This window comes from Janthinobacterium sp. GW823-FHT06H09 (assembly GCF_058794735.1).
This window is the reverse complement of record NZ_JBXAHC010000004.1, coordinates 1-226,225: the sequence shown is the minus strand read 5'-3', so window position 1 is coordinate 226,225 and position 226,225 is coordinate 1. Positions and strand designations below refer to the sequence as shown.

Annotated in this window: 202 protein-coding genes, 1 tRNA gene, 1 other RNA gene and 2 pseudogenes (1 of these 206 cut by a window edge); 140 read left to right on the top strand and 66 right to left on the bottom strand. The window is 62.7% G+C overall.

The genetic code is table 11. From position 1 onward, the window contains the following. A protein-coding gene (locus tag AC1Q6X_RS08095) for a hypothetical protein (RefSeq protein ID WP_070221796.1) crosses the window boundary here: on the bottom strand, positions 1-940 show its 5' portion. Its footprint begins 140 nt before the window's first position; only the first 940 of its 1,080 coding nucleotides appear in the window; it begins with the start codon at positions 938-940; the stop codon falls past the left edge of the window. A 69-nt stretch (positions 941-1,009) separates the two neighbouring features. Continuing rightward, on the bottom strand, positions 1,010-2,041 hold the full coding sequence (locus AC1Q6X_RS08090; protein WP_492496536.1) for a MerR family transcriptional regulator: 1,032 nt from the start codon (positions 2,039-2,041) through the stop codon (positions 1,010-1,012). 339 nt (positions 2,042-2,380) lie between these two features. On the opposite strand from AC1Q6X_RS08090, the gene AC1Q6X_RS08085 reads away from it, so the two are divergent. The 13 genes from AC1Q6X_RS08085 (at position 2,381) to AC1Q6X_RS08025 (ending at position 14,793) form a co-directional block, all read left to right on the top strand. Further along, positions 2,381-3,391 (top strand): zinc-binding alcohol dehydrogenase family protein, encoded by a 1,011-nt coding sequence (locus tag AC1Q6X_RS08085; RefSeq protein ID WP_492496534.1) that lies wholly within the window; start codon positions 2,381-2,383, stop codon positions 3,389-3,391. 1 nt (position 3,392) lies between these two features. Beyond that, the gene (locus AC1Q6X_RS08080) at positions 3,393-4,529 is read left to right on the top strand and encodes a mannitol dehydrogenase family protein (protein WP_492496310.1); all 1,137 of its coding nucleotides are present in this window, start codon (positions 3,393-3,395) and stop codon (positions 4,527-4,529) included. 114 nt (positions 4,530-4,643) lie between these two features. Continuing rightward, positions 4,644-5,561: a GntR family transcriptional regulator gene (locus tag AC1Q6X_RS08075; RefSeq protein WP_070292091.1), complete on the top strand. Its 918-nt coding sequence runs from the start codon at positions 4,644-4,646 to the stop codon at positions 5,559-5,561. A gap of 25 nt (positions 5,562-5,586) precedes the next feature. After that, entirely contained in the window at positions 5,587-5,922 is a 336-nt protein-coding gene (locus AC1Q6X_RS08070; RefSeq protein ID WP_492496308.1) for a UxaA family hydrolase, read from the top strand. Next, positions 5,919-7,142 carry a UxaA family hydrolase gene (locus tag AC1Q6X_RS08065; RefSeq protein ID WP_492496306.1) on the top strand — a complete coding sequence of 408 codons (1,224 nt, stop codon included), beginning with the start codon at positions 5,919-5,921 and terminating at the stop codon, positions 7,140-7,142. Before AC1Q6X_RS08070 ends, AC1Q6X_RS08065 begins: the two co-directional genes overlap by 4 nt. 11 nt (positions 7,143-7,153) lie before the next feature. Then, complete coding sequence (locus tag AC1Q6X_RS08060; RefSeq protein WP_492496304.1) at positions 7,154-8,170, top strand: aldo/keto reductase; 1,017 nt, start codon at positions 7,154-7,156, stop codon at positions 8,168-8,170. Continuing rightward, positions 8,167-8,997 carry an amidohydrolase family protein gene (locus tag AC1Q6X_RS08055; protein WP_492496302.1) on the top strand — a complete coding sequence of 277 codons (831 nt, stop codon included), beginning with the start codon at positions 8,167-8,169 and terminating at the stop codon, positions 8,995-8,997. Before AC1Q6X_RS08060 ends, AC1Q6X_RS08055 begins: the two co-directional genes overlap by 4 nt. Positions 8,998-9,111: 114 nt before the next feature. Continuing rightward, a complete protein-coding gene (locus AC1Q6X_RS08050; RefSeq protein WP_492496300.1) occupies positions 9,112-9,441 on the top strand; it encodes an L-rhamnose mutarotase in 330 nt (109 codons plus the stop codon). Between the two features lie 77 nt (positions 9,442-9,518). Continuing rightward, on the top strand, positions 9,519-10,274 hold the full coding sequence (locus AC1Q6X_RS08045) for an SDR family oxidoreductase (protein ID WP_492496299.1): 756 nt from the start codon (positions 9,519-9,521) through the stop codon (positions 10,272-10,274). Between the two features lie 21 nt (positions 10,275-10,295). Then, entirely contained in the window at positions 10,296-11,162 is an 867-nt protein-coding gene (locus AC1Q6X_RS08040) for a fumarylacetoacetate hydrolase family protein (protein WP_492496297.1), read from the top strand. 81 nt (positions 11,163-11,243) lie between these two features. Beyond that, positions 11,244-12,776: a sugar ABC transporter ATP-binding protein gene (locus tag AC1Q6X_RS08035; RefSeq protein ID WP_492496295.1), complete on the top strand. Its 1,533-nt coding sequence runs from the start codon at positions 11,244-11,246 to the stop codon at positions 12,774-12,776. Between the two features lie 19 nt (positions 12,777-12,795). Next, positions 12,796-13,770, top strand: a complete 975-nt coding sequence (locus AC1Q6X_RS08030) for an ABC transporter permease (protein ID WP_092714916.1) — start codon at positions 12,796-12,798, stop codon at positions 13,768-13,770. A gap of 60 nt (positions 13,771-13,830) precedes the next feature. After that, entirely contained in the window at positions 13,831-14,793 is a 963-nt protein-coding gene (locus tag AC1Q6X_RS08025; RefSeq protein ID WP_070292077.1) for an ABC transporter substrate-binding protein, read from the top strand. A 212-nt stretch (positions 14,794-15,005) separates the two neighbouring features. On the opposite strand, the gene AC1Q6X_RS08020 is transcribed toward AC1Q6X_RS08025, so the two are convergent. Together AC1Q6X_RS08020 and AC1Q6X_RS08015 are read right to left on the bottom strand one after the other, a co-directional pair. Beyond that, entirely contained in the window at positions 15,006-15,953 is a 948-nt protein-coding gene (locus AC1Q6X_RS08020; protein WP_492496292.1) for an SMP-30/gluconolactonase/LRE family protein, read from the bottom strand. A 71-nt stretch (positions 15,954-16,024) separates the two neighbouring features. Beyond that, on the bottom strand, positions 16,025-16,267 hold the full coding sequence (locus AC1Q6X_RS08015) for an Imm32 family immunity protein (protein ID WP_492496290.1): 243 nt from the start codon (positions 16,265-16,267) through the stop codon (positions 16,025-16,027). Between the two features lie 335 nt (positions 16,268-16,602). Here AC1Q6X_RS08015 and AC1Q6X_RS08010 point away from each other — a divergent pair, with 335 nt between their 5' ends. Then, a complete protein-coding gene (locus AC1Q6X_RS08010) occupies positions 16,603-16,845 on the top strand; it encodes a hypothetical protein (protein ID WP_070221783.1) in 243 nt (80 codons plus the stop codon). A 42-nt stretch (positions 16,846-16,887) separates the two neighbouring features. Here the strand turns inward: AC1Q6X_RS08010 and AC1Q6X_RS08005 are convergent, their stop codons facing one another. Further along, the gene (locus AC1Q6X_RS08005; protein WP_492496287.1) at positions 16,888-18,042 is read right to left on the bottom strand and encodes a sensor histidine kinase; all 1,155 of its coding nucleotides are present in this window, start codon (positions 18,040-18,042) and stop codon (positions 16,888-16,890) included. Positions 18,043-18,223: 181 nt separating this feature from the next. Next, on the bottom strand, positions 18,224-18,580 hold the full coding sequence (locus AC1Q6X_RS08000) for a hypothetical protein (protein WP_230503767.1): 357 nt from the start codon (positions 18,578-18,580) through the stop codon (positions 18,224-18,226). Positions 18,581-18,768: 188 nt separating this feature from the next. Between AC1Q6X_RS08000 and AC1Q6X_RS07995 the strand changes: the two genes are divergently transcribed. Continuing rightward, complete coding sequence (locus AC1Q6X_RS07995) at positions 18,769-20,370, top strand: GGDEF domain-containing protein (protein WP_492496285.1); 1,602 nt, start codon at positions 18,769-18,771, stop codon at positions 20,368-20,370. Positions 20,371-20,552: 182 nt separating this feature from the next. Here the strand turns inward: AC1Q6X_RS07995 and AC1Q6X_RS07990 are convergent, their stop codons facing one another. Together AC1Q6X_RS07990 and AC1Q6X_RS07985 are read right to left on the bottom strand one after the other, a co-directional pair. Further along, entirely contained in the window at positions 20,553-20,921 is a 369-nt protein-coding gene (locus AC1Q6X_RS07990; RefSeq protein WP_121668693.1) for a hypothetical protein, read from the bottom strand. 9 nt (positions 20,922-20,930) lie between these two features. Then, positions 20,931-21,386 carry a hypothetical protein gene (locus AC1Q6X_RS07985; protein WP_492496282.1) on the bottom strand — a complete coding sequence of 152 codons (456 nt, stop codon included), beginning with the start codon at positions 21,384-21,386 and terminating at the stop codon, positions 20,931-20,933. A gap of 205 nt (positions 21,387-21,591) precedes the next feature. Between AC1Q6X_RS07985 and AC1Q6X_RS07980 the strand changes: the two genes are divergently transcribed. The 6 genes from AC1Q6X_RS07980 (at position 21,592) to AC1Q6X_RS07955 (ending at position 25,520) form a co-directional block, all read left to right on the top strand. Beyond that, positions 21,592-22,431, top strand: coding sequence for a hypothetical protein (locus AC1Q6X_RS07980; RefSeq protein ID WP_492496280.1), 840 nt, complete (start codon positions 21,592-21,594; stop codon positions 22,429-22,431). Positions 22,432-22,443: 12 nt separating this feature from the next. Further along, entirely contained in the window at positions 22,444-22,896 is a 453-nt protein-coding gene (locus AC1Q6X_RS07975; protein WP_492496278.1) for a GTP pyrophosphokinase, read from the top strand. 283 nt (positions 22,897-23,179) lie between these two features. After that, positions 23,180-23,641 (top strand): M74 family metallopeptidase, encoded by a 462-nt coding sequence (locus tag AC1Q6X_RS07970; protein ID WP_139143186.1) that lies wholly within the window; start codon positions 23,180-23,182, stop codon positions 23,639-23,641. A gap of 13 nt (positions 23,642-23,654) precedes the next feature. Beyond that, a complete protein-coding gene (locus AC1Q6X_RS07965; RefSeq protein WP_070292055.1) occupies positions 23,655-24,023 on the top strand; it encodes a hypothetical protein in 369 nt (122 codons plus the stop codon). Then, the gene (locus AC1Q6X_RS07960; RefSeq protein ID WP_492496275.1) at positions 24,017-24,403 is read left to right on the top strand and encodes a hypothetical protein; all 387 of its coding nucleotides are present in this window, start codon (positions 24,017-24,019) and stop codon (positions 24,401-24,403) included. The genes AC1Q6X_RS07965 and AC1Q6X_RS07960 overlap by 7 nt, the downstream gene beginning before the upstream one ends. A 364-nt stretch (positions 24,404-24,767) precedes the next feature. Then, positions 24,768-25,520: a DUF8608 domain-containing protein gene (locus AC1Q6X_RS07955; protein ID WP_492496273.1), complete on the top strand. Its 753-nt coding sequence runs from the start codon at positions 24,768-24,770 to the stop codon at positions 25,518-25,520. Between the two features lie 112 nt (positions 25,521-25,632). On the opposite strand, the pseudogene AC1Q6X_RS07950 reads toward AC1Q6X_RS07955, so the two are convergent. The 5 genes and pseudogenes from AC1Q6X_RS07950 to ompA all read right to left on the bottom strand — a co-directional run. Next, positions 25,633-25,809: pseudogene (locus AC1Q6X_RS07950) on the bottom strand (site-specific integrase); the annotation flags it as partial. A gap of 285 nt (positions 25,810-26,094) precedes the next feature. Continuing rightward, positions 26,095-26,455: a transfer-messenger RNA gene (ssrA, locus tag AC1Q6X_RS07945) on the bottom strand. 91 nt (positions 26,456-26,546) lie between these two features. Next, entirely contained in the window at positions 26,547-27,251 is a 705-nt protein-coding gene (locus AC1Q6X_RS07940; protein WP_121670972.1) for an HAD family hydrolase, read from the bottom strand. A 68-nt stretch (positions 27,252-27,319) separates the two neighbouring features. Then, entirely contained in the window at positions 27,320-28,015 is a 696-nt protein-coding gene (gene ubiG, locus AC1Q6X_RS07935; protein WP_070219394.1) for a bifunctional 2-polyprenyl-6-hydroxyphenol methylase/3-demethylubiquinol 3-O-methyltransferase UbiG, read from the bottom strand. 125 nt (positions 28,016-28,140) lie between these two features. Beyond that, positions 28,141-28,851 (bottom strand): outer membrane protein OmpA, encoded by a 711-nt coding sequence (ompA, locus tag AC1Q6X_RS07930; protein ID WP_070219395.1) that lies wholly within the window; start codon positions 28,849-28,851, stop codon positions 28,141-28,143. 656 nt (positions 28,852-29,507) lie between these two features. Between ompA and gyrA the strand changes: the two genes are divergently transcribed. From gyrA to AC1Q6X_RS07855, 15 genes are all read left to right on the top strand, one after another. Further along, positions 29,508-32,186 carry a DNA gyrase subunit A gene (gene gyrA / locus AC1Q6X_RS07925; RefSeq protein WP_230503859.1) on the top strand — a complete coding sequence of 893 codons (2,679 nt, stop codon included), beginning with the start codon at positions 29,508-29,510 and terminating at the stop codon, positions 32,184-32,186. A gap of 154 nt (positions 32,187-32,340) precedes the next feature. Further along, positions 32,341-32,925 carry a DUF2059 domain-containing protein gene (locus tag AC1Q6X_RS07920; protein WP_492496270.1) on the top strand — a complete coding sequence of 195 codons (585 nt, stop codon included), beginning with the start codon at positions 32,341-32,343 and terminating at the stop codon, positions 32,923-32,925. Between the two features lie 24 nt (positions 32,926-32,949). After that, complete coding sequence (serC, locus tag AC1Q6X_RS07915) at positions 32,950-34,041, top strand: 3-phosphoserine/phosphohydroxythreonine transaminase (RefSeq protein WP_492496268.1); 1,092 nt, start codon at positions 32,950-32,952, stop codon at positions 34,039-34,041. 83 nt (positions 34,042-34,124) lie between these two features. Next, a complete protein-coding gene (gene pheA, locus AC1Q6X_RS07910) occupies positions 34,125-35,195 on the top strand; it encodes a prephenate dehydratase (protein ID WP_409027005.1) in 1,071 nt (356 codons plus the stop codon). 173 nt (positions 35,196-35,368) lie between these two features. After that, complete coding sequence (gene hisC / locus AC1Q6X_RS07905; RefSeq protein WP_492496266.1) at positions 35,369-36,475, top strand: histidinol-phosphate transaminase; 1,107 nt, start codon at positions 35,369-35,371, stop codon at positions 36,473-36,475. A 4-nt stretch (positions 36,476-36,479) separates the two neighbouring features. Continuing rightward, on the top strand, positions 36,480-37,388 hold the full coding sequence (locus tag AC1Q6X_RS07900; RefSeq protein ID WP_492496264.1) for a prephenate dehydrogenase: 909 nt from the start codon (positions 36,480-36,482) through the stop codon (positions 37,386-37,388). 18 nt (positions 37,389-37,406) lie between these two features. Beyond that, on the top strand, positions 37,407-38,762 hold the full coding sequence (gene aroA / locus AC1Q6X_RS07895; protein ID WP_492496262.1) for a 3-phosphoshikimate 1-carboxyvinyltransferase: 1,356 nt from the start codon (positions 37,407-37,409) through the stop codon (positions 38,760-38,762). A gap of 111 nt (positions 38,763-38,873) precedes the next feature. Next, on the top strand, positions 38,874-39,542 hold the full coding sequence (gene cmk / locus AC1Q6X_RS07890; protein ID WP_492496260.1) for a (d)CMP kinase: 669 nt from the start codon (positions 38,874-38,876) through the stop codon (positions 39,540-39,542). Positions 39,543-39,661: 119 nt separating this feature from the next. After that, positions 39,662-41,374, top strand: coding sequence for a 30S ribosomal protein S1 (gene rpsA, locus AC1Q6X_RS07885; RefSeq protein ID WP_071650172.1), 1,713 nt, complete (start codon positions 39,662-39,664; stop codon positions 41,372-41,374). A 17-nt stretch (positions 41,375-41,391) separates the two neighbouring features. After that, a complete protein-coding gene (locus AC1Q6X_RS07880; protein WP_008446215.1) occupies positions 41,392-41,697 on the top strand; it encodes an integration host factor subunit beta in 306 nt (101 codons plus the stop codon). Between the two features lie 240 nt (positions 41,698-41,937). Next, complete coding sequence (locus AC1Q6X_RS07875; RefSeq protein WP_029496228.1) at positions 41,938-42,240, top strand: LapA family protein; 303 nt, start codon at positions 41,938-41,940, stop codon at positions 42,238-42,240. A gap of 46 nt (positions 42,241-42,286) precedes the next feature. Further along, on the top strand, positions 42,287-43,462 hold the full coding sequence (gene lapB / locus AC1Q6X_RS07870; protein ID WP_070219401.1) for a lipopolysaccharide assembly protein LapB: 1,176 nt from the start codon (positions 42,287-42,289) through the stop codon (positions 43,460-43,462). Between the two features lie 79 nt (positions 43,463-43,541). After that, the gene (locus AC1Q6X_RS07865) at positions 43,542-44,909 is read left to right on the top strand and encodes a UDP-glucose dehydrogenase family protein (RefSeq protein WP_492496257.1); all 1,368 of its coding nucleotides are present in this window, start codon (positions 43,542-43,544) and stop codon (positions 44,907-44,909) included. Then, positions 44,906-45,859, top strand: a complete 954-nt coding sequence (rfaE1, locus tag AC1Q6X_RS07860; RefSeq protein WP_070219403.1) for a D-glycero-beta-D-manno-heptose-7-phosphate kinase — start codon at positions 44,906-44,908, stop codon at positions 45,857-45,859. Before AC1Q6X_RS07865 ends, rfaE1 begins: the two co-directional genes overlap by 4 nt. Positions 45,860-46,025: 166 nt before the next feature. Next, positions 46,026-46,688, top strand: a complete 663-nt coding sequence (locus tag AC1Q6X_RS07855) for a ComEA family DNA-binding protein (RefSeq protein WP_492496255.1) — start codon at positions 46,026-46,028, stop codon at positions 46,686-46,688. A gap of 94 nt (positions 46,689-46,782) precedes the next feature. On the opposite strand, the gene AC1Q6X_RS07850 is transcribed toward AC1Q6X_RS07855, so the two are convergent. Further along, positions 46,783-48,348, bottom strand: coding sequence for a phospholipase D family protein (locus AC1Q6X_RS07850; RefSeq protein ID WP_492496253.1), 1,566 nt, complete (start codon positions 48,346-48,348; stop codon positions 46,783-46,785). Positions 48,349-48,547: 199 nt separating this feature from the next. On the opposite strand from AC1Q6X_RS07850, the gene AC1Q6X_RS07845 reads away from it, so the two are divergent. Continuing rightward, positions 48,548-49,912: a M20/M25/M40 family metallo-hydrolase gene (locus AC1Q6X_RS07845; protein ID WP_492496251.1), complete on the top strand. Its 1,365-nt coding sequence runs from the start codon at positions 48,548-48,550 to the stop codon at positions 49,910-49,912. On the opposite strand, the gene AC1Q6X_RS07840 is transcribed toward AC1Q6X_RS07845, so the two are convergent. Further along, on the bottom strand, positions 49,909-51,678 hold the full coding sequence (locus AC1Q6X_RS07840; protein WP_492496249.1) for an FAD-dependent oxidoreductase: 1,770 nt from the start codon (positions 51,676-51,678) through the stop codon (positions 49,909-49,911). The two genes, AC1Q6X_RS07845 and AC1Q6X_RS07840, sit on opposite strands and share 4 nt — an antisense overlap. Positions 51,679-51,930: 252 nt before the next feature. Here AC1Q6X_RS07840 and cysM point away from each other — a divergent pair, with 252 nt between their 5' ends. After that, positions 51,931-52,833, top strand: coding sequence for a cysteine synthase CysM (gene cysM, locus AC1Q6X_RS07835; RefSeq protein ID WP_035825682.1), 903 nt, complete (start codon positions 51,931-51,933; stop codon positions 52,831-52,833). A gap of 99 nt (positions 52,834-52,932) precedes the next feature. Here cysM and AC1Q6X_RS07830 read toward each other — a convergent pair whose 3' ends face one another. The 5 genes from AC1Q6X_RS07830 to AC1Q6X_RS07810 form a co-directional block, all read right to left on the bottom strand. Beyond that, the gene (locus AC1Q6X_RS07830; RefSeq protein ID WP_034751784.1) at positions 52,933-53,265 is read right to left on the bottom strand and encodes a hypothetical protein; all 333 of its coding nucleotides are present in this window, start codon (positions 53,263-53,265) and stop codon (positions 52,933-52,935) included. A gap of 438 nt (positions 53,266-53,703) precedes the next feature. Further along, on the bottom strand, positions 53,704-54,867 hold the full coding sequence (gene mltB / locus AC1Q6X_RS07825; protein WP_492496246.1) for a lytic murein transglycosylase B: 1,164 nt from the start codon (positions 54,865-54,867) through the stop codon (positions 53,704-53,706). Next, a complete protein-coding gene (locus AC1Q6X_RS07820; RefSeq protein WP_492496244.1) occupies positions 54,858-56,879 on the bottom strand; it encodes a transglutaminase TgpA family protein in 2,022 nt (673 codons plus the stop codon). Before AC1Q6X_RS07820 ends, mltB begins: the two co-directional genes overlap by 10 nt. Continuing rightward, the gene (locus AC1Q6X_RS07815) at positions 56,876-57,862 is read right to left on the bottom strand and encodes a DUF58 domain-containing protein (RefSeq protein ID WP_492496242.1); all 987 of its coding nucleotides are present in this window, start codon (positions 57,860-57,862) and stop codon (positions 56,876-56,878) included. The genes AC1Q6X_RS07820 and AC1Q6X_RS07815 overlap by 4 nt, the downstream gene beginning before the upstream one ends. Positions 57,863-57,867: 5 nt before the next feature. Further along, positions 57,868-58,776, bottom strand: coding sequence for an AAA family ATPase (locus AC1Q6X_RS07810; protein WP_070219410.1), 909 nt, complete (start codon positions 58,774-58,776; stop codon positions 57,868-57,870). 217 nt (positions 58,777-58,993) lie between these two features. On the opposite strand from AC1Q6X_RS07810, the gene AC1Q6X_RS07805 reads away from it, so the two are divergent. Then, positions 58,994-59,920, top strand: a complete 927-nt coding sequence (locus AC1Q6X_RS07805; RefSeq protein WP_070219411.1) for a histone deacetylase family protein — start codon at positions 58,994-58,996, stop codon at positions 59,918-59,920. Positions 59,921-59,932: 12 nt separating this feature from the next. Here AC1Q6X_RS07805 and AC1Q6X_RS07800 read toward each other — a convergent pair whose 3' ends face one another. Together AC1Q6X_RS07800 and AC1Q6X_RS07795 are read right to left on the bottom strand one after the other, a co-directional pair. Continuing rightward, complete coding sequence (locus AC1Q6X_RS07800) at positions 59,933-60,238, bottom strand: hypothetical protein (protein WP_409026995.1); 306 nt, start codon at positions 60,236-60,238, stop codon at positions 59,933-59,935. Positions 60,239-60,417: 179 nt separating this feature from the next. Beyond that, positions 60,418-61,215, bottom strand: coding sequence for a hypothetical protein (locus AC1Q6X_RS07795; protein WP_492496239.1), 798 nt, complete (start codon positions 61,213-61,215; stop codon positions 60,418-60,420). Positions 61,216-61,416: 201 nt separating this feature from the next. Between AC1Q6X_RS07795 and ylqF the strand changes: the two genes are divergently transcribed. Continuing rightward, entirely contained in the window at positions 61,417-62,364 is a 948-nt protein-coding gene (gene ylqF, locus AC1Q6X_RS07790; RefSeq protein WP_071650173.1) for a ribosome biogenesis GTPase YlqF, read from the top strand. Positions 62,365-62,527: 163 nt separating this feature from the next. On the opposite strand, the gene AC1Q6X_RS07785 is transcribed toward ylqF, so the two are convergent. Beyond that, on the bottom strand, positions 62,528-63,403 hold the full coding sequence (locus tag AC1Q6X_RS07785; protein ID WP_492496237.1) for a DODA-type extradiol aromatic ring-opening family dioxygenase: 876 nt from the start codon (positions 63,401-63,403) through the stop codon (positions 62,528-62,530). A 112-nt stretch (positions 63,404-63,515) separates the two neighbouring features. On the opposite strand from AC1Q6X_RS07785, the gene AC1Q6X_RS07780 reads away from it, so the two are divergent. Beyond that, the gene (locus AC1Q6X_RS07780) at positions 63,516-64,406 is read left to right on the top strand and encodes a LysR family transcriptional regulator (protein WP_492496235.1); all 891 of its coding nucleotides are present in this window, start codon (positions 63,516-63,518) and stop codon (positions 64,404-64,406) included. Here AC1Q6X_RS07780 and AC1Q6X_RS07775 read toward each other — a convergent pair whose 3' ends face one another. Together AC1Q6X_RS07775 and AC1Q6X_RS07770 are read right to left on the bottom strand one after the other, a co-directional pair. Beyond that, positions 64,407-65,291 (bottom strand): hypothetical protein, encoded by an 885-nt coding sequence (locus tag AC1Q6X_RS07775; RefSeq protein WP_492418940.1) that lies wholly within the window; start codon positions 65,289-65,291, stop codon positions 64,407-64,409. It lies immediately after the preceding gene. Further along, entirely contained in the window at positions 65,288-67,540 is a 2,253-nt protein-coding gene (locus AC1Q6X_RS07770; protein WP_492496232.1) for a M1 family metallopeptidase, read from the bottom strand. The genes AC1Q6X_RS07775 and AC1Q6X_RS07770 overlap by 4 nt, the downstream gene beginning before the upstream one ends. 223 nt (positions 67,541-67,763) lie before the next feature. Between AC1Q6X_RS07770 and AC1Q6X_RS07765 the strand changes: the two genes are divergently transcribed. The 5 genes from AC1Q6X_RS07765 to AC1Q6X_RS07745 all read left to right on the top strand — a co-directional run bounded on the left by AC1Q6X_RS07765 (position 67,764) and on the right by AC1Q6X_RS07745 (position 71,838). Continuing rightward, positions 67,764-69,299, top strand: coding sequence for a TonB-dependent receptor domain-containing protein (locus AC1Q6X_RS07765; RefSeq protein ID WP_492496230.1), 1,536 nt, complete (start codon positions 67,764-67,766; stop codon positions 69,297-69,299). Between the two features lie 146 nt (positions 69,300-69,445). After that, positions 69,446-70,117: a thiol:disulfide interchange protein DsbA/DsbL gene (locus AC1Q6X_RS07760; protein ID WP_070219418.1), complete on the top strand. Its 672-nt coding sequence runs from the start codon at positions 69,446-69,448 to the stop codon at positions 70,115-70,117. Positions 70,118-70,131: 14 nt separating this feature from the next. Further along, entirely contained in the window at positions 70,132-70,356 is a 225-nt protein-coding gene (locus AC1Q6X_RS07755; RefSeq protein ID WP_436498984.1) for a hypothetical protein, read from the top strand. 90 nt (positions 70,357-70,446) lie between these two features. Then, positions 70,447-71,193, top strand: a complete 747-nt coding sequence (locus AC1Q6X_RS07750; protein ID WP_492496228.1) for an SDR family oxidoreductase — start codon at positions 70,447-70,449, stop codon at positions 71,191-71,193. Between the two features lie 114 nt (positions 71,194-71,307). Further along, the gene (locus AC1Q6X_RS07745; RefSeq protein ID WP_492496226.1) at positions 71,308-71,838 is read left to right on the top strand and encodes an ester cyclase; all 531 of its coding nucleotides are present in this window, start codon (positions 71,308-71,310) and stop codon (positions 71,836-71,838) included. A 9-nt stretch (positions 71,839-71,847) separates the two neighbouring features. Here AC1Q6X_RS07745 and AC1Q6X_RS07740 read toward each other — a convergent pair whose 3' ends face one another. From AC1Q6X_RS07740 to AC1Q6X_RS07710, 7 genes are all read right to left on the bottom strand, one after another. Beyond that, complete coding sequence (locus AC1Q6X_RS07740) at positions 71,848-72,765, bottom strand: LysR family transcriptional regulator (RefSeq protein WP_492496224.1); 918 nt, start codon at positions 72,763-72,765, stop codon at positions 71,848-71,850. Then, positions 72,762-73,658 (bottom strand): efflux RND transporter periplasmic adaptor subunit, encoded by an 897-nt coding sequence (locus AC1Q6X_RS07735; RefSeq protein WP_070313787.1) that lies wholly within the window; start codon positions 73,656-73,658, stop codon positions 72,762-72,764. The genes AC1Q6X_RS07740 and AC1Q6X_RS07735 overlap by 4 nt, the downstream gene beginning before the upstream one ends. Positions 73,659-73,696: 38 nt before the next feature. Further along, on the bottom strand, positions 73,697-73,897 hold the full coding sequence (locus tag AC1Q6X_RS07730) for a DUF1656 domain-containing protein (RefSeq protein ID WP_070224633.1): 201 nt from the start codon (positions 73,895-73,897) through the stop codon (positions 73,697-73,699). After that, positions 73,887-76,031 (bottom strand): FUSC family protein, encoded by a 2,145-nt coding sequence (locus tag AC1Q6X_RS07725; RefSeq protein ID WP_492496221.1) that lies wholly within the window; start codon positions 76,029-76,031, stop codon positions 73,887-73,889. Before AC1Q6X_RS07725 ends, AC1Q6X_RS07730 begins: the two co-directional genes overlap by 11 nt. Positions 76,032-76,041: 10 nt before the next feature. Beyond that, the gene (locus tag AC1Q6X_RS07720; RefSeq protein ID WP_070224646.1) at positions 76,042-76,548 is read right to left on the bottom strand and encodes a MarR family winged helix-turn-helix transcriptional regulator; all 507 of its coding nucleotides are present in this window, start codon (positions 76,546-76,548) and stop codon (positions 76,042-76,044) included. Positions 76,549-76,621: 73 nt separating this feature from the next. Beyond that, positions 76,622-78,034 carry an efflux transporter outer membrane subunit gene (locus tag AC1Q6X_RS07715; protein WP_492496219.1) on the bottom strand — a complete coding sequence of 471 codons (1,413 nt, stop codon included), beginning with the start codon at positions 78,032-78,034 and terminating at the stop codon, positions 76,622-76,624. Positions 78,035-78,166: 132 nt separating this feature from the next. After that, positions 78,167-78,484 carry a DUF4148 domain-containing protein gene (locus AC1Q6X_RS07710; protein ID WP_492496217.1) on the bottom strand — a complete coding sequence of 106 codons (318 nt, stop codon included), beginning with the start codon at positions 78,482-78,484 and terminating at the stop codon, positions 78,167-78,169. A 286-nt stretch (positions 78,485-78,770) separates the two neighbouring features. Here AC1Q6X_RS07710 and AC1Q6X_RS07705 point away from each other — a divergent pair, with 286 nt between their 5' ends. From AC1Q6X_RS07705 to AC1Q6X_RS07695, 3 genes are all read left to right on the top strand, one after another. Beyond that, positions 78,771-79,100: a hypothetical protein gene (locus AC1Q6X_RS07705; protein WP_099410392.1), complete on the top strand. Its 330-nt coding sequence runs from the start codon at positions 78,771-78,773 to the stop codon at positions 79,098-79,100. 115 nt (positions 79,101-79,215) lie between these two features. Then, complete coding sequence (locus AC1Q6X_RS07700) at positions 79,216-79,533, top strand: hypothetical protein (RefSeq protein ID WP_070224630.1); 318 nt, start codon at positions 79,216-79,218, stop codon at positions 79,531-79,533. An 87-nt stretch (positions 79,534-79,620) separates the two neighbouring features. Then, positions 79,621-80,097 (top strand): DUF2244 domain-containing protein, encoded by a 477-nt coding sequence (locus AC1Q6X_RS07695; protein WP_070289580.1) that lies wholly within the window; start codon positions 79,621-79,623, stop codon positions 80,095-80,097. Here the strand turns inward: AC1Q6X_RS07695 and AC1Q6X_RS07690 are convergent. Both AC1Q6X_RS07690 and mgrA read right to left on the bottom strand, forming a co-directional pair. Continuing rightward, positions 80,082-80,567 (bottom strand): hypothetical protein, encoded by a 486-nt coding sequence (locus tag AC1Q6X_RS07690; protein ID WP_492496215.1) that lies wholly within the window; start codon positions 80,565-80,567, stop codon positions 80,082-80,084. The two genes, AC1Q6X_RS07695 and AC1Q6X_RS07690, sit on opposite strands and share 16 nt — an antisense overlap. Before the next feature lie 75 nt (positions 80,568-80,642). Further along, entirely contained in the window at positions 80,643-81,683 is a 1,041-nt protein-coding gene (mgrA, locus tag AC1Q6X_RS07685; protein WP_492496213.1) for an L-glyceraldehyde 3-phosphate reductase, read from the bottom strand. A gap of 120 nt (positions 81,684-81,803) precedes the next feature. On the opposite strand from mgrA, the gene AC1Q6X_RS07680 reads away from it, so the two are divergent. Next, the gene (locus AC1Q6X_RS07680; RefSeq protein WP_492496211.1) at positions 81,804-83,402 is read left to right on the top strand and encodes a CYTH and CHAD domain-containing protein; all 1,599 of its coding nucleotides are present in this window, start codon (positions 81,804-81,806) and stop codon (positions 83,400-83,402) included. A gap of 34 nt (positions 83,403-83,436) precedes the next feature. Here AC1Q6X_RS07680 and kdoO read toward each other — a convergent pair whose 3' ends face one another. From kdoO to AC1Q6X_RS07655, 5 genes are all read right to left on the bottom strand, one after another. After that, positions 83,437-84,312 carry a Kdo hydroxylase KdoO gene (kdoO, locus tag AC1Q6X_RS07675; RefSeq protein WP_492496209.1) on the bottom strand — a complete coding sequence of 292 codons (876 nt, stop codon included), beginning with the start codon at positions 84,310-84,312 and terminating at the stop codon, positions 83,437-83,439. Positions 84,313-84,390: 78 nt separating this feature from the next. Next, positions 84,391-84,750 carry a lysozyme inhibitor LprI family protein gene (locus tag AC1Q6X_RS07670; RefSeq protein ID WP_230503927.1) on the bottom strand — a complete coding sequence of 120 codons (360 nt, stop codon included), beginning with the start codon at positions 84,748-84,750 and terminating at the stop codon, positions 84,391-84,393. Positions 84,751-84,887: 137 nt separating this feature from the next. Next, positions 84,888-87,854 (bottom strand): sensor histidine kinase, encoded by a 2,967-nt coding sequence (locus AC1Q6X_RS07665; protein ID WP_492496207.1) that lies wholly within the window; start codon positions 87,852-87,854, stop codon positions 84,888-84,890. A gap of 125 nt (positions 87,855-87,979) precedes the next feature. Beyond that, positions 87,980-88,558, bottom strand: a complete 579-nt coding sequence (locus tag AC1Q6X_RS07660) for a superoxide dismutase (protein WP_034751750.1) — start codon at positions 88,556-88,558, stop codon at positions 87,980-87,982. Positions 88,559-88,743: 185 nt separating this feature from the next. Next, positions 88,744-89,763, bottom strand: a complete 1,020-nt coding sequence (locus tag AC1Q6X_RS07655; protein ID WP_492496204.1) for a LacI family DNA-binding transcriptional regulator — start codon at positions 89,761-89,763, stop codon at positions 88,744-88,746. 434 nt (positions 89,764-90,197) lie between these two features. Between AC1Q6X_RS07655 and AC1Q6X_RS07650 the strand changes: the two genes are divergently transcribed. The 6 genes from AC1Q6X_RS07650 to AC1Q6X_RS07625 all read left to right on the top strand — a co-directional run bounded on the left by AC1Q6X_RS07650 (position 90,198) and on the right by AC1Q6X_RS07625 (position 98,317). Next, positions 90,198-91,490, top strand: coding sequence for an extracellular solute-binding protein (locus AC1Q6X_RS07650; protein ID WP_492496203.1), 1,293 nt, complete (start codon positions 90,198-90,200; stop codon positions 91,488-91,490). 7 nt (positions 91,491-91,497) lie between these two features. After that, positions 91,498-92,481, top strand: coding sequence for a carbohydrate ABC transporter permease (locus AC1Q6X_RS07645; RefSeq protein ID WP_492496201.1), 984 nt, complete (start codon positions 91,498-91,500; stop codon positions 92,479-92,481). After that, complete coding sequence (locus AC1Q6X_RS07640) at positions 92,478-93,296, top strand: carbohydrate ABC transporter permease (RefSeq protein ID WP_034751746.1); 819 nt, start codon at positions 92,478-92,480, stop codon at positions 93,294-93,296. Before AC1Q6X_RS07645 ends, AC1Q6X_RS07640 begins: the two co-directional genes overlap by 4 nt. Positions 93,297-93,328: 32 nt before the next feature. Continuing rightward, complete coding sequence (locus AC1Q6X_RS07635; RefSeq protein WP_492496199.1) at positions 93,329-94,705, top strand: GH1 family beta-glucosidase; 1,377 nt, start codon at positions 93,329-93,331, stop codon at positions 94,703-94,705. A gap of 1 nt (position 94,706) precedes the next feature. Further along, on the top strand, positions 94,707-95,780 hold the full coding sequence (locus tag AC1Q6X_RS07630; protein WP_492496197.1) for an ABC transporter ATP-binding protein: 1,074 nt from the start codon (positions 94,707-94,709) through the stop codon (positions 95,778-95,780). Positions 95,781-95,866: 86 nt separating this feature from the next. Then, positions 95,867-98,317, top strand: a complete 2,451-nt coding sequence (locus tag AC1Q6X_RS07625; RefSeq protein WP_492496195.1) for a TonB-dependent receptor — start codon at positions 95,867-95,869, stop codon at positions 98,315-98,317. A gap of 94 nt (positions 98,318-98,411) precedes the next feature. Here the strand turns inward: AC1Q6X_RS07625 and xseA are convergent, their stop codons facing one another. Next, positions 98,412-99,773, bottom strand: coding sequence for an exodeoxyribonuclease VII large subunit (gene xseA, locus AC1Q6X_RS07620; protein ID WP_492496193.1), 1,362 nt, complete (start codon positions 99,771-99,773; stop codon positions 98,412-98,414). A 316-nt stretch (positions 99,774-100,089) separates the two neighbouring features. Beyond that, positions 100,090-100,233, bottom strand: a complete 144-nt coding sequence (locus AC1Q6X_RS07615; RefSeq protein WP_409026973.1) for a hypothetical protein — start codon at positions 100,231-100,233, stop codon at positions 100,090-100,092. A gap of 868 nt (positions 100,234-101,101) precedes the next feature. Here AC1Q6X_RS07615 and AC1Q6X_RS07610 point away from each other — a divergent pair. The 9 genes from AC1Q6X_RS07610 (at position 101,102) to AC1Q6X_RS07570 (ending at position 108,556) form a co-directional block, all read left to right on the top strand. Continuing rightward, positions 101,102-101,707 (top strand): MotA/TolQ/ExbB proton channel family protein, encoded by a 606-nt coding sequence (locus tag AC1Q6X_RS07610; protein WP_492496191.1) that lies wholly within the window; start codon positions 101,102-101,104, stop codon positions 101,705-101,707. Beyond that, the gene (locus AC1Q6X_RS07605; protein WP_492496189.1) at positions 101,704-102,144 is read left to right on the top strand and encodes an ExbD/TolR family protein; all 441 of its coding nucleotides are present in this window, start codon (positions 101,704-101,706) and stop codon (positions 102,142-102,144) included. Before AC1Q6X_RS07610 ends, AC1Q6X_RS07605 begins: the two co-directional genes overlap by 4 nt. A gap of 74 nt (positions 102,145-102,218) precedes the next feature. Next, positions 102,219-103,274, top strand: a complete 1,056-nt coding sequence (gene lpxK / locus AC1Q6X_RS07600; RefSeq protein WP_492496187.1) for a tetraacyldisaccharide 4'-kinase — start codon at positions 102,219-102,221, stop codon at positions 103,272-103,274. Next, positions 103,255-103,431 carry a Trm112 family protein gene (locus tag AC1Q6X_RS07595; protein WP_010395789.1) on the top strand — a complete coding sequence of 59 codons (177 nt, stop codon included), beginning with the start codon at positions 103,255-103,257 and terminating at the stop codon, positions 103,429-103,431. The genes lpxK and AC1Q6X_RS07595 overlap by 20 nt, the downstream gene beginning before the upstream one ends. 2 nt (positions 103,432-103,433) lie before the next feature. Then, positions 103,434-104,192 (top strand): 3-deoxy-manno-octulosonate cytidylyltransferase, encoded by a 759-nt coding sequence (kdsB, locus tag AC1Q6X_RS07590; RefSeq protein ID WP_492496185.1) that lies wholly within the window; start codon positions 103,434-103,436, stop codon positions 104,190-104,192. Between the two features lie 275 nt (positions 104,193-104,467). After that, the gene (gene adk / locus AC1Q6X_RS07585; protein ID WP_070224611.1) at positions 104,468-105,124 is read left to right on the top strand and encodes an adenylate kinase; all 657 of its coding nucleotides are present in this window, start codon (positions 104,468-104,470) and stop codon (positions 105,122-105,124) included. 195 nt (positions 105,125-105,319) lie between these two features. Then, a complete protein-coding gene (locus AC1Q6X_RS07580) occupies positions 105,320-107,443 on the top strand; it encodes a sodium-translocating pyrophosphatase (protein ID WP_070312078.1) in 2,124 nt (707 codons plus the stop codon). A gap of 200 nt (positions 107,444-107,643) precedes the next feature. Then, positions 107,644-108,042 carry a hypothetical protein gene (locus tag AC1Q6X_RS07575; protein ID WP_492496183.1) on the top strand — a complete coding sequence of 133 codons (399 nt, stop codon included), beginning with the start codon at positions 107,644-107,646 and terminating at the stop codon, positions 108,040-108,042. Positions 108,043-108,055: 13 nt separating this feature from the next. Further along, positions 108,056-108,556, top strand: a complete 501-nt coding sequence (locus AC1Q6X_RS07570) for a glycine zipper family protein (RefSeq protein ID WP_492496181.1) — start codon at positions 108,056-108,058, stop codon at positions 108,554-108,556. On the opposite strand, the gene AC1Q6X_RS07565 is transcribed toward AC1Q6X_RS07570, so the two are convergent. After that, positions 108,553-110,610: a TonB-dependent receptor domain-containing protein gene (locus AC1Q6X_RS07565; RefSeq protein ID WP_492496179.1), complete on the bottom strand. Its 2,058-nt coding sequence runs from the start codon at positions 110,608-110,610 to the stop codon at positions 108,553-108,555. The genes AC1Q6X_RS07570 and AC1Q6X_RS07565 overlap by 4 nt on opposite strands. 279 nt (positions 110,611-110,889) lie before the next feature. Between AC1Q6X_RS07565 and AC1Q6X_RS07560 the strand changes: the two genes are divergently transcribed. The 30 genes from AC1Q6X_RS07560 (at position 110,890) to AC1Q6X_RS07415 (ending at position 147,643) form a co-directional block, all read left to right on the top strand. Continuing rightward, positions 110,890-111,312: a hypothetical protein gene (locus AC1Q6X_RS07560; protein WP_492496177.1), complete on the top strand. Its 423-nt coding sequence runs from the start codon at positions 110,890-110,892 to the stop codon at positions 111,310-111,312. Between the two features lie 149 nt (positions 111,313-111,461). Next, complete coding sequence (locus AC1Q6X_RS07555) at positions 111,462-112,220, top strand: 3-hydroxyacyl-CoA dehydrogenase (protein WP_070224603.1); 759 nt, start codon at positions 111,462-111,464, stop codon at positions 112,218-112,220. Positions 112,221-112,304: 84 nt separating this feature from the next. Next, positions 112,305-114,080 (top strand): gamma-glutamyltransferase, encoded by a 1,776-nt coding sequence (gene ggt / locus AC1Q6X_RS07550; protein ID WP_492496175.1) that lies wholly within the window; start codon positions 112,305-112,307, stop codon positions 114,078-114,080. 41 nt (positions 114,081-114,121) lie between these two features. Continuing rightward, positions 114,122-115,291 carry a patatin-like phospholipase family protein gene (locus AC1Q6X_RS07545; RefSeq protein ID WP_070224601.1) on the top strand — a complete coding sequence of 390 codons (1,170 nt, stop codon included), beginning with the start codon at positions 114,122-114,124 and terminating at the stop codon, positions 115,289-115,291. A gap of 119 nt (positions 115,292-115,410) precedes the next feature. Next, positions 115,411-119,574: a hybrid sensor histidine kinase/response regulator gene (locus tag AC1Q6X_RS07540; protein ID WP_492496173.1), complete on the top strand. Its 4,164-nt coding sequence runs from the start codon at positions 115,411-115,413 to the stop codon at positions 119,572-119,574. Between the two features lie 86 nt (positions 119,575-119,660). After that, entirely contained in the window at positions 119,661-120,368 is a 708-nt protein-coding gene (locus tag AC1Q6X_RS07535) for a response regulator (protein WP_492496171.1), read from the top strand. A gap of 230 nt (positions 120,369-120,598) precedes the next feature. Then, the gene (locus AC1Q6X_RS07530; RefSeq protein ID WP_492496169.1) at positions 120,599-122,218 is read left to right on the top strand and encodes an AMP-binding protein; all 1,620 of its coding nucleotides are present in this window, start codon (positions 120,599-120,601) and stop codon (positions 122,216-122,218) included. Beyond that, positions 122,215-124,602: a bifunctional salicylyl-CoA 5-hydroxylase/oxidoreductase gene (locus AC1Q6X_RS07525; protein WP_492496167.1), complete on the top strand. Its 2,388-nt coding sequence runs from the start codon at positions 122,215-122,217 to the stop codon at positions 124,600-124,602. Before AC1Q6X_RS07530 ends, AC1Q6X_RS07525 begins: the two co-directional genes overlap by 4 nt. Before the next feature lie 19 nt (positions 124,603-124,621). Continuing rightward, positions 124,622-125,404, top strand: coding sequence for an SDR family NAD(P)-dependent oxidoreductase (locus AC1Q6X_RS07520; protein ID WP_492496165.1), 783 nt, complete (start codon positions 124,622-124,624; stop codon positions 125,402-125,404). 13 nt (positions 125,405-125,417) lie between these two features. Continuing rightward, a complete protein-coding gene (locus tag AC1Q6X_RS07515) occupies positions 125,418-125,939 on the top strand; it encodes a MarR family winged helix-turn-helix transcriptional regulator (RefSeq protein WP_492496163.1) in 522 nt (173 codons plus the stop codon). A 10-nt stretch (positions 125,940-125,949) separates the two neighbouring features. After that, the gene (locus AC1Q6X_RS07510) at positions 125,950-126,804 is read left to right on the top strand and encodes an enoyl-CoA hydratase family protein (protein ID WP_492496161.1); all 855 of its coding nucleotides are present in this window, start codon (positions 125,950-125,952) and stop codon (positions 126,802-126,804) included. 1 nt (position 126,805) lies between these two features. Then, on the top strand, positions 126,806-127,957 hold the full coding sequence (locus tag AC1Q6X_RS07505) for an acyl-CoA dehydrogenase family protein (RefSeq protein WP_492496159.1): 1,152 nt from the start codon (positions 126,806-126,808) through the stop codon (positions 127,955-127,957). Between the two features lie 26 nt (positions 127,958-127,983). Next, positions 127,984-128,376 carry a RidA family protein gene (locus AC1Q6X_RS07500; protein ID WP_492496533.1) on the top strand — a complete coding sequence of 131 codons (393 nt, stop codon included), beginning with the start codon at positions 127,984-127,986 and terminating at the stop codon, positions 128,374-128,376. Between the two features lie 120 nt (positions 128,377-128,496). Further along, positions 128,497-129,228, top strand: a complete 732-nt coding sequence (locus tag AC1Q6X_RS07495) for a PEP_CTERM-anchored TLD domain-containing protein (RefSeq protein ID WP_230503970.1) — start codon at positions 128,497-128,499, stop codon at positions 129,226-129,228. 77 nt (positions 129,229-129,305) lie between these two features. Next, a tRNA-Arg gene (locus AC1Q6X_RS07490) sits at positions 129,306-129,380 on the top strand. Positions 129,381-129,539: 159 nt separating this feature from the next. After that, the gene (locus tag AC1Q6X_RS07485; RefSeq protein ID WP_492496157.1) at positions 129,540-131,432 is read left to right on the top strand and encodes an ATP-binding cassette domain-containing protein; all 1,893 of its coding nucleotides are present in this window, start codon (positions 129,540-129,542) and stop codon (positions 131,430-131,432) included. Between the two features lie 176 nt (positions 131,433-131,608). Further along, complete coding sequence (locus AC1Q6X_RS07480; protein ID WP_180279086.1) at positions 131,609-132,271, top strand: CAAX prenyl protease-related protein; 663 nt, start codon at positions 131,609-131,611, stop codon at positions 132,269-132,271. Between the two features lie 40 nt (positions 132,272-132,311). After that, positions 132,312-133,583 carry an XrtB/PEP-CTERM-associated polysaccharide biosynthesis outer membrane protein EpsL gene (gene epsL / locus AC1Q6X_RS07475; RefSeq protein WP_099410485.1) on the top strand — a complete coding sequence of 424 codons (1,272 nt, stop codon included), beginning with the start codon at positions 132,312-132,314 and terminating at the stop codon, positions 133,581-133,583. Positions 133,584-133,591: 8 nt separating this feature from the next. Next, positions 133,592-134,974 (top strand): undecaprenyl-phosphate glucose phosphotransferase, encoded by a 1,383-nt coding sequence (locus AC1Q6X_RS07470; RefSeq protein WP_230503975.1) that lies wholly within the window; start codon positions 133,592-133,594, stop codon positions 134,972-134,974. A 630-nt stretch (positions 134,975-135,604) separates the two neighbouring features. Beyond that, a complete protein-coding gene (locus tag AC1Q6X_RS07465) occupies positions 135,605-136,579 on the top strand; it encodes an EpsD family peptidyl-prolyl cis-trans isomerase (RefSeq protein ID WP_373632283.1) in 975 nt (324 codons plus the stop codon). A 46-nt stretch (positions 136,580-136,625) separates the two neighbouring features. Further along, positions 136,626-137,414: a polysaccharide export protein EpsE gene (gene epsE, locus AC1Q6X_RS07460; RefSeq protein WP_180279087.1), complete on the top strand. Its 789-nt coding sequence runs from the start codon at positions 136,626-136,628 to the stop codon at positions 137,412-137,414. Positions 137,415-137,476: 62 nt separating this feature from the next. Continuing rightward, complete coding sequence (epsF, locus tag AC1Q6X_RS07455; RefSeq protein WP_099410429.1) at positions 137,477-138,886, top strand: chain length determinant protein EpsF; 1,410 nt, start codon at positions 137,477-137,479, stop codon at positions 138,884-138,886. 18 nt (positions 138,887-138,904) lie between these two features. Continuing rightward, positions 138,905-139,783 (top strand): chain length determinant protein tyrosine kinase EpsG, encoded by an 879-nt coding sequence (epsG, locus tag AC1Q6X_RS07450; protein ID WP_099410430.1) that lies wholly within the window; start codon positions 138,905-138,907, stop codon positions 139,781-139,783. Next, positions 139,783-140,691 (top strand): exosortase B, encoded by a 909-nt coding sequence (gene xrtB / locus AC1Q6X_RS07445; protein ID WP_230503977.1) that lies wholly within the window; start codon positions 139,783-139,785, stop codon positions 140,689-140,691. Before epsG ends, xrtB begins: the two co-directional genes overlap by 1 nt. Then, entirely contained in the window at positions 140,688-141,254 is a 567-nt protein-coding gene (locus AC1Q6X_RS07440; RefSeq protein ID WP_492496152.1) for an exosortase C-terminal domain/associated protein EpsI, read from the top strand. The genes xrtB and AC1Q6X_RS07440 overlap by 4 nt, the downstream gene beginning before the upstream one ends. Positions 141,255-141,264: 10 nt before the next feature. Then, complete coding sequence (locus AC1Q6X_RS07435) at positions 141,265-141,390, top strand: hypothetical protein (protein ID WP_492496150.1); 126 nt, start codon at positions 141,265-141,267, stop codon at positions 141,388-141,390. Between the two features lie 78 nt (positions 141,391-141,468). Next, complete coding sequence (locus AC1Q6X_RS07430; protein WP_492496148.1) at positions 141,469-143,061, top strand: hypothetical protein; 1,593 nt, start codon at positions 141,469-141,471, stop codon at positions 143,059-143,061. Further along, positions 143,058-144,320: a lipopolysaccharide biosynthesis protein gene (locus AC1Q6X_RS07425; protein WP_099410434.1), complete on the top strand. Its 1,263-nt coding sequence runs from the start codon at positions 143,058-143,060 to the stop codon at positions 144,318-144,320. The genes AC1Q6X_RS07430 and AC1Q6X_RS07425 overlap by 4 nt, the downstream gene beginning before the upstream one ends. A gap of 47 nt (positions 144,321-144,367) precedes the next feature. Then, positions 144,368-145,042 (top strand): glycosyltransferase family 32 protein, encoded by a 675-nt coding sequence (locus AC1Q6X_RS07420; protein ID WP_218963616.1) that lies wholly within the window; start codon positions 144,368-144,370, stop codon positions 145,040-145,042. Between the two features lie 381 nt (positions 145,043-145,423). Further along, positions 145,424-147,643 (top strand): heparinase II/III domain-containing protein, encoded by a 2,220-nt coding sequence (locus tag AC1Q6X_RS07415; protein ID WP_492496146.1) that lies wholly within the window; start codon positions 145,424-145,426, stop codon positions 147,641-147,643. A 59-nt stretch (positions 147,644-147,702) separates the two neighbouring features. On the opposite strand, the gene AC1Q6X_RS07410 is transcribed toward AC1Q6X_RS07415, so the two are convergent. Continuing rightward, positions 147,703-148,110, bottom strand: a complete 408-nt coding sequence (locus AC1Q6X_RS07410; protein ID WP_099410436.1) for a serine O-acetyltransferase — start codon at positions 148,108-148,110, stop codon at positions 147,703-147,705. Between the two features lie 289 nt (positions 148,111-148,399). Between AC1Q6X_RS07410 and AC1Q6X_RS07405 the strand changes: the two genes are divergently transcribed. From AC1Q6X_RS07405 to AC1Q6X_RS07350, 12 genes are all read left to right on the top strand, one after another. Next, on the top strand, positions 148,400-149,605 hold the full coding sequence (locus AC1Q6X_RS07405) for a glycosyltransferase family 4 protein (RefSeq protein ID WP_230503985.1): 1,206 nt from the start codon (positions 148,400-148,402) through the stop codon (positions 149,603-149,605). Then, positions 149,517-150,626 carry an acyltransferase family protein gene (locus AC1Q6X_RS07400; RefSeq protein ID WP_492496143.1) on the top strand — a complete coding sequence of 370 codons (1,110 nt, stop codon included), beginning with the start codon at positions 149,517-149,519 and terminating at the stop codon, positions 150,624-150,626. Before AC1Q6X_RS07405 ends, AC1Q6X_RS07400 begins: the two co-directional genes overlap by 89 nt. Positions 150,627-150,687: 61 nt before the next feature. Further along, positions 150,688-151,374, top strand: coding sequence for an acyltransferase (locus AC1Q6X_RS07395; RefSeq protein WP_230503989.1), 687 nt, complete (start codon positions 150,688-150,690; stop codon positions 151,372-151,374). A gap of 118 nt (positions 151,375-151,492) precedes the next feature. Next, positions 151,493-152,575, top strand: a complete 1,083-nt coding sequence (locus AC1Q6X_RS07390; RefSeq protein WP_230503991.1) for a glycosyltransferase family 4 protein — start codon at positions 151,493-151,495, stop codon at positions 152,573-152,575. Positions 152,576-152,601: 26 nt separating this feature from the next. Then, positions 152,602-154,470 (top strand): asparagine synthase (glutamine-hydrolyzing), encoded by a 1,869-nt coding sequence (gene asnB / locus AC1Q6X_RS07385; RefSeq protein WP_492496140.1) that lies wholly within the window; start codon positions 152,602-152,604, stop codon positions 154,468-154,470. Between the two features lie 7 nt (positions 154,471-154,477). Further along, positions 154,478-156,493, top strand: coding sequence for a heparinase II/III family protein (locus AC1Q6X_RS07380; protein ID WP_230503994.1), 2,016 nt, complete (start codon positions 154,478-154,480; stop codon positions 156,491-156,493). Continuing rightward, positions 156,490-157,800, top strand: a complete 1,311-nt coding sequence (locus AC1Q6X_RS07375; protein ID WP_492496138.1) for a nucleotide sugar dehydrogenase — start codon at positions 156,490-156,492, stop codon at positions 157,798-157,800. Before AC1Q6X_RS07380 ends, AC1Q6X_RS07375 begins: the two co-directional genes overlap by 4 nt. Continuing rightward, positions 157,781-159,043, top strand: coding sequence for a glycosyltransferase family 4 protein (locus tag AC1Q6X_RS07370; protein WP_492496136.1), 1,263 nt, complete (start codon positions 157,781-157,783; stop codon positions 159,041-159,043). Before AC1Q6X_RS07375 ends, AC1Q6X_RS07370 begins: the two co-directional genes overlap by 20 nt. A 100-nt stretch (positions 159,044-159,143) precedes the next feature. Next, entirely contained in the window at positions 159,144-160,598 is a 1,455-nt protein-coding gene (locus AC1Q6X_RS07365) for a mannose-1-phosphate guanylyltransferase/mannose-6-phosphate isomerase (protein ID WP_492496134.1), read from the top strand. Positions 160,599-160,779: 181 nt separating this feature from the next. Then, positions 160,780-161,337 (top strand): FxDxF family PEP-CTERM protein, encoded by a 558-nt coding sequence (locus tag AC1Q6X_RS07360; RefSeq protein WP_492496132.1) that lies wholly within the window; start codon positions 160,780-160,782, stop codon positions 161,335-161,337. 84 nt (positions 161,338-161,421) lie between these two features. Continuing rightward, positions 161,422-162,000 (top strand): FxDxF family PEP-CTERM protein, encoded by a 579-nt coding sequence (locus AC1Q6X_RS07355; protein WP_230504003.1) that lies wholly within the window; start codon positions 161,422-161,424, stop codon positions 161,998-162,000. A 134-nt stretch (positions 162,001-162,134) separates the two neighbouring features. Beyond that, a complete protein-coding gene (locus AC1Q6X_RS07350; protein ID WP_230504075.1) occupies positions 162,135-163,163 on the top strand; it encodes a TIGR03790 family protein in 1,029 nt (342 codons plus the stop codon). Between the two features lie 42 nt (positions 163,164-163,205). On the opposite strand, the gene AC1Q6X_RS07345 is transcribed toward AC1Q6X_RS07350, so the two are convergent. Next, positions 163,206-163,934: a PEPxxWA-CTERM sorting domain-containing protein gene (locus AC1Q6X_RS07345; protein ID WP_230504005.1), complete on the bottom strand. Its 729-nt coding sequence runs from the start codon at positions 163,932-163,934 to the stop codon at positions 163,206-163,208. A gap of 426 nt (positions 163,935-164,360) precedes the next feature. Here AC1Q6X_RS07345 and AC1Q6X_RS07340 point away from each other — a divergent pair, with 426 nt between their 5' ends. From AC1Q6X_RS07340 to AC1Q6X_RS07325, 4 genes are all read left to right on the top strand, one after another. Then, positions 164,361-167,354 (top strand): ExeM/NucH family extracellular endonuclease, encoded by a 2,994-nt coding sequence (locus AC1Q6X_RS07340; RefSeq protein ID WP_492496129.1) that lies wholly within the window; start codon positions 164,361-164,363, stop codon positions 167,352-167,354. A gap of 10 nt (positions 167,355-167,364) precedes the next feature. After that, a complete protein-coding gene (locus AC1Q6X_RS07335) occupies positions 167,365-168,003 on the top strand; it encodes an NF038129 family PEP-CTERM protein (protein ID WP_492496127.1) in 639 nt (212 codons plus the stop codon). A 181-nt stretch (positions 168,004-168,184) separates the two neighbouring features. Beyond that, positions 168,185-168,898, top strand: coding sequence for a winged helix-turn-helix domain-containing protein (locus AC1Q6X_RS07330; protein ID WP_492496125.1), 714 nt, complete (start codon positions 168,185-168,187; stop codon positions 168,896-168,898). Further along, the gene (locus tag AC1Q6X_RS07325) at positions 168,895-169,566 is read left to right on the top strand and encodes a LuxR C-terminal-related transcriptional regulator (RefSeq protein ID WP_492496123.1); all 672 of its coding nucleotides are present in this window, start codon (positions 168,895-168,897) and stop codon (positions 169,564-169,566) included. Before AC1Q6X_RS07330 ends, AC1Q6X_RS07325 begins: the two co-directional genes overlap by 4 nt. Here AC1Q6X_RS07325 and AC1Q6X_RS07320 read toward each other — a convergent pair. The 3 genes from AC1Q6X_RS07320 to AC1Q6X_RS07310 form a co-directional block, all read right to left on the bottom strand. After that, positions 169,563-169,976 (bottom strand): protease inhibitor I9 family protein, encoded by a 414-nt coding sequence (locus AC1Q6X_RS07320; protein WP_492496121.1) that lies wholly within the window; start codon positions 169,974-169,976, stop codon positions 169,563-169,565. The genes AC1Q6X_RS07325 and AC1Q6X_RS07320 overlap by 4 nt on opposite strands. Before the next feature lie 104 nt (positions 169,977-170,080). Beyond that, on the bottom strand, positions 170,081-173,233 hold the full coding sequence (locus tag AC1Q6X_RS07315; RefSeq protein WP_121668782.1) for a S8 family peptidase: 3,153 nt from the start codon (positions 173,231-173,233) through the stop codon (positions 170,081-170,083). Positions 173,234-173,276: 43 nt separating this feature from the next. Then, a complete protein-coding gene (locus tag AC1Q6X_RS07310; protein WP_492496119.1) occupies positions 173,277-174,035 on the bottom strand; it encodes an NF038120 family PEP-CTERM protein in 759 nt (252 codons plus the stop codon). 487 nt (positions 174,036-174,522) lie between these two features. Here AC1Q6X_RS07310 and gspG point away from each other — a divergent pair, with 487 nt between their 5' ends. The 12 genes from gspG (at position 174,523) to AC1Q6X_RS07250 (ending at position 184,697) form a co-directional block, all read left to right on the top strand. Further along, positions 174,523-174,966 carry a type II secretion system major pseudopilin GspG gene (gene gspG / locus AC1Q6X_RS07305; protein ID WP_034782166.1) on the top strand — a complete coding sequence of 148 codons (444 nt, stop codon included), beginning with the start codon at positions 174,523-174,525 and terminating at the stop codon, positions 174,964-174,966. 36 nt (positions 174,967-175,002) lie between these two features. Next, positions 175,003-176,208 carry a type II secretion system F family protein gene (locus AC1Q6X_RS07300; RefSeq protein ID WP_492496117.1) on the top strand — a complete coding sequence of 402 codons (1,206 nt, stop codon included), beginning with the start codon at positions 175,003-175,005 and terminating at the stop codon, positions 176,206-176,208. Beyond that, positions 176,205-177,911 carry a GspE/PulE family protein gene (locus tag AC1Q6X_RS07295; RefSeq protein ID WP_492496115.1) on the top strand — a complete coding sequence of 569 codons (1,707 nt, stop codon included), beginning with the start codon at positions 176,205-176,207 and terminating at the stop codon, positions 177,909-177,911. Before AC1Q6X_RS07300 ends, AC1Q6X_RS07295 begins: the two co-directional genes overlap by 4 nt. A 67-nt stretch (positions 177,912-177,978) precedes the next feature. After that, positions 177,979-178,764: a hypothetical protein gene (locus AC1Q6X_RS07290; RefSeq protein WP_230504022.1), complete on the top strand. Its 786-nt coding sequence runs from the start codon at positions 177,979-177,981 to the stop codon at positions 178,762-178,764. Further along, positions 178,761-179,309, top strand: a complete 549-nt coding sequence (locus tag AC1Q6X_RS07285; protein ID WP_070289628.1) for a ubiquitin family protein — start codon at positions 178,761-178,763, stop codon at positions 179,307-179,309. The genes AC1Q6X_RS07290 and AC1Q6X_RS07285 overlap by 4 nt, the downstream gene beginning before the upstream one ends. Further along, positions 179,306-179,878 (top strand): hypothetical protein, encoded by a 573-nt coding sequence (locus AC1Q6X_RS07280; protein ID WP_492496112.1) that lies wholly within the window; start codon positions 179,306-179,308, stop codon positions 179,876-179,878. Before AC1Q6X_RS07285 ends, AC1Q6X_RS07280 begins: the two co-directional genes overlap by 4 nt. Further along, positions 179,875-180,396 carry a hypothetical protein gene (locus tag AC1Q6X_RS07275; protein WP_492496110.1) on the top strand — a complete coding sequence of 174 codons (522 nt, stop codon included), beginning with the start codon at positions 179,875-179,877 and terminating at the stop codon, positions 180,394-180,396. The genes AC1Q6X_RS07280 and AC1Q6X_RS07275 overlap by 4 nt, the downstream gene beginning before the upstream one ends. Then, complete coding sequence (locus AC1Q6X_RS07270) at positions 180,396-182,426, top strand: secretin GspD/PilQ domain-containing protein (protein WP_492419305.1); 2,031 nt, start codon at positions 180,396-180,398, stop codon at positions 182,424-182,426. Before AC1Q6X_RS07275 ends, AC1Q6X_RS07270 begins: the two co-directional genes overlap by 1 nt. Then, positions 182,423-182,905, top strand: coding sequence for a type II secretion system protein (locus AC1Q6X_RS07265; protein ID WP_492496108.1), 483 nt, complete (start codon positions 182,423-182,425; stop codon positions 182,903-182,905). The genes AC1Q6X_RS07270 and AC1Q6X_RS07265 overlap by 4 nt, the downstream gene beginning before the upstream one ends. A 3-nt stretch (positions 182,906-182,908) precedes the next feature. Beyond that, positions 182,909-183,301, top strand: coding sequence for a type II secretion system protein (locus AC1Q6X_RS07260; RefSeq protein WP_492496106.1), 393 nt, complete (start codon positions 182,909-182,911; stop codon positions 183,299-183,301). Between the two features lie 5 nt (positions 183,302-183,306). Beyond that, positions 183,307-183,957: a type II secretion system protein gene (locus AC1Q6X_RS07255; protein WP_492496104.1), complete on the top strand. Its 651-nt coding sequence runs from the start codon at positions 183,307-183,309 to the stop codon at positions 183,955-183,957. A gap of 242 nt (positions 183,958-184,199) precedes the next feature. Further along, positions 184,200-184,697, top strand: coding sequence for an FxDxF family PEP-CTERM protein (locus AC1Q6X_RS07250; protein WP_070221384.1), 498 nt, complete (start codon positions 184,200-184,202; stop codon positions 184,695-184,697). Positions 184,698-185,047: 350 nt separating this feature from the next. Here AC1Q6X_RS07250 and murJ read toward each other — a convergent pair whose 3' ends face one another. Further along, positions 185,048-186,595, bottom strand: a complete 1,548-nt coding sequence (gene murJ, locus AC1Q6X_RS07245) for a murein biosynthesis integral membrane protein MurJ (protein WP_070290513.1) — start codon at positions 186,593-186,595, stop codon at positions 185,048-185,050. Positions 186,596-186,903: 308 nt separating this feature from the next. On the opposite strand from murJ, the gene rpsT reads away from it, so the two are divergent. Continuing rightward, positions 186,904-187,170 (top strand): 30S ribosomal protein S20, encoded by a 267-nt coding sequence (gene rpsT / locus AC1Q6X_RS07240; RefSeq protein ID WP_010395935.1) that lies wholly within the window; start codon positions 186,904-186,906, stop codon positions 187,168-187,170. Between the two features lie 175 nt (positions 187,171-187,345). On the opposite strand, the gene AC1Q6X_RS07235 is transcribed toward rpsT, so the two are convergent. The 3 genes from AC1Q6X_RS07235 to AC1Q6X_RS07225 all read right to left on the bottom strand — a co-directional run bounded on the left by AC1Q6X_RS07235 (position 187,346) and on the right by AC1Q6X_RS07225 (position 188,874). Beyond that, the gene (locus AC1Q6X_RS07235) at positions 187,346-187,789 is read right to left on the bottom strand and encodes a DUF192 domain-containing protein (RefSeq protein WP_492496101.1); all 444 of its coding nucleotides are present in this window, start codon (positions 187,787-187,789) and stop codon (positions 187,346-187,348) included. A gap of 132 nt (positions 187,790-187,921) precedes the next feature. Next, positions 187,922-188,200 (bottom strand): hypothetical protein, encoded by a 279-nt coding sequence (locus AC1Q6X_RS07230; RefSeq protein ID WP_070221387.1) that lies wholly within the window; start codon positions 188,198-188,200, stop codon positions 187,922-187,924. A gap of 110 nt (positions 188,201-188,310) precedes the next feature. Further along, the gene (locus tag AC1Q6X_RS07225; RefSeq protein ID WP_230504035.1) at positions 188,311-188,874 is read right to left on the bottom strand and encodes a pseudouridine synthase; all 564 of its coding nucleotides are present in this window, start codon (positions 188,872-188,874) and stop codon (positions 188,311-188,313) included. A gap of 288 nt (positions 188,875-189,162) precedes the next feature. Here AC1Q6X_RS07225 and icd point away from each other — a divergent pair, with 288 nt between their 5' ends. Next, the gene (icd, locus tag AC1Q6X_RS07220) at positions 189,163-190,416 is read left to right on the top strand and encodes an NADP-dependent isocitrate dehydrogenase (protein ID WP_070221389.1); all 1,254 of its coding nucleotides are present in this window, start codon (positions 189,163-189,165) and stop codon (positions 190,414-190,416) included. 88 nt (positions 190,417-190,504) lie between these two features. Here the strand turns inward: icd and cspE are convergent, their stop codons facing one another. After that, on the bottom strand, positions 190,505-190,708 hold the full coding sequence (gene cspE / locus AC1Q6X_RS07215; protein ID WP_010395943.1) for a transcription antiterminator/RNA stability regulator CspE: 204 nt from the start codon (positions 190,706-190,708) through the stop codon (positions 190,505-190,507). Between the two features lie 321 nt (positions 190,709-191,029). Between cspE and clpS the strand changes: the two genes are divergently transcribed. The 3 genes from clpS to AC1Q6X_RS07200 all read left to right on the top strand — a co-directional run bounded on the left by clpS (position 191,030) and on the right by AC1Q6X_RS07200 (position 197,154). Next, positions 191,030-191,332: an ATP-dependent Clp protease adapter ClpS gene (gene clpS / locus AC1Q6X_RS07210; protein ID WP_070221390.1), complete on the top strand. Its 303-nt coding sequence runs from the start codon at positions 191,030-191,032 to the stop codon at positions 191,330-191,332. After that, positions 191,329-193,629: an ATP-dependent Clp protease ATP-binding subunit ClpA gene (gene clpA / locus AC1Q6X_RS07205; RefSeq protein WP_475415190.1), complete on the top strand. Its 2,301-nt coding sequence runs from the start codon at positions 191,329-191,331 to the stop codon at positions 193,627-193,629. The genes clpS and clpA overlap by 4 nt, the downstream gene beginning before the upstream one ends. A gap of 171 nt (positions 193,630-193,800) precedes the next feature. Then, positions 193,801-197,154, top strand: a complete 3,354-nt coding sequence (locus tag AC1Q6X_RS07200) for a S41 family peptidase (protein WP_492496097.1) — start codon at positions 193,801-193,803, stop codon at positions 197,152-197,154. Between the two features lie 201 nt (positions 197,155-197,355). Here the strand turns inward: AC1Q6X_RS07200 and prpR are convergent, their stop codons facing one another. Next, complete coding sequence (prpR, locus tag AC1Q6X_RS07195; protein WP_492496095.1) at positions 197,356-198,981, bottom strand: propionate catabolism operon regulatory protein PrpR; 1,626 nt, start codon at positions 198,979-198,981, stop codon at positions 197,356-197,358. A 209-nt stretch (positions 198,982-199,190) separates the two neighbouring features. Between prpR and AC1Q6X_RS07190 the strand changes: the two genes are divergently transcribed. After that, positions 199,191-202,853 carry a sensor domain-containing protein gene (locus tag AC1Q6X_RS07190; protein ID WP_492496093.1) on the top strand — a complete coding sequence of 1,221 codons (3,663 nt, stop codon included), beginning with the start codon at positions 199,191-199,193 and terminating at the stop codon, positions 202,851-202,853. Here the strand turns inward: AC1Q6X_RS07190 and xth are convergent. Beyond that, on the bottom strand, positions 202,850-203,614 hold the full coding sequence (xth, locus tag AC1Q6X_RS07185) for an exodeoxyribonuclease III (protein ID WP_492496091.1): 765 nt from the start codon (positions 203,612-203,614) through the stop codon (positions 202,850-202,852). The genes AC1Q6X_RS07190 and xth overlap by 4 nt on opposite strands. A gap of 570 nt (positions 203,615-204,184) precedes the next feature. Between xth and AC1Q6X_RS07180 the strand changes: the two genes are divergently transcribed. The 4 genes from AC1Q6X_RS07180 to AC1Q6X_RS07165 are packed head-to-tail and all read left to right on the top strand — an operon-like array spanning position 204,185 to position 205,807. Further along, entirely contained in the window at positions 204,185-204,556 is a 372-nt protein-coding gene (locus AC1Q6X_RS07180; RefSeq protein WP_070219480.1) for a phiTE_015 family protein, read from the top strand. A gap of 10 nt (positions 204,557-204,566) precedes the next feature. After that, positions 204,567-204,755, top strand: coding sequence for a DUF1653 domain-containing protein (locus AC1Q6X_RS07175; protein WP_034782199.1), 189 nt, complete (start codon positions 204,567-204,569; stop codon positions 204,753-204,755). A 33-nt stretch (positions 204,756-204,788) separates the two neighbouring features. Next, the gene (locus AC1Q6X_RS07170) at positions 204,789-205,259 is read left to right on the top strand and encodes a CreA family protein (RefSeq protein WP_070219479.1); all 471 of its coding nucleotides are present in this window, start codon (positions 204,789-204,791) and stop codon (positions 205,257-205,259) included. An 11-nt stretch (positions 205,260-205,270) separates the two neighbouring features. Then, positions 205,271-205,807 carry a hypothetical protein gene (locus AC1Q6X_RS07165; protein WP_070290518.1) on the top strand — a complete coding sequence of 179 codons (537 nt, stop codon included), beginning with the start codon at positions 205,271-205,273 and terminating at the stop codon, positions 205,805-205,807. Positions 205,808-205,996: 189 nt separating this feature from the next. Here the strand turns inward: AC1Q6X_RS07165 and AC1Q6X_RS07160 are convergent, their stop codons facing one another. Continuing rightward, positions 205,997-207,490, bottom strand: coding sequence for a leucyl aminopeptidase (locus AC1Q6X_RS07160; RefSeq protein ID WP_492496088.1), 1,494 nt, complete (start codon positions 207,488-207,490; stop codon positions 205,997-205,999). A 67-nt stretch (positions 207,491-207,557) separates the two neighbouring features. Here AC1Q6X_RS07160 and lptF point away from each other — a divergent pair, with 67 nt between their 5' ends. The 4 genes from lptF to AC1Q6X_RS07140 are packed head-to-tail and all read left to right on the top strand — an operon-like array spanning position 207,558 to position 211,241. Further along, positions 207,558-208,703, top strand: coding sequence for an LPS export ABC transporter permease LptF (gene lptF / locus AC1Q6X_RS07155; RefSeq protein WP_230504047.1), 1,146 nt, complete (start codon positions 207,558-207,560; stop codon positions 208,701-208,703). Continuing rightward, positions 208,700-209,869, top strand: coding sequence for an LPS export ABC transporter permease LptG (gene lptG, locus AC1Q6X_RS07150; RefSeq protein WP_070219475.1), 1,170 nt, complete (start codon positions 208,700-208,702; stop codon positions 209,867-209,869). Before lptF ends, lptG begins: the two co-directional genes overlap by 4 nt. Beyond that, positions 209,869-210,276, top strand: coding sequence for a sirohydrochlorin chelatase (locus tag AC1Q6X_RS07145; protein ID WP_070219474.1), 408 nt, complete (start codon positions 209,869-209,871; stop codon positions 210,274-210,276). The genes lptG and AC1Q6X_RS07145 overlap by 1 nt, the downstream gene beginning before the upstream one ends. After that, positions 210,273-211,241: a stealth family protein gene (locus AC1Q6X_RS07140; protein ID WP_492496085.1), complete on the top strand. Its 969-nt coding sequence runs from the start codon at positions 210,273-210,275 to the stop codon at positions 211,239-211,241. The genes AC1Q6X_RS07145 and AC1Q6X_RS07140 overlap by 4 nt, the downstream gene beginning before the upstream one ends. Here the strand turns inward: AC1Q6X_RS07140 and AC1Q6X_RS07135 are convergent. The 8 genes and pseudogenes from AC1Q6X_RS07135 to AC1Q6X_RS07100 form a co-directional block, all read right to left on the bottom strand. Next, positions 211,238-211,888: a hypothetical protein gene (locus tag AC1Q6X_RS07135; RefSeq protein ID WP_139143061.1), complete on the bottom strand. Its 651-nt coding sequence runs from the start codon at positions 211,886-211,888 to the stop codon at positions 211,238-211,240. The two genes, AC1Q6X_RS07140 and AC1Q6X_RS07135, sit on opposite strands and share 4 nt — an antisense overlap. Positions 211,889-212,119: 231 nt before the next feature. After that, the gene (gene cobA / locus AC1Q6X_RS07130; RefSeq protein ID WP_492496083.1) at positions 212,120-212,884 is read right to left on the bottom strand and encodes a uroporphyrinogen-III C-methyltransferase; all 765 of its coding nucleotides are present in this window, start codon (positions 212,882-212,884) and stop codon (positions 212,120-212,122) included. A 29-nt stretch (positions 212,885-212,913) separates the two neighbouring features. After that, positions 212,914-214,230, bottom strand: a complete 1,317-nt coding sequence (locus AC1Q6X_RS07125; RefSeq protein WP_121668790.1) for a sulfate adenylyltransferase subunit 1 — start codon at positions 214,228-214,230, stop codon at positions 212,914-212,916. Continuing rightward, a pseudogene (cysD, locus tag AC1Q6X_RS07120) lies at positions 214,230-215,144 on the bottom strand (sulfate adenylyltransferase subunit CysD); the annotation flags it as partial. The pseudogene cysD and the gene AC1Q6X_RS07125, both read right to left, overlap by 1 nt. Before the next feature lie 27 nt (positions 215,145-215,171). Further along, positions 215,172-215,888, bottom strand: a complete 717-nt coding sequence (locus AC1Q6X_RS07115; protein ID WP_492496080.1) for a phosphoadenylyl-sulfate reductase — start codon at positions 215,886-215,888, stop codon at positions 215,172-215,174. Positions 215,889-215,897: 9 nt separating this feature from the next. Next, positions 215,898-216,458 (bottom strand): DUF934 domain-containing protein, encoded by a 561-nt coding sequence (locus AC1Q6X_RS07110; RefSeq protein ID WP_492496078.1) that lies wholly within the window; start codon positions 216,456-216,458, stop codon positions 215,898-215,900. Then, a complete protein-coding gene (locus AC1Q6X_RS07105; protein ID WP_070219466.1) occupies positions 216,451-218,139 on the bottom strand; it encodes a nitrite/sulfite reductase in 1,689 nt (562 codons plus the stop codon). Before AC1Q6X_RS07105 ends, AC1Q6X_RS07110 begins: the two co-directional genes overlap by 8 nt. Before the next feature lie 81 nt (positions 218,140-218,220). Further along, a complete protein-coding gene (locus AC1Q6X_RS07100; protein ID WP_070219465.1) occupies positions 218,221-218,994 on the bottom strand; it encodes a sulfite exporter TauE/SafE family protein in 774 nt (257 codons plus the stop codon). A gap of 160 nt (positions 218,995-219,154) precedes the next feature. On the opposite strand from AC1Q6X_RS07100, the gene AC1Q6X_RS07095 reads away from it, so the two are divergent. From AC1Q6X_RS07095 to AC1Q6X_RS07085, 3 genes are all read left to right on the top strand, one after another. Then, positions 219,155-220,096, top strand: a complete 942-nt coding sequence (locus AC1Q6X_RS07095; RefSeq protein ID WP_034751505.1) for a CysB family HTH-type transcriptional regulator — start codon at positions 219,155-219,157, stop codon at positions 220,094-220,096. Positions 220,097-220,157: 61 nt separating this feature from the next. After that, complete coding sequence (locus AC1Q6X_RS07090) at positions 220,158-220,808, top strand: class I SAM-dependent methyltransferase (RefSeq protein WP_492496075.1); 651 nt, start codon at positions 220,158-220,160, stop codon at positions 220,806-220,808. Between the two features lie 310 nt (positions 220,809-221,118). Further along, positions 221,119-222,066 (top strand): porin, encoded by a 948-nt coding sequence (locus AC1Q6X_RS07085; RefSeq protein ID WP_046682561.1) that lies wholly within the window; start codon positions 221,119-221,121, stop codon positions 222,064-222,066. A 45-nt stretch (positions 222,067-222,111) separates the two neighbouring features. Here the strand turns inward: AC1Q6X_RS07085 and AC1Q6X_RS07080 are convergent, their stop codons facing one another. The 3 genes from AC1Q6X_RS07080 to AC1Q6X_RS07070 form a co-directional block, all read right to left on the bottom strand. Continuing rightward, positions 222,112-223,302 carry a PAS domain-containing sensor histidine kinase gene (locus AC1Q6X_RS07080; protein WP_070219463.1) on the bottom strand — a complete coding sequence of 397 codons (1,191 nt, stop codon included), beginning with the start codon at positions 223,300-223,302 and terminating at the stop codon, positions 222,112-222,114. 165 nt (positions 223,303-223,467) lie between these two features. Continuing rightward, complete coding sequence (locus AC1Q6X_RS07075) at positions 223,468-224,226, bottom strand: LytR/AlgR family response regulator transcription factor (protein WP_492496073.1); 759 nt, start codon at positions 224,224-224,226, stop codon at positions 223,468-223,470. A gap of 68 nt (positions 224,227-224,294) precedes the next feature. Further along, a complete protein-coding gene (locus tag AC1Q6X_RS07070; RefSeq protein ID WP_121668793.1) occupies positions 224,295-225,587 on the bottom strand; it encodes a sensor histidine kinase in 1,293 nt (430 codons plus the stop codon). Positions 225,588-226,225 lie beyond the last annotated feature (638 nt).

The window sequence follows — 226,225 nt, the reverse complement described above, 5'->3', positions numbered from 1 at the left end:
TCAAGGACAGGTGGAAGCGGCCGTGGCCGTCGTAATCCGTGCCCTTACATTCGGCGTCGATTGTCACACCCTTGAACAGGGCCTGGCGCAATCGGTCCGGCAGTTCGGCCTTGTCGTCGCCATCGCTGGCGCTGGCGCCAAACCAGTTCCACACGTCCGTTTCCTGGCCCGTCTTCACGTCCCAGGTGCGAAACTTGATGGAGATGCCATTGGCGCCATAGCCGGCCGCCCAGCGGTAGAATTTGATCGTCACCCAGCGCGGCGACCAGTAGGTGGGCTCGGCATACACTTCGTCTTCCGTCGTGAAGCCGCTGCGGCCCAGGTATTCGCGGCGCGTGGCATAAAAGTCTTCCAGGTCTTTCTTGTTCTTCGCCAGCACGGCGCGCAGCTGCGTATTGATTTTCGCGATGCCGTCGCCGGGCGCCATCAATTCCACGGTGATGGTGTCGCCCACTTGCAGGTTGCGGTATTGCTTGCCTTCGAAGGCGATGGCTTTGCTGACCTTGGTGTTGGGAAAGTCTTCCAGCGCCAGGTTGTAGGCGTCGCTGGCGCAGGATGGATGCTCGCGGTCGCCCGCCGCTTCCAGCAGGGTCAAGGCCAAGGGCAGGGTCTTGCCGCTTTTCGGATCGGTCCAGGTGCCGGTGAGCTTGCCGCCTTGCGGCGCACCCAGGCGCCACGTGCCCGTGGTGTCACCCTTGGCGTCGGACTCGCTCCAGTCGCTCTTGCCGTTCGCCATGGACAGCATGATCGGTGTCTTGTAGCGCGTGTAGTAGTAATTGCCGCTGCGGTCAGATCCTTGCGTGGGACTGGGCTGGTTGAAGCAGGCGACGATACTGGCCTTGCCCAGAGTGCCTTGCCACACCCCTTGCACGGGCGGCTCGGCCGCCATGGCGGAATTCAGGGCGGGCAGGGTCAGACATATCAACAAAAAGCGGCGCATCGGATTTTCCTGTGATTGGCGATGGCCGATTCTACATGGCCACCGCCTGGAAATGCCGCACGCCAACTTTTACGCTTGTTTTTCCTGCGCCACCACGGCCATTGCCGCGCCCAGGTATTGCACCATGGCCCCGTCGACGAAGCTGCCTTCCATCAGACGCGGTTCCTGCTGGTGCGCCTGGCGGAATTTCAGCTGCGTGGCCGGGTTCGTGCCCGCATACGAACGGAACAGGTCCAGCCACTGCCGTGCCAGCTGCAGCACGGCCGGGTCGGTGGGCGGCGTGCGCGCATCGATGGCGGCGCGCACGGCGGCGATCAGGGCCGGCCACTCGCCCGAGCGCTTGCCGTAGTTGGCGAGTAAATACGCATATTCCTGCTCATCGAGGAAAGGCTTGTACAGCGCCATGCGCGAGGCGTTGAAGGCGGCGAGGATGAACTGCATCAGTTCCGCATCGATGCTGGTCGTGGCCTGCATTGATGGCTCCTGCGCATGCATGTCGTTCAGGCGCGCGAACAGGCCAGGGTGGGCGCCCGTGTCGCGCACCAGCTTGACCATCCATTCCGTGGCCAGCGCCTGTGCTCGCGCGTCGCCGGGGCCGGCGCCCGTGGCCTGCAGTGCGCGCACTCTGGCCACCAGCGCCTTCCATTCCTGTTCCACGGCCGTATCGGACAGCAGCGGCAATTGCTGCAGTTCTTCTTGGGTAAAGTATTTGTCGTACATCGTCATCAACTCCATAGTGGTAAGCCACTCGGCCAGTTCCGGCGCCTGTCCCTGCGCCAGTTGCGCCTGCAGGGTGCGCAGGCGCTCGCGCAGGGTGGAAGCTTGCGCGATCTGGCGCTCCAGCATGGCGATTTGCCGTGCCACGATGGAATGCAAAGGCAGGTCCGGGCCGGCGAGGGCGTTGGCGATATCGGCCAGCGAAAGCCCGAACTTGCGCAGCGCCATGATCCGGTGCAACCGGTCCATGTCGCTGTGCTGGTACAGGCGGTAGCCGGCTTGCGTGCGCGCCGAAGGCGAGAGCAGGCCGATGCTGTCGTAATGGTGCAGGGTGCGGATGGTCAGGCCCGTGAGCCTGGCCAGTTCACCGATTTTCAGCAGCATCGCCTTCTCCTTGTCTTCATTGCGTATCGCCACGATCACGCCTGACGCAACGTCAGGGTCAAGCAGGAATGTAGCAGAGGGCCCAAAAAAATCGGAAAAAGAATCCGTTGACCTTCATTTTTTTGTACGGTATATTTATAAAACCGAATGACGGCAGCAGCTAAAGTATGAGGTTCGGGTCAGGCGGCATGACGGCATGATCGTTGTGCAGCGCAGCAAGACGCACCACTGGCAGGGCTGGAAAGACAATCCGCGCAGACGGATTTTTTTCACAGTTGGTTTGTACGTTAAATATAATATGCCGCCGGCAAGATCCGGACGGTGAGAGAGACGACCATGATGAAAAGCATCGTTTGCGATACGCCCGGCAGTTTGCGCATGGAGCAGCGTCCCGTGCCCGTGCCCGCCGAGGGCGAAGTGCTGCTGCGCATACGCCGCGTCGGCATCTGCGGCACCGACATGCACATCTTCCGCGGCACCCAGCCTTTCCTCAGCTATCCGCGCGTGATGGGCCATGAATTGTCCGGCCATATCCACAGCGCACCGGCCGGCTCGCGCCTGGCCGTGGGCGACCAGGTCTACGTGATGCCCTACCTGTCCTGCGGTACTTGCGTGGCCTGCCGCCAGGGCAAGACCAACTGCTGCACTCGCATCGAAGTGCTGGGCGTGCACCGCGACGGCGGCATGACCGAATATCTGGCGCTGCCCGAGCGCTTCGTCTTCAAGACGGAAGGCGTCTCGCTCGACGACGCGGCCATGATCGAATTTCTCGCCATCGGCGCGCATGCCGTCAAGCGCGGCGCGGTCGATGCGGCCAAGCGCGTGCTGGTGGTGGGCGCCGGCCCGATCGGCATGGCCGTGATGCTGTTCGCGTCGTTGAAAGGCGCCGACGTGACGGTGCTCGACGGCCGCGCCGACCGCCTGCAGTTTTGCCGCGAGGCGCTGGGCATCGCCCGCACGGTGCAGCTGGGCGACGGCGACAAGGAGCAGCTGTCGGACGCCACAGGCGGCGAATTCTTCGACGTGGTGTTTGACGCCACCGGCAATATCGCCGCCATGGAGCGTGGCCTGGAGTTCGTCGCCCATGGCGGCTCCTATGTGCTGGTATCGATCGTGCGCGACCGCTTGTCCTTTTCCGACCCTGAATTCCACAAGCGCGAAACGACCTTGCTGGGCAGCCGCAATGCCACCGTCGACGATTTCGAGGACGTGGTGGCGGCCATGAAGGCGGGGAAAGTACCCACCGCGCTGCTCAATACCCACCGCACCACGCTCGACGAATTTACGGGCGTGCTCGATCGCTGGATGCAGCCCGAGGCGGGCGTCATCAAGGCCATCGTCGAGGTCTGAGATGAGCGATCTCAACCCCATACTTCAATTTGGCACCAGCCGCTTCCTGCAGGCGCACGCCGACCTGTTCGTCAGCGAAGCGGCCAGCCTCGGCGAGGCGCTGGGCCGTATCACCATCGTGCAAACGACCGGCAGCGCGCAGGGCGCGGCGAGGGTGGCGGCGTTTCGCCGGCCCGGCGGCTATCCCGTGCGCATCCGCGGCTGGCAGGACGGCGCGCAAGTCGATGAAGAGCGCCGCGCCCACGCCGTCACGCAGGCGTGGCAAGCGGGCAGCGACTGGCGGCAGGTACGCGATGCGGCCGTGGCCGCGCGCGTGATCTTGTCGAATACGGGCGACACGGGCTATCAGTTGGACGAATCCGACCACGCCGGCATGCTCGACGGCGATACCGTCCCCGCCAGCTTTCCCGCCAAGCTGCTGGTGCTGCTGCACGGGCGCTTCCTGGCCGGCGCCGCGCCCCTCTCGATTTTTCCGTGCGAACTGGTGGCCGACAACGGCACGGTGCTGCGCCAGGTGATCGTGGCATTGGCGCGGCAGTGGCGCTGCGATGCCGCGTTCATCGCCTACCTGGAAACGGGCTGCCTGTGGATCAATTCCCTCGTCGACCGCATCGTTTCCGAGCCGATCGAACCGATAGGCGCCGTGGCCGAACCCTATGCGCTGTGGGCCATCGAGGCGCAGGAAGGCATGCTGCTGCCGTGCCGCCACCCGCAAGTGGTGCTCACAAACAGCCTGCGCGACTATGAACAGCGCAAGCTGTTTTTGCTGAACCTCGGTCACACCTATCTGGCGCAGCTGTGGATGGAGCGGGGCAGCCCGGCCGGCATGACGGTGCGCGAGGCGATGGACGATGGCGCCATGCGCGCCGCGCTGGAAGCCCTGTGGCAGGAGGAAGTGCTGCCCGTATTTGCCGCCATGGGGCCGCGGCACGGCGACGCCGCGCAGGCCTATGTGGCGCAGGTCAGGGAACGCTTTTGCAATCCCTTCCTCGCGCACCGCCTGGCCGACATCGCCCAGCACCACGCCGGCAAGATCGCGCGCCGCGTGGCGCCCGTGGCGGCGCTGGCGCGGCAGCTCTGTCCCGCGCTGGGGCAGCCGCGCCTGCGCGCCATGCTGGCGCCGGGAGCGCAGCCATGAACGCCCCCGCCCCCGCAGTTGTTTCCTTTTCTGCATGCCGATCCAATCCGATATCGACTAAAATGGCCCACTCATCCACTTTCCCTTTCGCTGGCATAGCGCGTTCATTCATCCATGTCCAAACCCGCCACCGTCTTCAAGCGCAGTACCAATCTGCTGTTGCAATTTCTCGCCGAGAATGTCGCAGTGGGCGAGACGCTGCCGACGGAGCAGTTCCTGACCACGATTTGCCAGGGCAGCCGCACGGCGGTCCGCAGCGCGATCGCGTATCTGTCGACGCGGCGGCTGATCGCCAGCCCGGCGGACCGGCGCCTGCTGCGCAAACCCATACCGGGCGACTACTTCGATATCTCCGAATTGCAGTCGGGGGCCGAGCGCATCCAGCAAGTGCTGATGGAGCGCGTGTACCAGCGCGACATGCCGCCCGGCGCGGAATTTTCGGAAGCGGAGCTGGCGCGCGAGGCGGGCGCCAGTACCGTCAGCGTGCGCGAATTTCTGATCGGCTTTTCGCGCTTCGGCCTGATCGAAAAGAAGCCGCGCGGCGGCTGGCGCCTGTGCGCGTTCGATCGCTCCTTCGCCACCGAACTGGCGGACATGCGGCGCATGTTCGAGATGGCGGCCGTGGAGCAGTTTGCGCACTTGCCGCATGGCGACCCGGCGTATGCGGAACTGGCGCGGCTGATCAAACAGCACGAGAAGCTGGCGGCCAGGATAGACACGCGCCACAACGCCTTTCCGGCGCTGGACCGCGAGTTCCACACCTTTTTGATTGGCCTCTTGAACAACCGCTTCGCGCAGGGCTTCTACGATATCGTCTCGTTTGTCTTCCACTATCACTACCAGTGGGACAAGGGCGAGGAAAAGGGCCGCAACCAGTACGCGGTGCAGGAGCACCTGGCGATCCTGCATGCGCTGGCGGAGCACGACATACCGAAGGCGCTCGAGTGCATGCGTTCGCACCTCGATTCCTCGCGCCGCACCATGCTGTCCTCGATAGGCACGCGCGAAAAACTGAGCCAGCCAGGCGCCTAACCGTCTTTGCCGGGGAGGGTGCGCCATGAGCCTCGCTTCCCGGCCTGCCAGCCTGCTCCTGATGTCGCCCGAGGATAACTGCCTGATCGCCAGGACAGCATTGGCTAGCGGCGACGTCGTCGCCATCGACGGCCTGCCCGTCACCCTGGCGCAAGACATCCAGATCGGCCACAAGGTGGCGCGCTGCGCGCTGGCCGTGGGCGACAAGGTGCTGCGCTACGGCGCCCTGATCGGCAGCATCACGGCTCCCGTCGCCATCGGCGAACATATCCACACGCACAACCTGGCAAGCGACTACATCCCCACGTTTACCCTGGGCCAGGACGGCCACCATTTCCTGCACAAGGACGACCAAGCATGAACGCTCCCGTAACGACACCCGCCCTGTCGGGCTACCTGCGCGCCGATGGCCGCAAGGGCATCCGCAATATCGTGGTGGTGGCCTATATGGTCGAATGCGCGCACCACGTGGCGCGCCTGATGGTCAACGCCTTTCCCGGCCAGCCCGTGCACCTGATCGGCTTTACGGGCTGCTTCCCCAACGAATACGCGGACCAGGTGATGCGCCGCCTGCTGACGCACCCGAACGTGGGCGCCGTGCTGCTGGTGTCGCTGGGCTGCGAAGGCTTCAACAAATATGGCCTGTCCAGCGCCGTGGCCGACAGCGACCGCCCCGTGCACACGATCACCATCCAGGAAAACAGCGGCACGCGCCCCAGCGTGAGCAGCGGCGTCGAATGGATAGGCTGGGCTTTGGAACACCTGGCGCGGCAGGAGCGCGTGCCGATGGGGATCGAGGAACTGGTCGTCGCGACCATCTGCGGCGGCTCCGACAGCACCAGCGGCATCAGTGCCAACCCGGCCGTCGGCGTCGCCTTCGACACGCTGATCGCGGCCGGCAGCCCCTGCATCTTCGAGGAGACGGGCGAACTGGTGGGCTGCGAATACCACATGCAGCGGCGCGCCGTCAGCCCGGACCTGGGCAACGCCATCGTCGACACCGTGGCCAAGGCCGCGCGCTACTACACTATCATGGGCCATGGCAGCTTCTCGCCGGGGAACGCCGATGGCGGCCTGACCACGCAGGAAGAAAAGTCGCTTGGCGCCTACGCCAAGAGCGGTTCCTCGCCCATCGTCGGCATTCTGAAGCCGGGCGACCAGCCGGCCGGCGGCGGCCTGTACCTGCTCGACGTGGTACCGGACGGCGAGCCGCGCTTCGGTTTCCCGAACGTGTCGGACAACGCGGAAATCGTCGAGCTCATTTCCTGCGGCGCCCACATCACCTTGTTCACGACCGGACGCGGCTCCGTGGTGGGCTCGGCGATTTCGCCCGTCATCAAGGTGTGCGCCAATCCGCAAACCTTCGAGCGCCTGGCCGACGACATGGATATCAACGCCGGCAAGATCCTCACGGGCGCGGCCACCTTGGAAGAAGTGGGCGCCGAGATCGTCGCCGCCGTGCTGAACGTGGCCAACGGAGAACTGAGCCGCTCGGAAGACCTGGGCCACCAGGAGTTCGTGCTGACCTATAAACAATTCGACGCGGTGGGGCCAGGCTGCTTCCCCTTGCGCGCTGCTTGAGGACCGGGTTCATGGATGTCACACAATTGCGCAGCTTGCCGCGTGGCGGCCTCTCGCTGCCCTGCATCGGCATGGGCTGCGCGCCGCTCGGCGGTTTGTACCAGCCGGTCAGCGACGCGCAGGTGCGCGCCACCCTCGATGGCGCCTGGGACGCGGGCGTGCGCTTCTTCGACACGGCGCCGTTCTATGGTTATACCCAGTCCGAACACCGTCTCGGCGCGGCGCTGCGCGAGCGGCCCCGCAACGAGTTCGTGATCAGCACCAAGGTGGGACGGCTGATGCGGCCCGACCCCTGCGTGCGTCCCGGCGACGACGGCTTTGCCGCGCCGCTGCCGTTCCGCCCCCATTACGACTACACGTATGACGGCGTGCTGCGTTCGCACGACGACAGCCTGCAGCGATTGGGGCTCGAGCGCATCGATATCCTGTTCGTGCACGATATCGGCACGGCCACGCATGGCGAACACGAGCAGCAATACTGGCGCCAGCTGACCGAGGGTGGGGGCTTTCGCGCGCTGGACCAGCTGCGCGCCGGCGGCCAGGTGAAGGCCGTGGGCCTCGGCGTCAACGAATGCGAGATCGTGCTGCGGGCGATGGCGGAATTCGACCTCGATTGCACCCTGCTGGCCGGCCGTTACACCTTGCTGGAACAGGCTTCACTGTCGCCATTGCTGGACCTGTGCGTGGAACGCGGCAACGCCATCGTGATCGGCGGCCCGTTCAACTCGGGCGTGCTGGCAGGGAACGGCAAATTCAATTATGCCGATGCGCCGGAGGCCATACTCAAGCGCGTGGCGCAGCTCGACGCCATCTGCCGCGCATTCAACGTGCCGCTGCAGGCCGCCGCCCTGCAGTTTCCGCTCGCCCATCCGGCCGTCGTTTCCTGCATCCCGGGCGGCCAGGACCTGGCGCAGCTGCGGCAAAACCTCGACTGGTTCGCCACGCCCTTGCCGGACGCCTTGTGGACGGCCTTGCAGGAAGCTGGCCTGATCGATGCGCGCGCACCGGTGCCCAAGGGAGCCGCATGATGCGCATCGACGCCCACCAGCACTTCTGGCAACTGGCCGCGCGCGCCGGCAACTGGCCGCCGCCATCCTTGGCCGCCATCCACCGCGATTTTGCGCCCGCCGACCTGGCGCCGCTGCTGGCCGAACATGGCATCGCTGGAACGGTGCTGGTGCAGTCGCTGCCGTCGTCCGCCGATACCGATTACCTGCTGGCGCTGGCGGAAAAGACCAGCTTTATCCGTGCCGTCGTGGGGTGGACCGATTTGCAGGCCAAAGACGCACCGGCGGCGATTGCCCGCCTGGCGTCGCACGGCAAGCTCAAAGGCCTGCGCCCGATGCTGCAGGACCTCGACGACGATCAGTGGATCGCCAACCCGGCGCTGAGGCCAGCGTTGACGGCCATGGCGGCACACGGCTTGCGCTTTGACGCGCTGGTGCTGCCGCGCCACTTGCCCGCGCTGCTGCAATGCGCGCGCGATTTTCCAGCGCTCCCCATCGTGATCGACCATGCGGCCAAGCCGCCGATTGCCGACGCAGCCTTTGGTCACTGGCGCGAAGACATGGCGCAGCTGGCCGCGCTGCCGAACGTGCACTGCAAGCTGTCCGGGCTGGTGACGGAAGCGCGGCCCGGCTGGCGCGTCGACGATTTGCAGCCGTATGTGGCGCATGTGCTGGACGTGTTCGGCCCCCGGCGCGTGATCTGGGGCAGCGACTGGCCGGTAGTCGACCTGGCCGGCGGTTATGCGGCCTGGCTGCTGGCGAGCGAAGCGCTGCTGTCGCATCTCGATCAGCAGGACAGGGACGATATTTTCGGCCTTAATGCATGCCGCTTTTATGGGCTTAAATGAGGTGGCTGGCTTGTCGGCTTACGCCGTTCCGGCTAAGCCGACCTACGAAACACCTCGATGCCAACTGTAGGTTGGCTTAGCCGGTACGGCGTAAGCCAACAAAAAGGAGCTGAAATGCAAAGAATGGGCATGGTCATCGGCATCGCGCCGGACCGCATCGCGGAATACAAGACCCTGCACGCCGCCGTCTGGCCGCAGGTGCTGGCCAGACTGACGGCGGCGCATGTCGGCAATTATTCGATCTTCTTGCGCGAACCGGAAAACCTATTGTTCGGTTACTGGGAATACCACGGCGAGGATTTTGAAGCCGACATGGCGGCCATCGCCGACGACCCGGAAACGCAGCGCTGGTGGACCTTTTGCGCCCCCTGCCAGCAGCCGCTGGCCTCGCGCGCCGAGGGCGAGCACTGGGCGATGATGGAGCAGGTTTTTTACCTTGCTTAGCAAGAATCCGGGGTCAGACCCGCCGGGTCTGACCCCAGCACTTAAGGTGTTGGGTTAAAAAAATAAAAGGAGACAACATGACCGCCAGACTACAAGGAAAAATCGCCCTGCTCACCGCCGCCGGCCAGGGCATCGGCCGGGCCACGGCCGAAGCGTTCGTGCGCGAAGGCGCGACCGTGATCGCCACCGATATCAACCAGGCCCAGCTTGACGCGCTGAAGGAAGTGACGGGCTGCGCCATCCGCCTGCTCGACGTGACCGATGGCGCGGCGATCACCGCGCTGGCCGGCGAGATCGGCCCCGTCGATATCCTGTTCAACTGCGCCGGCTTCGTCGATGGCGGCACCATCCTCGATTGCGACGATGCTGCCTGGGACCGTTCCTTCGACATCAACGCCCGTTCCATGTACCGGCTGATGCGCGCCGTGCTGCCCGGGATGCTGGCCAGGGGCGCCGGCTCCATCGTCAATATGTCGTCGGTGGCGTCGAGCGTGAAGGGCGCGCCGAACCGCTTTATCTACGGCACCTCGAAGGCGGCCGTGGTGGGCATGACCAAGTCGGTGGCCGCCGATTTCGTCACGCGCGGCATCCGCTGCAATGCGATCTGCCCCGGCACCATCGAGTCGCCCTCGCTGAAGGAACGCATTGCCGCGCAGGCGGCAGCGACGGGCGCGAGCGTCGATGAAGTGCAAGCCGCTTTCGTGGCGCGCCAGCCGATGGGACGAGTGGGCAGGGCAGAGGAAATCGCCGCCCTGGCCGTGTATCTGGCTTCCGACGAATCCGCCTTTACCACCGGTATGACTCACGTCATTGATGGCGGCTGGTCCAACTGATTACTACAACGAGAGAACCACATGAAACTGATGCGTTATGGCGCCAAGGGCGCTGAAAAACCTGCCTTGATCGATGCTGAAGGCGCCGTGCGCGACCTGTCCGGCGTGCTGCCCGATATTACGGCCGCGACCCTGGGCAAGGTTGGCCTGGCGACCCTGGCCGCCGTCGATATCGCCAGCCTGCCCGTGGTGGCCAATCCTGGCCGCATCGCGCCGCCTTGGCAGGGCGTGGGCAAGTTTTTATGCGTGGGCCTGAACTATGCCGACCATGCGGCTGAATCGGGCATGGCCGTGCCGGCTGAGCCGGTGCTGTTCATGAAGGCCACCAGCGCCATCATCGGCGCCAACGATGCCGTCGTGATGCCGCAGGACTCGCAGAAAAGCGACTGGGAAGTGGAGCTGGGCGTGGTAATCGGCACCACCGCGCGCTATGTGAGCGAAGCGGAAGCGCTGTCGCACGTGGCTGGCTACTGCGTGGTGAACGATTTGTCCGAACGCGAATACCAATTGGAGCGCGGCGGCCAGTGGGACAAGGGCAAGGGCTGCGATACCTTCGGCCCGATCGGCCCCTGGCTGGTGACCGCCGATGAAGTAGCGGACCCGCAAAACCTTGGCCTGTGGCTGGAAGTGAACGGCAAGCGCGTCCAGGACGGCAATACCCAAACGATGGTCTTCGGCGTGGCGAATCTGGTCAGCTATATCAGCCGCTTCATGACCTTGTACCCGGGCGACATCATCAGCACCGGCACGCCACCGGGCGTGGGCATGGGGCAGAAACCGTCGGCCGTGTATTTGAAACCGGGCGACACCATGCGCCTGGGGATCAACGGTCTCGGTGAGCAGAACCAGACCGTGCATGCCTGGAATCCGCAACTGATCGACAGTTAAACGAGTAGCAGACCGGCGTGCCGTCAAGGTGCTCAGACATCGGCGCGCCGGCCTATGGCAGTGGAGTGGAGGAGACACACCATGAATCAATCCGAAGAGATACTGGCCTTGAACAAGGTCAGCAAGCGCTTTCCCGGCGTGCTGGCCCTGGACAACGTCAGTTTCAGCCTGCGCAAGGGTGAGGCGCATGCGCTGTGCGGCGAAAACGGCGCCGGCAAGTCCACCCTGATGAAGGTGATGAGCGGTGTGTACCAGGCCGACGAGGGGGAACTGGTCTACAAGGGCAAGGTGTGCAGCTTTGCCAGCAGCGTGGATGCGGAGGCGGCCGGCATCGCCATCATCCACCAGGAACTGAACCTGATCCCGCACCTGAGCGTGGCGGAGAATATTTTCCTCGCGCGCGAACCGGTACGCGGCATTTTCATCGACCGCAAGAAGATGCGCGCCGATGCGCAGGCGCTGCTGGACCGTTTAAAACTGCGCATCGACCCGCGCCAGCTGGTGAAAAACCTGTCCTGCGCCCAGCAGCAGATGGTGGAAATCGCCAAGGCGCTGTCGCTCAATACGGAAGTGCTGATCATGGACGAGCCCACGTCCTCGCTGACGGAAAGCGAGACGGGCCAGCTGTTCGACATCATCAATGAACTCAAGCGCAACGGCGTGAGCGTGGTCTACATCTCGCACCGGCTGGAAGAAATGCAGCACATCATCGACAGGGTGACGGTGCTGCGCGATGGCAAATTCGTCTGCACCGACGATTTTGCCGCTACCACCCTGGACGCCATCGTGGCCAGGATGGTGGGCCGCACCCTCGATGAAAAATTTCCCGACCGCGTCTCGATGCCGACGGCTGAAGTGCTGCTGCGCGTGAGCGATTTGCACCGCAAGGATGTCTTCGGCCCGCTGAGCTTTGATTTGCGGCGCGGCGAGATCCTCGGCTTTTCCGGCCTGATGGGCGCGGGCCGCACGGAAGTGGCGCGCGCCATCTTCGGCGCCGACCCGCTCACCAGCGGCGCCATCCACCTGGGCGACGTGGCGGTGACGATCACCAGTCCCATCGACGCCATCGGGCACGGCATCGCCTACCTGTCGGAAGACCGCAAGAGCCACGGCCTGGCGGTGCGCATGTCGGTGGCGGCCAACCTGACCCTGACAAATGTATCAGCGCTGGCCAACCGATTCGGCTTCATCGATTTTGCCAGGGAAGAGGCGGTGGCGCAGCAGTACATCGCGGCGCTGGGCATCAAGACGCCGACCTCAAAACAGGTCGCGCGCAACCTCTCGGGCGGCAACCAGCAAAAAATCGTCATCAGCAAATGGCTGTACCGCGAATCGAAAATCATCTTCTTCGACGAACCCACGCGCGGCATCGACGTGGGGGCCAAGTTCGCCATCTACCAGCTGCTCGACAAGCTCGCGTCGGAAGGCATCGGCGTGGTGCTGATCACGTCCGAGCTGCCCGAGATCATGGGCATGACGGACCGCGTGGCCGTGTTCCATGAAGGGCGCATCAGCGGCATCGTCAATACGCGCGAGTCGTCGCAGGAAGAGATCATGCAGCTGGCGTCGGGGCGCGTCGTCGCTCCAATCCCTGGCCAGGCGGCAGTCCACTAAAAACAGAAAGCTTAAAAAAATGAACAAAGAACTGATCCAAAAATTCGCCGCGCTGGGCAGCCTGTCGCTGTTGCTGCTGGTGTTTTCCCTGACCAGCAACGCCTTTTTCTCCGTCAGCAACGGCATGAGCGTGGCCTTGCAAGTGACGTCGATCGCCTACCTGGGCATAGCCGCCACCTGCGTCATCATCACGGGCGGCATCGACCTCAGTTCCGGCTCCGTGCTGGCGCTGGCCGGCGTGGCCGCCGCGCTGCTGGTGAAAAGCGGCGTGCCCGTGCCGGCCGCCATGCTGGGCGGCGTCGTGGTGGGCGCCATGTGCGGCGCCGTCAACGGCTTTTGCATCACGCAGCTGAAACTGCCGCCCTTCATCGCCACGCTCGGCATGATGCTGATCGCACGGGGCCTGGCGCTGCAGGTGACGGGCGCGCGCGCCATTTCCGGTCTGGGCGAGTCGTTCGGCGAACTGGGCAATGGCGTGCTGTGGCGCATCGAGCGCGACACGGGCGGCACCTTTCCCGAAGTCGTCTTTCCTGGCATTCCGTATCCCGTGGTGCTGATGGTGGTGATCGCCGTGGCCGTGTCCATCATGCTCAGCCGCACCACCTTCGGCCGGCATATCTACGCCGTCGGCTCGAATGCGGAAGCGGCGCGCCTGTCGGGCGTGAAGGTGGGCCGCGTGACCCTGCTGGTGTACACCCTGTCCGGCGCCCTGTCGGGCCTGACGGGTTGCGTGCTGATGTCGCGCCTGGTGACGGCGCAGCCGAACGAGGGCGTGATGTATGAACTCGATGCGATCGCCAGCGCCGTGATCGGCGGCGCCTCGCTGATCGGCGGCATCGGCACCATTTCCGGCACCGTCATCGGTTCCTTCGTCATCGGCATCCTGCGCAACGGCTTGAACATGAACGGGGTATCGAGCTTTATTCAGCAAATCATTATCGGACTGGTCATCCTGCTGACCGTCTGGATCGATCAGAAGCGCAACCGCGCCTGAAGCAGCAAGCAGCACGCCATGAAGTCAATCCACCAAATCTATAATTAAATGAGGACGACAATGAACACCTTCAAAGCCTTCAACACCGTCTTGCTCGGTCTGTTGACCGCAGCCTCTGCCCTGAGCGCCAGCGCTGCCTTCGCCGCCCCGGGCGAGATCGCCGTGATCGTCAAGACGACCAATTCCAACTACTGGCAAAACGTCAGGAAGGGCGCGACGGCCAGCGCCGCCGATGCCAAGGGCTACAGCCTGACCTTCCAGGGACCGGCCTCGGAATCGGCCATCGCCGACCAGGTCAGCATGGTGGAAAACGCCGTCACGCGCAAGGTGGCCGGCATCGTGCTGGCCGCGTCGGACCCGGACGCGCTGGTGCCGGCCCTGAAGAAGGCGTGGGAAGCGAAGATTCCCGTGGTGCTGATCGATTCGCTGGTGGCCGACAGCGGCAAGCGCTATTACCAGTCCTTCCTGTCGACCGACAATGAAGCGGCCGGCGAGCAAAGCGCCAAGGCCCTCATTTCGCAGGTCGGCAAGACGGGCAAGATCGCCGTGATGTCGTACGTGGCGGGCGCCGGTTCCGAGACGGGCAGGGTGGGCGGCTTCAAGCGCTATATCGAAAAGAACTCGCAGCTGCAGATCGTCGGCACGTATTACTCGCAGTCGCAGATGGCCACGGCGCTGAACCAGACGACCGACGTGCTGGCCTCGAATCCGGACTTGAAGGGCATCTTCGGCGCCAACGAGCCGACGGCCGTGGGCATGGGCCGCGCCATCGCCCAGGCGGGCAAGGCCGGCAAGGTGATCGCCGTGGGCTTCGACGGCAATGAAGACCTGAAAAACTTCGTCAAGGACGGCACCCTGTATGCGACCGCCGTGCAGGGTTCGTATTCGATGGGCGCGCTGGGCGTGAAAACCCTGGTCAGCCTGATCGAGGGCAAGAAGGTCGCGCCGTTCGTCAACACGGGCGTGGTGATCGTCACCAAGGCCAATGTCGATCTGCCGGAAGCGAAGAACGTTTTATATTGAGCCTCAGCCGATCTTCAGGCGCTGCTTCAATTCCTTGAGCAATCGTGGCATGGCGGGACCACGTCGGCTTGCTATTTGGTTCGTCGGCTTACGCCGTTCCGGCTAAGCCGACCTACCGGGCCTGCGCGTGCATCGCGTGGAACGTAGGTCGGCTTGGCGCGCAAGCGCGTAAGCCGACATCGCGTCATGCGCTGCCAGCACCACGTGGCTTGCTATTCGGCCTTGCGGCGCTCCTGCGCCCGCTGCCATTCGAGGCCCGGGCGGTCGACGCGGAATTGCAGCAGGCGGCCCTGCACCACTTCCGTGACGTAGGCCGTGCGGCCATCGGGGCCGCCGAAGGTGATGTTGCTGGGCTTGGCGCCGGGCACGCTGATCTCGCGCAGGATGCGCCCTTGCGGCGACAATTTCACCACCGTGCCCTTGCCGTAGCGCGTCACGTACAGGTTGCCGTCGACGTCCACGCGCATGCCGTCCATGCCGAAATCGTCGAACTTGATCAGCAATCGCTTGCCGCTCAGGCTGCCGTCCGCGGCGATGTCGTACATCCAGATATTGCGCTGCACGCTTTCATTCACGTACAGAATCTTGCCGTCGGGGCTGACCTCGATGCCGTTGGCCGTGCCCATCGTGTCGAGCGCCAGCGTGACCGTGCCGTCGGCCGCGATGCGCCATACGCGGCCCGTGTTTTCTTTCCAGTTCGGATCGCTCGCATACAGCACGTCGTCGGCCGTGATGGCGATGTCGTTCGGCTGCGTCATGCGCGGCTCGCGCGCGTGGATGGTCAGCGCGCGCGTGGCCGGGTCGACCAGGTAAATCGTGTGTTCCATATAGTCGGCCAAATACATCTGGCCGCGGCTGCCGAAGCGGATGCCGTTGGCGATGCTGGTGCCGGGCAGGGTCAGGTACACCTCGCCAGTGCCGCCGGGGCTGACCTTGCCGATGGTTTGCTGGCGCGCAAAGTTGACGGCATAGATATTGCCATCGGCATCGACGGCCGGGCCTTCGATACCCTTGGTAAAGGAATGCGCGGGCGTGAAAGTGGTGGCGAGGAACAGTGCCTCGTGCGCGGGCTGGCTGGCGCAGGCGGACAGGCTGGCCAGCGCTGCGGCCAGCACGGCGGCGCGCAGCGACGGCAGGGCGGTTCGGAAATCGGGCATCATTGTTCTCTTGTAGCAAAGGTGGCGTATGTTACCCGACGCGCGCCAGCCGGAGCGCCATGCTACGCCGCACCTCAGGCGGCCACGACGACGAGGTCGGGGAAGTCGTCCTGCCAGCCTCCCCACTCGTCTTGCAGATGGGCGTGCATGCCGGCGCGCTCCTGCGCTTGCTCAAAGGTATCCGCGCTGGCCAGCAGGAAGCGGGCGATGGCGCGCAGGGTGGCCGGATCGGCCTGGATGGTCACGTCGGAACAGGGCAGCGGACGTTCGGCGGCCTCGTCTTGCAGGTAGCAGTGCAGCGATAAATGTGGGGTCATGGATGTCAATGGTCGATGAGGGCGCCCAGTATGGCGTGCGCGAGCAGCCCGGCGCGCGCGGCCGCTTGTTCCCTGAGCGAGTGGCCAACGCGCATGATGCCATGCGCGGGACCCGGCGGCTAGCGCACACGCGAAGTCGCGCAAGGTGAACGAGCAGCAATTGACGCCGGACGGTCGGAATAGAAAAAGATGCACGACAGGACGGCGCAATGGCCGGCTTGAGGCGTATGATGGAAATACGGATGTGGTTGCCGCAAGGCAGTGCGACGGGCATGGACCGCACATCTTGCAAGTTTTTTTCGTGTTTTTGGCAGCAATGACAACGAGGAGGCATCATGGACAAACCCGAATTCATCCTGGCCGCGAAAGCCATGGAAACGCTGGAGATGTATCAGACCTTCTATGGCCATTCGCAGGAATACCAGGCGCACCAGCAGGAGGTATTGAAACTGCTGCGCCACAAGGGCGCATCGCTGCTGGTGTCGGAACATGGCCCGGCGAAGTTCCTGCTGGCCTTTGCCGATGCGCTGGAAGCGGCCAGCTTGCCGGGCGAGTATGTGCCGCTCAGCCGCAGGTGAGGCGAGCCTGTCCCGGTGGGATGTCGTCTACGGGGGACGGGCTTAGCCGCCGTTCGCTCCCTCGTTCAGCCACACTCTGGGCAGGCGCACGGTAAATACCGTGCCGGATTCCAGGCTCGACTCGGCGCCGATGGTGCCGCCGTGTGCGCTGGCGATTTCACGCGCGATAAACAGACCCAGGCCGATACTGGTGGCGTTGGGTGCCTTGTGATCGTCGGAAATGGCCAGCTGTACCAGGGGATCGAAAATGCTCTTCAGCGAGGCTTCCGGGATCTGGCGGCCGAAATTTTTCACCTGCACCACGGCCGTATCGGCATCGCCGCAGGCCGTGATGGTCACCGGCTGGTCGTCGCTGCGATATTGCGCGGCATTGTTGAGCAAATTCGAAAACAGCTGGGCCAGGCGGGCCGCATCGAAGTCGCCGATCATCTCGCCCGTGGTGCTCAGCTCGAATTTGCACTGCGGGTGGGCGGCCGAGGCATCTTCGACGGCCGTCTTGCAGATTTCCCCCAGATCGCCCAAGGTGGGTGAAATGGGCATGCGTCCCCCCAGCTGTGTCCTGGCGAATTCCAGCAGATCGTTCACCATGGTTGTCATGGTCGCTGCGCTGCGGGCGACCCGCGCACCGATCTGTACCGTGGAAGACGAGCTCGCGCTTGGCCTGCTCAGCAGCGCACCGGCCATCGTCATCGTGCTCAGCGGACTGCGCAGATCGTGGCTGAGGATGGCGAGAAAGGTATTGCGGGTCCGGTCGCTCTGCTGCGAATAGCGTATGGCCGATTCCTGCAGCGCCTGGTCTATCGCTTCATTGAAGCGCAAGATGTCTTGCGTCGCCGTTTTCGTCGTCACCGATACCTGTGCCATCCACAGGCGCAGGACGCTGGCCCGCATCGCGCGAAATTCCGCCGTCAGCTGCGGCAGCGTGAAGCCGATCTGCTGGCGCAGCGAGCCATGCGTGGCGGCTGCCGTCTCCTTGCCCGTGATTTCCGACACGCCCGTGGTCGATTTCTTTTTTCGCTGCGCCGCGCTTTCGATGACATCCATGTCGCGCACGATGGTTTCCAGCATCTGCTTCGCATGATCGCGCAATTCGGCCTTCGAGATGGCGGTGCCCGGAATAGGAAGCGACCTGGCGAAAAGTTCCCACTCTTCCAGGATCGGCTCCAGATGGCCGGTAATAAAGCGCGATAATTTCACTGTGGACCGATGCGTTGATGGAAGAGGAGCCAGTGTACGCTGTTGCGGTGAGGGATGGGGGATCGGGTTCTGCTCCGGGTGCCGTATGCAGGCAGAGCCGCTCAGGCGGAAGCATCCGGCTGGCTGTGCGCCGGTAGAATGAGGCGGCCTCTGGTTTTAACGGTGCCGGACGGCGTCCAGGCTAGCAGATCGCTCCATACATCCCTTTTCCCGTACGTAAATCGAGTCCGAAATAGCATGCGTATCCCGCCTCTTTTGTATGAACACAGCGAATGTCCCCCCTGCGCCGCTCCCGGTAGTCTGCCGAGGAACTGCATGCCTGTTCCTGTTTCACATCGGGGCCGAGCCGGGCAAACAGTTCCCGCGCCAATTCCCCTTTGACCATGATTGCCACTTTCCGGTCGTTTCGCGTGGGCGGCAGCATTTCGGACAGCGTTCCGCCATAGATCTGATAGTCACCCCGCAAGGGGCGTGGTTCACCAGTCCATGCCGGCGGCTTGTCCGCGGCCTGGGAAGGTAAGAATACAGCGAGCGCCATGGCGCAGCATGCAGGCCGAGTATGCATCAGTGCTCTCCGATATAGCACTCACCGATGCCATGGCCGAGGGGAGACGTGGCCCAGCAAGTGTCATGGTGACTTTTTTATATCATGTTTGTTACCAAGTGTGAGTATGTCGCTGCCTATTTCGTGCACACTTTGCCGGATATCAAACCGGGAGTGTATCCATGACCAGGTCACGCAGCTTGCCGCCACGATTGCTGGGAGCGGGCTTCAGGGGATTTTCCTTGCTGCCGCTGGCGATCTCATTTGTCGTGCTCGTGTGCCTGTCGCTCCTGGCGACCCAGTTATGGATGACCTTGCGTGCGCGCGAGGTGCAATTGAATGAAGCGGGCCGTGAAAGCGCCAACCTGGCGCAATCTGTTGCCCAGCATGCCTATGACACCATCAAGGAGGCCGATACGGTGCTGGTCGGTTTGGTGGAGCGGCTGGAGGCGGACGGTGTCTCCGACCTTGAACTGGCCCGTCTCCATAAATTGCTGGTCACCAGCGTAGCCGAGCTGCGGCAGCTGCACGGCATCTTCGTCTATGCCAGGGATGGCAGCTGGCTCGTGAACTCTCAGAAAACTTTGTTGAGTAATCTGAATAATTCCGATCGAGATTATTTCAACTACCATCGAACGCATGATGATCGGGGGCCTTATGTCGGCCCGCCCGTGCGCAGCAAATCGACGGGGGACTGGATAGTCACGGTATCGCGGCGTATCAATTTGCCTGACGGCAGCTTCGGCGGCGTGGCGCTGGCAACCATCGATATGCATTATTTCAGGCAGTTTTATGAACGTTTTTCAATAGGAGAAAAAGGCGCCATTTTCATCGCGAATGGAAAAGGCATTCTTTTATTGCGCAGGCCGTTCGATGAGAGTTTGCTGGGGCGCGATCTTTCGCAGTTTCCCTTATTTCATGATTATTTACCGAAAAGTCCCGCAGGCACGGCCGTGATCAAGTCGCGGGTCGATGGCGTGACGCGCATCAACAGCTATCGAAGAGTCGAAGAATATCCGCTGGTGGTCTCTGCCGCATTGTCACAGGATGAAGTCCTCGCTGCATGGCGCCTCGATACCGTGATACAAAACGCCGTGGGCGGGGTGCTGGTATTGCTGATCGCGTTTATCGGATACCGGGTGGTGCGGCTGATCGATTTGCGGGTGAAAAGCGAGGCGGGACTGCTTGAAGCGCGCAACGAGCTGGAATTGATCAATGAAACCCTGGCCCGCCTTGCCAATCAGGATGGGTTGACGGGGCTGGCGAACCGGCGCCACTTCGACCAGTCGCTGCTTGCCGAGTTCAGCCGTGCGCAGCGTGAAAATAGCTCACTTGGACTGGTGTTGATCGATGTCGACTTCTTCAAGCAATACAACGATATCTATGGCCATGTGGCCGGCGACGAGTGTCTGAGAAAACTCGGCAAGGTAGTGGCTTACAGCATGCGCCGGCCGGGCGACCTTGCGGCGCGCTATGGCGGCGAGGAAATGGTCATTTTATTGCCGGGGACGGATTTGCCGGGTGCCTTGACGGTGGCGGAAGACGTCCGCCAGGCCGTGCAATCGCTGGGAATCGAGCATCGTGGCAATCCTCTTGGCGTGGTGACGGCCAGCGTCGGTGTGGCGGCGTTGATGCCGACGTACCTGAAAAACCAGGCGGTCGAGCTGGTTGAACTCGCGGATAAGGCACTGTACAAGGCCAAGGCAGCGGGGAGAAACCGGGTCTGCCATGCGTCAGCTTGCGATCATGCCGATCAGGCTGCGACGGCTTTGGCGTTTCGATAGCCATTGTTGAAGGCTGATGGCGCTGCGTCGGGTTTGCCCTGCGCTGCGCGTGCGCCAGCCTTGTCCATGTACAATCGGCAACATCCGGATCGACGTGTCCGCCTCTTCATTCTGGAGTACGCTGCAGGGACTGGAAGTCGTGCAGGATTGGCTGGGCTAAGGCTCCGGTCACCCCACGCGATCTAGCAAATCGATCCAGCAATGCTTTTGCCACTGCGCAAGTTAAAGCCGAAGTGACACCTATAGCCGTCATGATCCCGGAGACAGGAAACATTTTCCTTGTCGCGCTGCCGATAGCCTTTCTCCAAACTGCAGCGCTCTTTCGAATCCGGAGCCATCGAGTCAAACATGTCCCTGGCAACGGCCCCCGTGACCACGAAAGAAATCTTGCGGTCATGCGGTGTGGGCGGCTGTTGCTCGCCCAAGGTATTCGAATAAATCAGATAAGCCCCTTTGAACTGTTTGTATTCGCCCCAGTCGCTGCTGCCGCCTGCATAGGCCAGCGAGAATACGGTGATGGCGCCGAAGGCCACAGCCCACAGTTTTTTCATATCAGGCTCTCAGTTCCAGATGGAAATGATGGTCGTGATTTTTGAATGGTGTCCGAATGGAATGCCGGTATCGTTAAACAGCACCCTGCGCACACTGGCATGGGCCCGAAAAAGTGCGATGAGCTTTGCCGTCGCGGCTTGATCGTAGTCTTTGTCGTACCAATAAACAGGGAGTTGAAGGCAGTCCCTGCGCAGTGGACGAATGTCTACCTCCAGGCCGGATTTGTGCGTTGAGTGTTCCCCGTAGGCGGTGCCGTTAGCCAGACTGATGTTGCCAATCCCGAATTGCCGGTCATCGATTGCTTGCCATTCGCGTTCCACATACAGGAGCGCCATCATCATGTTTGGATGCGCGTACTGGCCCGCGCCCGTACCCGGGGTGCCATAGACGTAATACCCTGCGTCTTCCGGAGCCTGGGGCAGGATGAAAAACCCGCGCTTGTCCCTGGGCTGAACTTCAAGCATGCTCGACTCCGCTAGGTGCGACGATGGGGGGAGTTTGCATTGTTTCGCATTCCTTTCCGCCTGGAATTGCGGGATCGCAAACAATGGCAAGCTGGCGCCGGGTTTGTCCCTTGCTCTCGGCGGCGCGTGCGCCAGCCTGGCCCATGTACAATCGGCAACATCCGGATCGACGTATCCGCCCCTTGATTGCGGAGTCTGCCCGAAGGTGACAAAAACATTGCAAACCTGGCTGCTGGCCTGGCGGGAAGCCTTCACGTGCGTGGGGCTGGGGCTGCGCGATGCCCGTCATGCGGGACTGTGGTGGCGTTCCGCGCTGTGGTGCATGGCGGTCGTGGCGCTGTGGCTGGGACTGTATAGCAGCTTCGGACGTTTTTTTGTCGAGCTCAGCGCCATGCTGGCGCTGGTGTCCGTTACCGGCTTGCTGGGCCTGGGCGTGATGGATGGCGTCGGGACACTGGCCAACGGGCCTGCCACCGTCACGCAGATGGGCAATATCGCCGGCGGCCTGGGCAGCGCCGCCAAAGCCTTGCTGTCGATCGGCCAGATCGCCCTGGCGCTGCTGGCGCTGGCTGCATTTTTCTATGTGATGGTCTTTATCGTCGGCGCCATCGGCACGGTGCGCTTGCCGCTGCGCTGGTTGTTGCTGGAGCGCGCCAAGGCCGTTGTGGCGCGCCGCTATGCCATGTGGCAAGCGCCGGCCGGCCTGGATGCATGCGCCGCGCGCCCCGCCTGGCGGCGGCGCCTGTTGCTGCTGCTCTCCCTGCTGATCCCCGTGTGGGCCATGTGCGTGCTGATCGCGTACTTGCTGGCCTGGAACGTCCAGATGATCTACGGAGCGGCGGCCGCAGAGGTACTTGGCGCGGAACAGCAAGCGGCATTGCGCCGCGAACAGCGTCCGGCGATTGTTGCCCTGGGCCTGCTGTTATGCTTGCTGATGCTCGTGCCGGTTCTCAATTTATTGGTGCCAGCCTTGCTGTGCACCAGCGTGTGCCACTTGCAGCGCCGCGGCTGGCGCGCAAGGGACACATCAATCAATGTGGAGTAAAAAGGAGTGAACATGAGTGAACATGCAGGTCGCGGCACCTTGGAGCGCGCGATTGAAATTGCCGCCGCCACCCATGCCGGCCAGACGGACAAGGGCGGCGCGCCGTACATTTTGCACCCCTTGCGCGTGATGCTGCGCGTCGCTCCCGGCGCTCAGCAAATCGTCGCTGTGCTGCATGACGTGGTGGAAGACAGCGATGGCAAAGTCACCTTCGACGATCTGGCGCGCGAAGGATTTTCCCGGGAAGTCATCGACGGCGTGCGCGCCGTGACCAAGATCGAGGGCGAGTTGTATGAAGATTTCATCGCCCGCGCGGCCCTGGACCCGGTCGGCAAGGCCGTCAAGCTGGCGGATCTGGCGGAGAATAGCGATCTGTCGCGGATAGGGGAGCCGACGCAGAAGGATCTGGAGAGGATAGAGAAATATCGGAGGGCGATCGGGTATTTACGGGGGGACGTTTTTTAGTTTCAAGGTGGCGCGGCGCACCTTTGCGCAGCATCAATATCTTGGCTTCAAGTAGCGGGAACACCCGAAAACGATGCCATCAGTGTATGGATGTTTGATTCTACGCAATGCCCAGAAAATGCATAACGGCAAAAATCGTCGAGTGCGCATGTTTTTTTGCGAGCGAAGGTGCGAGCTCTGCCAACTACATCGGCGCGTGACATGCTCCGTGAGATGTACGGGAGCATCACCTGGTGCCATTTGCGTTGAGCTGAGCGCTGAGGTTTTACATTCAGGAGTGCGCATGCTGGAATTGCAGCCCATGGATAGACGCGGCTACTTTAATCTTCCGCAAAGGCCGGAAGGCGCGGGTTACTACACCTATGGAACACCGCCCAATGGTGCCGGCCAGTATGCTCATCCCAAGTTGCTTTCGCTGCTATTCTTGGTTGAACATCAATGGCAGGGCATCGATAGCCGGAAAATTGGTTTCGGAAATATCAGCCTGGCTGATGGAACTCCCTACAGTGAACATAAAGGTCATCGAAGCGGAAAAGACGTCGACGTCCGATTGCTTCGCAAAGACAAAATGGAGAGCGCTGTAACAAGGTTTGACACGCACTACGACCGCGATGCAACGGCACAGCTGATCCGCATATTTTTTGAATTCAGCTTTGTCCAGGTTATCTTTTTTAATGACCCCACCATCCCCCGGATAAGACCACTGATACGCCACGACGACCATTTTCATGTCACGATCAAGTAGCGGGGCAGATGACATGAAACGTCTTCTCGCTGTTTTTCTTCTCTTTGTTTTGGCTACGGCCATGGCCCAATCCGCCCCCCAATGGCTATTTTCTTATCAGCCATTCAAAGGCCGCTATGCGATTTATGGCGGAAGCCTGAGCGATCCACAGCCGCCGACCAGGAAAGACAAGCGCATCGCGTTCTGGATCGACGGCAAGGCGGCGAAACAGCTATTTGATGCGATGGGCCCCGACTTGCGCAACGCGTGCGGCGTGGATGGCGAATATCGCCTGCGCCAGCGGGCGGAAGTGAGCTGCTCCTACCATCCCCGTGATGGCCATCACTGCGACTTCGGCTTTGACCTGCTGACCGGGCGCAGCATCGGCGGCTCCATATGCTGAGACGCGCCAGCCTGCTATGCGTTACGCTGCTGTGCCTGCTGTTGGCGAACCAGGCCCGGGCTATATGGGAATTTGCAGAGAGAAATTTTTCAGCTTCGTACGCGATCTACGGTGGATATCTCGACGATGCCGTGGCCCCGGTTGCGGGCGATACCAAAGTCGCGTTTCGCTTGACGGGCACCGCCGCAAAAGACCTCTTCGAAGACATCGGTCCGGATATGCGCGATGGCTGCGCCGATCCGCAAATACGCATTCGTAATCGTGACATGCTGCTGTGCCGATATCGATCAAAGGATGGTTATCGCTGTGATTTTGGGTTTGATTTGTCGACGGGCTTGAGTATTGGGGGAACGGTGGGTGGGGCGGTGTGCGGGGAGTAGCGAGGGTCAGGCCCGGCATACGCGCACAGCCTGAACAGCTAAGGTTGTTGTTAGAAAAAACCGCCTGCGGCGCAAAAGCCAGTCAGACGAATCGGAGAGGGTTGCGCTTGCAAGCGCAACCCGGTTGTGCGGCGCCGGGCTGCGCTCGCCGAAGGCCCCGCACAACCCCCGCGCCCGTACCGGACGCGGATTCGACGCCCGCGTTCTGCATGCATGGAGACGGCGGGAATCGAACCTATCGCAAAGCTAGATTTCACGCGTCTAATCAGCTCTTCCGTGTCAAAATGTTGACATATCAAACGCGGTTCGATAACTCATCAGAACTAGCGCGTATAACATTTTTAACGCCACGGGTAAGAAGACCATGACTGAAATCACATTCCGTGAACATTTTACACGTGACACGTTCCCGTACTGGCCTTGCCCATCTTGTTCCGAGGGAACGCTCCTCCTCGAGGTGAAATCGTTAATCGATATCGAAACTGCTGCCAGTGCACGGGAAAGCTTCGAGGAACATTGGTTACCCGATCAAACAAAGGGGCGATTTTTTGCTACATTTAGATGTAGAAATTGTCATGATCCCGTCCTCTGTTCAGGTAATACAGGTGTTGAGCGAGATGATGGCTCAGGAGATTATTTTTCATTTTATAGTCCGAAGTATTTTTTGCCTGCAATTCCAATAATAAATTCAAAATTTAATTTGGCTTTGCCGAGATGCGTTCAGATACTGTTAGATAACGCATTCGAACTATACTGGTGTGATCTTGATGCATGTGCCAATAGGATGCGCGCTACATTAGAAGCCGTGTTAGATGAGATGAAGGTCCCTAGACGGGTTCGCGATGATGTCGCGAAAGAATTGAGTCTGCATCAGCGAATAGACAGAATGATGGACCAGGTTCCAGGAGAAGTGGGGCGTATGATTCTTGCTCTAAAATGGCTTGGAAACGCTGGGTCACATGAATTGAAAGGAATAGATCGGAAAGAGATATTGAAAGGATTTCAGTTTTTTGAGTACTGCCTAACAAAATTGTTTCCTAGCACCGTGGAAAACGGGGCTCAACTTCTTATTCATGCCGAAGAAATTATTTTAAAGTTCGGGGCGATTCGGAAGTAGATTTGGGTAGATAGGGGCAATTGTGGATGGAAGGGGAGTGTATCGTTCAACTACACGCCACCTTCAGCATTCCGCAACTGTTTGTTCTTGCCGTGAACCTAATTTTTCATTATTAGCCAAAAATTTGTTCGGCACGCGCTCCGGCTTTGCTATCAGCATCCGGCATCCAGCGCCCATATACCTGTGTGATCATTGTCCAATCGGCATGCCCCATCTGTTTTGCCAACCACATGGGGTGTTCACCGATCGAGAGCATCATGCTGGCGTAGGTGTGCCGCGTCTGATAAGGGAGCGAGCAAGGGAGCGAGGGTCAGGCCTGGCATTCGGACACAGTCTGAGCCGCTAATGTTTTGTTAGGAAAAACCGCCTGCGGCGCAAGAGCTAGCCAGAAGAATCGGAGAGGGTTGCGCTTGCAAGCGCAACCCGGTTTTGCGGCGCCGAGCTGTGCTCGCCGAAGGCCCCGCACAACCCCCGCGCCCGTACCGGACGCGGATTCGATGCCCGCGCTCTGCATGCATGGAATAAATAAAAAGGGCCTCCCCGCCAAAACGGGGAAGCCCTTTTATTTATTCAGTGGTGGAGACGGCGGGAATCGAACCCGCGTCCGCAAGCACTCCACAGACAGTTCTACATACTTAGCACTATCATTTAATTTAACTCAGCCAGCACGGATGTGCACGTTATGGGCAAGCGAGTTACCTATTATTTAGTCGGACGCTAAGTAACCCAGCATACGACGAGTCCCTGTAAATGACTCTAGAGCTTTTGACGGCCCACCCCAGGGACGAGGTGTTCTAGAGCTAACAGCGATTAAGCTGCCAGTGCGTACGAGTTATCGTTTGCAGTTAAGTTTTTTCAGGTTGTATTTACGAGGTAGCCCGCCCTCGGTATGCCCTGCGCTGCTTTGCAACCCACGTCGAAACCAGGTCGTCCCCACAGAACCTTCATTGTAGCGCAATCTTCACACTCTTGCATGATGCATTCGCAGTAATGGATAGAAGGCCAGGCAGATGCAGTTTCAAGCCATCAAGCCGCCAGCTGCCGCTCCTGCGCCGCCTTCACCACAGTACTCACCAGCTCGAGCAACGCTTGCGGCGTATCGAGCAAATGGTCGGCGTTCCAGTGCTGCGGTTCGACGGGGCCGCAGTAGCCCCAGGCGCAGGCGACCGTGCGCATGCCGGCGGCGCGGCCGGCCTGGATGTCGCGCAGGTCGTCGCCCACGTACCAGCAGTCTTCCGGCGCCAGCTCCAGGCGGCGGGCCGCTTCCAGCAGGGGGGCGGGGTGCGGTTTCGGGTGCGCCATGGTGTCGCCCGAGATCACGCAGCCGGCGCCGCCCAAGCCGATCTGGCCCACCAGCGGGTCGGTGAAGCGGGCGGCCTTGTTGGTGACCACGCCCCAGGCCAGGCCCAGGGCGCTCAAGCCTTCCAGCATGGCGGGGATGCCGTCGAATAAACGGCTTTCCACGGCCAGGGCCGCTTCGTAATTGTTCAGGAAGCCGTCTTTCAGCGCTTCGTAGCCGCTTTCGCCCGGTTGGACGCCATACGATGCGCCGATCATGCCGCGCGCGCCGGCCGAGGCCGTGGGGCGCAGGATGTCATACGGAGTCGGCGCCAGGCCGGCGCGCGCGCGCAGCAGGTTGATGGCCGCTGCCAAGTCGGGCGCGGTGTCGGCCAGGGTGCCGTCGAGGTCGAACAGGATGGCGCGCGGGGCTGGCAGATGGTCAGTGATCATGGCGGGCAAAGTGTGTCAAGTGGGAATGAAAAATGGCGGCCGCAGCCGCCTTGTATTGTGCGTGATGGTTACAGCGGCCGGGTGCAGGCCACCAGATAATTGACGCTGGTATCGCTATTAAGTGAGTAAATCTTGGTCAGCGGATTGTAGCCCATGCCGCGCATGCTGTTGACGTCCAGGCCGGCACTGCGCAGGTATTGCGACAGTTCGGCCGGGGTGATGAATTTGTCATAGTCGTGCGTGCCTTTCGGCAGCAGACGCAGCAGGTATTCGGCGCCCAGGATGGCGAACAGATACGCTTTCGGGTTGCGGTTCAGGGTCGACAGAAAAACGTGGCCGCCCGGTTTCACCAGGGTGGCGCAAGCCTTGACGATGGCGGCAGGGTCCGGCACGTGCTCGAGCATTTCCATGCACGTCACGACGTCGTACTGGCCCGGCTCTTCCGCGGCCATGGCTTCGGCGGCGATCAGCTTGTAGCGTACCTTGGCACCGGATTCCAGGCTGTGCAGGTCGGCCACTTTCAATGCCTTGTCGGACAGGTCGATGCCCGTCACGTCGGCGCCCTTGCGGGCCATCGATTCGGCCAGGATGCCGCCGCCGCAGCCGATGTCGATCACGCGTTTGCCGGCCAGCGGCACTTTCGCGTTGATCCATTCGAGGCGCAGGGGATTAATTTCGTGCAGGGGACGAAACTCGGAAGTGGGGTCCCACCAGCGGTGGGCCAGCTCACTGAATTTTTGGATTTCGAGAGGGTCGGCGTTCATAGGTCGAATAATAGCGGCAATTTTACAATTGGGCAGCCACGGACGAAAAAAAACCCCGCCGTGGCGGGGTTTTTCAGCTGTTCTTGACTTGCGCGATGATTTGCGCCGAGTCGAGGGGGCAGCTATTACTTGTTGCGGGTACCAACAACTTCGATTTCCACGCGACGGTTTTTCGCACGGCCTTCGGCAGTTTTGTTATCAGCAACAGGTTGTTTTTCGCCTTTGCCTTCGGTGTACACGCGGTTGCTTTCAACGCCTTTGGTAACCAGGTAGGCTTTGACAGCATCAGCACGACGTACCGACAGTTTTTGGTTGTAAGCATCGGTGCCGACGGAGTCGGTGTGACCCACAGCGATGATGACTTCCAGGTTGATGCCGCCCAGTTGTGCGGTCAGCTCGTCCAGCTTGGCTTTGCCTTCTGGCTTCAGCGTAGCTTTGTCGAAATCGAAGAATGCATCAGCGGCGAAGCTGACTTTTTCCGAGGTAGGAGCAACGACGACTGGCACTGGCACGACTGGTGCTGGTGCTGGTGCAGGTACGACTGGCGCTGGAGGTGCTACGCATTTGCCGTCTTGCAGGGTTTCTGGCTCTACGCACAGTGGTACGTCGCAACCTGGCACTGCGTCAGCAGGTGTCCAGTAGCCGGTGCGCCAGCACAGGCCGAATGGGTCACGCACGATCACGCCGCGGGCATCTTGCACGTAAGCGCTTTTCGGGCTTGGTGCTTGGATGTCAGTGGTAACTGGCGCGAATGGTGGGGAGGTTGGGGTTTGGGCCGAAGCCGAGCCAGCAATCACTGCGGATGCAGCGAAAAACAGCGTTACAAATTTATTCATTCTTTTTTCCTTTCGGGGGGTGATATCCGCAGAACAACACTGCGCTACTGGTGCTACGTGCCAAGATTTTATCATGTAGACCATATGCGCTCGTTTCAGATTGCGAAACTAGCAATTAACTTCCCAGTCATTTTGCCACACGCATCAGGGGCGCACGACCGTGGTTAAATCAAAGCTTGCCCGATTTTAGACCGTGCGTTGTTTTTGCGCAACGAAAATGCCCATTTGTAACGCATCTGTAACAATTGATCGCTTTTCTTGCCACTTTTAAGGGCAGGTGTCTTGAACTGACATTGCCGTTGTGCATTATCGGCAGAGCAACATGCACGACCCCGGTGCAAACTGCCAATGTTGCTGGTCTGGCCAATTTGTACAGGTAGCTGGGCGCGCATGCTAAAATCGTGCGCTTGACTGTTAAGAGTGCCGGGCAAATGCCCACGGCGGCACTGCATGGCCAGCACGTACCCTTGCGGTACCCGTACTGGCCTTGCCGCCAGCCCGCCGATTTGTTTTGGCACTCTGCGACATGGAAGCCGGGCCACGCCAGCAGCGCGCGGCGCGGCGTCCACGACGACAGCCACCCAGGATATGCAGTATTGCGTCATACATTGCGTAACAGATAAGTTAACCACAGCCTGAGATCAGTCGAACCGCCAATGGATCAATTCGCAAAAGAAACAATTCCTATTTCCCTCGAAGAAGAGATGCGCAAGAGCTACCTCGATTACGCCATGAGCGTGATCGTCGGTCGCGCCTTGCCCGATGCGCGCGATGGCTTGAAGCCAGTGCACCGCCGCGTCTTGTTCGCGATGCATGAAATGAATAACGTGTGGAACCGCCCTTACGTCAAGTGCGCCCGCGTGGTCGGCGAAACCATGGGTAAATACCATCCCCACGGCGATGCCTCGATCTACGACACACTGGTACGCATGGCGCAGGATTTCTCGCTGCGCTACATGCTCGTCGATGGCCAGGGCAACTTCGGTTCCGTCGACGGCGACGGCGCCGCGGCGATGCGTTACACCGAGTGCCGCCTCGACAAGATCGCCGGCGAGCTGCTGGCTGATATCGACAAGGACACCGTCGACTTCCAGCCCAACTACGACGGCAAGGAAAAGGAACCGACGGTCTTGCCGACGCGTATCCCGAACCTGCTGATCAATGGCTCGTCCGGTATTGCCGTCGGCATGGCGACGAACATTCCGCCACACAACATCACCGAAGTCATCGACGGCGCGCTGCACGTGCTGCGCAACCCCGATTGCACGATCGATGAATTGATCGAGCTGATCCCGGCGCCGGACTTCCCGACGGCCGGCATCATCTATGGCGTGTCCGGCGTGCGCGACGGCTATCGCACGGGCCGCGGCCGCGTTGTCATGCGCGCCAAGACCCACTTCGAGGAATACGGCAAGGATGGCGGCCGCATCGCCATCATCGTCGACGAGCTGCCCTTCCAGGTCAACAAGAAATCCTTGCTGGAACGCATCGCTGAAAACGTGCGCGACAAGAAGCTCGATGGCATTTCCGACATCCGCGACGAATCCGACAAGTCGGGCATGCGCGTGGTGATCGAGCTGAAGCGGGGCGAAGTGCCGGAAGTGGTGCTGAACAACCTGTACAAGCAGACCCAGTTGCAAGACACCTTCGGCATGAACATGGTGGCCCTGGTCGATGGTCAGCCGAAGCTGCTGAACCTCAAGCAGATGCTGCAATGCTTCCTGTCGCACCGTCGCGAAGTGGTCACGCGCCGCACCGTGTTCGAACTGCGCAAGGCGCGCGAACGCGGTCACGTGCTCGAAGGCCTGGCTGTCGCGCTGGCCAACATCGATGACTTCATCGCCATCATCAAGGCCGCGCCGACGCCGCCGATCGCGAAGGTCGAGCTGATGGCCAAGGCCTGGGATTCGTCCGTCGTGCGCGAAATGCTGGCCCGTACGGGCGACGGCACGACGCCGGGCGGCGTCGATGCCTACCGTCCGGAAAACCTGCCGAAACACTACGGCATGCAGACGGATGGCCTGTACAAGCTGTCGGACGATCAGGCGCAGGAAATTCTGCAAATGCGCCTGCAGCGCCTGACCGGCCTGGAGCAGGACAAGATCGTCAACGAGTACAAGGACGTGATGGAACATATCGCCGACTTGCTCGACATCCTGGCCAAGCCGGAACGCGTCACCGTCATCATTACCGATGAAATGACCCTGGCGAAGAACGAATACGGCGCCGGCAACAAGGACGTGCGCCGCTCGCAGATCGAATTGAACGCGACCGACCTGGAAACGGAAGACCTGATCACGCCGCAGGACATGGTCGTGACCCTGTCGCACACCGGCTACATGAAGGCCCAGCCGATCACCGAATACCGCGCGCAGAAGCGCGGCGGACGCGGCAAGCAGGCCATGGCGACCAAAGAGGAAGACTGGATCGACCAGCTGTTCATCGCCAACACGCACGACTACATCCTGTGCTTCTCGGATCGCGGCCGCATGTACTGGCTGAAGGTGTGGGAAGTGCCGCAAGGCTCGCGCAACTCGCGCGGCAAGCCGATCGTCAACATGTTCCCGCTGCAGGACAACGAAAAGATCACCGTGATCCTGCCGCTGTCGGGCGAGAACCGCACGTTCCCGGAAGACCATTACGTGTTCATGTCGACCAGCCTCGGTACCGTCAAGAAGACGCCGCTGAAGGACTTCAGCAATCCACGCAAGGCCGGCATCATCGCGGTCGACCTGGACGACGGCGACTTCCTGATCGGCGCGGCGCTGACGGACGGCCAGCACGACGTGATGCTGTTCTCCGATTCGGGCAAGGCAGTGCGCTTCGACGAAAACGATGTGCGTCCGATGGGCCGCACGGCGCGCGGCGTGCGTGGCATGAACCTGGAAGAAGGCCAGCACGTGATCGCCCTGCTGGTGGCCGAGAACGAGCAGCAGTCGGTGCTGACGGCCACGGAAAACGGCTACGGCAAGCGTACGCCGATCACCGAATACACGCGCCATGGTCGTGGCACGAAAGGCATGATCGCCATCCAGACCAGCGAGCGCAACGGTAAAGTGGTTGCCGCGACCCTGGTCGATGCCAGCGATGAAATCATGCTGATCACCACCGGCGGCGTCTTGATCCGCACCCGCGTGTCGGAAATCCGCGAGATGGGCCGCGCGACACAGGGCGTGACCCTGATCGCCGTGGAAGACGGCACCAAGCTGTCCGGCCTGCAGCGCGTGGTGGAAACGGATATCGACGAAGTCGAGCTGACGACGGAGGCGGGCACGGATGCCGCGCCGGCAGCGGCCGAACCAGCCGATCCTGTCGACCCGGCCCAGCCGGAGTAAGATGATTGGGGCTCTTTCGGGAGCCCCAATTGCTATTGGCGCGTCTTTTCGTGGTGCTGCCAGCAGAATTTCGTAGGTCGGCTTAGCCCGTCGGGCGTAAGCCGACATGCATCCGGCAGTGCCCTTTTACCAGTCATTCAACATCCCGCATGCCATGAGAAAAATCGTCGCCACCTTCTTCGCCGCGTTTTCGCTGGCCTTCCTTGCGACCCTGCCGGCCCTGGCCCAGAGCACGCAAGCCACGCCCGCCCGCCAGGCGGCGCCAAGCCCCGCCATGAAAGTGGCCGTGCGGCGCATGCTCGACGCGATGCAGTTCCCGCAACTGACGCGCAGCATCTTCGACCAGATGCTGCAATCGGTGCCCGCCATGATCCGCCAGTCGGCGCAGCAGCAAATCAACAGCAACCCGAAACTGGACGAGCAGCGCAAGGCGCGCGCGCTGGCCAGCGCCGAGGAAGAAATCCCCCTGGCCATCGCCACCCTGACGCAGGTACTGGCCGACCCGACCCTGATCGACGAGCTGGGCGACGAAATGGTGCCCCTGTATGCGCGTTTTTACACGGTGCCGGAAGTCGAGCAGCTGACGGCCCTCTACAAGACGCCGCTGGGCCGCAAGATGCTGGCCACCATGCCGCAGCTGTCGGCCGAATCGATGGCCATCAGCCAGCGCGTGCTGATCCCCCGCGTGAACGCCGTGCTTGATCAGGTCATGCGGGCGGCCACGCAATCGCCCCAATAATTTCATTTCACTAAGGACCGTATCGTGACCCATATCTACAACTTCTCCGCCGGCCCCGCCGTTCTGCCCAAGGAAGTGCTGGCGCAAGCGGCCGCCGAGATGCAGGACTGGCACGGCAGCGGCATGTCGGTGATGGAAATGAGCCACCGTGGTCCCGAATTCATCTCCATTTACAAGCAGGCCGTGGCCGACCTGCGCGAGCTGCTGGCCGTGCCCGAGAACTACAAAATCCTGTTCTTGCAGGGCGGCGGCTTGGGCGAGAACGCCATCATCCCGATGAACCTGGTGGGCCTGGCCGCGCAGCAGCCGGCCACCGTCGACTTCGTGCACACGGGCTCGTGGTCGGGCAAGTCGATCCAGGAAGCGGCCAAGTATGCCAATGTGAACGTGGCCGCGTCCTCGAAGGCTGCCCGTTTCACTGGCGTGCCGCCCGTCGCCGAATGGAAGCTGACGCCAGGCGCCGCCTACCTGCACATCTGCACCAATGAAACCATCGACGGCGTGGAGTTCCAGCAGGCGCCAAGCGTGCCGCCAGGCACCACCATCGTGGCCGACATGTCCTCGCACATTTTGTCGCGCGTGATCGACGTGTCGCAATACGGCGTGATCTTCGGCGGCGCGCAGAAAAATATCGGCCCGGCCGGCCTGACCCTGGTCATCGTGCGCGAAGACTTGCTGGGCAAGGCGCTGCCGATCTGCCCGTCGGCGTTCGACTGGACCATCGTGGCCGAACATGAGTCGATGTACAACACGCCGCCCACCTACGGCATCTATATCGCCGGCCTGGTTTTCCAGTGGCTCAAACGCCAGGGTGGCGTTGCAGCCATGGAACAGCGTAATATTGAGAAAGCGGCGCTGCTGTACGCGGCGCTCGACGCGGACGACTTCTACCAGAACCGGGTCGACCCCGCATACCGTTCGCGCATGACCATCCCGTTCTATCTGCGCGATGAAAGTCTGAACGACGCATTCCTGGCCGGCGCCAAGCAGCGCGGCCTGCTGCAACTGAAGGGCCACAAGTCCGTCGGCGGCATGCGTGCATCGATCTATAACGCGATGCCGATCGAGGGCGTGCAAGCCCTGGTGAATTATCTGAACGAGTTTGCCGGACGCTGAGTCGCTTGACCGACCGCGCCGGCCCGCCGCCGGCGCAGGCCGCGCGGCCATGATTGAAGTACAGCTGACGAAACAAACCATCCATGACCGATAAATTGAAACCGCTGCGCGAACAGATCGATGCGATCGACGCGCAAATCCTCGAACTGCTGAACCGCCGCGCGCAAATCGCCCAGCAGGTGGGCCACGTGAAGGCCGAGACGCAGGCGCCCGTATTCCGTCCCGAGCGCGAAGCGCAGGTGCTGCGCGGCGTGGCCGAGCGTAATCCCGGCCCCATGGGTAACCGCGAAGTGCAGACCATCTTCCGCGAAATCATGTCGTCCTGCCGCTCGCTGGAAAAGCGCGTGACCGTGGCCTACCTTGGCCCGGCCGGCACCTTCAGCGAACAGGCCGTGTATCAGCAGTTTGGCAGCGCCGTTGAAGGCTTGCCGTGCGCGTCCATCGATGAAGTATTCCGTTCCGCCGAGGCGGGAACGGCGGACTTCGGTGTCGTGCCGATCGAAAATTCCTCGGAAGGCGCCGTCAACCGCACGCTCGACATGATGCTGCAGACCAGTCTCATCATCAGCGGCGAGGTGGCGATCGCCGTGCACCACAGCCTGATGACGAAGAGCGGCAGCATGGATGGCGTCACGTCCATCTGCGCCCATTCGCAGGCGCTGGCGCAGTGCCAGGTCTGGCTGAACCAGAACTACCCGCACATCGAGCGCCGCGCCGTGGCCTCGAATGCCGAGGCGGCCCGCATGGCCGGCGAAGACGGCACGGTGGCGGCGATTGCCAGCGAACTGGCCGGCGCGCAGTACAAGCTGGGCGTGGTCAAGGGCCATATCCAGGACGACCCGCACAACCGCACGCGCTTTGCCGTCGTGGGCACCTTGCAGACGGCGCCGTCGGGCAAGGACCAGACCTCGCTGGTGCTGGCCGTGCCGAACAAGGCGGGCGCCGTGTACCAGCTGCTGGCGCCCCTGGCCAGGCACGGCGTGTCGATGACGCGCTTCGAGTCGCGCCCGGCGCGCATGGGCAGCTGGGAGTATTATTTCTATGTCGACGTGGAGGGCCACGTGCACGATGCGGCCGTCGCCCAGGCGCTGGCCGAGCTGCAGAGCAATGCGGCGTTTTTCAAGGTGCTGGGGTCGTATCCGGTCAGTTTGTGACTTCGTTGACTGGTGTCGGATTACGCTGCGCTAATCCGACCTACGGTAAGCTGTAGGTTGGGTTAGCGCAGCGTAACCCAACAAACAACCACGGTAAGCCGTAGCTTGGGTTAGCGCAGCGTAACCCAACAACAGCCACCAGCCTAATCATTCACCAACTTTTAAAGAACACCATGTCTAAAAATATCGGTCCAGAATACGTCCGCGCCATCGCCCCTTACCAGAGCGGCAAACCGATCGCGGAAGTCGCGCGCGAATTCGGCCTCGACGAGGCAGCCATCGTCAAGCTGGCGTCGAATGAAAACCCGTACGGCATGCCGGAATCGGCGAAGCAGGCGATGATCGCCGCCATCGATGACCTGGGCCGCTACCCGGACGCCAACGGCTTCGACTTGAAAGCCGTGCTGTCCAAGCGCTACGACGTGCCGGCCGACTGGATCACCCTGGGCAACGGCAGCAATGACATCCTGGAAATCGCCGCGCACGCCTTCGTGCAGCATGGCCAATCCGTCGTCTACTCGCAGTACTCGTTCGCCGTGTACGCGCTGGCCACGCAAGGCCTGGGTGCGCGCCACATCGTCGTGCCGGCGCAAGCCTACGGCCATGACCTCGACGCGATGGCTGCGGCGATTGCCGACGACACGCGTCTGGTCTTCATCGCCAACCCGAACAACCCGACCGGCACCTTCCTGTCGGCCGCGCAGCTCGAAGCCTTCCTGCAGAAAGTGCCGGCGCACGTCGTCGTCGTGCTCGACGAAGCCTACAACGAATTCCTGTCGACCGACGACCAGTACGAGTCGACGGCCTGGGTGCGCCAGTATCCGAACCTGGTGGTGTCGCGCACCTTGTCGAAGGCGTATGGCCTGGCCGGCCTGCGCATCGGCTTTGCCATCGCCCAGCCGGTGCTGACAGACCTGATGAACCGCATCCGCCAGCCGTTCAACGTCAACTCGCTGGCGCAGGCCGCCGCGATCGCCGCCCTGAACGACAAGGCATTCCTCGAGCAAAGCGCGCGCAACAACGCGGCCGGCTACCAGCAGTTCACGCAAGCGTTTGATGCCCTGGGCCTGGAATACGTGCCGTCGCACGGCAATTTCGTGCTGGTGAAGGTGGGCGACGACGACGGCGCCGGCGCGCGCGTGAACCTGGCATTGCTCAAGCAGGGCGTGATCGTGCGTCCGGTCGGCAGCTATGGCTTGCCGCAATGGCTGCGCATTTCCATCGGCCTGCCGCAGGAAAACGCCATCCTCATCGCCGCGCTGACGAAAGCGCTGGCCTGACGATATGATGACGCCTGCACTGAACAAGGTAGTCATCTTTGGCGTGGGCCTGATCGGCGGTTCGTTCGCGCGCGCCTTGAAACATGCGGGCGCGGTCGGCACGGTGGTCGGCATGGGCCGCTCGCCGGCCTCGATGGCGCGCGCGTTGGAGCTGGGCATCATCGACGAGATCGGCGGCGACATGGCTGCTGCCTTGCTTGGCGCCGACCTGGTGCTGGTCGCCGCGCCCGTGGCGCAGACGGGCGCCATCCTGGCGTCCATCGCGCCGCACCTGCAGCCCGGTACCATCGTCACCGACGCGGGCAGCACGAAAAGCGACGTGGTGGCGGCCGCGCGCGCGGCCTTGGGGGGCAAGGTGGCGCAATTTGTGCCCGGCCACCCGATCGCGGGACGCGAGACGAATGGCCCCGATGCGGCCATCATCGACCTGTATCAAGGCAAGAAAGTGGTGCTCACGCCGCTGGCGGAAAATAGCGCCGCCGACGTGGAACGCGTGGCGGTCGCATGGCGCGCCTGCGGCGCCATCCTGCACACCTTGAGCCCTGAAGAACATGACAAGGTGTTTGCCGCCGTCAGCCATCTGCCGCATTTGCTGGCCTTTGCGCTGGTCGACGACATCGCCAAGAAACCGCACGCGGGCCTGCTGTTCCAATACGCGGCCAGCGGCTTTCGCGACTTTACGCGCATCGCCGGCTCATCGCCGGAAATGTGGCGCGACATCAGCCTGGCCAACCAGCCGGCGCTGCTGCATGAACTGGACGCCTACCTGGCGCAGTTGACGACCTTGCGCGCCCACTTGGCCGCGCACGACGGCGCCGCCATCGAGGGCGTGTATGCGAACGCCCAGCACGCGCGCCAGCAATGGATCGAGGCGATTGAAACGGCGGAAATACCGGCCGCGCCCACACGATAAATACTCAAGGATTCCAGCATGACCCAGACCAAGCACTACCCCCACCATATCGATCTGAAGCCGGTGATGCATGCCGAAGGCACGGTGCGCTTGCCCGGCTCGAAAAGCATTTCCAATCGCGTGCTGCTGCTGGCCGCGCTGGCCAAGGGCACGACGAAGATCATCGACCTGCTCGCCTCCGACGACACCTTCGTCATGCTGACTGCCCTGACGTCGCTGGGCGTCAAATGGACGCAGGATGAATTGACGGGCGATCCGGCCACCGCCCACCAGGTGCACCACGTGGAAGGCTGCGGCGGCGTGTTCCCGCACCACGAGGCGGACCTGTTCATGGGGAACGCCGGCACGGCGATCCGCCCGCTGACGGCGGCGCTGGCCGTGATCGGCGGCGACTACACCTTGCACGGCGTGTCGCGCATGCACGAGCGCCCCATCGGCGACCTGGTCGACGCGCTGAATGCCGTCGGCACGCAGATCGAGTACACGGGCGAGCAGGGCTTCCCGCCGCTGCGCATCCGCCGCGGCCACATCCACGCGCAACGCATCGCCGTGCGCGGCAACGTGTCGAGCCAGTTCCTGACGGCCCTGCTGATGGTGGCGCCGCTGATGGCGCGCGACCATGCCGTGACCATCGATGTCACGGGCGAGCTGATCTCGAAGCCGTATATCGAGATCACCCTGAACCTGATGCGCCGCTTCGGCGTGACCGTCGAGCATGACGGCTGGCAGTCGTTCACCGTGCAGCCGGGCCAGCAGTATCAAAGCCCGGGCACGATCCACGTGGAAGGCGACGCCTCGTCGGCCTCGTATTTCCTGGCGGCCGGCGCCATCGGCGGCGGTCCCGTGCGCGTGGAAGGCGTGGGGCGCGACAGCATCCAGGGCGACGTGCGTTTCGTCGAAGCCTTGCAGCAGATGGGCGCGACCATCACCATGGGCGAGAACTGGATCGAGGCGCGTTCGAACGGCGTGCTGAAAGCCGTCGACATGGACTTTAACCATATTCCCGACGCGGCCATGACGATCGCCGTGGCCGCCCTGTACGCGGACGGTACCTCGACCTTGCGCAATATCGCCAGCTGGCGGGTGAAGGAAACGGACCGCCTGGCCGCCATGGCGACGGAATTGCGCAAACTCGGCGCCGAAGTGGAAGAGGGCGCCGATTACCTGCGCGTGACGCCGCCGACCGAAATCCAGGCAGCGACCATCGACACGTATGACGACCACCGCATGGCCATGTGCTTCTCGCTCGCTTCGCTGGACGGCGCCGCGCGCCGCGGCAACGAGATGCGCATCAACGACCCGAAATGCGTGGCCAAGACCTTCCCCGAGTATTTCGCCGCATTTGCGGGGATTGCCAAAGATACTCTTATTTAACCGAAATCCGGGGTCAGACCCTCTCCACCTGCAACGCCAGTTCAGGCGTTGACGCAAGCGGGGGTCTGACCCCAGCCCTTTTGGGTTTAGTTTTTTTAAAGTGACAAAATAATGCCAACATCCACCATCCCAGTCATCGCCATCGACGGCCCCACCGCTTCCGGCAAGGGCACGGTGGCGCACCGTGTGGCCGACAAGCTGGGCTTTCATTACCTGGACTCGGGCGCGCTGTACCGCCTGACGGCCTTGAGCGCGCTGCGCCGCGGCACGGACTTGCGCGACGAGCACGCGCTGGCCAAGCTGGCCGAGCACTTGCCTTGCCACTTCGCCAATGGCGAGATCCTGCTGGCGCAGGAAAACGTCACCGATCAGATCCGTGCCGAAGAGGTGGGCAATACGGCGTCGAAAATTGCCGTATTGCCAACTGTGCGCCATGCCCTGGTCAGCTTGCAGCTGGGTTTTCGCAAGACGCCGGGCCTGGTGGCCGACGGGCGCGACATGGGCACGGTGATCTTCCCGCATGCCCAATTGAAGGTCTTCCTCACGGCCAGCGTCGAGGCGCGCGCGCAACGGCGCTACAAGCAATTGATAGACAAGGGTTTTTCTGCTAATATGGAAGACCTTCTGATGGATTTGCAGGCGCGGGACGAACGTGATACTCACCGTGCGATTGCGCCGCTGGTCCCCGCGGAAGGGGCGCATGTCCTCGATACGTCGGCAATGACGGCAGATGATGCCGTTGAAACCGTGTTGAAATGGTATGCAGCTGCAGCAAAATAGTGTGATTTCTATGCTATGTGGTGCCCGTTGACGGCTCCTGGCCTGTCCGGGTGTGTCAAAAACCTAACCCAGTTTAAGTCGCATCGTGCGATCTCTGCTGGATAACCTGTGTGAACCCTATGTCTACTGTTACAACTAACGAATCTACCGGTATGGAAAGTTTTGCTGCGCTCTTCGAGGAATCGTTGTCGCGTCAAGATATGCGCTCCGGCGAAGTTATTTCCGCTGAAGTCGTGCGCCTCGACCACAATTTCGTGATCGTGAACGCTGGCCTCAAATCCGAAGCATTCATCCCTGTCGAAGAATTCAAGAACGACCACGGCGAACTGGAAGTCAAAGTTGGTGACTTCGTTTCCGTGGCGATCGAATCGCTGGAAAACGGTTTCGGCGATACCATCCTGTCGCGCGATAAAGCCAAGCGTCTGGCTTCGTGGCTGGCTCTGGAAAAAGCGATGGAATCGGGCGAAATCGTCGTCGGTACCGTCAATGGTAAAGTCAAAGGCGGTCTGACCGTGTTGACCAACGGCATCCGCGCATTCCTGCCGGGCTCGCTGGTTGATACCCGTCCTGTCAAAGACACCACCCCATTCGAAGGCAAAACCCTCGAATTCAAAGTGATCAAGCTCGATCGCAAGCGTAACAACGTGGTTCTGTCCCGCCGCGCCGTCATCGAAGCTTCGATGGGCGAAGAGCGTCAGAAACTGATGGAAACGCTGAAAGAAGGCACGGTCGTGACCGGCGTCGTCAAAAATATCACCGACTACGGCGCGTTCGTGGATCTGGGCGGTATCGATGGCCTGCTGCACATCACCGACCTGGCATGGCGCCGTGTACGTCACCCGTCGGAAGTACTGACGGTTGGCCAGGAAATCACCGCCAAAGTCCTGAAATACGATCAAGAGAAAAACCGTGTTTCGCTGGGTGTGAAACAACTGGGCGACGATCCTTGGACCGGTCTGTCCCGTCGTTACCCACAAAGCACCCGTCTGTTCGGTAAAGTAACGAACCTGACCGACTACGGCGCGTTCGTTGAAGTGGAACAGGGTATCGAAGGTCTGGTACACGTTTCCGAAATGGACTGGACGAACAAAAACGTTGCTCCTAACAAAGTTGTCCAACTGGGCGACGAAGTAGAAGTGATGGTTCTGGAAATCGACGAAGAGCGTCGTCGTATCTCGCTGGGCATGAAACAGTGCAAAGCCAATCCATGGGACGACTTCGGTGTTACCCATAAGAAAGGTGACAAAGTCCGCGGCGCGATCAAATCGATCACCGACTTCGGCGTGTTCATCGGCCTGGCCGGCAACATCGACGGTCTGGTGCACCTGTCCGACCTGTCCTGGACCGAAACCGGCGAAGAAGCCGTGCGTCGCTTCAAGAAAGGTGACGAACTGGAAGCCATCGTTCTGGCCATCGACGTTGAGCGCGAGCGCGTTTCCCTGGGCGTCAAGCAACTGGAAGGTGACCCATTCAACAACTTCGCAGCCATGAACGACAAAGGTTCGCTGGTCACCGGTACCGTTAAATCGGTTGAGCCTAAAGGCGCCGTGATCCAACTGTCCGAAGAAGTTGAAGGCTACCTGCGCGCTTCCGAAATCTCGCGCGACCGCGTTGAAGATGCTGGTACGCACCTGAAAGTCGGCGACACCGTCGAAGCGATGGTGTTGAACATCGACCGCAAAGCCCGTGGTATCCAACTGTCGATCAAAGCGAAAGACAACGTTGAAACCCAGGAAGCCATGCAGAAGATGGCAGCTACCGACAACAACGCAGCTTCGGGCACCACCAGCCTGGGCGCCTTGTTGAAAGCTAAGTTCGATAACAAGAACTAAGACTGCGGATACGGCAGATGACAAAGTCCGAGCTGATCAACCGCCTCGCTGAGCGTTATTCTCAGCTGGTGGCGAAGGATGCGGAGTATGCCGTCAAGACCATTCTCGATGCGATGACCAACGCCCTGGCGACCGGTCAGCGTATCGAGATCCGCGGTTTTGGCAGTTTTGCCCTGAACAGCAGGCCCCCGCGCATCGGCCGCAACCCGAAATCCGGCGACAAGGTGATGGTTCCTGAAAAACGGGTACCCCACTTCAAACCGGGCAAACAGTTGCGCGAGCGGGTGGACGCGATGGTCGGGCAACCGATCATCGAGGATTAATCGTCTGCTGGAAGGCGACATAAAGAGCGGCGTCCTTGGATGCCGCTTTTTTTTGTTAATATGCTGTAGAGCACTGCTCAAACCTACTGCGCGTCGCGCTTTGCGGCCGGCGATGCTCACCGTACTTCAGTACGGTTGCGCTTCTCGGCCACAAATCGTTGCCGCTCGCTACGGTTTGATCAGCACTCTACGTTTGTGCCATGTGGTACGGGCATTTTTTTGTTCACTCTGGACCTATCGATGAAAATCATCTCCACCATCGTTGGCTGTGTTCTTTTCGTCCTGTTCTTCAGTTTCGCGCTGAAGAATGCGCAGGTTGTCGACCTGCATGTTTTCCTCAATTATGAAATTCGCGGCCCCCTGGTCCTGATGCTGCTGGGCTTTTTTGTCGCCGGCGCCAGCCTGGGCGTACTGGCGCTGACGCCGACCGTGTTCCGTCACCGCCGCGAAGCGAACAAGCAAAAGACCACCATTGCTGCGCTGCAGACCGTTGGCGTGGCCAGCAATGTCCAGCCGCAACCGGACAGCGTGAGCGCGCAGTAAGCGGCGCCGTCGCTCCTATCTCTCTTACTCGAATAAAAACAATCGCATGGATTTTGAACTCTGGTGGCTCTTGGGTATCCCGATGTTTTTCGCGCTGGGCTGGATCGCCGCGCGCGTGGACATTCATCAACTGGTGTCGGAATCGCGCAGCCTGCCGCGCAATTACTTCAAGGGCTTGAATTTCCTGCTCAACGAGCAGCATGACAAGGCCATCGACGCCTTCATCGAAGTCGTCAAGCTGGACCCGGAATCGGCCGATATGCACTTTGCGCTGGGCAACCTGTTCCGCCGCCGCGGCGAAACGGAGCGCGCCATCCGCGTGCACCAGAACTTGCTGGCCCGTCCGGACTTGCCGCTGGAACAGCAGGGCCACGCCGCCTACGAGCTGGGCATGGATTACCTGAAAGCAGGTCTGCTGGACCGCGCCGAAGAAACCTTCAACAGCCTGGTCGACACGCAATATGCGGCCCAGGCGCGCCGCGCGCTGCTGGAAATCTACCAGCGCGAAAAGGAATGGCCACGCGCCATCGAAGCGGCCGTGGGCTTGCAGGAATCGGGCGCCGGCGCGCGCCAGAAGGAAATCGCCCAGTTCTATTGCGAACTGGCGCATGACGCCCTCGTGCACATGAAGCCGGACGACGCCATGCCGCTGCTGGAAAAAGCCTTGCAGACGGACCGCAAGAGCGTGCGCGCCACCATCCTGACGGGCGACGTGCTGCTGGCGCGCGGCGATGTGGAAGGCGCGCTGACCACCTGGCGCCGCGTGGAACAGCAAAGCGTGCCGCACGTGGCCCTGGTCGCGCAGCGCCTGATGGATGGCTACACCAAGCTGGGCCGTGCACAGGAAGGCGTCAACCTGCTGCGTTCCTACCTGGAAGAGGCATCGTCGATCGACCTGATCGAAGTCGTCTTCAAGGCCGTTATCGAGCTCGACGGCGTGGAAGCGGCGAAGCAGCTGGTCAGCGCCGAGCTGCGCCGCACGCCGACCCTGCTGGGCCTCGACAAACTGCTGGAAGCGCGCATGATGGACGCCCCGGCCGCCATCTGGTCCGAGCTGTCGATGGTGAAAAACCTCGTGCACGGCTACACGCAGAAGCTGGCCCGCTACCAGTGCAGCCATTGCGGCTTCAAGGCACGCCAGTTCTATTGGCACTGCCCTGGCTGCAACAAGTGGGAAACGTATCCACCGCGCCGCACAGAAGAACTTAACGTCATGAACTGATTCGTACACGTCACCTTGCCCTGAGCAATGTGGCGTGTACTTCTATGTAAGACCTGCTTTTTATCCATACGGTACATCCATGAAAATCACTATTATCGGCACCGGCTATGTTGGCCTCGTGACCGGCGCCTGCCTGGCGGAGCTGGGCAACGACGTCTTTTGCCTCGACCTGGACGCACAGAAGGTAGCCTTGCTCAACAGCGGCGGCATCCCCATCCATGAACCGGGCCTGGAAGAAGTCGTGGCGCGCAACCGCGCCGCCGGACGCATGACCTTTTCCACCGACGTCGAAGCGGCCGCCGCGCACGGCGCGATGCAATTCATCGCCGTCGGCACGCCGCCCGATGAAGACGGCTCGGCCGACCTGCAATATGTGCTGGCCGCCGCGCGCGGCATCGGCAAATACATGACGGACTTCAAGGTCATCGTCGACAAGTCGACCGTGCCCGTCGGCACGGCCGAAAAAGTGCGCGCCGCCATCCAGGGCGAACTCGACGCGCGCGGCGTAGCCGCCACGTTCTCGGTGGCATCGAACCCGGAATTCCTCAAGGAAGGCGCGGCCGTCGAAGACTTCATGCGCCCCGACCGCATCGTCATCGGCGTCGACGCCACGCCGGACGGCGAACGCGCGCGCGAATTGCTGAAAAGCCTGTACGCGCCGTTCAACCGCAACCACGAACGCACTTACTGGATGGATGTACGCTCGGCCGAATTCACGAAATATGCGGCCAACGCCATGCTGGCCACACGCATCTCGTTCATGAATGAACTGGCGAACCTGGCCGACAAGGTGGGCGTCGATATCGAAGCCGTGCGCCACGGCATCGGTTCCGACCCGCGCATCGGCCACAGCTTCCTGTATGCGGGCTGCGGCTATGGCGGTTCCTGCTTCCCGAAAGACGTGCAGGCGCTCGAGCGCACGGCACGCGGCCACGGCCAGGAATTGCTGATCCTGCGCGCCGTCGAAGCCGTCAACGACCAGCAGAAGCAGGTGCTGGGACGCAAAGTGGTCACTCGCTTCGGCGAAGATCTGACGGGCCGGCATTTCGCCGTGTGGGGCCTGGCCTTCAAGCCGAATACGGACGACATGCGCGAAGCATCGGCCCGCGTGCTGCTGGCCGACTTGCTGGGACGCGGCGCCAGCGTGGCCGTGTACGACCCCGTCGCCATGGCCGAGGCGCGCCGCGTGCTGCAACTGGACTTGACGCCGGAGCAATTGGCCAGGGTGCGCTTTGCAGACAGCCCGAAGGATGCGCTGCAGGACGCCGATGCGCTGGTCATCGTGACCGAGTGGAAAGCCTTCCGCAGCCCCGACTTCGAGCAGGTCAAGGCGCGTCTGAAGCAGGCCGTGATCTTTGACGGGCGCAACCTGTTCGAGCCGGCCGTCATGGCCGAGAACGGCATCGAATACCACGGGATCGGTCGCTCGATCCTGACGCGCGCATGAGCGCCCAGGAGGTAGTCGCCTTGACGGCGCCGGCCGCGCTGGCCCAGGTACGCCTGCTGGTGGTGGGCGATGTGATGCTGGACCGCTACTGGTTCGGCGACGTCAGCCGTATTTCGCCGGAAGCGCCGGTGCCCATCGTGCGCATCGAGAAGCGCGAAGAGCGCCTGGGCGGCGCGGCCAACGTGGCGCGCAATGCGGCCGCACTGGGAGCGAAGACGAGCTTGCTGGGCGTGGTCGGCGACGACGAGGCCGGCAGCCAGGTCGAGCGCCTGCTCGAAGGCGGCGGCATCCACAGCTATCTGCAGCGCGATGCGGCCATTTCCACCATCATCAAGCTGCGCGTGATCGGCCGCCAGCAGCAGATGCTGCGCATCGACTTCGAGGATGCACCGAGTGATACCGTGCTGCGCGACAAGCTCAAGCAATTCAATGCCCTCTTGCCGCACTACGACGTGGTGATCCTGTCGGACTACGCCAAGGGCAGCCTGGTGAACGTGGCCGAGATGATCAAAGCGGCCCGGGCGGCCGGCAAGATCGTCATGGTCGACCCGAAAGGCGACGATTTCAGCCGCTATACGGGAGCGTCAGTGCTCACTCCGAACAAGTCGGAACTGCGCCGCGTGATCGGCAACTGGAGCACGGAAGAGCAGCTCACGGAACGCGCGCAGCAGATGCGCGCGCAGCTGGGCCTGGACGCCTTGCTGCTGACCCGTTCCGAAGAGGGCATGAGCTTGTACACGGCCGACGAGGTGCTGCACATGCCCACCGATGCGCGCGAAGTGTTCGACGTCTCGGGCGCCGGCGACACGGTGATCGCCACCATGGCGGCCATGCTGGGCGCCGGCATGGGCCTGGGCGACGCCGTGCGCACGGCCAACCGGGCCGGCGGCATCGTCGTCGGCAAGCTGGGCACGGCCACTGTCACCCGCGACGAGCTGTTCTCCCAGTAACCATGCTGTACCACCTGCGCCGGAGCGTTTGATCTGGCGCAGGTTTTCCCATCCTTCCGCTGTCCCGTCTTGTCAACCGTATCACGCTACAGCCGTTAAAGCCGTTAAGGCGCTGCTCTTCCCTTGCGTTCGAGTCATCTTGAAACCACACCACGGAGAGATACCCATGTTCAAAAAAATACTGCTGGCCATCGCCACCTTGATCGCGACGATGGGCTTTGCCTTTGCCCAGGTCGATGTCAACAAGGCGGACCAGGCGGCACTCGACAGCGTCAAGGGCATCGGCCCCGTGACGTCGAAAGCCATCATCGACGAGCGTGCCAAGGGCGGCGCCTTCAAGGATTGGGCCGATTTTGAAAGCCGCGTGAAGGGCATCGGTCCGAAAAGTTCCCTGAAGTTGTCGGAAGCGGGCTTGCAAGTGAATGGCCAGGCCAAGTCCGGCGCGCCGGCGGCACCCGCTCCGGCGGCGAAAGCTGCCCCGGTAAAAAAGGAAGCTGCTGTGAAGGAAGTTGCAGCGAAAGAAGCCGCACCGAAGCCAGCTGCTGCGACCGACACCGCTGCGGCGCCAGCCAAGACAGCCGCTGAAGCGAAAAAAGAAGCTGCTGCCGCGAAGAAAGAAGCCAAGGCTGCCGCCGCTGCCGCCAAGAAAGAAGCTGCCGCCGCGCCTGCCGCTGCAGCGGCCGATGCCGCTCCCGTGAAAACGGCTGCCGAAGCGAAGAAGGAAGCTGCCGCTGCCAAGAAAGAAGCGAAGGCTGCTGCCGCTGCCGCGAAGAAAGAAGCGAAACTGGCTGCCGCCGAGGCGAAGAAAGCGGAAGCCGAGAAAAAATAAGCGTTTTGTCGTAAAGCGTGTTGCGTGGTGGTGCCGCGCAGCACGAGAAGAAAACCCCGCATGGTACCGGCCGCGCGGGGTTTTTTTTATGCACCTACAGCTGCGATTCGATCGGCAGCCAGCGCATCACGGACACCAGCAGGCGGCGCCAGAAGCCGGACTCCGGATCGTGCGTCCACACTTTGGCGGGCTGCTCGGTGGCGTCGGACCAGCGCAGGGCGCCGTTGTCGAGGAACAATCGATAGCTGGTGTCGCTCGCCGTCGAATGCAGGAACAGCGCGCGCATGTCGGCCGCCAGCGCGGCATCGTCGAACAGCACGCCCATTTCCGTATTCAGCTGGGCCGAGCGGGGATCGAGGTTGAAGGAACCGACGAAGCCCCGCTGACCGTCGACCACCACGGCCTTGGTATGCAGGCTGGCGCGGCTCGACCCCATCAGGCTGATGCGCTTGCGGTGCTGGGTCTTCAATTCGAACAGGGCGACGCCGCTACCCAACAGCGCTTCGCGGTAGCGCGCATAGCCCGCATGCACGAGGGCCACGTCGGTGGCGGCCAGCGAGTTGGTCAGCACCTGGACCTGGACGCCGGCCGCGACCTTGTCGGCCAGCATCGTGCTCAGCGCCGCGCCGGGCACGAAGTAGGGCGAGGTCAGCAGCGCTTCCTCGCGCGCGTCCGTCAGCAGCGGCAGCAGGCTGTGCATGAGCCAGTGCTCGCTGCGCTGCAAACTGGCCACGGGCGCGGCTTTTTCCGGCGGGTCCGACAGCACCTGCACTTGCCCGCTCCAGTGCAGGCGCAGCCGGCCATCGAGGTGGGCCTGCAGCTGGCCCGCATCGGTCAGCTGCTGGAGGTAGGGAGAAGCGCCCACTTCGCCCGTGAGCGTATCGAGGCGCGCACGCACAGCCTGCAGTTCCGGCGCGCCCGCGTCCTTGCCGGCGTGCAAGGCGCGTATGGGGAGGACGGCGCGGCTGTTCCAGAAGCGGTCGAAGATGTCGCTCGTCTGCTGCACGGCGGGTCCCACCAGCAGCAAGTCGGCATCCTGGAAATTGACTTGCTCGGCGGCATCAAAATATTCATCGCCGATATTGCGCCCGCCGACGAGGGCCACCCTGCCGTCGACGATCCAGGCCTTGTTGTGCATGCGCCGGTTCAGGCTGACGGCGCGCAAGGCCATTTCCACGGCGCGCCACCAGATGCCGTCGCGGTTGCGGCTTGGATTGAAGATGCGCACGTCGATCAGCGGATGGCTGTCGAGCGCGAGGATGGCGGCGTCCTGGCCCCGTGCGTTGATATCGTCGAGCAGCACGCGCACGCGTACGCCGCGGTCAGCCGCGCGCAGCAGTTCGCGCACCAGCAGGCGTCCCGTGACGTCGTTATGCCAGATGTAGTATTGCAGGTCGATGCTGCGGCCCGCTTCGCGCGCGCTCAGGGCGCGCAGGGCAAACGCTTCCAGGTTGTCGTCGATCAGGGCCGTGCCGCTGTGGCCCGGGCGTTGCGCCAGCTGCGGCGCCAGCACGCGGTCGAGCAGGGTGGCATCCGTCGCCACGGGCAAGGCCGTTCCCGGCGCGCCCAGCGAACGTTCGGCGAAGCGCCCGTAGCTGTACAGGGCAGCGATGCTGAGCACGGCAAACAAGGTGGCCAGCAGCAGCAATTTGACGAGCATGCGGCGCACCGTCAGCGGACCGCGCGCATGCTGCGGCGTGCGGGATGGAGGGCGGTCTGGCGCATGCGTGCCTTTCGTGAACGGGGGAGTGGCCGATTGTAGCAGTTTCTACAATGCACGATTTTCGACCTGGAACATCCTTGCCTGCCGTCAAAAATGCGAGAATGGTCAGCTCAATCAATCATCGGGAGACGGCGGCATGGCAGGGATTGTGACGGCAATGACGGCAATGACGGCAGCCATGCTGTCGGCGAGTGTGGCGGCGGCGCCGGGCGCCGACCCGGCGCAGCAGCAGATACGGCAGGTGGTGGCCGACATCTCGCCGCAGCGCATCGAGGCGCATGTGCGCAAGCTGGTCAGTTTCGGGACGCGCCACACCATGTCCGATACCGTGTCCGACACGCGCGGCATCGGCGCGGCCCGGCGCTGGATCAAGGCCGAGCTGGAGCGCTGCGGCGCGCAGGCGGGCGGACGACTGCAGGTGGCGTTCGACAGCCATATCGCGCCCGTGTCGAAACGCATTGCGCGGCCGACGGAAATCGTCAACGTGGTGGCGACCTTGCCGGGTAGCCAGCCGCAGTCGGCCGGGCGCATCTATGTCGTCAGCGGCCATTATGACTCGCGCGCCACCGACGTGATGGATGCGCAGGGCGACGCGCCCGGCGCCAACGATGACGCCTCGGGCACGGCGGCCGTCATTGAAATGGCTTGCGCGATGGCGCGCCACCAGTTCGACGCCACGCTCGTCTTCATGGCCGTGGCGGCCGAGGAACAGGGTTTGTTGGGTTCCGGCCATTGGGCGCAGCAGGCAAAGTTGAATAAACTCAACATCGCCGGCATGCTCAATAACGACATCATCGGCAGTTCGCGCGCCGAAGACGGCACCGTCGATGGCGGCCAGGTGCGCCTGTTTGCCGAGGGTATCCCGGCCGTCAAGGAGATGAGCGACGGCGTGCGCGCCCTGGTGGCGACGGGCGGCGAAAACGATTCCCTCTCGCGCCAGCTGGCGCGCCATGTGAAACAGGTGGGCGAGCGCTACGTGCCCGGTTTCAAGGTCAACGTCATCCAGCGCGCCGACCGTTACCTGCGCGGCGGCGACCATATGCCGTTTCTGGCACAAGGCTACGCGGCGCTGCGTTTCACGGAACCGCACGAGGATTTTGCTCACCAGCACCAGGATGTGCGCGTGGAAAATGGCCTGCAGTATGGCGACCTGCCGCAATTCGTCGACTATGACTACGTGGCGAAAGTGGCGCGCGTGAATGCGGCGGCGCTCGCTTCGCTGGCCCTGGCGCCGGCCGCGCCCGCCGGCGTGCAGGTGCGCACGGCCCAGCTGGAAAACGCTACCACGCTGTTGTGGCAGCCGAACACGGAGCCGGACCTGGCCGGCTACCGCATCGTCTGGCGCGCCACGACGGCCGACCAGTGGCAGGGCGCGCAGGATGTGGGCAATGTCACCGAGGCCAAGGTCAAGCTGTCGAAAGACAGCTATTTCTTTGGCGTCCAGGCCATCGACCGCGACGGCAATGTCAGCGTGGCCACGTATCCCATGCCCTTGCGCTAGGCGCTGTTGACAGGCAAGCGGGCAAGGAAACCGTGAATCTGGGAAACGACGGCCGCGCCTTCGCCCACGGCGGCAGCGACGCGCTTGGTGGAACCGGCGCGCACGTCGCCGATGGCGAACACGCCCGGCACGCTCGTTTCCAGCGCGGCCCGTTCCGGCAAGTCCGGAGGCGGGTAGGCTAAATGCGCGGCATGGCCGTGGGCGCGGCATTCGGCGCGCGTGACGTCGAAGCCCGTGCGGATAAAACCCTGCTCGTCGACGGCCACGGCGCAGTCGTGCAGCCAGTCCGTGTTCGGATCGGCGCCCACGAACAGGAATACACGGCGCACGGCGCAATCGCACTCCTTGCCCGTCTGGTTGTTGCGCCAGCGCACCTCCGTCAAGCCGTCGTCGTCGCCTTCGAGGGCGATGATTTCCGTGTGCGTGTGCAAGGTGATGTTGGGCGTGGCGGCGATGCGCTCGATCAAATAGCTCGACATGCTGGCCGCCAGTCCCTCGCCGCGGATCACCATGTGGACCTTTGCGGCGTGGCTTGAGAGAAACACGGCGGCCTGGCCGGCCGAGTTGCCGCCGCCGACTAAAATGATCTCTTCCTTCCGGCACAGCTTGGCTTCGATGGGCGAGGCCCAGTAATACACGCCCCGTCCCTCATACGTTTTCAGGTTGGCCAGCGAGGGACGGCGGTAGCGCGCGCCGCACGACAGCACCACCGTGCGGGCGCGCACCTGGGTGCCGTCGCACAGCTTGACGCGCAGGGGCCAGCTGTCGCACAGCAAGTTGGCGGCGCTGGCCGGGGTGGCGATCTCGACGCCGAACTTTTGCGCCTGCACGTAGGCGCGTCCTGCCAGTGCGCGGCCAGAAATTCCGGTGGGAAAGCCCAAATAATTTTCGATGCGCGCGCTGGCGCCCGCCTGGCCGCCGTACGCGCGCTGCTCGAGCGCCAGCACCGATAGCCCTTCCGAGGCCGCATACACGGCCGTGGCCAGGCCGGCGGGACCGGCGCCCACCACCAGCACGTCGAAGATCTTGTCGCCGGACAAATCGGGCAGCATGCCCAGGCAGCGTCCCAGTTCCGCATTGCCGGGATTCTTCATGATCTTGCCGTCCGGACAGACCACCAGCGGCCATTCCTGCGGCGTGGGCTGGTAGCGCTGGGCCAGCGTGGCGGCCGCCGCATCGGTGGCCGGATCGAGCACCGTGTGCGGATGGCCATTGCTCGATAAAAAGCTTTGCAGGTGGAACAGATTACCATTGCCGCGCGGGCCCACCAGCACGGGGCCGCCCGAATTCGATTCGATCAGCGCCACGCGGCGCAGGATCAGGGCGCGCACGATGCGTTCACCCATCTCCGCCTCGGCCACGATCAGCGCGCGCAAGGATTCCGAACTGATGTCGAGCAATTCCACCTCGCCCACGGCGCTGCCGTTGACGAGGGTGGGGCGGCCGGACAATTGCGCCACCTCGGCAATGAAGTGGCCGACGCCCACTTCGCGCAGCACGGATGCCTGCCCCAGCACTTCGTGGCGCGTGATGCTGACCCGCCCGGACAGTATCACCAGCATGCCGAAGCTGCTGCTGCCCGCCTCGAACAGCGTTTCGCCGTCGGCAAAGCGCCGCCGCGTGCCGTAGCGCTGCAAGCGCTGCAGTTCGAGCGCATTGAAAACGGGCGAGATCTGGTGGCTGCGGCCCTGCAAGTCGAGCGTGGCGAACTGGACGGGATCGTCCTGCGTCGTTTCGGGAATGAATTCGGGTGTGCTGCTGGCCATGGCGGGTCCGTTCGGAGGCTGAATAAGCAAATAACAAAAATAACTAACAGTGACGAGTCTAGCGCATGCGGCGCGCGCCTGCCGCAATACCCCTTGCGCACGCCCGGAAATGGCGGGGCGGCAGGCGCCATGCGGCGCGTCGCGGCGCAGCCGCATGCATACGCGGGCCCGGAAGCGGCCGCCGATCAGCGATACGCCGTCCAGCATCTCATATTAGAATGGGTCTTTGTTGAATCTACTCAAACAGACACGATGGCTTACAAGACACTTGAAGATACGATAGGCAATACCCCGCTGGTGCAACTGACGCGCTTGCCGGGTGCCGATGCGCTCGCGCGCAACAACGTCATCCTGGGCAAGCTGGAAGGCAACAATCCGGCCGGCTCCGTGAAGGACCGCGCGGCCATGTCCATGCTCAAGCGCGCTGAAGAGCGCGGCGTCATCAAGCCGGGCGATACCCTGATCGAGGCGACCAGCGGCAATACGGGCATCGCGCTGGCCATGGCCGCCGCCTTGCGCGGTTACAAGATGCTGTTGCTGATGCCCGACAATCTGAGCGTGGAGCGCCGCCAGAGCATGGCCGCCTACGGCGCCGACATTTTATTGACGCCGAAAACGGGCGGCATGGAGTATGCGCGCGACCTGGCCGAGCAGATGCAGAAGGATGGCCGCGGCGTCATCCTCGACCAGTTTGCCAACGAAGACAATTCGCGCGCCCACTATGAAAGCACGGGGCCGGAAATCTGGCGCGATACCAATGGCCAGGTCACGCATTTCGTCAGCGCCATGGGTACGACGGGCACCATCATGGGCGTGTCGCGCTATTTGAAGGAGCAAAATCCCGCCATCCAGATCATCGGCGCCCAGCCCGAGGAAGGCTCGCAGATTCCCGGCATCCGCAAGTGGCCGGAAGCGTACTTGCCGAAAATTTACGACAAATCGCGCGTCGACCAGGTGGAATACGTGAGCCAGGGCGTGGCCGAGCGCATGGCGCGCAGCCTGGCGGCGGAAGAGGGCTTGTTCTGCGGCATCTCGGCAGCCGGCGCGTGCGAAATCGCGCTGCGCATCTCGCAAACGGTGGAAAACGCGACCATCGTGTTCGTCGTCTGCGACCGTGGCGACAGATATCTGTCCACAGGTGTTTTCCCTGCGTAACGGGGAAGGATGTGAAGTGAGGTCGGCCAGAACGGCCTGAGAACTGCTGGAAATACCCCCTCCCCATGGCGGGGAGGGAAAACCTGCGAACTGGCAGGATCAGCCTTGTGGCGTTTCGCCTTCTTTTGGCTTGAATTGCTTGTCGCTGATGCGGAATTTGTTACGACGGTCACCCATCAGGTAACGCAGGTCGCGGATGCTCAGGTCGCTGACTTCGTGCATGCGGATCAGCAGCGATGCGCCGACCGGCAGGCGGTGGTGGCGAATTTTACTGATGACCGGTGGCGCCACTTCCAGCGCGCGGGACAAGGCTGCGTCGTTTTTCAGGCGCAGGTTTTCGATCAGGGTATCGAGCAGTCTGTTTGGGTTGTACTGAAGCAGATCGTCGGAGTCCGAATCGCTGTTCATATCAATGCCGACTTGGTTTGTCATGATGTTATTGTTCCTTCTGTAGTTGCACTGCAAAGTAAAAAACACTCGGAGCTCGCTCTTGCTGCGTTCATGTTCATTCTTTACTAAAAGGAACGAATTCACACACGGTACGATCCGGGATACAGTTTTTCATGATATATACACAATTGTACAACAGGATTCAATTTCAAGCGGGAAAGCCCGCTAATCTTGCTTTGTACAGAACCGGTGTTGTCTAGCTGCAACACCTATTTATTCTTTATTATGCTCTATGATAGAGCAAAAATTGTACTTTGACAAAAGTTAAGTATAAAACCACTACTGCATCCCGTGCCGCACAAAGGCTGGCGAGCGAGGCTGGCACATGTTATCGGCCCCACCATAGACCTGTTTGCCGGTCGCTTCAACATCGCTTACGCTTTCTTACAAGTAATATTATAACTTTACACTGACTTTCGGTTAGCGTGCGCGCACTTGACTGATGGCCTTGCCCAGGTCAATCACTGACATGGCATAAAAATAACTTCTGTTGTACTGAGTTATAGCAAAGAAGTTATTGGTTGCCAAGTGATACTCAGTTGCTTCTGAACCATTTTGTAAATCGATCAAGCCAAACAACATGTTCTGGGGCGTGGCCACGACGGTACTCACGCCGGCTTCCTGCAATTCACCCAGCCGGTATTTGGCTTGCAAGCCCTGGCCGACGAACTTTTCCCACGTGCGGCTGGCCGACACGGTGACGGGATACGTGCTGATGGCCGGGTCGTCGCGCCGCCAGCCATGTTCGACGAGGAAATGCGCGACGCTGCCGATGGCGTCGGCCGTGGAATTGCGCAGGTCGATATGGCCATCGCCATCAAAGTCCACCGCATATTTCATGATGCTGCTGGGCATGAATTGGGGCAGGCCGATGGCGCCCGCATACGAGCCGAGCAGGGTCAAGGGATCGATGCCATCCTTGCGCGCGTACAGCAGCGCGTTTTCCAGTTCTCCCTTGAAAAATTCCATGCGCGCGGCGCGGGTCGGACTGTCCGGATAGGAAAACGCCAGGGTCGTCAGCGCGTCGAGCACGCGGAAACGGCCCGTATTGCGTCCGTACACGGTTTCCACGCCGATGATGCCGACGATGATCTCGGCCGGCACGCCATATTCGCGCTCGGCGCGCGCCAGCGCTTGCGCATTCTCTTCCCAGAATTTCACGCCCGCATTGATGCGCACCGGCTCGATGAAGCGGGCGCTGTACGCTTGCCAGTTCTTCGGCTTGCCGGGCGGCGCCGGCTTCATCAGCTGCACGGTCGATTCGACATAGCGCACCTTGCCGATCAGGGTATCGAGCCCGGCGCGGTCAAAGCCATGCTTGGCGGACATGTCGTCGAGGAAGGCGCGTACTTCTTTCCAGTTGGCATAGTCGACAAACTCGCCTTCGAAGTCGAATTTTGCCGGTGCTTTCTTGGCTGTCGCCTTGGCGGGCGGGGCCTTGGCCGCGCGCACGGCGCGGGCGCGGTCGGCAGCGGAAATATGGCTGTTTTCGCCAGCGTGCGCGGTCGTCAGGCACAGGGGAAGGGAGAGGAGCAGGGACAGGGCGGAGGTTTTGATCGGTAACAAGGAGCGTCTCATCGGCATTGGGTTAACAGGCGGCGCAAGCTGCGCCGCGCGCGGAGTTGTTCGTCTGGGTGGGCATTACCATACTTCATCGCGGCATAGATTGCCAGAAACTGTGCGGTGGCGGCGTGCGCCTCTTGTGTGGCCTTGCCTGCGGCCAACCGTGCAGCATAACCGTGCGGACCTTCATGCGGCGCACGGCTGTAGCCGCGCCGCGCCTGCTGGCGGCAAAATTGTGCGTACAGGGCGTCGAGCGGATCGCCTTGCCGCGCCTGCCGCCACCAGACCAGACCACCGGCCACGGCGGACAGCACGGCCAGCACGGCGCAAGCGACTGCCAGCTGCTTCGCTGGCAAGTTTTTCAAGTGATCGAGCATGGCGCGCTGGCGCTGCGGCGTGGTGTCGAGTACCCAGCTGCTCCAGGCGTGCTCGGCCTGCTGCCATTGCTGGCGCCAGGCGGCAAGCGCCCCGTGCGCGCCGCCGTCGAGGCCGGCCAGGGCGCGCCACGCCGTCAGCGGCGACGGGGGCGGCGGCAGGGCGGCGTCGAGGTTGCGCTCCGTGCGCAGGGGCGCGACGGCGCCCGTGGGATCGATGCGCACCCAGCCCCGGCCCGCCAGCCACACTTCGCTCCAGGCGTGGGCGTCGGACTGGCGCACCGTCAGGCTGGCGCCGTCACTGTTGCGTGCGCCGCCCTGGTAACCGGTGACGACGCGGGCGGGAATGCCCATGGCGCGCATCAGCACGACGAAGCTGCCCGCGTAATGTTCGCAGAAGCCCGACTGCGTGCGAAACAGGAAGTCGTCGACGCCATGCTTGCCCAGCAGCGGCGGCTGCAGGGTGTAGCGGAAGGGCGCGCGGCGGAAGTGCTCGAGCACGGCGGCGACGGCGTCGGCGGGCGCCAGCGCATGCGCGCTATGGCCGCGCAGGGCGCGGGCCCAGGCCACGCTGCGCGGATTGCTGCCAGCGGGCAAGGCCAGCCATGGCTGTTGCTGCGCGGCCGACAAGCCGGCCTGCAGCCGGTAGCGCGCTTGGGAACTGGCGCGGTAACGCACGGTCGAAGTAATGGGCTGTATGGTCAGCACTTCCAGCGCCGACGACACGACATACGGGTTGCCGGGCAAGCGTTCGATGCTGCGCGGCACGTCAAGCGCGAAGATGCGCCGCTGGCCGCTCGCCTGCAAGGTGACTTCGTATTGGCTGGGCTGGCCTTGCAGCGCGATGTCGATGCGGCTGTCGCTGGCAGGCGCGCGCCCCTTTGCGCCCCTGCGCGTCCAGGTGGCGCCATCGAAGTCGCCCAGCACCACGCCGCGCCAATACAGCTGGTCTTGCGGCGGGAGCGGCGTGCTGAAACGGGCCGTAAAGACAGGGTCGCTTGACAGGACCAGCGAGGCGATGGCGCCCGGCTGCATGCTGTCGGACAAGCCCGTGCGTGCCTGCGCGTCTTCTGGTGCGGCGCCCCACAGGGGGCCGTCGACGCGCGGCACGGCAAGAAACATGACGGCCGACAGGGGGACGGCAAGTGCCAGCATGCGTCCCAGCAAATTTAACCGTTGCGCCAGGCGGGGCTGCACGGCGCCGTACTGGGCCGACAGCAGGGCGGCCAGCAGGACGATGACGGTGGCCAGCATCCAGGCAGCGCTGAGGATGCCTTGCGTATGGAAAAAGTTCGCCAGCAGAAGGAAAAAACTGAGGAAGACGAAGACGAAGATGTCGCGCCGGCCATGCATTTCCAGCGACTTCAAGGCCAGCAGCAGGGCCAGCATGGCCACGCCGGGATCGCGTCCCAGCACGGTGCCATAGCTGGCGTAGACGCCGGCGATGCCGAACAGGGCCAGCGGCGCAAGCAGGGTTAGCTGCGGCTGGCGCCTGCCCCGCACGGTAATGACGGCGCGCCACAGCAGCAGGGCGGCGCTTGCCATCGACAGCCATGGGGGCAGGTGCAGCGCGTGCGGCGCCAGCACCATGGCGGCCGCCAGCAACAGCAGCACAATGTCGGCTTTCTCGCGCGGCAAGCTGTTGAACCAGCGGATCATGTTGACTCCTTGCTGGGAGGTGAGTCGTGCAGGGCCAGTGCGCGCAAACAGGCGTCGCGCTGGCTGGCGCCCAGGGCCGGCGCCAAGGTCAGCGCGCCCAGGCGCAAGCCATATGACAAGCCCGTGCATTCCGCCTGCAGCACCCAGGCGGCCAGGCGCGACAGGCGCGCTTCCGGCGCCAGCGCGTGCAGCGAGGCGTGCTCGAACACGATGCTGCCATGGGATGCGCCTGCCGGCGCGTCGGCGGCAGGCTGGAATTGCTTGCTGAATACGTGCTCGCCGTCGTGGCGGGCGATCTGGCGCCAGGCCAGGCGGTGCAAGGGATCGCCTGGCCGGTAGGCGCGCACGCCGGCCAGTTCCAGGCTGCCATCGGGCGGGTCTGGCTGCCGTGCCTGCTTTGCCGGCCGCACCGTGAAGGCAGGCAAGGGCAGCGGCGGCGCGCCCTGTTCTGGCTGCGGATACACGAGCACGCGCGCGTCGGGCTGCCAGTGGCACCATGCCACAAACAGGCCCAGCGGAAAACTGCCGGACAGGCGCACGGAGGGCGCATCGAGCCAGCCGCGTTGCCGCGCCGTTACGACGATGCTGACGGCTGTTTCCCCGTGGGCGGCGATGTCGGCCAGGCTGGGCGCTGCCTCTACACCGCTGATGGCAAGATGGATCGCATGGCGCGGGCGCGCGCTGCGGTTGATCAGGCGCAAGGTGAACAAGGCGTGGCTGCCCGCGAACACGGGGTTGCCCGGCGTGGCGGCCAAGGCCAGGCCCGCCAGGTTGCGGCTGGCAAACAGCATGTCGGCGATGGCGCAGGCGGCGGCGAAATACGTGAGCGCATAACCGAGGCCCAGGCGGTAATTGACGGCGGCGATCCACAGTGCCAGCAGCAGCGCGGCAAACGCCAGACCCGCGCGCGAAGGGCGGATGTGCACGCGCTGCGCGCCCAGCCAGGGACGCGCCGGCAGCCAGGAGATATTGCGCCAGCGCATGCCGCTCAGACGGGAATGCTCAACAGCATGTGCTGCAGCAGCGCGCGGCTATCCAGCGAGCCTTGCGCCGCATGCAGGCGGTGGGCGCAGACGGGCAGCAGCACGGCTTGCACATCGTCGGGCGTGACGTGGTCGCGTCCGGCCAGCGCGGCCCAGGCGCGCGCCGCCTGCAGCAGGGCCAGCGCGGCGCGCGGGCTCAGGCCATCGGCAAACACGCCCGGCGCGCGCGTGGCATGCACGAGGGCCAGCACGTAGTCGACGACGGCGGCCGAGGCGTGGATGGCGCGCAGGCCCGCTTGCGCCTGCAGCAATTCTTCCGCGTTCATGACGGCAGGCAAGGTGTGCAGCATGGCGCGGCGGTCGGCGCCCAGCAGCAGCGCCCGTTCGGCGGCCGCATCGGGGTAGCCCAGGGTGACGCACATGAGAAAACGGTCGAGCTGCGATTCGGGCAGGGGGAAGGTGCCCAGCTGGTGCGCGCAGTTCTGCGTGGCGATGACGAAAAACGGCTGCGGCAGCGCATGCGTGACGCCGTCGAGCGTCACTTGCCGCTCCTCCATCGCTTCGAGCAGGCCCGATTGCGTCTTCGGCGTGGCGCGGTTGATCTCGTCGGCCAGCAGCACTTGCGTGAACAGGGGGCCGGGATGAAAGAGGAAGCTGCCGCTGCCCCGGTCATACACGCTCATGCCGGCCACATCGGCGGGCAGCAGGTCGCTGGTGAATTGCTGGCGCTTCCATTGCAGGCCCAGCGAGATGGCCAGCGCATGGGCCAGGGTTGTCTTGCCCACGCCGGGCACGTCTTCGATCAGCAGGTGGCCGCCGGCCAGCACGCAGGCGAGGGCCTGGCGGATCTGCAAGTGTTTGCCGACGAGAACTTCGCCGATCTGCTGTGCGGCCTGGTGTATTTTCGAAAACATGCTATTTCTATCACAGTAAGTCGGATTATTTAATTTACAATCGCTTTGGCCAGGTCAAACCGTGCCGCCCGCCCGTTGCGCGCACGTGGTAGATTAGAGAGGCAGCGACGGCGGCACAGACCAGCCAGTGATTTTATGCGAGAACGCGCAGGGCGAACAGGAATGCCATGCAGTGTTCCCGGAGAATGGACAGAGACAGAGGTAACCAGTACAGCGCATGAGCACAGCCATTTATACCCATCCCGATTGCCAGCGCCATGAAATGGGCGACTGGCACCCAGAATCACCGGCCCGCTTGCAGGCCATCAACGATCAATTGATCCTCGCGCACATCAGCGACCTGGTCGAGCACCGTGACGGCGTGCGCGCGCAATTGTCCGATATCGAGCGCAACCACAGTGCCACGGCCATCGGCCTGGTGCGCGACAATGTACCGCAGGAGGGCGATTACTATCCGCTCGACGGCGACACCCTGCTCAATGCGCACAGCTACGAGGCGGCACTGGCTGCGGCCGGCTCGGCCGTGGCAGCCACGGATGCCGTCATCGATGGCGAGATCAGCAACGCCTTCTGCGCGATCCGCCCGCCCGGCCACCATGCGCGGCCCAGCGAACCGATGGGTTTCTGCCTGTTCAATAATGTCGCCATCGCCGCCAAGCATGCGCTCGACGTGCGTGGCCTCGAGCGCGTCGCCATCGTTGACTTCGACGTGCACCATGGCAATGGCACGGCCGAGTCCGTGGCACACGACCCGCGCATCCTGATGGTGAGTTTTTTCCAGCACCCGTTCTATCCGTACAGCGATGTCGAATCCTACACCGACACGCGCGTCAACGTGCCCGTGCCGGCCCGCTCGAAGGGCGACGCCGTGCGCCAGCTGGTGCTCGACCACTGGCTGCCGGCGCTGCACCGGCAACAGCCGCAGATGATTTTCATTTCCGCCGGTTTCGATGCCCACCGCGAAGACGACGTGGGCGGCATGGGCCTGGTGGAGGCCGACTACACATGGATGACGCAGCAGATGATGGCCGTGGCCCATCAGTATGGCAAGGGCCGCATCGTCAGCTGTCTCGAAGGGGGCTACAACCTGTCGTCCCTGGGCCGCAGCGTGGCGGCGCACGTGAAGGCGCTGGCGGAACTGTAACGGCGCAGCGCACTACAGCAAGGTGGGACGGCGGCTGGAATGCGTGTGGCGGTGGGTCTGATAGTCGAGCGCGTCGCCGGCCATGAAGCGGCGCCATGCTTGCGTGTAGACAAGCGATGATTTATCCGCATCGAAGCTGTCGAGCTGCAACATGTCGCGGTGGTGCTTGATTTCATTGACCAGTTGGTCATACAGCATTTGCAAGCCATAACTGTCGGCGCTCTGACGTTTCAAGCGCTCCTCGAGCTGCGCCACTTGCCCCTGCAGCTGCCGGCATTCCTTCTTCCAGTCATTGCGCGGCACGCGTTTGGGCGCCATGCCAGTGTGTTCCATCATCATATCGAGCTATCCCATCGCCTGTCTCCCTGCGCCTGTGCCAGCCAGTCCGGAAAACATTGCTTTTCATTTAAGAGGCGATATTAGAGCATACTTTTTTGTTTCTTTCAGTAAATATAAAAGTCCGCGTAGAAATATTTGACCCGGTTCCCGCGCGCGTATCACTGGCGCAGCGCCGCCTTCTTGGATGGTGCCGGGGCGGCTTCCGCCATGTTGCCGTCATCGGCATACGTGAGGGTCAGCAGGGTATTGTCGTCCCAGCTCACGTCATGCAGCGGCGGCACGTAGCGCTGGCGGTCTTCCGTGATGCGGATGTCCAGCGTGCGCTCGCCCGAGCGCGCCTGCACGGCAAGCAGCTTGCGGAATACGGGAAACGGCACGTGGATCAGCGACGAGTGGCAAGGCCCGCCCGCCAGACGGAACAGGTTGCGCCGCACAAACGGCAGGTCATCCTGCTCGACGGCCCAGCGGATTTCGCATTCCAGACGCAAGTCGCCCAGGCGGCGCACGTTCTGGGGCAGGCCTGGCGTGTGAATGTCGGCGCGCCAGCGCACGGTGTCGCGCTTCTTGTTGCTGACCAGGTCGGCATTTGCATCGTAGGCGGTCTTGTCGCGCGTCAAGGTGAAACCGCCGTCCGCTGCCAGCGGCACGGGGATGGACAGATTGTCGGCCGACAGGTGCAGGGTCACGCCTTCGAGCCTGGCCTTCGGCGTGGCGGGGATCAGCATGAAGCGCAGCGGCGCGCCTGGCGCCAGGCGCTGGTAGTCGGCGTACGCGTCGAGTCCCTTGAGCATGGTGCGGTAGGGGCGCAGGTCGGGATCGCGCGTGCCTTGCACGTCGACAATCTGTTGTATTTCCTGGTTCGCTGCGTCGCCTGGCGCCGCCGCTTGTTCCTGGGCCATGGCGGGCAGCAGACAGGCGCAAAGGGGGACGAGGAGGAAAAAACGGGGAAGATGCATGGAATGCGTGCCAGGTTGTACTTGCAATGTGGAAACCGGCCAGGCTGGACGGACTGCGGATCTTATCATTCGTGTAACTGCCAAATTATCACCAATTGTCTCGTTCGCGTCGCACGGCTGGCGCTGGCGGCGGAAAATGGGACGTCGCGGCGGCAACCACGTAAAATAGCGGATTGACCGAACGATTTTGAAAGCAAGAGCATGGCGATACAATGGTACCCAGGACACATGAACGCGGCCCGCAAGAAAGCGGCCGAAACCATGGAAAACACCGATCTGGTGATTGAAGTGGTGGACGCGCGCCTGCCGGCAGCCAGCTGCAATCCCATGGTGGACGAGCTGCGCCTGTTCCGCCAGCGCCCTTGCCTGAAAATCCTCAACAAGACCGACCTGGCCGACCCTGCCGCCACCGCCGCCTGGGTGGCCTATTTCAATGCCCAGGAAGGCGTGACCGCGTATGCGATGACGACCAAGAAGCCGGGCGACGTGGCGCGCATCCCGGACCTGGCCAAGTCGCTGGCGCCGCACCGCGGCGTGCCGACCAAGCCGCTGCGCATCATGATCATGGGTATTCCCAACGTGGGCAAGTCGACGCTGATGAACGCGCTGCTGAAAAAACGCGTGGCCAAGGTCGGCGACGAGCCGGCCGTGACGAAAATGCAGCAAAAGCTGTACCTGGACAAGAACACCATTCTCGTCGACACGCCAGGCATGCTGTGGCCGAAGATCGCCATCCCCAGCGACGGCCTGATGCTGGCGGCCAGCCACGCGATCGGCTCGAACGCGCTGATCGAAGAGGAAGTGGCCGTCTTCCTGGCCGAGGAATTGCTCAAGCGCTACCCCGACTTGCTGGCAACCCGCTACGGCACCAAGATCGGCGAAGTCGACGCCATCGGCGTGGTCGAGGGCATCGCCGCCAAACGCGGCTTCCGCATCAAGGGCGGCGACTACGATTTCGAGAAAGCGTCGCACACCCTGCTGCTCGACTACCGCAGCGGCATCCTGGGCCGCATCTCGCTGGAAACGCCGGACACGCGCGCGGCCCTGATGGCCCAGCATGCGGCCGAAATGGCGGAAAAAGCGGCGAAGGCGGCGGAAATTGCCGCTGAAAAGGCGAAGAATGCGGCGCGGGGCAAGCGCGGCACGTAATGAAACAAAAGCCGCTAGCTAGCGGCTTTTTTAAATTCTGGGGTCAGACCCCCGGTGACGTAGGCGTCGAACCTGCCGTTGGCGGTGTTGCGGGACTCGGCGTCCCCGTCTGACCCCGGCTTCCGAATTCACTCCAAAGCAAATTCTGGGGTCAGACCCCCGGTTACGTTGACGCTGAACCAGCCGTTAGCGGTGTTGAGGGTCTGACCCCGGCTTGCTGCTCATTTCCGCTCGCCGCCCCGAACCTGAAACTGGTCACGGCCAGCGCCCCAAAGAAATCCTCTTCGTGGTAGACGACGTGGGCCGCTTCCTGCTCGGCCGCGCCGAGCGCCACCATCAGCGGCAGCAGATGGTCTTCCTGCGGGTGGGCCTGGCGCGCGCCCGGGGCCCGGTCCCAGGCCAGCAACTGTTGCAGCCGCTGCGCCGGCGGCAGGGCCATCGTCTGGCGCAGCCACGCGTCGAACTGATGCGAGGCGACGGCGCCCGCCTGGCCGAACTGGCGCAGGTTATGGTAACTCAGGCCGCTGCCGACGATCAGCACGCCTTGCCGGCGCAGGCCGGCCAGCGCGCGGCCCACCTCGACGTGCGTCAGCGGGTCGTAGCCGTGCTTGAGCGACAGCTGCACCAGCGGCACGTCCGCCTGCGGGTAGATGGGGAACAGGGCGCTGAAGGTGCCGTGGTCGAAGCCGCGCTCGTGGTCCAGGCGCGCCGGGTGGCCAGCCGCATCGAGCAACTGTTTTACCTGCGCCGCCAGCTCCGGCGCGCCCGGCGCCGGGTACTGGATTTGATACGTGTGCGGCGGAAAGCCCGAATAATCGTAGATCATGCCCGGCTTGGGGCTGGCCGAGACGAGAAATTGCGGCCCTTCCCAGTGCGCCGTGACCACCAGCACGGCTTTCGGGCGCGCGCCGATCTGGCGCGGGATGTCCTGCAGCGACGCTTCCAGCACGTCGTAGCGGCCGCCGAACTGCTCCTTCATGAAGGGCCACGGGCCGCCGCCGTGCGACAGGAAATAGGTGGGGAAGGTGTGCTCTTGCATGGCGGCTCCGGAGTGGAATGACTGATGCTATCGATGATAGTCATGCGCGCTCAGTTGATCAAGATCGCTATTATTGATATATCATTTCCATTTTGTTGATGATCGGATAAGCATGGATACCTTGCGCAGCATGCGCGTGTTTCGCGCCGTGGTGGAACTGGACAGTTTCGTGCGGGCCAGCGAGCGCCTCGATCTGTCGCCGGCCATGGTCAGCAAGCACGTGATGCACCTGGAACGCCACTTGGGCGCGCGCCTGCTGAACCGCAGCAGCCGCCACCTGAGCCTGACGGAAATCGGCAAGGTGTACTTCGAACAGTGCCGCGAGATGCTCGACAACCTCGACGAAGTGGAAGCGACGGTAGGCCGCACGACGGTGGTGCCGCGCGGCATGCTGCGCCTGAGCGCCCCCGTCTGGTTCGCCAACGCCATCTTTACGCGCACCCTGGTGGCTTACCGCAAGCGCTTCCCGGAAGTCACGTTCGACATCGATTTGAGCGGAAGAGTGGTCAACCTGGTGGAAGAAGGTTTCGACCTGGCCCTGCGCGTGAGCCAGGCGCCGTCGCCGGCCCTGATCGCGCGGCCCATCGGCAGCATCGCCTTTCACCTGGTGGCCGCGCCCGCCTACCTGGCGCGCGCGGGCCGGCCGCAGCTGCCGCAAGACCTCACGCAGCACGCCATGATCAGCTATTCCTTGTTGGCGAACGGCAATGAGCTGGCCTTCGACGGGCCGCAGGGACGCGAGACGGTGAAGTTTACGCCCGTGCTGCAATGCAATAACGAAAGCCTGCTGCACGCGGCCGCGCTCGACGGCATGGGCATCGCCCTGCTGCCGTCGTGGCAAACGGATGACGACCTGGCGGCGGGGCGGCTGGTGCGCCTCTTCGACGATTTCAAGCTGGCGGGCGGCAAGGTGTACGCCGTCTATACGAGCCGCCGCTACCTGTCCTCGAAGGTGCGCACCTTCATCGACTTCCTCGCCGATGAAGGGCGCCTGGGGGCCTGACTAGGCGATTGAACGCCTGACGTCGATCAGCGCGAACAGGCGCGCGCTGCGCATCCACGCCAGCGCCAGCGCCGCCAGCTGCGTGACCAGCAAGCCGGCCGCGATGGCCAGCGGACCGGGGCCGGCCAGGTTCAGCCGTGCCACGCCCAGCAGCGCATACAGGGCCAGTCCCAGCACGGTGATGACGAGGTAGATGGCCAGGCAGGCCAGCGGACGCCGGCGCAGCATGCCGAGCCCGCGCCACCAGGCCTTGACGGCCGAGGTGCGGCGCCGGTCGACGGCCAGCGCCGCGCGGCCCGCGTCGAGCGTGGCGCAGGCCAGCAGGAACAGCACGCCCGCGAGCAGCAAGGCCAGGTGACGGGCCAGGTCGGCGTCGGCTTCCAGGATGGCTGTCGCCGCATGCTTGTCGGCCAGTTTCAGCGCGCCGGCGCCGATCGCCAGCGCCACGCCCAGCGGTACGATGCTCCACAACAGCATGCGCAGCATGCGGCCGTATTCGCTGAAGGCGCCCGTCAGCAGGGCACCGAAGCCGGGCGGCGCAGGGGCGCGCGCGGCCGTCACCACCAGGCCGCTCAGCAGCGGCGACAGCAGCAGGGTCAGGACGATGGCGGCGATGGCGGCCTGGCTGATGGCGGCCCCGTTGCGGCTGGCATTGGCGGCCAGGTCGGCCAACGTCATCAGGTCGAGCCGCTGTGCCAGCGCTGCCGCATGCACGGCCTGGTCGAGGCTGGCGCTCAAGGTGCGCCAGACGGGAATGACGGCAACGATGGTCGGGATCAGCAGCAGGCCGGCCCACAGCAGCAGCAAGCGCCATTGCAGGGCGGCGCGGCTGGCGCGCGTGGTCAGGGTCAGGCCGCTGGCCCGTGGCGTGGAAGTGGCGCTCATACGATGGCGATCAGGGAAAGCAGGTATTGGAAGGCGGCAGCGATATCGAGGCTCCAGCGCCGCGCGGCGGACGTGTCGGCCTTCAGGGTACGGCTGTCATCGAGCTTGTTGACGTCGAGGTAGTGCACGCGGTCGGGATCGAGTTCGGCCGAGACGGCCTTCACGGGCTTGCTCCAGGTGTAGCGCTGCCACAGTTGCCCGTTGTCCCACACCACGCGTTCGGAGCTGCCGTCGGCGAACTTCACCAGCAGCACCTGCGGCACGGGCGCGCCGCGGCGGCGCAGCACCACGCTGGTCAGATAGGGATAGGGCCCGGTGCCGGGCTTGGCGTCCGGGTGCGCCTTGTCCCACGCCGCGCGCACCTTGTCCTCTTCTTTTTCCAGCGCCTCGGGCGTGCGTTCCACGCGCTTGCCGTTCACCAGCGCCAGGCCGGCCAGCGGCGTCTGCTCTTCGCTGGTGAAGCTGCCGATGCGGTCGTCGATATTCGCGCTGGCATGGACTTGCTGCGCGAAGACCTGTTCCACGATGCGCCGCTGGCCCGTCGCCTCGGCCAGCGCTTCGCGCAGGTCGGCCACGCTGGGGTGGCGGAATTTCCATTGTTCGTAATAGGCCTTGAAGCCCCGTTCCATGGCCTCGCTGCCGATGCGCGCTTCGAGGTCGCGCAGGGTGGTGGCCGTGCGGCTGTAGACGGGCCCCACGCCCTGCAGGCGGTCCCACGCATTCTGGCCCAGCGGGTCGGCCGCATCCTGGCGTGGCGCGGCCATGCGCTCGGCCTCGAAGACCTTGAAGGCGGGAGCGAAGCCCAGGCGCTTGAGCAGGGGCGTGGTGGCGTGGATGTCCTGGCCGCGCGCGCGCAGCATGCGCTGGTCCCAGTACTCGTTCAAGCCTTCGTCGAGGATCGGTTCCTCGAATTCGTTCGAGGCCAGGATGCCGTAGAAATAGCCATGGCCGAATTCGTGGATGGTGACGAAGTCGAGGCCGAATCCGGCGATGGTCTTCGGCTGCAGGCTGGCGAAGCTCGAGGCCGTGATGAAGGTCGGGTATTCCATGCCGCCCGCTTCGGCCGCATTGAACGGCGGGATCACCACCGTCAGGGTCTTGTACGGATACGGGCCCAGGGTACGCGAGAAATATGTCAGCGAGTCTTTCGCCGCCTGCAGCGCGGGCGCCGCGTTCGACGCATACTCGGGCGGGTACAGCACCTTGATGGCCACGGGCGGGCTGCCAGGGGCGCTCCAGCTGCCCGTCAATGGCGCTGCGCTGCGCTTGTCGGCCGTCCAGGCGAAATCGTGCACGTCGCCCTGCACATAGTGGTGCGTGAGCATGCCGTTTTTCTCCTGCGGCGCGCCCTGCAATTCACCGGTGGCGCCCACCGTGTACTCCCTGGGCACGGTCAGCTTCACGTCGTAGCGGCCGAAGTCGGCGTAGAACTCCGAATTGAGGTGAAATTCATGCGCGTTCCAGCGCGGCGCGGTGGCGCCCCGTTCGCCGGGCAGTTCCAGCACGGCGATCTTCGGGAACCACTGGCCCACCAGGTGGAAGCTGCCGAAATAGCCGGTGCGCGCGATGACGCGCGGCAGCTGGTCGAAGAAGCGCATGTCGAGCGTCGTCTCGGCGCCTGGCGCGACGGCCTGCGGCAAGTCGACGCGCACCACGGTGCGGTCGGTGGCCGGGCCGTTGTCGGGCTGGACGAAATGCCAGGGCGCCTTGGCGCCGTTCTGCGTCACGCTGCGCAGTTCCATGTAGCCCCACTCGCCGTCGCGCGTGCCGACGCCCGAGCGAAAGCCCGTATCGAGCTTGCGCTTCTCGGTAAAAAAGGTCGAATGCTCGCCCTCGAACGCGTTCAGGTACAGGTGCAGGTACACGCTGCTGACGGCTTGCGCGCTGCGGTTGCGCCAGCGCAGTTTCTGCCGGCCGTCTATCGTGTGCTTGACGGGATCGAGCGTCGCTTCGATCTGGTAGTCGACCACGCGGTCCGACAGCGTCGCTTGCGCGCCCGTGCGCGCGCCGCCCCAGGCGTTGCCGGCGCTGGGCGTGGCCACGGCGGCCGCATGCGGCGAAGCGAGGGCGATGCCGTCGGCCGACGGCGCCGGCGGCATGGGCGCGCTGGCCGGCTTGCCCTGGTCCGGCTGGGCGAACAGCTCGGCCTGCAGGGCCAGGCCGGCCAGCAGCAGGGCAGCGATGGCCAGAATCTTGAACTTGCCCGGGAGGGGGACAATGCGGCGGCGCGGCGTGCTACGACTTTCCATGCGTGACTCCCACAGTGACTTGTTGATTTTCAAATGCAGTCGGCTGCGCCCAGGATCGCCGGGTGCTCGTTAATATACCTGTAAAAATTACAAATAAGCAATGGATTATGCTGGCAGCCCAGCTCGCTGTTGCGGCGCCGCGCGCCGTGCGTATAATGATTCGCTTTTGCCATCCTCCTACTACCGTGCGTTCGCGCCCAGGTAGCGCACCCAGCTTTCCGCCATGATGCCTGCCCCTTCCGCCCTGACCATCGCCGCGCGCATCTTGCTCTTGTGCACCCTGACCATGCCTGCGCGCGCACAGGACGGCGCGGATGGTGGCGCGGCCGGCGTCACGCACGGCGATTTGTCCGCCGAACTGGCGCAGGGCGGCCAGCACAGCATGCGCGGCGCCCTGTCGCGCGACCAGGGCGGCATGTCGCTCGACGTGGCCATCGATGGCCTGCGCAATGGCAATTACCGCGATGGCAGCGTGTTTCACCAGCGCGGCTTCAACGGCGGCGCGGAATGGAAGCTGCGCCAGGGCCGCTTCGGCTTCAGCGCCGACCAGCTGAACCAGGACACCCGCTATCCCGCGCCCGAAGCACCGTTCCTGGCCTTGCTGACGGCCCGCCCGGAAGACCTGTACCGCTATGAGGTGCGGCGCGCCAGCGCCTTCGTGCAGCGCTATGTGGGCAGTTTCGAGCTGGGCGTGGAACTGTCGCAGCGGGAAAAGCGCGCTACGGCCCACTATGCGGGCGAGGACGGCAGCATCGAATCGACGTACAGCAGCCGCCGCCGCCAGCTGGCGCCGCGCCTGCGCCATTACGGCAAGGTGGCTGGCGTGGGCACGGACACGGAAGTGGGCCTGGACCTGATGCAGTGGCAGCGGCGCTCGGGCCGCGCGGGCGATGCGCAGCGGCGCCAGTACTCGCGCGCGCTGTTGCTGCGCGAAGAGCTGGCCTTCGGCGGCCTGTATGCGCCGCGCCTGCTGCTGGGACTGCGGCATGAACAGTTCCAGCTCGACCCGGCCGACATGCCCGCCGGCGGCAGCGACTGGGAAAACCAGAATGCGTGGGACTTGCAGGGCAGCCTGCAGCTGCGCCCGCAGCTGAGCGTGTACGCCAGGGCCGCGCGCAGCTACCGCATTGATGACGATGGCTATACCCGCGCCGGCTACCGTCCCCTGGCGGGGCAGCTGCGGCGCGAAATGGAAGTGGGCGCCACCTACGGCGACGCGGCGCGCAGCGCTTCCGTGCGCGTGTTCAGCGAGCGCCTGAGCAACCAGATCGTCTTCGACCAGAACCTGGGCCAGCTGGGCTTTGCGGGCAACCTCGATCCCTCGCGCCGCGCAGGCATCGCCATCGAGGCCGGCATGGCGCTGGCGCGCGACTGGCGCCTCGACGCTCAGCTGCGCCAGGTGCATGCGCGCTATGACGATTACGCCTATGACGGCCCGGACATCGCCCTCGTGCCGAAAACCCTGGCCAGCCTGCGCCTGTACTGGACGGGGCAGGGCGGCGCCAGTGCCGACGTGGGCGTGCAATGGCTGCGCGCCCTGCGTTACGGCCCCGATTTCGCCGGCAGCTGCCTGGCGCAAGTGCCTGCGTTTGCCACCGTGGACGGGCGTTACGTGCGCAAGCTGGGCGCGTGGGAGCTGGAGCTGGCCGGCAGCAACCTGGCCAACCGCCGCCATTACGGCGATGCGCCGGGCTGCCGCTCCAGCATTTACCTCAACGATGCGCGCCAGTTGCGCGTGGCCGCGCGCTACCATTTCTGAGGCACGGGCACGGCGGCGCTTAAGAGCGGCTTAATCGGGCGCAAACGGAGCGCGCAAAAGCGCCTTTTTTCCGCCCGGGCTTCATCGCCCGGCGCAAAAAGTGGTAATCTCGCCCCGTTCACGACCACTTATGATGAAGGATTATTATGCGTTTTCTGCGTTTCTTGCGTCCCCTGCTTGCCGCCGTCACCCTGGTGGCGGCCACCGGCGGCGCCATGGCGGCCGATACCGGCTTTACCACGCTCCCGACGCCAGTGCGCACGGACACGGGCAAGAAGGTGGAAGTGGTCGAGTACTTCATGTACTCGTGCCCGCATTGCTACGCGCTCGATCCGCTGATGCACGACTGGGTCAAGAAGCAGGGCGACAAGATCGCCTTCCGCCGCATCCACCTGGCCTTCTCGGGCCCGAAGGATCCGCAGGCGCACGCCTACGCCACGCTTGAAGCGATGGGCCAGCTGGACCAGTTCCACGACAAGATCTTCCGCGCCATCCACGTCGAGCGCAACCGCCTGAACCGCGATGACGCCATCCTCGACCTGCTGGTGAAGAACGGCATCGACAAGGCGAAATACCTGGACATGTTCAATTCGTTCGGCGTGCAGACCAAGCTGAAACGCAACGAGCAGCTGATCGCGGCCAGCAAGATCGACAGCGCGCCGACCATCGTCATCGACGGCCGTTTCGTGACGTCGCCGGCGCAGTTGTCGCGTCCGGGCCAGTCCGAGCCGCAGACCCAGGCGGCGACCTTGCGCGTGATGGATGAACTGGTGGCGCGCGTCCTGAAAGAGCGCGCTCCCGCGCCAGCGAAGAAGTAACACCGGAGAACACCATGAAACAGCTGCCCTGGACCCTGTGCGTACTGGCCGTCGCCCTCGTGGCGTGGTTGTCGATTGCCATCGTCAACGTGGAAAACCAGCGCAATGCGCTGGCCAGCAAGGCTTGCGTGGACCCCGCGTTCAAGAACGAGGTCGATGCGAAATGCCTGGCGTCCGTGCAGACGCGCGAACACTGGTGGCAGCACCTGACTTATGCCATGACGCATTTCCGAAATTGAATGTGTCAGTACGAAAAACCCGCCGCGCGCGGGTTTTTTTCGGCCGCGTATGATGCAGCCACAAGCAGCCACAACTATTCAGGAGGGACGATGAAGGAAGTGATCCTGATTACGGGCAGCAGCCGCGGCATCGGTGCGGCGACGGCGCTGCTGGCGGCGCGCCAGGGCTATGCCGTCTGCATCAACTATGTGCGCGATGCGCAGGCGGCCGGGGAACTGTGCGCGCGCATCGTGGCGGCGGGCGGCGAGGCCATCGCCGTGCAGGCCGACGTCAGCGAGGAAGCGGACGTGGCGCGCCTGTTCGATGAAGTCGATGCGCGCCTGGGCACGCTCACGGCGCTGGTCAACAACGTGGGCGTGCTGGAGCGGAAATGCCGGCTGGTCGACATGTCCGTGCAGCGCCTCGAACGCGTGCTGCGCACCAACGTGATCAGTTATTTCCTGTGCTGCCAGCAGGCCGTGCGGCGCATGTCGACGGCGAGCGGCGGGCAGGGCGGACGCATCGTGAATGTCTCGTCGGTGGCGGCGCGCATCGGTTCTCCGGACGAATACATCGATTACGCTGCCTCGAAAGGCGCCGTCGATACCCTGACCCTGGGCCTGGCGAAGGAAGTGGCGGCCGAAGGCATCCGCGTCAACGGCGTGCGGCCCGGCATCATCTACACGGACATCCACGCCTCGGGCGGCGAACCGGGCAGGGTGGCGCGCCTGGCATCGGGCGTACCGATGCAGCGGGGCGGCCAGCCGGAAGAAATCGCCGCCGCCATCCTGTACCTGCTGGGACCGGGGGCCAGCTATGTGACGGGCAGCATCCTCGACGTGGCCGGCGGGCGCTGATTTTCAACCCTGGCAAGCAATTGCTTCAAGCGCGGGGCCAATTATCAAGCAGGGCAAGCGAGTCCAGAATGGTGGTGTGCCATATGCACGCCGATCAACTCATTTGGAACCACCATGTCCACTTTTGCTCCCGCCATCCTGGCACTGTCCCTGCTGGCCGCCGCGCCAGTCCATTCCGCCACCAATTTGCCCATGCCGGCCCATTTGTCCGGCGCGCAAGCCGACGCCACGGTGGCGCTGGCCGCGCGCCGCTATGCCGCGTTCTGGGAAAGCGGCGACCCGGCCCTGGCGCGGCTGGCGCTGGCCGATGATTTTACGGACCGCACCTTGCCCGCCGGCCGGCCGCAGGGATTGGCCGGCCCGCTGCAGGCGTCGCAGGTGTTTCACGCGGCCGTGCCGGACTTGAAGGTGGCCATCGAGGAGATGCTGGTAGCGGGCGACCGGGTGACTTTGCGCCTGCATTTCACGGGCCGCTTCACGGGTGTCTTCCCCACGCCGCAGGGACCCTTGCAGGGGCAGGGACAAGCCGTCGATTTCCATGCGTTTGATCTGTACCGTGTCAATGCGCAAGGGCGCATCAGCGACAACTGGCACCTGGAAGACAACCTGACCCTGCTGCGCCAGCTGGGCGTGCTGCCGCAGTAAGGGCGGCCGTCAGGCTTGCAGCGCGGCGAACTGCTGCACGAGGAAGTCGGCCAGCAGGGCGACGCGCGGCGGCTGGAAGCGGCTGCGCCGGTACAGCAGGTTCAGGGGGACGCTGTCGGCAAAATAATTGTCGAGCACCGTCTGCAAGCGCCCCGCGCGCAGGTCGTCGCCGATGTCGAGCAGCGATTTGTAGGCGTAGCCATGGCCGGCCACGGCCCAGCGGCGGATGATTTCGCCGTCGTTGCTGTGCCAGTCCCCCGCCAGGCGCAGGCTGTGGCGCTTGCCGTTTTCGCGGTAGCGCCATTCCTGCGGCGCGCCGTCGCCGGCCGTGAGCACCAGCGTCGGCAGCTGTGCCAGGTCGCGCGGCGCGGCCGGCACGCCCACTCTGGCGGCCAGCGCGGGCGCCACGCACACGACGCGCCTGCCCCGGTGCAGCAGGCGCGCCACCATGTCGCTGTCGGGCAGCTCGCCGTAGCGGATGGCCAGGTCGATATCGTCCTGCACCAGATTGGCCGTCATGTCCGTCAGGGTCAGCGCATGGCGCAACTGCGGGTGCAGCGCGGCAAAGCGGTCGAGCATGGGCAGCAGCAGCTGGCGGCCGATGTCGGACGGCGCCGAGATCCGTACCACGCCACGCACGGCGCCGCCGCCCGCGTGCAAGCCGTCTTCGGCCTGCGCAAGCAAGTCCAGCGCCTGTTCGCTGTACTGGCGATAGTGCAAACCTTCTTCCGTCAGGCGCAGCTGGCGCGTGGTGCGCTCGAACAGGGTGGCGCCCAGCGCCGTTTCCAGGCGCGCGATGGCGGCGCTGGCGGCGGCCGGCGACAAACCGTGCTTGCGGCCGGCCGCGGAAAAGCTGCCCAGCACCGCAGCGTCGAGGAACAGGGCGATTTCCGCCAGGCGCCCGGCGCCGCCGCGCATCATGATCATGCCGGGTGCGCCGCCGCTGGTTTCGGCGCCGGTGCCGAATGGGGCGTGATCACCACGGTGCAGGTGGTGCCGGCTACCAGGACCTGATTCCTGTCTTGTTCATCTATGTGGATGCGCACGGGCACGCGCTGCGCCAGGCGCACCCAGTTGAAGGTGGGATTGACGTCGGCCAGCAGTTCGCGGCCCGTGGCGGCATCGCGGTCGGTGATGCCGCGCGCGATGCTCTCGATGTGGCCGTGCAGGGTGCCGCCGCTCATCAAATTCATTTCCGCCTTGTCGTCCTGCGCCAGCATGCCCAGCTTGGTCTCTTCGAAGTAGCCGACGACGTAGTACGAGGCGCTGTCGATGACGGCCAGCTTGGCCGCGCCGACGGCGGCGAAATCGCCCTTGTGCACGTTCAGGTTCGTCACGTAGCCGCTGACGGGCGCGCGCACGGTGGTGCGTTCCAGGTTCAGTTGCGCCAGCGCGCGCGCGGCCACGGCGGCCTGCACTTGCGACGAGGCCGAGCTGGCGGCAAAGGCCGCGCTTTCGCGGCTTTCCGTCGAGATGATGCTGGCGTCGAGGCCTGCGCGGCGCTGCGCTTCCTTGCCGCGGCGGCCCATTTCCGTTTTTTGCGCGGCCAGCACGGCGTCGGCCTGGGCCAGCGCGCTGGTGTAGCGTTCCTTGTCGACGACGAACAGCACGTCGCCTTTTTGCACCACCTGGTTGTCGCGCACCAGCACGTCCGTGACGGTGCCGGCCACGTCGGCGCTGATGTTGACGATGTCGGCCTTGATGCGGCCGTCGCGCGTCCACGGCGACTCCATGTAGCGGTCCCAGACGGTCTTGCCTATCCACAGGGCTGCTGCCAAGAGCAGCAGGGTGATTGCATAGCGTGTCAGTTTGCTTACCATGTCGGCAGCCTTTCCTTGATTGGGTTGAACAGTTTTTTTTATTTGTAAAGCGATAGAGCGAGCGCGCCGAAGATGGCGATGAAGATGCACAGCCGCGCCAGCGACGGGTGCCATACCATGCGGTACACGCCCAGCCAGCCCAGCACGCGGTCGAGCAGGGTTTGCAGGCCGATGCTGAGGATGAACAGGGGCAGCAGGGTAGGAATCAGAATTCCGAACAGGGCGAATTCACGCGGCATGGTGGTCTCCGGCGCCAGGCGCCATGTGGTCGAGTAATGAGGTGTAGATCGAATGCAGGTCGGCCAAGGCCGTCTGCAACCGTGCGCTGCGTTCGGCTGTCGCTTCCGCTTCCGCTTGCGCCGCGCGCACCACGGCGCCCGCCTGCAGGGTGGCGGCCAGCGCCGCCTGCAGTTGCGCATCGCCGCGCGTGCGCAGCCAGGCGGCGATGCCGTCCACGCACTGCTGCAGCGCATGGCGCGTGGCGCCCGGGCGGGCGGTCGCGATCAGTTCGCGCAATTCGATCACGGAATGGCCGATCTCCAGCAGGGTCAGGGCCTGGCGCACGACGGCGCGCGTGGCCTCGCCCGGCGCCGGCCCGGCCGCCGCATTGAGCTGGCTGAGCAGGTCGCGCACGCGGTTGTCGAAGCGGTGCTTGACTCGTCGCGCCGGCGCCGTGCACGCCTGCAGCGCCTCGCGCCACAGGGCCGGGCCGATATGGTCCTTGTGGCCCATCGTGTGCTCGGGCAGCAGCACGGCAAACACGAGGGCGGCCAGCATCAGGCCGACGATTAGCGCCATGCCCGTGTTCAAAAAGGCCGCGCCGTCGACGTGCATCAGATTCGTCGGCGCCATCTGCGTGATGAAGGTGGACACGCCCAGGCCCACGCCCAGCTTGGCCGGATTCGTCATCAGGTACAGGCCGACGGCGAGGAAGGGCGCAAAGCTCAGTACCAGCATGGGGAAGCCGTCGCCGTGCACCAGCACGAAGTACACGCAGACGAGCGACATGGGCATGGCGATCAAAAAACCCGTCAGCACTTGCCGGATCATCATGATGGGGCGCGGCGAGGACGAGGCCAGCGCGCAGAACACGGCCGCCATCAGCATCGCCGTGCTGGCGTAGGGCCAGGCGAGGAAGTAGGCGCCCAGCGCCAGCAGGGCCAGGCTGATGCCGGCGCGCGCGCCGCTGGCGAGCACCAGCGCGGGCGGCGTCTTCGGCGCATATGCCTGCGGCGTGCTCACGTCGAGCGGCGTGTCGTGCACGAGGCTGAAATACACTTCGTGAAAGCGGCTCATGTCGCGCGCGAAGCGCTCGAGCAGCTCGCACACGGTGTCGAAATCGATGCGCTGCGCATGCGCGATGGCCGCGCCGTCGATGTCCGCGCGCGCCTGCGCCAGCGCCGCCTGCAAATGCCGCTGCATGGTGTCGAGCGAGTCTTGCGAAGGCGTCGTCTGCAGCGCCTCGGCGACGATGGCGTACAGGGGCGCGCAGACCTGCATGACCTGGGTTTCGCCATCGCGCTGCAGGCGGTCGAACAGGCGGTGGAAGGTATAGAAGGTGGTCAGCGCCGTCATGAAGGTGGCGTTGAAGGCGTGCAGCTTGCGGTTCTGCGCGCGCACGTGGCTCACTTTGCTGGTCACTTCGAACAGCGCAGCCGAGCGCCCCAGTTCCAGCGCCGCCACGTCGGCGGCAAACTGCAGATGCGTCAGTTCCACCTGGGCCGGCGTGAGCTTTTGCTGCAGCACGTCATGGCAGAAGGCGAGGAATTTGCCGTAGCGCGCCTGCACCGTGCGCATCACCTGCGTGCCCTGGTGGCGCGGCAGCAGCACGCTGGAGACGGCGGCCGAGCAGATGATGCCCAGGCCCACTTCAGCCACGCGCGTGACGGCCAGCGAGAACACCTGCATCGGCTGCTCGATGGCGGGCAGCACGATCATGCAGGCCGTGTAGCCGGCCAGCACGTACACATACGATTGCGCGTTGCGGTGCAGGGCCGAGCCGCTCGTGCACAGGCCCACCCACAGGGCCAGGCCGGCGAACAGCAGCACGGGCTGCTGTGGGAACAGGCCGATCAGGGTCAGCGCGGCCGTGCAGCCGAGCAGGGTGCCGCACAGGCGGTAAAAGCTTTTTTCCAGCACCATGCCGCTGCTGGGCAGGGCCAGGATGATGGTGGTGGTCATCGCCGTGCTCGGCGAATCGAGGCCCAGGCGGTAGGCCAGCCACAGCGCGCAGAACGCGGCGATGAGAGTCTTGCCGACGTAGATCCAGCGTTCGCCTTCCGTCGCGCGCCAGTCCTGCAGCGCCAGCGCCAGCCAGTGGGCCGCCCGGTTCAGGGGGCCATATGTGGGTTTTGTTGCTGTGGCTGGCGTCATCGATAGGCTATCAGTTCTGGTTGTTGAGATTGTTCAGGTTGCGCAGCTGGCGCATGTACAGCTTGTCGAGCACTTGCAGCTCTTCTTCCGTGAACCCGTCGTACAGGGCCGAGGTTTCCTGGTACACGTCGGGCAGCGCCGTTTCGATCAGCGCGCGGCCCTTGTCGGTCAGCGAGATCATCACGGAGCGGCGGTCGCCGGGGCGCGTGCCGCGGTGGATCAGGCCACGCGTTTCCAGGTCGTTGCACACGCGCGTCAGGTTGGCCGGCTTTTCATGGCACGCCATGCCCAGGGTGCAGGCGTTCGAGGTTTCGTCGTCCGTGCCGTACAGCACGGCCAGCACCATGTAGCTGGCATCGACCAGGTCGTGCTTTTTCAGCGCGGCATTGGTCAAGTCCTTCATGCCTTTTTGGATGTGGTACGTCATGCGCAGCAGGCGCATCAGTTCCATGGGGAAGCCTGGCATGCGCGTGCGGATGTTTTGCAGCCGCTTGGAGGTGGCGTCAAAAGCGGTCATGTCATATTCCTTCATGTGTGAATAAAGTTCCGATTGTATCTTGTTGGGCTAGGGCAATGCCAGGATTGCAAGCTTAGATGCCGCCTCCTAATGCATTCATCAAGGAAACGTACAGATCGAGCTCGCGCGCCCCATTTTGCGCCTGCTGCTGTTCTTCCGCCAGCAGCGCCACTTGCGTGTTGAGCATGGCGATGGCGTCGCTCATGCCCGCCTTGTACGCTTTTTCCGCCAGGTCGCGCGCGCGCTGCGCCGTGGCCAGCGCCTGCACGGTCAGCTGATGCTGTTTGGCCAGCGACTGGGCGCGGGTGACGGCGTTGGCCACGTCCGACATGGCATTGATGACGGTGGCGTTGTACTGCTCCACGGCACCGTCGTACACGGCCGTCTGGCTGCCCAGCTGGGCGCGCAGGCGGGCGCCGGCAAAGATGGGCAGGCTCAGCGCGGGTGAGGCGCCGCGGACCTCTGAGTTGGCGTCGAGAAAGTGGCTGAAACCGAAGGCCTGGAAGCCGGCGAACGCCACCAGGTTGACGTTAGGGTAAAACTCGGCCTTGGCCGCGTCGATGCGCTGCGCCGCCGCTTCCACTCGCCAGCGCTGGGCGGCGATGTCGGGACGTCGGCCGATCAGGTCGGCCGGCAGGGCGGCGGGAATGGCCAGCGGCTCGTCCAGGCGCAGCACGGGGCGCGTGAGCGCCGCGCCGGCCGCCGGCCCCTTGCCCGCCAGGGCCGCCAGTTGGTTGCGCAGCAGGGCCAGCGACTCGGCCGACTGCTCCAGCTGGCGGCGTCCCGCGGGCAGGGTGGTTTCGATCTGCGCCACGTCAATGTCCGTGCCGATGCCGGCCGCCTTGCGCTGGCGCGTGATGTCGAGGATGCGGGCGCGCTGCGCCAGGCTGCGCTCGATCACGTCCTGCAGCTGGAATTCGTATGACAGCTGGATGTAGGTGCGCACCAGCGCCGTTTCCAGGGCCAGGCGGGCCATCTGCGATTCGGCCGACGCCATCTGCACGTCGCCCAGGGCGGCGGACAGGGCGGCGCGGTTGCGGCCCCACAGGTCCAGGTCGTACGAGGCCGTGACGGTGGCCTGGTTGCGCCAGGCATAGTTGCCGGCCAGCGGCGCCGGCGTGCTGCCGTGCTGCGAATACAGTTCGCGGTTGATGGAGACGTTCGCGTCCGCCTGCGGGCGGGTCTTGTCTTCCGCCGCACCGGCCAGCGCCTCGGCCTGGCGCACGCGCGCCTGGGCGCCGCGCAGGGTGGGGCTGTCGGCCAGCGCCTGGTCCATCAACCGGTTCAATTGCGGGTCGTGCAAGTCTTGCCACCATTGCGTGCGCGGCCATTGTATGGCGGCGCTGGCGGCGGCATCCATGGCCTGGCTCGCCTGCAGCTTGTTGGCGTCGAGCATGGCCGATTGCGGCGCGATATGGCCCATGTCGGCGCAAGCGCTCAAGGCAAGGGTCAGGCTGGCGGCAAGCAAACGGCGGTACAGGGACATGCAGGAACTCCGGGAGAGGTAGTGTTGGGGGTGCTGCTGGGGTATCACAGCTCGCCGCGGGGAGCTTCGGGAGTGGCCCGAGTGCTGCGCCGCAACTGAGTTGTTACTGACTGAAACCGGCTGACTGGTTTCTTATTGCAAGACGTGCTTGGCCGTTTGCGCGACATCAAAGTCCGCTTCCGTTTGCGGGATCAGGCCAGCCTTGCGGGCGGCGTAGAACTCGGCCATGACTTGTTCGCGCGTCACTTTGCTGGCGGCGGTGGACGGCGTTTTCGGATAGTCGACTTCGCTGGTGGCGATTTCGCCGGCGTTGCGGGCACGGATGTATTCGGCCGTGACGTCAGCACGCGTGAGTTGCTGGCTGGCAGCGGCAGGCGCGGCGCTCTGGGCAAACGCCGAAGTAGCGGTGGTAATGGCAAACAATGCTGCGATGAGTGATTTGGCTTGCATGAGAAGACTCCAAAATGTGCATGATGGCTGGGTGGATGGGCCGGATCGCCACGTACCGGTCGGTTCGGCGGCATAGCGCTGGTGGGCGCCGTGCCGCCGATGAAGCAATTTCTGGATGAGAAGATGCTTACTTGGATTAACTATAGCAATGAATAGTACATTTGTGAAGTAATTTATGAAAATAGTTGTGCGCCGCCGCATTTTCCCCTCGGAAAAGGTCGGGCAGCCGTGCGCCACTGGACTGGCCAGGAGAGTAAGCTGGTTTTTTTGTTAACGGGAGTCAGCCATGAGCAGCAGCACACTCGATCCGGACAATTTGCCCGTCACGCCCGACCGCGTTCTGGGCTCCGGCCATGGCAAGGGCGCGCTCGGTCCCAGCGACAGTTCCGACAGCGGCAGCGACATGCAGGGCGTGCCCGGCCAGGATGCGGAAGAACTCGATAACGACAGCGATGCGGCCGGCACGGGCGAACGGGCCGGCGTGGAGCCGCGCAATACGGCGCCCGACGGCGGCGATATCGATGTCGATCATGTGGAAAGCCTGGCGCCCGTGCGGCCCGCAGAGGAGGGCGATGGCGAACCCGGCGTTCCCCAGGCGCCAGCGCCGCGCCCCTGATGCCGGCGGCCGGCCGCAAATTGCTGTCGCTCTGGCGCCATCAGCGTAAAATGCTGGCAAGGCGGCGTGCTTGCCGCCATGGCCAGCCGGCCGGCACAGGATAGGATGTCAGAGGATGCAAACGCAGATGTCGGAAGAGAAAGAAAAAGGCTTGATGTCGATGTACCGCGAGACGCGGCCGCGCGAGTTTTTTGGCGAAAAAAGTAACACCAATCACCTGGCCTGGAGTGCGCTGGTGGTCTTGCTGGCGCTGGCGTTCTGGCTGATCGTGGCCCTGGCGGCGGCGGAAAACCAGCGCTATGCCCTGGAAACGAAGGCGTGCCAAGATCGCGTGTTTCCGACGGAAATCGACACGTCTTGCCTGAAACAGGTCAAGTCGCGCGATCACTGGTGGCAGCACGTGGGCCACGCGCTGGTGAGGATGGGCGCCTGACCCGGGCGCACGCTGGCTGAACGATCTGGCGGAACCTGGCGGCGGCGAAGGCCGCCGCGGTGATGGAGCGATAGTGCGGGAGGCGCCATGCCACGCGATCACTCGCGCGAGCAGCCGCAATGGCTGCTCGCGCGCCACAGTGCCTTGACGGCGCGCCAGTTGCTGCGCGCCTATGGCTTGCTATGCCTGTTTTCCCTCGTCATTGCCGCCGCCTTTGCGCTGCGCGGCCTCTGGACCATTCCCGTCTTTTCGTTCGCCGAACTGGGCCTGGTGGCCGCCGCTCTGCTGCACTACCTGCGCCACGCGCGCGACTATGAACACATCGCCCTGCGCGACGGCGAGCTGATCGTCGAACAGGTCAGCGCCGGCCGCTGCCGGCGCCACCACTTTTCGCCATGGCGCACGCGCGTCGAAGTGCCGCAAGGGCCGCGCCAATTAATACATATCAACGATATGTGTGATGCTACCCGTCATGTGGCGGTGGGCGTGTTCGCCACGCCCGAGCGGCGCCGGCAAGTGGCGCAGGAGTTGGGCGCGCTGCTGCCGCCCTATTTGGGCCCGTAAAACTGGAAAGTCTGTACTACCAGCAAGGTGGTGGGAAAGCCCGTGATGGTCTTGAACTCCTTGACGCCGGTAATCTTGTAGGCACCGGCCTGGAACGCTTCGCCTTCCTCCCAGCTGTGATCCTTCATGGCAAACTGCAGCAGGCGCTTGTCGTTATAGCGGTAGCTGAAGATGGTGTAGGCGCCGACGCGGCTGGTAACGACGAAGCGTTCATCCTGCGCGTCGGCGATGAGCAGGATGCCCGGATAGCGCCCGATGCCGGCCTCCTCGTTCTGGATGCGCAGGATCACATCGGTAAAACTGCATTCGGCGTCGCGGATCTTGTCGCGCTTCGTGGCGATCTGCATGACCTCGTCGTAGCTCTTGTTATGCACGATCGACCATTGCGGCGAGTCGCAATAATTGGCCGCGCTGGCAGGGGCCGCACAGGAAAGCAGTAAACAGACGGTGATGGCAGGGATGACTTGCATGGAACCTTGTCGCGGATGTCGTGGGAGGCGGCAGTCTACCTGCTGGCTGCCGCCGCCACAAGCGGGGGATGATCCTCAGGTGGCCCGCGACGGGCCTTCCCACAGATTGATATGGCCTTCGCGCGCCTGCACGTCGATGGCGGCCAGCTCGTCGGCCGTGAATGACAATTGCTGCAGCGCGGCCACGTTTTCGCGGATTTGCGCGCTGCTGCTTGCGCCGATCAGGGTCGAGGTGACGCGCGGATCGCGCAGCACCCAGGCCAGCGCCATCTGCGCCAGGGTCTGGCCCCGCTGCGCGGCGATCTGGTTCAGCGCGCGCACGCGGGCCAGGTTTTCCGCGCTCAGATGCTTTTGCAGCAGCGAGCCGCCGCCGGGGCGGTTGACGCGCGCATCCTGCGGCACGCCATCGAGGTATTTGTCGCTCAATAAACCCTGCGCCAGCGCCGTGAACGTGATGCAGCCCATGCCCTGTTCTTGCAGCGTGTCGAGCAAGCCGTCTTCCTCGATCCAGCGGTTGAGCATATTGTAGGCAGGCTGGTGGATCAAACACGGCACTTTCCACTCCTTCAGCAGGGCGGCCGCCTCGGCCGTCTTTTGCGGCGAATACGACGACAGGCCCACGTACAGCGCCTTGCCCTGCTGCACGGCGGTCGCCAGCGCGCCCATGGTTTCTTCCAGCGGCGTGTCGGCGTCGTAGCGGTGCGAGTAAAAGATGTCGACGTAGTCGAGGCCCAGGCGTTGCAGGCTCTGGTCCAGGCTGGCCAGCACGTATTTGCGCGAACCGCCGCCCTGGCCGTACGGACCCGGCCACATGTCCCAGCCCGCCTTGGTGGAAATGATCAGCTCATCGCGGTACGGTAAAAAATCGTCGCGCAGCAGCCTGCCGAAATTGCTTTCCGCGCTGCCATACGGCGGGCCGTAGTTATTGGCCAGGTCGAAATGCGTGATGCCCAGGTCAAACGCGGTGCGCAGCATGTCGCGCTGCGAGGCCAGATTGTTGCTGTCGCCAAAGTTATGCCACAGTCCCAGGGACAGCAGCGGCAATTTCAGCCCGCTGCGCCCGCACGTGCGGTATGGCATGCTGTCGTAGCGGTTCTCGGCGGCGTGATAGGTCATGGCGTCTCCTTGTAAATGAATCGCCTATTTTGGCGCAAAATCAAGGTGTGCGTGCGTGCGCCTTGCGCGCGGCGGGACGCGCCTTACAATGGGCGTTCAGGAATCTTGCAAGGAGCGGACATGGAAATCGAATTGAAATTGCTGCTGGCGCCGCAGGACGCGCCCCGTCTGCGCGCCCACCCGCTCTTGGCGCAGGCTGCGCAAGGTGCGCCGCAGGTGCTGCAGATGCACGATATCTATGTCGATACGCCCGATTTGCAGCTGTGCCGCCACCATGCGGGCTTGCGCGTGCGACAGGTGGACGGGCGCTGGGTGCAAACGCTGAAGGCGGGCGGCACCGTCAACGGCGGCCTGCACAGCCGCCACGAATGGGAAGGCGACGTGCCGGGGCCGCAGCCGGATCTGGCCGCGCTCGACTCGGCCATCGGCCGCAAGCAGCCCATCCGCGCGCTGCTGCGCCGGGACGCCGTCCGCGACGCTTTGCAGCCCGTGTTTACCACACGCATCGAGCGCACCGTCTGGCAGCTGCGCACGCCGCAGGGCGACCAGATCGAATGCGTGCTGGACCAGGGTGTCATTGAAAGCGGCGCGGATGCGGCCGATGGTGCCGATGGTACCGTATACAGCGTGCCCGTCAGCGAGGTCGAACTGGAATTGAAGCAGGGGCAAGCTTCCAGCCTGTTCGACGTGGCGCTGGCGCTGCTGCAGGACGTGCCGCTGCAGCTGGGCCACATGAGCAAGGCGGAACGCGGTTACCGGCTGGCGGCATCGACCCCCTTGCAAGCCGTCAAGGCGCAACCGCTGGCGCTGGACGCGGCCATGTCGGTGGAGCAGGTGTTTGTGGCCATCGCCGGCAATTGCCTGGAACAGGTCAGCGGCAACCAGGATGGCGTGGCGGCGGGCGAGGATGTGGAAAGCGTGCACCAGATGCGCGTGGGACTGCGCCGTTTGCGCTCGGCGCTGGGCATGTTCAAGTCCCTGCTGGCCTTGCCGGACGCCTTGAAGGCCGAACTCGACTGGCTGGGCGGCGCGCTGGGCGAGGCGCGCGACTGGGATGTGTTGGCTGGCAATACCCTGGCGCAGCTCGATGGCGAGGCGCAGGCCGATGCGGCGGCGCTGGCACAGGCGGCGCACGCGCAGGCGCGGCTCAAGCACCAACAAGCCGCCCAGGCCGTCACCTCGGCGCGCTACACGGCCTGCATGCTGGGCTTGCAGCGCTGGCTGCAGGCGCGCGCCTGGCGCGATGGCTGTTCCGCGCGCCAATTGCGGCGCCTCGATGCGCGCGTGTCGCCGTTTGCCCGCGCCACCCTGCGCAAGGACCAGCGCCGCCTGATGAAGCGCGGCAAGCGCCTGCTGCATGCCACGCCGCAGCAGCGCCATCAAGTGCGCATCGCGGCCAAGAAGACGCGCTATGCGACGGAATTCTTTGCCTCGCTGTTTGCGGGACGGGCCGTGAAACCGTATGTGGGACGCTTGTCGGCCTTGCAGGATGAACTGGGCTGGCTCAACGATGTGCAGGTGGCCGACCGGCTGCTGCAGCAATTGCCCGAAGTTCAGGCTGGCCAGGCCGACGAGGCTGACCAGTCCGCCCAGGACGGCTTGCGGCTGCACGCGGCCTTCGTGCGCGGCTATCTGGCGGCGCGCGCGCAGACCGATGGCAGCGATGGCCGCATGCACAAGGCCTGGCGGCGCTTCAAGGCGGTCCGCTTGCCGGCCTGAATCCGCTTTTATCGGGGCGCGAGCCCAGACCAGGCTAGGCCAGCGGCCGCTGCAACTGGCGCTCGAGGATGGCCAGCGGCGATTTGTGGGGGGCGGCCATGGCGCGCACGGGCAGCAGCCAGGTTTGCTCGAGCGCATGCTGTCCCCGCAGGGCCGCGTGCGATACGGCGTCGCTGAAGACGATCCACGTCTGGCCCGGCGCGAATGCGTGGGTGTATTGCTCCACCTGCGCCTGGTAAGCGAGATCGGCCTTCATGGCGTCGTGCAGCTGCAGCATGTAGTGATCGTAGGCCGTGCGCCGCGACTTGGTGATGCGCAGCCGGTGCAGCAGCGCCGCCAGCACGGGCTGCGGACGCTTTGCAAGAGGTAAAAAATGCTGCGCCACCTGTTCGAACGGCGCGCCCAGTTTCCACACGCGGGGCGCGCCGCGCGGATGGATGTTGCTGAAGACGCGCAAGATGCGCCGGCCCTGCGTGGGTGAGGAGGGGAAACTGTCGACGTGCAGGCGCGTATCGTCCTTGCGCCAGGACGTCACCCGGCCGGCGATTTCCACGGGGCGAAAGCTGCCCTTGCCTTGCCGCAGATGGGGAACATAGCCGGGCAGCAAGCCGGCCAGCAAGCGCTGCGTGTGCTGCGCATAACGTTGCATCAGCGCGGCCAGCAGGGCCGCATCGCAGGCATCGCCGTGGCCCCGCACGCCGCGCGCCGGTTCCCAGCTGATGTTCTTGGCGCTGCTGGCGCTACCCACAGCGCCGTTCAGCAGCACATGCTCTTCCGGTTGCAGGGAAAAGCCCAGGCGGGGCAGCAGCACAACTTGCCCATCTTCGAGTGCCTGCAGCGCCGCCGCCTGCTGCGCGGCGCTGCCGCTGGCGTCCCACCGGTCCAGGGAAATATCGATGAGTTTGCTCATGGCACAAACGGGGAAACATCGGAGCGGCCAGTATGGGCGCTTGCCGCCCGCTCCCGTTTGCGCTGGCGCAGACTTACATCACAGTTTGCTGTTCTGGCAGCCGGCGCTCACGCATTCGCGCACGCGGTCTTGCAGGAATTGCGCGCGTTCGATGGTGGTCTTGGTGGCGCAATCGAGATTCACATAGAAACCCGACGATTCGCGTTTGGAGCAGGCGTCGTTGCGGTTGGCGATCCACGCCAGCTGGCCCGATTTCAGCTTTTGCTTGCCGCCGGCATCGAGCTTGGCGGCGAGTGTCTTGTAGTTGGCGTTGAGTTCCTTGTCCGCTTCCTGGTACACCTTGTTGAGGCAATACAGGCCGTCGAAGTCGTTGCGCGGCGTGTCGCAGGCCGAGTTGGCGAAGGCGGAACCGGAAGCAAACACGAGCAGGGCAAGCATGCATTTTTTCATGGCGGGCTTTCAGAAAGTGGTGGGGCAGGATCGGTGAGCAAGACGGCGCTCTTGCGCATCGTATAACATTTTCTCTCCCGCCCGCGGACGCTTGCGGGCGTGCTCCGTCAGCCCCGCCAGCGCCCTCAGTAGGCCAGGCGGCCCGGCACGCTCACTTCGATCTGCGTGCCGGCGCCGGGCCGGCTGTCGATGCGCAGGCTGGCCCCGATGCCGGCGGCGCGCTCGCGCATGCCGACCAGGCCCCAGTGGCCGGGCCGCTGGCCCGTTTGCGCCACGGCGTCATCGAGACCGCAGCCGTCGTCGCGCACGCGCAGGGTGAATGCCTGCTCCGCATAGTCGAGTTCCAGCACGATGTTTGCCGCCTCGGCATAGCGCGAGGCGTTGAACAGCGCTTCGCGCGCGATGGCATAGACCTCGTCATGCACGCGCGGCTGCAGGCGCCGGCAGCTGCCGCTGACGTGCACGGTGAAGGCGTGCGCGCGGTGCTCGGCCAGGCCCTTGCCGAATTGCTGCAGCGCCAGCCGCAGTTCGTCCGGTTCGGCCGAGGCGCGCAAATCCATGATCTGGTCGCGGCCTTCGATCAGCAGCTGGTCGGCCAGGTTGAGGGTGCCGTCGAGGCGCGCCCGTTCGCGCGTGCCCTTGGGCAGCATGTCCGCATGCGCATGGAACGACAGGATCAGGCCCTGCACGCTTTGCAGCAGGGTGTCGTGCAGCGAGCGGGCGATGCGCGAGCGTTCGGCCAGGCGCTCCTGCAAGCGTTCCTGCAGCCGTTCCTGCATGTTGCGCGTCAGATGGCGGATGCGCAGCACATAGCCGCCGTACAGCAGCAGCGCGGCGCCCAGCACCAGCAGCACGACGAACCACGGCGTCTGCACGAAGGCGGGTGCGATGACGATGTCGAGCTTGGCTCCCTGCGTGTTCCACACGCCGTCTTCGTTGGCGGCCGTGACGTCGAAGCGGTAGCTGCCCGGTGCCAGGTTGGTGTAGTACGCCTCGCGGCGCCCGACCGCCTCTTGCCAGCCGGCGTCCACGCCCGCCAGCCGGTAGCGCAGGCGCACGCGTTCCGGCATCGACAGGCTCAGCGCCGTGAAGCCGATCTGCAGGGTCTTGCTGCCTTGCGGCAGCCGCAGCGGCTTGCCATCGTCGAGCGCGTAACGCGCGCCATTGGCCAGCAAGCTGTGGATCTGCACGGGCGGCGGCAGGCGATTGCGGCGGATATGCAGCGGGTCGAGCATGGCGATGGTGGCCGAGGTGGAGAACCACAGCTTGCCGTCGGGCGCATGGATCAGAGAAGGCACGGGGCGCAGTTGCGAAGCATGGCCCTGCAAGCCGTCGAGTGCGTCGAAGCGTTCCGAGGCGACGGCGCTGCCGTCCCGCATCCACGCGGCCAGGCTGGACGCGCCGATATGGCTTATGCCGTCCGCTCCATGCAGCCACAGGTCGCCGTCCGGCAGGCGCACGATGCCCGACACGCCGCGAAACGCCGCGCCGCGCGCGCCGCGCAAGGTGTGGAAGCGCCCGGCGCGGTACAGGGCCACGCCGTTTTCGCCGCCGGCCCACATCGCGTCGCCATCGCGGTACAGCTGCAGCACGGTGCCCACCTGCAGGCCCTCGGCCGCGCCGAGCCGCCTGACGGCGCCCGCGCGCTGGCCGTCGGCCACCAGGCTGACCGTATTGTCGGCATGGCCCAGCCAGACGGTGCCGGCGCCATCGATCGCCATGGCCGTGGTCAGCACCGCCGGCAGGCCGGACAGGCCGCCGTTCGCGCTCCATTTTCCTTCGCTCAGGCGAAACAGGCCGCCGCCGGAAAACGAGGCCCACAGGGCGCCCGAGCGGTCCTGCTGCAGCGCCTGCGGATCGAGTCCTTGCACGGGCGCTGTCACGCGCGTCATGGCGCCGTCGCGCGCGCGGTGGTGCAGCTCCTGCTCGTTGCCCAGCCACAGCGTGCCGTCGGGCGCCCAGTGGCTGGCCGCCAGCGCCCCTTTCAAAATCACTTTTTTCACCCCGTCGGCCGTAAAGCTGCGCACGTCGCTCACGTAGTCGCCGATCCACACGTCGCCATCGGGTCCCGCCAGCATGCCTGGGTGGTCGAAGGGCACGGCAACGGCCAGGGTCTGCAGGCGGTTTGGCCGCAGCCGGTCCAGGCCAGTCGAGGTGCCGAACCACAGATTGCCCTCGCGGTCCTGGAACGACGTTTGCGGCAGCGGGCCGCTGATGCCGTTCTGGCGCGTCAGGCGCTGGGCCGGCAGACTGGGGCCGGCAGGGTCGAACTTGCGTTCGATGCCATCGGGCTGCATCAGCCACATGGTGCCGGCGCGGTCGAAGCGGATGCCGTTGCCCCTGGCGTCGGGCCGGATGGGCGCATCGCCGCGCGGCGCGCTGGTGCGCACGCGGTAGTAATTGCTGTGCGTGTCGACGGCCCAGATGGCGCCATCGGGCGCTTCGTCCATGGCGGTGAGGAGGGTGCGCGGCCAGGCATGGGAAAAGCGCGTCTCGCCCGGCCTGCGGAAAAAGACGCCATGCATGGTGCCCATCCACTGCGTGCCATCGCGCCCGAACAGGATCTGGTACACGCGCTTGTCGGGCAGGCCCACGTTGGCCGCTTGCGCGACGAAGCGGTCCGCGCCGGGCGCCAGGCGCGCCGCGCCATCGCGCGTGCCGACCCAGATGGCGCCGTCGGGCGCCGCCTCGATATGGAACACGGCGCCCGGCGGCAAGCCGTCCGCTTCGCGGTAGGTGCGCGCGCCACCCTGGCGAAAGACGCTGACGCCGCCGAGACGGTAGCCGACCCACACGGCACCGTCCGGCGGCGTGGCCAGGCCCAGCACATTGCTCGACGGCAGGCGGTGGCCGTACACGCTGTCGACGCGGTCGAAGCGCACGCCATCGTAGCGGTACAAGCCGGTGGCCGTGGCGATCCACAGCCAGCCATCCTTGCCCTGGGCGAATTTGAGCACGTCGACGGGCGCGCCTTGCAAGGCGCCCCAGGCATTGTGGGTGTAGTCGGACAGCAGGGGGGCGGCCGCGCATGCGTGCAGGTGGCACGCCAGCAGGGGCAACATCAACAGGCGGCGCAGCAGGCGAGCGGACATCGGTGCAGAGGAAGATGGCGGTGGCGGGGCAGTGATTGTAGCGCAGCGCCCTGCTTTTCAGCAGGCGAAAAAAAACCTGCGCGGGATGGCGCAGGCTTTTTTTGCCCTACGTTGACAAGGACCGCTTACGCGAAGTTCTTGGCAACGAAGTCCCAGTTGACCAGGCCCCAGAACGTTTCCACGTACTTGGCGCGCAGGTTGCGGTAGTCGATGTAGTAGGCGTGTTCCCACACGTCGCAGGTCAGCAGCGGCTTGTCGCCGGTGGTCAGCGGGCAGCCGGCGTTCGAGGTGTTGACGATGTCGACGGAGCCGTCGGCTTTTTGCACCAGCCAGGTCCAGCCCGAACCGAAGTTGCCCACGCACGACTTGGTGAATTCTTCCTTGAACTTGTCGAACGACGACCATTTGGCGTTGATCGCGTCAGCCACGGCACCCGCAGGCGCGCCGCCGCCGGCCGGCTTCATGCCGTTCCAGTAGAAGGTGTGGTTCCATACTTGCGCCGCATTGTTGAAGATGCCGCCCGACGATTTCTTGATGATCTCTTCCAGCGACAGGTTCTCGAACTCGGTACCCTTGATCAGGTTGTTCAAGTTGGTGACATACGCCTGGTGATGCTTGGCATAGTGGTATTCCAGGGTTTCTTTCGAAATATGCGGCGCCAGAGCGTCCATTTCATACGGCAGTGGTGGCAGAGTATGTTCCATGTGATGTCCCTTTATGGTGAGTATTCGGAGTCTACCGGCCTGCGGCCGGAGGGTTGAGCCAAGCTTGCTTGAAGCAGGCATTCTTGCTGAACGAGCCACTATTGTAAAGCGGATGCGCCATTGCTGCAGATTCCGCCACGCGTCGCGGATGCGGGTGGCGTAGTGATTCTCGTTCAGCGTCAGACCTAGCGAACACGTCGGGTAGTTTCCCTGACGATCAGTTCCAGAGGAGGTATCGCCGCCTGCACGGCTTCGCCGTTGATCAGTCCCAGCAGCGCTTCCGTGGCGATGCGGCCGATGTCGTACAGGGGCTGGTGGATGGTCGTCAGCGGCGGCGTCGTGTAGGACGAGCCGGGCAAGTCATCGAAGCCGACGAGCGAGATATCGTCGGGCACGCGGATGCCCTTGCGGTACAAACACAGGCGCACGCCATAGGCGGACAGGTCATTGGCGGCGAAGACGGCGCTGAATTGCTGCTGCGTATCAAACAAGTGGTTCATGGCCAGCATCCCGCTTGCCTCGTGGAAATCGCCTTCCGCCATCAGCTTCGGGTCGATGGCGATGTCCGCTTCGCGCAGCGCGCGTTGGTAGCCCGTCAGGCGCTCGGCCGCATCCGTGTTGTTGGCGGGCCCGGCCACGAAGGCGATGCGCCGGTGGCCCAGTTCGATCAAGTGGCGCACGGCCAGGTAGGCACCGTATTCGTTGTCGAGCTTGAAGCCGATGGCGCTTTTCGTGGCCAGCAGGCGGCCCGTCGAGACGATGGGCCGCTGCTGCGAGAAATCGAGCACGCTCTCGTCCGAGATGCGCCCCGACAGCAGGATGATGCCGTCGACCTTTCGCGCCAACAGCAGACGGATACGGTCCGCTTCTTCCTGCGCATTCCAGTGCCCGCTGACGATGACGGACGCGTAGCCCGTGTTCTTCAGCCCATCGTCGACGCCGCGCAGGCTTTCATCGAAGAAGGGGCTGGAAATATCCTGCACCACGATGCCGATGGTCATCGAGCGGCCCTTCTTCAAGCCCTGTGCCATCTGGTTCGGCGCGAATTTCATGTGCGCAATGGCCGCCAGCACGGCGTCGCGCTTGTCATCGGAAACCCTGGCCGTGCCGTTCAGGATGCGCGACACGGTGCTGGGCGACACGCCGGCCTGGCGGGCCACGTCGAGCAGGGTGGAGGGAGAGGCGGCGTGGTCGCTATCGTTCAAGGCGGTTCCTGGGTATCAAGATGGCTGGTCGTCAGTGCTCTGAAAACCTTTTCATCGAAAGATTACCATAAATGGCCGATAACGACCGCAGGTCGGGGTAGGTCGGGTTAGCCCGCAGGGCGTAACCCGACACATCACGGCCAGCAATGCGCCGGAACATGCCTCTGCCGCCAACAATATTGTCGGATTACGCGTTGAAACGCTAATCCGACCCACGCTTGAAAACGTTTTCACAAAAAACAACGGCGGCTCAAATGACGAATTTTTGCGCTTTTTCATAGGAGAACACGCGCCACGGCGTGCAGCTTGCCACACCACCCTCGATAAAAATGACAACTTTTTCGGTTGACTTGATTTTCTTTGCGGTGTTAAATGGACACATGTTGTGAAAACGTTTTCAAGATAGAAGACGCTCAATAATCGGAGATGAAATAATGAAGTCAAGCATCCTTGGCGCCGCCCCCCTGGCCGCGCTGACCCTGGCCGCCAGCGTGGCCGCCGCGCCCGTCGCCGTCCCGCCGGCCGCACCGCCTGTGCCGGCGCTGGCCCCGGCGACGATTACCGTCGCCTCGTTCCCCGACCTGGACCGCGCCGTGAAAACGGCCTTGCCCCTGTGGGAAAAGCTGTATCCGCAAGTGAAGGTCAAGCTGGTCAGCCTGCAGATCGACGACCACCATAACTCGATGACGACGGCGCTGGCGGCCGGCGCGCGCCTGCCCGACGTGATGGCCATCGATTTCCGCTATGTCGGCAGCTTCGCCGAATCGAAGGGCATGGAAGACCTCTTGCTGCCGCCCTACGGCGCAGGGCAGTACCGCGCCCAGTTCGTGCCGTTCACCTTCGTGCAGGCGACCAGTTCGCGCGGCACCCTGGGCGCCATGCCGGCCGACCTGGGGCCGGGCACTTTGTTCTACCGCAAGGACTTGATGGACAAGGCGGGCATCAAGGAAGCCGACTTGACGGCTTCATGGGAGTCCTACATCGCGGCCGGCAAGAAGCTCAAGGCCGCCACGGGCACCTATCTGCTGGCCGGCGCCAGCGATCTGGCCGACATTGTTATACGCGCCAATCTGAAGGATGGCGAAGGCATTTACTTTGGCGACAAGGGCCAGGTGCTGGTCGACTCGCCCCGCTTCGTCAAGGCCTTCGAACTGGCCAAGGCGGCCAGGATCGCTGGCATCGATGCGCGCACCGTGGCCTGGACGGGCGAGTGGGCCGAAGGTTTTAAACGCGACAAGGTGGCCAGCCAGATGATGGGATCGTGGCTTAGCGGCCACCTGGCCAAATGGCTGGCGCCCGATTCCAAGGGCCAGTGGCGCGCGGCGAACCTGCCGGCCGGCGCGCTGGCGTCCTACGGCGGCTCCTTCTACGGCATCCCGAAAAAGGCGGCCAACAAGACGCAGGCGTGGGAATTCATCAAGTTCATGACCGTCAACAAGGATATCCAGCTGCACTCGCTGAAAGAGATCGGCGCCTTCCCCGCCCTGAAAGCGGCATATGCGGACCCGATGATGGACGAGCCGCAAGCGTATTTCGGCGGCCAGAAGACGCGCCTGCTGGCACGCGACACGGCGGCGAAGATTCCCGTCATCCGCGTCGACAAGTTCGACGCCGTGGCGCGCGACATCGTCAATATGGAACTGGAAAGCGTGCTGGCGCAAAACAAGGATATCAAGACGGCCCTGGCCGACGCCAAGGCCCTGATTACCCACCGCGCGCGGCGCTAGGAGCAGCATGACTACCTCCATGCCTTGTACCGAGCGCGCCGCCGTCCCGGCGCGGCGCGCCAGGAAGCGCTACAACATGAAGCAGTGGGCGCCGTATATTTTCATCAGCCCCTTCTTCATCCTGTTCGCCGTCTTCAGCCTGTTCCCGCTGCTGTTTTCCATCTATCTGTCGTTCAACCAGTGGGAAGCGGCCAGCGGCGTGGAAGCCATGCAGTGGGTGGGCCTGGACAACTACAAATATGCCTTGAGCGACCCGTGGTTTTTGCGCTCGCTGGGCAATACGCTGTGGCTGGCGCTGGCCTCGGGCGTGCCGCAGCACCTGGTCGCCATTCCGCTGGCAGCGTTCATCCACAACAGCTTCAAGCGCTCGCGCAACCTGGTGATCGGCATTTACTTTTTACCGTTCATCACCTCCAGCGTGGCCATCGCCATGGTCTTCAACACCCTGTTCTCGCGCGACTACGGCCAGATCAATGTGCTGCTCCAGTGGTGCGCCAGCCTGCCGCTGGTGGGCGGCCTGTTCCCGGCAGAATCGATCGACTGGCTGGGCAGCTCGCTGTTCATCAAGCCGGCCGTCGCCTTCGTGATTTTCTGGCGCTACCTGGGCTGGAACCTGGTGCTGTACCTGTCCGCGCTGCAGGTCATCCCGAAGGATTTATATGAAGCGGCTACCATCGACGGCGCCTCGAAACGCCAGCAGTTCTGGTACATCACCCTGCCGCAGCTGCGCCCCATGATCTACCTGGCCGTGACCCTCACCATCATGGGCAATCTGCAGCTGTTCGAGGAATCGTTCGTGCTGGTGGCCGAATCGAGCGGCGTAAGCCAGTCGGTGATGACGACGGCCATCTTCGTCTACAAGACGGCGTTTTCCTCGGGCGACTTCGGCACGGCATCGGCCATTTCCTGGCTGCTGTTCCTCATCATCGCCAGCAGCACCTGGGTGAACAACCGCATCTTCAGCCGCAATGAGCGCAAGGAGGCACGATGAAAACCACGCGTTGGACGGCCTACGCCATGGTGGCCATCGGCGCCCTGATCATGGTCGCGCCGTTCTACTTCATGTTCGTCTTCGCCACGCACACGAGCGCCGAGATCTACAGCCTGCCGCCGCCGCGCTGGTTCGGCACGGCCCTGCTGAACAACCTCGAACTGCTGCAGGAGCGCCTGCCGTTCTGGCGCAATATCGGCATCAGCCTGTACGTGGCCTTGATGACCACCGCCCTGACCTTGTTCTTTTGCTCGCTGGGCGGCTATGCCTTCGCCATGTACGAGTTCCGCTTCAAGCGGCCCCTGTTTACCCTGGTGATGGCCTCGATGATCATCCCGTCCTTCATGAACATGATCCCGACCTTCATGCTGATGGATTTCCTCGGATGGCTGGACCAGCCGCGCGCCCTGTACGTGCCGGGAGCGGCCGGCGCGCTGGGGATTTTCCTGATGCGCCAGTACATCGGCACGGCGATACCGAAGGACCTGATCGAGGCGGCGCGCATCGACGGCTGCGGCGAATTCGCCATCTACTGGAGAGTCGTGCTACCGCTGATCGGCCCCGCCATGGGTACCCTGGGCCTGATCACCTTCATCAACTCGTGGAACAATTTCATCACGCCGCTGGTCGTCATGCGCTCGGTCGAGAACTACACGATCCCGCTGGCCCTGCGCAGCATGCAGGCGCCGAACAATACGGAGTGGGGCGCGCTGATGACGGGCGCCGCCATCGCCGTGCTGCCGCTGCTGCTGATGTTTTTTGTCGCCTCGAAGCGCCTGATCGAAGGCCTGACCCAGGGTGCCGTCAAAGGCTGATCCACACATTTATCTCAACCCCTCACACTGACATGACCACCATGCATAACGACGACATCGACACCAACTTCCCCGCCACCTTCACCTGGGGCGTGGCCACCAGCGCCTACCAGATCGAGGGCGCCGCCGCCATCGACGGCCGCGGCCCGTCCATCTGGGATACCTTCAGCCACACGGACGGCAAGATCATCGACGGCAGCAATGGCGACGTGGCTTGCGACCATTACCACCGCTATGCCGAGGACGTGGAGCTGATCGCCAGCCTGGGCGTCAACGCCTACCGCTTTTCCATGTCCTGGTCGCGCGTGCAGCCTGCGGGTTCCGGCGCCTGGAACGAGGCGGGCTTCGATTTCTATGCGCGCCTGCTCGATGCCCTGGCCGCCAAGGGTCTCGATGCCCATCTGACCTTGTACCACTGGGACTTGCCGCAAGCCTTGCAGGATGAGGGCGGCTGGCTCAATCGCGCCACCTGCTACCACTTCGCCGCCTACGCGGCCGAGGTGGCGCGCCGCTTCGGCCACAAGGTCGCCAGCATCGCCACGCACAACGAACCGTGGTGCACGGCCGTGCTGGGCCATGGCACGGGACAGTTCGCGCCCGGCATGGCCGATCCGGCCGCCGCCGTGCAAGTGTCGCACCACCTGCTGCTGTCGCACGGCCTGGCCATGCAGGCGATGCGCACGGTGAATGCGCCGGCGAAACTGGGCATCGTGCTCAATCAATGGACGGCCACGCCGGCCACCGACAGCGCCCAGGACCGCGAACTGGCCGAACTCGAATATGCGCGCTCGGTGCAGTGGTATATGGACGCCATCTTCAAGGGCCGCTACCCGGCCCTGGCCCTGAAACACGCCGACGCTTCTGCTTTGGCTATCTTTGAAAACGATTTCATCGATATTAAACAGCCCATCGATTTCCTCGGCGTGAACTACTACACGCGCGCTTACATGAGCGCCGAGACGCCGCCGCGCAAGCCCGAATGCAAGCTCGGTGTCAACGACATGGGTTGGGAGACCTATCCGCAAGGCCTGACGGAACTGCTCGTGGGCCTGCACCGCGAGTACCGGCTGCCGCCCGTCTACATCACGGAAAACGGCATGGCCGTCGCCGAGAAGCCCGTCGGCGGCAAGATCCACGACGAACCGCGCATCGAGTACGTGCGGCTGCACCTGGATGCCCTGCGCGCCGTGATCGCGCAGGGCATCGACGTGCGCGGCTATTTCTACTGGAGCCTGATGGATAACTTCGAGTGGAACTCGGGCTACGCCAAGCGCTTCGGCATGCTGTACGTCGATTACGCCACGCAGCAGCGCAGCTTCAAGGACAGCGCCCTGTGGTACCGCGATTTCATCGCCGCGCAGCGCGCGTCCCACGCACCGGCCCAGCTGGTCCTGGCCGGGGAGCACTGACATGGCCGCCATTTCGCTGCGCGGCATCCGCAAGACCTACGGCGACGGCCCGGAAATCGTCAAGGGCCTCGATCTCGATATCCACGACGGCGAATTCATGGTCTTCGTCGGGCCGTCCGGCTGCGGCAAGTCGACCCTGCTGCGCATGATCGCGGGACTGGAAGACATCAGCGCGGGCCAGCTGCGCATCGGCGACTTGCTGGCCAACGACGTGGCACCGGCCGAGCGGGGCATCGCGATGGTGTTCCAGAGCTATGCCCTGTATCCGCACATGACGGCGCGCGACAACATGGGCTTTGCTTTGAAACTGGCGGGCAAGGGGGAAGCCGAAGTGCGCGCCGCCGTCGGCAAGGTGGCCGAGATTTTGCAGATCACGCACCTGCTTGACCGCAAACCCAAGGCCTTGTCCGGCGGCGAACGCCAGCGCGTGGCCATCGGCCGCTCCATCGTGCGCCAGCCCAAAGTGTTTTTGTTCGACGAGCCGCTGTCCAACCTCGATGCGTCCTTGCGCGTGCAGACGCGCATCGAGCTGGCCAAGCTGCACCAGGAACTGGGCACGACGATGATCTACGTGACGCACGACCAGGTCGAGGCCATGACCCTCGGTGACAGGGTCGCCGTCTTCCACGGTGGGCACCTGGAGCAGGTGGGCGCGCCTTTGGACCTGTACCGCCATCCGGCCAGCCAGTTCGTGGCAGGTTTCATCGGCGCGCTGCGCATGAATTTTTTGCCGTGCGCCGCCGTCCCGGCCCTGGCCAGCCAGCTTGGCGGCGCGGCGGGCATGCTGGTCGGCATACGCCCCGAACACCTGCGCCTGGTGCCGCGCAATGAAGGCTACGGCGCCACGGTGACCCTGATCGAGCAGCTGGGCGATGCGCAGATCATCCACGCGACGCTTGACGATCGCATCGACGGCGGCCCGCATGCGGTGGCTATCAAGCTGCACGGCGAGGCGCGCCACGCGCTGGCGCAGGGCAGCGCCATCGGCTTCGCGCCGGAAGAAGGCCATGCCTTTCTGTTCGACACGGCCGGGCGCGCCGTGGCTACCCATAGACCCCGTACGGAGGCGACATGACTTCAGATTGACACCCAAAAAATGTGCAGCAGTAGCCAAAGAGCTATGTGATCATCATTCAACCAGCGGTACAGGAGACAACAACAATGCAACAGCTCAAACGCAATACCATCGCCCTCAGCCTGGCGCATGCGACCTTCGCCCAGTTCATCTTGCTGGGCAGCGGCGCCGCCATGGCCCAGGAGGCTGCAGCCACGGACGCGGCAAAACCGGCAGCCGAACAGATGGACCGCATCGTCGTCACGGCCACGCGCCGCAATACCTTCGTGCAGGAGACGCCGCTGGCCGTCACCGCCTTCAACCAGGACACCCTGCAAAACAATCAAGTGAAAGACCTGGCGTCGCTGGTCACCATGGTGCCCAGCCTCGTCGTCGAGCAGCATGGCGACTCGGGCGGCGTGCACGTCTACATGCGCGGCGTGGGTTCGGCCAACCACACGGAGCTGGGCGACCCGGCCGTCGCCTTCTATGTCGACGGCGTGTATTCGCCGCGTCCCCAGGGCGCCACGGCGCTGATGTACGACTTGAGCCACGTCGAGGTGGCGCGCGGACCGCAGGGCACCCTGAACGGCCGCAATTCGACGGCCGGCGCCGTCAATCTCGTCTCCGCCGCGCCAAACACATCGAAGTTCATGGGCTCGGCCGGCATCACCGTCGGCGACTACCGCCACCTGCAGACGCAGGGCATGATCAACATTCCGTTTTCCGACGACGTGGCGCTGCGCATCGCCGCCATCAAGGATAGCCACGACGGCACGGTGGACTTCCGCCGCGGCTCGAACGTCATGCCGGGCACGGCCAAGTATGGCGCCGGCGACCAGATGGGCGTGCGCGCCTCGCTGCTGTGGAAGTTCACGCCGCAGTTGCGCGGCACCTTCATCGCCGACTACTTCCTCGACCAGGGCGCCGGCAACGTTTACCTGGCGGCGGAACCGAAAACGGGCGAGAAGCTGCGCTCGGCCCTGATCGACACGCCGGGCACCCTGGACCAGTCGATTTTGACCTACAAGGGCAAGCTCAATTACAAGCCGACGGATGCGCTGGACTTCACGTACCTGGGCAGCTGGAGCCGCTACAAGCGCCAGAACAGCAACGATGCCGATGCGGGGCTGTTCCCCGGCTTCAAATCGGAAAACCGTACCGACTGGGCGCAGTTCGACAGCTATTCGCACGAACTGCAGGCGCGCTCGGACGACGATGCGCCGTTCCAGTGGGTGGCCGGCCTGTTCCTGTTCAACGAAAAGAACAAGGTGCGCTTCGATATCGACCGCAGCCAGATTTCGCAGGCGGCCGTGCAGCAGGATATCGCCAACGGCGCCGTGATTTTCGTGCAGCCCACCGTGGGCCAGTATGCGTCGTCCATGTCCTTCATCCAGAGCGACCGCCAGCTCAAATCGAAAGCCGTGTTCGGCCAGGTCAGCCAGCAGCTGACGGACCAGATCAAGCTGACGGCCGGCGCGCGCTACACGAAAGACCATAAATTCGACGTCGGCGGCCAGAACTGGGCGTGCCCGAACTGGCCCGCGAACACGCCGCTGGGCACCACCGTGCTGACCGCCGACCAGCTGCGCCAGCTGGTCACGCCGGGCACGGGCCTGGCCAACACGCACAATATCGGGCCCGGCGGCGCCATCACGGCGGCCGCCTGCGGCAATACGCCGGGCGACAATACGGCCGACCTGAAATACGGCCAGGCCACCTGGCTGGGCCGCATCGAGTACAAGCTGCGTCCGGACATTCTGCTGTTTGGCTCCGTGACGACGGGCTTCCATTCGCCGGCCATCGGCGACGGCGGCGCCACCACCAAGCCGGAAAAGCTGACCAGCTATGAAATCGGCTTCAAGTCGGACTTGCTGAACCGCGAACTGACCCTGAACCTCGATGCCTTCCTGATGAAGTACAAGGACAAGCTCGAATCGCAGGTGGTCAACAGCGTGCTCGCCAACTTCAATGCGGCCGGCGCCACCGTCAAGGGCCTGGAAGCGGAATGGGTGTGGCGGCCGACGAAGGTCGACCGCCTGACGGGCAACGCCACCTGGCTCAAAGCCGTGTATGACGACTTCATGTCGTGCGACGTCGATGCGGCACGCGCGAATGGCCAGTCCTGCGGCTCGACGGCGCCACTGGTGAACGTGGGCGGCAGCACCATGAAGCACGCGCCGAAGTTTTCCACCACGGTCCAGTACGAGCATGATTTCACGGTGGCCGGCGGCCAGCTCACGCCGCGCGCCTCGGTGCACTATGAAACCATGTCGTACGTGGGTGCGGGCGCGTTCAACGGCGACGTGCCGGGCCATGCGGGCGTCAAGCGCCAGGAAGCCTACACGACCCTGGACCTGAGTCTGCGCTTCCAGCCGGCGAACAAGGCGTACACGGTGGAAGCGTTCGTGCAGAACGCCACCGACAAGGCGGTCAAGCTGGACGTCAATGAAATCTGCACGGACGTGGGCATGCCATGCCAGCCCACGCAGCAGATCTACGGCGCCTTCTACAACGCGCCGCGCACGTTTGGCGCGCGCGTGTCGATGAAGTTTTGATGAGGTAGTGTGAAAGAGCAGTTGCAGTCGCAGTCCACTCAGTAGGGGAAGGTGTTGGGCCGGGGAGCTTCCCCGGCCTTTTTTATTCCAGCGCTTATTCCAGCGTTGCCTGCACGCTGGCGATGCCGATCTGCGCGCTGCCTTCGGCCAGGCGCACGTTGACGTTCTGGCGCGCCTGCAGCTGCGCCGGCGAGCGCACGATGGCACCTTTTTCGTCGCGCAGGATCGCGTAGCCGCGTTCCAGGGTGCGCTGCGGATTCAACAGCTCCAGCTGCGCCGCCAGGCCGTCGAGGCGGTGGCGCCGCTGGCTGAGCAGCTGCGCCATGGCCGCGCCGCCGCGCCGCTGCGCTTCCAGCAGGCGCGCGCGCGATGACGTGACGTCGGGCCGCAAGGCGGCCCAGCGGTTGCGCAGGCGTTCCAGTGCGTACTGCGACTGGTTCACGGGCGCGCGCGCCGCATGCGTCATGGCCGTGGACAGGGCCAGCAGCTGCAAGCGCTGCTGCTGCAGCCGCGCCTTCGGGTTGAGCAGGCGGCGGCTGTGGCGGTCCAGCGTCTGCGCCGCGTCGTCGAGGCGGCGGCGCATGGCGCGGCGCAGGTCGGCCGCATCGGCGCGCAGGGAAGCCATCCAGTCCGCGCGCGGCGTGGCCGCCAGTTCGGCCGCCGCCGTCGGCGTGGCCGCGCGCAGGTCGGCCGCGAAGTCGGCGATGGTGAAATCCGTCTCGTGGCCCACGCCGCTGATCACGGGCATGGAACAGTCGGCGATCGCGTGCGCCACGGCTTCATCGTTGAACGACCATAAATCCTCGATGCTGCCGCCGCCACGGCACACCAGCAGCACGTCGCACTCGGCCCTGGCCGATGCCGTGCGGATCGCGTGCGCGATTTTTTCCGGCGCCTGCTGGCCCTGCACGGGCGTGGGATACAGAATGATGTTGACGTGCGGCGCGCGGCGCTTGAGCGCGATCAGCACGTCGCGCAGGGCGGCCGCCTGCGGGCTGGTGACGATGCCGATGCTGCGCGCGAACATGGGAATGGCGCGCTTGCGTTCCTGGTCGAACAGGCCTTGCGCGGCCAGCTTTTCCTTCAGGCGCTGGAACGCTTCGTACAGGGCGCCCACGCCGGCGCGGCGGATGGCTTCCACGTTGATCTGGTAGTCGCCGCGTGCGCCGTACAGGGTGACGAGGGCGCGTACTTCGACCTTGTCGCCTTCGCGCGGCGTGAAGCCGGCGTACTGGGCGCGGCCGCGGAACATCACGGCGCGCACCTGGGCGCCATCGTCCTTCAAGGTGAAATACCAGTGGCCGGAAGCGGCGCGCGTGAAGTTGGAAATCTCTCCGGCGATCCAGGTCAGCGGGAACGAGCGCTCGAGCAGGCGCGCGACGGCCTGGTTCAGGGCGGTGACGGTCAGCACGGGCGGGACGGCAAAGCCGCTGTCAGTCGGGGTGTCTGTCATCATAAAGCTGGGAGCGGGAAGGGAACTGTCCACATATTATCGGCGAGGTCATGCTTATGTCATATATCGTGCAAAACAACAAGTTCTATTTCTAAGTAATTGATTTCATGATGAATTCCCGTATGCCTGATTTGCGTGCACAGGGAAAAAATCCTTTAATATCAAGCACATCAGTGCAGCCCCTGCCACTTACGCACAAAGTTATCCACAGAAAGTGTGCGGAACTTTTTGCCTTGGACAAACATGGCCGGGCTGGCCCTGATTGAGCGATAAAAGTGCCTTGCTACATTTTTGCGCACGGAAATAAAGTGCATAGGAATCAAGCGCTTAGTATGCCATGCATGGCCTTGCGCACAATCTTATCCACAAAAAATGTGCAGAACTCCCGCGCGGCAGCGGATTTATCCACCGGAATGCCCATGGCATGGCTTGCCTGAATTTTACGCAGCATAAAAATAGCCATATAGATCAAGGGACTAGCGTTCGACCGTGCGCCTTGCTCACAATCTTATCCACAGAATATGTGCAAAACCGCATAAACCGTTTTGCTTTTTCCGGGAGCTTTCCACGGCGCGAGCAGGTACTTGCGCTGCCTTATTTTTCAGCATCGAAAAAAACTCCTTTAAAATCAATGCTCTTGCATCGAGTCAATCGGCTTGCTCACAATCTTATCCACACTTTATGTGTGAAACTGCGTTCGCCGTGGAAAACTGCCTTTTTGCCGTGAAATGTGACGCTGAAAACCGCGCTTTCCAGCCCTTGCTACATTTTTATGCACGGCAATAAAAACGATATAAATCAATGTACTTAGCGCGTATCTTTGTGCTTGCGCACAATCTTGTCCACAGATTGTGTGCAGAACTTTGACGGCCCATTTGCCGCTGATTGAGCACCGTCTGCCACTTTTTTACGCATTGGGTTAATTTCTTTTTAAATCAATGACTTAATTGAATTCCACGGCTTTGCGCACAATCTTGTCCACAGTAAATGTGCAGAACTCTGCAAGTATTAATTTATTGACATTGACTACTGTCGATAAGCTGCTATGCCTGTATTTTGCGCAGCATGATAATTCCCATGTAAATCAAGGACTTGTGCGCTGGACTTCATGCTTGCTCACAATCTTATCCACACAAAGTGTGCAAAACTGTGCGCTGGAGCACCGGCGCACCGCGCCGTGTGGACAAGTACCATGCAGGCGCCACTTGCCGCCGGCGCGGCAACGCGCTACATTGCGCCATTCCTGCGCGCACGTGCCATCGGTCTTCGGCGCTCGGTACAATACAGGCTGTCCGGGCGGTTCATCGCCTTCCCTTTACCAGGAGTTTCTTTTGCTCGCTATATTTCAAGCCGCTGGCTGGCCCATCTGGCTGTTGTTGATCGCTTCCATCGTCGCCCTGGCCCTGATCATCGAGCGCCTGCTGTATTTGCGACGTGCCAAGATCCTGCCCCGCAAGCTGTTCGATGAAGTGGTGCAGGTATATCGCAGCGGCAAGATCACGCCGGACACGGTGGCCAAGCTGGAAGACAATTCGCCGCTGGGCGTGGTGCTGGCCGCCGCCCTGCGCAACGTCGACGCGCCGCGCGAAGTGATGAAGGAATCGATCGAGGAGGCCGGCAGCGGCGTGGCCCACACGCTGGAGCGGTTCCTGACGACCCTGGGCACGATCGCCACCCTGGCCCCGCTGATGGGGCTGTTTGGCACGGTGGTGGGCATGATCGAGATCTTCGGTTCGCAAAACGCCAGCGGCTCGAATCCCGCCCAGCTGGCCCACGGTATCTCGGTGGCCCTGTATAACACGGGCTTCGGCCTGGCCATCGCCATGCCGACCCTCGTCTTCTACCGCCATTTCCGCGCCCTCGTCGACAGCTTCGTCATTGCCATGGAGCAGCAAGCCGTCAAGTTCGTCGACATCGTTCACAGTGGCCGCAAATGAACTTCCGCAAAGGCAAGGGGCGTGAAGACCCCGAAATCAACCTGATCCCGTTCATCGACGTGCTGCTGGTGATCCTGATCTTCCTCATGGTCAGCACCACCTACAGCAAGTTTACGGAGCTGCAGATCACCTTGCCGACGGCCGACGCCGAGCAAGCGAAGGAGAAGCCGCAGCAGATTGACGTCACCATCGATGCCAAGGGCAACTACACGGTGAACCGCGAACCCGTCTCGTTCCGCGACGTGGCCGGCCTGGCCGACGCCCTGCAGAACGCGGCCAAGGCGGCCAACGGCGGCAAGGCGCCCGCGCAGACGCCCGTGGTCGTCGTCAACGCCGACCAGTTCGCCATGCACCAGATGGTCATTCACGTCATGGAAGCGGCGCGCCTGGCCGGCTATGAAAAGCTGACGTTTGCGGCGCAGGCGGGCAGCAAGTAAATTCCCACCGTTACCGGCAACATAATTGGGGTCTGACCCGCCGGGTCAGACCCCAGCCCTTTACTCCTCACCGCATGCCCACATCCTCCCCCGCCAAGCTTGAAACCACATTGACCCGCGCCTGGCTGACGCGCGGGCCGCTGGCGTGCGCGCTGTGGCCCGTCTCGCTGCTGTTCGGCGCCCTGAGCGCCGTGCGGCGCGGCCTGTATCGCGCCGGCGTATTGACATCCGCGCGCCTGCCCGTGCCCGTCGTCGTCGTCGGCAATATCTTTATCGGCGGCACGGGCAAGACGCCGCTGACGATCTGGCTGGTGCAAGCCTTGCGCGACGCGGGCATGCGCCCGGGCGTCATTTCGCGCGGCCATGGCAGCGCCGACCGTTCGCCGCGCGCCGTCACGGCTGCTTCCACGCCGCAGCAGGTGGGCGACGAGCCGCTGCTGATCTTCCAGCGCGGCGGCTGCCCCGTGATGGTGGGGCGCGACCGCGCGCAAGCGGGCAGGGCGCTGCTGGCCGCGCACCCGGACGTCGACGTGCTCGTCACGGACGACGGCTTGCAGCATTACGCCTTGCGGCGCGACGTGGAAATCGTGCTGTTCGACGGCCGCGGCGCGGGCAATGGCTGGCTGCTGCCGGCCGGCCCCTTGCGCGAATCGCCGCGCCGCCGGCGCGACGTGACGGTGATCAATGCGCCCGAGCTGGCGCCGGTGCTGGTGGACCAGGTCGCGCCCAAGGGCGGCCTGGTGGTGCAGATGCGGCTCGATGGCGGGGTGGCTGAGCGCTTGACGGACCGCAGCGAACGCATGCCGCTTGAAACCCTGGCGGCCGGCGGCCGGCGCATTGTGGCGGCGGCCGGCATCGGCAACCCCCGGCGTTTCTTTGCCATGCTGCGCGGGGCCGGACTGGACTTCGCGGAACTGCCCTTGCCCGACCATCACGACTTTCTCGACCAGCCATTTGCGGCACTCGACACGGATGTGATCTTGATCACCGAGAAGGATGCAGTAAAATGTGCGCAAATTGAATATCTCAAAGATGACCCGAGACTGTGGGTCGTCCCCGTCAGTGCGCGCATCGAAAGCGCGCTGGCCCAACAAATTGTGGAGAAATGTCGTGGACGCTCGACTGCTTGATATCCTGGTCTGCCCTGTTTGCAAGGGTCCGCTTGAACACGATAAGAAGGCGCAGGAACTGATTTGCCGCGCCGACCGCCTCGCCTATCCTATCCGCGATGGCATCCCCATCATGTGGGCGGACGAAGCGCGCACCCTGCAAGACGCAGTGGAATAACGATGGCGTTCATCGTCATCATCCCGGCCCGCCTGGCTTCGACCCGCCTGCCGGGCAAGCCGCTGGCCGACCTGGGCGGCAAGCCCATGGTGGTGCGCGTGGCCGAGCAGGCAGCCTTGTCTGGCGCCGCGCGCGTCATCGTCGCCACCGACCATGCATCGATCCGCGACGCCTGCGCCGCGCACGGCGTGGAAGTGTGCATGACGCTTGCCGACCATCCGTCGGGCACGGACCGCATCGCCGAAGTGGCGCGCACGCTGTCTTTGCCGCCGGACGCCGTCGTCGTCAACCTGCAGGGCGACGAGCCGCTGATCGATCCGGCCCTGCTGGCCGCCTGCGCGGCGCAGATCAGCGCCGCCGTCCCCATGGCCACGTGCGCCCATCCGCTGCATGACGTGGTCGACGCCTTCAATCCGAATGTCGTCAAGGTGGTGCTGGACAAGGCAAACCGCGCCTTGTATTTTTCGCGCGCCACCATCCCCTGGCACCGCGACGGCTTCGCGCAGTCGAAAGACAGCTTGCCGGCCGGCTACGTGCCCTTGCGCCATATCGGCCTGTATGCCTACAGCAATGCATTTTTGCAAACGTATCCCACGCTCTCCGCGTCGCCTCTGGAAGCGATCGAGGCGCTGGAGCAGTTGCGCGTGCTGTGGCACGGCTATGCCATCGCCGTGCACGTCACGGACTCGGCCCCGGCCGCCGGCGTGGACACGCCGGAAGATCTGGAACGCGTGCAGGCGCACTACCGCCACGCCACCTGAGAAAACGTCCATGGCTGCCTTGCCCTGAACGTTTTTCAGGCGCCGTGCGTGCGCGAGAAAAACTTTATGCGGGGCCTGCCACAAAAAACCACATTTTGAAACACCTGCTTCGCTAATTGCTGGCTTTGATCAATCAGGGCATAGCAATTCGACAGCAAACTGGCGTTCCAGGGATTTTTTGTGGTAAGTTTCGTAGGGAAAGATAGCCATAGCAACATCATCTAAAAATAATTACACATACCACCATCCAAAATCTGTTTTTTAGGAACTTTTCAATGCGTCTGATACTTTTAGGAGCACCCGGTGCCGGCAAGGGCACCCAAGCTAACTTCATCAAAGAAAAATACAATATTCCACAAATCTCCACGGGCGACATGCTGCGCGCGGCGATCAAGGAAGGCACCGAACTGGGCCTGGCAGCGAAAAAAGTCATGGATGCGGGCGGCCTCGTGTCGGACGACATCATGATCGGTCTCGTCAAGAACCGCCTGCAGGAAGCCGATTGCGCCAATGGCTATCTGTTCGACGGCTTCCCGCGCACCATCGCGCAAGCGGACGCCATGAAGGATGCCGGCATCAATGTCGACTACGTGCTGGAAATCGACGTGCCGGATGAGTCGATCATCGAGCGCATGGACGGCCGCCGCAGCCACCCGGGTTCGGGCCGCGTCTACCACGTCAAATTCAATCCGCCCAAGGTCGACGGCGTCGACGACATCACGGGCGAGCCGCTGATCCAGCGCGACGACGACAAGGCGGAAACGGTCAAGAAGCGCCTGGACGTGTACCACAACCAGACCAAGGTCTTGCTCGGTTACTACAACGACTGGGCCAAATCCGGCCTGCCGGGCGCGCCAAAATACCGCCGTATCGCCGGCGTCGGTCCGGTCGAGCAAATCCGCGACAGCGCATTTGCCGCCCTGGCGGAATAAGCAGTTTTTGAAAAGCGGACCTCAGTGTCCGCTTTTTTTGTGCCCGCTTTTCAGGCAGACTGCAAGCATGGCTGTATGTCTTACGTTTTCGTAGTTGAAGTTTTTTGCAGGTCGTGTTTTCCTGGCTGCGCGCGCCTACCCGGTGCGGTCTGCAGCTGTCGGCAATGACGTCGGATAAAAACAGAAGGGGACGATATGGCAGCCAGTTTGTGGTTTGCGGTAGCCTGCGGCGTGGTCGCAGTCATCTATGGTTTGGTGTCGCGCAGCTGGATCCTGCGCCAGGATCCCGGCAACGCGCGCATGCAGGAAATCGCGCTGGCCATCCAGCAGGGCGCGGCCGCCTATCTGGCGCGCCAGTACCGCACCATCGCCATCGTCGGCGTGGCGCTGCTGATCGCCATCTATGTGCTGCTCGGCCTGCACACGGCGCTGGGCTTTCTGATCGGCGCCGTGCTGTCGGGCGCCTGCGGCTTCATCGGCATGAATGTCTCGGTGCGGGCCAATGTGCGCACGGCGCAGGCGGCCACCCTGGGCATCAATCAGGCATTGAACGTGGCCTTCAAGGGCGGGGCGATCACCGGCATGCTGGTCGTGGGTCTGGGCTTGCTGGGCGTGACCCTGTTCTACTGGCTGCTGGTGACGACGGGCGCGCCCGGCCTGACCCAGCATGACCTGATCAAGCCCTTGATCGGCCTGGCCTTCGGCGCCTCGCTCATTTCCATCTTCGCACGGCTGGGCGGCGGCATCTTCACCAAGGGCGCCGACGTGGGCGCGGACCTGGTGGGCAAGGTGGAGGCCGGCATCCCCGAGGACGATCCGCGCAACCCTGCCGTCATCGCCGACAACGTGGGCGACAACGTGGGCGACTGCGCCGGCATGGCGGCCGACCTGTTCGAAACCTATGTCGTGACCCTGATCGCCACCATGCTGCTGGGCGCGCTGCTGATGGCCGAAGCGAGCAGCACGGCCATCCTCTATCCGCTGCTGCTGGGCGCCGTTTCCATCCTCGCCTCCATCGTCGGCTGCTCGATGGTCAAGACGGCACCCGGGAAGAAGATCATGTCGGCCCTGTACACGGGCCTGTGGTGGGCGGCGGGCCTGTCGCTGGTGGGCTTTGCCGTGGTCACGTGGCTGCTGTGGCCCGACGACGCCATGCGCTACAAGATGCTGGGCGCCACCGTCGTCGGCATCGTCCTCACGGGCCTGATGGTCTACATCACCGAGTACTACACGGGCACGGACTTCAAGCCCGTGCGCCACATCGCCGAAGCGTCGACGACGGGCCACGGCACGAATATCATCGCCGGCCTGGGCGTGTCGATGAAGTCCACGGCGTATCCGGTGCTGGCCGTCTGCATCGCCATCCTCGTGTCGTACCAGCTGGCGGGCCTGTACGGCATCGCCATCGCGGCCACCTCGATGCTGTCGATGGCGGGCATCATCGTCGCGCTCGACGCGTATGGCCCCATCACCGATAACGCGGGCGGCATCGCGGAAATGTCGGGCCTGCCCGACTCCGTGCGCGCCATCACCGACCCGCTCGACGCCGTCGGCAATACGACCAAGGCCGTTACCAAGGGCTACGCCATCGGCTCGGCCGGCCTGGCCGCGCTGGTGCTGTTCGCCGACTACACGCATGCGCTCGAATCCGTGGGCCAGCACATCACCTTCGACTTGTCGAACCCCATGGTGATCGTCGGCCTGTTCATCGGCGGCCTGATACCGTACCTGTTCGGCGCCATGGCGATGGAAGCCGTGGGCCGCGCGGCGGGCGCCGTGGTGGTCGAGGTGCGCCGGCAGTTCCGCGACATCAAGGGCATCATGGAAGGCACGGCGCGGCCCGAATACGACAAGGCCGTCGACATGCTGACGGCGTCGGCCATCCGCGAAATGATCGTGCCGTCGCTGCTGCCCGTCGTGGTGCCTATCGTCGTCGGCATGCTGCTGGGGCCGGCGGCGCTGGGCGGCCTCCTGATGGGAACGATTGTGACGGGCCTGTTCGTGGCCATTTCCATGACCACGGGCGGCGGCGCCTGGGACAACGCGAAGAAATACATCGAGGATGGCCATTTCGGCGGCAAGGGTTCCGACGCGCACAAGGCGGCCGTCACGGGCGACACCGTGGGCGACCCGTACAAGGATACGGCGGGACCGGCCGTCAATCCCTTGATCAAGATCATCAATATCGTGGCCCTGCTGCTGGTGCCGCTGCTGCCGGCCACGGGCTGGCTGGCCGTCAAGGCGCCGGCACCTGTCCACGCGCCCGTGCCGCCCATCCTGGCGCCGGCGACACCCGTGCAAAGCTTGCCGGCGCAATAGACCGCGCCACTCCATGCAGCCCCGTGGCCCGCGCCGCGGGGCTGTTTGCATTTTCTGCAGGTGAAACTTTCCTGCACTCCATATCCTCGGCGTATCAAAAGTGAGCAATTGTTACGGCGCCTTTGCTTGTGCCGGCCCCTTGCCAATAATGGAGTGAAAAGGTGAGCTTCACAGTCTGGCAGGGAAGGCGGGAGGATGTCATGGACAGCATCAACAGGAAGGGCGGCGCGCTGCTGGCGTTGCTGATATTGAGCGGTGTTGCCGGGTTGGCCCAGGCGGAGCCGGGCCGGCACGGCGGTTTCCACGGCCATCACGGCCACTTCCATGGCCATTCGCACGTGGGCGTCTGGGTGGGAGCGCCCTTGTGGTATGGCTACGGGCCGGGCTGGTATGGTGACCCGTGGTATGGCTATCCTTATCCGTATGGGCGCACGGTGGTCGTGCAGCCGCCGCCCGTCGTGCCTCCCGTTTACATCGAGCAGGGCGGCGAGCCGACGGCGCAGATGTGGTACTACTGCGCGCGGCCGCAGGGCTATTATCCCTACGTGAAAAATTGCAGTACGGCATGGCGTGCCGTGCTGCCGACCAGCGTGCGCTGACGGGGAGGTCAACATGAATACGAGAGCGTTAATGGGGCGTGCCGGCCTGCTGGCGCCGCTGCTGCTGGCTGGCTGCACGGTGATGCCGGAAGGGCCGTCGGCCATGGTCTTGCCCGGCACGGGCAAGAGTTTCGAACAATTCCGCCGCGACGATCTGCAGTGCCGCGGCTATGCGCAAGGCCAGTTGGGCGGCAGTTCGGCGCAGCAGGCCAGCGTCGACAGCGGCGTGCGCAGCGCGGCGCTGGGTACGGTGCTCGGTGCGGCGGCCGGCGCCGCCATCGATGGCGGCCATGGCGCCGGCGTGGGCGCGGGCACGGGTTTGCTGTTCGGCGCGCTGGCGGGCACGGGCGCGGCGGACAGTTCCGCGTATGGCATGCAGCGCCGCTATGACTACGCCTACCAGCAATGCATGTATGCGAGCGGCCACAAGGTGCCCGTCGCCGGGCAGATGCTCGGCAGCGTGCCGGCGAATGCCGCCACGCCGCCGCCCGATACGCCGCCGCCCCGTTATTAGAACCGTGAGGTCAGGCCGACGAACATGCGGCGTCCCGGCACGTAGTAGTCGACCAGACCATCGGCCATCGGTCCCTTCTTGAACAGGTTTTGCACGCCGCCGCGCACCGTCCACTGGGGCGTGACCTTGTACGACACGACGGTGTCGACAATGGTGTAGGCCTTGTCGGCCAGCTTGCCCGCGTCGAGTTCCTTGCCCGTGTACTGGGCCGACACTTCGCCGAACAGCTGGTCGTTGACTTGCCAGCCCAGCGCCGAATACCACGACAGCTTCGGCGTCGACAGCAGGTTGGCGCCCGTGGTCAGGTTTTTCGCCTCGGCCATGTAGGTCACGTTGTTACGCCAGTTCAGGTTTTTCGTCAGCGGGATATTCGCCGTCGCTTCCAGGCCGCTGGTGCGCGCTTTCTGGATATTCGTCATTTTGGTCCACCACTGCTTCTGGTAAAAACCCAGCGGCGCGTAGTCGATCTTGTTCTTGAAATCCGTGTGGAAGTACGTCAGGCCCACGTCCCAGCCATTCTGTTCCCACGCCACGCCGATCTCGCCGGCCGTGCTCGTTTCCGGCTTCAAGTCCGCATTGCCGGCCATGTAGCAGCCGCCCGTGATGTAGCCGAGCGGTTTGAGGCTGCCGCAACCGCGTCCGCCCGACTGCGTGGCCGCCGCCGGCGAGTTTTCCTTCAGGCTGGGGGCGCGGAAGCCTTGCGAGATGCCGCCCTTGATGGTCCAGGCGGGGGCCGGGTGGTACACGAGGTAGAGGCGCGGGCTGTAGTGGTTGCCGAACTTGCTGTGGTGATCGAGGCGCAGGCCGGCCGTGGCCGTCAGGTTGTCGCGCAGGAACAGCTGATCTTCCGCAAACAGGGCCGAGGTGGTGCCGGACAGGGTGGCGCCGCTCACGGGGTTGCCCAGGTAATCGGTGGGCACGGTGCCGATGGTGTCCGTATTCGTCAATTCCTGGTGCTTCCACTGGCCGCCCATCACCAGCATTTGCTCGATGCCGCCCCAGCCGACCCGTTTTTCCAGGCTGGCATCCAGCGTGCTGTCCTTGGATTTGGCCACCGTGCCGACGACTTCGTTGTCGAAATCGTTGTGGTACAGGTTGACCACGGCCTTGCCGAAGTCCCAGCGGCCTTCATAGCCGATGCTGGCGCTCTTGCGTATCAGTTTGCTCGCGCCCCAGGCGCCGAACAGCGGGTAGCCGTCCGCGTCGAGCGTGGTCGAATCCGTCGATTGCTGCTTGCCGTAGCTGGCGTCCAGCGACAGGTTCTGCTTCTTGTCCAGCGCCCAGTTCAGCTGGCCCGAGACAGTCTGGTTGCGTTCGCCGCCGATGCCGCCCGATTTGCCGATCGCTTTTTCATCGGGATTCTGGCGCGTCTGGCCCACGCCCAGACGCATGTCCACCGTGTCCGACAAGGGGCCGGCCAGGTTCACGCCCAACTGGTGCGCCGTGCCGCGGCCGCTGTCCTGCGGCTGCGTGTAGTTGGCCGTGGCCGAACCGTTCCACTTGCCCGGCACCTTGCGCGTGATGATGTTGATCACGCCGCCCATGGCGTCCGAGCCGTACAGCGACGACATGGGGCCGCGCACCACTTCGATGCGCTCGATCATGTCGGGCGAGATCCAGTTCAAGTCCTGGCGGCCCAGGTCGGGACGGTAGGCCGTGTCGGCCGAGCTGCCGACGCGCTTGCCGTCGACGAGGATCAAGGTGTATTTGTCTGGCAGGCCGCGCAGCTTGATCTTCGACTCTTCGCCCACGGGGCTGGTGCCGCCCGTCACGCCGGGGATGCGGCGCAGCAAGGTATTCAAGTCATACACGGGCTGGCGTTCGATTTCCTCGCGCGTGATGACGCTGATGCTGGCCGGCGCATCCTTGATGTCGATGGCCGTGCCCGATGCCGTGACGACCACCGTGTTCATGGTGGGATCGGCGGCCGCATTGCCTTCGGCCCAGGCGCTGCTGACGGCCAAGGAGAGCAGGCAGGGCAGAAGCAGAGTGGCGCAATGGATGGGGCGGGCGGGCGTAACAGGATGAATGAAGGCGGGACTGCGCTTGGTCATGGTGAACTTTCCGGATGTTGTTTTTTCCTGGCTGCCTTCCGGGTGGCTCGGGTATGAATGATTGAAAATGCAATAAACTGCGCTCCTATTCCGTGAATGAGAATAAGAATCGTTCTTATTGTAATGCCATCCTGGCAAGAAGGAAAGTGCTGAAAGGAAATAAAACACCGTTGCAGCCTGGACATGGTGGCTGCCAGCGTGTGCGTGTTACTCGCGCTGGCATCTGGCGCCGTGTGTGCCAATAATGAAAGCGGTATGATCGATGCTTGGGGAGGGGGCATGAAGACGATGACAAAAACCATGCTGGCGCTGGCCGGCGCCCTGCTGCTCGCTGGCGGCGATGCCTGGGCGCAGGAACCTGCTGCGTCCGATCAACTGCCCGTGTGCCAGCTCGACCCGCGCGACAGCGGCAAGCTCTCGGTGGAACCGTGCCGCCCGGCGCCGCCCGTGCAGCCGCGCCGTTCCGTGGCGCAGGTGATCGGCCGCATGCCGGCCCAGCCAGCGCCACCGGTCGTGCCCATGGCGCCGCTGCCGCCCAGCCCGGCCGCGCCCATGCCGCGCGCGCCGCAGCCCATCGGTGCCTGCGACACGGGCGGTTGCCGCGACGCTGCCGGCGCGCGCTACAACGGCGCGGGCAATGCCACGCTCGATGCCAACGGGCGCATCTGCCACCGCAATGGCGCTTTCATCCAGTGTTTTTAAGCCGGCCATACGCTGGCGCTGCAAGTTTTCGCTCGGTGCGCTCAAAAATGGCTACAATTGTCGCCGACATTACGTTTACGTAAACGTAACTATGGCACCATGCAACCATCAGGCGCCGGGAACACGGCCCTTATCACTCAGGAGTTTTCATGCAGATTCAGGACAATGTATTCATCATCACGGGCGGCGCATCGGGTTTGGGCGCGGCCACGGCGCGCATGCTGACGGCAGCCGGCGGCAAGGTCGTGCTGGCCGATGTGCAGACGGAGGCGGGCCAGGCGCTGGCCGCTGAACTGAACGGCGTGTTCGTGCAATGCGACGTGACGTCGGAAGAGGACGGCCTGGCCGTGGTGGCTGCGGCCACCAAGCTCGGTACTTTGCGCGGCCTGGTCAACTGCGCCGGCGTGGCGCCGGCCGTGAAAACCGTGGGCAAGGATGGCCCGCACCCGCTGGCCCTGTTCCAGAAAGTCGTCAACATCAACCTGGTGGGCACCTTCAATATGTGCCGCCTGGCGGCTGACGCCATGGCGAAACAGGACGCGACGGCGGAAGGCGAGCGCGGCATCATCATCAACACGGCTTCCGTGGCGGCCTACGATGGCCAGATCGGCCAGGCGGCCTACGCCTCGTCGAAGGCGGCCGTGGTGGGCCTGACCCTGCCGATGGCGCGCGACCTGTCGCGCAACGGCATCCGCGTGATGACGGTGGCGCCCGGCATCTTCGAGACGCCGATGTTGCTGGGCATGCCGGCCGAAGTGCAGGATGCGCTGGGCAAGATGGTGCCGTTCCCTTCGCGCCTGGGCAAGCCCGGCGAATACGCGCAACTGGTGAAGGCCATCGTGGAAAACGTCATGCTCAATGGCGAAACCATCCGTCTCGATGGTGCGATCCGCATGCAGCCCAAATAAGCGTGGCGTGATTTGATGTAGGATACCCCCGTATGGGGCGTACAGCCTTGCCTGGCTGTGCGCCCTTTTTTTATCGGAGAATCCATGATCGCATTGAAGCCGCTGGCGCTGAGCCTGACCTTGCTGGGGGCGTTGGCCGCCAGTCCCGTATTTGCCGAAGTGCCGCAAAAGGCACCGGAAATCGCCACCGCGTATGCGGAAAAAAACGGCTGGGCGGCGCAGAAATTCATGGTCGCCGCCGCCAATCCGCTGGCCGCCGATGCCGGCTATCAGATGCTGAAAAAGGGCGGCAGCGCCATCGACGCGGCCATCGCCACGCAGCTGGTGCTCACCCTGGTCGAGCCGCAATCGTCGGGCATCGGCGGCGGCGCCTTCCTGCTGTACTCCACGGCCAAGGGCGTGCAGGCCTTCGACGGGCGCGAAACGGCGCCGGCCGCGGCGGACGAACACCTGTTCCAGAATGCCGACGGCAGCCCCGTCTCGCGCGCCACGGGCGTGGTGGGCGGGCGCTCCGTGGGTGCGCCGGGCGTGCTGCGCATGCTGGAGCTGGCACACAAGGAGCATGGCAAGCTGCCGTGGGCGACCCTGTTCGGTCCCGCCATCCGCCTCGCGCACGGCGGCTTTCCCGTCAGCCAGCGCCTCAACGGCCTGTTGACCTGGGACCAGGCCCTGAAGCGCGACCCTGTCGCCGCCGCGTATTTCTATGACGGCGAGGGCAAGGCCTGGCCTGTCGGCCACGTGCTGAAAAATCCGCAGCTGGCGCGCACCCTGCGCGAGATCGCCCGCGGCGGCGCCGACGCTTTTTATAACGGCCGCATCGCGCGCGACATCGCCGCCAAGGTGGCGTCGCATCCGACCAATCCGGGCAAGCTGACGGCGCAGGATATCGCCGGCTACCAGGCCAAGGTGCGCGAGCCCGTCTGCAGCGATTACAAGGCCTGGACCGTGTGCGGCATGCCGCCGCCATCGTCGGGCGGCATCGCCATCGCGCAGATGCTGGGCATCCTGGAAGTGAAGGACATCCGCCCGTACGCGCCCGTCGACGGCGTGCCCGATGCGCAGGCGATCCACCTGTTTTCGGAAGCGGGGCGCCTGGCCTACGCGGACCGCAACCGCTACGTGGCCGACACGGACTTCGTGCCGCTGCCGGGCAATGGCGTCGCTTCGATGCTCGACAAAGCCTACCTGGCGCAGCGCGCCGCCCTGATCGGCGACAAATCCATGGGTAAAGCCTTGCCCGGCACGCCGCCCGGCATGCAGGTGGCGTGGGGCATGGACAACGCCCTGCAGCGCCCGTCGACGTCGCACCTGGTGGCCGTGGACGCTTTTGGGGGCGGCCTGTCGATGACCACCAGCGTGGAAGACGCGTTCGGCGCGCGCCAGATGGTCGACGGCTTTTTGCTGAATAACCAGCTGACGGATTTCTCGTTCGATTCGCGCGATGCCGATGGCCCGATCGCCAACCGGGTCGAGGCGGGCAAGCGTCCGCGCAGCGCCATGTCGCCCACCCTCGTGTTCGAGAAGGGCACGCACAAGCTGGTGCTGGCGACGGGCTCGCCCGGCGGTTCGTCCATCATCAATTATGTGGCCAAGGTCCTGGTCGGCACCATGGACTGGGGCTTGAACGTGCAGCAGGCCATCAGCCTGCCCAACTTCGGCAGCCGCAACGGTCCGACGGAACTGGAAAAGGGCCGCGCGCCGGCCGCCCAGGTCGAGGCGCTGCAGGCGATGGGCCACGAGGTGCGCGTGATCGAACAGAATTCCGGCCTGCAGGGCATCATGCGGCTGAACGCGCATGGCAAGGATTTCTGGTTTGGCGGCGCCGATCCGCGTCGTGAAGGCATGGTCAAGGGAGATTGAAACTTTTCCACAAAGTATCAAGACCCTGCTAATCTGCCGGCATGGGAATGCAAAATAAAACAGGCTTGATACTCACGGGAGGGGGCGCCCGTGCCGCCTACCAGGTGGGCGTGCTGCAGGCGATTTCGGCGATTCTCTGGGAAGCGGGCTGGGCGCCGGCGCGCAACCCGTTCGACATCATCTGCGGCACTTCGGCCGGCGCCATCAACGCCACGGCGCTGGCTTGCCGCGCTGATAACTTCGGAGAAGGCGTGCAAAAGCTGCTCGACGTGTGGCAGCACATCGAAGTCGAGCAAGTGTACCGGGCCGACTCGCTGGGCGTGATCCGCTCGGGCGCGCGCTGGTTGTCCTTGCTGTCGTTCGGCTGGCTGCTGCGCCAGTGGCATGCGTCGCCGCCCAACTCCCTGCTCGACAATACCCCGCTGGTCAGCCTGCTGCACCGCATGCTCGACCTGCCGCGCCTCGATGCTGCCCTGGCCGACGGGCTGCTGCATGCGCTGGCCGTGACGGCGTCGTCGTATTCGGGCAGCCGCCACATGACGTTTTACCAGACGGCCGGCGATATCGCGCCCTGGGTGCGCACGCAGCGTCTGGCCTTGCCCGACCAGATCGGTGTGGAGCACTTGCTCGCCTCGGCCGCCATCCCTTTTATCTTTCCCGCCGTGCCCCTGTACGTGGGCGGCCAGCGCGAATACTGCGGCGACGGTTCCATGCGCCAGCTGGCGCCGATCTCGCCGGCCATCCACCTGGGCGCGAACAAGGTGCTGGTGGTGGGCGCGGGACGCATGACGGAACCGGCACCGGCCGCGTCCGAAGCGGCGCGCTACCCGAGCCTGGCGCAGATCGCCGGCCACGCGCTGTCGTCGATCTTCCTCGATGGCCTGGCTGTCGATATCGAGCGTCTGAACCGCATCAACCTGACCTTGTCGATGCTGCCGCCCGAGCTGCTGGGCAAGACGGCCTTGCGGCCGGTGGAATTGCTGGTCATCGCGCCGTCCGAGCGGCTCGACGCCATCGCCAGCCGGCATATCGGCAGTTTGCCGCGTCCGATCCGCACCATGTTGTCGGGCATCGGCGCGGCCGAAGCGCGCGGCGCGGCGCTGGCATCGTATTTATTGTTCGAATCGACGTATACTAACGAGCTGATCCGTCTTGGACAGCGCGATACGCAGGCCCGCAAGGACGATGTACTGGCGTTTTTTGGTTCTTGAGACGGCCCCCGGAACAGTTGCCGGAGTTTCGCGTTTTTTTTGACAGGACGATTGTGCTGGTATTTCGACGTGTTTGCGATGTTGCCTCACTGTTAATTTTACTGCTGGGCGGCTGGGCCATGGCGGCGCCTGCGCCCACCCTGCGTTTCGACCAGCTCAGCGTTGACCAGGGCCTGGCGCAGGAATCGGTGCTGGCCATCGCCCAGGACCGGCAGGGCTATATGTGGTTCGGCAGCCAGTCCGGCCTGAGCCGCTACGACGGCTACCGCATGGTCGTCTACAAGAATATCGAGGGCGACAAGACCAGCCTGGCCGACAACTGGGTCGGCGAGCTGCATGTCGATAGCCAGGGCCAGCTGTGGGTGGGCACCGACAATGGGCTGGACCGCTTCGACGCCGCCAGCCAGACCTTCATCCATTATGGTCCCGGCGAAAAGAGCAAGCGCGGCAACGGCAACCGGCATATCCACGCCATCCTCGACGATGGCGCGCGCGGCTTCTGGATCGCCACCTCGGACGGCTTGCAGCATTTCGACCCCGCCACCGGCACCTTCCGCACCTGGCACCATGAAGAAGGCAACCCGCACAGCCTGGGCGACAATGAAATCAAGGCGCTGGCGCTGGACGCGCAACAGCGCCTGTGGATCGGCACGGTAACGGGCCTGGACATGCTGGCGCCGGGCAGCGAGCGCTTCGAACATTTCGCCGTCGATGCGACGCCCGGCTCGAAGTACAACGTGATCCAGTCGCTGCTGGTCGACCGCCAGCAGAACCTGTGGATCGGCACCATGGCCGGCGCCGAGCGCTGGCGTCTGGGCGGCGCCGGCCAGCCGCCGCAGGCAAGAGTGCGCTTCGGCGAGAAACATGGCTTTTCCGCCATCCGCGTGGCCAGCCTGTACCAGGATGTCGACGCCACCGTCTGGCTGGGCAGCAATGCCGATGGCCTGTTCCGCTGGCTGCCCGACAGCGACACCTTCCTGCAGTACCGGCACCAGACGGGCGACAAGTTCAGCGTCGCCGACAACCAGCTGTCGTCGCTGTACCGCGACCGCGCCGGCACCTTCTGGGTCGGTTCCTGGTACAACGGCGTGAGCCGGGTCGACCTGGGCAGCGGCGGCTTTGCGCGCATGGCGCGCGCGCCCGGCGACGTGGGCGCGCTGGCGGACAAGAAAGTGCGCGCCGTGGCCGACGCGGGCAATGGCAAGCTGTGGCTGGCCACCAAGGGCGGCCTGAAACTGTACGACACGCGCGACGGCAGCTCGCGCCTGTTCGACCTGCGCAGCGCACCCGGCATGTCGCGCGACGAGCAGGTCACGACCCTGTACAAGGCGCCGGACGGCGTGCTGTGGGTGGGCGGCTCGACGGGCTTGCACCGCTTCGATCCGGCACTGGGGCGTTTTTTTACCATGCGCTTTGCCGCCGGCGACCCGAACAGCGACACCATCCGCAATATCGTCAGCGACCGCAGCGGCATGCTGTGGGTCTCGACGCGGGGCGGCGTGCACCGCTTCGATCCCGTCAGCCGCCGTTTTACCACGTACCGCCACGACCCGGCCGATCCGAACAGCCTGTCCGACAACATGGTGCGGCCCGTGCTGGAAGACGGCAAGGGGCGGTTGTGGATAGGCTCTTTCCACGGCCTGGACTTGCTGGACCGCGCCAGCGGCCGCTTCCGCCATTTCCGCCACGATCCGCAAAACCCGCAGAGCCTGAGCCACGATGAAGTGCATTTCCTGCACGAAGACAAGCGCGGCGTGCTGTGGGTGGGCACGGCCAATGGCTTGAACCGCATGGACGTCGACGCCAAGGGCGGGATCCGCTTCCGGCGCTTCCTGCGCAAGGATGGCATGGCCGATGATGCCGTCGCCAGCATCCTCGGCGACGACAACGAACAGCTGTGGCTGAGCACGAACAGCGGCATCACGCGGCTCGACATGCGCAGCGGCCTGTTTCGCAACTACGACAGCGCCGATGGCACGGTGGAAGGCTCGTACTTCGACGGCGCGGCCCTGCGCGCGTCGGACGGCACCATGTATTTCGGCGGCTTCAACGGCATGACGGCGTTCATGCCGCAGGATATCCACGACAACCGCGTGCCGCCGCTGGTGGCCGTCACGGAACTGCAGATCTTCAACAAGCCGGTGGCCATCGGCCGCGGCGAGTTCGCGCATGTGCTCAAGAAGGCCATCGACCATACGTGCGAGCTGGTGCTGACCAGCCGTGAAAGCGTTTTTTCGCTGGAATTCGCGGCCCTGCATTTCGCCGCGCCCCAGCGCAATATGTTCGCCTACCGGCTCGAAGGCTTCGACCAGGACTGGGTCATGACGGATGCGGGGCGGCGCTTTGCCACCTACACCAACCTCGACGCGGGCAACTATGTGTTTCGCGTCAAGGCGGCCAACAAGGACGGCGTGTGGAACGAGAGCGGCGCCACGCTGGCCATCACGATTTTGCCGCCGTTCTGGAAGACCTGGTGGTTCCGCACCCTGATGGCGCTGCTGCTGCTGGGCGCCGTGTATGGCGCGTACCGGCAGCGCGTGCGCGCGCTGCGGCGCCAGCAGAACGAGCTGGAAAAACTCGTCGGCGAACGCACGGCCGAGTTGCAGAGCAAGGAAATCGAGGTGCTGGCCCAGTCGGAAAAGCTGGCGCAAGTCAACAGCAGCCTGACGAAAAACGAGGAAAGCCTGCGCCAGGCCAAGCGCAAGGCCGAGGATGCGACGCGCCAGAAGTCGGAATTTTTGGCCAACATGAGCCACGAGATGCGCACCCCGCTGGCCGGCGTGATCGGCATGCTGGGCTTTGCCCTGCGCGACGAGCAGCTGCACGACGCCACGCGCGAGCAGATCTTGCGCGGCCAGGCCAATGCCCAGTCGCTGCTGGTGATCATCAATGACTTGCTCGATTTTTCCAAGATCGAGGCGGGCAAGCTGAGTATCGAAAACATCGATTTCGCGCTCGGCGCGGCCATCGAGACGGTCGTGACCCTGTTCGAGGAGCAGGCGGCCGCGCGCAGCATCGGTTTCTCCATCGATTTCGCGCCGGACCTGCCGCCCTTCGTGGTGGGCGATCCGACCCGCTTGCGCCAGGTGCTGGTCAACCTGGTCGGCAATGCCTTCAAGTTCACCCAGCGCGGCGGCGTCAGCGTGTGCGTCGAGCGGGCCGGCGTGGCCAGCGGCAGCGGCGGACGCCGTGTCAACCTGATCCGCTTTAGCGTCAGCGACAGCGGCATCGGCATCGATGCGGACGCGATGGCGCGCCTGTTCCAGAAGTTCGAGCAGGCCGATGCCAGCACCACGCGGCGCTACGGCGGCACGGGGCTGGGTCTGGCGATCTGCCGCCAGCTGGTCGAACTGATGGACGGCGAGATCGAGGTGGCCAGCACGCCGGGGCAGGGCAGCACGTTTGCCTTCACCCTGCCGCTGGCCGATGGCGTGGCACCGCCGCTGGTGCCGCAGGTGGCGCTGGCGCCGCACAGCCACCAGCTGCGCGTGCTGTGCGCGGAAGATTTCCCGACCAACCAGATCATCATCCGCGTGATGCTCGAAGAACTGGGGCACCGGGTCGACGTGGTCGCCAACGGCGTGCTGGCCGTGGCGGCCTGCGTGCATACGCGCTATGACCTGATCCTGATGGACGGGCGCATGCCGGAGATGGACGGCGCCACGGCGACGCGTCTGATCCGCGTGGGCGGCTGGCCGGACCAGCCCGTGCGCGACCAGGAACTGATGATCGTGGCCCTGACGGCGAACGCCAGCGAAGAGGACCGCAGCCGCTACTTGGGCGTCGGCATGGATGATTTCCTCAGCAAACCGGTGGACGAGGCGGCGCTGCATGGCTTGCTGGCGCGCGCCATCGAGCGCCAGCTGCAGCGCGGTTTCATGTTGCCGCGCATGCCATCGAACGCGCCGCGCGCTAGCGCGCGGGGGCAGGCGGAACTCGACGCCCTGTTCGGCGTCGCGCCGGCCATCCCCGCCGCACCGCCATCCCAGTCCATCCGCAGCGGCGAACTGCAGCGGCGCATCCGCGTCGCCTTTGTCGCCGACCTGGAAGGGCGCCTGCGCGAACTCGACGATGCCCTGGCGGCGCAGGACCAGGACAACGCCGGGCGCCTGCTGCACGGATTGAAGGGCAGCGCCGCCTATCTCGACGAAACGCAGCTGCACATGCTGTGCACGGAAATGGAGGAGGCGGCCGATGGCGGGCGCTGGACGCAGGTGGCCCTGCATTTGCCGCAATTGCGCGCACTGTTGGCGCAAATAGCCGTTTCGGGCAAGGAAATGTAAAATAGGCAATTCCAGCCGTGGAGCGTGCGGCGAAACTGGGTAGAATACGGCCAGGCACCCTGACGCTGCCGCCAATGGAGAAAGCAATGAAAGTACTGGTGGTTGACGACGATGTCGTGTCGCGCATGGTATTGATGCATCTGATCGACAGCTGCGGCGTGCACGATATCGTGGAAGCCGAAGATGGCGCGGCGGCGTGGGAGCAGCTCGAAGGCGGCTTGCGCCCCGCGCTGTGCTTTTGCGACTTGCGCATGCCGCGCCTGTCCGGCATGGAGCTGCTGCAGAAAATCCGCTCCGACAGCGCGCTCGACGCCATGCCGCTGGTGCTGGTCTCGTCGGCCAATGACCACGACACGGTGCGCGACGCCGTGCAGGCCGGCGCCGCCGGCTACATCGTCAAGCCCTTTCAGCCGGAGCAGGTGCGCCAGCATATCGACGCCTGCTTCGACGTCTGCGCCTTGCCGGCCGAGGCGCCGCGCGACACCTTGCAGCGGCTGGGCATTGACGGCGAACGCCTGCTGGCCTACTTGACGGGCTTCCAGGGGCAGATAGTCGCCGCCAGCGAACAGGTCGACGCCTTGCTGGCGCGCGGCGAACCGGCCCAGGCGCGCCAGCAGCTCGAACGGCTGCACCTCGGTTGCCGCACTCTGGGCTTGCAGGGCGCGGAAGCCGGCATGAGCGCCTTGCTGCAGTCGGCGGTGCTCGATGGCGAGCAGATACAGGCGGCCCTGGCCGCGCTGGCGCGCAGCGCGGCGCAGCAGGCGCGTTTGCTGCGCCAGGACGGCGCCGACTGATACACCATAACAAAACCTACTGCGCGTCGTGATTTGCGGCTTCCGATGCTCACTGTGCATCCGCACAGCTCCGCTTCTCGGGTCAACGGGGGCGCCGAGCCTCCCATCCGCTCGCTACGGTTTTGTTAGGTGTGTTGAAATTGCTGTTTCTGCTTGCTGGAAAAATACTTTAGGTTTAAAGTATCTGCTTCCGGGCCTTGTGCACGCGCCCGTCACCAGCCAGGATGAGCATGAGCAGCGACCCTTCGCCTACCACCGCATCTCCCCAGGACGACTTTGCGCGCGCGCACCTGCCGCCGCGCGCACTCTGGCCGCAGCTGTGCCTTGATTTGCCCGAGCTGCAGTATCCGCCGCGCCTCAATTGCGTCGCCGCGCTGCTCGATGCGGCCGTGGCCAACGGCGGCGGCGAGCGCACCGCCATCCTTGCCGACGGCCAGCGCTGGAGCTACGCCGATCTGGCGCGGCAAGTCGACCGCATCGCCCACGTGCTGCGCGCCGACCTGGGCCTGATCCCCGGCAACCGCGTGCTGCTGCGCGGCGCGAATACCCCGATGATGGCCGCCTGCCTGCTGGCCGTGCTGAAGGCCGGCTGCATCGCCGTGCCCACCATGCCGCTGCTGCGCGCGCGCGAACTGTCCACCATCCTGACCAAAGCGCAAGTCAATGCCGTGCTGTGCGCGCAGGGCTTGCGCGCGGAGCTCGACGGCTTGCCAGACTTGCCGGCCATGCTGTGCTTTGGCGCCGCCGATGCTGAACTGGAACGGCGCATGGCGGCCCACGCCGCGCCTTTTGCAGCACACGACACGGCGGCCGACGACGTCTGCCTGATCAGCTTTACTTCGGGCACGACGGGCGTCCCCAAGGGCACCATGCACATGCACCGCGACCTGCTGGCCATCTGCGACTGCTTTCCCCGTTCCATGCTGCAGGTGCGCGCCGACGATATCTTCATCGGCACGCCGCCGCTGGCTTTTACTTTTGGTCTGGGCGGCCTGCTGCTGTTTCCCCTGCGTTTTGGCGCGGCCACCGTGCTGCTGGAAAAACTCACACCCGACGGCCTGCTGCGCGCCGTCGGTACCTATCAGGCCACGATCTGCTTCACGGCGCCGACTTTTTACCGCCAGATGGCGCCCCTGGCGGCCGGCCACGATTTGAGCAGCATGCGCTTGTGCGTATCGGCAGGCGAGGCGCTGCCGCTGGCCACGCGCGACGCCTGGCAGGCGGCGACGGGACTGGCCATGACGGACGGCATCGGCGCCACCGAAATGCTGCACATCTTCATTTCCGCCACGGGCGAGGGCATCCGCCGCGGCGCCATCGGCAAGGCCATTCCCGGCTACCAGGCATGCATCGTTGACGATGCGGGCGTGCCGCAGCCGCCCGGCGTGACGGGCCGCCTGGCCGTGAAAGGCCCCACCGGCTGCCGCTACCTGTCCGACCCGCGCCAGCGCGAGTACGTGCAGAACGGCTGGAACCTGACGGGCGACACCTTCGAGATGGATGCCGACGGCTATTTCTATTACCGCTCGCGCAGCGACGACATGATCGTCTCGGCCGGCTACAACATCGCCGGCCCCGAAGTGGAAGAGGCGCTGCTGCGCCACCCTGCCGTGGCCGAATGCGGCGTGGTCGGGCGCGCCGATGCCGAGCGTGGCCAAATCGTCGAGGCGCACGTGGTGCTGAAAGATGGTTTCCAGCCCGGCGACGTGCTGGCGGCCGAATTGCAGGACTTCGTGCGCCAGCAGATCGCCCCGTATAAATACCCGCGCGCCATTCGTTTCTTGCCTGCGCTGCCGCGCACGGAAACGGGCAAGCTGCAGCGCTTCAAACTTCGCACGGACACCCCATGAATATCGTCTGCATCGGCGGCGGCCCCGCCGGCCTGTATTTCAGCCTGCTCATGAAAAAGCAGAACCCGGATCACCGCATCACCGTCATCGAGCGCAACCGCCCGTACGACACGTTTGGCTGGGGCGTGGTGTTTTCCGACCAGACCCTGGGCAACCTGGCCAATGCGGACGAGCCGACGGCGCGCGCCATCCTGCAGGCGTTCAACCACTGGGACAATATCGAGATCCACTTCAAGGGCGAGACCGTGCGCTCCGGCGGCCATGGCTTTTGCGGCATCGGCCGCAAGCGCCTGCTCAATATCCTGCAGGCGCGCTGCGAGGAACTCGGCGTGCAGCTGGTATTCGAGACGGAAGTGCTGGACGATCAGGCCATCGCGAAGCAGTATGGCGCCGACCTGGTGCTCGCCAGCGACGGCTTGAACAGCCGCATCCGCACGCGCTATGCGGCCAGCTACCAGCCCGAGATCGACCAGCGCCATTGCCGCTTCGTCTGGCTGGGCACGCGCAAGAAATTCGAGGCCTTCACGTTTGCCTTCCGCCAGACGCCGCACGGCTGGTTCCAGGCGCATATCTACCAGTATGACGGCGAGACCTCGACCTTCATCGTCGAAACGCCCGAACACGTGTGGCGCGCGGCGGGACTGGACGCCATGAGCCAGGAAGAGGGCATCGCCTTTTGCGAAGCGTTGTTCGCCGAGGAACTCGATGGCCACGGTTTGCTGAGCAATTCGCCGCACTTGCGCGGCTCGGCACAGTGGATCACCTTTCCCCGCATCGTCTGCCGGCAATGGGTGCACCGCCAGGACGGCGTGCCCGTCGTGCTGATGGGGGACGCGGCCCACACGGCGCATTACTCCATTGGCTCGGGCACCAAGCTGGCGCTGGAAGACGCGATCGAGCTGGCGCGCTGCTTCGGCCAGCATGGGGATACGGATGCCGCGCTGGCCGCCTACCAGCAGCTGCGCGCCATCGAGGTGCTGAAAATCCAGAGCGCGGCGCGCAATTCCATGGAGTGGTTTGAAAACGTCGAGCGCTACAGCGCCATGGAGGCGCCGCAGTTTGCCTATTCCATGCTCACGCGCAGCCAGCGCATCTCGCATGAAAACCTGCGCCTGCGCGATCCCGCCTACGTGGCCGGCTATGAACTGTGGCTGGCGCGGCGCGCCGGCGAGCAGGCCGGCGTGGACATGCTGGATCAGGCCTTGCCGCCCATGCTGACGCCTTTCCGGCTGCGCGGCGTGCTGCTGAAAAACCGTATCGCCGTCTCGCCGATGGCGCAGTACAGCGCCGTCGACGGCGTGGCCGGCGACTACCACCTGATGCACCTGGGCGCGCGCGCCATGGGCGGCGCCGGCCTCGTGTTCGCCGAGATGACGTGCGTGTCGGCCGATGCGCGCATCACGCCCGCCTGTCCCGGCATGTACAGCGAAGCGCACACGCAGGCGTGGCGGCGCATCGTCGATTTCGTGCACGCGAACAGCGATGCGAAGATCGCCCTGCAGCTGGGCCACGCGGGCGCGAAAGGCTCGACGCGGCCCATGTGGGACGGCATCGACCAGCCGCTCAGGGAGGGCAACTGGCCGCTGGTCTCGGCCTCGGAACAGCAATACCTGGCCGGCGTGTCGCAAACGGCGCGCGCGGCCACGGAAAACGACCTGGCGCGCATCGAACAGGACTTCGTGCGCGCCACGCTGGCCGCCGCCGTCGCCGGTTTCGACTGGCTGGAACTGCATTGTGCGCACGGTTATCTGCTGTCGAGTTTTATTTCGCCGCTGACCAACCGCCGCACCGACGAATATGGCGGCAGCCTGGAAAACCGCTGCCGTTATCCCTTGCGCGTGTTCCGCGCCATGCGCGCGGCGTGGCCGCAGGATAAACCGATGAGCGTGCGCATCTCGGCCCACGACTGGGTCGAAGGCGGCATCACGCCCGACGATGCGGTCGTCATCGCGCGCCTGTTCAAGCAGGCGGGCGCCGACCTGATCGACTGCTCCTCGGGCCAGGTCAGCAAGCTCGAACAGCCGGTCTACGGGCGCATGTTCCAGGCGCCGTTCGCCGACCGTGTGCGCAACGAGGCGGGCATTGCCAGCATGGCCGTCGGCTCGATTTTCGAAGCCGACCACGCCAACAGCATCATCGCCGCCGGGCGCGCCGACCTGTGCGCCGTGGGCCGCCCGCACCTGGCCAACCCGGCCTGGACCCTGACGGAAATGGCGCGCATCGGCTACAGCGGCGCCGGCGCTGGGAACGGCGCAGCCTGGCCGAAACAGTACCGGCCGGGCCAGCAGCAGCTGGAACGCAATCTGCAGCGCGAGCGCCAGCTGGCGGCCGCCAACACGGGTCTCACCCCGCAACAGGTGGCCGCGCGGCTGCTGGAAGGATGACATGAGCAAGGAAGCATCGATGGACGCATTATCAGGAAAACATGCGCTGGTGACGGGCGCCGGCAGCGGCATCGGCCTGGCCTGCGCGCACGCCTTGCTGGACGCGGGCGCCAGGGTCACCCTGGCCGGGCGCGATGGCGCGCGGCTGGCGCGCGCGCGCATGCAGCTGGAAGAGGCGGGCCATGCGGGCCGGGTGGCCATCTGCGTGCTCGACGTGAGCGTGGAAGCGTCCGTGCAGGCGGGCTTCGCGCAGGCCGCCGCGCATTTCGGCCGCATCGATATCCTGGTCAATAACGCGGGCCAGGCGCATGCTGCGCCATTCGGCAAGACGGACGCCGCCATCTGGCAGCAGATGCTGGCCGTGAACCTGACGGGCGTGTTCCACTGCTGCCAGGCGGCCATGCCGGCCATGCTGGAAGCGGGCTGGGGGCGCATCGTCAACGTGGCGTCGACGGCGGGCCTGAAAGGCTATCGTTACGTCAGCGCCTATGTCGCCGCCAAGCATGGCGTGATCGGCCTGACGCGCGCGCTGGCGCTGGAAGCGGCGCCGCGCGGCGTCACCGTCAACGCCGTCTGCCCCGGCTACACGGAAACGGACATGGTGGCGCAAGCCGTGCAGAACATCGTGCGCAAGACGGGGCGCGGCGAAGACGCTGCGCGCGCGGAACTGGCGGCAGCCAATCCGCAGCAGCGGCTGGTGCAGCCGCGCGAAGTGGCCGATGCGGTGGCCTGGCTTTGCCTGCCCGCGTCGTCCGCCATGAATGGACAATCGATCGCCGTCGCCGGCGGCGAAGTCATGTAACAGAATGAAGATCATGGACAAAGAAAACGAAAATGTGCAGGACGAACCCGTGCTGGATCTGGCCAGCCGGCTGACGCAGGACCACCACCAGTCGCTCAAGCTGTGGCTGCGCATGCTCTCGTGCACAGTGAAAATCGAAAACGAAGTGCGCACGCGCCTGCGCGCCACCTTCGGCATCACCTTGCCCCGCTTCGACCTGATGGCGCAGCTCGAACGCTTTCCCGATGGTTTGCGCATGGGCGAACTGTCCAGGCGCATGATGGTCACAGGCGGCAATATCACGGGCATCACCGACCAGCTGGAGCAGGAAAAACTCGTGGTGCGCGTGGTCGACCCGAAAGACCGCCGCTCGTACAGCGTCAAGCTGACGCCGGCCGGCCGGCGCGCCTTCGACGAGATGGCGCGCGTGCATGAGGGCTGGATCGCCGAACTGCTGCACGGCGTGACGCCCGATGACAAAACCCGTTTGATCGACCTGCTGTCGCAGATGAAACAGCACTTGAATGAACACGATCGTGACACCATCGATAAATAAAGGAAGCACCATGCGCCATCTACCGGGCCAGCCGCAAGACCTGCCAGGCAACCGCGCCAGCCTGGCCGGCTACGCCGCGCGGCATTTTCTGTTTTCCGTCGAAGGCGGCGTGGCCACCTTGACCCTGCACCGGCCCGAGCGCAAGAATCCGCTCACCTTCGATTCGTATGCGGAGCTGCGCGAGCTGTTCCGCGTGCTGGCGCATGCGGACGACGTCAAGGCCGTGGTCATCACGGGCAGCGGCGGCAATTTCTGTTCGGGCGGCGACGTGCACGACATCATCGGCCCGCTGACGCGGCTCGACATGCCCGGCCTGTTGGCGTTTACCCGCATGACGGGTGACGTGGTGAAAGCCATGCGCGCCTGCCCGCAACCCATCATCGCCGCCATCGACGGCATATGCGCGGGCGCCGGCGCCATGCTGGCGCTGGCTTCCGATATCCGCATCGGCACGGCGCGCAGCAAGACGGCCTTTTTGTTTGCCCGCGTGGGCCTGGCCGGCTGCGACATGGGCGCCTGCGCCTTGCTGCCGCGCGTGATCGGCCAGGGCCGCGCCGCCGAATTGCTGTACACGGGGCGCTCCCTGGCCGGAGCCGAGGCCGAGCGCTGGGGTTGGCTTAACCGCCTGGTCGAGCCGGAAGAGCTGGCCGAGGCGGCGCAGCTGTTCGCCGCCGGCCTGGCCAGCGGCCCCACCTTCGCGCACGGCATGACGAAAAAAATGCTGCAGCAGGAGTGGAACATGGGCGTCGACGAGGCCATCGAGGCGGAAGCGCAGGCGCAAGCCATTTGCATGGCCACCAACGATTTTCATCGCGCCTATCACGCCTTCGTGGCGAAAGAGCAACCACAGTTTGAGGGTAACTGACATGCGTGATATGAGCTATCTGGACTGGCCGTTTTTCGAGACGCATCATGCCGAACTTGAACGCGAACTCGATGCCTGGGCGGCGCTGCACCTGGACGACGCCCATGGCGCCGACGTCGATGCGGCTTGCCGCGCGCGGGTGGCGCAACTGGGGCAGGGCGGATGGCTGGCCTACGCCACGGGCACCGATGGCCAGATCGACACGCGCGCCATTTGCCTGATGCGCGAAACCCTGGCGCGCCACGACGGCCTGGCCGATTTCGCCTTTGCCATGCAGGGACTCGGCTCCGGCGCCATCGGCCTGTTCGGCAGTGCCGGGAACAAGGCGCGCTATCTGCCGGACGTGGCCAGCGGCAAGCGCATCGCCGCCTTTGCCCTGTCCGAGCCGCAGGCCGGCTCCGACGTGGCGGCCATGGCGTGCGCGGCGCGCCGCGACGGCGACGACTATGTGCTTGACGGCGAAAAGACGTGGATCTCGAACGGCGGCATCGCCGACTTTTACGTGGTGTTCACCCGCACGGGCGAGGCGCCAGGGGCGCGCGGCATCAGCGCCTTCATCGTTGACGCCGACAATCCCGGGCTGGAAATCGCCGAGCGCATCGCCGTCATCGCGCCGCATCCGCTGGCGCGCCTGCGCTTTGCCAATTGCCGCGTACCCGTGTCGCAGCGTTTGGGCGAAGCGGGGCAGGGCTTCAAGGTGGCCATGGCGACACTCGACGTGTTCCGCACGTCGGTGGCCGCCGCCGCCCTGGGTTTCGCGCGGCGCGCGTTCGACGAAGCGCTGCGCCACGCGACGGCACGCCAGATGTTCGGCCAGACTCTGGCGGACTTCCAGTTGACGCAGGCAAAATTGGCGCAGATGGCCACCGGCATCGATGCGGCCGCGCTGCTGACCTACCGCGCCGCCTGGCAGCGCGACCAGGGCCGCAAGGTGACGAAGGAGGCCGCGATGGCCAAGCTGACGGCCACGGAAACGGCGCAGCAGGTGATCGACGCGGCCGTGCAGCTGTTTGGCGGCATGGGCGTCGTCAGCGGGCACCCGGTCGAGCGCCTGTACCGCGAAATCCGCGCGCTGCGCATCTATGAGGGCGCCAGCGAAGTGCAGCAATTGATCATCGCGCGCGAACTGCTGCGCGAGGCGGGGAACGCATGAACGGCAAGAACAACGAGGAGAACACGATGCAAGTGCTGCAACCAGCGGGATGGGCCAGGCCGCGCGGCTATGCGAACGGTATTGCCGCCAGCGGACGCACGGTGTACGTCAGCGGCATGATCGGCTGGGATACGCAGGGCCAGTTTCATACGGATGACTTTGCGGGACAGGTGCGCCAGGCGTTGCAGAATGTCGTCGCCGTGCTGGCCGAGGCGGGCGCCTTGCCCGAGCACATCGTGCGCATGAACTGGTATGTACTGGACAAGAAGGAATATGTGGCGTCATATCCACAAATCGGCGTTGCTTACAGGGAAATCATCGGCAAGCACTTCCCGGCCATGACGGCCGTGCAGGTGGCGGGACTCATCGAGGACAGAGCGAAGGTCGAGATCGAGGTGACGGCGGTGTTGCCTGAATGAATTATTTTTATCAAAATTATATTCTTTTGCGCTAAAATAAGAAATATAAAAACAATATCTGCTATGTTATATTTGGCAACCGGAAAATACGCCGGCTTCAAATACTGACAGTCGAGGCAGATGATGCACAATAATTTTAAGGCAGTAAGAAGTGTGGTGCTGGCCGTGGCCGGTATGGGTGTTTGCCTGGGCGCGCAGGCCGGAACCGGCACGTCGCTACTGTCTCCTGGCTATCAGGCGCAATTGGAAACTTGGCTCGGAGAGGGCCGTCTGGCGCTGACGAATATCTACAGCAAGGCGGCGGGCGACACTTCGCTCGATTTCCATAAGGCCTCCGATGGCAAGGGGCGCACATTTTCCGTTATGGAAGCCACGAATTCATCGGGCAAGACGTGGCTGGTGGGCGGCTACAATCCACAAAGCTGGAGCTCGACTGATGGCATGCATGTGACCATGGAGGACAGCGAGCGCACGGCCTTCCTGTTCAATCTGACAGCGGGCTTCATGCTGCCGCAGTTGAAGCAGTATTTCAGCGGAGATGGCTTGGGCAAGGATCAGACCTTCAACGGTGCCAAGGCCGGTCCTACCTTCGGCGTCGGCCATGACCTCTACGTTCCCGAGAATCTGACCAATGGCGGCTCGTCCTACTTGTATACCTATAACCACTACGGTCAGCCGACGATGGGCTATAGCCTTCTGGATGGCTCCGTCTGGAAGGGGGCTGACATCACTTATGGCGCCATCCAGGTATTCAGCATCAGCGCCATTCCCGAGCCAGTCACCTATGCGCTGCTGCTGGCGGGATTGGGCGTGCTGGGCGTGGTTCGCCGCCGCAAGCGCGCGCTGGCCTGACGCGTCGCAGTCAAAAATGCCGTCCGCTTGCCACGCTGTCCATGGCGGGCGCCAGCCTGTATAATGCCGCTGCGCGTGTCGCCATCGTACAATGGATAGTACAAGGTCCTCCTAAGACTTAAATGCAGGTTCGATTCCTGCTGGCGACACCACATCCACGCAACGCGCGCCGGTGGCCTGAGTTCATGCTGGCCGCAATGTACTGGTTGTGCCGAGTTGTCGGTACAATGCGTGCTTCATTCATCCAATCGGCAGCTGTTTGGCGTACCACGCGGTGCGCGCGAGGCGGCGCCCGTACACCTTTACTCATTATGGCTGTCATTTCTCTTTCATCGGCGCAACTTGCGTTCGGTCACGTCGCGCTGCTCGATCACGCGGAATTTTCACTGGAAACCTCGGAACGGGTCGGCTTGATCGGCCGCAACGGCACGGGGAAATCGTCGCTGTTGAAGGTCATTTCGGGCAAGTTCAAGCTCGATGATGGCTTGCTGGTCATGCAGCAGGGCATCAAGATCGCCTATGTGGAGCAGGAACCGCAATTCGATCCGGACATGTCCGTGTTCGACGCCGTCGCGTCCGGCATGGGCGAGTCGCAGGCCTGGTTGAAGGAATACGATGCGCTGACGGGCCAGTTTGGCCAGGGCAATGACGACGAACTGATGGAACGCATGCACGACATCCAGGTCAAACTCGATGCGGCCGATGCGTGGAGCTTGCCGAACAAGGTGGAAACCGTGCTCGACCGCTTGAACCTGACGGGCGACATGCTGATGAAAACCCTGTCTGGCGGCATGCAGAAGCGCGTGGCGCTGGCGCGCGCGCTGGTGTCGGCGCCCGATGTGCTGCTGCTCGATGAGCCGACCAACCATCTGGACTTCAGCTCCATCCTGTGGCTGGAAGGTTTGCTGCGCGACTTCAAGGGCAGCGTGCTGTTCATCACCCATGACCGCTCCTTCCTCGACAACGTTGCCACGCGCATCATCGAACTCGACCGCGGCCGTTTGCTGTCGTACCCGGGCAACTTCACGGCTTACCAGACACGCAAGGCGGAGCAGCTGGAAATCGAGGAAGTGGAAAACGCCAAGTTCGACAAGTTCCTGGCGCAGGAAGAGGTGTGGATACGCAAGGGCGTCAAGGCGCGCCGCGTGCGCGACGAAGGCCGCGTGCGCCGCCTGGAAGCGCTGCGCCTGACGCGCAATGCGCGCCGCGAACAGCAGGGCCAAGTGAAACTGGACGTGTCGGCCGGCGAACGCTCAGGCAAGATCGTGGCGGACCTGGAAAACGTTTCGAAGATCTACGGCGACAAGGTCATCGTCAAGGATTTCAGCGCCACCATCTTGCGCGGCGACAAGGTTGGCCTGATCGGCGCCAACGGCGCCGGCAAGACCACCTTGCTGAAAATGATTCTGGGTGAAGAGCAGTCGGACACGGGCACCATCCGCCTGGGCACCAAGCTGCAGGTCGCGTATTTCGACCAGATGCGCACGCAGCTGAACGAAGAGGCGAATCTGATGGAAACCATCGCGCCAGGCAGCGACTGGGTCGAGATCAATGGCCAGCGTCGCCATGTGATGACGTATTTGAACGATTTCCTGTTCGCGCCGGAACGTGCGCGTTCGCCCGTCAAGTCCCTGTCCGGTGGCGAGCGCAACCGTTTGCTGCTGGCGCGTCTGTTCGCCAAGCCGGCCAACGTGCTGGTGCTCGATGAGCCGACCAATGACTTGGATATTGATACCCTGGAATTGCTGGAAGAGTTGCTGGAAGAATACACCGGCACCGTCTTCCTCGTCAGCCATGACCGTACCTTCCTCGACAACGTCGTCACGCAAGTGATCGTCGCCGAAGGCGAGGGCAAGTGGCGCGAATTCGTCGGCGGCTACACGGACTGGGAGCGCGTGCGCACCTTGCCGATCGCCACGGCGCCGGCCAACAAGCCGGCCGTGAAGGTCGAGGCCGCCGCACCCGTTGCCAAGCAGAAAAAGCTCAGCTACAAGGAGCAGCGCGAGCTGGAAGAGTTGCCGAAATTGATCGCCAAGCTGGAAGACGAGCAATCGGTGCTGGCCGCCGAACTGTCGCATCCGGACTTCTACAAGAAGACGCCGGCCGAAGGCAAGCGCCTGAATGCGCGCGTGGCCGAGATCGAAGGCGAACTGCTGGAAGCGCTGGAAAAGTGGGAGCAGATCGAGGCGCGCGCCAACGGTTGATTGTTTTCTGCCTCTCCTGTTGTAATTAAGTTAGGATTATTTGCCACGGCAACGGTTCTGCTTGATATAATTATATAATTATATTTTTTACATCGGGGGATGCATGTTTGTTATCAAAAACACGCGCTCCGGACCACCGCGTCCGGCGCGTGGTTTCATCTCCGGTGCGCATCAGTATGTTTGACCGCGCCGCCTTGCCCCGGGTAGCGCCATTCTTGGCCTATCTCTCCTTTATCTTTATCGCAGACATGCTGGGCCGGGCGGGCTTCGCCGCGCAGGACTTGCGCTGGCTGTACGCCGTCAAGATCGGCGTCGTGCTGGGTATGTTGCTGTACTGGCGCCGCAGCTACACGGAACTGGCCTGGGTGCCATTGGGCGCGCGTGCGCTGGCCGCGGCGCTGGCCACCGGCATTGTTGTTTTTCTGCTGTGGATCAACCTCGATGCAGGCTGGATGACGATCGGCAATGCGGACGGATTCGACCCGCGCAATGATGGCCAGGTCGAATGGAGTCTGGTGGTGCTGCGCATCGCCGGCGCGGCTCTCGTGGTGCCAGTGATGGAAGAGCTGTTCTGGCGCTCTTTCCTGCTGCGTTGGATCGATGCCCCTGATTTCCTGAAATTTCAGCCACGCCTGGCCAGTGCCAAGGCTTTTGTTGTCAGCGTGGTACTGTTTGGCTTCGAACACAATTTGTGGCTGGCCGGTATCGTTGCCGGCGCCGCCTACAGTTTGCTGTACATGCGCAGCCAGAACCTGTGGTCGCCCATCCTCGCCCATGGTGTGACGAACGGCGTGTTGGGCCTCTGGATTATTTCTGGCGGCCACTGGACTTACTGGTAATATTGCCAACCAACTGTTTGCTCTTTCAAAGACAATGCCCATGTTGACTTCACCGTATCATTGCCAGGCCCATATCGGGCAATCCGGATTGCAGCGCAACCGTTTGGCCTCGGTTCTGGCCCGCATATTGCCCGCTACGCTGTTGGCAGCCGGTGGCGCGGCATGCAGTTTGCCGGCTGGCGCCGCCATCAGCGATACGATTTCGCCTTTTATTGCGACGTCGTACTCGTATGACGATAATTTGTTCCGCATCGATGACAATGTGCCCGGTTTTGATGGGCAGCGTTCCGACACCTCGCGCCAGGTGCAAGCGGGATTCCGGATCAATCGTCCCATCGGCCGGCAGTTGCTGACGGGGCAGGTAAAGTGGTCACGCGTCTACTTTGATCATTTTGACCAGCTCGATTACACGGGCAAAGACTATCTGGCTGATCTCGAGTGGCATATTGCGAATCACCTCGAAGGCCACCTGGGCGCCAGCTATGCACAGACACTGACGCCGTTCAGCGATTTGCGAAGCTCGGAACGTAACCTGCGCACGATACGCCGCGAGTATGCGAATGGCGGCTGGCGCTTTCACCCCAGCTGGCGCGTGCGGGGGGGATTCTCACGCGATCGATATAGTTATGATTCGATTGCGCAAAGATTTTCCAATAGGCAAGAAGATGCCATTGAACTGGGCTTCGATTATTTGCCTGCCAGCGGAAGCCGGATCGGCATACAGCTGCGCCATTTGAAAGGGAGCTTTCCGAACCGGGCAAACCTGGCCGCGTTCGGTATCGAGCAGGGGTATGAGCAGGACGAAGTGAAGGCGAATATTTATTGGAATCTCAGCGGCGTGACGCAAATGCAGTTGCTTGGCGGCTGGGTGAAACGCAAGAACGAGCTATTTTCCGGGCGTGATTCCAGCGGCGCCAATGGGCGCATCACTGTGAACTGGGCCCCGCTTGGCAAGGTGCGTTTTACGGGTAGCCTGTGGCATGAATTTGCAGCAGTGGAAAATTCCCTGATTACCAGTAGCTTGAACAATGGCGCCAGCCTCGCTGCTGCCTGGGATATCTCGGCCAAAGTGCGCATGGATGCGCAACTGCGGCGCGAGAAACGCGATTTTTCCGCGGCGAGCGGCTTGGTGCTGCCCGTCAATGTCGACGACACCACGAAAACGGCCAGCATCGGTCTGACGTATGTGCCGCGGCCAAATATTCAATTGGGCGTCAGCGCATTCCGCGATACGCGCAGAGGCGCTCCCATTATCAACACAGGTAGTTACCGTGCCAAAGGCGCTTCCATTAACGCCAGCATTCAGTTCTGATGAGTATTATGACGGTCAATGATATACCCCTGATTTCGTTTTTCCAGCGCATCCTCGATCCTTTGATCATCATGGGCACGCTGTATTTGTTGTCCGCCTTGTCGGGCTCGCCCTTTACCGGTTATTCGCTGGTACTGATGATACTGGCGTTTTTTATTTCATCGTCGGTGTTTCAATATGTTGATCCGTACCGTACGTGGCGCAGTGGCCGCATGCTCGCCTACGCGCGCGATATCTTTGTCAGCTGGACCATTACCGCCCTGATTCTGATCTTTCTTGGCTCGGCGACGGGGCTGGCGTTCCATTTCGACCGCGAGCTGGTACTGGCCTGGTTTCTGCTGACGCCATTCATATTGCTGCTCAGTCATCTTGCCGCACGGCGCATGGTGGCCGATCCCGGCCGCGACAGCGAAGTGCGCTCGGTCGTCATCATCGGGGCCAATGACGCCAGCCTGAAGTTTGCCACGACCGTAGAGCGCAATCCGAACCTGTTCATGAACGTGCGGGGGTTCTTCGACGACCGTACCGATGACCGCTGGCCGGAGAAAATGCGTGAACCCATGCTGGGGAAGATGGCCGATATTGCCGCCTATGTGCGCGAACACAATATCAAGATGATATTCATCAGCCAGCCGATTTCAGCCCAGCCGCGCATCCGCAAGATGCTCGATGAATTGCAGGATACGACGGCATCCGTGTATTTCCTGCCGGATATCTATATCTTCGATCTGATGCAGGCGCGTTTCGACAACGTAGGCGGCATGCCGGTGATCGCCATCCGCGAGTCGCCGTTCACGGGCTTTAACAGCATGGTCAAACGTGGCAGCGACATCGTGCTGGGCCTGCTGATCCAGATCATGTTGTTGCCAGTGATGCTCGTCATCGCCATCGCCGTGAAGATGACCTCGAAAGGTCCCGTGATTTTCCGCCAGCGCCGCTACGGCTTGTATGGCGAGGAAATTATTGTGTATAAATTCCGCTCGATGACGGTCAGCGAGGATGGCGACAAGGTGGTGCAGGCCACGAAAAACGACCAGCGCGTCACGCGCATCGGCGGTTTCCTGCGCCGCAGTTCACTCGATGAATTGCCGCAATTTATCAATGTGCTACAGGGCCGCATGAGCATAGTCGGGCCGCGTCCCCATGCTGTGGCGCACAATGAGCAGTATCGTAAGTTGATCAAAGGCTACATGCTGCGTCACAAGGTCAAGCCCGGCATCACGGGATGGGCGCAGGTAAATGGTTTGCGCGGCGAGACAGAAACCCTGGACAAGATGGAAGCGCGCATTCATTTTGACCTCGACTACCTGCGCAACTGGTCACTCTGGCTGGATCTGTGGATTATCATGCGCACGGTGAAGGTTGTGCTTAAACGGGACAATGCCCATTGAGTGAAGTGACCGAGCAACACTGCATGGAATTTGTTTTGCGTCAGATCAATACGCGTTAAAATGAAGCAAGCATTCGAAGTACGGACCCATGGTCTGTACCGGCGAATCGGGCGTAATGCAAAGAACAATAGCAGAAGGCGCGACAGCATCATGTAGCGGCAGGTGGCGACGCGTATTGCTTCGGTTGCCTTACCGGCCGCCGGCTTGGTTCGCACGGCTTCGCCATCTCACGCACCGGTGTTTGTCCATGCTGCGCTTCAGACTACGGCCCCATCCTCGCCGATCCTGCCCGGGAACGCGTCGCTACAGCGTTCTTACAGGAAAACTAAATTCGTACCAAGTACAAGAAATGCTATTTTTAAGCCTGAGCAGATAAAGAATGACAGGCGTCTGGCTGTAAGTTTTCTTGGAAACAGTTGTTTTTAAATCTGCTTAATGGATTTTTAAGCAAATAGTTTCCGGCTGCTCTTGTACATTGTGTATCATATTTATAATATTGACAATTGTGTGGTCTAGTCCCATAATTCCATGAGAAATCTGCTATTTTGGCAATATTTTTTGATAGTATAGTTATATTTTTTGTCATTAAATTGTCGTGAGCGATTTCTTTTCTGAACTAAAGGAGTAATTTTGAACCTCTTGCATAAACAACGTTGGAGTGTGCACGTGCCGGGACTGAACTCTCGTATGCTGTGTTCGGCCTTGGTCTTGCTGACCGCTGTAGGTATGGCCGCGTGTGGCAACAAGGAAAAGAAGGCCGGGCAGGCACTGGCAAGTGTGAATGGCGAGGAAATTACTGTTCTTCAGCTCAATGAAGAGATGCAGCGTGCCAATGTACAGGCTGCGCAGCAAGATGCTGCGAGCAAACAACTGCTGGAATCGTTGATTGATCGCCAACTGCTGTTGAATGAAGCGGTCAAGGAGAAAATGGACCGCGATCCCAAGGTCGTGCAGGCGGTCGAGCGCGCGAAGTCCTTGATCATTGCGCAGGCCTATATGCAGAAAAAGATCGGATCGCTGCCCCGTCCGGGCAAGGCCGAGGTGGAAGCGTATTTTGAAAAGAATCCGCAATATTTCACCCAGCGCAAGCAGTTCGATATGCGCGAGTTGATTATTGCCAGCGCCGATATGAATGATGCGCTGAAGGCCGCAATGGACGCGGCCAAGTCGCTCGATGAGGTGGCAGCCTGGCTCGATACGCATCAGGTGAAGTATGGTCGTACGCAACTATCCCGTTCGAGCGCCGACTTGGCGCCAGAGCTGAGCGGGAAGTTGCTGGCCATGCCGAAAGGGCAGTTATTCATTATTCGCGAAGGTGACCGTACCTTGCTGATTTCGCTGGCCGATATCAAGGATAGTCCTGTGACCTTGGCCCAGGCGGCGCCGCAAATCGAACAGTTTCTTACTAATAAGAAAACCAAGGATGTGGCCGATGCTGAGCTCAAGCGTTTGCGCGCAACGGCAAAGATCGAATATTTGAACCAGCCTGCGGCGGGCAAGGACGCGGCCTCGACAGTTACGCCGGCGACGCCGGCGTCAGCGCCTGCCGGGCCGGCCGCAGTGTCGAACGACGTGAATGAACGTGGAGCAGCCGGGCTGAAGTGATGCCAGGTATAAGATGAACGCAAATTTTTATGGAAGCAGGCAAATCATGAAACGACTTGCAATGTGGATAATGGCAGCCTTTTTTGCGCTGACCGCTGGTGTGGCCGGTGCCGCCGATGTTTTGCTCGGTGCAGGCGATGTGCTGAAAATCTCCGTGTACGGTAGCCCGGACCTTGGTCTGGAAACCCGCGTCAGCGAAGCGGGTGAGATCACGTTTCCTCTGGTTGGCGCCGTACCCATCGGGGGGCTTTCCGTTGCCGCTGCAGAAAAGAAAATTGGCAACCTTCTCGAAGGTGGCGGTTTTCTGCGCAAGGCACAGGTCAATATCATCGTAACGTCGTTGCAGAGCCAGCAGGTATCCGTGCTGGGACAGGTGAATCGCCCTGGACGCTATCCGCTCGAAGGCAAGCGCAGCCTGATGGATGTGCTGGCAATGGCGGGCGGCTTTACAGCCGAAGCGGGCGATACCATCAATCTGATCCGTAAGCGCGATGGCAAGACCAGCAAGGAAGTGATCGACATTATCGAAATGGTGCGCGCCGGTTCACTGGACCGTGACGTTGATCTGACTGGCAATGACGTGATTTACGTGGAACGCACGCCGCGTTTCTATATCTATGGAGAGGTACAGCGACCTGGGACCTTCCGCCTCGAACGGGGAATGACCGTCCTGCAGGCGCTGTCTGTCGGTGGCGGCCTGACGCAGCGTGGCACGGAGCGCAGCATGCGCATCAAGCGTCGCGATGGCGCAGGTAAATTGGAAACGATTGAAGCGAAGCACGATGATCTTCTGCAAACAGACGACGTCGTTTATGTCAGGGAAAGCCTGTTTTAATTTGCGTCGCGCACGTCCGGATAATTTGTCTGAATCGATTTCTCTGATATGAGAGCTGTACCATGAATTTTTCACAATTTTTACTGATCCTGCGTGCGCGCAAATGGATATTGATCATTACCTTGCTGATTACGGTGGGGGCGACCGTTATCGTCAGCGCGCTGCTGCCCAAGACATACAAGGCATCGGCGTCGGTATTGATGAACTACAAAGGTATTGATCCCGTTACCGGGATGGCGATGCCTGGACAGTTGTTACCCGGCTACATGGCAACGCAGATTGATATTATCAGCAGCAAGAATGTTGCACTGCGTGTAGTCGATCAATTGCACCTGGCGGAAAGTCCAGCCGTGATTGCGCAGTTTAATGAGGCCTCGAAGGGCGTAGGCAATGTGCGTGACTGGCTTGCCGAGTTACTGTTGGCCAAGCTGGAAATTGTTCCGTCGCACGAAAGTAGCGTGGTCGACATCAGTTTCAAGGGCAGCGATCCGCAATTTGTTGCAGCTGTAGCCAATGCCTTTGCTGACGAATATCAAAAGACCAGTATTCAACTTAAAGTCGATCCCATGAGAAAGGCATCGACGTATTTCACGGAACAGACGAAGCTGTTGCGCGATGCCCTGGAGAGCGCGCAAAGCCGTCTGTCCGAGTATCAACAAAAAAATGGCATCGTTAGCCTTGATAACCGTCTCGATGTCGAGTCGAACCGCCTCAACGACCTGTCGGCGCAGTTGGTCGCGGCACAAGGGTTGGCAATGGAAGCGACGTCGCGCCAGCGCATGGCACAGGGCGGTGCCTTTGCCGAATCGCCCGACGTGGCGGCCAACCCGCTGATCCAAAGCCTGAAGGTGGGGCTGGGTAGCGCTGAATCCAAGCTTGCCGAGATTGGCCAGCGACTGGGCACCAATCACCCGCAGTATCAGTCTGCAAAGGCTGAAGTCGATAAATTACGCAGCGACCTGAAGGAAAGCTTGCGCGTCACGTCAAACAGTGTCGGCAATAACGCGCAGATCATGTCGCAGCGCGAAGGTGCCATTCGTGCCGCGCTTGCCGCGCAAAAGGCGAAAGTGCTGGAATTGAACCGTACCCGGGACGAGATGGGCGTTTTGCAAAAGGATGTGGAAAGTGCCCAGCGTGCTTTCGAGGCGACGTCGCAGCGCTTGTCCCAGACGCGCCTGGAAGGGCAATCTGAGCAGTCTGATATCTCGCTGTTGAATCCGGCAGTGCCACCCAGCCAGCCGGCGGGCCCCAAGGTCTTGTTGAATACGGTACTAGCCCTGTTCCTTGGCACAATGTTCGGTATCGGTGTGGCCTTGCTGGCTGAAATGCTGGATCGCCGCGTGCGTTCTGAAAATGATCTTTCCGATGCCTTGCAGTTGCCCATGCTTGGCAGCATTGCCTGGAATGCGCCAGCCCGCACACGGGGGAATCGTTTCTGGTCGCTGTTGCCGCGCTCTTTGCGCGCAAATTAATTTTTCTTGGAAAGCATCATGAATCCAGTCCCACATTCTGTTCAGACCACCCCAACCCTGCCGCGTGGCGGCGACTCGAGCATTGGCGGCTTGCTGCTTGAATCGGGCAAGATTTCGCCTGAAAATGCCGAGCGCGTATTGCGCATGCAAAAAGAGCTGGGCATTCGTTTTGGCGAAGCCGCGCAGCGCCTTGGGCTTGTGACGGAAGCCGATATTCAGCAAGTTCTGGCGCGCCAGTTTGACTACCCTTATCTGCAAGCGGGGCAGGGGGATTTTTCCGACAAGCTGGTGGCGGCCTATCAGCCATTCAGTGCCCAAGTGGAAACGTTGCGCGCTGTGCGCAGTCAACTCATGTTGCGCTGGTTTGCGCGCGGCCATAAGGCGCTGGTCGTGATGTCGGTTAACCCAGGTGAAGGTGCGAGCCTGTTCGCCGCTAACCTGGCCGTGGTATTTTCACAGCTTGGGGAGCATACCTTGCTGGTGGATGCCAACCTGCGTACGCCGCGTCAGCATGAGATCTTTGATTTGAAAGGCCGGCAGGGGCTGTCGGACATGCTGGCCGGACGCGCTGATCAGGGGGCCGTTACTAAAATCGACTCTTTTGTCGATCTGTCCGTACTGGGAGCCGGCACGCTTCCTCCAAACCCGCAGGAGATGCTGAGTCGTTCGCCGTTTAGCGGACTCAATGCGCAGCTGGAGTCCCGCTATGATGTCGTGCTTTACGATACCTCCGCTTTTTCCGTTGGTTCCGATGCCTTGATCACGGCAACCCGGGCTGGAGGCGTGCTGCTGGTGGCGCGCAAGAATTACACGCTATTGCATGATATCCATGCGATGACGGAGCAAATGGTACAAAGTGGCGTCGAAGTCGTTGGTTCCGTGCTGGTAGATTTTTGATGAGTGCGCTTAGCCATCCTGCATCGGTGCGTGACAAGTTGCCGTCGCGCGCGATCATTCTGGAATGGTTGCCGATCATTATTGGCTTCCTGGCGCTGTACCTGCCATCTTTTTACTCGCTTTTCCATGGCATTTGGGCGACAGAAGACCAGGCGCATGGGCCGATCATTTTGGCGCTGTCCGTGTGGCTGCTGTATCACCAGCGTGCCAAGCTTCTGGAACGTGCCGATCCCCGCGGCTCTCCTGTGCTGGGTTCGTTCATGTTCATCTTTGGCCTGCTGCTGTATGTCGTCGGCGTCTCGCAACAGATCCTGGCGTTTGAGATAGGCTCCTTTGTCGTCGTTACGATGTCGATTGTCTGCTTCAAGTTTGGCGCGGCGTCGCTGCGCGCCGTGTGGTTCCCGTTTTTCTTCATGTTTTTCATGATCCCATTGCCTAGCGCTATCGTCTCGGCATTGACGCTGCCAATGAAAATCGCCGTTTCCTATGTCACGGAACACCTGTTGTTCTGGGCCGGCTATCCCATTGCACGCAGTGGCGTGATTCTGCAGATCGGACAATATCAATTGCTGGTTGCCGATGCCTGTGCCGGTTTGCAGACATTGTTGACGCTTGAGGCACTGGGCCTGTTCTACCTGAATCTGGTGCGCCATACTTCACCGTTCCGTAATATCGTCCTGGCGACGCTGATCATTCCGATTTCCTTTACCGCCAATGTGATACGCGTCATGACGCTCACGCTCATTACATATTATTTTGGTGATGCCGCAGGTCAAGGTTTCCTGCATGGTTTTGCCGGCATGGTGCTCTTCATCAGCGCATTGATATTGATTATTAGTCTAGACACCTTGCTGCAATGGATAGTGCGACGCGGCAATAGCAAACGCAGCCAGGAAGGCCAGCCATGAATACGCATACACAAGTGAGCAAGGCCTGGATCAGCGGCGTGATACTGGGCTTGTGCATGTTGTTCGCATTATGGCTCGGGCAGCGAGCTACCCCCACGATCCGCATCGCCGACAGCCGGCCGAAAATTATGCTGGAAACGGCGATTCCTGCTGCATTCGGCGACTGGCAGGAAGACCGTGCGCAGATTTCCGCCGTTGTCAATCCAACGGCGCTTGAGGAAATCAACAAAATTTATAACCAGACCCTGACGCGTACCTATGTCAATCGTGAAGGCGAACGCATCATGCTATCGATTGCCTATGGAACTGATCAGAGCGACAATTTGTCGATTCACTTCCCCGAAGGCTGTTATGGTGGTCAGGGCTTCGCGGTCGGCCCCACCACGCATGAACCACTGGATACGGTAGCAGGCAGCATTCCAGCCTCGCGTCTGGTAGCGGCTTTAAATAATCGCAATGAGCCGATCATTTATTGGGTCGTGGTTGGCGAGAAGGCTGTTAACGACATCTGGCAGATGAAAAAGGTCAAGGCTGGCCTATGCGCTGGATGGCCGCATTCCTGACGCTACTCTGATGCGCGTATCGACGATTACGCAGGATAATGAGCATGGCTTTACTTTAGCCCAGGATTTTGTCAATCAGATGCTGTCTTCCATGACACCGGCGCATCGTCGTCATTTCTCGGGCCAGGGCAGCTAACGCTTGCCTGGCGAGGTTGCCTGGTTTGCAGCCCAAACTATCATTGTGGTGCGAGCTTGCACCCAAATTGGAATCAAGATGAGTTTTTTTCGAGCTAAGTTGAGCCCGGCAGGTGTGCCGCAAACGAATTCCTCCCGCCGCAAAAACGCGGGCTTGCGCATGCCGGGCGCCTCTACCGTATTGATTGCGCTAGGCGTGGCTTTCCTGGCGCTGCTGCTCGGTGCTGTGGTGGCGCTCGGTTCGAATCAATTGACCCTCATTCTTGCCGGTATCATGCTGATCGTGCCGGTAGTCGCGGTGGTCAACACGAAAAATTTGCTGCCGGTCCTGTTTGTGTTTACTTTCCTGGTGCAGGGCATGGCGCAGTATGCGTTCAACCTGCGTTTGGCGGCGTGGCTAGGCAGTGGCCTCGGCGCCCTGTTTTTCGCCCGAGCCGTTCTTGAGCTGAGTTCCTTCAATGGACGCCGCGAACTGGCGCCGAAGCCCGCTTTCGGCGCCAGCGCCGTCATCGTTGCCTCATTCCTCTACTTGTCCTTCTTTTTCTTCGGCATGGCCATTGGGCACCTGAGTTTGCCCAAGATGATTTCCGCCTTTCGCTTTTGCGTACCCATGTTCGGCGTGTTGTTTGCGCTGTACTGGTTTGAATGGCCGTTGAACCGACTCCAGACGCTTTGGAAACTGATCGCCATCATCACAGTGATCCAATTGCCAATTGTAATTTACCAGCATTTCTTCATGATGAGCAGCCTGGGTTGGGATGGGGTCGTTGGCTCTTTCGGACTGGGCATGAGCGCTACGTTGGTCTTGTTCAGCACGAGCGGCCTGCTGTATGTGGTGGCGCGCTGGGTGCGCGGCCTGAGCGGGCCTTTGCTGCCGGCTGGCATGCTGGCGGTGGTTCTGGCAATCAGTATCCTGGGTGAAGTTAAAGCAGTTTTTGTCTGGCTGCCTTTGGCCCTCTTTTTGATCCTGCGCCAGCGCGTGCTGAAAAACATTTTTGCCTTTGTTACCTTTGGCCTGTTTATTGGCCTGTTTATGGGGGGCACATATGGCGCCTACAAGGCACTGTACTGGGGCGACGTGATCGGTGGCGGCAAGACGGTGGAAGAAAAGCTCGACCGGACGGGCGGATATTTCTTTGATCCGCGCAGCGTCAACTACACCACCGGCGAGGTGGGGCGCGGCGCCTCCATGTATCTTTGGTATCGCGACCCCATGCCGACCCTGGTGGAGCGCCTGGTCGGCTACGGGCCGGGCGCAAGCGCGACGAATGCAGGTACGGGACAAGGTATTGTCGCGGTGCGTTATCGTCGCCTGGCCATCAACGCCACGGCCATTTCCGCGTTGCTATGGGATGTCGGCGTCCTCGGCTTGCTGGCCTTCCTTGCCATCCCGCTGACGGGTATCGTGGCGGGTCTGCGTTACGTGAAATTCTCGGGGGCCGATCCGGAACGGCTGGCGATAGTGGATGTCAGTACGGTTACAATGATCATGCTCAGTACGACAGTGATCTACAACCGTGCCTTGCTTGATGAATCCACCTTGCAATTGCTGATGTTTTTCAGCCTGGGCTGCATTGTGCATTTCTGCCGTTACCGTCATGCGCATGCGGCAGCTGTTCAGCCGCTTCAGAAGCCGCGCACAGCGCGTGCCGGGGCACTGCCGGGACGATGAGCCATTCGCGCAGCAGTTTTAATAATTTGCTTAAAAACAGTTCGATGATGTTTCTGCTGAACATAGCTTCAGCAGGCGTCAGCGTACTTGCCATTCCACTCAGCCTGAAGATCATCGGTATCGCCGCATTCGGTCACCTCGTGTTGGTGCAGTCAATTGCGCTGGCCGTATTCACCGTGTGCAATTTTCAGTATTGGCAGGGATTGCTGATTGAGTTGCCCGGCCGCCGCTTGTTGCCGCAGGCACTCAGTGCGGCTGTCTGGAAAAGTGCGCGTTTCGAGCTGCTCGCGGTGTGCGGGGTCATGGCCGTGATGCTGATACTTAAGCTGTTTCAGCTAAGCCAGCTAAGTACCTTTTCTTTGTCTCAGCTGATATTGCTGGCCTTGGCGGCCATCTTTCCTATTGTGGGTACCCCCACTGCTTATTTTCGCCTGATTAACAAATATCAGGTGTTGATGCTGGCTGGTTTGCTGAGCAGTCTGTTACGCCTGCTGTCACTATTTTTGGCAGCGCATTTTTCGCCAAGCGCATTTATGCTGGTGCTGGCCTATTTTGTGCCGGAAGCACTGCGCTGTGCGGGCCTCTTCTTATATATTCACCTGGCCAGGAAGGGACTCGATGGCAGCCTCGAGGCCAGCACCGTGGATCAGAGGCGCATAGTCAGAGCTGGGCGCTGGAGTACTTTCCAGGCGATCTGTGACTTGCCTGTGGCTCAGCTGGACCGCGTGATACTGGGTTTTTCGCTGTCGGGAGAGTACCTCGGCGTATTTAGTATCCTGAAGCGGATTTATGCCCTGGTGAATATGGCCAGTGCCCCGTTCTATTCAGCCTCCATTCCCGAATTTGCTTCACGCGTCAACGCGGGCGACGTGCGCGGTGCTTTTACGCTCTGGCTGAAAACGCTGCGCGTGCTTTCAGGCGTTTCGCTGGTCGCCGGAGCGCTGTGCTTTGCTAGCCAAAAATTATGGATGCCGTTGATATTTTCTGGCCTGCAGAGTTATCCATGGGAGTTCGCCGTGGTGCTGGCCAGCGCCATGCTGGCGGGAACCTTTGTAACGACTCATGCCCTATATTGGTCGCTTGGCAAGTTGCGGCAGACGACTATTATCGCGATAGGGTCGAATGTCTTTTACCTGATGATGTTATGGCTGCTGACTTCGCACTACGGCCTGCTTGGCAGTGTCAGCGCATTTCTCGTGCATGTTTCTCTTGTGGCCATATTAAAAATATTCTTACTACGGCGTTTGATGCCTCAATAAATATGATACCTAAGCTAATACATTATTGCTGGTTTGGCGATGGACAGATGAATGGCTTGCACGAGCGGTGCGTGGCATCATGGAGAAAATACTGTCCCGATTATGAAATCAAGCTATGGAATGAGAGTAATTCCAATTTGGATAATGCCTATTGTCGCGCGGCGATCAGGCAAAAAAAATGGGCATTTGTCGCCGATTGGGTTCGTTTTGACGCACTGGTGGCGCATGGCGGCATTTATCTGGATACCGATCTCGAATTGATCCGTCCGATTGATGAGTTACTAATTGGCGTGGACTGCCTGCTGGCACGCGAAAGCAAGCGTTCTATCGCCACCGCATTTATCGCCTGTCAGGCTGGTGATTTGACGATGCAGCATGCGCGCAGTCTTATTGCTGATGAGCTAAGCAGGCGCCAGATGTTTGCCACTTCACCGCATATCCTCAAACGCGCGGTCGCCCTGGCAGGCGAGGACCATAGCAGGATTCTGGCGCCCAAGTCGTTTTATCCGTTTAATCCGTATGATCCCGATATCGCGCGCAATCCCCGGCAATTCATGTATGCGGACGTTACGGCGGAAACCTATGGCGTACATCACTATGGATTACATGGTTCCTGGGCCGATGGGCGCCTGCAGCGGCTGCTATCCCGTGCCTTGGCAAAATTTGCTATTCGCCGTAAATGGCAGATTTCCTTCAATCCTTTTCCGGGAAACTGGAATTAATATTTTGATATTCGTTCGCTTGTTGGTTAGTCATGCTTAAAGCGCTATATTTATCCATATTTCACATTTCATTTTCGTAAATGGTTGCTTAAGTCGCATTCTAAGCGGCTTTGCGCATATATGATTTTTGTGGGGGTGGTTGTCTCTAAGCGACAGTTATTTACAATTCCTTGGTGTATAGTGACGGCTGAATGCAACATTAATCAGGTGTTTCTGGCGCTGCCGTTTTTCCCTGTTGCCGTTGTTTTAATTGAAGAAGTTCCCCCTTGAGTCCGATATGTTCACTGGTGAGTTGACACCGGCAAGCCTGACTGCAGTCTGGGAGGCGCTTATCATGCCCTTCACCTCTATATCAGGAGATATCAAATGCCTACAAGAATAATGACCAGTTCGGGCTTGTTGCTGGCCAGCCTGCTGGTGACTTGTTTGCCCAGCCGTGCAGACTGGGTCATGTCGGCCACGCCAGGCATCGTACGCCCTGCGCCAGATCAATTACAGACTCAGCCGCAAAATCCCCCTTCCATCACATGGGCGCGTCATCGGACTTATCCGGCGCAATATGTGGTTGAAATCCAACGTAAGGGCGGGACGACTACCTCCTATACGGTCAGCCGCAATTTCATCCTGCTAGCGCAGCCCCTTGAGGCTGGCCAGTATGCGTGGCGGGTGCGCCCTCTGAGTTCGGTTATCGAATGGTCGGATTGGCGTGGTTTCATGATTGATGCGACATCCAAACAATTTGTCGTGCCCGAGAATAATAATATTGGTACGGCGATACTTGCTCACCCACGTCCGCGGCAACTGGCGACCAACTTCCAGTTGGCAAGCAACTGGTCCGCTGCAATGCGCGCAGATCGCGGCGGTGCCCTTGCCAAGCTCACTACCGAAGTGAATACGCGCATGATTTCACTGGCGCCGGTATCTAATGCGAACTTCCCCCCCTTGTCATCGACGGCAGGCGCCGCGGCAATTTCCGCCCAATATGTGCTGGTGTCGAATACGATGGGGAGCGTGATACGGCAGATGGAAGCTGCGGCGCTCATGTATCGACTCACCCTCGACAAGAAGTATCTGCAGGAAGCCATTGCGCGAGGCGACCAGATCGCTTCGCTCGATCCCGAGGGCGCAACCAGCTTTGCGGCGCAAGACCAGGTGGCGCGCATGATGTCGCTGGTGCTGGCCAAGGGGGCCGACTTGCTCTGGAATGAGCTGGATACCCCACGGCGCAAGGTCTGGATGGACATGGCGATTCTGCGTGCGCGCCCAATCTACGATAATCTGGCGGTGGGCAATGGCCGGCTTGACCAGACACCGCTGGACTCGCACGGTATCGAGGCACTTGGCTACCTAAGCCTGATTTCTGTCCTGGCACTGGGCGAATCACCTGAAGCGAAGGTCTGGCTCGATTTTGCAGTGCGCTCATATGCGCACTTGATCCATGTCTGGAGTGGCGCCGAAGGGGGCTATTCCAATGGCACGGCGTATGCGCAGTACACGATCGACATGCAGATGCAAGTGTGGCAGCCACTGGCCCAGGCAACCGGCATCAACCTGTTTGAAAAACCATGGGCAGCGGGCTTTGCCAGTTTCTTCATGCAATTCACTCCGCCTGGCACCCCTAGCCATGTGTTTGGCGACGTACATGAAGGCGTGCCTGATCAGGCATTGATGAAAGCGTTCATCTCGCGCCAGAAAACGCCCGCTGCGGCGTGGTTTGTCAACAACACGGTGGGAGAGGAAAATCCGATTACGTTGCTGCAGGCGCCGTATCCCCTGCCAGTGGCAACAGTGACCGCCCCGGCGCCGCCGCCGAATGCGATGCTGTTTCCAAGTATCGGCTGGGTGGCCATGCATAGCAGTATGGCCGACCGGGCGCGCACTTCCGTTTTCTTCAAGTCCAGTCCGTATGGCTCCTATAACCATAGTCATGGTGACCAAAATAGCATCGTGATCAACAGCGGTGGCCGCAAACTGCTGACGGAGGCGGGTTATCAGGATTATTTTGCATCGCCGCAAGCGATGAGCTGGTATCGCACCACCAAGGCGCACAATGCTGTGACGGTCGATGGCGGGCTGGGCCAACCAGTCGCCGGCACGCTGGAGTTGCTGGATCGCAAGGGGCGCATTACTGCCTTCCACACGTCGCCGACGCTGGACTATGCCGAAGGCGATGCCTTGCCCGCTTACAACGGATTGTTGACGACGGCTTTACGCAAGGTCTGGTATTTGCGCGGTCAGGATATGGTAGTTGTGCTTGATACGCTCGCTTCGGCGACACCGCGTATTTTCGAATGGAACCTGCATGCTGCCGCGCCCATTACCTTTACCACTGCCAATGCGGCAAAGATCGTCAACGTTGATCGCAGCCTGTGTCTGCAATCATTATCGACTGACGGTACGGCGCTGGCCAGGCGTTTGAGTCCGCCACCGAAGGTCGGTACGATAGAAGACCACGCGGCCTTCGTCAAACCGGCTGCGGCATTGAAAGGCGAGTTTCTGGTGGTGCTCGATGTGGGTTGCAAGGGAATCAAATCGCAGCTGACGCAAACGTCGACAGGACGACAACTCACCGTGGGCACGCAGTCTATCGTCTTGCCTTGATGCAAACTTGATGACACTGCCGGCGCCATGCCGGCAGTGTTGCAAGCTCGCTTGCGGTTCTAAAAAACGGGGCGCGCCGGGATGCCGACCGCGGTGGCACCAGCTGGCACGTCATGCAGCACTACCGCATTGGCACCTATCTTCGCGCTGCGGCCTATCGTAATGGGCCCCAGGACACAGGCGCCCGCACCAATTTCCACATCATCTTCGATCACCGGAACCTTCAGCAATCCAGCGCGCCCACCGATGGTGACGTTCTGCGATATCTTGACGCGGTCGCCAATGACGGCACGTGCATGCACAACGGTACCCAGCCCGCTATATGCCAGCAATACGTCCTTGCCCATTGTTACGCCTGGCGGCAACACCACGGCAAAGAGCATGCGGTTGAGCACGTAGAGAATTCTTGGCAGGAACGGGATGCGATGGCGGTGTAGCCAGGCAGACAGGCGAAATATTTTTAGCATGGGGAGCGCAGCCTTTTCAAGTTGGCGGTGTATGTACGGCGGCGTGGCGACGGCAGACGGCAGACGGCAGCGTAACCGGATAGCTGGTGACATTGCAATGAAATATCGGATGTATGGCCTGTTGCCCTGTACACTTTATTCTGGCAGTACGAGTCATTCTGCCGAAGATATGGTGTAACTGACATTGTTCGCAGGCATGGATGGTACAATTATAATAATTCTATGCCATTTATGATAATATTTTTCGTCCTCGACGATTGATTCACCTTGCCTCTGCGACTCTTCATACATGTTTCTCAAAATACTACAGCTCGTGCCTGAGGCATTGCCGACCTTTCGTCCGGATGTGGCTGTCCTGTTCGGTAAATATTTGCCCCGCCATCAAGTCGTATGTGATCTGGTGGGGACGGCGGACAGTGCGCCATTCCAGGAACAGAACTTTGCCTCGGCGCAGCGTCCCCTTTATCACTCCAGCCGCTTGCGGCGCGAATGGTCGTTCATCAAGCTGAGCCTTCGTAGTCTGCTGTCAGCCCGGCGTGGCGACTGCCATATTATCCAGGTACGTGACATGGTGTCGATCGGCCTGCTTGCAATGTGTATTGCCCGCTTCAAGAAAATTCCATTTACCTATTGGGTATCCTACCTGATGTGCGAAGGCCGCATAGAAAACGCGCGCCATCAGCTGGCTCGCCAGCCCAGTCTGCGTCAGCGGCTGGTACTGGTCAAAGGATTGTTGGAGGCGCAACTTCTATACCGGCTCGTCTTGCCGGGTGCCAAGCACATTTTCGTGCAAAGCGATGCCATGCGTGACTATATGATCGCAAAAGGAATTCCTGCCGAGCGCCTGAGTGCCGTGCCGATGGGCGTGGACATGGAACTCATGGAAGGCGCCCCCCGATCGAGCAGGCGTCCGGAAGGCTGGCAGGACGTACCGCTGCTCGCCTATCTGGGGACCCTGGACAAATCGCGTAATGTCGAACGCCTGATCGAGGCGCTCCAGTTGTTGCGCGTAACGGTTCCGCGTGCCTGTCTGTTATTGATCGGTGGTTCTCCCTATGTACAGGACGAGCAGGACTTGCTGCAGTACGCGGAGCGTGCCGGCCTGTCCGACGCTGTCCGCATTACCGGGTGGCTGCCTTCGGCGCAGGCCTGGGAATTGCTGTTGGGCGCCGATCTGGCGCTGTCCTATATTCCACGCGGAGTCCGCTACGATGTCAGTTCTCCTACCAAATTACTGGAATACCTGGCCCTGGCAATGCCCGCCGTCGGCAATGACAGCCCCGACCAGGTGCAGGTGCTGGAGGCCAGTCAGGCCGGCTGGCTGACGGTTAGCATGCCGGCCGCCATGGCCAGCGCCATGGACGAGGTGCTGGCCAACCCGGAACGCGCCCGTTTGCGCGCCAGCCATGGGCCGGCGTATATTGCCAGCGCGCGCAGCTATGCCATCATTGCTGAGCATGTTGCTCAACAGTATCGCCATATCGCAGCCGCCTAGGCTTTTGCCAAGTACCGAAGGCAAAGGAGATCAATGGATGGGAACTTTGTCACCAGCAAATAGTGCCCCCCCGCGTGACGGGGTGCTCGATGGATTTCGCATGGTGCTGGCCGTCATGGTACTGGCTTTGCATGCCGGAAGCGAGGCGGTTGGCGAAGGCGCCTATTTGACGGTCAATGGCCTCTTCCGCATAGCGGTACCCGTCTTTTTCATTATGAATGGCTATTATTTCAGCAAGGCATGTACGAGCAGAGCCACTTTTCTTTCTTGGTTGAAAAAATCTGCCGGTATTTACGCATTCTGGATGGTGCTGTATTTGCCATGCTACCTGCATCCGCAGGCACTCTCCGGTATGACTGCCTGGGCCATGCTGTTTGCCACGGTGGTGATGGGGTATCACCACCTCTGGTATATGTCGGGCCTGATCTGTGCCGGTATCTTGCTATATTGCTTGCGTAAGCAGGCAAGCGCCCGTCTTGCTGCCATGGCCGCCATCTTGTTTGTGATGGGGGGCTGTCTGCAATATTGTCGTGTTTATCACAATTTCTCATCCTCTCTGCTGCAAAATATCGTGGCGCTGAACTGGATGTCCCGTAACTTTTTGTTTTTTGGCTTCCCTTTCCTGTGTGCGGGCTTCTTGATCGCCAGACATGCCTGGCGTCCGCGAAGCCAGGCGGCGATGGTGAGCGTTGCCGCTGCAGCATTGCTTCTTGTTCTGCTGGAGGCGCATGCGAACTATCTCTTGCAAGGCGCGACCAAGAAAGGTTTCGACATGGTGTTTGCGCTGGCCCTGGCAGCACCAGCATGCTTCATGGCAGCACTGCATGCCCCCCCGCACGGCAGCATGCTGGCCTCCAGAATGTCATCCGCAGTCTACTTTATTCATCCTGCTTGCCTGGCCTTGGGGGTCTATTGGGGATGGCAAGACTGGGGAAGCCTGACCTTGGCAGGACTGTTCCTGTCGTTGCTTGCCAGCCTGCCGCTGGTGCTGTTGGCGCGACGCTGGCGCTATATTTTGTAAGTTGCACGACTGTCCCGCATCTTGTGGATAGTTCTGTTATTAATGACTTGGGATAATCGGTATGCTTGCTTCCATAAAAAAAATTCTTGCTGCGCGGCGGGTACGTCGTTTTGAGCAGATGCTTCGCGGGCGCGGCGTTGCGCTTGGTGAAAACATTCGTTGGGGAAATTTGAAGACCATCAGTATCGATGTCACGCGCCCAACCTTGCTGGAAATTGGCGCGGGAACGACGATCAATTCTGGCACGGAGATTCTGACGCATGATTTCGTCACCAACCTGTTCCTGGATTTGCATGGCGACTTCGTTAATTCTTCGGGTAAGGTGGTGATCGGCCGAAACGTGTATTTTGCCCGCAACTGCACTGTACTCAAGGGTGTGACCATCGGCGATAACTGCGTGATCGGCTATGGCGCTGTCGTCACCAGGGACGTACCGTCCGGCGCGATCGTAGCGGGCAATCCGGCGCGGATTGTCGGAAATGTCGAGCAATATTATGAAAAGCGCAAAGTCAAATGTGTGGCTGAAGCCTTTGAGTATGCGCGCAGCATCCAGGAGCGTCTGGGGCGGCGCCCTGTGGTGGAAGATTTCTGGGAAGAATTTCCGTTGTTCATGGATGGCGACCAGCTGGACGACCGCGTGCCGGTGAAACGCCAACTGGACCGGGCCTATCCGCGGTATGTGGCGAATCACAAGGCGCAGTTCGCATCCTTTGAGGCTTTTCTCCATGCCGCCGGCATACGCGATTGAGAATCATGCCTGAAAAGCAGGTTTTTTATGCTTGCGCCAGTTTTTCTCGCTGCGCAAAGTGATATCGCGCGCACACTGGTTACATGATTAACTAGATTGCAAAAAAATAATTTATAATATGAAAATGATTACTGTGATGTTGCTTGGACCGTCCCTTGATGCGGTCAGTGGGGTCAGTACCCATCTGAATCAAATGTACCGTTCCAGCTTGTCGCGAGATTTTCATCTTGTACATTTCCAGGTGGGCAGCGAAGGGCGCGGGGAGTCCGCATCAGGAAAATTGCTGCGTCTTATGATCAGCCCGTTTCAATTTGCCGTATCGTTGTTGCGGAAACGTCCCGACATTGTCCATGTAAACACGTCGATGGAGCAAAAGAGTTACTGGCGCGATATTGTGTATGTATTTATCGCCAAACTGATGGGCAAACAAGTCGTCTATCAGGTCCATGGCGGCGCGCTGCCAGAGAATTTTTTTGGCAACCGGCCGTTGCTTACAGGCCTGTTGCGCAAGGTGCTGCGTTCTGTTGACAAGGTTGTGTTGCTGGCACAAACGGAATTGCGCGCCTATCAACATTTTGATGACGCACTGCCGTTGGCGGTGATACCGAATGCCATCGATATCGCCGATGATCCGCAGGACAAACGAATGCATGTCCGTCCCTTGCTGCTGGTCTATGTGGGAAGGCTGGCGGAAAGCAAGGGCCTATTCGAATTGCTTTCGGCTCTGGCTATGGTTCGCTCTGCCGGCGTCACCGCGACGTTGAAGATCGCTGGTAGTGGCCCAGCCGAGGTCTCCTTGCGGGCGAAAGTCGTCGAATTGGGCTTGCAGGACGCCGTGAGCTTCCTCGGGCCGGTGTTTGGCAAGGAGAAAGACCAGTTGTGGAAATGTGCGGATGTATTTGGGTTTCCAACGCATCATGAGGGCCTGCCCTATGCCTTGTTGGAGAGTATGGCGGCCCGTACGCCGGCGCTGGTGTGTCCGGTGGGCGCCATTCCCGATGTGATGCAGGATGGCGTGCACGGATTTTTCGTGGCATTGCGCGATCCACAGGCACTGGCGCAGGCTATTTTACGGCTCGATGGGGACCGTGCCTTGCTGCAAAGCATGGGCCAGGCCTGCCGCTTGCGTATCGAAAGCCAGTATTCGCTGGAGCGCCTGGCACAGGATTTTCGCGATACCTATGGCGCACTGCGTCGATAAGATTACTTTTCAAGAGGCTGTTATTCATGTGTGGTATTGCTGGCTTCATTCTCCCCGTATCTGTTCCTGGACAGCGTGACATCATGACCGCGATGGGGGCGGCAATTGCCCATCGGGGTCCTGACGATACCGGCATCCTCGATGTCGTCAGCAGCGACGCGCAGTATCGCGTGGGCCTGGTGCACCGGCGCCTGTCGATCATCGATCTGGCCACCGGCCACCAGCCGCTGGGCAATGCCGACGGCTCGGTGCAAGTGATTTTTAACGGCGAAATCTACAATTTCCAGTCACTGCGGGAAGAGTTAATTGCCTTGGGGCATATCTTCAAAACCGCGTCCGATACGGAAACCATCGTGCACGCGTATGTGCAGTGGGGCGAAGAGTGCGTGCGGCATTTCCGCGGCATGTTTGCCTTCGCCATATGGGATGCGCGCCACGACCGTCTGTTTATCGCGCGCGATCCGTTCGGCAAGAAACCGCTGTTTCTGTGCGAACACGCGGGCGGCCTGCTGTTTGCCTCGGAAATAAAGGCCTTGCTGGCCGTTCCTGGTGTCGCCGCGCAAGCTGACGAGTCCGCCATTTGGGATTATTTCGCCTACCGCTACGTGCCGGGCCCGGCAACCCTGTTCCAGGGTATTCGCAAACTGGCGCCTGGTTCCACCCTGACATGGGAAAACGGCGCACTGCGCGAACAGGTGTATTTCACGCCTGCCGACAGCCGGTCGCGCATGGCGGCCCCGTTGCCCGCCGACCCTGTCGCCACCTTCCTCGACAAGCTCGATGAATCGGTGCGCATCCGCATGATTTCCGACGTGCCTTTCGGCGCTTTCCTGTCCGGCGGCATCGATTCGTCGGCCGTGGTGGCGCTGATGTCGCGCCATACGGAATTGCCGGTCAAGACCTTCTCCGTTGGCTTCAAGGAGGGCGGCTTCAGCGAACTGGCATATGCGGCCGATATCGCCCGCCAGTTCAAGACCGATCACCATGAACTGGAAGTATCGGTTGACCAGGTCATCGCGCTGCTGCCCGACCTTGTGCGCTTCCGCGACGCCCCGGTGGCCGAGCCTTCCGACATCCCCATTTATCTGCTGGCAAAAGAATCGCGCAAGACCGTGAAGATGGTCTTGACGGGCGAAGGCTCCGATGAAATCCTCGGCGGCTACCCGAAGCACGTGTACGAGCGCTATGCGGGCAACTACCAGATGCTGCCGGGCCTGCTGCGCCGCGGCCTGATCGAACCGGCCATCGGCGCCTTGCCGTATCGTTTCCGCCGCGCCAAGACGGCCATCGTGAACCTGGGCCTGGAAGCGTTCGACGAGCGCATGCCGCGCTGGTTCGGCATGATGTCCGACCAGGAGCGCGCGCGTCTGGTGGCCATGCCGGCGCCGGCGCGCCAGCGCGATCCTTCGCTGGGCTGCGGCAGCGCCGGCAACAGCGCCTTGCGCCGCATCCTGTGCTTCGATCAGCTGAGCTGGCTGCCCGACAATCTGCTCGAGCGGGGTGACCGCATGACCATGGCTGCCTCGCTCGAGGCGCGCATGCCTTTCATGGACCACGAACTGGCCGCATATGTGTCGAGCCTGCCGGACGAGTACCGCGTGCGCGGCCGTACCACCAAGTGGATCTTGCGCGAAGCCATGAAACAGCTGCTGCCGCAAGCCATCCTGGAACGGCCGAAGGTGGGCTTTCGCGTGCCCGTCAACGAATGGTTCCGCGGCCCCATGAAGGATTATCTGTATGAACACTTGACGGGCGCCGATTCGCGCACGCGTCACTACTACCATGCGCAAGCCCTGCAGCAGGTGCTGGCCGAGCACGTGGCCGGGCGGCAAAACCACGAGAAGCTGCTGTGGAGCTTGCTCACCCTGGAAATCTGGCACCGCCAGTATCTGTGACATGCGCATGCTGAGCAATCTGTCCTGGAAACTGAACCGCCTGCGCGCCATGGGCGCGCCCGAGGTGGCACACCGCGTGCACGATGCCGTGAGGCAACGTCTGCAGGCACGCGGCTATGGCCTGGCCCTGGTGCCGCCAGAGGCCGCGCGCCAGCGTTTCGGCGCGCCATGGCTGGGACTACCCGTCGACGCGGCGCCGCACCTGGCGGCGGCCGAACGCATCCTGGCGGGCCGCTTCGATGTTTTCGCCCTGCGCGATGCGGACTTGGGTTTCCCGCCCCAATGGAACCGCGATCCGAAGACGGGCACCGTGGTGCCGCTGGGCTTTGGCAAGACGCTCAATTACCGCGATGAAGCGGTGGTGGGCGACATCAAATGCCTGTGGGAACCGAACCGCCACCTGGCCGTGGCCGACCTCGCGATGGCATACCGGCTGGGCGGCGAGCTGCGCCATGCGCACGGCGCGCAAGCGCTGCTGGAATCGTGGTGGCAGCAGTGCCCGTATCCGCTGGGGCCGAACTGGAGCAGCGCGCTGGAACTGGCCTTGCGTCTGGTCAGCTGGTCGCACGCGTGGCACTTGCTCGGCGGCATGAATAGTCCCCTGTTTGAGGGGGCGCAAGGGCAGGCGTTCCTGCAGCGCTGGCTCGACAGCATCTACCAGCATTGCCATTTCATCGCCGGACATTTTTCGCGCCACTCGTCGGCCAACAACCACCTGTTTGGCGAGTTGACGGGCTTGCACATCGCCGCGCTCACATGGCCGTGCTGGCCGGAAAGTGCAGGCTGGCTGTCGCAGACGGAGCGCGAGCTGGAAGCGGAAGCGTTGAAACAGAACGGTCCGGACGGTGTGAACCGCGAGCAAGCCATTTATTACCAGCACACGGTGGCCGACGAAATGCTGCTGTGCGTCCTGGCAGGCCGGGCCAACGGCCGGCCCCGCTCGGCTGCCTTTTTACAGCGCCTGGAAGCCATACTGGTCTTTATCGCTGCCATGACGACCGTGGCGGGCGAGCTGCCGATGATCGGCGACGCCGATGACGCATTGCTGGCGCACTGGGACAAGGCGCCCGGCGCGAATCCCTATACCTCGCTGCTGGCCAGCGGTGCGGCCCTGTTTGGCCGCGCCGACTTCAAGGCCAAGGCGCGTATCTTCGACGAGAAAAGCGCCTGGCTGCTGGGCGAGACGGGGCGCCAGGCATTTGATGCCTTGCCGGACGCTGTGCCCGATACCTTGCCGCGTGCCTTCCCCGATGGCGGTTATTACCTAATGGGCGCGCGCTTCGATACGCCGGCCGAAGTGCGCTTGACCGCCGACGCAGGTCCGCTGGGTTACCTGGGCATCGCCGCGCACGGCCACGCCGATGCGCTGGCGCTGACCTTGTCGGTGGCGGGGCAGATGGTGCTGGTCGACCCGGGCACCTATGCGTACCACACGCAAAAGCGGTGGCGCGATTATTTCCGCGGCACCAGCGCGCACAACACCGTGCGCATCGATGGCCGTGACCAGTCCGAGTCGGGCGGCAACTTCTTGTGGCTGCGCAAGGCCCGCGCGCGATGTCTGGCCTGGCGTGACGATGTTGAGGGGCAATTCTGGAGCGCCAGCCATGACGGCTACCTGGGCTTGAAAGATGCTGTGCTACATCGGCGCGACGTGCGCGTGGCGCCCGGCGCAGCACTGATCGTGGTTGACGACGTGCTCGAATGCGAGGGCGCGCATGCAGTGGAGCTGTTCTGGCACGTCGATCCCCGCTGCCGCGTGCAGCTGGATGGCCAGGTGCTGCGCGTGGCCGGCGATGCCTTCTCGCTGGAAATGCATTTGCCATCGTTGCCAGATGCCTCCCTGCAACTGGTGCACGGCAGCGACAATCCGCCGCTGGGATGGATATCGCATCATTTTGATGAAAAGCAAGCCGCGCCGACCCTGGTCTGGCGCGCACAGGTGCAAGGCACGACCGCCTTGCGCACCGAGTTACGCTTGAGTTTAGCTACCCCTGATCTGTCAGAAAATACGAGGAAAACATGAAAATTAGCATATTTGGTTTGGGTTATGTGGGTGCCGTATCGGCCGGTTGCCTGGCAACCGATGGGCATGAAGTGATCGGCGTCGATCCGAACAAGACCAAGGTCGATCTGATCAACCAGGGCACCACGCCCATCATCGAAAAAGACATCGGCGAGATGATCGCCGCCACCGTGAAAAGCGGCCATTTGCGCGCCACGGCGGACGTGCGCGACGCCGTCTTCGGCTCCGACATGTCGCTCATCTGTGTGGGCACGCCATCGCAACTGAATGGCAACCTGGACTTGAGCCACGTGCGCAAGGTATGCCAGGAAATCGGCGCCGCCATCGCCGAGAAGGACAGCTTCCACGTCGTCGTGGCGCGCTCGACCATGCTGCCGGGTTCCATGCGGGCGCTCGTCATTCCGACTCTGGAAGCGGCATCGGGCAAGGTGGCCGGCGTCGATTTCGGCGTGTGCAACAACCCGGAATTCCTGCGCGAAGGCACGGCCGTCTACGATTACTACCATCCACCGAAGACGGTCATCGGCGAATCCGATGAAAAGGCGGGCGCGCTGCTGGTGCAGCTGTATGAAAAGATGGATGCGCCGCTGGTGCGCACGGACGTCGAGACGGCCGAAATGGTCAAGTACACGGACAACACCTGGCATGCCGTCAAAGTGGCGTTCGCCAATGAAATCGGCAATATCTGCAAGGCCGTCGGCATCGATGGCCACAAGGTGATGGAAATCTTCTGCCAGGATACCAAGCTGAACCTGTCGCCGTACTACATGAAGCCGGGCTTTGCCTTCGGCGGATCCTGCCTGCCGAAAGACGTGCGCGCGCTGACCTACAAGGCGCGCAGCCTGGACCTCGATTTGCCCTTGCTTAACTCCATCCTGCCGTCGAACCAGCGGCAAGTGGAAAAGGGCATCAAGATGATCGTCGACAAGGGGGCGCGCAAGGTGGGCATCCTGGGCTTCTCGTTCAAGGCCGGCACGGATGACTTGCGCGAGTCGCCGCTGGTCGACGTGATCGAGTATCTGCTGGGCAAGGGCTACGAACTGAAGCTGTACGACAAGAACGTCAACCTGGCCGCCCTGACGGGCGCCAACCAGGATTACATCCTCAATCACATCCCGCACATTTCCAAGCTGATGGTGACGAGCATGCAGGACGTGCTCGATTTCGCCGACACCATCGTCATCGGCAATGGCGCGGCCGAATTCAAGACCGTGCCCGCCAGCCTGCGGCCGCACCAGCACATCGTCGATCTGGTGCGCATCAGCAAGGATCAAAGTGGAGAGCAATATGACGGCATCTGCTGGTAAGCCCGTGGCTGCCCAAGCAAGGCGGGTGCTGATCCTGGTGGAAAACCTGCCGTCGCCCTTCGACCGGCGCGTGTGGCAGGAAGCGACCACCCTGCATGCGAATGGCTATGACGTGTCGATCATCTGCCCGACGGGCAAGGGCTACGAGTCGCGCTACGAAGCCATCGACGGCATCCATATCTACCGCTACCACCTGCCGCTGGAAGCGGAAGGGGCCAAGGGCTATCTGGTCGAGTATTCGCTGGCGCTGTTCCATACTTTCCGCCTGGCGTGGAAAGTGCATTTCGCGCGCGGATTCGATGTGATTCACGCCTGCAATCCGCCCGATTTGCTGTTCCTCATCGGCGGCTTCTTCAAGCTGACGATGGGCAAGCGTTTCCTGTTCGACCACCATGACATCAATCCGGAACTGTACGAAGCGAAGTTCGGCCGCCGCGATTTCTTTTACAAGCTGATGGTGCTGTTCGAGCGCTGGTCGTTCCAGAGCGCCGACGTGTCGATCGCCACCAACGAGTCGTACAAGAAGATCGCCATCGAGCGGGGCGGCATGAAGCCCGAGGATGTCTACGTGGTGCGCAGCGGACCCAAGCTGGACCGTCTGCGCGTGCTGCCGCCCGTGCCGGAACTCAAGAAGGGCCGCACTTACCTGGTCGGCTACGTGGGCGTGATGGGCGCGCAGGAAGGCATCGATCTCCTGCTGCAGGCGGCGCAATACATCGTGCAAACCTTGAAGCGCGAGGACGTGCAGTTCGGGCTGGTCGGGGGCGGCACCTCGCTCGAGCAGATGAAGCAGATGGCGCACGACCTGGGCATCGGCGACTACGTGACGTTTACGGGGCGCGTACCGGATCAGCAATTGCTGGAAATGCTCAATACGTCCGATGTCTGCGTCAATCCCGACGTGGCCAACGACATGAACGACAAGTCGACCATGAACAAGATCATGGAATACATGGCTTTGGGCAAGCCGATCGTGCAGTTTGATCTGGTCGAGGGTAAGGTTTCCGCACAGCAGGCATCCTTGTATGCATTGAAGAATGATCCTGTCGACATGGCGCGCAAGATCGTCGAGTTGCTCGACGACCCTGCCCGCCGCGAGCAGATGGGCGCGTTCGGCCGTCATCGCGTGATCAATGAGCTGGAATGGGAATATGAGGCGCCGAAGCTGCTGGCCGCGTATGCGCGCCTGTTTCCCGCTGCCGTGCCCGCCGCTCCGGTGACCTTGAGCAAGGACGGCCGCTGATAGCGCCGGACAAAAGCGCCGCACGCGGCGTGCTGATCGCCTGAACGCTCATAGTGTCGAGCGTGCATGCTCCTCAATAAACTGTTTGCGAAGTGAAACCATGAAAATTTACCCAGTCATCCTGTCCGGCGGTTCGGGCACCCGTTTATGGCCTCTGTCGCGCGCCGTATTGCCCAAGCAATTGTTGCCGCTGGTAACGGACAAGACCATGTTGCAGGAAACGGCGCTGCGCGTGCAGAGCCTGCCTAACCGCCGCGCCGGCGACAGTGCGCTGGCCGAGTTCGAAGTCATGCCGCCGCTGGTGGTGTGTGGCAATGAGCACCGTTTCATGGTGGCCGAGCAGTTGCGCGAGATCGGCCTGTCGCCGCTGGGCATTTTGCTCGAACCTGTGGGGCGCAACACGGCGCCAGCAGTGGCGGTGGCGGCGCAATACCTGCTGGCCATCGATCCGCAGGCGCTGATGCTGGTCTTGCCGGCTGACCACGTCATCACCGACGTGGCTGCGTTTCACCAGTCTATCGCCGAAGCGGCCCTGCTGGCGGCCGGTGGCGCGCTGGCCACCTTCGGCATTGTGCCGACGGCGCCGGAGACGGGCTATGGCTACATTCGCAGCGGCGCGCCCGTGAGCCCTGGTGCCGCGGGTTGCCAGGTCGAGCGTTTTGTGGAAAAGCCCGATCTGGCCACGGCGCAGTCATTCCTTGCCGCTGGTAATTATTTCTGGAATAGCGGCATGTTCATGTTCCGTGCCGAACGCTATCTGGGCGAACTGGCGGCATTCCAGCCAGCCATGCTGACCGCCTGCGAAGCGGCCGTGCGGGACGGCTACCGCGACCTCGATTTCTGCCGCCTGGAAGAGAAGGCCTTCGCCGCCAGCCCGTCCGATTCGATCGACTATGCCGTCATGGAGCATACGTCGCATGCGGTGGTGCTGCCGGCCGCCATCGGCTGGAGCGACGTCGGTTCCTGGTCGGCCTTGTGGGACGTGCAGCAGGGCGATGCCAACGGCAACGTCGTGCGCGGCGACGTGTATCTCGATGGCGTGAGCAATTGCCTGGTGCGCGCCGAGCGCCGCATGGTGGCCGTGCTGGGTGTGCAGGACTTGATCGTGGTGGAAACGGACGACGCCATCCTGGTGGCGCACAAGGACCAGGTGCAGCGCGTGAAACAGGTGGTCGACCACCTGAAGCAGGCGGGACGCAGTGAACACGTGCAGCACCGCAAGGTGTACCGCCCGTGGGGCAGTTATGAAGGCATCGATATCGGCGAGCGCTTCCAGGTCAAGCGCATCACCGTCAATCCGGGCGGCAAGCTGTCGCTGCAGATGCATCATCACCGGGCCGAGCATTGGGTGGTGGTCAGCGGCACGGCCAGCGTCACGTGCGGTGAGAAGGTGACCTTGCTGACGGAAAATGAATCGACCTATATTCCCATCGGCATGACGCACCGGCTGGAAAACCCGGGCAAGTTGCCCTTGCACCTGATCGAAGTGCAGTCGGGCAGCTATTTGGGCGAAGACGACATCGTGCGCCTGGAGGATGTTTATCAGCGCGCCTGATGTGCGGCTTCATGATATCAGCTCAGTGAAACTATTGGCTTTAAGAATGATGCTATAAAGTAACTTTTCATTGAACAATAGTTAACACATAGAATTACTTTATGCTATGATTCTGCCTGGTTTGATCAGATAACTCATGCGGACGCATTATCGCGTCCGCATTCACGTTGAGTGGAATCGCATGAAGAAAAATACGTATTCAGTGCTGGCCGCGCTCGCTTTTGCCGGTTCAGCTTTATTCGCGCAGGCAGCCTATGCCGCGCCCGTCGACATCAGTTCCACGCCTGGCGCCGTCAATCTGGCTGCGGGCGGTTCGCTGACCTTTGGCGACAAGTTTAAAAACAATCAAAAAAGCAATTTTTTCAATGACCTGTTCGCATTTAACGTGAGCAAGACTAGCGACCTGAGCGTGGTACTGAACTCGCGCAGCAGCAGCGCGACGAATGGCTTGAACCTGACGGGTTTCGGCTTGTACAGCAGTGTCGGCAATACCTTACTGCTGGGCGGCAATCAGTTGTTGACCGGCATCGATGATAAATGGAGCCTGTCGTATGCCAATCTGGCTGCCGGGTCCTACTATCTGAAAGTCAGCGGCAACGTGGTGTCGAACACGGGCGCGGCCTTCAGCGCGAACGGCAGCCTGGTATCGGCCGTGCCGGAACCTGGTACGTATGCGATGTTGCTGGCGGGCCTGGGCTTGCTGGGCTTCATGGCACGCCGTCGTCAGAAGGCGGCCTGAGCCGGCTCTGCCTGATTGGTATCCTCGTTTGCGTTTCCATCCCGCAACTGGCATGAACCAGTTGCAGTCATCTTGGTGAAAAGTATGAAAAAATTCCTGAAATCCCTGTTCGTGGCCGCCATGTTTGCCGGCAGCAGCCTGGCAGCCCATGCGGCGCCGGTTGACATCAGCCACGCGGCGGTGGATCTGACGCAAGATTTGCTCGATTATTCCAGCAGCGAGTTGCTGGGCTCGTTTTCGCTGGCCCCAGGCCAGTTGGCCGGCGCGGGCAATAACTTTTTCAGCGACAAATTCACGTTCAGCGTGACGGGTTTTAACGACCTGAGCGCACTGGCGACCTCGCTCAAGCCGAGCGCCAACTCCGGCCTCACGCTGACCGGCTTCAGCCTGGGCAATGCCAGCGGCATTCTGTTTCATGGCGCGCTAGACTTGATCAATTTCACGGCGCAAGACCAGGCATGGTCGCTGCAGTCCGGTTCCGCGCCTTTGGCTGCAGGCAATTACTTCCTGCAAATTGACGGTTATGTTGCCTCGCCAACTGGCGGCAGCTACAGCGGCATCCTGGCCGTCACGCCGGTGCCGGAACCGGAAACCTACGGCATGCTGCTGGCGGGCCTGGGTTTCGTCGGCTTCATGGCACGCCGCCGCAAGCTGCAAGCCTGAAGATAAAAAATTCTGTACATGAAGCGGAGGCTGCGGCCTCCGTTTTTTTTTGCCGCCGGCCGACGTGGGGCTATAATCGTCACGCACAGTGGGTGGCTGCGGCATGGCTGCTTCGATTTTCTTCAATGACGAAATTGACCTTGCATAACTCTCTCTTCCTTTTGCTGGCATTGGCTGCCGGCATTGCCCATGCCGATGCGCCATCCATGCCGCCAGGATTGAATGCGCTCCAATTGGCTGTCGTGATCAATGATGCGGAACCGAACAGCATCGCGGTGGGCGAATATTATCGCCAGGCGCATGGCATTCCTCCTGCAAATGTTGTGCACGTGAATATCCCGAACCGCCCGCGCAAGCTCAGCGTGGCTCAGTTTGCGCAGCTGAAGGAACGTATCGACGCGCAATTGACACCCCATATCCAGGCCGTGCTGATGGTGTGGAGCGCGCCCTACGCGGTCGAATGCAATTCCATCACTTCCGCCTATACCCTGGGCTACGATGCGGCGCAATGCGCGAAGACGTGTGACGCCGGCAAGCCCAGTACTTATTTCAACAGCAATGTGCCGCAACCATTCACGCAGATGGGCATGCGCCTGTCCATGCTGCTGCCCGTCGACTATGTGGAAGAGGCCAAGGCCGTGGTGGACCGCGGGACGGTCAGCGGTTTTTCCGTGCCCGCCGCCAGCGCGTATTATCTGACCACCAGCGAAAATGCGCGCAACAGCCGTGCCGCTTTTTTCCCGCCTGCCGGGATCGTGCGCCAGCGCAAGCTGACCGTCAAGAACCTGAAGGTCGATGTACTCGATGGCGCACAGGACATCATGGTGTATCAGACGGGCATGGCCAAGGTCGCCAAGCTCGACACCTTGCGCTTCCTGCCTGGTGCCCTCGCAGACCACCTGACTTCGTTTGGTGGCGATTTGCAGGGGACGGCGCAAATGAGCAGCCAGCGCTGGCTGGAGGCGGGCGCGACGGCCAGCTACGGTACCGTCAGCGAGCCATGCAATTACTGGCAAAAATTTCCCAATCCGACAGTGCTGCTACGTCGCTATCTGACAGGTATGACGGCGTTGGAAGCTTACTGGGGCAGCGTGGCGTGGCCGGCGCAGGGATTATTCATCGGTGATCCACTGGCGGCGCCGTATGCCGCCTTCCGGCGATGAGATGGTGCTGATAGAGGAAAGAGGCTCTTGCGAGCTTTTTTATTATGCCTTGCGGCGTGCGGCAAAGCCCAGCAAGGCCAGCCCAGCCATCAGCATGGCCCATGTTTGTGGCTCAGGAACGGCAGGAATGGTGGGGACCAATGGTGCGGGTACTGTATTGCGGCCCGTATCGATACCACCGCCGCTGCCACCGCCACCCACGCCGCTGCCCGCTGGGAAGCTGTTACCGCTGCTTGAGGCCGAGCTCAGCAATTGCGGAACGTCTTCCGGCATGTTCTGACGCACGAGGCCTGGCGCGTGGTAGCCATCCCAGCTGGGAAACTCGTCCGCAGCCGCTACGGAAGTAAACTGGTCGATATTGCTGACAGAGTTGCTGTTCTTTAAGCCTTTGCCACCCTGACCGCCATTCATGCCGCTCAACCCGGTATCGTCGAGCAGGCCAAGCGAATGCGTGCGTCCGGACTGTGCTGGTTTGCTCAGGTCGGGGACTGCTTCATCGCTGCCATATTGCTTTGTCTCGCCGACGCCGTCGTTGCTGCGGACATCAATGCCGATATAGCCGTCGATCAGACGGCATGAACTATATGTGCTATCCATATCATCATTTTTGTTCGCCTTGCCGCCGGCGCTATTGCCGCCGGCAGCCTCGCACCGTTTCTGTTGTTCCGCCGCTGGTTGCGCGCGCGCGTTTTGCGCGTTAACTGTCGCGTGTGTCACGGACAGCAGCGTGACGAGCAAGAGTGAAAATTTGAAACTGATCGGTGTGGTCATGTTTGATCTCGCGGAGTTATTGCTGACAGCGTGTGCTGTCTTCGTTGGGCCAATGCCGCACATCGCCGTTGCTGTGCATAGCTGAAAAACAGGCATGGATTGGGCCCGATACGTTTCCGACTGTATTGCTGGCACCTGAAGTATGGGCTGACAACACTTAATCGTTGCAAGTAATTAAACTTATTTGTAGGAAATATATCATATTTTGCTTGTGGCTGCTGAGCTGATGTCCTGCAGAATTATATTTGTTGCTTGGTCGCCACTTTAATGGACGCCATCTTACTCCATTCGGCTTAATCAAATGTCATCAAGTCGTCATCCCCGGCCTTTAATATGCAAATAACAAGTCTGAAATACTTTTGTTAATTGTGGCACGCCGGCCCATCATGCGGGACCGGCGTCACTTATTTACCGACCGGGATCCTCATGCACACCTCGTTTTCCCCCTTGCGCACGCCGCTGCGCCTGACCGTCCTGGCTACCCTGCTGGCCAGCCTGTCCGTGCCGGCCCTGGCTGCTTCCGATATCGTCATCAGCCAGGTGTATGGCGGTGGCGGCAACAACGGCGCGCTGTATCGCAACGATTTCATCGAGCTGTTCAACCGCGGCGCCAGCCCCGTGAACCTGAGCAACTGGAGCGTGCAATACGCGTCCGCCGCCGGTTCGAGCTGGGCCGTGACGGCCTTGCCGGCTATCGATTTGCAACCGGGCCAGTATTTGCTGGTCCAGCAAGCCAAGGGGACGGGCGGCACGCAGGACTTGCCCGCGCCGGATGCCTCGGGCAGCCTGGCCATGTCCGGTACGGCGGGCAAGGTGTTGCTGAGTAATAACAAGACGGCCCAGACGGGCACCAGCCCCACGGGCGCCGCCGTCGTCGACCTGGTCGGTTTCGGCACGGCCAACGGTTTTGAGGGCGCCGTCGCTCCCGCGCCATCGAATACCCTGTCGATCGCGCGCGCGAATGGCGGCTGCGGCGACACGGACGATAACAGCGCGGACTTCGCCGCCGGCAGCGTGACGCCGCGCAACACGGCTTTCGAGCGCCACGTCTGCGGCGGCCCCGTCGTGCACCAGATCATCACCAGCTGCCCGGCCAGCCTGGCGCTGGCGCTGGGCAATGGCGGCAGCGCCGTGCTGCGCGCGTCCGACGTGGATGGCGTGGTGAATGCTGCTATCTTGAGCTCGCCGGCCGTGGCCGGCATCAGCCTGGCCAACTTCAGCGCGGCCGGCGTGGCGGGCGAGAGCGCCAGCGTGAGCCTGCTGGTGGCCGCTGGCGTGCCGGTGGGCAATTATCCTGTCATCGTCCAGTTCGGCAACGACCAGCAGCAAAGCGCCAGCTGCAAGATCGACGTCGCCGTGCAAGGCCTGGCCGCCGTCAGCCATACGATCCCGCAAATCCAGGGCAGCGGTGCGGCCAGCCCCTACGCCAATTCCGTGCAGACGACCGAGGGCGTCGTCACCCTGAAAGTAGGTACCGGTTTCTTCATGCAGGACGCGGCCGGCGACGGCGACCCGTCTACGTCGGACGGCATCTTCGTGTACACGGGCGCGGCCGTTACCACCGTGCAGCCGGGCGAGCAGGTACGCGTGACGGGCACGGTGTTCGAATACACGCCGTCGGGTGCGAAAAATTCCTACACGGAATTGAAGGACGTGACGGCCATCCTCACGCAAAGCGCGGGCCACAGCATCGTGCCGAGCAACGTGACCTTGTCGAACGACAACCTGGCTGCCGTGGAAGGCATGCTGGTACGTTTCACGCAGCCGTTGACCGTGTCGCAAAACGCCTACCTGGGCGCGCGCGGCGAACTGACCCTGTCGGCGGGACGGCGCGAAGTGCCGACCAACCGCTATCCGGCAGGCTCCGCCGAAGCGCAAGCCTTGATCGCCGCCAATGCGAACAACCTGATCGTGCTCGATGATGGCATTTTCGTGGCGCCGCCGACGATACCGTATATCGGCCAGGACAACACCGTGCGCAGCGGCGACACGGTGGCCGACCTGACGGGCGTGGTAGATTTCGGTGCCATCGGCGGTGGCGGCGCCGCCTACAAATTGCAGCCCACGCAGACGCCGCAATTCTCGCGCGACAACCCGCGCACGGGCAGCCCGGAACTGCCATCAGGCAACGTCAAGGTGGCCAGCGCCAATGTGCTGAATTTCTTTACGACCTTTACCAATGGCAATAACGTGTTTGGCCAGACGGGGCAGGGCTGCACCGTGGGTGCATCGACCACCAAATCGAACTGCCGCGGCGCCGACAACCTGGCCGAGTTCGTGCGCCAGCGCGACAAGATCGTGGCCGAACTGAAAGCCATCGATGCGGACGTGGTGGGCTTGATGGAAATCCAGAACAATGGCGAAACGGCCGTCACTTACCTGGTCGAGCAGCTGAACGCTGCCATCGGCGGCGTCACCTACGCCGTGGTGCCGAAGCCGGCCGCCACGGGCACGGACGCCATCCGCGTGGCCATGATCTACAAGCCTGCCAAGCTGGGCCTGGTGGGCGGCGCCCTGTCGGACGCCAACGCCATCAACAACCGTCCGCCGATGGCGCAAACGTTCAAGGCCGCCAACGGCGAGAAATTCTCGCTGGTCGTCAACCACCTGAAATCGAAGGGCAGCTGCCCGTCGGGCGGGCTGGACGCGGACCAGAACGATAGCCAGAGCTGCTGGAACGCCACCCGCGTGCAGCAAGCGCAGCGGTTGGTGGGCAGCTTCGTGCCGCAGGTGGCAGCCGCCGCCGGCGACGCGGACGTGCTGGTCATCGGCGACTTGAATTCGTATGGCGCGGAAGATCCGATCCAGGTCATCACGGGCGCCGGATTCGTCAATGAACTCGAGCGTTTCGTGCGGCCGTCCGGCATGCCGTACTCGTACGTATTCGGCGGCCAGAGCGGCTACCTCGACCATGCCCTGGCCAGCGCTTCGCTGAGTCCGCAAGTGGCCGGCGTGGCCGAGTGGCATGTGAATGCGGACGAGCCGGAAGTGATCGACTACAACATCGACTCGGCCAAGCCGCAAGACCTGTACAACGCCTTGCCCTACCGCGCCTCGGACCACGACCCCGTCGTCATCAGCCTGGACTTGCAGCCCGCCTACCGCGACATCACGGCCGGCGTGGCGCAAGCCAGCTCGGGACTGACGTTCAACCGCGCGACGCAAAAGTACACGGGCACGTTCTCGTTCACCAACACGGGCGCGGCGGCCATCAGCGGCCCGTTCCAGGTGGTGTTCGGCGGCTTGCCGGCCGGCGTGACCCTGGCCAATGCCACGGGCAGCCATGCGGGCGCCGCCTATGTCACCGTCAACGCGGCCAGCCTGGCGCCGGGCGCGACGGCCTCGTTCGCCGTCAGTTTCACCAATCCGTCGAAAGTGACGATCAATTACTCGGCCAGCATCTTTGCCGGCAACTTCTAAGGATACGACCATGTTGACAGCAAAATTCAATCTCACCCTGCGCCGTGCCGTGCTGGCCGCCTTGCTCGCTGGCAGCAGCAGCCTGGCGCTGGCGGACCCGCTAGCCTACCGCGTGGAAATCGACACGAGCCAGTTCTCGGGCGCCGGTTTCCTCGACTTCGCCTTTATCGCCGGCAACAGCCCGGCGCCGGGCGCGACGGCCACCCTCAGCAATTTCTCGGGCGCGTTCGGCGCGCTGGCATCGCAGGAAGGCAACGTCAGCGGCAGCTTGCCGGGCACCTTGACCTTTGGCAATGGCGGCGCCTACAACGACTGGTTTCACAACGTGACCCTGGGCGGCAAGTTCGGTTTCAACGTCGTTTTCGGCGGCGACTTCCTGAACACGGCCGGCAACGCGGGCACGACGTTTGGCGTGGGCTTGCTCGACTACACCGGCACGTCCTACCTGGGCAATGCGAACGGCAACCTCGTGCAATTCGAATTGACGCCGCTCAATGGGGGCATTCCGGCCAGCATCGCCGGCAGCACGTATGCCAGCATCGCGTCGATCTCGGCCGTGCCGGAAGCGTCGGAGTGGATGATGCTGACGGGCGGCCTGGCACTGATCGGTTTTGCCTTGCGCCGCCGCCAGCCTGTCACGCGCGCCTAGTTTTTCCAGTCGGAACACAGCGCGCCTGCGGGCCGCTGTGCTTCGCCTATTTAGTCGCAATAGCTATAAATCAGGAAACTAAATTGTATTGGTCACCGTTTTACGCTTGATGCATAGTCAAAAACTTGTCGGGCCGTCTAGTTTTCATGGAGGGCCGCCAACTTTTTCGGAAGGATGCATCATGCGCCGTCATATTCTGCTGCTCGATCCCGCGCCCGCCATGCAAGCCTTGTTGCTGCATAACCTTGAAGGTGCCGGCTACCGGGTCAGCTGTGCCCCGGACGCGCGCGGCGCGCAGGCGCTGCTGGCGGTCGACCCGCCCGATGTGCTGCTGCTGGAATGGGAGTTGCCGGACGCGTCCGGCATCGCGCTGCTGCGCCAGGTGCGCCAGGATGGCCAGCTGTGCGACTTGCCCATCATCATGGTCAGCGCGCGCGACAGCGAACAGGACAAGGTGCTGGCGCTGGAAAGCGGCGCCGACGACTATTTGTGCAAGCCTTTCGGTCCCCGTGAAATGCTGGCCCGCGTGCACGCGCTGCTGCGCCGGCGCACCCCATCGGCCTGGCGCCCAGGCGCAAACACGGCCGGCGCCACCGTCTTGCGGCTCGACCCGCATACCCAGCGCGTGACGGCCGGCAGCGTGCCCGTCAGCCTGGGCCGCGTGGAATTCAAGCTGCTGCATTTCCTCATGGACCATCCCGGCAGGGTGCATAGCCGCGCGCACCTGCTGGACCAGGTGTGGGGCCATGCCGCGTATCTTGACGAACGCACGGTCGATGCCCACGTGGGGCGCTTGCGCCACGCGCTGCAGCCGGGCGGCTGCGGCCACCGCATCGAAACCGTGCGCGGCAGCGGCTACCGCTATCTGGCGTTTGATGCCGCCGTGTGCGCATGATGCTGCTGACGGGGCGGGAGCAGGAATACCTGCTGCACGCGATACTCGGCGCGCATGGCATCGCCGAGTCCGGCGATTTCTTTCTGTGGAGCCAGGGGCCGCTGCAAACGCTGTTGCCGCACGACCTATTAATCTGCGCGCAGCTGGGCGCCGACGGGGCCGTGCTGCGCAGCGAAGCCTGGCACAGCATCGTGCCCGATCACGCGCAGTTGCGCGAGCGCCAGGGCCAGCTGGCGCGCCTGGCGCTGGCCTGGCGCGCGGGCGGACAAAGGGCGGGCGTCATCGACGGTGTGCTGGTGCACGGCAGCGTGGGCGAGGGGGGCGGCAGCTTTTTTGCCCTGTTCGCCATGGGAACCGTGGACGCGGCACGCCAGGCGTATGCGCTGGAATTGCTGCTGCCCTACCTGCACCTGCACTGGCTGGCGCTGCCGGCCAGCCGGCGGGCGCCCCCGGCCGGTCCGGGCGCCACGCGCGCGGCCAGTGCGCGCGAGCTGGAAGTACTGCATTGGGTGCGCGAGGGGAAGAGCAATGACGAGGTGGGGCAAATCCTCGGCATCAGCGGCACCACCGTGAAAAGCCATTTGCAGCGCATCTATAAATTATTGCGCGTGAGCAACCGCACGCAAGCCGTCTCGCGCGGCATCGCGCTGCGCCTGCTCAGCCATTAACGCTGATCCTGTATTGTATTCTTGCCGTTGCCGCCGCCATCCTGCGTGTGTTCGATGCTGCCGGGCGACACCCGCGCCACGTCGGGGCTCGCTTGCAGGCGCGCCACTTCGTCCGCCGTCAGCATGGCGGCAAAGCCGTTGAAAGCCACCTTGTAGCGGTATTGCACCGGGGCGTCCGGTACCAGCGCCAGCACCGCGCGCTGCTGCGCTTCCAGCTGGGCCGTGTAGCGCCGCGCGGCGTCGCTGTTCGTATCGAGCCCATGTACGCCATCCGCCTGCGAGGCCAGCGGCGGGGCGCGCAATTGCACCAGATACGATAGCCGCGCCGCGGCGGCCTGCGCCGCGACAGGCAGCGCATGGACGCTGGCCATGCCGGCCAGGATGGCGATGCTGATGCGAAATGCGGACATGCAAGCTCCCTTGGCGCATGGCGCCCATGCGCCGATTGTACGCGCGTCGCGCAAAAAAAACGCGCCCCGCAGGGCGCGTTGTGTTACTGCCTGGAGCGATGCCGTTACAGCTTGGCATCCACCTTCACGTTGCGCTGGCTGGGGACGGCCAGCGGCAGCGGGTTGTTGGTCTCCACCGACAGCACGGTGGTGGACGCGGCCGCGTTGTTGCCATCGAGGAAGACTACGCCGCCCAGGTAGCGCTTGCCCGTTTCCAGGCCCGACCAGCTAACGCCGGCCGTGGCGCTGCCGCCCACGTACACCTTGCTGGGCAGGGTGGCTTTCAGGTTGCCGCCCTTGTCGGCTGTCGTGACGACGGCCGACGACAGGCCGAAGCCGGTCGACACGCCATTTGCCACTTCGTAGCCGATCACGCACACCTTGTAGCTGCCCGCCGCCGGGGTGGTCAAGGTAATAGACTCGTTCGAACCGGCCGTGGCCGAGGTGGCGACGGTTGCGCCGGTACTGTTGAGCAGCAGCAGGTCGAGGTCATTGCCGGCGCCCTCCGTGGTGTCGCGGTCGAAAATTTCGAAGCGCGCCACGACGGTGCTGGCGGGAATGCTGACATTGACCGCGCGCACGCCGCTGCCGCCCGCTTTGCACGCGGCAGCCATCTGTTCCAGCGTGTCGACGCTGCCCGGCGCGGCCTGGCTGATGGTTTGCTCGCTGCGCGCCACTTCCTTCAGGCCGCCCGTCGCCGCGCCCACCTTGCCGGCAAAGCCGGTGGACAGCGTCAGCGAACGCAGGCCGCTGACCTTGTCGGCCTGCAGCAATGCCGGCGACTGTACCGCGCGGCCCGAGCGCGCCGTGACGGGGCTGCGCACCGTGTGCACGCCGTCGCTCCACACGAGGGCGCCGTACTGCCAGGCATTGTCCGGCGCCGTGGTGCGCGTCAGGGTCACGGTGAAGGACTTGGTTTCGCCGGGCGCGAGCAGCAGGGTGGCAGGCGAAACCGCCACGCTGTAGCCGCTGACCGAGGCGCTGGCCGTGTAGGTGGCGCTGCTGCTGCCCACGTTGGTGACGCGGCGCGTCACCGTTTGCGTGCCCAGCACGTTGCCGATGGTGATGGACGGCATGTTCAGGTTGTAGCCGGCCAGGGTGCCGCCCGCGCATTCGGCCGTCATGCCGACGCCGCACATGTATTTCTTGTAGTCGGCCAGGCTGGCGTCATACACGAGGCCGGGATCGGTGGCCTTGTTCGGCGTCACGTGGCCGGCGCCCTGGCCCCAAGGCAGGATGCCGCGCGCGTCGCCCGCCTGAACGTCGGGCAGGGTGGTGCTGCCGGTCGTCATCAGGGCCGATTTGATGGCGGCCGGGCTCCAGTCCGGATGCTGCTGGCGCAGCAGGGCGGCCAGGCCGGCCACGTGCGGGCTGGCCATCGAAGTGCCTTGCAGGAAGATGTAGGCTTGCGGCGGCACCAGGCTGCCATCCTGCACGGCGTCGCGCTGGGCGCGCGACAGGGCAGGCGTGCCGCCGGCCAGGATGTCCACGCCAGGGGCCGTGACGTCCGGCTTGAGCAGGTTGGCGTCGTACAGGTTCGGGCCGCGTGACGAGAAGTCGGCCACCACGGGGGCGGCGGGGCCGTTGCCGTTGGTGACGAAACGCGAGATGGCGGCCGTGGCCGTGCCCGTTTGCGCCTGGGCATTGATCAGCGCGCCATCGGCGGCGCTCACGTGCACGGCCGGCAGCACGTGCGGGTCGGATACCAGACCGATGCCCGTGTCGACCAGCACCATGCCGGCGCCGCCCGCTTCGAGCACGGCGACGCCCTTGTCGGTACGCGCCGTGGTGCCGCGCAGGCAGCTGACGACCTTGCCGGCCACCTTGGCCGGGTCCAGCAGGGCCACGCCGCCGTTGTCGCCGGCGCGGTAGCACAGCGCCAGTTTTTGCGCATCGGCGCCGGGCAAGCCCGCATCCTGGGCGCGGATCAGGGTGGTGGCCGGCAGCGGGTTGTAGTTGAGCGAGGCGCCCGTGTAGCTGGCGCCGTTGCTGAGAGTCACTTTGGCCTGGTTGGCGCGGTTGTGCGTCGAAGCGGCCACGGTGGTGATCCATGGGCTGACGTGGGCCACGGTATTGGCTGGCCCCGCATTGCCGGCGGACGCGGCAACGAAGACGCCCGCGTTCGACGCGTGCAGGAACGCTTGCTCGACCGGGTCGTTGACGGTGCCGCCGCCGCTGATCGAGTAATTGATCACGTGTACGCCGTCCTGCACGGCTTTTTCGATCGCCGCCACGCTGTCGCCGCCGTAGCAGCCGTTTTTCGCGCCGGTCGGCTGGGTGGCCAGGTTGTAGGACCAGCACACCTTGTAGACGGACAGGCGGGCGCGCGGCGCCACGCCGGAAATGGCGCCCAGCGGCGAACCGCCGACGGTGACGGGCACGCCCGCATTGCCGCCCGCGGTGGATGAGGTATGCGTGCCGTGGCCGCCTTCGCCATTCGGGTCGCCGATGGAATCGCGCGGCGAGGTGTATTCGCTCCAGTGCTGGATTTTGTCCGTCTCGGTCAGGCGCACGGCGTTGAAATACTGCGCGCCGAGCAGCTTGTTGTTGCAATGGTCTTGCGTAAAGCCTTCGCCCGTCTGGCAGCTGCCTTTCCAGGCGGCCGGCGGAGCGCCGTAGGCCAGGGTGGCGTTCGGGTCGAAGGTCGGTGCGCCGTTGGCGTCGACCTTGTCCGCATACGACAGGTTTTCCGGCCACACGCCGCCATCGACGATGCCGATGATGATGTCTTCGCCCGCATGCTGCTTGCCGCCCAGCTGGCTCCACAGGCCGCCCGGCTGGTCCAGGCCCAGGAAGGTGGGCGTGTAGTTCGTCTGCAGGGCGCGCGGCTCGTCGGGGGCGATGCTGGCCACCTCGCCGCTCGCTTGCAGCTGGCGCACTTCGGCGTCCGTCAGCAGGGCGGAGAAACCGTTGAGGACGATCTTGTACTGGTATTGCACGGGCGCGGCGGCGACGAGGGCTTGTACCCGGGCCTGTTTCTGCTCAAGGTAGTCGCCGTACAGCTGCACTTGCGCGCTGGCCAGGTCGAGGCGGCCGCCGGCGGCAGGCTGGGTGGCGCTCAGGCCTTCCACCGAGCCGGTGTAGGAGGCGATCGGTTTGTCGGTCAACTGCACGATGTAGGGGCGGCGCAGGTCGTCGGCGTGGGCCTGGAAGCTGAGGCTGGCAAACAGGCTCAGCACGGCGAGCGAAATGGGACGCAAGGCGGGACGGAATGTCATGTCGGGTTTCCTGGTGACGGTAGCGGGAATCGAAAGGGATAAATCAGGCTTGCTGGCGGCGGCGCGCCGCGAAACCGATGCCTGCCAGGCCCAGCAGCATCATCGCGTAGGTCGATGGCTCCGGTACCGAGGCGACGATATTGTCGAGCGCAAACTGGCCCTTGTTGCTGTTGAAGGCGTTGCAACTGCCGGCTGTGTTGCAAGTGAAACCGAAGAAGGCCAGCGACGCGAACTGCTGGCTGCCGAAGTTGGCGCTGGTGTTGTAGCGCTGGAACTGGAAGTTGCCGCCGAGCGGGCCGCCCAGCTGGTACGTTTCATACATGTAAGAGCCGTCCGCATAGAAGCCTTGCACGCGCAGCAGGCCGGCCACGGCCGGATAGGTGACGCCCTGGGCATAGCCGATGAAGCTGGCATCGAAACCTTGCAGGCTGACGCTGCCGCCCGTCTTCAGCGGGTCCAGGTAGACGATGCCGTCGTTGAGGGCCGCATAGTAATTGCTCGTATTGTTGGTCGGGCACGCCATGCCGCAGGCGGCCGGGTCCGTGCCGTCGAAGACTGCGCCGACCAGGTCGCCATTACTGGCGCCGTCGGCATTTGAGAGGCCCGTCAGCAGGAAATTTTTGAATTCCAGCGAGTCGCCGTGGCCGACGAACTGGCTGTCGAGATTATCGAAGTTGATCACGTCCGCGACGGCGGCGGGAGCCCAGGCGGCGGACAGGGCCAGGATGGCGGCGCCGGTCCACTGCTTGGCCGAGAAAGGACTTGCTGCGGCAGTTGCCTTCGGATGCACAATACGAGTCATGAATTTTCCCTTGGTGATTATGTCGGATGCAATATGTTTTGCGTCTTGGATGCTGTCTTGGATGCTCTCTCCTGCGCGGCCGGATAGGATCAACGCGGACCCATGCGTAGAAAATTGATTTTTACTATAGCAAAAGAGGCAATTACATTGTTTGATATTCTTTCAAATTTAATTTGAAAGTTACAAATAATGAATGAATAAAATTCATCATTTACTATGGTTTGACAACCAAAAGTAGATAGTTTCCGCATTGAAAATAGTTGAATAATTGACTAGCCAGTCAGGCGCGCGCGGCGCCGTGGCCCTTTCGTACACACTGGATGGTTTCCGCAGGAATTTGTTGTTCACAGAGCAAAGAAAAGATTGTATTAACCATAACCGGCATGGTAGGCTGATAAGCATCAGGCAAGCGCGTGTCGCCCGTGCGTGGTCATCCGCCGCGCACAGCGACGCAATGTATTGAAGGTAGGCAATAAGGAGTTACCGGATGCATGCAGCACACAGGCAGAACCTTGCGGCAACGCGCCATGCGCGCGGCTTTACCTTGCTCGAACTGCTGGTGGTCATCGTGATCATCGGCTTGCTGGCCGCGTATGTCGGCCCCAAGTATTTCGCCCAGCTGGGCAAATCCGAAGTGACGGTGGCCAAGGCGCAGATCGAGGCGTTTGAAAAATCGCTCGACACCTACCGCCTCGACGTGGGCCGCTATCCGACCACGGAAGAAGGCCTGGCCGCGCTGCTGGCCGCGCCGCCCGCCGCCGGCACGCGCTGGAATGGCCCTTACCTGAAAAAAGCCGTGCCGCTCGACCCCTGGGGCCATGCGTATCAATACCGCGCGCCCGGCAGCAAGGGCGAGTACGACATCGTCTCGATGGGCAAGGATGGCCAGCCCGGCGGCAGCGGCGAAAACGCCGACATCAGCTCGCAATAACGCCAGCGCCATTCTTTTTCCTACGGACAAGCCATCATGCAGTTTGAAGTACGCGCGCTTTCCACGGACCAGGCCGTAGCTACCTTGCATACGTGCGTGATCGACGGCCGCGACGAGGCGGACGCGCGCCGCCAGGCCGAGGCGCGCGGCCTGTTCGTCAGCGCCATCCGCCCCGTGCGCGCCACGCCGTTCAGCGCGGCCGGGCGCCAGCGCGCGCGGGCCTTGCCCCTGCTGCTGTTCAGCCAGGAATTGCTGGCGCTGCTGCAAGCGGGCCTGGGCATCGTCGAAGCGCTGGAAGCCTTGCTGGAAAAGGAAGCGTCGCCGGCCACGCGCAGCGTGCTCACGCGTCTGCTGGAAGGCTTGCGCGAAGGCAAACGCTTTTCCGCCGTGCTGGCAGAGCAGGCCGAACTGTTTCCCCCCTTGTATATCGGCATCGTCAAGGCGGCCGAGGGCACGAGCGACTTGCCGCGCGCGCTGTCGCGCTACATCGACTACCAGCAGCGCATCGATACGGTGCGCAGTAAAATCGTCAGCGCCGCCATCTATCCGACTATTTTGCTGGCCGTGGGCGGCGGCGTCAGCGCCTTTCTGATCAGCTATGTGGTGCCCCGTTTCGCCGAGGTCTACCAGGGCGCCGGGCGCAATCTGCCGTGGATGTCGCAAGTGATGCTCAGCTGGGGGCAATTCGTCACGCAGCATGGCGTGCTGCTGTTGCTCGGGCTGCTGATCACCGGCAGCGGCGTGTTCACTGCCGTGCGGCGCGCGCTGCGCCATGGCGGCGTGGCGCGCCTGCTGGCGAAACTGCCCGGCATCGGCGAGCGCGTGCGCATCTATGAACTGTCGCGTCTGTACCTGACCCTGGGCATGCTGGCCGAAGGGGGCATTACCATCGTGCAGGCGATTGCCACCGTGCAAGCGATGGTCTCGCCGGGCATGCAGGCCTCCTTGCAAGGCGCGCGCGGCGCCATCGAGGCGGGCCAGTCGCTGTCGTCCGCGTTTGAGCAACATCAATTGACGACGCCGATTTCCCTGCGCATGCTGCGCGTGGGCGAGCGCACGGGCGACATGGGCCCCATGCTGACGCAGTCGGCCGCCTTTTATGACGGCGAAATCAGCCGCTGGATCGACCGGTTTACGCGCACCTTCGAACCCTTGCTGATGGCCGCCATCGGCCTGGTCGTGGGCGCCATCGTGATCCTGCTGTACATGCCCATCTTTGACCTTGCCGGCGATATTTCATGATGCAGAGCGCAGCCGAATCCACCGCGGCCATCGCGGCCATCGACCCCGCGCTGCTGCAGCGCGCGCGCATCCTGAGCCGGCAATCGAAGCGCAGCCTGGTCGAGGAATTGCAGGAGCTGAGCGGCATCGAGGCGCGCGCCGTGGTGCGCGCACTGGCGCGCCCGTTCGGCCTGGACGTGCTGGAAACGGCCGACATGCTGGCCTTGTCTCCCGCCTTCGATGTGCTGCCCCTGTCGCAGGCACTGGCGCGCCACAGCGTGCTGCTGCGCGCCGCCGACGGGCAGCTGCTGGGCGTGATCGCCGACCCCTTCGACCTCGACCTGCAAACCTGGCTCGGCGCGCGCGCGGGGCAGGGCGTGTTGGACGTGCGCCTGGCGCTGCAGGCCGACATCGGCGCCTACCTGTCGAAGCAGGAAGAATCGGCGCGCGCCGTCGACAGCCTGCTGCCCGGCGCGGCGAACGATGCGCGGCGTGACGGCAAGACGGCCGCCGTGCTGTCGTTCGCCAGCGTGTCGGAAGCGGCCAGCCCCGCCGTCAAGCTGGTCAACTCGACCCTGTATGACGCCCTGAAGGCGGGCGCCTCGGACATCCACCTGGAAAGCACGGCCGGCGGCCTGGCCGTCAAATACCGCGTCGACGGCGTGCTCGATCACGCCACGTCCGTCAACGGCATCGAAGTGGCCGAGCACATCATCTCGCGCCTGAAAGTGCTGGCCGAACTCGATATCGCCGAGCGCCGCGTGCCGCAGGACGGCAGCTTCCGCGTCGAGGCGGGCGGGCGCGAAATCGATTTGCGCGTCTCCATCATGCCCAGCATCCATGGCGAGGACGCCGTCATCCGCATCCTCGACAAGCGCGCCATGATCGAGGCCTACGGCGCGCTGACCCTGGAAGCGCTGGGCTTTGACGCGCCCTCGCTCGAAGCCCTGCGCGCGCTGGCCCAGGAAGCCTACGGCATGCTGCTCGTGACCGGTCCCACGGGCTCGGGCAAGACGACGACCCTGTACGCGGCGCTGACGGAAATCCATAACGGGCGCGAAAAGATCATCACCATCGAAGACCCCGTCGAATACCAGCTGCCCGGCATCCTGCAAATCCCCGTGAATGAAAAGAAGGGGCTGACCTTCGCCAAGGGATTGCGCTCGATCCTGCGCCACGACCCCGATAAAATCATGGTGGGCGAGATCCGCGACCGCGAGACGGCGGAAATCGCCGTGCAATCGGCCCTCACGGGCCATCTGGTGCTCACCACCGTGCATGCGAATAATGTGTTCGACGTTTTTGGCCGCTTTACGCACATGGGCATCGATCCGTATGCTTTCGTCTCGGCCCTGAACGGCATCTGGGCACAGCGCCTGATCCGCACCAACTGCCCCCATTGCGCCACCGACTACACGCCCGACGATGGAGAACTGGCCAGCGTGGGCCTGGCGCGCGCCGACGTGGCAGGCTATGAATTCAAGCAGGGCAAGGGCTGCGGCGACTGCCGCGGAACGGGCTACAAGGGACGCCGCTCGATCGCCGAGATTCTCGTGCTGACCGATGAAATCCGCGAACTGATCGTCGATAAAAAACCGATCCGCCAGATCAAGGCGGCCGCGTATGCGAACGGCACGCGCAGCCTGCGCCTGGCGGCGCTGGAACTGGTCAAGCGGGGCGCCACCACCATCACGGAAATCAAGAGGGTCACCCTGCATGCGTAGCGGTTTTGCGAAGTTGAGATTTGAGAGATTTGGACAGGCATTGCGCCTGGGCGTGGCGGCGGATGGCTTGAGCTTGTGGCGCGGCAGCCGCTGGCGCGCGCCCGCCTGGACGCCGTTGGGCGAAGCCGCGTATGTGCCGGACGCCGGTCAAGGCCTGCATGGCGATTTTTCCGCCCTGGGCCAGGCGCTGGCGCAGTTGCTGGAGCGGCTGCTGCCGACGGACCAATACGCGGGCTGGCCCTTGTCCGTGGTGCTCGACGACGCTTTGGCGCGCCTGTGGCAGGTGGACTTGCCGCAGGGCGCCGCGCGTCTGGCCGACATCGAGGCGGCCGCCGCGCTGCGCTTCCAGTCGCTGTATGGCGATGCGCCCGGCCTGTGGCACAGCAGCAGTGCCTGGGATGCGCGCGTGCCGTTTTTCTGCGCCGTGCCCCGTGCGCTGCTGGCGCAGCTGACGCGCGTGGCGGCCGACCGCAAGCTGGCTCTGATTTTTATTACGCCGCAATTCGCGCGCCACTGGAACCGCTGGCACGGCGCATTGAAACCGGGCGCCTGGTTCGGCCAGTTGCAGGAGAACGCCTTGACCCTGGGCGTGCGGCACGATGGCCGCCTGTGCGCCGTGCGCGCGCTGCCCGTGCCGGCTGGTGCCGGCAGGGACTGGCTGGTGCAGACGCTGGCGCGCGAGGCGCTGCTGCAAGGCGTGACCGCACCGGCGCTGCTGCAGCTGTGCGGCACGCCGCCGCCCGCATGGCTGACGCCGACACAAGAGTTCCACTGCCAGGTTTTTTCCACGCCGGACGGGGAAGGCGCTTTGTCGCCGGCCGCCCGGCTGGCCCACAGCGGAGGCGTGGCATGACGCGCCTCGATATCGATTTCGCGCCGCCTGGCTGGCGCCGCAGCCTGCACCGCGTGCCCGCCTGGGCATGGGGCACGGGGGCGCTGGGCATGGTGCTGGTCGTCACGGCGGCGTACAGCGGCAGCGCTGCGCTGCAGCGCCAGCAGCTGCGCGAGGGGCAGTTGCAGCGCGCGCAGCAACGCGTGCTGGCCGCCACGCTGGGCCCGGCGCCTGCGCCGCAAATGGCCATCGCACCGGCACAGGCGGCGGCCGTGAATGCGGCCATCCTGCAATTGAACCTGCCGTGGCGCGACCTGCAGGATGCGCTGGCCAGCGCCACGCCGCCCGCCATCGCGCTGCTGGCGCTGGAGCCGGACGCGCGCAAGCGCGTGCTGAAGATCACGGCCGAAACGACCGGCAGCGACGCCATGGTGGCCTATATCGCGCAATTGAAGCAGCAGGAGCTGTTCGGCTCCCGCGTGCAGCTGCTGCGCCATGAAATCAACGCGCTCGATCCAAACAAACCTTTGCGCTTCCAGCTTCAAGCGCAGTGGGGCACGCCATGACGGCCATCGATATCAATATCTTGCGCCTGCGCGCGCAATTGCTGCTGCGTCGCCTGGGCGTGCCCGCCTGCCTGGCCGTGCTTTTGCTCGCACTGGGGATCGCCGCCTGGGCGTGGGCCTGGCAGCAGCGCGCCGTGGCGGCGCTGCTGGAAGCGCGGCCCTTGCCGCAGCCGGCGCTGGCCGTGGCTGCTCTGGCGCCGCCGGCGACGGCCAGCGAGAACCTGGCCCGTTTTTATGCCGCGCTGGGGCCGCAGCGCCATGCGGAGCAGCAGGTCAAGCAGCTGTTCGACCTGGCCGCGAAAAACGGCTTGCTGCTGACGCAGGGCGAATACAAGAGCGGCTACGACAAGGCCAGCCGTGTCGCCACCTGGCAGGTGACCTTGCCGCTGAAGGGCAGTTATGCGGCCGTATGGCAGTTCGCGCTGCAAGCGCTGCGCGCCGTCCCCTTTGCCTCGCTCGACGAACTGAGTTTTCGCCGCGAGCAGATCGCCGATACGCAACTCGAGGCGCGCCTGCGCCTGACCTTTTATCTGACCGATACGCCTGGCGTTGCGGGAGAAACACCATGACCCCACGCCATTGGCTCATGCTGGCCGGCGTGCTGGGCGCGGGCGCCTTGCTGCTGTTCGGCGAGCGCCAGCCCGTGGCCGACGTGGCCGAGGCGGTGGAGCGGGCCGTCGCGCCCGCGCGTAAGCCGGCCGGCAAAGCGGAGGCAGCGCAGCCGGCCATCCTGGCCCTGCTGCCGCGCAGCGAAGTGGCGGGCGAGGATGGCGACACCTTTGGCGGCGCCGGCGCTGTCTTCCAGAGCCAGAACTGGAATCCGCCGCCGCCGAAAACGGCGGTGACGGCTGCGCCGCCGCCACCGCCGCCGACGGCGCCGCCGCTGCCCTTCGTCTACCTGGGCAAGGCGGCCGCCGACGGTGCCTGGGAAGTGTTTTTGTCGCGCGCCGACAAGACGTATATCGTGCGCGCCAATACCGTCATCGATGGCGCCTACAAGGTCGTGACGATCGCGCCACCCGTCATGACGCTCACCTATCTGCCGTTGAACCAGGTTCAGCAGCTCAACATTGGAGTACTCGAGTGATGTCTCGTTCCTTTTCACCGGCGCCTTTGCTGGCGTTGCTGGTGCTGCTGTCCGGCTGCGCGGGGCAGCAAGCTTACCGCGACGGGCGCGAGCTGATTGCGCAAGATCAGATCCCGGCCGGCCTGCAAAAACTGCAGGAGGCGCTGCAGCAGGACCCCGGCAACGCGCAATACCGCAGCGCGTATCTGCAGGCGCGCGAACGGGCCACCAGCAGCCGCTTGCAGCAGGCCGAGCGCCAGGCGCAGGCGGGACAGGGCGACCTGGCGCGCACCTCCTTCATGAGCGTGCTGGAAATCGATGCGCAGAACGAACGCGCCAGCAGCGGCTTGCGCGCGCTCGAACGCGAGCAGCGCCAGGGCAAGCTGCTGGCCGAAGCGCAGAAGGATCTTGACGCCAAGCGCTACGACCCCGCGCGCCAGCGCCTGAACGCCATCCTCACGGAGCAGCCGAATCACGCCGGCGCGCGCGCGCTGCTGCGCGAGGTCGATGAAAAAACGGCGCCGCCCGTGGTCGAATCGGGCCTGGCCAAATCGTACAAGCAGCCGATCACGATCGAGTTCCGCGACGCGCCGTTAAAACAGGTGTTCGAGCTGATCGCGCGCCGCTCGGGACTCAATTTCGTCTTCGACAAGGACGTCAAGGCGGACGCGAAAACCTCGATCTTCCTGAAAAACAGCACGGTGGAATCGGCCGTCTACTTCCTGCTGGTGACGAACCAGCTGGAGCAGCAGGTGATGGATGCGAACACGATTTTGATCTACCCGAACGTGGCGGCAAAATTGAAGGAGTACCAGGAAGTGCTGGTAAAGACCTTCTTCCTGGCGAACGCGGATGCCAAGCAGGTGGCCAACACGCTCAAGACCATTTTGAAGACGCGCGACGTGGTGGCCGATGAAAAGCTCAACCTCGTCATCGTGCGCGACACGCCCGAGGCGATCCGCCTGGCCGAGCGCCTGATCGCGCTGCAGGACGTGCCCGAAGCGGAAGTGGTGCTGGAACTGGAAATCCTCGAAGTCAAGCGCAGCCGCCTGATGGAACTGGGCGTGGCCTGGCCATCGAGCCTGACCCTGACGCCACTTTCCACCTCGGGCGGCGTGGGGCTGACCATCAACGACCTGAATAACCTGAACCAGCGCACCATCGGCGTGAGCGACCTGTCCGTGACGGCGAATGCCAAGAAGACGGATGGCGACGCGAATATCCTGGCCAATCCGCGCATCCGCGTGCGCAACCGGGAAAAGGCGAAGTTCGTCATCGGCGACAGGGTGCCCGTGGTAACCACCACGATTTCGCCGGGCACGGGCGGCTTCGCTTCCGAGTCGATCAGCTACCTGGACGTGGGCCTGACGGTGAACGCCGAGCCGACCATCTATTTGAATAATGAAGTGGGCATCCGCATTTCGCTCGAAGTGAGCAACCTGGGGGCGGCCACCACCACCCGCAGCGGCTCGACCCTGTATCAGATCGGCACGCGCCAGGCCTCGACCATGCTGCAACTGAAGGATGGCGAAAACCAGGTGCTGGCTGGCCTGATCAACAATGAGGAGCGCAGCTCGGGCAACAAGGTGCCGGGCCTGGGCGACATCCCCGTGCTGGGACGGCTGTTCGGCAGCAGCAAGGACGACAGCCAGAAGACGGAAATCGTGCTGTCGATCACGCCGCACCTGGTGCGCACCGTGCAGCGTCCGGAAGCGAAGGAATCGGAATTCTCGGCCGGCACGGAAGGCAGCTTCCGCCGCCGTCCCGACATGGCGGCCAAGGCGCCCACGCAGATGCCGGGCACGGTCATCGTGCGTTCCGGCCCGTCGGCCGTCGGCATGCAGCCGGCGCCGGCGCAGCCGATGATGACGCCGGGCCAGGTGCCATCGACCTTGCCGCAGAGCGTGGCGGCGCCGGAAGTGGCGCCGTCGCCCGAGCCGGCCGCGTCGCCTTTGCCGATATCGTCGGGCCAGCCCGTACCGCTGCAGGCGGCACCCTTGCCGCTGTCGTCGAGCCAGCCGGTGCCGGTGGTGCCGCCGCCCGCCAAATGAGCGTGACGCGCGCGCAGGGCGGATTCACCCTGATCGAACTGCTGGTGACCCTGGCCATCCTGGGCGTGCTGGCCACCCTGGTGATCCCGGTCACGCAGGTGACGATGCAGCGGCGCCAGGAGCAGGAATTGCGGCGCGCGCTGCGCGACATCCGCCAGGGGCTCGACGCCTATAAACGGGCTGGCGACGAGGGCCGCATCCTGCGCGCGCCCGACGCCAGCGGTTATCCGAAAAGCCTGGAACTGCTGGTCGAGGGCGTGCCGGACCAGCGCAACCCGAAGCACAGCAAACTGTTTTTCCTGCGCCGCGTGCCGCGCGACCCGTTCAACGGCGACGCTGGTCTGAGCGACGCGCAAACGTGGGGCAAGCGCAGCTACGCCAGCGAAGCGGCCGAGCCGCGCGAGGGCGACGATGTCTACGATGTGTATTGCACGTCCGGCAAGACGGGCTTGAACAACGTGCCTTACCGTCTATGGTGAACCATGCCCGCTGAAAACGCCCCACGCCGCAGGCGCGGCTTTACCCTGATCGAATTGCTGGTGGTGCTCGGCATCGTGGCGCTGCTGCTGACCCTGGCCGTGCCGCGCTACTTTCCCAGTCTCGACAAGGCGAAGGAAACCGTGCTGGCGGATAACTTGCGCAACCTGCGCACCACCATCGACCAGTTCCACGGCGATACGGGGCGCTACCCCGATTCGCTGGAGCAACTGGTGGACAAGAAATACCTGCGCGCCATGCCCATCGATCCCATCACGGAGAGCGACAGCAGCTGGCTGATCGTGCCGCCACCGGACGACACGCCGGGCCAGGTGTATGACGTGAAAAGCGGCGCGCCCGGCAAGGACCGCAGCGGCACGCCGTTCGCCGACTGGTAGCGGCCATGTACCGTTCTGCGCGCCGCCAGCGCGGTTTTACTTACCTGGGCCTGATCATTCTGGTGGCTATTCTGGGCCTGGTAGGGGCGGCCGGGCTGAAGATGGGCTCCTTGCTGCAGCGCCAGGCGGCCGAGCAGGAATTGCTCGATATCGGCGCGCAGTTTTCAGACGCCCTGTACAGTTATGCGGCGGCCACGCCGCCGGGCCAGCCGCAACAGCCGCCGACCCTGGCCGCCTTGCTGCGCGATCCCCGTACGCCCCAGCTGCGCCGGCACCTGCGCAAGTTGTTTGTCGATCCCATCACGGGCCGCGCCGAGTGGGGCTTGCTGTATCAGCCGGGCAGCAACGGCATCATCGGCGTGTACAGCCTGTCCCAGGCTGCGCCATTAAAGGTTGGCAACTTCGAGGCCCGGTTTGCCGGCTTCGAAGGCAAGGCGCATTTCTCGGAATGGCGCTTCATGGTCGATGCACGGGTGTCATCCGTGCCGTCTGCGGGACCGGCAGCTGTGCCAGCGAGTGATGAGGACGGCATCGCGCCCGCCTTGCCCGCGTCACCGTTGTTTTTTCGCCCTGTTACCCCACCGCAAGAACAAACGCCACCAGAGCCAAATGAACAGCTTGAACCGCAAAATTCCGCCGAAAACACTGCCGAATAGACGGTTTTACCTTAAAACATGGAAAAAATAAATGTATGCCTCGGTAACTATTTTTCCCTGGAAATTCATAGATGCCGGCAAATAGTTCATTTTGAAAATAGTTATCCTTGGTGAAACTTAGATAAAAAATTTATAAGTAATTCAATGCAATTATGTTACCATTCTGTTCAGTACTTCCGGTACTAATAAACTATTGGTGGCCTGCGCATTGCAGCCATAAATTACTTTTTAAGGGATAAGCTATGAAATTGAAATTTATCGCTGCAGGCATCATGGCAGCAGCATCGTTCAGCGCGTCGGCAGCAACCTACGACCTGGGCATTCTGGACCCAGCCGGTTCCGATACCCTGTCGGCTTTCACGACCAAGTTCGCGATCAATTCGCAGATCAATGATTCGTGGACCTTCCAGTTGCTGGCTCCATCGTCGACTTCGTTCGGTGCACTGCAAACGTTCTCCGTTGCTAACGGCGCGATCAAGGATTTCGCCGCTACCCTGGTCGGCTATGGCGACCTGGCCAAGAGCACGGCTAGCGGTATCCAGAATCTGAGCTGGGCAGGCGAATTGGCCGCTGGCACCTACACGGTGCAAGTCACGGGTCTGACCCTGGTGAAAAATGTTCAGTACGTAGGCACGGTGTCCGCCCTGCCAGTACCAGAACCAGAAACCTATGGCATGCTGCTGGGCGGCCTGGCATTGGTTGGCGCCGTGGCACGTCGCCGCGCCAAGAAAGCTGCTTAAGCTTACGCTGCAATGAAAAAAACCCGCTCCGGCGGGTTTTTTTTCGTCTGGATCATTTGTGCAAGGCATTACGCCGGCAACAACATCCTGCGCAATATGAGCAATCTGCGCAGGACCAGGTGCCAAGTCGAAGACAGTACGCCAGTACGGCGAGACGCCGGCATCAACGTCCTGCGCAATCGGGAAAAGCTGCGCAGGCCCAGGCGCCAAGTCGAAGACAGTACGCGAGTACGCGAGACGCCGGCATCAACGTCCTGCGCAATCTGGACAAGCTGCGCAGGACTAGGCGCCAAGTCGAAGACAGTACGCCAGTACGGCGAGACGCCGGCAACAACGTCCTGCGCAGCTTGTCACGCGTGGCGCTTGAAGTCGCGGAAGCGGAAGCCAACGAGGAACAAGGTGGCAAAGTACGCCACGCCGCACAGGGCCACCACCAGGGCCAGCGCACCGGCCCGCAGCAGCGGATGGGCTTGCATGGCGATCCAGTCGATGCGCATGGCGCCAGCATACGCCACGCCGCCCATCACGATGAGTGCCGGCAGCAGGCGCGCGAAGAATTTGGCCCAGCCCGGTTTCGGCTGGTAGATGCCGCGCTTGCGCAAGCCCCAGTACAGGAAACTGGCATTCAGGCAGGCGCCCAGGCCGATCGACAGGGCCAGGCCGGCCACGGCGATGTAGGGCACGAACAGCAGATTCATCAGCTGCGTGGCGATCAGCACGCCGATGGCGATTTTCACGGGCGTGCGGATGTCCTGGCGCGCATAGAAGGCGGGCGCCAGGGTTTTGACGAGGATGATGCCGATCAGGCCCAGGCTGTAGGCCACCAGCGGCTGCGTCGACATGGTGACGGATTCGGCCGTGAACTTGCCGTAGTGGAAGAGGGTGGCGATCAGCGGCGTGGCCAGGGTCGCCATGCCGACGGCGGCGGGCAGGGCCAGCAGGAAAGTCAAACGCAAGCCCCAGTCCAGCAAGGCCGAGTATTCCGTCTTGTCGCCGTCCACGTTCGCTTTCGACAGGCTGGGCAGCAAGATGGTGCCCAGGGCCACGCCCAGCATGGCGGTCGGGAACTCCATCAGGCGGTCCGCATACGACAGCCAGGAAATACTGCCTTCGGCCAGGCGCGAGGCGATGCTCGTGTTGATCATCAGGCTGATCTGCGCCGCAGACACGGCGAACACGGCCGGGCCCATCTTTTTCAGCACGCGGCGCACGCCGCCGTCGGACAGGCCGATGGCGGGATTGATCGACAGCCGCGGCAGCATGCCGATCTTGATCAGCGCGGGAATCTGGATGGCCACCTGCAGCAGGCCGCCGGCGAACACGGCGATGGCCATGGCGTAGATCGGCTGTTTCAAGTATGGCGCGAGGAACAGCGAGGCGGCGATGAAGGACAGGTTCAGCAGCACCGGCGTGAACGCGGGAATCTTGAATTCGCGCCAGGTATTCAAGATGCCGCCGGCCAGGGCCACGAACGACATGCAGGTAATATAAGGGAACATCAGCCGCGTCATCCACACGGCCGCGTCAAAAGCGCCCGGGTCCTTGGACAGGCCCGTGGCGATCACGTAGACGAACCACGGGGCGCCGACGATGCCGATGGCGGACACGAGCAGGGTGGCCCAGACGAGGGTCGTGGCCACATGGTCGGCCAATTGCTTGCTCGCTTCCTGGCCGTGCTGGTTCTTGTATTCAGACAAGATCGGCACGAACGCTTGCGAGAACGCCCCCTCGGCAAACAATCGGCGCAACAGGTTGGGGATGCGGAAGGCAACAATGAAAGCGTCCGTGTAGGCGCCGGCGCCAAAGGCGCGCGCGAACAGGCTTTCGCGCAATAATCCGGTTACACGGGACAGCATGGTCATGCTGGAAATGGCGGCGAGGGTTTTAAGCAAGTTCATGGGGGCAGATTATAGCCGGGCGCGGTACCGTTAAACGCTTAAAATATGGTAACAAACGCTGCCGATTAGCTGCGCATTCGCCCTTGCCAGCCCCATTTTCAGGTGTTTTTGGCGTGATACACGGTTTTTTGATTTGCCCCCGCTTGAAAATATCGCTATAATCGAAGGCTGTACAGAATTCTGTTACGCAGACACTAATGTTTGACAGGCACTGGTTTGGCACACATGGTTCGGCAGACGCACAGAACGCACCGGTTGGCAAACACTAATGTTTGCAAACGCACTTTGACCCTGTTTTAGGAAATTCCATGGCAAATACCGCACAAGCGCGCAAACGCGCTCGTCAAGCAGTTAAGCAAAACGCACACAATTCGTCCCAACGTTCGACCTTGCGCACGGCTATCAAAGCTGCTCGCAAAGCGATCCAGGGCGGCGACAAGGCAGCTGCTGCTGCAATCTTCCAGGCATCCGTGTCGACCATCGACCGTATCGCTGACAAGAAGATCATCCACAAAAACAAGGCAGCTCGCCATAAGAGCCGTCTGGCAGCTGCTTTGAAAGCACTGTCCGCTTAATATTCGCCAGCAGGCAAGCCACCACGGTGGCCTTGCCTGTGCCGGTACGCTGGCACTGGTTGAAAAGCAAAAACCCGCAGATTCATTCTGGCGGGTTTTTTCGCGTGCGCACATGCTTTTTCGGCTATCCGCGGCAGTCGTTTTCCGGCAGCGCCTTGCTGCCGGCCGCCACTGTCTAGCGCAGCGCCGGCAAGTTGCCGATGCTCATGCCCGGCTTGATGTTCTTTTGCTTGAACCAGCCCAGGTGCATTTCCAGCGCATAGCGCACGGGCACGGTCTTCGTGGAGCAATGGCTGTCGAGCGTATGCGGCTGCATGTCTTCGATGTTGACGATCTTGCCGCTGGCATCGATAAAGGCCACCGACAGGGGCAGCGGCGTGTTTTTCATCCACATGCATTGCGTCGAGGGATTGCCAAAGACAAACAGCATGCCCGCATTCGCCGGCATTTTTTCACGGTACATCAAGCCCTGTTCGCGTTGCTCTTCTGTCGCCGCCACTTCCGCCTGGATCAAATGCATGCCGGCCGACAGCTGCACGCTTTTTGTTTGCGCCTGGACCATGCTGGCGCAAGACAACAGGGCGATGGACAGGCAGAGACGGCGAAGGGGATTTTTCATGGGACGGGATGGGTGGCTGCGAAGCGGCGATTAAGCCATGCTGGCGGCCGCCTGGTCAAGCATGCGGCCTGGCCGCGTCAAAAGCGTGGGGTGACAACAACATAGTCGCTGCCGTCACCCCGGGAATGACGTTTATTTCACCGGCTTGCCTGTTTCAGCGGCCGGCTGCTTCGTCTTGCGCGCCTGGGGAATCAGGCGCGACGCGTCCGTCGCGGCGGACGCGTTGACGGAAGCCGACGCCGGCGGCACGGGCTTGCTGGCATCGGTGGCGGCCGAAGCCTGGCTGGCTGCCGATGCGGGTGGCGGCTTGACGGCATCGGTCGCGGCGGAAGCGTGCACCTGGGCGCCCGACTGGGCCAGTGCGGCGCCGGCAAGCAGGGAGGCGGCCAGTGTGAATATTACTTTTGTCATCATCTTTCCTTTCCGTCATGTGAAGGTCAGATGATTTTAATGCATTATCTAAAAATAAATAGTGCTTATTGGAAAAATTTCAGCAAGGAAAACCGTTTTTCTTGTGCCGTTCACGTTTTCCCAATGTTATCGGCCGGCACTTCGCACCATTCGCCGGGCATCAGCGGGTGGCTGGCCAGAGAAAACGGGCCGATGGCGCTGCGCACCAGGCGCAGGGTGGGCAGGCCGACGGCCGCCGTCATGCGCCGCACTTGCCGGTTTTTTCCTTCTTTCAAAGTGATCGCCAGCCAGGAGGTGGGCTTGTCGGCGCGCGCGCGGATCGGCGGGTTGCGCGGCCACAGCCAGTCGGGCTCGGCGATGCGCACGGCCTTGCACGGCTTGGTGATGAAGTCGCCCAGGTCCAGCGGCGCCTGCAGGCGCGCCAGGCTGGCCGCGTCGGGCACGCCATCGACCTGCACCAGATAGGTTTTCGCTTCCTTGCGGTCCGGGTGGCTGATCTCGTGCTGCAGGCGGCCGTCGTCCGTCAGCAGCAGCAAGCCTTCGCTGTCGGCGTCGAGCCGGCCGGCCGGATAGATGCCGGGAATCGTGATGTGGTCGGCCAGGGTGGCGCGGCCTTCCTGCGGCGAAAACTGGCACAGGACCTGGAATGGTTTATTGAAGAGAATGAGTGGCATGCTGGATAAATTGATGCAAACGAGGGTGGCTGCTGGTCGGCGCCGCAAAAGCGTGGCGCCCTGTAAGATACTGGTGCATAATGTGAAACGTTAGTCTTATGTCTTATAGAAGACGTAGGCGATATGGCAACGAGGTTCTTTGGCGCCGCGGATGACCCGGCTGTTCTTTCCCTGCTAAAGTGCCTTATTGCCGCCCTGTTCGGACTTGTTTTTGTAAACTCTGCAACCGCAGAGCGCGTCGCCGGCCAGTGTTACCCGCCAGCGGTGTGTCCCACTTCGGAGATCACGATGTATCAACATATCACTGTACCTGCTGACGGCCAAAAAATCACCGTCAACGCCGATTTTTCGCTGAATGTACCAGATAATCCCATCGTTCCCTTCATTGAAGGCGATGGCACGGGCATCGATATCAGCCCGGTCATGATCAAGGTGATCGACGCTGCCGTGGCCAAGGCCTACGGCGGCGCACGCAAGATCAGCTGGATGGAAATCTACGCGGGCGAGAAATCGACGAATGTGTACGGCCCCGATGTGTGGCTGCCGGAAGAAACCTTGCAAGTGCTGAAAGATTACGTGGTCTCCATCAAGGGCCCGCTGACGACGCCCGTCGGCGGCGGCATCCGCTCGCTGAACGTGGCGCTGCGCCAACAGCTCGATCTGTACGTCTGCCTGCGTCCCGTGCGCTACTTCACAGGCGTGCCATCGCCCGTGAAAGAGCCGGAAAAGACGGACATGGTGATTTTCCGCGAAAATTCGGAAGATATCTACGCCGGCATCGAGTACCAGCAGGGCTCGCCCGAAGCGAAGAAACTGATGGATTTCCTCGTCAATGAAATGGGCGTGACGAAAATCCGCTTCCCGGCCACCTCGGGCCTGGGCATCAAGCCCGTGTCCATCGAAGGCACGGAGCGCCTCGTGCGCAAGGCCATCCAGTACGCGATCGACAATGACAAGCCTTCCGTGACGATCGTGCATAAAGGCAACATCATGAAATACACGGAAGGCGGTTTCCGCGACTGGGCGTATGCGCTGGCGCAAAAGGAATTCGGCGCCGAGCTGATCGATGGCGGCCCATGGTGCAAGTTCAAGAATCCGAAGACGGGCCGCGACATCATCGTCAAGGATTCGATCGCTGACGCGTTCCTGCAACAGATTTTGCTGCGTCCGGCCGAATACAGCGTCATCGCGACCCTGAATCTGAACGGCGATTACATTTCCGACGCGCTGGCGGCGCAAGTGGGCGGCATCGGCATCGCGCCGGGCGCGAACCTGTCCGATTCCGTTGCCATGTTCGAAGCGACGCACGGCACGGCGCCGAAGTACGCGGGCAAGGATTACGTGAACCCCGGTTCCTTGATTTTGTCGGCGGAAATGATGCTGCGCCACATGGGCTGGCTGGAAGCGGCCGACCTGATCATTTCTTCGATGCAAAAGTCGATCGCCTCGAAGCGCGTCACCTACGATTTCGCCCGCCTGATGGAAGGCGCGACGCAAGTGTCGTGTTCCGGTTTCGGCGACGTGATGATCGAGCACATGTAATAAGCGGGGGCAGGGTGCTGGGCACCCTGCGGACGAAAAAAAACCCCGTTTGACAACGGGGCTTTTCACATCTGAGGGCCGGCGATGCTTAGGCTGCTTGGATGTTGGAAGCTTGCTTGCCTTTAGGGCCTTGCGTGACTTCGAATTGAACTTTTTGACCTTCTTTGAGGGTCTTGAAACCGTTCATGTTGATTGCGGAGAAATGAGCAAACAAATCTTCGCCGCCATCATCTGGAGTGATGAAGCCAAAACCTTTGGAATCATTGAACCACTTAACTGTACCTGTTGCCATAAAAAGAACTTTCAAAATTAAAACAAATCACACGAGCCATAAAAGCAAGAAGCTTCTTGCCCCCTCCTCGACGTCTCACTTCTTATCAAGCTGTACATTACTGCAACAGTCGATACAGCATTGTTGGCGGAATAAATAATGAAGTCAAGCGCTTTTCCATCGATATTGACAAATTCTTCACGACGACCAAAAAAGCAACTCTTGATTTTGACAGCAAGGTCGCCATCTGCGCACTATTAAGAAAACGCGTAAGATTGAAAACAATTGGAAAGGCGTAGATATTGCGCATGACAACCACTGTGAAAGCATTAGAATAAGCGTATGGCAACCAAGCACGACTCAGAAACCCTGCTGGAGCGGCAAGTGCTGAAGCCGCCGCCGCTCTATCAGGTAGCCTTGCTCAATGACGACTACACCCCGATGGAATTTGTGGTGGCCATCATTCAGGAGTATTTCAACAAGGACCGTGAAACGGCGACGCAAATCATGCTCAGTGTTCATCGCTACGGCAAAGGAGTGTGCGGCGTGTTCTCTAAAGATATAGCGTGTACCAAAGTGGAGTTCGTTTTAACGCATGCGCGCAAGGCGGGGCACCCCCTGCAGTGCGTGATGGAGGAAGTATGATTGCGCAGGAATTAGAAGTAAGTTTGCACATGGCGTTTGTCGAAGCTCGGCAGGCACGGCACGAATTCATCACGGTTGAGCATTTACTGCTGGCACTGCTGGACAATCCCTCCGCTGCCGAGGTATTGCGTGCCTGCGCGGTCAATATAGAAGACCTGCGCAAGACCCTCACCAATTTCATCGGCGATAACACGCCGACCGTGCCTGGCACGGGCGAAGTCGACACCCAGCCGACGCTTGGTTTCCAGCGCGTGATTCAGCGCGCCATCATGCACGTCCAGTCCGCCTCGAACGGCAAGAAGGAAGTCACGGGCGCCAATGTGCTGGTGGCCATCTTCGGCGAAAAGGATTCGCATGCGGTCTACTACCTGCACCAGCAGGGCGTGACACGCCTGGACGTGGTCAATTTCATCTCGCACGGCGTGCGCAAGGACCAGTCGACGGAAAGCGCGAAAGCCTCCGAAGGCGTGGAAGAAGCGCCCGTCGATGGCCAGCCGAAGGAAAGCCCGCTCGACCAGTTCACGCAAAACCTGAACAAGGCCGCTGCCGAAGGCAAGATCGACCCGCTGATCGGGCGCGAGGAAGAAGTCGACCGCGTGATCCAGATCCTGTGCCGCCGCCGCAAGAACAATCCGCTGCTGGTCGGCGAGGCGGGCGTGGGCAAGACGGCCATCGCCGAAGGCCTGGCCTACCGCATCACGCAAAGCGATGTGCCGGAAATCCTGCAGAATGCCGTCGTGTATTCGCTGGACATGGGCGCCTTGCTGGCCGGAACCAAATACCGCGGCGACTTCGAGCAGCGCCTGAAAGCCGTGCTGAAACAGTTGAAGGACAATCCGAACGGCATCCTGTTCATCGACGAGATCCACACCATCATCGGTGCGGGCTCGGCGTCGGGCGGTACCCTCGATGCATCCAACCTGCTGAAACCGGCACTGGCGAATGGTCAATTGAAGTGCATCGGCGCGACCACGTACACGGAATTCCGCGGCGTGTTCGAGAAAGACCATGCGCTCTCCCGCCGCTTCCAGAAAGTGGACGTCAACGAGCCGACCGTCGAGCAAACCGTGCAGATCTTGCGCGGCCTCAAGTCGCGCTTCGAAGAGCACCACGGCGTCAAATACTCGGCCTCGGCCCTGTCGACGGCGGCCGAACTGGCGGCGCGCTTCATCAACGACCGCCATTTGCCCGACAAGGCGATCGACGTCATCGATGAAGCGGGCGCGGCGCAGCGCATCCTGCCGAAGTCGAAGCAAAAGAAAACCATCGGCAAGGCCGAGATCGAGGACATCATCGCCAAGATCGCCCGTATTCCGCCGCAAACGGTCAACCAGGACGACCGCAGCAAGCTGCAGACGATCGACCGCGACTTGCGCAATGTCGTGTTCGGGCAAGATCCTGCCATCGACGCGCTGGCCTCGGCCATCAAGATGGCGCGTGCCGGCCTGGGCAAGACGGACAAGCCGATCGGCTCCTTCCTGTTCTCCGGTCCGACCGGCGTCGGCAAGACCGAGGTGGCCAAGCAATTGGCCTTCATCCTCGGCATCGAGCTGATCCGTTTCGACATGTCGGAATACATGGAACGCCACGCCGTCAGCCGCCTGATCGGCGCGCCGCCGGGCTACGTCGGTTTCGACCAGGGCGGCCTGCTGACGGAAGCGATCACCAAGAAACCGCATGCGGTCTTGCTGCTCGATGAAATTGAAAAAGCCCATCCGGACATTTTCAATATCCTGCTGCAAGTCATGGACCATGGCACCTTGACGGACAACAATGGCCGCAAAGCCGATTTCCGCAACGTGATCATCATCATGACGACGAATGCGGGCGCGGAAAGCTTGCAAAAGACGTCGATAGGCTTCACGAATTCGAAGCAGGCGGGCGACGAGATGGCCGACATCAAGCGCATGTTTACGCCGGAGTTCCGCAACCGCATCGACGCGACCATCAGCTTCCGCGCGCTGGACCAGGAAATCATCCTGCGCGTGGTCGACAAGTTCCTGATGCAACTGGAAGAACAGTTGCACGAGAAAAAGGTCGAAGCCGTGTTTACCGAGAAGCTGCGTGCTTTCCTCGGCAAGAAAGGTTTCGATCCGCTGATGGGTGCGCGGCCGATGGCGCGTTTGATCCAGGACATGATCCGCAAGGCGCTGGCCGACGAACTGCTGTTCGGCCGCCTGGTCACGGGTGGACGGGTCACCGTCGACCTCGACGACAAGGAGCAGGTCTTGCTGGAATTCCCGGAACCGCCAGACGCGGCGCCGACGGCAGCACCGGAAACGGTGGAAGTCGAGTAAGCTTCCTGCCGTCAACGAAAAACCCGCCCACGCAAGTGGCGCGGTTTTTTTTACGTTTTTATGGGCAATAAAGAAGGTTTTAAGAAGGTTTTCTTTGGTCGTAGTTATGCCAGAATTGCTGTCCGGTATCGACATGATGTCCATGCCACCTGACCGCTATCTGGATGCCACATGAAAATTTCCCGCAATCTCTCCTTGCTCCTGTTGTCCGCCGGCTTGCTGGGCAACGCCGCCGCTGCCGCGCCCGCCGGCAGTTATTTCCGCTTTCCCGCCGTGCGCGGCGATACCGTCGTCTTCACGGCCGAAGGCGATTTGTGGAAAAGCAATCTGCGCGGTGGCGCGGCCCAGCGTCTGACCACGCATCCCGGCTATGAAACGAACGCGGCGATTTCTCGCGACGGCCAGTGCCTGGCGTTTTCCGCCGCCTATGAGGGGGCGCAGGAAGCGTATGTGATGCCGCTGGCCGGTGGCTTGCCGCGCCGTATTTCATTTGACAATGGCGGCGTGCTGGTGCTGGGCTGGACGGCGCAGGGCGAGGTGCTGGTCAGCACGCAAAATACGGACGGTCCCGCCTCGCGCCGCATCGTCGCCGCCATCGATCCCGTGAAACAGACGCGGCGCGTGTTTCCCGTGGCCGACGCCAACGACGCCGTGCTCGACGACGCCGGCAAGACCCTGTTCTTCACGCGTTTCGGCCTGGCCATGACGAATGACAATGTGCGCAACTACCGGGGCGGCGCGCATGCCACCTTGTGGCGCTATGAGCTCGACGGCAAGGGCGAGGCCGTGCGCATGCACGCGGAGCCCGCTGTGTTGGCAGGCAACAACAAGCGCCCCATGTGGTGGCAGGGCCGCGTGTATTACATCAGTGACGAGGGCGGCAGCGACAACCTGTGGAGCATGCTGCCCGACGGCTCCGACCGCCGCGCGTTGACCAGCCACACGCAGTGGGACGTGCGCAACGCGCAGCTGGGCGACGGCAAGATTGTGTATCAATTGGGCGCAGACCTGCGGGTGCTGGACCTGGTCGCAGGGACGGATTCATCGCCATTGCCGATCAGCCTTGTCTCCGATTTCGACCAGCAGCGCGCGCGCCAGATCCGCTCGCCGCTCGACACCTTGAGCAATGTGCAGCTGTCGGGCAAGGACGAGCGCATCATCCTGACGGCGCGCGGCAAGGTCAGCATCGCCGGCACGGGCCGCCTGCGCAGAGTCGACATCGCCATTCCCGACGGGGCGCGGGCGCGCGATGCCGTCTTTTCCAGCGACGAGAAATCCGTGTTCGCCATCGTCGACACGAGCGGAGAAAACGAAATCTGGAAGTACGCGGCCGACGGCTCGGGCAAGGGCGAGCAGCTTACGACGCAGGGAGATAATCACCGCTGGAAGCTGTATCCGTCGCCGGACGGGCGTTGGCTGGCGCACACGGACAAGAAGGGCCGTTTCTGGCTGCTGGACCTGGCGACCAGGGGCAATCAGCTGATCGACGATGCGGGCAAGGCGGGCGTGGACAAGCACGACGAAGTGCAATGGTCGCCCGACAGCCGCAACCTGGCCATCGTGCGCGTGGCCAGCAACGAGCAGCGCGAGCAGATCGGCTTGTACAACCTCGCATCGAAGCAGCTGCAGTTCGTCACCAGCGACCGCTATACCTCCGCTTCGCCCGTGTTTTCGCCGGACGGGCGCTGGCTGTATTTCATGTCGGCGCGCAATTTCCAGCTGGCCAACGGTTCGCCGTGGGGCGACCGCAACATGGGCCCCGTGTTCGACAAGCGCATCGGCGTGTATGCGCTGGCGCTGCAGCCGGGCAACCGTTTCCCGTTCCAGCCCGACGATGAACTGAGCCGTCCGGGAGTGAAACCGGCCGAAACGGATGATGAAAAGGCGGCCGAATCGGCGGCGGAAAAGGCATTGGAAAAGGCCGGCGGCAAGTCGGCCGTGAAGAAAGCGCCGGCCGCCCTGCCGGACGTCGTCTTCAAGGGACTGGCCGAGCGCCTGTACGAAGTGCCGCTAGCGGCCGGCAATTACAGTGCGCTGGCCATCGATGACAAGCGCCTGTATTTCCTCGAACGGGAAAGCGGCGAGAACAAGTCCAGCCTGAAGACCTTAGCGATTGGTAATACCGGCTCCAAGCCGGAACTGCTGGTGGCCAATGTGCGCGAATTCGACCTGGCACAGGATAAAAAGCATTTGTATTACAGGACAGCAACCAGCGCGGCAGCCACCGGCCCGGGCGAGATGCTGGTGATCGAGGCGGGCGCCAAGCTGCCGTCCGACCTGTCGAAGGCGAAAGTAAAAGTCGACGACTGGACGTTTGTGTCGAACCCGCGTCTGGAGTGGAAGCAGATGTTCAACGATGCGTGGCGTCTGCACCGCGATTTCCTGTACGACGCGAAAATGCGCGGCGTGGACTGGAAGGCGGTGCGCGAAAAGTATGCGCCGCTGGTCGAGCGGGTCACGGACCGGGCCGAGCTCAATGACGTGCTGGGCATGATGGTGGCCGAAGTGGGCGCCCTGCATTCGCAGATACGTCCCGGTGAATTGCGCCGCACGGAGCAGGAAGGCGCGCCGGCTGGTCTGGGCGCCGTGCTGGCGCGCACCAGCGAGGGCTACCGGGTCGAGCATGTCTACCGCAGCGAAGCGGAACTGCCCTCGGCGCGCGCTCCGCTGTCGCGGCCCGAGGTGGATGTGAAGGAGGGCGACGTGATCACGGCCGTCAACGGCAAGGACGTGCTGGCCGCGCGCGACATCAGCGACCTGCTGCTGAACCAGGCCGACAAGCAGGTGCTGCTGCAAGTCAAACGTGGCAAGGGCGCGCCGCGCGCCGTCATCGTCACGCCCGTCAACATGGCGAAACAGACGGCGCTGCGCTATGGCGACTGGGAATTGAGCCGCGCCGAGCAGGTGGCCGCCGCCTCGCAGGGGCGCATCGGCTACCTGCACCTGCGCGCCATGGGCGCCAACGACATCGCCTCGTTCGCGCGCGATTTTTACGCCAACATCAACCGCGAAGGCCTGATCATCGACGTGCGGCGCAATAACGGCGGCAATATCGACAGCTGGATCATCGAAAAGCTGCTGCGCAAGGCCTGGGCCTACTGGGCGCCGCCGGGCGTGCAGCCGTCGTCGAACATGCAGAACACCTTCCGCGGCCACCTGGTGGTGCTGGTCGATGAACTCACGTATTCCGATGGCGAGACCTTCGCGGCCGGCATCAAGGCATTGAAACTGGCGCCGCTGGTGGGCAAGCGCACGGCCGGCGCCGGCGTCTGGCTCAGCGACAATACGCGCCTGGCCGACAATGGCATGGCGCGCGTGGCGGAAAACGGCCAGTTCGGCATCGATGGACAGTGGCTGATCGAAGGCGTGGGCGTAGTGCCGGACTTCGAGGTGGAAAACCCGCCGCACGCCACCTTCAATGGCGCCGACCGCCAGCTGGAAGTGGCGCTCGACATGTTGGCGAAAAAGCTCAAGGAGCAGCCGCGCCCCGCGTTCCAGGCGCAGCCGATCCCCGCGCTGAAGTAATTCCGTTACAGGCTGCAGGCGGTCTTGACGCGTGGCACCAGATAGCCGTACTGCTCGTGATGGCGCAGGTCGGCGGTGGACGGCACGTCCTGGTGCAAGGCAGTCCGCTGGTGCCGCCCGCGCCGCCGTGTCCCGTGCCGCGCTGCCATAGATCGTGCGGGTGAGGCCTGCCGTCCACGGTTTTTTTGTATGGCCGAAAAATCAGCCGGCGCGCAGGCGGCGCCACAGCGTGGTGCGGCTGATGCCGAGGTATTGGGCGGCGGCGTCGCGGCGCCCGCCGAAGCGCGCCAGTACGGCGCTGGCGCTTTCGTCTTCCAGGCGCGGCGGCGCGGTGGCGGCAGGCGCCGGCGGCAGCGCGGCCGTGCCGGCGGCGTTGGCCAGTTCCGGCGCCACGCCCAGCACGAAGGCGGGCGTGAGCGCCTGCAGCGGTTCGGCTGCCAGGAACAGGGCCAGGCGCTCGGCCAGGTTGCGCAGTTCGCGCACGTTGCCGGGCCAGTCGTAGCGGCGCAGCAGCGGCGCGCAAGCCTGGATTTCCGCGTGCAGGTTGGGGTGCGGACGGGCGCCCAGTGCGGCCAGCGCGTTTTTCAGCGACCATTCGGCCAGGCCGGGAATGTCGCTGGCGCGTTCGCGCAAGGCGGGCAAATGCAGGCGCAGCACGGCCAGGCGGTAGAACAGGTCGGCGCGGAAGCGGCCTTCGCGGATGCGCTGTTCCAGGTCGCAGTGCGTGGCGCTGATGATGCGCACGTTGATGGCGATGGGCCGCGTGCCGCCCACGCGCACCACTTCGCGCTCTTCCAGCACGCGCAGCAGCCGCGTTTGCAGGGCCAGCGGCATTTCGCCGATTTCGTCGAGGAACAGGGTGCCGTGGTTGGCCGCTTCGAACAGGCCCGCATGGCCGCCCCGGCGCGCGCCCGTGAACGCCCCGTCCTCGTGGCCGAACAGTTCCGATTCCAGCAGGGATTCGGCGATGGCGCCGCAATTGATGGCGATGAAGGGCCGGTTCGCGCCCAGGCTGCGCGGGCTTTCCCGGTGGATGGCCTGCGCCACCAGTTCTTTGCCGCTGCCCGTCTCGCCCTGGATCAGCACCGTCGCCGGCGACCGCGCATACAGCACCACCGACTGGCGCAGCGCTTCCATCGCCTCCGATTCGCCGCGCAAATCGTGCAGGCCGTGGCGCGCGCGCAGGGTGTCGGCCACCACCGCGCGCCGCCCCCGGTTCGATTCGATCTGCGTCAGGCGCGCCAGTTCCAGCGCGTCGTCGAAGGCGCGCCGGATGGCCGTGGCCGAATACACGAAGACGGCTGCCAGTCCCGCCTCTTCGGCCAGGTCGGTGACGAGGCCCGCGCCGACGACGGCTTTGACGCCCTCGGCCTTCAGTTCATTGATCTGCGCGCGCGCGTCTTCCTCGGTGGCGTAGGTGCGCTGCGCGATCTGGAAGCCGAAGGTGGCGGCAAATTCGCCCAGTTCCGGCATCGGATCCTGGTAGGTGACGACGCCGATGTGCGGCGAGATGCGCCGCGCGCGCGCCAGCGCCTGCATCACGTCGTAGCCGCTGGCCTTGGCGATGATGACGGGTACCGACAGCCGGCCTTTCAGGTAGGCGCCGTTGGAACCGGCCGCAATGACGGCGTCGCAGCGCTCCGTGGCCATGCGTTCGCGGATGTGGCGCACGGCGTCGTCGAAGCCCAGGTTGATCGGCTCGATCGTCGCCAGGTCGTCGTATTCGAGCGTGATGTCGCGGAACAGATCGAACAGCCGCGAGACGGAAACCGTCCAGATGACGGGTTTGTCGCGGTGGTCGAGCGGAGGTTGGGGAGGGCGGCGCATGCTTTATTCTAAACGATTTGTTTCATATTTTTGCTGTGCAACGGCGTTGCAACAAGCGTGTTGCACGTGGTCTGTGGCGTTTCAGATATTGCCAGTAAGGAATATGAAAAAACCCCGGGAAACTGGTTTATGATCTAACAGCACTATGATGCCTGATGAATATATTGCCCAGGTACATTTCGACCGCCAACAACCGAACCATGGTGTCCATGAACCGCGTACCGACCAGTCCCGATTTCATCGCCGATGCCTTGCAGCTGATCGCCTTGCCTGCTTGCGCCTGCGATGCCTGCGGCATGGTGGTGGCCGCGAATGGCGCCTTGCAGTCCTTGCTGGGCAGGGATATATCGGGCCGGCTGCTGGCCGACTGTTTTACGGACGCCTACCGCGCGTCGAGCACCAGCATGCTGCGCGGCGCGCTCGGCGCGGCCGGGCGCGAGCGGCAGTGGGACAGCAGCCTGCAAGGGGAGGCGGGCGCCATCGCCGTGCAGGTATGGTCGAGGCCGCTGCTGATGGACGATGGCTTGCCGGGCGCGACCCTCGTGTTTGCCGACATCCGCGTGCAGCAGCGCGACCAGCAAGCCCTGCGCAAGACCTTGCTGGAACAGCAGGCCATCCTGGAAAGCGCGGCCGTCGGCATCATCTTTTCCAAGGGCGGCTTTATCGAGGAATGCAATATCCGCGCCGCCGAGATGCTCGGCTATGCGCGCCACCAGCTGACGGGCATGCCGGGCGCGGTGCTGTACCGCTCCGCCGAGCATTGCCGCGCGCTGGGACTGGAAGCGGCGCCGCTGCTGTCGAAGGGCAAGCCGTACCGCACGGAGCTGGAATTGCGGCGCCAGGACGGCACCCTGTTCTGGAGCCGCCTGCACGGGCGCGCCGTCGATCCCTTGAATACGCATGACGGCACGGTCTGGATCATCGAGGATATCAGCGACCACCGGCGTGATGAAGACCAGCTGCGCCGTGCCATGCTGGAAATGCAGGCCGTGATGGACAACGCGCCGCTGGCCATCGGCTTCCAGCGCGACAAGGGCGTGCTGCGCTACAACCGGCGCTTCGCAGAATGCTTCGGCTTCGATGGCGACAGCGGCGTGGGCCTGGCCGTCGCCGACCTGTATCCGTCGCGCGCGGCCTACGAGAACGTCGTGCGGCAGGCTGCGCCCCTGCTGCGGCGCGGCCTGCCGTTTCAGGGCGAGATGGAGATGCGCCGCCGCGACGGTTCGACCTTCTGGGCGCTGGCCTACGGCTATGTGCTGAACCCGGAAAACCAGCCCGACCGCGCGCTGCGCGACACGATCTGGCTGTTCGATGACCGCAGCGCGCAAAAGGCGGCCGAGGAGGCGACGCGCCAGCTGATGCTCGAGCAGCAGGCCATCCTCGATAATGCCTCCGTCGGCATCCTGTTTTCGCGTTCACGCCTGATCCTGCGCTGCAATCCCCGCTTCGCCGAAATGTTCGGCTATGCGCAGGAGGAGATGACGGGCATGCCCGCCGCCGAACTGTTTCCCTCGCCGGCCGCCTACGAGGCATTCGGCGTGCAAGCGACGCCGCTGCTGGGACAGGGCTTGCCGTACGAGCAGGACGAATCGCTGTTCCGCCGCCGCGATGGCAGCCTGTTCTGGTGCCGCATCCGCGCCAAGGCCGTTGACCAGGCGCACAGCGAGCAGGGCGCCATCTGGATCCTCGAAGACATCACGGCCAGCCGCCAGGCGCAGATGGAGGTGGCGGCCATCATGACGAATGCCTCGGTCAGCATCCTGTACACCAAAAACCGCCAGATCACGCGCTATAACCTGGGCTTTGCCGCGATGTTCGGCTACAGCGGCGACGAGGCGCTGGGCCTGCCGGGGCGCGCGCTGTACGTGTCGCAGCAATCGTACGATTTATTGGGCGCGGCCGCGTTTCCCTTCCTGTCCGTCGGCAAGCCCTTCCAGACGGAAGTGGAGATGATGCGCCGCGACGGCAGCACTCTGTGGGCGCAGCTGATCGCCTATGTCGTCAACCCGGACGACCCGGCCGCCGGCACCATCTGGATCATCGAGGACCGCACGGAAGCCAAGCGCGCCGAAGAATCGCTGCGCAACGCGCTGCTGGAAAACCAGGCCATCCTCGACAGCGCCGTGCTGGGCATCTCGGTGATAGAGGGGGGCTACAATTTGCGCGCCAACAGCAAGATGGAAGAGCTGTTCGGCTATGGACCGGGCGAGATCAACGGCCTGTCGGTGCAGGCCCTGTATCCGGACGTGGCCGCGTGGAAGGTGGCGCGCGGCGAGACGGCGCGCGATTTCGATGCGGGCAGGGTGCACATGTCGGAATACCAGCTGGTGCGCAAGGATGGCAGCCGCTTCTGGGCGCGCCTGTCCGGCCGGCCGTTCGACCTGGCGCATGCGCATGGCCGTTCCGTGTGGCTGGTCGACGACGTGACGGCGCGCCGCGAGGCGGCCGAGGCGGTGCGCCGCGCGCGCGACGAACTGGAATTGCGCGTGCAGGAACGCACGGCCGAACTGGCCGGCGCCAACCTGCTGCTGCAGGGCGAAATCGTCGAGCGGCGCCAGGCTGAGGCGCGGGTGCACCACATGGCTTACCACGACAACCTGACGGGCTTGCCGAACCGCGCGCTGCTGTCGGACCGGCTGGAACGGGCCATGCTGGCCTCGCAGCGCTCGGAGCGCAAGCTGGCCGTGATGTTCATCGACCTCGATCGTTTCAAGACCATCAACGATTCGCTGGGCCACATGACGGGCGATCTGCTGCTCAAGGAAGTGGCCGCGCGGCTGTGCGGCGCCGTGCGCGCCAGCGACACGGTGGCGCGCCTGGGCGGCGATGAATTCGTCGTGCTGGTGCCGGGCATCCGTGGCGGCGAGGAAGCGGCGCGCGTGGCCGAGAAGATCATCGAGGCGCTCACGCCCGCCTTTCCGCTCGACGGCCACGTGCTGCACGTGACGCCGTCGATCGGCATCTGCGTGTATCCGGACGACGGCGGCGATGTCGATGCCCTGATGCGCCATGCCGATGCGGCCATGTACCACGCCAAGGGCAATGGCCGCAACAACTACCAGTTCTTCACGCAGACGATGAACCAGGCGGCGGCCTTGCATTTTGATCTGGAAAGCAGCTTGCGCACGGCGCTGGCGCTGCAGCAGTTTGAACTGTTTTACCAGCCGGTCATCGATATCGCCACGCGCCGGCTGCACGGCATGGAAGTGCTGCTGCGCTGGCGCCGCCCCGGCCACGGCCTGGTGCTGCCGGACCGCTTCATCCCCATCATGGAAGAAAACGGCTTGATCGTGCCGGTGGGCGAGTGGGTGATGCGCCAGGCGTGCGAGCAAAGCATGGCCTGGCAGCGCCAGGGCTTGCAGCCGGTGCCGCTGGCCGTGAATCTGTCGCCGCGCCAGTTCATGCACAAGGGCCTGGTGGCGGCGATTGGCGCCGTGGTGCGGGAAACGGGGATCGATCCGTCGCTGCTGGAATTCGAGATCACCGAGACGGCGCTGATGCAGCACGGCGAGCATACCCTGGAGATCCTGCGGCAGATCAATGGCATGGGCCTGCGCCTGTCGATCGACGATTTCGGCACCGGTTATTCCAGCCTGGCCTACCTGAAGCGCTTCCCCGTGAAGAAGGTCAAGATCGACCGCGCCTTCATCAAGGACCTCGAGCACAGCGCGGAAGACCGCGCCATCGTGTCGGCCATCATCGCGCTGGCCGACAGCCTGCAATTGTCGGCCGTGGCCGAGGGCGTGGAAACGGAGGAGCAGTTCGCGCTGCTGCAGGCGAACGGTTGCCGCTATGCGCAGGGCTATCTGTTTTCCGCGCCCGTGCCGGCGGTCAATGCGCAGGCCTTGCTGGAGCGGATAGCCCTTAATTAATCAATCGTCGCCACGACCGGCGCATGATCGGACGGCTGTTCCCACTTGCGCGGCACGCGGTCGATCACGCAGGCCTTGCAGCGGGCTGCGAGAGCGGGCGAAAGCAGGATGTGATCGATGCGCAGGCCCTTGTTCAGGCGGAAGCCCAGCTGGCGGTAATCCCACCAGCTGAACGATTTTTCCGCCTGTTCGAACAGGCGGAAAGCGTCCGTCAAGCCGATGTCGAACAGGCGCTGCAGGGCAGCGCGTTCCTTGTCCGAGACCAGCACCTGGCCTGCCCAGGCGACGGGATCGTGCACGTCGCGGTCGTCGGGCGCGATATTGTAGTCGCCGACGACGGCCAGCTGCGGGTGCTGCTGCGCTTCTTCGGCCAGCCAGTCGTGCAGGGCGGACAGCCAGCCCAGCTTGTATTCGTATTTGTCCGAGTCGACGCTCTGGCCGTTCGGCACGTAGGCGCAGACGACCCGCACGCCGCCTATGGTGGCGGCCAGGATGCGCTGCTGCGCATCGTCATAGCGCGGGTTGTTCTTTACCACGTCGGTGATCGGCAGCTTCGACAGGATGGCCACGCCGTTGTAGGTCTTCTGGCCGCTGAAGACCACCTGGTAGCCGGCCGCCTCGATCTCGGCGACGGGGAACTTGTCGTCCGTGAGCTTGGTTTCTTGCAGGCACAGTATGTCGACCGGGTTGTCGGTCAGCCACTGCAGCACTTGCGGCAGGCGCACTTTGAGCGAGTTGACGTTCCAGGTGGCGAGTTTCATGGGAAAAATCCTTGCTTGAGTAGGTGACGATAGGCGCGAATCTTACCGCATGCGTGTCGATGGCGTCCTGCCCCGCCTGCCGGGCATGGGCTTGATTGACGGGCGGGGAAAAAGCCGTGTTAACAAAGTATTTGCATTTAACCAATCGTGGCGCATGAATATTATGTTTTTGTGTATCATTGATCAACCCCTATGTTTGATTTGGCATAAGTGGCTGGCATGGCAGGCTGCGTCTTGCCGTTGGGCGCGACAAAGGTGTAAAGTTTCTCGCTAAAACGCGATAAAAACTACTAAAATGGCACAATGTAACAACTGTGTCACACGGCTTTGTTACAGCCAAGTTAAGAACCGAACAGGAAGCAGTTGTAATTAGTTGTAATTGCTATTCCGATTACATGACCACTGTGCCGGGGATGGAACGTTAATTCCGTCCCTGGCGCCGCCAGACTTGTTATATAAATTGCAGTACTGTATCTATGAGACTGTTTTGCGACATCAATAGATGGTACTATTTTGAAATGTTGCAGTTTTAATAGTGAGACTTGCGCGTAGCATTTGCAAAGGAAGAAAATGCGAACTGCATTTGAAGCGTGGGCGCAGCGTGACGGCCACATTGTGCGGCGAAGAGAAGACAAACCGGATGAGTACCTGATTTTCGAGACCCAGCGCCGCTGGGTTATCTGGCAGGCAGCTCTGACGCATGGCAAGACGGCGACCAAGCCGCGCGTGAGCGCGGCCGAAAAGGCGGCGAAAGCCCAGCGCGCGCTGGAAATGTCCTCCGATGAAGCGACCGTACGCAACAAGGTGCTCAATGAGGTGCTCGACGCCTTCAGCGGCGCCGATGGCGCGGCCGGCATGGAAGGCATACTGAAAGTGATCCAGGGCCTGAAGCAGAAGCAGAAGGCGCTGGCCGACGACAAGAGCGAAGATTCAACGGCTTGAGGGGACGGCGATGCGTTATCGGCACTATAAGGGCGGCATTTACGAACTCGTGTGCGAAGCCACGCTGGAAGCGGATCTGACGCCGATGATCGTCTATCGCGCCGCCGACGGTTCCATCTGGACCCGTCCGAAAGACGTTTTTTTTCAACTGATCGAAGTCGAAGGCGTCATGGTCCAGCGTTTCGCTCCCATCAACTGATGGCCGCCTGCGTGCGTGCCCGGGATACTTTTCATGCGTAAATTGCTGCCTGCCGCTTTGGTGCTGGGCTTTGCCTGCGCCGCGGCGCATGCCGAAACCATCGGTTCGGTCGATACGGTCTTCAAACTGATCGGCCCTGACCATAAAATTGTCGTTGAAGCGTATGATGATCCGCGCGTCGCCGGCGTCAGCTGCTATCTGTCGCGCGCCAAGACGGGCGGCATCAAGGGCGCCGTCGGCCTGGCCGAAGACAAGGCCGATGCGGCCGTGGCTTGCCGCCAGGTGGGGCCGCTGCAATTCAAGGGCAAGCTGCCGCGCCAGGAAGAAGTGTTCACCGAGCGCGCCTCGATCTTCTTCAAGCACGTGCGCGTCGTGCGCATGGTCGACAGCAAGCGCAATGCGCTGGTCTACCTCGTGTATTCCGACCGCCTGATCGAGGGCAGCCCGAAAAACAGCGTCACCGCCGTCGCCGTGCCTGGCGACCAGCCGATCCCCGTCCGTTAAGCGAGCTTCCCATGCGCGTGCCATCGTCTGCCGCCCTTGCCGCCTTTGCCGCCAGGACGCTGCTGCTGTTTGGCCTGGGCGGCTGCGCCACCCTGACGGGCAACACGGACCAGATGGTGCTGGTGCAAACCATCCAGGACAACCGCGAACTGACGGGCGCCGGCTGCATCCTCAGCAACGACGTGGGCAAGTGGTTCGTCACCACGCCGGGACGCATCACCATCCGCAAGAGCCAGGAACCGTTGAAAGTCGATTGCCGCAAGCACGGTTCGCCCGCCATCGCGACGGACGACCACATCGATCCCAAGCTCAATGGCAGCGTATGGGGCAATGTCATCCTGACCCTGGGCGTCGGCTATTTCGTCGACCGCAACACGGGCGCCGGCTTCGACTACCCATCGATCCTGACCATCGTCATGCAAGACCCGGCCCGTCTGGCGCCGCCGCCCGCACCCGTCGCCGTGAAGCCGCCGCCGGCCGCCGTGCCGGAAACGGTGGTGCAGCCCAAGGTGGCACCGTCGCCGTTGCCCAATCCCGTCGTCTACTGATTAATACGCTACGCATGAAAAAACCGCCAGGGTCAGTGACCGTGGCGGCTGTCTTCTTGCGTAACGACGCCTGACAAAACCGTAGCGAGCGGGAGCTAGTGGTGGCCGAGAAGCGCAGCTGTACTTTATGTACAGCGAGCATCGCCGGCCGCCAATCGCCCCGCGCAGCAGGTTTGATCCGGCGTTCTCTTAGACGCGGTTGATCAGGAACGTGGTCAAGAGTGGTACTGGACGGCCGGTCGCGCCCTTCGATCCGCCCGATTTCCATGCCGTGCCGGCGATGTCCAGATGCGCCCAGGTGTACTTCTTGGTGAAGTTTTCCAGGAAGGCCGCTGCCGTTACCGAGCCGCCGCCTGGCGTGCCGATGTTGGCCAGGTCGGCGAAGTTCGACTTCAGCTGTTCGTTGTACGCCTCTTCGATCGGCATGCGCCATGCCGTGTCGCTCGATTGCTTGCCCGCTGCCAGCAGTTCATTGGCCAGCTGGTCATGCGCCGCATCGCTGCGCGTAAACAGGCCGCTGTTGTGGTGGCCCAGGGCGACGACGCAAGCGCCCGTCAGGGTGGCGATATCGACCACGGCTGCCGGCTTGAAGCGTTCGGCGTAGGTCAGCGCGTCGCACAGCACCAGACGGCCTTCGGCGTCCGTGTTCAGCACTTCGATGGTCAGGCCGTTCATGGAGGTGACGATGTCGCCCGGCTTGGTGGCGCGGCCCGACGGCATGTTTTCGCATGCGGCGATGACGCCGATGACGTTCAGCTTCAGGTTCATTTCGCCGATGGCGCGGAAGGTGCCCAGTACCGAGGCGGCGCCGCACATGTCGTACTTCATTTCATCCATGCCAGGACCGGCCTTGATCGAAATGCCGCCCGTGTCGAAGGTGATGCCCTTGCCGACCAGGACCACCGGCGCATCCTTGGCCTTGCCGCCCATGTGTTTCAGGACGATGAATTTCGGCGGCTGCTCGCTGCCGTTGGTGACGGACAGGAAGCTGCCCATCTTCAGCGCTTCGAGCTGCTTGCGGTCCAGCACTTCGACTTCGAACTTGTAGTCCTTGGCCAGCTGCTTGGCCGTGCTGGCCAGGTAGGTCGGATTGGCGATGTTCGCCGGCAGGTCGCCCAGCTTGCGCGTCAGGTCGGAACCGTTGGCGATGGCGATGGCTTGTGCCAGCGCGCCGCGCGTGCCTGCCGTTGCTGGCGCTGCCAGGATGATCTTGCGCACGCCTGCCGGCGCCGGATCTTTTTTGCTTTTTTGCGAGTCGCAGCGGTATTCGCTGTCATGTGCTGCTTGCACCACGCAACGGATTGCCCAATTTACGTCGCGCTCTTTCACTTCAGCCAGCGGTAATGCGATAATGGCGTCCGCAGCGCCCAGCGAGCCGAAGGCCTTCAGCGCGGCTTGTACGCCGGTTGCGAAGCTTTTTTCGCTGACAGTGTCATCGCTGCCCATGCCTACCAGCAGAACACGTTCGGCGGCGACGCCATCGACTGCGCGCAGCAGCAAGGTGCTGCCAGGCTTGCCGCTGATGTCGCCGGACTTCAGCGCAGCCGAAATCGCACCCTTGCTGTCCAGCGATTTTGCCGCTGGCGACAGTTTTTTGTTTTCGAATACCGCGACCGCGATGCATCCGCTTTTGGCCGTGCCGAGGGTGCTCTTGGTATCGAATGCTTTTATGCTAAAGTCCATTTGGTTCTCCGTTTTCATTTACTAGTAACGTGTTACTCAACTAACTGACCCGAATTATAAACTCCGAATGATCTTTCAACGCGCCCTTCGACGTGAATTGGCTAGTGCCGCCGGGGCCACCTTCACTGTTTTGTTCAGCATCCTGCTCACCTGGATGCTGATCGGTATTCTCGGCAAGGCGGCGGGCGGCAAGATCGCGTCGGCCGACGTCATGTCCCTGATGGTCTTTTCCGCCCTGATGCAGCTGCCCACCATCATCATCCTCACCGGATTCATTTCGGTGCTGATGGTCGTCACGCGCAGCTACAAGGAGTCGGAGATGGTGGTGTGGTTCGCCTCGGGCCTGAGCCTGTCGCGCTGGATCTGGCCCGTGCTCAGCTTCGGCCTGCCGCTGGTGCTGGCCACCGGCGTCCTGAGTTTGTACGCCACGCCGTGGGCGCAAAAGAAAAGCGATGAATATGTGGCGCGCTTTGAAAAGCGCGAAGACCTGCAGAAAGTCACGCCGGGCCAGTTCCGCGAATCGGCCGGCAGCAACCGCATCTTTTTCGTCGAGGGCGCCAGCGGCGAAAAGAACGTGGTGCAGAACGTCTTCGTCAATACCGTCGATGAAAAAGGCAGCGCCGTCGTCGTCGTCGCGAAGGAAGGCGTGATCAATACCGACGCCAAGGGCGAACGCTTCCTGGTGCTCAAGAGCGGCCGCCGCTACCAGGGCGTGCCGACACAGGCGGACTTCCAGACCATGGAGTTCGAGCAGTACATCATGCGCATCGAGAGCAAGCAGCAGGAACTGGGCGCGGAACTGGGCGTGCGCGCCATGAGCACCATGGCCCTGGTCGCCGATCCGAATCCCTACACCATGGCCGAGTTGCTGTGGCGGGTCAGTGCGCCGTTGATCGGCCTGATGCTGATCCTGCTGGCCATTCCGCTGGGCTTTGTCAATCCGCGTGCCGGCAGTTCGGCCAATCTGATCATCGCCCTGCTGATTTTCTTCACCTACAGCAATCTGATCAAGGTCGTCGAAGCGAGCGTGAAACAGGGGCGCCTGACCTTCGGTCTGGCCTGGTGGCCGCTGCACCTGCTGGCGGCGCTGGCCGTGGTGGCGCTGTTTGCGTGGCGCCTGAATGTGAACCACCGCTATCATCCGCTGGTCCTGCTGGCGGCTTTCAAGCGCGCGCGCCGCGCCGGCAATATAAGTAAAGCGGTACCGAAATGAAGATTTTACAGCGCTATTTTGCGGTCTCGATATTCCAGGCGGTGCTGTTCGTGCTGCTGGCCTTTTTGGCACTGCAAGCCTTCATCGACCTGACGGGCGAGTTGCCCAAGGTGGGCCGCAACGGCTACACCATCCAGTATGCCTTCCTGTATGTGCTGGTGCTGGTGCCGGGGCACGTGTACGAGGTGATGCCGATCGCGGCGCTGATCGGCACCATCTACACGATGGCGCAGTTTGCCGCCAGTTCCGAATTTACCATCATGCGCGCATCGAGCATGTCGACGGCGATGGCCGCCGGTTTCCTGTTCCGCATCGGTATCGTCTTCGTCGTCATCACCTTCATCTTCGGCGAGGTGATCACGCCGCGCACGGAGCCGCTGGCCGAACGCCTCAAGCTGACCTCGCGCGGCGCGGCCGTGTCGAGCGAGTTTCGCTCGGGCCTGTGGACCAAGGACATGGTCAAGAGCGACGGCCTGACGGGTACCGTCACCGGCTCGCGCTTTTTCAATGTGGGCGAAGCGCGTGCGGACGGCCAGCTGAAAAACGTCAAGCTGTATGAATTCGACACCGATATGCGTTTGCGCACCCTGACCGTGGCCAAAGGCGCGACGTATCAGGGCAATAATATCTGGCGTCTGACCGATGTGACGGAAACCTCGTTCTCGAACAGCGCGGCCACCTCGCCTGGCTTCGAGCCAAAGCTGGCGAACTACTATGGGCAGGAAACGAGCCTGGTGCGCACGGTGCAGAGCGCCAGCAAGGACATGACGTCGGAGGTGACGCCGAAGATCCTGACGGTGTCGGCGTCCGACCCCGAGCGCATGTCGGCCAGCGAACTGGCCGTGTACACGCGCCACCTGGCCGAGAACAAGCAGGAAACCGAGCGTTTCCGCATCGCTTTCTGGAAAAAACTGATCGATCCGCTGGCCATCTTCGTGCTGATGGCGCTGGCCCTGCCGTTCGCCTACATGCATACGCGCAGCGGCGGCATCAGCCTGAAGATCTTCATCGGCATCATGATCGGCGTGAGCTTCATGCTGGTCAACACCCTGTTCTCGCATCTTGGCTTGCTCAGCACCTGGCCCGCCTTCCTGACGGCGGTGGCGCCGAGCGCCCTGTATCTGCTGCTGGCGCTGGGCGCCCTGTGGTGGGTGGAGCGGCACTGATGGAGACGAACGTGAAACAGGCATTGATCTTGTTTGCCCATGGCGCGCGCGCCGCATCGTGGGCCGCCCCCTTCGAGCGGCTGCGCGACCTGACACAGGCGCGCATGCCCGGCGCCAGCGTGCACCTGGCCTTCCTGGAACTGATGACGCCACGCCTGCCCGAGCTGGTGGCGAGCCTGCTGGCCGAGCTGCCCGCCGGCGCCATCCTCGACGTCACCGTGGTACCCGTGTTCCTGGGGCAGGGCGGGCATGTGCTGCGCGACTTGCCGTTGCTGCTGGAAGAACTGCGCCAGCAGCATCCGGCACTGCGCCTGAAGGTGGTCGAGGCGGTGGGCGAGAACGCCAGCGTGCTCGCCGCCATCGCCGATTACTGCGTGGCGGCGCCAGGTTCCAGCCCTTTGCCTTGAGCGGCATCGACATCGTCTACCTGTGGGTAGACGGCGCCGATCCCGCTTGGCGCGCGCGCCGGCGACACGCCTATGCCGTTTGGGCGCCGGCGCATCCCGGCCAGCTGGCCCTGCACGGCAACGTGGCGGGGCGCTACCGCGACAACGGCGAACTGCGCTACAACCTGCGCGCGCTCGAGCGCTTCTTTCCCGGCCATGGCCACATCTATCTGCTGACGGACCGGCAAGTGCCCCACTGGCTGCGCGCATCAAAGCGCCTGACGGTGATCGACCATGCGAGCCTGATGCCCGATGCCTCCCTGCCGGTGTTCGACTCCGGTCATATCGAATCGTACCTGCACCATATTCCGGGATTGTCCGAACGCTTCCTGTATCTGAACGACGACGTATTTTTCGGCGCGCCGTTCGAGCCTGCATTCTGGTTTGGCGGAGAAGGGGACCGGCGTTTGAGTGTTTTCACGGAGAGCGCGCTGCACGATGATGTGCCGGGCTTGCGCGCCGACGTGGCTGCGCCCGTCAATTGCGCGACCTTGTCGCGGCAATGGCTGTCGTCGCAGTACCCCGCTTACCTGCATGAACCGCGCCTGTATGCGCATGCGCCGCGGCCCATGCTGAAAAGCGCGCTGCATGCGCTGGAAGGGCTGGCGCCGGCCATGTTTGCCGCTGTGCGCGAGACGGTGTTCCGTTCGTGGCAGGTGCCGGCATTGCTGCCCGACCTGGTGCCGCGCTGGATGGTGCATCAGGGGATTGCGCGCTCGCGCATGCTCGACCCGCTGCATATCGCCAGCGGCGATGCGCAGGCGCCGCAGCAGCTTGAGGAACTGGCGGCGCGTTTCGGCAGCTTGCCGTTTTTCTGCATCAACGATACCTGCGACGAGGCCGGGGACGACGACCCGCGCCTGCTGCGCGTGGCCGCTACCTTGCAGCGGCTGCTGCCGCTGCCGTCATCGTTTGAAGTTGCTTAAGCCGCTTTCTTCTTCGGCGCCAGGCTGATGCGGGCGGCGGCCGTGCTGTCGGACAGCGAAGCGAGGAACAGCAGCAAATAGGCGCCCAATTCGAGCACTTCCTCACCGAGCAGCGCGTAGGCGTCCGGCATGCCATGAAAGACTTTCTTGTCGAAAGGCCAGCCAGCGACCATCAGCAAGCCGCCGATGGCCGTCAGGATGGTGATGCGCATGCTGAAAATCTGCGGCGCATGGGCAAACACCTTGCGCGCGCGCGGCGCGAAGAAGATCAGCAAGCGTATCAGGATCAGCAACTCCACCAGACGCAGGGCTTTTTCCAGCTGCGCCCAGGCGGGCGCCGTGCCGAACTGATCGATATCGAGTTCGCGCAGCAGGAAGCCGAACAGCAGCGCGCACAGGCCCGCATGCATGAGGAAGCGCAGGGACTGGCGGTCAGTCTCTTGCCAGGCGCGCACGCCGTGCACGGTGCAAGCCAGGGCCAGGAACAGCGCCTGCAGCCATTCCAGCAAATGGTTTTCGTCGTCGATATTCGGGAAGACCGTCCACAGGGCGATGGAGGCGAGCATGCTGAGCAGCACGGCGCTGGCGACGCCGACATTGCTGCGGCTGAGCGAAGTCAGGGCTTCGCGCATGGAGGTGAAATTCATGTGTGGTCGTAAGGCTAAAGTTGCGCGGCGCGGTATTGCAGCCTGCGGGCGCAGCTTTTTTCGGGGAGGGTCAGCCGGGATACCGCACGGCAAGCGCTATGGCGGGGCGAAGCGTGAATTTATTGCTATCACGCAACAACTTCTCGAGAAAAGATGCGTGAGCATCGTATCATGTTTCCCCGGAAGACGTCGGTTACTGACTTTAAAGTCGGTAAAATACGCTGTGTTTATTCAAGCATGGCGCGCCAGAATGGCGGCCGTTTCTTCGATGGCCTGGTGCGTGCGCGCGGCCATGGCGTCGCCCAGCATCACCAGCACGGGGCCGTGGGTGTCGCCCAGGCCGTGCGCCAGGGCGCTCAGCGTCAGGCGCACGATGCGCTGGTCCGGGCGGCTGCAGTTTTCTATCACCACCACCGGAGTGTCGGCACGGCGGCCTTGGGCCAGCAAGCGCTGCGCCGTGGCAATGGCTTCGCGGCCACCCATGTATTGCACCAGGGTATCGCAGTCGGGAATGCGCGTCTGGTCCGGTTCGCCCGGCGCCGTGCTGGACGTGAAAAAGGCCACGCTGCGCGACACGCCCCGCTTGGTCAGCGGCTGCTGTGTTGCGGCCGCCGCCGCCAGCGCCGTGGTAATGCCGGGCACCACTTCGACGGCGATGCCCGCTTCTTCCAGCGCCCGCAATTCCTCGTCGGCACGGCCGAACAGCATGGGATCGCCCCCTTTCAGGCGCACGACGACGGCATGCTTGCGCGCGTTGTCGACCAGTTGCTTGTTAATAAAGGCCTGTGCCGTCGACAACTGGCCGCAGCGCTTGCCGACCAGGATTTTTTGCGCCTGCGGGCACAGCTCCAGCATCTCTTCGGTGACCAGCGCGTCGTGCAGCACGACATCGGCCTGCGCCAGCAGGCGGGCGCCACGCAAGGTCATCAGGTCTTGCGCGCCGGGGCCGGCGCCGATCAGGTAGACCTTGCCGGGGAGAGATGGGGAGCTGTTCATATGGCTGCCTTTCTTGGTGGGGACGCGGCTTACAGCCGGACCATGCCCGCGGCGACGGTCTGGTGGGTGACTTCATCGATCAGGATGAATGCCCCCGTGGCGCGGATATCGGCATACGCATCGGCCGCCAGCGCCTGCTGCACGTTCAGGCTGATGCGGGCGATGTCGTTCAATTTCAAGCCTTCGGCCGGATGGCGCTGCTGCGTATTGATGTCGAGAATCGACTCGATCGCCGTCACCTTGGCCGCCGTTTGCTTGGTGCCGTGCTTGATCCAGTACTTGCGGCGCAGGTCCAGCGCGTCTTCCGACAGCCAGCACACGTCGGCCACTACCTGTTTGAGCAAGGTGGCGGGGCGCTCGCTACTGGCCAGCAAGTCGCCACGCGAAATGTCCAGATATTCATTGAGCAGCAGGGTCACGGACTGGCCCACCACGGCCGTCGGCAGCGAACCGTCGAGGGTGACGATGTCTTTCACTGTCGCCGTCTGGCCCGATGGCTGCACCACCAGGGTGTCGCCGATGCTGACCTTGCCCGCCTCGATGCGGCCCATGTAGCCACGGAAATCGTTCGCTTCGTGGCCGTTGTGGCGCGCCACCAGCTGCACGGGGAAGCGGAATGGCGTGTCGTGCGATTCGTCGTAGACGGACAAGGATTCGAGCAGCTCGATCAGGGTCGGGCCCGTGTACCAGCCCAGCTTGTCGCCGCGCTCGACGACATTGTCGCCAGTCAAGGCGGACAATGGAATCGGCGTGATGTCCTTCAGGCCCAGCGACTGCGCAAATTCGCGGTAGGCGGCGACGATGCGGTTGTACACCGTTTCATCATAATCGACCAGGTCCATCTTGTTGACGGCCACGACCACGTGCTCGATCTGCAGCAAATGGGCAATCGTCGAATGACGTTTGGTCTGGATCAGCAGTTCCACGCTGCCGTCGTCACCGAGTTTGACTTTCGACACGTCGATCAGGATGATGACGGCGTCGGCCGTGGACGCTCCTGTGACCATGTTGCGCGTGTACTGTTCATGGCCCGGCGTGTCGGCGATGATGAACTTGCGCTTCGGCGTGGCAAAGTAGCGGTAGGCCACGTCGATGGTGATGCCTTGTTCTCGTTCCGCTTCCAGGCCGTCCGTCAGCAAGGACAGGTCGACCGTGTCGCCCACCGTGCGCTTGTGCTTGGAGCGCGACATGGCGTCGAGCTGGTCTGCGAAGATGCCCTTGCTGTCGAACAGCAAGCGGCCGATCAGGGTGCTCTTGCCGTCATCGACGGAACCGGCCGTAATAAAGCGCAACATGCCGCGTTCAACGCTGTCGGTGAGAGTGGTGCTGGAGATTGCTGCGTTCATTAGAAATACCCTGCTTTCTTGCGTTTTTCCATCGAGGCTTCGGAGGTCTGGTCATCCATGCGGGTGGCGCCACGTTCCGTGATTTGCGTGATTGCCGTCTCGGCGATGATGGCGTCCACCGTCGCCGCATCGGACGACACGGGGCAGGTGCACGAGATATCGCCCACCGTGCGGAAGCGCACGACTTGCGTTTCCACCGTTTCGCCGTCGCGCGGCGGCGTCAGATCCGTCAGCGGCACCAGCAGGCCGTTGCGCGGGATCACCTGGCGCTCGTGCGCGAAGTAGATCGGTGGCAATTCCAGTTTCTCGCGGGCGATGTATTGCCACACGTCCAGCTCCGTCCAGTTCGAGATGGGGAAGACACGCATGTTTTCACCGGGATGCACGCGCGTGTTATACAAGTCCCACAGTTCCGGACGCTGGGCTTTCGGGTCCCAGGCGCCGAATTCGTCGCGGAACGAAAAAATGCGTTCCTTGGCGCGGGCCTTCTCTTCATCGCGGCGCGCGCCGCCGATGCAGGCGTCAAAACCGTGTTCGGCGATGGTTTCCAGCAAGGTCACGGCTTGGGCCGCATTGCGCGAATCCGTGGCAGGGTTGCGCAGGCGCACGGTGCCGCGCTTGATCGAGTCTTCCACGGAGCCGACGATCAGGCGCTCGCCCAGTTCCGCCACCTTTTTATCACGGAAAGTGATGACTTCCGGGAAGTTGTGGCCCGTGTCGATATGCACGAGGGGGAATGGAAACTTGCCTGGGCGGAAGGCTTTCTCGGCCAAACGCAGCAGGACGACGGAATCCTTGCCGCCGGAAAACAGCAGGGCGGGATTGGCCGATTCGGCCGCCACTTCGCGCATGATGTGGATGGCTTCCGATTCAAGGCTGTCGAGGTGACGCTGGTTCAAAATATTGCTCATATTGGATGCTTTCTTGTTCTGTGTGTCTGTTCAGGCTGCCACGGATTTGATGCGGATCAACTTGCCGTCCACCGTGTGCAGGCCGCATTCCTTGGAGTCGGGGTTTTCCCACCACCAACGCCCGGCGCGCACATCTTCGCCCGGCTGCACGGCACGCGTGCACGGTTCGCAGCCGATGGACGGGTAGCCCTGGTCGTGCAGCGCGTTGTACGGCACGTCGTTGGCACGGATATAGTCCCACACATCCTGCTCGGACCAGTCGGCCAGCGGATTGAATTTCGTCATCGCATGCGCCGCATCGTCTTCCTGCACGTGCAATTCGGCGCGCGTGGTGGACTGGGCGCGGCGCTGGCCCGTGACCCAGGCCTTGTTGCCGGCCAGGGCGCGGCCCAGCGGCTCGACCTTGCGGATGCGGCAGCATTCGCGGCGCATCTCGACGCTGTTGTAGAAGGCGTTGAGGCCGTTCTGTTCCACGTAGGAAGCGACAAGCTCCGGCTGCGGGCGGTACAGGGTGATGTCGTGGCCGTAGCGGGTTTTCACCTTGTCGAGCACGGCCAGGGTTTCCTGGTGCAGCCGTCCCGTTTCCAGGGAAAAGATGCCGATCGGCAGCTTTGCCTTGAGAATCATGTCGGTCAGCACCATGTCTTCGGCTGCCAGGCTGGACGCGAACACGGCCGGCGAAAAATCCGCGGCGATGCGTGTCAGCGTTTGCTCGGTGGCGTGAATCAAAGAAGTCAGATCGCTCATGATGGGTCCTCAGATGCCGGCCGCGTTGTCGAGGTCAGGATTCTGGCCTTCGCGGTGGTGGCGGCGGAACAGCGGCGATTTCTGGTCCCACGACGCCTGGTAGGTTTCCGAAAAGACCGACAAACCTTTCAGGGCGTCATGGATGCTGCGGTCCGGACGCGTCGCATATGCATCGAAGCCGACGCGGTGCATGGAAAACAGCTGGTCGCGCAGCACGTCGCCGATGGCGCGCAATTCACCCTGGAAACCCAGGCGGGCGCGCAAATTGAACGCGATGGAATAGCCGCGGCCATCCGTGAATTTCGGAAAGTCCACGCCGATGACGGGCAGTTGCGCCACGTCGGCCGCCAGGTCTTCCGGCCGTTCGTCGCTGGCCAGCCACACGCCGATGTCGGGCAGGCGCGCCGTCAGGGTCTCGCGCTGGGCTTGCCACACGGGCAGGGGGACGATGACCTTGCCGGCAGGCACGACCACCGTTTCCGGCGTGTCGGTCTCATCGAGGCGCAGCAAGCCCCAGGTATTCGGCACCACGGCGGCGTTCTTGATGATTTCTTCGCGTACTTCAAACATATTCGTCTTCTCCCACCAGGTTGCCGACCGTGATCGGCGTTGCATATACGTGTTCCTTGAACGGCGCCAGGCCCAGGCGCTGGGCCGTATCGACGAAGCGCTCGCCTTCATGGCGGTCGCGCACGTAGACGTGCAGCAGGCGGCCGATGACTTCAGGCATCTGCAGGGAAGAGAACGATGGTCCGATGATCTTGCCGATGGCCGCGTTGTTGCCTTGCGCGCCGCCGATCGACACTTGATACCATTCGCTGCCATCCTTGTCGACGCCGAGGATGCCGATGCTGCCCACGTGATGGTGGCCGCAGGCATTGATGCAGCCGGAAATATTCAGTTCGATCTCGCCGATGTCGTGCTGGAAGTCGATGCTGTCGAAGCGTTCCGCGATGGCGGCCGCGATCGGCAGCGACTTGGCGTTCGCCAGCGAGCAGAAATCGCCGCCCGGGCAGCAGATCATGTCCGTCAGCAAGCCGATGTTCGGCGTGGCCAGGCCGTGCGCCTTGGCTTCCTGCCACAGTGCGAACAGTTTCGACTGTTCCACGTCGGCCAGCACCAGGTTTTGTTCATGCGTCACGCGCAGTTCGCCAAAGCTGTAGCGGTCGGCCAGATCGGCCACGAAGTCGATCTGCTCGGCCGTCGCGTCGCCTGGCGGCACGCCCGTTTTCTTCAGGGACAGTACCACGGCCACGTAGCCAGGACGCTGGTGCGGCTTGACGTTGCGCGCCAGCCAGTTCACATACGCCTTGTTGTCCGCGTGTTCGGCCTGGTAGTCGAGTTCTGGCAGGGCAAGGTAGGCGGGCGGATTGAAGAAGTCCGCCACGCGCTGCATTTCCTCGGCCGTCAAGGTTTCCGGACCATCCTTCAAATCGACCCATTCCGCTTCCACCTGGCGCGTGAATTCTTCCACACCGATGGCTTTCAGCAAAATCTTGATGCGCGCCTTGTATTTGTTGTCGCGGCGGCCGTGCAGGTTGTACACGCGCATGATCGCCTGGATATACGTGAGCAAGTGCTGCCACGGCAGGAAGTCGCGCACAACGCTGCCCAGGATCGGCGTGCGGCCCATGCCGCCGCCGGCCATCACCTTGAAGCCCACTTCGCCGGCCTCGTTGCGCACGGCCGTCAAGCCGATGTCGTGCACGGCGATGGCGGCGCGGTCTTCCTCGGCGCCATTGATGGCGACCTTGAATTTGCGCGGCAGGGCGATGAACTCGGGGTGGAAGGTGCTCCACTGGCGCAATACTTCCGCGTATGGGCGCGGATCGATGATTTCATCGGCGGCGACGCCCGCAAACGGGTCCGATGTTGTATTACGGATACAGTTGCCGGACGTCTGGATCGCGTGCATTTCCACGGAAGCGAGGTCCGTCAGGATATCGGGCGTCTGTTCCAGCTCAATCCAGTTGAACTGGATGTTCTGGCGCGTGGTGAAGTGGCCATAGCCGCGGTCATACTTGCGCGCGATGTGCGCGAACATGCGCATCTGCTTGGACGACAGCAAGCCGTACGGCACGGCGATGCGCAGCATGTAGGCGTGGCGTTGCATGTACAGGCCGTTTTGCAGGCGCAGCGGAATGAATTCCTCTTCCGTCAGTTCATTGGCGATACGGCGCGCAACCTGGTCTCGGTACTGGGCGATGCGTTCTTTGATGATGAGGTGGTCGTACTGATCGTAATGGTACATATCAATTCCTAAAAAAGCCGGGGTGCTGGAAGATTGCCTGGGATGATGTTCTTGATACTGCTCTTGTCACTTGTTCGGTCATTAATAGATTAGCTTCACTGCCACGCCGGTCAAGGTCATCGCCAGCAAGACTCTTAAAAACTGTTCCGGCACGGATCGCGCGACCCAGGAGCCGAGCGTGATGCCGGGCAGGGAGCCGACCAGCAAGGAAGCCAGCAATTCCCAGTGGATGGAGCCGAGCCACCAGTGGCCCAGCGCGGCGATGGCCGTCAGGGGCACGGCGTAGGCGATGTCGGTGCCCGCCACTTCGGCCGAGCTCATGCGTGGATACAGCATCACCAGCAAGGTCGCGCCGATGGCGCCGGCGCCGATCGACGAGACCGTCACCAGCACGCCCAGCACGGCGCCGGCAATGATGGTCGCGGCGGCAAGCTTGTTGCCTTGTAATTGTTTCTCAGGGTGGGCATTGATCCAGGCCAGCATGCGGCCCTTGAAGATCAGTGCCACGACGGTCAGCAGCACGGAGCCGGCGATCGAATAACGGATGATCTGGCCGATTTGCGGCGACAGGGTGCCAAACGATTTGAGCGCCAGGGTCGCGATGACGGCGGCGGGCAGGGCGCCGATGCACAGGCGCTTGACGATATCCCAGCGGATGGTGCCGCGCAGGCGGTGCGTCAGGGTGCCGGCGCTCTTGGTGATCGAGGCGAATGCCAGGTCGGTACCCACCGCCACGGAAGGCGGTACGCCAAACAGCAGAGTTAACAGCGGCGTCATCAGCGAACCGCCGCCCACGCCGGTCATTCCTACGAGTAATCCTACGGCAAATCCTGAGACTATATAAGACAAAGTCATGCTTGCACCCCCAAAGTACTCGCAATAGTAATAAACTTAGTGTTTATTCCAAACTACTAAGTACGCATTTGCTTATATGCGATATGCGTATATGCATGCATGCAAAATCATGGGTGGGGCGGAAACTCGGCAAATCACGGCAATCTAGGGCAAACCAGCAATGAATCTCCATCAACTGCGCTTCGTGCGCGAAGCGGTCCGGCAGAACTACAACCTGACGGACGCCGCCAAGGCATTGTTCACGTCGCAACCGGGCGTATCGAAAGCCATCATCGAGCTGGAGGAAGAGCTGGGCGTGGATATTTTTACGCGCCACGGCAAGCGCATCCGCGGCTTGACGGAGCCGGGCCGCCTGGTGCTGGAGTCCGTCGAGCTGATTATGCAGGAAATCGACAGCATGAAGCGCATCGGCAAGGAATTCGCGGCGCAGGACAGCGGCAGCTTTACCATTGCCACTACGCATACACAGGCGCGCTACACCTTGCCCAAGGTGGTGCAAGCCTTCATGCTGAAGTTCCCGAAGGTGCGATTGTCTTTACTGCAAGGAAATCCGCGCCAGATCGCCGAGATGGTGCAGCGCGACCAGGCGGATCTCGCCATCGCCACGGAATCGATCGCCGCCATCGATGGCCTGATCACCTTGCCATGCTATCAATGGGAACACGTGGTGGTGGTGCCCGTCGACCATCCGCTGCTCAAATCGAAGTCCGTGACCCTGGAAGAAATCGCCGCCTTCCCCCTGATTACCTATGACAGCGCGTTCGCCGGACGCAACAAGATCGACCACGCTTTCGTGCTGCGCGGCCTGAAGCCGGACATCTTGCTCGAGGCCATCGACGCCGACGTGATCAAGACTTATGTCGAGTTGGGCATGGGGATTGGTATCATAGCGGGTATGGCCTTCGATGCCGAGCGCGACAAAGGCTTGCGCGCCATCCCTGTCGGGCACCTGTTCGGCATGAATGTGTCGCGCGTGGCCGTCAAGCAGGGCGCGTATTTGCGCAGCTATATTTATACCTTTATCGAGTTGCTGACGCCGACCTTGAACCGCAAGCTCATCGAGCAGGCGATGAGCGGTGATAAAGAGCACTACGAACTATAACAATGCATGAAGTCGGCCGGGCGAGGTGCCTGGCCAAGATTATTTAAGAAGAGAAGAAACAATGATTACCGATCAGCTTGCCAAATATTACGCCACCATCGCGCAGCAGTACGAGCGCGTCTATGACAAGCCCGAACGCCAGGAAGACCTGGAAGTGTTGCGCGACAAGGTCGCCGACGTGCTGGAAGGCCACACCGTGCTGGAACTGGCTTGCGGCACCGGCTACTGGACGGAAGTGGTCGCCGAGTCGGCCGAGTCCGTACTGGCCACCGATATCAACGATGAAATGCTGGCGCTGGCCCAGGCACGCGGCTTGCCCGACAACGTCACCTTCGCCAAGCTCGATGCCTTCAACTTTCCCGACGACATGCTGGGCAAGTTCACGGCCGTGTTCGCGGGCTTCTGGTGGTCGCACGTCAAGCGCGAAGACCAGGACAAATATCTGAAGCAATTGCGCACGAAGCTGGGCAAGGACATCCTGCTGGTGCTGATCGACAATTCCTATGTCGATGGCAGCAGCACCGTGATCGCGCGCACCGACCTGGAAGGCAATACGCACCAGTTCCGCACGACGGAGGCGGGCGAGCGCTATGAAGTGCTGAAGAATTTCCCATCGGATAGCCACCTGCGCAAGAAGTTTGCCCACTCGGCCCGCGAAATCCGCATGAAGCGCCTGGAATACTACTGGCTGTTGAGCTGCCGTCTGAAGTAAGGCTGATCTGTCTATATGGTATCGGTAGGTCGGCTTAGCCCGTAGGGCGTAATCCGACAGGCGTTGCCGAAGGTGCTAGTCGGATTACGCGTGGCCTTGCCCCGCTAATCCGACCTACGGTAAATAGGCCTTGCCGCCGCATGAACCGCCTCCGGGCGGTTTTTTTTCGCCTGTTGTTTTTATCTGACAAGATGTTGTTCCAAAAAACAACATCTTGTCGATGTCATATTGTTGAAGTATTTCGTGGGCATGATTCGGTTCAGCAGCTAAGCAGCACCATTCTTGTCCAACCTAATGTAGAGAATCTCAAGTGAAAAAAATTACTCTGGCAGCATTGATCATCGGCACCTTCGCAGCAGCTACGGCACAAGCACAATCGAACGTCACCGTGTACGGCCTGGTTGACCTCGGTATTGCCAAGACCACTGGCCAGCCGACGGTACAACGCGAAAACAATGCGTCGCGCCTCGGTTTCAAGGGTACGGAAGATCTGGGTGGCGGCCTGTCCGCAATTTTCAACCTGGAAAGTGAATTCCTGGCCGACACCGGTGCGCAAAAAGGCGTGTTGTTCGACCGTCAAGCGTACGTGGGCTTGAAAGGCGCGTTCGGTACCGCCATCCTGGGCCGCACCAAGAATCTGGTCGATGGCACCATCGCCCGCGTCGACCCATTCAACACCTACGGCGTGGTCGGCAAGAACAATGAAACCCTGCTGCGTTCGGGCGTCGGCTCGTCGCGCGTCAACAACGCCGTCACCTACAACAGCCCAAGCTTTGAAGGTTTCGTGGGCAGCCTGCAATACGTGCTGAGCGAAGTCAACAGCGCTGACGCGGGTGTGATCGGCCTGGCAACCTACGACAATGGCCCGATCAGCCTGCACGCCGGCTACGAAAAAGCCGTGCAAGCAACGGCAACGGCGGCCAAGCCTGACCTGTGGTCCATCGGTGGCGGCTATAAATTCGGCCCGGCCAAGATCACGGCCGCCTACTCGAAAGGCGACACCAAGGTTGCGACGACTGGCGAATTCAAGTCCTACCTGATCGGCCTGAACTACACGGTGGGCGGCGGCGATGCCAAAGTGTCGTATGGCAAGCAAGAGCAAAGCAACAACAAGTTCAAGGATCAGGACACCATCAAGGAATTCGGCGTCGGTTATGATTACCACCTGTCGAAGCGCACCGACGTGTACGCTTACGCTGGCCGCGAGCGCGTCAAGTCGCTGACTTCGTACCAGATCGGTCTGGCACACAAATTCTAAGCATCATTCGATGTGACGAAGCAAAGGCGCCTGTGGGCGCCTTTTTTATTGCATCGCCGCGGATGCCGCCTCGGCATTCATGGGCAGCGAGATGTCGATGCGTGTGCCGCCCAGCTCGCTATCGGCGCCGATATGTATGCTGCCGTTCAAGCCCCAGACCCGCTCGCGCATGCCCAGCAGCCCCAGTGCCGTGGCTTTTTCCAGGTCGTGTTCGGCAATGCCGCGGCCGTCATCCTGGATGGTGATGGCCAGCGAGGAATCGATGCGGTGCAGGGCGATGGTGATGTGGTTGGCTTCGGCATGGCGCGCGATATTCGTCAGTGCTTCCTGCACGATGCGGTAGATGGCCGTGCTGCGCGCGTCGTCGAGCACGAGGTCAGCCTCGTCGGCCAGCAAGTCGAAATGGATGGCGCGGCGCAGCAGGAAGTCGTGGCGCAGTTTTTGCAGCGCAAAATACAATCCCCCTTCATCGAGCGCGCGCGGGCGCAGGTTGCTGGCGATGCGCCGCAGCGAGGTAATGGCCGTCACCAGCAAGCCGTCCATGCTGTGCAGCAGGGCTTGCAGGGGCGCGGTGGTGTCCGTGTGCTGGCGCACCAGGGTCAGGTCGACGCGCAAGGTGGCCAGCAATTGCCCCAGGTCATCATGCAGTTCGCGCGCGATATGCTTGCGTTCTTCTTCGCGGATGGTTTGCAGCGCGCTCGACAATTCACGCAATTGCGAAAAGGAGCGGGCCAGCTGTTCATGCATCTGCTGACGCGCCGTAATGTCGCGCACGATGATGGTAAAGACGCTGTGGCCGTCTTCCTGCATGGCCGAGAGCGATCCTTCGAGGGGAAACATGACGCCATCGCTGCGCCGTCCCGTCAAGGTGTAATCGGTGGCGCGCCGGCCCGTCAGGCGCAGTTCCTGGCTGATATCGCCAAACGGCGGCTCGCCATCGTGCTGGCCCAGGCCGCCGAGGGTGCGCAAGTCGCGCAGGATGTAGTGACCCAGGCGCATGCCGCGCATGCCGGCCGGCGTGTCGTCGAACAATCTGGCCGCTGCCGCGTTTGCATGCAGGATGATTTGCTGGCTGTCGATGCTGATGATGGCGTCGCTGGCGCTGTCGATGATGGCTTGTCCGCGCGCCTGCTGCTGCCGGCGGGCTTTCAGTGGCGGAAACAGGCACAGCAAAAGCGCTGCCGCCATACCCAGCGGCAAGATGCGCAGCAGTGCAGGACTGCCTCGGTCGGGCATGGGGCTTCTCCTTGCGAACGTGTACGAAGGCAGACAGGACAGCGATGGAGAGTTGGACTTTATCTAGCCTATGCCTGCTGGTGCGGCGCGGCTTGATGTGGCGCAGGAAGGGGAAAGGAAGAGATCAAGGCGCAGCACCGGCCTGGGCCGGGCGGCGGCGGAGTCTTACATTTGCTTGAACAGGTGCAGGAAACTGCGGCTCACTTCGAGCTTGTCGGATTTGCCTTTGATGAGTACCAGGTGACGGCCGCGGATGTCGCGCGTCACGCCTTCGATGGCATTCACGTTGACCAGGGTGGCGCGGTGGATTTGCCAGAACAGCGAAGGGTCGAGCTCTTCGGCCAGGTCGCGCACGGGCTTGCGGATCAGCGCCTCATACTTGGCCGTCTGCACGCACGTGTATTTCTCATCCGAACGGAAAAATAAAATTTCTTCCACGGGGATCATGCGCAAGTCCTGGCCGATGCTGGCCTGTATCCATTGCAAATACGTGGGCTTGGCCGTGATTTTTTCCGCCAGCTGCGACAGCATGGCCGTGACGCTGCTGTTGACGTCCAGCGCCGGCTTGTTCAAGTGCATTTTCAGGCGCTCCACCGTCACCAGCAGACGCTCATGCTCGGGCGGCTTGAGCACGTAGTCGACGGCGCCCCGCTCGAAGGCTTCGACGGCGTGACTGTCATAGGCAGTGACGAAGACGATATGCGTCTTGCTGCCTATTGCTTGCGCCGCCTCCATGCCCGTCTTGCCCGGCATGCGGATATCGAGGAAGGCAAAATCGGGTTTGAGTTGTTCCACCAGTTCGATCGCCTCGTCGCCATTCTTGGCTTCGCCGATGATTTCCAGTTCAGGCCATGCCTGGCCCAGGCGCAGGCGTAGCTGGTCGCGCATCAGTCTTTCGTCGTCGGCAATAATAGCGGTAGGCATAGGTCTCAAGTGTGAACAGGCGAAGATTGATTATTCAATGATTTAGCGTTTTTATCAACTACTCTGTCTTACTTGGACAATTGATATGGCACTTCGATCACGGCGCACACGCCGGACGGTTGATTTGGCGTAATGGTCAGGCTGCCCTCGTCGCCATGCAGCAGCTTCAGGCGTTCGCGTATGGTGGGCAAACCCAGTCCCGTGCCATCGCTGGGCACTACGCCAAAGCCCAGGCCGTCATCGGTGACGGTCACGCGCAGCTTGCTGTGCGCCACTTCGGCCACGATGCGCAGGGTGCCGCCTTCCGGTTTGACTTCCAGGCCGTGCTTGATGGCATTTTCCACCATCGATTGCAGCATCATGGGCGGGAAGGCGGCGCTGCGCAGGCCGTCGGGAATCTGGAAGTCGACGGTCAGGCGTTCTTCCATCCGCATTTTCAGCAGATTCAAGTACGCTTGCACCATGTCCGCCTCACGGCCCAGGTTGGTAATCAGGGCGTTGTCGCGCATTTGCGGCAGCACGGCGCGCAGATACTGGATCAGGCTGCGCTGCATCTTGGCCGCGCGCGGCGGATCGACCTGGATCAGGTGTTCGACGGAGGCCAGCGTATTGAACAGGAAGTGCGGCTCGACTTGCGCCTGCATCATCTGCATCTTCGCCTCGCTGAGCTGGCGCTGCATGGATTCGCGCTCGGCCGCCTCATTTGCGGTCACGGTTTCCGCTTCGGCCCGCTTCTTGCCGCCGACCAGGGCCTTCATGGCGAACAGGGCCAACACCAGCAAGGAGACAAAACTCTTGAACCATGTCGAGGCTTGCTGGTGGTAGCGCGACACTTTTTGCTCGGCGGCATCATCGACCGCTTCTTCGATGGCATTCGACAACTCTTCGCCGATTTGCGGCGGCAATTCGATATGGACTTCTTCCCCTGAAGCATTGGTGGTCACCGGATAGTTGGGCTTGGCGGGGGCGGCTGGTGGTTGCGGCGGTTCCGGCGGCACGGCACTGGCTTTTGCGTCCGCCTCGGCGGCATCGGCTGGATCGCTGGCCGCCTCGGCCGCGCTGCTGCGGCGATTCTTGCCACTGCGGGGATTGAAATGGATGCCCGTATCGTCGATCAGGATATTGGTTTCCCCCGAACCCTTGCTGCTGCGTTTATGCGACTTGATGACCACTTCTTCGTCCGGGCTGGACGAGAACAGCTCATCTTGCAAAATGGAGCCGGCGATTAGAGCCAGTGCAGCGAACAGGAAGAATTTCCACCAAGACAGTTGGGTGACCCAGGTTGTCGTCGCGTCGAATGCCCGTTGTAACCAAGCGAGGATGGTTTTCAACAATTGGGGCAGGCTGGAAATCGGAAGCATGAGGGGACACTTTCAAGTACTAGAGTTTAATCGACGCAGCGTGCAAGTTTAACCCCTTGTTGAGTAGCGTCAGAGTCTGATATTGCCACTGTGCCTAAAGACCACGAACTACGCCAGCCGATTGCGACAGGCTGCACAAAAAGGCGCTTGAAGTGAAGACAAGGCTTGCTGGGCGGTGAGCGCGGGAAAATAGCGCTTGCGGGCCGCGCGGCGCAGGGCTATAATTCGCCCCCTCGCTGAACGACGCATGCAAATGCCGAGTAAAGCAGGGTGAAAAAAGAAGGTTGACGAATGAGCCGAAACGCTTCATACTCTTCCTTCTTCGCAGCTGACAAACACAACGCTTTGTCGATAGCGCGAAAGTAGCACCGAATACAGTTCTTTAACAATTAACAGTCGATAAGTGTGGGCATTTGATGTCAGTGCAGCGTCAATCTTCGGATTGGCGTCTAACTTAAAATATCAAATGTTCACAAGAAATAATGAAATAGGATACTTCTTCGGAAGTAGCCTGTCAGTTTTTTGAGTGAGCGACCCGTCGCAAGACGGTGCCGGTAAAACGGCAAAGTAACAGAGATTAAACTGAAGAGTTTGATCCTGGCTCAGATTGAACGCTGGCGGCATGCCTTACACATGCA

Excerpts from the sequence above, each read along its gene's own strand:
- AC1Q6X_RS08090 (WP_492496536.1), bottom strand. The coding sequence starts at position 2,041 with ATGCTGCTGAAAATCGGTGAACTGGCCAGGCTCACGGGCCTGACCATC.
- AC1Q6X_RS08085 (WP_492496534.1), top strand. The coding sequence starts at position 2,381 with ATGAAAAGCATCGTTTGCGATACGCCCGGCAGTTTGCGCATGGAGCAG.
- AC1Q6X_RS08080 (WP_492496310.1), top strand. The coding sequence starts at position 3,393 with ATGAGCGATCTCAACCCCATACTTCAATTTGGCACCAGCCGCTTCCTG.
- AC1Q6X_RS08075 (WP_070292091.1), top strand. The coding sequence starts at position 4,644 with ATGTCCAAACCCGCCACCGTCTTCAAGCGCAGTACCAATCTGCTGTTG.
- AC1Q6X_RS08070 (WP_492496308.1), top strand. The coding sequence starts at position 5,587 with ATGAGCCTCGCTTCCCGGCCTGCCAGCCTGCTCCTGATGTCGCCCGAG.
- AC1Q6X_RS08065 (WP_492496306.1), top strand. The coding sequence starts at position 5,919 with ATGAACGCTCCCGTAACGACACCCGCCCTGTCGGGCTACCTGCGCGCC.
- AC1Q6X_RS08060 (WP_492496304.1), top strand. The coding sequence starts at position 7,154 with ATGGATGTCACACAATTGCGCAGCTTGCCGCGTGGCGGCCTCTCGCTG.
- AC1Q6X_RS08055 (WP_492496302.1), top strand. The coding sequence starts at position 8,167 with ATGATGCGCATCGACGCCCACCAGCACTTCTGGCAACTGGCCGCGCGC.
- AC1Q6X_RS08050 (WP_492496300.1), top strand. The coding sequence starts at position 9,112 with ATGCAAAGAATGGGCATGGTCATCGGCATCGCGCCGGACCGCATCGCG.
- AC1Q6X_RS08045 (WP_492496299.1), top strand. The coding sequence starts at position 9,519 with ATGACCGCCAGACTACAAGGAAAAATCGCCCTGCTCACCGCCGCCGGC.
- AC1Q6X_RS08040 (WP_492496297.1), top strand. The coding sequence starts at position 10,296 with ATGAAACTGATGCGTTATGGCGCCAAGGGCGCTGAAAAACCTGCCTTG.
- AC1Q6X_RS08035 (WP_492496295.1), top strand. The coding sequence starts at position 11,244 with ATGAATCAATCCGAAGAGATACTGGCCTTGAACAAGGTCAGCAAGCGC.
- AC1Q6X_RS08030 (WP_092714916.1), top strand. The coding sequence starts at position 12,796 with ATGAACAAAGAACTGATCCAAAAATTCGCCGCGCTGGGCAGCCTGTCG.
- AC1Q6X_RS08025 (WP_070292077.1), top strand. The coding sequence starts at position 13,831 with ATGAACACCTTCAAAGCCTTCAACACCGTCTTGCTCGGTCTGTTGACC.
- AC1Q6X_RS08020 (WP_492496292.1), bottom strand. The coding sequence starts at position 15,953 with ATGATGCCCGATTTCCGAACCGCCCTGCCGTCGCTGCGCGCCGCCGTG.
- AC1Q6X_RS08015 (WP_492496290.1), bottom strand. The coding sequence starts at position 16,267 with ATGACCCCACATTTATCGCTGCACTGCTACCTGCAAGACGAGGCCGCC.
- AC1Q6X_RS08010 (WP_070221783.1), top strand. The coding sequence starts at position 16,603 with ATGGACAAACCCGAATTCATCCTGGCCGCGAAAGCCATGGAAACGCTG.
- AC1Q6X_RS08000 (WP_230503767.1), bottom strand. The coding sequence starts at position 18,580 with ATGGCGCTCGCTGTATTCTTACCTTCCCAGGCCGCGGACAAGCCGCCG.
- AC1Q6X_RS07995 (WP_492496285.1), top strand. The coding sequence starts at position 18,769 with ATGACCAGGTCACGCAGCTTGCCGCCACGATTGCTGGGAGCGGGCTTC.
- AC1Q6X_RS07990 (WP_121668693.1), bottom strand. The coding sequence starts at position 20,921 with ATGAAAAAACTGTGGGCTGTGGCCTTCGGCGCCATCACCGTATTCTCG.
- AC1Q6X_RS07985 (WP_492496282.1), bottom strand. The coding sequence starts at position 21,386 with ATGCTTGAAGTTCAGCCCAGGGACAAGCGCGGGTTTTTCATCCTGCCC.
- AC1Q6X_RS07975 (WP_492496278.1), top strand. The coding sequence starts at position 22,444 with ATGAGTGAACATGCAGGTCGCGGCACCTTGGAGCGCGCGATTGAAATT.
- AC1Q6X_RS07970 (WP_139143186.1), top strand. The coding sequence starts at position 23,180 with ATGCTGGAATTGCAGCCCATGGATAGACGCGGCTACTTTAATCTTCCG.
- AC1Q6X_RS07965 (WP_070292055.1), top strand. The coding sequence starts at position 23,655 with ATGAAACGTCTTCTCGCTGTTTTTCTTCTCTTTGTTTTGGCTACGGCC.
- AC1Q6X_RS07960 (WP_492496275.1), top strand. The coding sequence starts at position 24,017 with ATGCTGAGACGCGCCAGCCTGCTATGCGTTACGCTGCTGTGCCTGCTG.
- AC1Q6X_RS07955 (WP_492496273.1), top strand. The coding sequence starts at position 24,768 with ATGACTGAAATCACATTCCGTGAACATTTTACACGTGACACGTTCCCG.
- AC1Q6X_RS07940 (WP_121670972.1), bottom strand. The coding sequence starts at position 27,251 with ATGATCACTGACCATCTGCCAGCCCCGCGCGCCATCCTGTTCGACCTC.
- ubiG (WP_070219394.1), bottom strand. The coding sequence starts at position 28,015 with ATGAACGCCGACCCTCTCGAAATCCAAAAATTCAGTGAGCTGGCCCAC.
- ompA (WP_070219395.1), bottom strand. The coding sequence starts at position 28,851 with ATGAATAAATTTGTAACGCTGTTTTTCGCTGCATCCGCAGTGATTGCT.
- gyrA (WP_230503859.1), top strand. The coding sequence starts at position 29,508 with ATGGATCAATTCGCAAAAGAAACAATTCCTATTTCCCTCGAAGAAGAG.
- AC1Q6X_RS07920 (WP_492496270.1), top strand. The coding sequence starts at position 32,341 with ATGAGAAAAATCGTCGCCACCTTCTTCGCCGCGTTTTCGCTGGCCTTC.
- pheA (WP_409027005.1), top strand. The coding sequence starts at position 34,125 with ATGACCGATAAATTGAAACCGCTGCGCGAACAGATCGATGCGATCGAC.
- hisC (WP_492496266.1), top strand. The coding sequence starts at position 35,369 with ATGTCTAAAAATATCGGTCCAGAATACGTCCGCGCCATCGCCCCTTAC.
- AC1Q6X_RS07900 (WP_492496264.1), top strand. The coding sequence starts at position 36,480 with ATGATGACGCCTGCACTGAACAAGGTAGTCATCTTTGGCGTGGGCCTG.
- aroA (WP_492496262.1), top strand. The coding sequence starts at position 37,407 with ATGACCCAGACCAAGCACTACCCCCACCATATCGATCTGAAGCCGGTG.
- cmk (WP_492496260.1), top strand. The coding sequence starts at position 38,874 with ATGCCAACATCCACCATCCCAGTCATCGCCATCGACGGCCCCACCGCT.
- rpsA (WP_071650172.1), top strand. The coding sequence starts at position 39,662 with ATGTCTACTGTTACAACTAACGAATCTACCGGTATGGAAAGTTTTGCT.
- AC1Q6X_RS07880 (WP_008446215.1), top strand. The coding sequence starts at position 41,392 with ATGACAAAGTCCGAGCTGATCAACCGCCTCGCTGAGCGTTATTCTCAG.
- AC1Q6X_RS07875 (WP_029496228.1), top strand. The coding sequence starts at position 41,938 with ATGAAAATCATCTCCACCATCGTTGGCTGTGTTCTTTTCGTCCTGTTC.
- lapB (WP_070219401.1), top strand. The coding sequence starts at position 42,287 with ATGGATTTTGAACTCTGGTGGCTCTTGGGTATCCCGATGTTTTTCGCG.
- AC1Q6X_RS07865 (WP_492496257.1), top strand. The coding sequence starts at position 43,542 with ATGAAAATCACTATTATCGGCACCGGCTATGTTGGCCTCGTGACCGGC.
- rfaE1 (WP_070219403.1), top strand. The coding sequence starts at position 44,906 with ATGAGCGCCCAGGAGGTAGTCGCCTTGACGGCGCCGGCCGCGCTGGCC.
- AC1Q6X_RS07855 (WP_492496255.1), top strand. The coding sequence starts at position 46,026 with ATGTTCAAAAAAATACTGCTGGCCATCGCCACCTTGATCGCGACGATG.
- AC1Q6X_RS07850 (WP_492496253.1), bottom strand. The coding sequence starts at position 48,348 with ATGCTCGTCAAATTGCTGCTGCTGGCCACCTTGTTTGCCGTGCTCAGC.
- AC1Q6X_RS07845 (WP_492496251.1), top strand. The coding sequence starts at position 48,548 with ATGGCAGGGATTGTGACGGCAATGACGGCAATGACGGCAGCCATGCTG.
- AC1Q6X_RS07840 (WP_492496249.1), bottom strand. The coding sequence starts at position 51,678 with ATGGCCAGCAGCACACCCGAATTCATTCCCGAAACGACGCAGGACGAT.
- cysM (WP_035825682.1), top strand. The coding sequence starts at position 51,931 with ATGGCTTACAAGACACTTGAAGATACGATAGGCAATACCCCGCTGGTG.
- AC1Q6X_RS07830 (WP_034751784.1), bottom strand. The coding sequence starts at position 53,265 with ATGACAAACCAAGTCGGCATTGATATGAACAGCGATTCGGACTCCGAC.
- mltB (WP_492496246.1), bottom strand. The coding sequence starts at position 54,867 with ATGCCGATGAGACGCTCCTTGTTACCGATCAAAACCTCCGCCCTGTCC.
- AC1Q6X_RS07820 (WP_492496244.1), bottom strand. The coding sequence starts at position 56,879 with ATGATCCGCTGGTTCAACAGCTTGCCGCGCGAGAAAGCCGACATTGTG.
- AC1Q6X_RS07815 (WP_492496242.1), bottom strand. The coding sequence starts at position 57,862 with ATGCGCTGGCGCAATATCTCCTGGCTGCCGGCGCGTCCCTGGCTGGGC.
- AC1Q6X_RS07810 (WP_070219410.1), bottom strand. The coding sequence starts at position 58,776 with ATGTTTTCGAAAATACACCAGGCCGCACAGCAGATCGGCGAAGTTCTC.
- AC1Q6X_RS07805 (WP_070219411.1), top strand. The coding sequence starts at position 58,994 with ATGAGCACAGCCATTTATACCCATCCCGATTGCCAGCGCCATGAAATG.
- AC1Q6X_RS07800 (WP_409026995.1), bottom strand. The coding sequence starts at position 60,238 with ATGGCGCCCAAACGCGTGCCGCGCAATGACTGGAAGAAGGAATGCCGG.
- AC1Q6X_RS07795 (WP_492496239.1), bottom strand. The coding sequence starts at position 61,215 with ATGCATCTTCCCCGTTTTTTCCTCCTCGTCCCCCTTTGCGCCTGTCTG.
- ylqF (WP_071650173.1), top strand. The coding sequence starts at position 61,417 with ATGGCGATACAATGGTACCCAGGACACATGAACGCGGCCCGCAAGAAA.
- AC1Q6X_RS07785 (WP_492496237.1), bottom strand. The coding sequence starts at position 63,403 with ATGCAAGAGCACACCTTCCCCACCTATTTCCTGTCGCACGGCGGCGGC.
- AC1Q6X_RS07780 (WP_492496235.1), top strand. The coding sequence starts at position 63,516 with ATGGATACCTTGCGCAGCATGCGCGTGTTTCGCGCCGTGGTGGAACTG.
- AC1Q6X_RS07775 (WP_492418940.1), bottom strand. The coding sequence starts at position 65,291 with ATGAGCGCCACTTCCACGCCACGGGCCAGCGGCCTGACCCTGACCACG.
- AC1Q6X_RS07770 (WP_492496232.1), bottom strand. The coding sequence starts at position 67,540 with ATGGAAAGTCGTAGCACGCCGCGCCGCCGCATTGTCCCCCTCCCGGGC.
- AC1Q6X_RS07765 (WP_492496230.1), top strand. The coding sequence starts at position 67,764 with ATGATGCCTGCCCCTTCCGCCCTGACCATCGCCGCGCGCATCTTGCTC.
- AC1Q6X_RS07760 (WP_070219418.1), top strand. The coding sequence starts at position 69,446 with ATGCGTTTTCTGCGTTTCTTGCGTCCCCTGCTTGCCGCCGTCACCCTG.
- AC1Q6X_RS07755 (WP_436498984.1), top strand. The coding sequence starts at position 70,132 with ATGAAACAGCTGCCCTGGACCCTGTGCGTACTGGCCGTCGCCCTCGTG.
- AC1Q6X_RS07750 (WP_492496228.1), top strand. The coding sequence starts at position 70,447 with ATGAAGGAAGTGATCCTGATTACGGGCAGCAGCCGCGGCATCGGTGCG.
- AC1Q6X_RS07745 (WP_492496226.1), top strand. The coding sequence starts at position 71,308 with ATGTCCACTTTTGCTCCCGCCATCCTGGCACTGTCCCTGCTGGCCGCC.
- AC1Q6X_RS07740 (WP_492496224.1), bottom strand. The coding sequence starts at position 72,765 with ATGATCATGATGCGCGGCGGCGCCGGGCGCCTGGCGGAAATCGCCCTG.
- AC1Q6X_RS07735 (WP_070313787.1), bottom strand. The coding sequence starts at position 73,658 with ATGGTAAGCAAACTGACACGCTATGCAATCACCCTGCTGCTCTTGGCA.
- AC1Q6X_RS07730 (WP_070224633.1), bottom strand. The coding sequence starts at position 73,897 with ATGCCGCGTGAATTCGCCCTGTTCGGAATTCTGATTCCTACCCTGCTG.
- AC1Q6X_RS07725 (WP_492496221.1), bottom strand. The coding sequence starts at position 76,031 with ATGACGCCAGCCACAGCAACAAAACCCACATATGGCCCCCTGAACCGG.
- AC1Q6X_RS07720 (WP_070224646.1), bottom strand. The coding sequence starts at position 76,548 with ATGACCGCTTTTGACGCCACCTCCAAGCGGCTGCAAAACATCCGCACG.
- AC1Q6X_RS07715 (WP_492496219.1), bottom strand. The coding sequence starts at position 78,034 with ATGTCCCTGTACCGCCGTTTGCTTGCCGCCAGCCTGACCCTTGCCTTG.
- AC1Q6X_RS07710 (WP_492496217.1), bottom strand. The coding sequence starts at position 78,484 with ATGCAAGCCAAATCACTCATCGCAGCATTGTTTGCCATTACCACCGCT.
- AC1Q6X_RS07705 (WP_099410392.1), top strand. The coding sequence starts at position 78,771 with ATGAGCAGCAGCACACTCGATCCGGACAATTTGCCCGTCACGCCCGAC.
- AC1Q6X_RS07700 (WP_070224630.1), top strand. The coding sequence starts at position 79,216 with ATGCAAACGCAGATGTCGGAAGAGAAAGAAAAAGGCTTGATGTCGATG.
- AC1Q6X_RS07695 (WP_070289580.1), top strand. The coding sequence starts at position 79,621 with ATGCCACGCGATCACTCGCGCGAGCAGCCGCAATGGCTGCTCGCGCGC.
- AC1Q6X_RS07690 (WP_492496215.1), bottom strand. The coding sequence starts at position 80,567 with ATGCAAGTCATCCCTGCCATCACCGTCTGTTTACTGCTTTCCTGTGCG.
- mgrA (WP_492496213.1), bottom strand. The coding sequence starts at position 81,683 with ATGACCTATCACGCCGCCGAGAACCGCTACGACAGCATGCCATACCGC.
- AC1Q6X_RS07680 (WP_492496211.1), top strand. The coding sequence starts at position 81,804 with ATGGAAATCGAATTGAAATTGCTGCTGGCGCCGCAGGACGCGCCCCGT.
- kdoO (WP_492496209.1), bottom strand. The coding sequence starts at position 84,312 with ATGAGCAAACTCATCGATATTTCCCTGGACCGGTGGGACGCCAGCGGC.
- AC1Q6X_RS07670 (WP_230503927.1), bottom strand. The coding sequence starts at position 84,750 with ATGCTTGCCCTGCTCGTGTTTGCTTCCGGTTCCGCCTTCGCCAACTCG.
- AC1Q6X_RS07665 (WP_492496207.1), bottom strand. The coding sequence starts at position 87,854 with ATGTCCGCTCGCCTGCTGCGCCGCCTGTTGATGTTGCCCCTGCTGGCG.
- AC1Q6X_RS07660 (WP_034751750.1), bottom strand. The coding sequence starts at position 88,558 with ATGGAACATACTCTGCCACCACTGCCGTATGAAATGGACGCTCTGGCG.
- AC1Q6X_RS07650 (WP_492496203.1), top strand. The coding sequence starts at position 90,198 with ATGAAGTCAAGCATCCTTGGCGCCGCCCCCCTGGCCGCGCTGACCCTG.
- AC1Q6X_RS07645 (WP_492496201.1), top strand. The coding sequence starts at position 91,498 with ATGACTACCTCCATGCCTTGTACCGAGCGCGCCGCCGTCCCGGCGCGG.
- AC1Q6X_RS07640 (WP_034751746.1), top strand. The coding sequence starts at position 92,478 with ATGAAAACCACGCGTTGGACGGCCTACGCCATGGTGGCCATCGGCGCC.
- AC1Q6X_RS07635 (WP_492496199.1), top strand. The coding sequence starts at position 93,329 with ATGACCACCATGCATAACGACGACATCGACACCAACTTCCCCGCCACC.
- AC1Q6X_RS07630 (WP_492496197.1), top strand. The coding sequence starts at position 94,707 with ATGGCCGCCATTTCGCTGCGCGGCATCCGCAAGACCTACGGCGACGGC.
- AC1Q6X_RS07625 (WP_492496195.1), top strand. The coding sequence starts at position 95,867 with ATGCAACAGCTCAAACGCAATACCATCGCCCTCAGCCTGGCGCATGCG.
- xseA (WP_492496193.1), bottom strand. The coding sequence starts at position 99,773 with ATGATGACAGACACCCCGACTGACAGCGGCTTTGCCGTCCCGCCCGTG.
- AC1Q6X_RS07615 (WP_409026973.1), bottom strand. The coding sequence starts at position 100,233 with ATGGCTATTTTTATGCTGCGTAAAATTCAGGCAAGCCATGCCATGGGC.
- AC1Q6X_RS07605 (WP_492496189.1), top strand. The coding sequence starts at position 101,704 with ATGAACTTCCGCAAAGGCAAGGGGCGTGAAGACCCCGAAATCAACCTG.
- lpxK (WP_492496187.1), top strand. The coding sequence starts at position 102,219 with ATGCCCACATCCTCCCCCGCCAAGCTTGAAACCACATTGACCCGCGCC.
- kdsB (WP_492496185.1), top strand. The coding sequence starts at position 103,434 with ATGGCGTTCATCGTCATCATCCCGGCCCGCCTGGCTTCGACCCGCCTG.
- adk (WP_070224611.1), top strand. The coding sequence starts at position 104,468 with ATGCGTCTGATACTTTTAGGAGCACCCGGTGCCGGCAAGGGCACCCAA.
- AC1Q6X_RS07580 (WP_070312078.1), top strand. The coding sequence starts at position 105,320 with ATGGCAGCCAGTTTGTGGTTTGCGGTAGCCTGCGGCGTGGTCGCAGTC.
- AC1Q6X_RS07575 (WP_492496183.1), top strand. The coding sequence starts at position 107,644 with ATGGACAGCATCAACAGGAAGGGCGGCGCGCTGCTGGCGTTGCTGATA.
- AC1Q6X_RS07570 (WP_492496181.1), top strand. The coding sequence starts at position 108,056 with ATGAATACGAGAGCGTTAATGGGGCGTGCCGGCCTGCTGGCGCCGCTG.
- AC1Q6X_RS07565 (WP_492496179.1), bottom strand. The coding sequence starts at position 110,610 with ATGACCAAGCGCAGTCCCGCCTTCATTCATCCTGTTACGCCCGCCCGC.
- AC1Q6X_RS07560 (WP_492496177.1), top strand. The coding sequence starts at position 110,890 with ATGAAGACGATGACAAAAACCATGCTGGCGCTGGCCGGCGCCCTGCTG.
- AC1Q6X_RS07555 (WP_070224603.1), top strand. The coding sequence starts at position 111,462 with ATGCAGATTCAGGACAATGTATTCATCATCACGGGCGGCGCATCGGGT.
- ggt (WP_492496175.1), top strand. The coding sequence starts at position 112,305 with ATGATCGCATTGAAGCCGCTGGCGCTGAGCCTGACCTTGCTGGGGGCG.
- AC1Q6X_RS07545 (WP_070224601.1), top strand. The coding sequence starts at position 114,122 with ATGGGAATGCAAAATAAAACAGGCTTGATACTCACGGGAGGGGGCGCC.
- AC1Q6X_RS07540 (WP_492496173.1), top strand. The coding sequence starts at position 115,411 with ATGGCGGCGCCTGCGCCCACCCTGCGTTTCGACCAGCTCAGCGTTGAC.
- AC1Q6X_RS07535 (WP_492496171.1), top strand. The coding sequence starts at position 119,661 with ATGAAAGTACTGGTGGTTGACGACGATGTCGTGTCGCGCATGGTATTG.
- AC1Q6X_RS07530 (WP_492496169.1), top strand. The coding sequence starts at position 120,599 with ATGAGCAGCGACCCTTCGCCTACCACCGCATCTCCCCAGGACGACTTT.
- AC1Q6X_RS07525 (WP_492496167.1), top strand. The coding sequence starts at position 122,215 with ATGAATATCGTCTGCATCGGCGGCGGCCCCGCCGGCCTGTATTTCAGC.
- AC1Q6X_RS07520 (WP_492496165.1), top strand. The coding sequence starts at position 124,622 with ATGGACGCATTATCAGGAAAACATGCGCTGGTGACGGGCGCCGGCAGC.
- AC1Q6X_RS07515 (WP_492496163.1), top strand. The coding sequence starts at position 125,418 with ATGGACAAAGAAAACGAAAATGTGCAGGACGAACCCGTGCTGGATCTG.
- AC1Q6X_RS07510 (WP_492496161.1), top strand. The coding sequence starts at position 125,950 with ATGCGCCATCTACCGGGCCAGCCGCAAGACCTGCCAGGCAACCGCGCC.
- AC1Q6X_RS07505 (WP_492496159.1), top strand. The coding sequence starts at position 126,806 with ATGCGTGATATGAGCTATCTGGACTGGCCGTTTTTCGAGACGCATCAT.
- AC1Q6X_RS07500 (WP_492496533.1), top strand. The coding sequence starts at position 127,984 with ATGCAAGTGCTGCAACCAGCGGGATGGGCCAGGCCGCGCGGCTATGCG.
- AC1Q6X_RS07495 (WP_230503970.1), top strand. The coding sequence starts at position 128,497 with ATGATGCACAATAATTTTAAGGCAGTAAGAAGTGTGGTGCTGGCCGTG.
- AC1Q6X_RS07485 (WP_492496157.1), top strand. The coding sequence starts at position 129,540 with ATGGCTGTCATTTCTCTTTCATCGGCGCAACTTGCGTTCGGTCACGTC.
- AC1Q6X_RS07480 (WP_180279086.1), top strand. The coding sequence starts at position 131,609 with ATGTTTGACCGCGCCGCCTTGCCCCGGGTAGCGCCATTCTTGGCCTAT.
- epsL (WP_099410485.1), top strand. The coding sequence starts at position 132,312 with ATGTTGACTTCACCGTATCATTGCCAGGCCCATATCGGGCAATCCGGA.
- AC1Q6X_RS07470 (WP_230503975.1), top strand. The coding sequence starts at position 133,592 with ATGACGGTCAATGATATACCCCTGATTTCGTTTTTCCAGCGCATCCTC.
- epsE (WP_180279087.1), top strand. The coding sequence starts at position 136,626 with ATGAAACGACTTGCAATGTGGATAATGGCAGCCTTTTTTGCGCTGACC.
- epsF (WP_099410429.1), top strand. The coding sequence starts at position 137,477 with ATGAATTTTTCACAATTTTTACTGATCCTGCGTGCGCGCAAATGGATA.
- epsG (WP_099410430.1), top strand. The coding sequence starts at position 138,905 with ATGAATCCAGTCCCACATTCTGTTCAGACCACCCCAACCCTGCCGCGT.
- xrtB (WP_230503977.1), top strand. The coding sequence starts at position 139,783 with ATGAGTGCGCTTAGCCATCCTGCATCGGTGCGTGACAAGTTGCCGTCG.
- AC1Q6X_RS07440 (WP_492496152.1), top strand. The coding sequence starts at position 140,688 with ATGAATACGCATACACAAGTGAGCAAGGCCTGGATCAGCGGCGTGATA.
- AC1Q6X_RS07435 (WP_492496150.1), top strand. The coding sequence starts at position 141,265 with ATGCGCGTATCGACGATTACGCAGGATAATGAGCATGGCTTTACTTTA.
- AC1Q6X_RS07430 (WP_492496148.1), top strand. The coding sequence starts at position 141,469 with ATGAGTTTTTTTCGAGCTAAGTTGAGCCCGGCAGGTGTGCCGCAAACG.
- AC1Q6X_RS07425 (WP_099410434.1), top strand. The coding sequence starts at position 143,058 with ATGAGCCATTCGCGCAGCAGTTTTAATAATTTGCTTAAAAACAGTTCG.
- AC1Q6X_RS07420 (WP_218963616.1), top strand. The coding sequence starts at position 144,368 with ATGAATGGCTTGCACGAGCGGTGCGTGGCATCATGGAGAAAATACTGT.
- AC1Q6X_RS07415 (WP_492496146.1), top strand. The coding sequence starts at position 145,424 with ATGACCAGTTCGGGCTTGTTGCTGGCCAGCCTGCTGGTGACTTGTTTG.
- AC1Q6X_RS07410 (WP_099410436.1), bottom strand. The coding sequence starts at position 148,110 with ATGCTAAAAATATTTCGCCTGTCTGCCTGGCTACACCGCCATCGCATC.
- AC1Q6X_RS07405 (WP_230503985.1), top strand. The coding sequence starts at position 148,400 with ATGTTTCTCAAAATACTACAGCTCGTGCCTGAGGCATTGCCGACCTTT.
- AC1Q6X_RS07400 (WP_492496143.1), top strand. The coding sequence starts at position 149,517 with ATGGGCCGGCGTATATTGCCAGCGCGCGCAGCTATGCCATCATTGCTG.
- AC1Q6X_RS07395 (WP_230503989.1), top strand. The coding sequence starts at position 150,688 with ATGCTTGCTTCCATAAAAAAAATTCTTGCTGCGCGGCGGGTACGTCGT.
- AC1Q6X_RS07390 (WP_230503991.1), top strand. The coding sequence starts at position 151,493 with ATGAAAATGATTACTGTGATGTTGCTTGGACCGTCCCTTGATGCGGTC.
- asnB (WP_492496140.1), top strand. The coding sequence starts at position 152,602 with ATGTGTGGTATTGCTGGCTTCATTCTCCCCGTATCTGTTCCTGGACAG.
- AC1Q6X_RS07380 (WP_230503994.1), top strand. The coding sequence starts at position 154,478 with ATGCTGAGCAATCTGTCCTGGAAACTGAACCGCCTGCGCGCCATGGGC.
- AC1Q6X_RS07375 (WP_492496138.1), top strand. The coding sequence starts at position 156,490 with ATGAAAATTAGCATATTTGGTTTGGGTTATGTGGGTGCCGTATCGGCC.
- AC1Q6X_RS07370 (WP_492496136.1), top strand. The coding sequence starts at position 157,781 with ATGACGGCATCTGCTGGTAAGCCCGTGGCTGCCCAAGCAAGGCGGGTG.
- AC1Q6X_RS07365 (WP_492496134.1), top strand. The coding sequence starts at position 159,144 with ATGAAAATTTACCCAGTCATCCTGTCCGGCGGTTCGGGCACCCGTTTA.
- AC1Q6X_RS07360 (WP_492496132.1), top strand. The coding sequence starts at position 160,780 with ATGAAGAAAAATACGTATTCAGTGCTGGCCGCGCTCGCTTTTGCCGGT.
- AC1Q6X_RS07355 (WP_230504003.1), top strand. The coding sequence starts at position 161,422 with ATGAAAAAATTCCTGAAATCCCTGTTCGTGGCCGCCATGTTTGCCGGC.
- AC1Q6X_RS07345 (WP_230504005.1), bottom strand. The coding sequence starts at position 163,934 with ATGACCACACCGATCAGTTTCAAATTTTCACTCTTGCTCGTCACGCTG.
- AC1Q6X_RS07340 (WP_492496129.1), top strand. The coding sequence starts at position 164,361 with ATGCACACCTCGTTTTCCCCCTTGCGCACGCCGCTGCGCCTGACCGTC.
- AC1Q6X_RS07335 (WP_492496127.1), top strand. The coding sequence starts at position 167,365 with ATGTTGACAGCAAAATTCAATCTCACCCTGCGCCGTGCCGTGCTGGCC.
- AC1Q6X_RS07330 (WP_492496125.1), top strand. The coding sequence starts at position 168,185 with ATGCGCCGTCATATTCTGCTGCTCGATCCCGCGCCCGCCATGCAAGCC.
- AC1Q6X_RS07325 (WP_492496123.1), top strand. The coding sequence starts at position 168,895 with ATGATGCTGCTGACGGGGCGGGAGCAGGAATACCTGCTGCACGCGATA.
- AC1Q6X_RS07320 (WP_492496121.1), bottom strand. The coding sequence starts at position 169,976 with ATGTCCGCATTTCGCATCAGCATCGCCATCCTGGCCGGCATGGCCAGC.
- AC1Q6X_RS07315 (WP_121668782.1), bottom strand. The coding sequence starts at position 173,233 with ATGACATTCCGTCCCGCCTTGCGTCCCATTTCGCTCGCCGTGCTGAGC.
- AC1Q6X_RS07310 (WP_492496119.1), bottom strand. The coding sequence starts at position 174,035 with ATGACTCGTATTGTGCATCCGAAGGCAACTGCCGCAGCAAGTCCTTTC.
- gspG (WP_034782166.1), top strand. The coding sequence starts at position 174,523 with ATGCATGCAGCACACAGGCAGAACCTTGCGGCAACGCGCCATGCGCGC.
- AC1Q6X_RS07300 (WP_492496117.1), top strand. The coding sequence starts at position 175,003 with ATGCAGTTTGAAGTACGCGCGCTTTCCACGGACCAGGCCGTAGCTACC.
- AC1Q6X_RS07295 (WP_492496115.1), top strand. The coding sequence starts at position 176,205 with ATGATGCAGAGCGCAGCCGAATCCACCGCGGCCATCGCGGCCATCGAC.
- AC1Q6X_RS07285 (WP_070289628.1), top strand. The coding sequence starts at position 178,761 with ATGACGCGCCTCGATATCGATTTCGCGCCGCCTGGCTGGCGCCGCAGC.
- AC1Q6X_RS07280 (WP_492496112.1), top strand. The coding sequence starts at position 179,306 with ATGACGGCCATCGATATCAATATCTTGCGCCTGCGCGCGCAATTGCTG.
- AC1Q6X_RS07275 (WP_492496110.1), top strand. The coding sequence starts at position 179,875 with ATGACCCCACGCCATTGGCTCATGCTGGCCGGCGTGCTGGGCGCGGGC.
- AC1Q6X_RS07270 (WP_492419305.1), top strand. The coding sequence starts at position 180,396 with ATGTCTCGTTCCTTTTCACCGGCGCCTTTGCTGGCGTTGCTGGTGCTG.
- AC1Q6X_RS07265 (WP_492496108.1), top strand. The coding sequence starts at position 182,423 with ATGAGCGTGACGCGCGCGCAGGGCGGATTCACCCTGATCGAACTGCTG.
- AC1Q6X_RS07260 (WP_492496106.1), top strand. The coding sequence starts at position 182,909 with ATGCCCGCTGAAAACGCCCCACGCCGCAGGCGCGGCTTTACCCTGATC.
- AC1Q6X_RS07255 (WP_492496104.1), top strand. The coding sequence starts at position 183,307 with ATGTACCGTTCTGCGCGCCGCCAGCGCGGTTTTACTTACCTGGGCCTG.
- AC1Q6X_RS07250 (WP_070221384.1), top strand. The coding sequence starts at position 184,200 with ATGAAATTGAAATTTATCGCTGCAGGCATCATGGCAGCAGCATCGTTC.
- murJ (WP_070290513.1), bottom strand. The coding sequence starts at position 186,595 with ATGAACTTGCTTAAAACCCTCGCCGCCATTTCCAGCATGACCATGCTG.
- rpsT (WP_010395935.1), top strand. The coding sequence starts at position 186,904 with ATGGCAAATACCGCACAAGCGCGCAAACGCGCTCGTCAAGCAGTTAAG.
- AC1Q6X_RS07235 (WP_492496101.1), bottom strand. The coding sequence starts at position 187,789 with ATGAAAAATCCCCTTCGCCGTCTCTGCCTGTCCATCGCCCTGTTGTCT.
- AC1Q6X_RS07230 (WP_070221387.1), bottom strand. The coding sequence starts at position 188,200 with ATGACAAAAGTAATATTCACACTGGCCGCCTCCCTGCTTGCCGGCGCC.
- AC1Q6X_RS07225 (WP_230504035.1), bottom strand. The coding sequence starts at position 188,874 with ATGCCACTCATTCTCTTCAATAAACCATTCCAGGTCCTGTGCCAGTTT.
- icd (WP_070221389.1), top strand. The coding sequence starts at position 189,163 with ATGTATCAACATATCACTGTACCTGCTGACGGCCAAAAAATCACCGTC.
- cspE (WP_010395943.1), bottom strand. The coding sequence starts at position 190,708 with ATGGCAACAGGTACAGTTAAGTGGTTCAATGATTCCAAAGGTTTTGGC.
- clpS (WP_070221390.1), top strand. The coding sequence starts at position 191,030 with ATGGCAACCAAGCACGACTCAGAAACCCTGCTGGAGCGGCAAGTGCTG.
- clpA (WP_475415190.1), top strand. The coding sequence starts at position 191,329 with ATGATTGCGCAGGAATTAGAAGTAAGTTTGCACATGGCGTTTGTCGAA.
- AC1Q6X_RS07200 (WP_492496097.1), top strand. The coding sequence starts at position 193,801 with ATGAAAATTTCCCGCAATCTCTCCTTGCTCCTGTTGTCCGCCGGCTTG.
- prpR (WP_492496095.1), bottom strand. The coding sequence starts at position 198,981 with ATGCGCCGCCCTCCCCAACCTCCGCTCGACCACCGCGACAAACCCGTC.
- AC1Q6X_RS07190 (WP_492496093.1), top strand. The coding sequence starts at position 199,191 with ATGAACCGCGTACCGACCAGTCCCGATTTCATCGCCGATGCCTTGCAG.
- xth (WP_492496091.1), bottom strand. The coding sequence starts at position 203,614 with ATGAAACTCGCCACCTGGAACGTCAACTCGCTCAAAGTGCGCCTGCCG.
- AC1Q6X_RS07180 (WP_070219480.1), top strand. The coding sequence starts at position 204,185 with ATGCGAACTGCATTTGAAGCGTGGGCGCAGCGTGACGGCCACATTGTG.
- AC1Q6X_RS07175 (WP_034782199.1), top strand. The coding sequence starts at position 204,567 with ATGCGTTATCGGCACTATAAGGGCGGCATTTACGAACTCGTGTGCGAA.
- AC1Q6X_RS07170 (WP_070219479.1), top strand. The coding sequence starts at position 204,789 with ATGCGTAAATTGCTGCCTGCCGCTTTGGTGCTGGGCTTTGCCTGCGCC.
- AC1Q6X_RS07165 (WP_070290518.1), top strand. The coding sequence starts at position 205,271 with ATGCGCGTGCCATCGTCTGCCGCCCTTGCCGCCTTTGCCGCCAGGACG.
- AC1Q6X_RS07160 (WP_492496088.1), bottom strand. The coding sequence starts at position 207,490 with ATGGACTTTAGCATAAAAGCATTCGATACCAAGAGCACCCTCGGCACG.
- lptF (WP_230504047.1), top strand. The coding sequence starts at position 207,558 with ATGATCTTTCAACGCGCCCTTCGACGTGAATTGGCTAGTGCCGCCGGG.
- lptG (WP_070219475.1), top strand. The coding sequence starts at position 208,700 with ATGAAGATTTTACAGCGCTATTTTGCGGTCTCGATATTCCAGGCGGTG.
- AC1Q6X_RS07145 (WP_070219474.1), top strand. The coding sequence starts at position 209,869 with ATGGAGACGAACGTGAAACAGGCATTGATCTTGTTTGCCCATGGCGCG.
- AC1Q6X_RS07135 (WP_139143061.1), bottom strand. The coding sequence starts at position 211,888 with ATGAATTTCACCTCCATGCGCGAAGCCCTGACTTCGCTCAGCCGCAGC.
- cobA (WP_492496083.1), bottom strand. The coding sequence starts at position 212,884 with ATGAACAGCTCCCCATCTCTCCCCGGCAAGGTCTACCTGATCGGCGCC.
- AC1Q6X_RS07125 (WP_121668790.1), bottom strand. The coding sequence starts at position 214,230 with ATGAACGCAGCAATCTCCAGCACCACTCTCACCGACAGCGTTGAACGC.
- AC1Q6X_RS07115 (WP_492496080.1), bottom strand. The coding sequence starts at position 215,888 with ATGAGCGATCTGACTTCTTTGATTCACGCCACCGAGCAAACGCTGACA.
- AC1Q6X_RS07110 (WP_492496078.1), bottom strand. The coding sequence starts at position 216,458 with ATGTTTGAAGTACGCGAAGAAATCATCAAGAACGCCGCCGTGGTGCCG.
- AC1Q6X_RS07105 (WP_070219466.1), bottom strand. The coding sequence starts at position 218,139 with ATGTACCATTACGATCAGTACGACCACCTCATCATCAAAGAACGCATC.
- AC1Q6X_RS07100 (WP_070219465.1), bottom strand. The coding sequence starts at position 218,994 with ATGACTTTGTCTTATATAGTCTCAGGATTTGCCGTAGGATTACTCGTA.
- AC1Q6X_RS07095 (WP_034751505.1), top strand. The coding sequence starts at position 219,155 with ATGAATCTCCATCAACTGCGCTTCGTGCGCGAAGCGGTCCGGCAGAAC.
- AC1Q6X_RS07090 (WP_492496075.1), top strand. The coding sequence starts at position 220,158 with ATGATTACCGATCAGCTTGCCAAATATTACGCCACCATCGCGCAGCAG.
- AC1Q6X_RS07080 (WP_070219463.1), bottom strand. The coding sequence starts at position 223,302 with ATGCCCGACCGAGGCAGTCCTGCACTGCTGCGCATCTTGCCGCTGGGT.
- AC1Q6X_RS07075 (WP_492496073.1), bottom strand. The coding sequence starts at position 224,226 with ATGCCTACCGCTATTATTGCCGACGACGAAAGACTGATGCGCGACCAG.
- AC1Q6X_RS07070 (WP_121668793.1), bottom strand. The coding sequence starts at position 225,587 with ATGCTTCCGATTTCCAGCCTGCCCCAATTGTTGAAAACCATCCTCGCT.